We start from the raw sequence: 230,686 nt of genomic DNA, 5'->3' as shown, positions 1-230,686 counted from the left end.
TTTCTATATCCAAAATAGCTTGCTTGGTTAGAAAATGCTTTTCTATATATGTTAGATTTAGGTATAATCACTTCATCAAAAAGTCTCTTTATATTATAAATACCTAGTTCCATTCCTGCAACACCTACAAAAAAGATATTTTCATAAAAATTTCTTATATCTTCTAAGTCGCTTTTCCAATAATCGACAATTGACTTTCCTGAGCCAACAAAATCGTCAATTAAGATTAACGTATTATACTTATCAACATTAAATTTTTTCAATAAATCACTACTTGAACATAATTCAATTCTTTGAGGATTATTTTTGTAGATATTTGTTTTTCTAACTAAATAGCTCATCATACTACCACTCTTTCCAAAAGTACCAATCGGATGAACTACTAGAGATTTTGATTTATCTAATTTTCTAAGTATATTGTTAAATTGCTCATGAAAAATTTCTTCAATTTCATTTGAGGTATAAACTGTAAAACGTTTAAGAAAATCAATGGCTATTTCTGTTTCTTCTTTTTCAAAATTATTGAGCCAATTCAATATCCCCATAGGAGTAACTGTATTTTTGAGCCTTCGAGAAAGAATATCTAAGGTAATACTATCTATGTGGACTTCTATTGACATAATATAATTTCAAAATTTATTAAACTGCTAGATTTTAAAGCCTGCACATTTGACTGCTTAAATGTGTTATAATTTTATTCTAATATAATTATTTTATTGTTTACATACAATTCAACCTACTCCATGTTCATTATATTTGTATAAAAACAATTAATATTAAATGAATTATGGAAGAACTTTTTACTAAAACAACAACTATTAATATAAGTGTAGTTAAATTAGATAATAAAAATTTAACTAAATCTATATTCAACCAATTAAATATTTCAAGCCCATTTGATAGATTATATAACATCAAAAACAATGTTAAGTTTCTTGGTTATGTTAACGATAAAATTAAATGGGTAATATGGGCTGATGATATTAGTCTTTTTAGATTTGAATTGAAAGAACTTTCCGCAATTAGGCATCTTGATTTAAAGAATGATACCATTGACAAACTTGTGAAAATTTATCCGTCAGAATTAGTAAAAGAACTATATAACTACTATGATGAGGAATATCAAGAAATCTATAAGGATAGTCAAATATCAGATGTTTTAGATTCAAAAGAACAGGATATAATTCTTGATAAACAAGAACAAATTAGAGAAATCTTTGAGAATATTCTTGACCGTCAAATATTTCTATAATAACTTATCAAAAACTAAAACTAATGAAAAAAATAAAAAAACTCAAACTACATAATTTTAGAAAATTTAAGAATTTAGAAATAGATTTTGATGATGATTTAAATCTACTTATAGGAGATAACGAGGCTGGAAAATCATCAATTTTAACAGCTATTGACCTAGTTCTAAGTGGAAGTAGAACAAAAGTTGAGAATATTGGATTAGAAAACTTGTTTAATAAAGATATTATAAGGGAGTTTTTAAGTTCTGAAAGAAATAATAATAATTTACCTAAACTGTTTCTAGAATTATATCTTGATGAACAAAATAATGACAGAACATCTGGGAGGAACAATAGCGATAATGTTGAATGTGATGGATTAAGACTTAATATTTTTCCTAATGATGAATATTCGAAATACATTAAAGACATTCTAGAAAATCCAGATTGTGTATTCCCTTTTGAATTTTATACAATATCCTTTACTACTTTTAGCGACATTTCATACAATAGTTTTGCTAAACATTTAAAGCATATATTTATTGATAATTCCTCTATGAACAATGAGTATGCGATGAAAGAATATGTAAAAGATATTTACAATAGCTCATTGACTAATACACTTGAAAAATATAAGCATCATCATCAATACAGGCATCATAAAGAACAATTTAAAAAAAATGTTTTAAAGGATTTAAATGATAGAATTGGTGATTATAATTTTTCGTTGAAGAATAACTCTAAGTCAAATTTAGATAATGACTTAACAATTTATGAAAATGAAATTTCTATAGATAATAAAGGAAAAGGGAAACAAGCTATTATTAAAACTGAATTAGCATTAAGTAGAAATGTTCAAGATTTAGACGCATTGTTAATTGAAGAACCTGAAAATCATTTAAGTCATGTAAATACAAGATTACTAATTGAAAAGATTAAAGATTCCAATAATAAACAAATATTTATAACCACTCACAGTAATTTAATTTCTACAAGATTAGACTTGAGAAAATCTATACTTTTAAATAGTACAGATAATAAAGCTATAAAGCTAATATCACTTCCAAAAGAAACAGCCCAGTTTTTTATTAAAGCACCTGATAATAATATTTTAGAATTTATACTTGCACGTAAAAATATTTTAGTAGAAGGAGATGCTGAGTTCATGCTGATAGACAAATTTTCACAAAAACATCTTAATAATAATTTACATCGTTTGGAGATTAATGTTTTATCTGTGGATGGGACAAGTTTTTCTCATTATTTAGAAATAGCAAAACTTCTAAATATTAAAACCTGTGTTATAACTGATAATGATGGCCAGACTAAAGGTGAGATGGATGAAAATTTTGCAAAATATGCTTCAGAAAATATCAAAGTTTATTTTGATGTAGATACGGAAAGAAGGACTTTTGAAATTTGCTTATATCAAGATAATACTGCTTTATGTGATAAACTATTTATAACACCAAAAAGGAAATTGTCTATCCAAGACTATATGCTTAAAAATAAAACAGAGTCAGCGTATAAATTGTTGCTTGACGAGAGTAATATAGAAGTTCCTACTTATATTAAAGATGCATTAAAATGGATAAGTCAATAATTCTTTCTGTTGCTGGTTCTGGAAAAACATATTTTCTGGTAGAAAAAACTAATCTTCATCAAAATTTTTTGTTAATTACTTACACAAATAGTGGAGTTGAAAGTATAAGAAGCGAAGTAATATCAAAATATGGTTACTTACCCAATAATATTAGAGTATTAAATTTCTTCTCTTTCTTATATACATTCTGTTATAAACCATATTTAAGCGACAAGTATAATGTTAAAGGCATCACTTGGCAATCACCCAAAAGTATATATGATAATGGTTTTACAAATAAGTTTAGATTTTTGTATGGTAATAGGCTATCTAAATTAATTAATACAGAATGTATAGAAGATGTTAAAAAAAGAATTGAAAAATATTTTGATTCTGTATTCATTGATGAAATTCAAGATTTTGCATCTAGTGATTTTAATTTCATTGTTAATATAATAGAGGGTAATTATAACATAAACCTTGTAGGAGATTTTCATCAACATACTTTTGATACTAGCAGGGACAAGAATATCAATAAAAATTTATATAAAAATGAAGCTAATTTTCTAAAATACTTTGAACAAAAAGGATTTAATAAAAATACGGATTCTCTTATAAAAAGTAGAAGATGTAGTAAAAATGTATGTGATTTTATAAGGAATAAACTGGGTGTCAATATTGAATCATTAAATAAATTTGACACTGAAATAAAATTACTTGAAAATGATTGTGAAATTCAAGACGTGGTTTCGAATAATCAAATAGTAAAATTATTTTTAACAAGACATTATAACTATAAATGTAATTCGAATAATTGGGGAAATTGTAAAGGGCTAACTTTTGAAAATGTTTGTGTAGTAATTAATGATGAAATATTAAAGCAATTTTATAATGATAAATTTATTTTTAAATCGGATACTACAAAAAATAAATTTTATGTAGCTTGTTCAAGGACTAGAGGCAAATTATATTTTGTATCAGATAAAAAAATGAAAATATTTAAAAAATAGTTATATAGATTTCTAAAAATGATTATTGGATTAAAGAAAGATTGGTTTTATATGTTTTTTTTGCACAACCAATCTTTCAATTTTTTATATTATGATTTTACTCTAAACTTCTAAGTAAAGCATTTTCATCTTCCCATTTTGATTCATGTATATATTTATCTCGAAGATTTTTAAAAATTAGAGAAACATTTGGATGAGTAATTTTTGTTTCTTCAAACAGAGAATTGAAATAATTAGCTCTGAATCGTTCAATATCACCTCCCTCAAATGCTCCTCTACTAGTGAAGCCTAAATTATTAGAAATTTGAATCTCAAAAGCGACTTTGACTTCTTTAGTATTAATTTGTTCAATGAGGTCATAAATTTCACTTGGAAATCCTGTATTTTCTCTCATATTAATAGGATATTTTGCTAATAACTTTCCTAAACAATCATCTGTTACTCTAATCCTATGATTCTCTTCGGCAAGTTTTCGTACCTCTAGTATCCAGTTTTTTAATACTTCTCCATCCAAAGAACCATCTTCCTGTAGGGAAGGGATTAAATTAAAGGAATTAAAAATACCCCATCCCATTTTAAGAATTTCGTTATATTCAGGATTATCCTTTATTTTCTGCAATTCAGATTCTCTGAGTTCATCATCATCTGGTAAATAAACTTGTGATAAAACCTCAAAATATTCATCTGGCTTTTGTGACATTAATTTGTAAAGATTTCTTGGCTTTGGTCCGTAAGAATCTCCTCCAAAAATAAACATGAATTTCATCTCAACTTTTGCTGCCCTCTCTATATCATAATCGTCTTTTGAATATAGAAAATCCAAAAGATTTCTAAAATGATGATGGTCCAAATGAGATGTATCTTCAAAATCTGATAATGATGCCTTTTCAAGTGCTGTCAAAACCTCCTCTGAAGTTAAAGTTGTTTTATGTACATAAGCCCCCCAGCCAAGTGTATTTAATAAGGTTATAGATTTCTTATGTTGTTCTAACTTATCTAAAGCATAAAAAAGTTCTTCTTTACTCTTTGTATATAAAAATCCTTGTTGAGATTGCCAATATAATTTTTCAACCTCATTGTTATTTAAATCTGAAATAAATCTCCATAAATTAATATTACCTTGCAGTGAATTAAGAAAATTAACAGTCCCCTGTGTTGAAAGACCTAATTTTAGCATCTTATCTAAAATATCTGTTTGTGTTTTCAGGTTTGTTTTATTTTCTGAAGTTCTTATAAACGCTCCAACTAAAGATAAGTGGTTTTTATCAGTTGACTCAACGAGTTTATAAACAATAAACTTATCCTCTTCATTTATCTTATCAGAAATTGCTAGTACATTTCCATATAAATATGGATGTTCTGTATCTAAAGCTAATTCGAGTATTTTACTTATTCCATATTTATCATAGACATTCTCAACAAATAGAAGTCTTTTTGATAAAATTTCCTCATCATGTTTTGTATAATCTTCCCATTGTCTTCCTTCGATAAATGTTGGATAATGGTCTTTAAATAAATAGATATCATTTAACAAATTATCTTCTTGCTTAAATTTGAGTGCTACCTGTTCTATTTTATTAAGAATCTCTGTTGGTAAAGACCAATGTGCAGATGGGTGACTTCTATGATTACCAATAAATTTTCGGAACTTATGATAAATTTTGTTCTTTTCTGTTTCGTCAAAACTAATACCAGTCTCTATAGTTAATAATGCTTCGTCCATTTTATCCCATTCCATATTATCTAATAAATTAATAAGATTTAAAATTCTATTGATATTATTTTTAGACATTTCAATAATATTATTGATACAAAAGCTACGCATATAATAAACCTCGCGTTGAGTTACATGAATCTCTCTAAGCTCCGAAAATAATCTCCATTTTGGTCTTGATATATGAAAAGCAGTATCAAATCTAGAATCGATTAATTTATAAAGCAAATCGTAAAGCGTTTCGGGGTATTTCTTGATAAGATTTTCCAGTATCTTTTTCCTATCTTCAGCATTTGTATTAGTTTGTGGATACCAGGGTCTGTAAATGCTTTTTAGATTACTTAATGGTGTATTTGTTGTTGGAAAACTTTCGGGAGACATTGATATTATTTCACATAATGCTACTGAAACTCTCATAAGATGTTCTGGAAACCATGCAATAACATCAAGACACCATAGCAAAGGTGCTAGGTCGTTTGAAGTATGTAAAAATCCTTGCTCTTCTTCAAAAAATACAGTAAAAGATTTATCTTTAATAATTCTTTCCAAATTATTTAAAAATACTATCGGAGAAGCTTCTGCTAAAAGCTTTAAATTACTTGACAATGACCTCCAAACTACTACATCCATTTCAAGGATTTTCTGAACGATATTATCTGTATATAAAGAAATATTGGAAATAGAAGTGATACCATAATTCTCTCCAAAAGCAGAAATAACATTCAAAGTCTCACAAAGCCCCTCTCTTAATTTTGACGAGTACTTTGTTCTATTTTCTGATGTTTGATATATATTGCCTCTATTTTCTAATGGTAAAGTATATTTATGCAAAGTCTCGCTTAAAACATCTAAACAGATTTCCTGAAAATTTATAAAATCTTGCTTTGTCATATATTTGGCAAAATATAACCATGAATCAGTTGGTGAAATCAATCTCCATACTCCATTAATGTAATAAACAGGAGAGTCCTCTAATGTAGCTAGAATCTTCAAAAACTCGATATATTCATCAGATGATTTACCGCTTAATTTTTCAATAATTTCTCTGTCTCCTTCAAGGTTTTCTGAAAAACGATTTATCAAAAGCATAGGAACGACATCCCTAATCTCAACACTATCTAGATATTTTGGTTTAGTATTATCATCAAATTTTAATAGTCTTTTTAATACAGAGATATTTCTTCCTGAATTTTTAGTTAAAATGCTTGCTTGTTCAGAGTCTATTCCCATTTTTTCTAATCCTTTTTCATAAGCATCTCTTGAAATTATTGGTAATTGAATTTTTTCAGATAAAGTTGTTTCATCCGAAAGACTTATTGGAATTATCACTTTATGTCCTCTCTGTACAGCTCCTCTTAAATCTATGCTATCTATTTTGAATTTAGCAATGACGATTAATGGCTTTTCTGTTTGTGTAAATTGATTAAAAGACTCTCTATTATCAATAACTACAACATTATGATTTGATAAATCATTAGATTGGAAAACTGCTATAGGAAAAGCCACTGCTTCATCGGTGGTTATTGATTTAATGTAAAGTACTTTTTCAGTGTTTGATAAAAATGATTTAACTGCTTCAATCTCTTTAAACCTGCTATCTCCTAATAGTATTTCTGGAATAATTTTTACAGATTCATTTTCACTCCAACGCTTCCAATATTCTTCAATTGTGTATATTCCTAATGTAGGTTTCTTCAATTTTTCAGCAAGCCATAATTCTACTGTTGGAGCTAATTCTAACCACTGTTCTATATCTACAGCATCTATATATCTAACATCTTTCCAAAAGGCATCGGCTTTTTTTTCTTCAGCCCATTTATTTTTATCTCGATATTTTTTAGCATTAATGTTGATATATGTCGTATTTGCTGGATTCTTTCCTAAAGTATCTTGTTTTCTTTTATCATAATCATCATCTGCTTTTCCCTTTTTATTCGTTGTTGTTCCGAATTCCCAAACACTTTCGCCTAACGGAACAAATACATTTTCAGATTCTGTATTAAGCTCTCCATCAAATCCACCTGTCTGGACATCCTCTCCATAAGGGAAAGAAATATTTTTAATTGTATTATTATCGATTGTAGATAAAATTAATTTTCTAATAACGTGAGGCAAATGATATTTACATTCCACAGTATCTGCCCATCTTTCTAAATCGTTTGTATTTAAAAATCGCATATTTAATTTTTTTAGGTTATTTTTATAGTTATATAGCTGTTTAAGAAAACAGTTTTAATATATCTCTGCACACTTTATATTATTAAAATCTTCACTAATTACTTTATCAGCAAAGATGTAATATTCATCACCTAATTCTCTTTGTAGTAATTCTAAATCCTCATTTTGTGGTTCAATATTGATAAGATAATTATCTAACAATGATTTGGTTTTATTGTAAAGTTCTTTATTACTAATATCATTTTCTATATTTTTCCACGGCTGTAGTTCATCAGAAATTTTATTTTTCATGAAAACTTTTATCTCATCAAAATAATTGCTGACAATTTCTCTACCTGCTTTATCTTCGTCACTTATCTTAATTTGGTTTAAATGAGTTTTTTGAATTTGAAAAAATAATAAGGTAGAAATATTCCCCATATTGAGTTCGAAATGTTTGAGTGAATCAATTCTTGTATTCCATAATTCAAATTGATAATAATCCAACACACATTTAGGAATATTATTAAAAAAGTTTATATACTTATAGAAATCTTCCGCAACTATTTCTTCATCAAGATGATTTAAATTTATCTCAAAAGCTTTATTGTTAATAGGGTTTCCAAACATTGTTGGGATATAAATGACAGCTTCTATATTGATTTCAATAAATAATTTCTTTGCACTAAAAAGACTTCCAGTGCTTAAAACTTTTCTAACTAATTCTCTGGCAGCTATGAGAGAGTGCAAATAAGTATTTCCAAAGACTTCATTAGTTATTATAAGGTTTTTTTCTAATTTGGAATTTAATTCTATATCAAAAGAAAATCCTGTTTCTTTGAAGATTTTTTCTCTTTCCGCTTTAAATCTTTTTGTTAAATTTATTCTTTCATTTTCTATTAGCTTTTGAGAATCTTTAAATACTTTATTTCCACCATTTTGTCGAGAGTAAAATTTATTCCAACAATAAAATAATGCCTGTAAATTATTACTTTCCGACTCTTCTAGGTTTTTAAGAAGTGATGACTCATTATATTTTCTAAAGAACTTGTTATATTCTTCCTTAAACCATACATGATTCTTTATAGCTTCTTTAATATTATAAAAAGCAATATTATGGTTGTATTCTTGTTTAGATATGCCAAGTGACTCATCATAAATTGCTAAAATATTGTTCTCAATTTGCCTTAAAAAATTTTCAATTCCCTGGAAATAATCTTTCTGGTATTTTTTATATAAAGTATATCTATCTTCAAACGAGTTTTTATTTATAGGTTCTCTATATCCCCACTTATTATATTCATTTGATGAAGGAAAGGAAATTTCGTTTAAACCATAAATTTTATCATTGATATAACGTAGAGTATTTATAAATACTGTATAATTGTTAGTTTTGAAATATTCAGAAAAGGATTTGATAAGTTTTTGTGTTAAGTCATTATACAAACTCCTTCTTTCATTAAGTAATCTTATATAATCATTCCATTCTGAATTTTTATAACTCATTCTATATATACCTAAAACGAGTGAATTTATATTAATTAAATATTCGATAGGCAGATTTTCATTACTTATATTTTTTTCAGAGGGGTCATAAGGAAAGTTTATACCTAAAAAATTTGTAAGGGCAATTCCTTTTACGTTGTATTTTTTCTTGTGTGGAAATATATATTTTAGCAAGTCAACTATTTCCATTGTCATTTCATGAAAGAGATTTCCTTTAAATTCTAAATTCCCCTCTTCGTATTTTATAGGGTTATAAAAATATTGAGCAACTACCGTATCATTAGTTTCTTGGAAGTAGGGAATACTATATTCCTTTCTTATATATTCAATAAGATTGTTTTTAATTTTTGAGATAAAATTCCTGTCACTTTCTGGAAGCATTTCTAAAGAATAGATGAGTTTAGCAAACTCTTTTTGATTGCTTTTTATTTTTTTTGACAGATTAGTAATGTCAGGAAGATTATATTCTATAGGAATCTTATTTTTTAAATGTGCCTTCCAGAAAAGAATTTCAGAAAGAGCATCTAATTCCTCGTCGTTATTTATACTTAAATCAGATATTGATATTTTTTCGAACCATTTCAGTATGTATTCAAAAACTAATCTTTCATCTGAAAAGCCTTCATGAATTTGTTTAATGACCTCATTTTTATCATCAGGAAATGAATTTTTTATTATATCGTGCATACTACTTCCGTCTGAAGATGTGAAATTAAAAGGCAGACCTAAAGACCATGCATCCCCTAAAAAGTTTCTTAATTTTTCAAAATTTTCAAAATTCTTTTCAAATATAAATTCATAAACTCCTTTCCACATTAACGCATTAAATATATTTTTATATGCTGTATATGTTTTAAAATTAATTTTTATTAAGGACTTGATACTTTCATGAACATTATATCCTTTCATGAATGAATTTAATAAGAATTCATGTATACTATCTTCGTCAATTAAAGAAAGAGCGTTACTAATGAACTCATATATATCGGTGTATTCATCTTCATCAAAGAGAATTTCACATAATATTTTTGACCGTATAGGATGAAGCCCTAATAAATACTCTTTATTTTCAGAATATTGCAATAAATATTCTTTTTCTAACTCATTAATATACTTAATTGGCACTTGTATGTTAAGATGATTAATAAGTTTTTTATAACTTAATTTTGCATTAAAGGAATCTGATAAACAAACATATTTTAATATATCTAGTTCATCTGTTTTTTGCTGAGCAACTTTATTTCTTATATTTTGAACCTGTTGAAATAATCTGCTTTTTAATGTATTTCCTTGGTTTATTAGATAAACGTATTCTAACAATAAACCTTGATTTCCAAATGCATTCCAAGATTCTTCAAAATCTGTAAATTTTAAATCCTTTTTGTATTTTGACAGAGAGTCATAGATTATTTTTGCTTCCTCTTGATTAAAATCTAATTCAATTTCTTTGTATTTATAATATTGCTGTAAATCATTACTTCGGAAATTCCAATCTTCTTGTCTTATAGTAACTAAAAACTTAATATTTTCTTTTCCATAAAGTTCTTTTAATATCTCATTCCAGTTAGTATTTTGAGGGGTAACATCTATATATAATAATATTGGGAACTTTAACCCTTTACTTAAAGCGTCTAAACTATTAATGGTGTCAAAAACACTGTTTAGAGATTCTGATATTTTTAGTTCGTATACTATATTGTCAGTTCCATAGTTGTTTAAATATCTATAAGCTAAAGTGCTTTTCCCTTGTCCAGAAGCTCCATGAATAAAGACGATATTACTTTCTTGGAATAGAGTTTCAATTTGTGATAATTTTTCTTCACGTATTATATCTAAATCAGCTAAAATATGCTCATACCTAGCTGATACACCATAGTAGAAGTCATCTTTGTATTTCGCTAAATCGGCATTTTCAATATTTTTAATTTTTAAGGGTAGAATGGTATTATTGAAGGATTTATTGAAAGCTTCTTGTTCACTAATAAATTTTCCTATTTTTTGTAAGTTTAATATTAATTCTGAAGTTCTCGTTGGTTTTCTATTTTCACCCAATGTATATAACCAATAGACTAGCAATTCTAAAGCCGCCTTTGGGTCTGAAAATAGATTAGTCTCTTTTATTAATTTTAAAACTTTCTCTTCAATATCTTTTTCCTCAATTATTTCAAAGAAAAAATTATCAACAATTTTATTAATACTGATTTGTTTGAACTTTTTATTCTTTAATTTTTTTTCTAATTTCTTCTTATCTGTAATCTCATCACTAATCTCTCCAAATGAAACTAATTTAAGGATGCAACTTTCATTGTTAGTGATTGCTTTTTCCGCTCTATTAAAAAAAGATGTAGTATTAGTAAATAAATCACTAAATACTAATCTCGAGCTTAAATTTTTAATTTGAATTATTTCAATATGGTTATTTTCAGTATCAAGAATATCTAAATCTTCATAAAAACCTTCAGGTTGATAGATGTATCCTTTTTCATATTCATTCAATATTCTATATAATGAATATAGAAATTGTGTTCTATATCCTTTTAAAGCTGAAGATGCACTCATGTTTTTGTTCTTTAATAATGAAAATTCTAGTAATTAATTATTAGCAAGCCACAAACTAAAATAAATGTTTTTAGCTTTCCATAAATAAGGGAAACCGTAATAGTTATTACTATTTTTTATTAAGATGATATATGGAGATTATTTTTTAGGAGTAAAGCTTATGAATTTTAAATCGGAAGCTGGATACGTTTTTACTTTGTTTTCACAATAATTCATAATAAAAATATAATCAGATGTTTTCTTAATCAGATATTGGCAACTATCGGTCTCTGATAGTATTTTTAAAGGTCTTCTTTCTTCTTTTATTACAATGTCAAATTTTAGTTTCTCTATTTTTCTATTTTCGGCATCATTGATAGCATATAGAATACAAAAGCTAGTAAAGCAAATTACACTTAATAGTAAGCCTTCAATCTTACTCTTAAATAGATAAACTAAAGTTGCTAATAACATAGTAAATGAAAGCCAAAAAATTCCTTCTTGTGGAATAGTTTTAAGCTTGTAAAAAGTAAATATTATTATTCCTAAGTATAAGATTGAAACAAGCAAAACCTGCCAATTCTTAAATTCCTCTCTTTCTTCATCTTGTCTAAAAAAATTAATAATTACTGATATTAGAGGTAATGAAGCACCAGCTATAAATAATATAACCATGTAGAATAAAATTCCTTTTTGATATAGTACTGTTATACAATCATTAACATTGAAGTATAATGAATCATAGCCAATTCCAAACTTAAACATATAGCTAACTAAATAGATAAATCCTGCAAAGGGTAAAACTGCAATTATTGGAACTAATTTAATTGATAACGGATTATCTAATGGTTTGTAGTTTTTTATAAGAATTAAATAAATTTTTCTTAAACTATTTTTTATAAGATTTGAAAATGGCATATTCTTTAGAAATATTTTATTACTATATTTTTGGTCAATATCGCTAAAACATTTTATTTATCTATAGGTATTTTTACGGTATTTTGTATTAGTAAGCTTACAAAGTTTTGATTTAAAGAGTTTTGATGTAGTAAGTAAAAACCTTGACAAATATTTGTCAAGGTAAATTATATTATTAATCATATTCGCAAATGAAAGCTGTGTTTTTGGTATTTAAATGAAGTTAGAGAATATCCAATATCATTTTGCATTATTGAAAGGATTTTTTCCTTCTCTCATAAAGACCGTACCCATTTTTTGATATTGGATAGACTGCCCCTTTACGCAAGCTGTATAAATTCCGCTTCCGAAACCATTTTGTGCTCTGATAATGGTTACTTCCTTTTCTTCAACTCCATTATCAATGGCTACAAATTTTTTCAGACGTTTGTTTTTGATTGGCTCTTTGAAATCTTTAGGCAAATCACATTCTTTTGCGGTTTCTTTAGATTTTTCTTCCTGTGCAAAAAATAATACTGGTGTTGATGCTAGTAAAAGTGTAAAAAATAGTTTTTTCATAATAAATAGTTTTTAGTTATAATTGTTGTCTCTTTTCTGTTCATTTTCCCAAATTTCATATTCGGCCTGCAATCTCTTTGCTTCTTCCCATTCTTCGGGAGTAATGCTTTTTAGTTCTTTAATAGCTTGTTCCTGTTCTTCTTTAGTCATAGTTTTTGGAGTTTGACTATTGGTGGTATTTCGGATTTTAGAAATCCTTTCTTTTTCCTGACTTGCTTCTGCGTAGCTGTCAAACCTCATCATGTATCTTTCAAGAATGTTTTTATCAAACAAGTAGGCATTACATTTAGCCTGTGTATTGTCTAAAATCATGTATTCCTCATCAGTGCTAATAGTATAAGGTGTTTTAAATATTCCTGTTACAATTACAGATTCTTTCCCGAAATATTTATCTTTTACCTTGAAGACTACAAACGAATGTTTTACGGCTATTTCTGGAGTGTTTTGAGGTATTGTTGAATTTGCATTGTTCGAGTTGATTTTTGCTGTGTCTATAGGTCTTATACAGTTTGTTATTGGCTCTTGTTTAGTCTTGTCACAACTAATTCCTAAAGTTGATAATATCAGAATCATAACCTTTAATTTGTACCTTTTGAAAAACAACGTGATTAACGTATAGACTAACCAAAAAAACAAAAGATATTTGTAATCGTTAAATACAGATTTTGCAAATAACAAACCTTTATTAAAGTAGCTTTTAAAATCCGAACCCTCAATCAGAAGTTCGCTACACATCATGCCGTTTGTCGGGAGGTTTATCCTTGTTCCAAAAGGTGTAGTTTGATGTAATGTACCTACACGTGTTGTAGTTGGGTCGTATGTCCCACTCAAAATAAGCTTTCCATTATTATCAGTAGTTGGTATATTCAAATTGGGGGTATATGAAAATGTGCTAAAATGTACTACTGCAAAAACAGTCAAAAAAGCTAATACAAAACCTATCAATATTGATTTAGGTATGTTTTTGTCTACTTGAATAGTTTTCTTTTCCATCTTAATAATATTCAGCTACTCCATCATTTGATATAACAATAATTCTCTTATAATCCTGAGATATAAATACATAAATGTTTTCTTTGGATGCGGTATTGTAGTATAGCGATTGTTTGAAAATTTTACCTGAAACCTCTTTATATCCTGATTTTTTTAATTCAGCTGCCCAATACATTTCTTCACCATTTTTATACACCGTAAAAATCTGTGTTCCTTTTCCATCAGCCGACAGTTCAAAATAAAATTTATAGGTTGAAGTATCATTTGAAATGACTTTGTATTGTGTTTTTCCGTCGCTGTCCGAATATTTTATACTTTCCTGTCTATTGGAGAAATAATAGTTTTGAGAAAAACAGAAAGTACCTAACAATACCATTGCTCCTGATAATAATAATTTTTTCATAGTGATTTTGTATCACCCGAGCCTAAAGTGTGGTTTTGCTTTGATTGTATAATAGAAAAAGGACGCAGGCTCGTAACTCTTATTTACCAATAGAGGCTCTGGTAAGCCATAAGGAATAAATAAGCGAAACCCACGTCCCGTAATATGGACGTGAGCGTTCAACTTATCATTCTACTCCTTATTTTGAATTTACCAGATTCCTATTGGTAGAATAATTATTAACGCTTTTTCGTTGTCGATAATGTATTAGATGCAAAAGTATGAAATTTTATAAATCATACTACAGTTGTTTTATAATTTTTCTAAAGCATCATTTATATCAAAGCCTCTACCTCTTGCAAAAGAGTTATAGAAGTTAATGATTATTTGATTTTTCAATGGAAGTTCTTCAAATATCTTTATTGATTTAGGAAATAGCCTGATATAATCAGTGGTAAAAATACTAAAAAATGAAACGGCTAATTGTAGATTAAATAATATCAGTTCATTTGTTTGTTTTTTGTCATTAAACATTGTAGCGAATTGAAATACTGATACATTTGAGGGATGGGAATACAAGGAAAAATATGTATAAATTTGTTCTGCGTTGTATTTTGTTATACCCATTGTATTAACTAAATCCTTCCATCTTAAAAAGCTTACCTCATTTCCGATAAACTCGATTAGATATTCTTTCTTATCAATTCGATTTTGTATCTTTTCTTGATTCCTTTCATTAAGATTTTTATATTTCTCATTATTTTTAATTTCTAAAACAATATCTTGCATTTGCTTAAGCTCAGTTTCAATCTTTTCTGTATTTTCTTTAGAACGCATAAGACTAGTAAACCTCTGTCTATATGCTAATCCTGCATGCACCCATAATAAATACAATATTTTTTGTTCATTACTGTCTTTTGTATTTATGAAAATCAAATTAAACATACCGGTCATTTCGTAAATACTCCTGACTAAGGAAGAAATTATTGTAGGGTCTATTATTTCACGTAAATGGATATTTTTATTTTTAAAATTAAGTCCATCTAGTGTATTTTTAAGGTTTGCGCATCGGGTCATCATCATTTGAAGCACTAATTTTGCTTCCTTATTCTCGATTAATTTTTCTTCATTACTGGTTTGGTCAGTAATTATACTTAAAAAAAAGCCCGTATAGATTTCTAATAAATCCTTACAATCCGAAATAGTATTAGGATTGAAAAAAGGTTCAAACTCATCTTTATTTAAATTCATAAGTGTGTGTTATTACTCAAATATACAAAATCCTATGTGGTGTTTTTAAGGTATGGTTAATAACATTTGAGCTTTTGAACGACTGAAATTCATAATTAGTTTTTATTTATAAGAATTTGATTAATATTATATGCCAGTTTACCCAAAACATTTTTACTAATTATGAGTTGAGAGGGAATGTGTAATAATAAGGTTATTATTTTTATACCAAAAAAATTAGTATAAGATACCTCCTATGCCGAACCTTTAAATCTTTGTGCCAGTTTTGAGTCTCTATCTACCAAGCAGATTTTATACCCCTATCAAATAGTTTTTTACAATATACCCCTATGTAATATTATTGTTTTTTTGCGTTCAGTAAAAAGTTTTTTATATGTGTTGATATTTTGATTATAAGTACTTATGATGCTTGTGTTTGTGGGTTTTTTGTTGTATATTTATACTGCTTTTGTAAGCCATTTTCTACTACGATATATCTCAATATATACATAAAAATGCCTAGAAGTATTTGGCGTACTACTAGGCGAATCAATAAATTTTAAATCACAGTTAAAATTTATCAACATGACAAATTTACGAAATTGTCTTGATACTGCTAGTATCTATTGTGGCACGTATGCCAAGTATAACAACGGAAGCCTTTATGGTAAATGGTTAAATCTTTCGGACTATTCCGATTATGACGAATTGCTTACGGAAATGTATGAATTACATGCTGACGAAGCCAACCCCGAATTTATGTTTCAGGACTATGAATGTCCGATTCTGGAAAAACTAGGATTATTGAGCGAATGTCATATATCAAAAGATATATATGATGTACTTGAACAAATCAATGATTCAGGACATGACGTAGAGGTTTACGAATCGTGTATAGATTGTTTGGGAAAAATGGAGTTTCAAAGTCTATATGAATATGTAAACAATTTTTATTACGGCGAATTTTCCAGTGATGAAGATTTTGTACAATGGCTTTATGAAGATGACACGTTTAATATTCCTAATTGGGTTGTAATTGATTGGGAAGCAACAATACGGAGTATAATGTATGATTATTTTGAAAGTAATGGGCATTATTTTAAATCATAGTATATTTGTATTATTATAAAACTATTGTATTCTCAAAATTCAAATAAGTTTAATTAAATTCAAACAGATTCAAAAAAGCATATTTCAAAAGTTCGGGTACAAATTTAGGTACAAAAATAAAAAAGAGAAAATGTAATTATTTAAAATTCAATAATTTACAAATTCTCTTTAGCTTAAAAAGTGGAGTTGGAGGGATTCGAACCCTCGTCCAAACAAGCAATACATAAGATTTCTACATGCTTATTCTACCATTGATTTTCGACTGAAGGCAGAGGGCAGACACCCAACTTCCAGCTTATCTTCTAAAGTTTTCGAATTTTAGCCGAAGCTTCTAAAATCTTATTCCCGCATTCCTATATCTCAGGATCAAACGCCGCAGAACAGAGCATTTGTGAGATATCTTGCTTCCTTACTATCTTCAGGAAAACGCTTGATCTACTATACTTCGATATTAAGCTGCAAGAGCGAACTCTTCGTTGCCAGTTAAAATTTTGTAGCAAGGGATTATAGAGATCGCGCTACGGTTCTCTGCATGCTTACTTACCCATTGGTCTTGCTGTCGAAACCAGTCAACCCCATGAATAAAGTGAATGCAAAGGTAATGCTTTTTGTTTATATTTCATTAATATGGGTGTTTTTTTAATGAGAAGAGATTGTAAAATAAATAATTTGAAGCGGTTAGCAATGAATGTTTAGTCATTGTGGATAAAAATATTATCATAGTTAAATGCTTTTAATAGTGGGTTTGTAAAGGGTTTTTAAATGAAAGAGTAATTCTTTGTGGTAATATATTTTGTATTTTAAGAAAAATTGTCTAGTTTTGCAATCCAAAATGAGATGTAAAATATGTTAATAATTCCAGTAAAAGATGGTGAATCCATCGACAGAGCTTTAAAAAAATACAAGAGAAAATTTGATAAAACAGGTACAGTTCGTCAATTAAGATCTAGACAAGCGTTTATCAAGCCTTCTGTAACTTTGAGACAATCAAGGTTAAAAGCTGCTTACAAACAAAGAGCACTTAGTAAAGAAGAGCAGGCTTAAGATTTTTTCTTAACCATATATTAATTCACTTCTTAAATTCTTATATTTGAGGAGTGAATTTTTATTTTTATACCTATGATGCTGGAAAAGTTTTTAGAATACTTACAATTCGAAAAAAGGTACTCTCCTCATACTGTTACAAGCTACAAAAAAGACCTTGAAGACTTCTCCCATTTCTTTCTCCGAACAGAGTCTTCTGACAATCTGGCCAAAGCAGACAAAAAAATCATCAGAAATTTCATTGTTGAACTGAGCGAAAACGATATTTCCAAAAGAAGTATCAACAGAAAATTATCTTCTCTACGTAGTTTTTATCTTTTTCTTTTAAAAATAGGCGAAATTAAAGTTTCTCCCACCGAAGGTATCTCTTCCCTGAAGTTTTACGCTGAAAAACAAATCCCTATGTCTAAGGAGGAAATGACAGATCTTAATGACAGGATCTTTGAGCAGATGCATGATGTGCTTGAAAAATGCATCATGGAAGTTCTTTATCAGACAGGTATGCGTAAAGCGGAACTTTGTGGCCTGATATTTGAGCATGTTGATTTATATGAAAATGAATTAAGAGTCATAGGGAAGGGAAATAAAGAAAGGGTAATTCCTGTCTCCAATGAACTGTCTGAACTTCTTAAAAGCTATCTGGCGATAAGAAATCCACAGACAGAATTTAAATCATATTTTTTTGTAAATAAGAAGGGGAAAAAACTCAACGAAAAATTTGTTTATGTGGTAGTTAATAAGTACCTTAGTCTTATAACAACGAAAGAAAAAAAAAGTCCTCACATCCTTCGTCATAGCTTTGCTACTCACGTATTGGATAATGGGGCGGAGATCTCCAAAGTGAAAAAAATATTAGGGCATTCAAGTCTTGCCAGTACTCAGGTCTATACGAATGCTAATATTGAACAATTGAAAAAAGTGTTTAATCAGGCTCACCCTCGAGCTTCAAAAAAAGAAGAATTATGAAGATTTCAGTACAATCAATTGGTTTAACTCCACACGAACCACTAGAGTCACACATTGACAAAAAAGTAAGTAAATTAGATACCTTCTATGACAAGATTCAGGAGTGTAAGGTATTTTTGAAAGTAGAAAATAACGCTGATAAAGTGAATAAAACAACTGAGCTTATTCTGGCGGTTCCGGGAGATGATATTGTAGTAAAAAAGACATCTGCAAGTTTTGAAGAAAGTCTAGACCTTTGTGTTGATACTGCTAAAAAGCTATTAATCAAGAAAAAAGAAATGGCGTAGAAAAAAAAGTTCAAAAAAGTTTATAAAAAATTTGAGAATTCAAAAAATCCGTTCTATATTTGCACTCGCAAAAAAGGAACAGCGATCTTTTGAATTCTTTTTTATATTTGCCTCCATAGCTCAGTTGGCCAGAGCACGTGATTTGTAATCTCGGGGTCGTGGGTTCGAATCCCTCTGGAGGCTCATAAAATATAAAATATCTGGGGAGATTCCAGAGTGGCTAAATGGGACTGACTGTAACTCAGTTGCTTCGGCTTCGTAGGTTCGAATCCTGCTCTCCCCACTTTATATTTTTATAAAAAAAAACTTGCAAGATTAAATAAGTTTTCTTAGTTTTGCACAGCGTTTACCAATGGTTTTGGAAACAAAATTGCGGAAGTAGCTCAGTTGGTAGAGCGTCAGCCTTCCAAGCTGAATGTCGCGGGTTCGACCCCCGTCTTCCGCTCAAAAAAATACCTCGATAAGAGTGTTTTTTTTTTAACACTGAAATGTGTAGAGTAGATTCTCTCAATCACTTTCAGTCTTTTATTAAAATGCCTCCATAGCTCAGTTGGCCAGAGCACGTGATTTGTAATCTCGGGGTCGTGGGTTCGAATCCCTCTGGAGGCTCATTTTAATATAAAATATCTGGGGAGATTCCAGAGTGGCTAAATGGGACTGACTGTAACTCAGTTGCTTCGGCTTCGTAGGTTCGAATCCTGCTCTCCCCACATTTTATATTATAATAAAACTTGCAAAATTAAATAAGTTTTCTTAGTTTTGCACAGCGTTTACCAATAGTTTTGGAAACAAAATTGCGGAAGTAGCTCAGTTGGTAGAGCGTCAGCCTTCCAAGCTGAATGTCGCGGGTTCGACCCCCGTCTTCCGCTCAAAAAAAAATCACGCTACTTAGTGTGATTTTTTTAGTTGATGCCGACTTAGCTCAGCGGTAGAGTGCTTCCTTGGTAAGGAAGAGGTCACGGGTTCAAGTCCCGTAGTTGGCTCTCGATTTTCCCGAATTTCTTCGGGATTTTTTTTTACCCCTATTTTTTGAAAACAAGAATGAAGTGATTGTGTCACTGAAGAAGTTTTATAGTTAAACACTTGCTTAAACAAAAGTGTAAATTGATTCCATTCCATTTTTTTCTCCAGATCATTTTTAATGTGTTAGGAGCAGGATATTGGGGTGCCGTGGAAATTTTTACTCCATCTTTAGAATCACAATCATAAAATTTTCGTTAAATTCGTGTAAAATAAATTTTTGATGAATATTCTTTTATTAGAAGATGATCTCATTCTGTCTGCAGAACTTTGCCGATTTTTAGAATCAAATAATTTTAACTGTGATAAAATCTACGACGGGGAAACTTTTCTCCGCCAGATAAAAAATAATACTTATGAGCTGTATTTGCTCGATATCAATGTTCCTAAAATAAATGGGCTTGATGTCTGCCAGACAATCCGTTCTTTTGATAAGAATACACCAATCATTATCATTTCTGCCTATGGAGATATCTCTGATAAAAAGGATGCCTTCACCAGACTGGCTGATGATTATCTGGTAAAGCCTTTTCAGTTTGAAGAGCTTCTTTTAAGAATGAATTCACTGCTGAGAAGAAAAGCACCTTCCGATAATTCAGATCAGGATATTCTCAGAATTGATGATCTTATTATCAACAAGACCGAGCAGAAGGTTTATCGTGGAGGAAATGAAATCCCCCTTACATTAAAAGAATTTCAGCTGCTGGTTTATCTTGCGGAAGCGCAGGGAAGAACGGTTTCAAAACAGCAGATCACAGAACATGTTTGGGAACATAATTTTAACACGAATACCAATACGGTAGAAGTTTATATCAATTTCCTAAGGAAAAAGATTGACAAAGACTTTAAAATAAAACTGATCCATACCCGTTCAGGTTTCGGATATTACCTTAGCCCATTATAAATGTCTTTAAAAAGGAAGATAGCTTTAACGATCAGTATCGCCTTTTCATTACTTTTTGGAATGGTGATGGCGGTCATTTATTTATCTTTTAACGATTTCAGAAGAGATGAATTTAAAGAACGCTTCAGGCAGAGACTTGAATTTACTTCCCATTTCATTTCCAAATCTAAAGACTTTGAAGAGGAAGCTCCGGTTTTCTTTAATGAAAATTCAGATAACATTCTTTTGAATGAAAAGATTTTAATTTTCAATGAAAAAAAAGAGCTGATCTACAGTACCATCAAAGACCGGAATGTCACCTGGGACAGTGCGATGCTTAAAGAACTGGATAAAAAGAAGATTATCTATACGGAAAGAACAGTTCCGGAGATCTATGCCGCACTCAGGACTATTAATGGTGAAAACTATTATATTCTTACCAGTGCCTTTGATACCAATGGAAAATCGAAGCTGGGGTTTCTGAAATACCTTTTGATTACCGCTTATGCCATGAGTACCCTTCTTATTGGCTTTTTCAGTTATTATTTTGTTGAAAAATTCCTTCGTCCGCTGGAAGACCTGAACAAAGAGATTTCTGAAGTGACGGCCCATAAACTTACAACACAGATACCTGTTGAGCAGTCTAATGATGAAGTCAGTGTGCTGGCAAAATCATTTAATACAATGATCGGAAGGCTGGATGATGTATTTCAGTCACAAAAGGATTTTACGGCAAGTGCTTCCCATGAGATCAGGACCCCTATAACAAGAATGGCATTTCAGCTGGAGAACCTCATAAAATTTGAAGAACATTCCCCGGAAACCCTGTCTTCTTTACAACAGATTCAGCGGGATGTATATCAATTGTCAGATTTGACGAATTCACTTTTGCTGCTTACAAAATTTGATAAAGAAAATATTCAGAGTATTTATGAAGAGGTAAGGATTGATGAAGCCATCTTTGAGGCTTTTGAAGCGGTAGAGAAAAGTTATCCACAGCTTAAGCTGGATTTTCTGATTAATGAAGAGGGTTCCGAAAATGCTTTTCTGATGATAAAGGGAATTCAATCGCTATTGGTCATTGTCTTTATTAATCTCTTTAAAAATGCAGCAGTATATTCTGACAATTCAGAAGTGAATGTCTTGATTACCGAAACGAATGATACCCTTTCTGTAGAAGTTCTTTCTCATGGGAATACTATTTCCGAAGATGAGCAGACCAAACTGTTTGAAGCTTTCACTAGAGGAAATAATGCTCAGAATATTGCGGGATCAGGTTTAGGACTTAGAATTGTCAAAAGGATTCTGGAATATCATGATGCTGATATCATATATTCTTCCCCTCAGGAATATATTAATAAATTCACTCTAATTTTTAAAAAATAATATTCAAAAGCAACTGGTCTCAAATGCAGTTGCTTTTTGTTAAACTCCAGATTAAATTTTTGAATAAAAATTCAACTATTGGAGAATAAAACACCTGTTCAACTGCTGTTTTCTTTCTTTGAAACGTCCTGTAGAAGGAGATTTTAATATTTTTTTAAGCACCATTTAAGTTTCTTTTAATAGCATCAGAGCAATTTTGTAATTTAAAAAGAAAAACAATGAACAGAATTGCAGTGCTGTGTCTCGCCGTTTCCTCATTCATGGCAGCACAACAGCAGATGTCTCTTTTGGATTGCGAAGAAGCCTTTCAGAAGAACAACCTCCAGCTGCTCGCCGAACAATACAACATCAATATGGCTGATGCAGATATTCTGCAGGCTAAAATCTGGGAATTGCCACAATTAAGCGGACAGTTCAATGCTTACAATCCTCAGGATAAGAAGATTTTTGATGTAGGACGCTCAAAAGGAGCAGGAATTACTCAATTGATCTATATGGGTGGTAAAAAGAAAAATGAAATTGCTTTTGCCAGATCCAATAAAGAACTTGCCCAACTTCAGTTTTCCCAACTGTTGGCAGATTTAAGATCTCAGCTTCGTTCCGCCTATTTCAACCTTTATTACGAAAAACTAAAACTGGAGAACACCAATAAGCAGTTAGGGTATATGAATGATCTTTTAAACGCTTATCGTGTACAGTCCGCAAAAGGAAATATTTCCCTTAAAGATGCTGTCAGGTTACAGAGTATTGTGATCCAGCTGAATCATGATAAACTGGAGATCAATAAAAATATTCTGGATTTTGAACAGAATCTGAAAGTTTTAACAGGTGTTTCGGAAGAAATAGAGCCAACGATGTCTGAAGCTGAAGCTAAAGAATCTCTGGCTGCGCAGCCTTTCGGAAATGAAGAAGAACTGAAAAGTAAAGCGCTGGAAAATAATGCAGATTACCAATACAATCTGAAACTCATTGATAACAGCAAGTTATATGCACAATGGCAGAAATCCTTAAATGTTCCGGATGTGACCGTAGGTGCTGCATGGGATCAGGCAGGCGGAACTTTCAATAATGAAGCGAACCTTACCTTAGGAATTCCTTTGCCCTTATGGAAAGCGAATCAGGGGAATGTGGTAAAAGCAAACTATGCTATTCAGCAGAATCAGAAAAATGCTGACTTTCAGAAACTGACCCTGGAAACCAAAGTGCAGTCTGCTTATAAAACCTGGAAAGCTCAGTATGACCAGCTTTCGGACATCAAAACTACAGATCTGCAGAATATGGATCTTGTATACAATGGAATGCTGAATAATTTCAGAAAAGGAAATGTCAACCTGATTGAATTCACAGACTTTATGGATAGCTACAGGGAAACAGCACTGCAGATCTATGATATGAAAAATGAGATCATGCAGTCAGCGGAACAGCTCAATCAATTAGTACAAACGAAAATCTTCTATTAATCATGAAAACATATATTATCCCCGTATTGATGGCCCTTTCATTATTGGCCTGTTCAAAAAAAGAGGAAGAGAAAACCAATCACGTCAAAAAAGGATTTGAGTTGAGCAACACGATGCTGAATTCTGTTTCCCTGGCCAAAGTTGAAAAAAAGAATATAGAAGATGAATATAGCTTTTACGGAAAGATCTCTGCCGATAAAAATAGTTATATAGACGTTTACCCGTTGGTAGGAGGAAACGTGATGAGTGTAAATGTAGAGCTGGGTGATTATGTGAAAAAAGGACAGGTACTGGCAACAATCAGGAGTACCGAGCTTGCAGAAATTCAAAAAGATGTAAGCGATGCAAAAACAGATCTGGTAGTGGCGAAAAATAATCTTCGTGTTGCAAAGGAGCTGTATGAAGGAAAGCTAAACACTGAAAGAGATGTCCTGGAAGCCAAAAGCCAGTTACAAAAAGCAGAAGACCAGTTGCAGAGAGCAGCGGCAGTAAGTACGGTTTATAATGTGAAAACCGGAAATATATACAGTGTTGTAGCACCCATCAACGGTTATATTGTTCAGAAAAGTATCAATAAAGATATGCAGCTGAGAAGTGACAGAAGTGATAATATCTTTGATGTTGCCAATACAACTAACGTTTGGGCCATTATGAATGTTAACGAATCGGATATTGATAAAATCAGTCTGGGAATGAAAGCCCAGGTGTCCACTCTGTCTTACCCGGATAAAGTTTTTGACGGGAAAATTGATAAAATATTCAAAATTATTGATCCGCAAACCAATGCCATGCAGGCAAGAGTGGTATTGGATAATGCTAATGGACTCCTCATTCCGGACAGTAAAGCAACTATAAAAGTTTCCAGCCTGGAAAGCAATACGATGCTGACTGTTCCATCCAAAGCAGTGATTTTTGATGATAACAAAAGTTTTGTAGTGATTTTTAAATCCAGAACAGATGTGAAGGTCAGAGAAATTAAAGTATTAAAGCAGGTAGGTGATGTCACTTATATTTCAGATGGTCTGAAAGAAGGAGAAGAAGTGATTACCAACAACCAGCTGCTGATATACCGCTCTCTGAACAGCTAGCCTTACTTAAACCATTAAGAATATTGATATTTTTCTTTAACGGCTTTTTTAGGTCATCAATTTATCTATCATGAATAAATTCATAAAAAATATAATCGCTTTTTCACTAAAAAATAAAGCATTTACCTTTATCTGGGTAGCGATTCTAGCCATCTCCGGTTTTATAAGTTTCAAAAATATGCCTATTGAAGCTTTTCCGGATGTAACCAATACTCAGATTGTAATCATTACCCAATGGAATGGGCGCAGTGCAGAAGAAGTAGAACGTTTTGTCACAACCCCCATCGAATTGGCGATGAGCCCGGTTCAGAAAAAAACAAGTGTGAGAAGTACCACCATGTTTGGTCTTTCCATTGTTAAAATTCTGTTTGACGATGGAGTGGAGGATACTTTTGCCAGAAATCAGGTCAACAACCAATTAAGAACCATTAGCCTTCCTGATGAGGTAGATCCTGAAGTACAGCCACCCTACGGGCCAACCGGTGAGATTTTCAGATATACACTGGAAAGTAAAACAAAAGATTCGAGAGCGTTGCTTACTCTGCAAAACTGGGTGATAGATCGTGCCTTAAGAGGAGTGCCGGGTGTTGCTGATATCAATGTTTTTGGAGGGCAGGATAAAGTTTTTGAATTAAGTATAGATCCAAGAGCATTGGATAAATACAATCTGACTCCGCTTCAGGTATATGATGCTGTCACTAAAAGTAATCTTAATGTAGGAGGTGATGTTATTGAAAAAAACGGGCAGGCCTATGTAGTAAGAGGAATTGGATTGGTGAAATCAGTGGCCGATATCGGAAATATTACTATTCAGAATGACAGTGGAAACCCTGTTCTGGTAAAAAATGTAGCAGAAGTTCATGAAAGTTCAATGCCTAGAGTAGGACAGGCTGCCCTGAATCATCATGACGATACGGTGGAAGGAATTGTTGTCATGAGAAAAGGAGAAAACCCAAGGGAGGTTTTGGTAGGAGTGAAGGCTAAAATTAAAGAGCTTAACGAAAAGATACTCCCAAAAGATGTCAAAATGGTTACTTTCTATGATCGTGAGAATCTGATGGATTTTACAACGCATACCGTAATGCACAACCTTATTGAAGGAATTGTACTGGTAACGGTAATTGTTTTAATTTTTATGGCCGACTGGAGGACAACACTGATTGTTTCCATTATTATTCCGCTATCCTTACTCTTTGCATTTTTATGTTTAAAGCTGGCCGGAATGAGTGCCAATCTGCTTTCATTAGGAGCGGTAGACTTCGGGATCATCATAGACGGAGCCGTCGTCATGGTAGAAGGACTCTTTGTAATGCTTGATCATAAAGCGAAACGGTACGGAATGGAGAAGTTTAATAAATTGGCAAAAGGAGGCTGGATCAAACAGACCGGAACCGGATTAGGAAAAGCGATCTTCTTTTCAAAATTAATTATCATTACTTCTCTGATTCCTATTTTCTCATTTCAGAAAGTAGAAGGAAAGATGTTCTCTCCTTTGGCTTTTACCCTGGGATTTGCATTAATTGGAGCATTGATATTTACATTAACTCTGGTTCCTGTTCTTTCCCATATCCTTTTAAATAAAAATGTAAGAGAAAAAAATAACCCATTTGTTAATTTTTGGGACAGAATTGTTTTAAAAGGCTTTAATTTAACATTTAAGCATAAAAAGACGAGTATGATCGTTGCTATCTCTTTCCTGGCAGTTACTTTATTTTCCGGGAAATTTTTGGGAACAGAATTCCTGCCTCAGCTGAATGAAGGTTCACTTTGGATCACTGCCGAAATGCCGATGAGTTCCTCATTAAAAGAATCTCTGAAAACAGCAGACCTTTTAAAGAAAGATATTATGAGCTTCTCAGAAGTCACAGATGTTCTGGCACAGACGGGGAGAAGTAATGACGGGACGGACCCTAATGGATTTGGATTCGTACAGTTTGCGGTCAACCTTAAGCCAAGAGAAGAATGGAAGCGTAAGATCACCTATGATGAGTTGATTAATGAAATTGATAAAAAGCTCAGAAGCTATCAGGGAATTACTTTCAATTATTCCCAGCCGATTTCAGATAATGTAGCAGAAGCAGTAGCCGGTTTTAAAGCAGAAAACGGAATCAAAATCTATGGTGATAACCTGGAAACTCTGGATAAAATAGCCAATGAAGTTTTATTAAAAGTTAAAGATGTAGAAGGGGTAAAAGACCCCGGAATTATTAAAAATATCGGCCAGCCGGAAGTAAGTGTTGTATTGGACAGGGATAAAATGGCGGCTTACGGCGTAATGCCTGCAGATGCACAGGCTGTATTGGAAATGGCTTTTGGTGGAAAAACCGCTTCAGAAATGTTTGACGGTGAAAGAAAATTCCCGATCCGTCTGCGTTATTCACAGGAATACAGAACCAATGAGAATGATATTGCGGCTTTGATGGTTCCTACACAGGATGGAGCAAAAATCCCTTTAAAAGAAATAAGTACCATTGTTAAAGATAACGGAGCTGCATTTATTTACCGGGACAATATCAAGCGATATATTGGTGTTAAATTTTCAATCCGTGACAGAGATTTGGGAAGCACTATTGCGGATGCCCAAAAAAAAGTTGAAACTATTGAGCTTCCGGATGGTTATTCTGTAGGATGGACAGGTCAGTTTGAAAACCAGCAGCGGGCCTCTCACAGATTGACGCAGGTAGTTCCCGTGAGTATTCTGATGATTTTCTTTCTGTTGTTTATCTTATTTGGAAATATGAAAGACTCTCTTCTGGTATTGGCGAATGTACCATTTGCTTTAATAGGAGGAATTATCGCTTTACACGTTACCGGAATCAATTTTGGAATCTCTGCGGGAGTAGGTATGATTGCTCTTCTGGGTATTTGTATTCAGAACGGGGTAATTCTTATCACAGAATTTCATCAGAACGTGAAAGATGGTCTTGATATAGATTCCGCCATATTAAATGGGGTGAAATCCAGAACCAGACCCGTAATTATGACAGCGCTTATGGCCTCTATCGGATTGATGCCGGCAGCATTGTCTACAGGAATCGGGTCAGAATCTCAAAAACCTCTGGCGATTGTCATTATTGGGGGGCTTATTACAGCTACCGTGCTTACACTGCTTATTTTCCCAATTATTTTCTGGATATTCAACCGGACAAAAAAGCTCAGCCATATGTGATTTTTCTTTCATTTATATATTAGTAGAGCCTGGAATATTCTGTATTTCAGGCTTTTTCATAAAAGGTTTCAGAAAGTTTTTTTCAATCAGGAAAAATATGTAAATTTGCAGTCTCAATACGTTGAAATATAAGGTTTGTCCTTCATTGGAAGAGAATATTGAAAGTTTTTTTAATAAAAAGTTTTTGGTATTTAAAAATTCATTATATTTGCACACCGAAAATTTGAAAAACAATAAATAAATAATTTTAAATCATGGCAAAGGAAACGTTTAATCGTAACAAACCACACTTGAACATTGGTACTATTGGTCACGTTGACCATGGTAAAACTACTCTTACAGCTGCTATTTCTGCTGTATTAGCTAGCAAAGGTCTTGCTGAGAAAAAAGACTTCTCTGCAATTGACTCTGCTCCAGAAGAAAAAGAAAGAGGTATTACTATCAATACTGCTCACATCGAATACGAAACTGAAAAAAGACACTATGCTCACGTTGACTGTCCAGGTCACGCCGACTATGTTAAGAACATGGTAACTGGTGCTGCTCAAATGGATGGAGCTATCGTAGTATGTGCTGCAACTGACGGTCCAATGCCTCAGACTAGAGAACATATCCTACTTTGCCGTCAGGTAAACGTACCTAGAATCGTTGTTTTCATGAACAAAGTTGACATGGTAGATGATCCAGAGTTATTAGAGCTTGTTGAAATGGAGCTTAGAGACTTATTATCTACTTACGAATTTGACGGAGACAACTCTCCAGTAATTCAAGGTTCTGCATTAGGAGCTCTTACTGCAGCTACTGCATCTCCTGCTAACACAGAAGATAAGTGGTTCAAGAGCGTTGAAGAATTGATGGATGCTGTTGATACTTGGATCGAGCAACCACCAAGAGATACTGAAAAGCCATTCTTGATGCCAATCGAAGACGTATTCTCTATTACAGGTAGAGGTACTGTAGCAACTGGTAGAATCGAGGCTGGTGTTATCAACACTGGTGATCCAGTTGATATCGTAGGTATGGGTGACGAAAAATTAACTTCTACTATTACAGGAGTTGAGATGTTCAGAAAGATCCTAGATAGAGGTGAAGCTGGAGATAACGTAGGTCTATTGTTGAGAGGTATTGAAAAAACTGACATCAAGAGAGGTATGGTTATCGCTAAGAAAGATTCAGTTAAGCCACACAAAAAATTCAAGGCTTCTGTTTATATCCTTTCTAAAGAAGAAGGTGGACGTCACACTCCATTCCACAACAAGTACCGTCCTCAGTTCTACGTAAGAACTACTGACGTTACAGGTGAGATCTTCTTACCAGAAGGTGTAGAAATGGTAATGCCTGGTGATAACTTAGAGATCACTGTAGAATTGTTACAACCAATCGCTCTTAACGTAGGTCTTAGATTTGCGATCAGAGAAGGAGGTAGAACAGTTGGTTCAGGTCAGGTTACTGAAATCCTAGACTAATTATCTTAAAATAAATAAAGCTTCCGAAAGGAAACTCTCGGAAGCTTTTTATCTACGGGCATCGTCCAATGGTAGGATACCGGTCTCCAAAACCGTTGATCAGGGTTCGAATCCTTGTGCCCGTGCAAATATAAATTATGAGTTCATTTGTCGATTTTTTAAAAGGTTCTTATAACGAATTCAGGCATAAAGTTGAATGGCCAAAGTGGGCTGACCTTCAGTCATCTACTATTGTAGTGACTATTGCGACAGTGATTCTGGCTCTATTTACTTTTGGAGTTGATGAATTGTTTTCTAAATCAATCAGCAACATCATTGGAATGCTAATCAACTTGTTCAATTAATTAAAAGTATTTTCCCATAATGAGCGAATTGAAATGGTATGTGCTGAAAGCAATCAGCGGACAGGAAAATAAAGTGAAAAACTATATTGAGACAGAAATCAAACGTCTAGGGTTTGATCAGTACGTTACTCAAGTGGTTATTCCTATGGAAAAGGTAATTCAAATTAGAAACGGAAAAAAAGTTCCTAAAGAGAGACCTTACTACCCTGGATACTTGATGATTGAAGCTGACCTGATGGGAGAGATTCCTCACGTTATCAAGAATATTCCTGGAGTTATTTCTTTCCTAAGTTTAACTAAAGGAGGAGATCCTGTTCCAATGAGAAAATCAGAGGTTAACAGAATGCTTGGAAGAATGGATGAACTTTCAGAATTTGCAAGCGATGTTGAAATTCCTTATGTAGTAGGTGAAAACGTTAAAGTAATCGATGGACCTTTCAACGGATTCAACGGTACAGTTGAGAAGATTCTTGAAGACAAAAAGAAAATTGAAGTTTCTGTATTGATCTTCGGTAGAAAAACTCCAATGGAACTAAGCTACATGCAAGTAGAAAAAGTATAATAATTACTTATAAAATATAAAAAAAGACTGCTATTAAGCGGTCTTTTTTGTTTTTATATACTCGCTTTACATTGTTGTTTATAACAGGTGAGGTTTACCCTATCGCGAATTATATTTTTTTAATTTTCTTTACAATTGCTTTTCTGAAATTTTTATATTCTCAACTGCTGTTGTTTATTCCTATAAAGATCTTTGCTTTAATTCAGTTATCACTTTATTGGGAATAAAGTTGTTTTTGCAGATCAGATTTCTTCTCCTATTCTTGATTTACTTTCAGATGGCATGCTTCTTGCAACAACATGGTAATTAATCCCAAAATTTATATTTTTTATTTCATACACTGTTTACAGGCGTATGTCTATTGTATGTTTTTAACTAAAAAATGTAAAATTTGGATTAGCTATTCAAAACACAAGCCTTATATAAACACATAATCCAATGACAAAAATTATTTCGATGGTCATTCTGGTGGGTACGTCCGTACTCGCGAGTGCGCAGGTTGGTATCAACACTGCGAATCCTGAAAAAGAACTTACCGTAAACGGTACAATGAAGACATCAGGAGTTGTTTTCAAGCAGCCTATGGAGAAATTGAAAGCGGATGAGAATTACACTTTCATTATCAAATCTCCAGCTCCGGAAAACAAAATTACGGCGTACAACGATTCCTTTGTACCCAATTCTCCGGCACCAATTAATCTTATTCAATTTAAAATTACCTGTGATCCTTCAGATAAGGATTGGGTAAATCAATTTGACACAAAGATTAATTCCAGTAAATTTTTGGTGGTAATTTCTTCTTTTGGATTTACGCAGCCTACAAGAACTTTTACAGCAGACTGGGTGACACCAATGCCTCAGATCTTTGCTTATTCTTCAGGAGGAACATGGAAACTTAAGGCAGATTATCAAGGATTCGCTCCTGATAACTCTTTCCCTACAGGAATCTGGACACTGAATTTGCTGGTATTTGACAGATCATATGCCAAAGATTTCAACTCAACGCAAAGCCTTAATGCTTCAACTACAGGTGCTGCTGCAGCTCCATTAATTCAATAAGACACACTATGAAAAAAATTATTGCGATACTCTTTATGGGTTTTGCTGCTTTAAGCATGCATGCTCAAGTAGGAATTAATACTAATACACCTAAGGGAACTCTCGATGTAGAAGGAGAAACACTGGTAGAGTCCTATTTAATAGATACTGAAAATACGAAGGCAAGCGGAAACTATCTTCTTCTTACCCGTTCAAAAGATACATCACCGGTAGGTAAAGTAAAGTTGTTGGACATATCGCTCCGTAATGTAGCCCCTGTAAATATGTATAATATTGTATTGAAGAATGTGAGACAGGATGAAGTTGTGAATCTCAATACAGGATTAGATGTAAGTAAATATGTTGTGGCCATTACAGGTGCTGTTTTTACAGGAGCGGTGTCGGCAGCTAATACGACAACCAACCCCAAATCATTTGGATCTTATTCTACTGAAGTTACTCAGGTCGTAAGTGGGGGTAAAAATTACCATGCAGTCAATTTAGCTTTTAAAGGCGCTGGAACTGTTTCAGCCCAAAACGGAACCTGGACTCTTACTCTGAATGTTTTTGAAAAGTCACTGGTTAAAGACTGGGGAACTTTCAACGGTTCTGTTTCAGCATCAGCTTCGCCTGCTTATTCAGGAGTTTCAACCAATACGCCTCTAGGGCTTCAATAAAAAAATATGAAAAGAAAAATTTATATCACAATAATCATGTGCCTTGGGATTTTTTTTAATGCCCAGCAAGGAAAAGTAGGAATAAACACAGCAAAACCTACGGAAACACTTGATGTTAACGGAAAGACTTATACAAACTCTCTATATTTAAGAAATCCGGGAGAACCTACCATGACGGGAGGTAGCTTTTTAGCAACTTCACAAAATGGTTTGCAACTGTACGATCCGGCTTTGGAGAGTAGTGGATTATTCAATTATCTTAAACTTACTCTTACAGGAGTATCCGGAACAGGAATCGCAGATTATGATACCAAAATTGATGCAAACAATTTTCTGGTTATACTTCATAACTATTCATTTAAACTGAATGACGGTACTACCAATGTAATGCTTGATTATGGAGACAATGGTGTGAATGATAACAAACAGGGATCACCGGATGTTGTTGCTTTCAAAAGTAACGGTACGTGGCATATTAGAGCAAGATTTACTGACAGCAGGATTCTGGCAGTGAGTTCAGCCACTCCATCAAGAACTTATAACAACTTTACGGTTGATCTTTATCTGATGGCCTATAGAAGACTGATTGAAAAACAAAATATCAGCGATATCAATGCTGATCTTGGAGGAAATGACGGTTCTACCCAGACGATTAATAAACCAGCAGGTTTTTAATAAATCTTTTCCTTTAAAAATATATAAAACGGCTATTTAATGTAAATAGCCGTTTTTGTTTCTCATGATAGCATTCAAAATATATTGCAGGGCTTTATGATTTTTTTTTCTTAAACTTTTTAAAAATCAGCAATTTCCGTTTGCTAATTCAAAAATATTTTATACTTTTGCAGTCCAAAAAGTAGGTTTATTGTTATGTGAGTGCATAACCTGCTGAATAATAAATGCTTCCAAACTCATTAATTATTCAAATTTAAAAAACAAACAATGGCTAAGAAAGTCTTTAAAATGGTAAAGCTTCAGGTGAAAGGTGGCGCAGCTAACCCTTCTCCACCAGTAGGTCCAGCATTGGGTTCTGCAGGTGTGAACATCATGGAGTTTTGTAAGCAATTTAACGGAAGAACCCAAGATAAGCCAGGGCAAGTTTTACCTGTAGTAATTACAGTATACGAAGACAAATCTTTTGAATTCGTTATTAAAACTCCACCTGCAGCAATCCAGTTAATGGATGCAGCTAAAATCAAGGGAGGTTCTGGTGAACCAAACAGAAACAAAGTAGGTTCTGTAACTTGGGAACAAGTAAAGAAAATCGCTGAAGATAAAATGGCGGATCTTAACTGTTTTACAACAGATTCTGCACTTTCTATGGTTGCAGGTACTGCTAGATCTATGGGATTAAGAGTAACAGGAACTAAACCAACTAACGCTTAAAACTTAAAGAAATGGCAAAATTAACTAAAAAGCAAAAGGAAGCTTTAAGCAAAGTAGAAAAAGGAAGAATCTATAACCTTGAAGAAGGTTCAGCTCTTGTAAAGGAGGTGAACACTACAAAGTTTGATGCTTCTGTAGATATCGCTGTAAGATTAGGTGTAGACCCAAGAAAAGCAAACCAAATGGTAAGAGGTGTTGTATCTCTTCCTCACGGTACTGGTAAAGATGTTAAAGTATTAGCTCTTGTAACTCCAGATAAAGAAGCAGAAGCTAAAGCTGCTGGTGCTGACTATGTAGGTCTTGACGAATATTTACAAAAAATCAAAGAAGGTTGGACAGATGTTGACGTTATCGTTACTATGCCAGCTGTAATGGGTAAATTAGGTCCATTAGGTAGAGTATTAGGTCCAAGAGGTTTAATGCCAAACCCTAAATCAGGAACTGTAACAATGGAAATTGGTAAAGCAGTAACTGAAGTGAAAGCAGGTAAAATTGATTTCAAAGTAGACAAGTATGGTATCATCCACGCTGGTATTGGTAAAGTATCTTTCGATGCTGCTAAGATCAAAGAAAATGCGCAGGAATTGATCTCTACATTGATCAAAATGAAGCCAACTGCTGCTAAAGGAACTTATGTAAAAAGCATTTATTTGTCTTCTACAATGAGCCCTGGTATTGCAATCGATACTAAATCTGTTAACTAATATAAATCCTTAAGACAATGACAAAAGACCAAAAAGTTGTAGCAATACAAGAGATCAAAGACTTGCTTCAGGATGCAAAAGTAGTATACGTAGCAGATCTAGACGGTTTGAACGCTGCGAAGTCTTCAGAATTCAGAAGACAGGCTTTCAAACAAAATATCAAAGTGAAAGTTGTAAAAAATACACTTTTACAAAAAGCAATGGAGCAAATTGAAGGAGTAGATTACTCTGAAATGTTCCAGACTTTTAAAGGAAACTCTGCATTAATGATTTCTGAGACTGCAAACGGTCCAGCTAAATTAATCCAAGGGTTCAGAAAGAAAGAAGAAAAGCCAGCTTTAAAGTCTGCTTTTGTTCAGGAAACTTTCTACGTTGGAGACGAAAACTTATCTGCACTTGCTAATATCAAGTCTAGAGAAGAAATGATCGGAGAAATCATCGGATTACTTCAATCTCCAATTCAAAGAGTTGTTTCTGCTCTTCAAAACAAACCTGAAACTGTAGAAGCTAAAGCTGAAGAAGCTGCTGCTCCTGCTGTAGAAGAAACTCCTGCTGAAGCTCCGGAAGCTGCTGCAGAAAGCACTGAAGAAACAAGTGCTGAATAATTACACTCAAAAAATTAAATAAATAATCAACAAAAACATTACAACAATGTCAGATTTAAAAAATTTAGCTGAAACGCTAGTAAACTTAACAGTAAAAGACGTAAACGAATTAGCAACTATCCTTAAGGATGAGTACGGAATTGAGCCAGCTGCTGCTGCTGTAGTTGTTGCTGCAGGTGGTGGAGAAGCTGCTGAAGAAAAAACTGAATTCGACGTAATTCTTAAGTCTGCAGGTGCTTCTAAATTAGCTATCGTTAAATTAGTAAAAGATTTAACTGGTGCTGGTCTTAAAGAAGCTAAAGATATCGTAGATGGTGCTCCTGCTCCAATCAAAACTGGTATCTCTAAAGACGAAGCTGAGGCTCTTAAGAAGCAATTAGAAGAAGCTGGTGCTGAAGTAGAATTGAAATAATTTCAATTTTATTATAAATATAGAAGCCTGGGCAAATGCCCGGGCTTTTTTGTATGTAAGTCTTTATAAATGTGTGTGTTATTTTATAATAGTATTTGAATATTATTGGTTCTTTCTTTGTTATATTTTAATATTATTATTTATTTGATAAAAATTAACATAATATTTTATTTGTATTTTAAAATTTGTTTATTTTATTTAGTTTTTTACTAATAAAGTATTGTTTTGGTTGAAAAAATATTATATTTGTACCGAAAAAACACAACATAATTGGATAGAAATTATTTTCTTTCCTACGGCCACAAGATTACACTTCTGTTGCTTCTGGCGGCTATAGGAAAATTAAATGCTAAGTTTATACCTGATACAATGAGCAAAGCTCAATTACGGTATTGTACAGCTATAAATAATCATCCGCAGGGATGCTTAGCCGATGTTTCAGTTTATCTGTCTGAAGCAGGAAATGATGTGGCGGCTGCAAACAAATTGTCTGCTGCTCAAAATGAAACTTTTGCATTCTATTGCAATAGCCTGCAATACAATTTTTCTTTTTTTAATAATAGCAATCTTCAGTTTTTCCTTCTTAGAGATATAAAATTTGTCGCTGTTTGGGCTAATTGGTATTATGATTCGTTCTCTATCTGCAAAGAACATATATTCCTGACATTTAAAGAATTCCGAAAGTTCAATGCCAGTTCTTTTAAACTTGTTGATGGCTTTAAGTTTATTATTAAAATTCCTGATAAATTAATCCATTCTTTTATCTCCTAATATTTCTAACAATTTTATGCGCCTTCTTACAGTACGATCTGTTATTTCATTTATTATTCGAATGAGAATGCTCGAGAATTGCCCTTTCAAAAAAACACATATACATAAAAAACAGCAAATATCATTAGACATGAAAAACAGATTATTTACCATCGCTCTTTTATCAGTTGGTTTACCAGTATTAGCACAGGTTGGGATTAATACAGGACAGGCTCAGGCAACCTTTGATATAGTAGGATCACCTTCCAATCCCGGTAAACTTGATGGCGTTATTGCGCCAAGGCTTACAGGTGTACAATTAAAAGCTAAAAACTATACAATAGCCCAAACAGGAGCCATAGTATATGTTACCTCAGTTGAAGCTGCACCTTCCGGACAGACCGTTGATGTTGTTTCACCAGGGTATTATTATTTTGATGGAATCAAATGGGGAAGCATAAGTGGGAACTGGCGTACAGTAGGAAATGCCGGCACAACAGCAACAACGGCAGCTTTAGGAGCAGATATAGGCAGTGGGAATTATTTAGGTACAAATGACGGTCAGAATTTGGTCTTGGCTACTCAGAAAAACGTAAAAGGAATATTAGATACTAATGGAACTCTGCAAGGGGGAAATTCCAATTCTGCAACAGGTCCTTACGCTTCATTTACTTGGGGATCTAATAATATTCTTACCAACAGTACCTCTTCAAATATTGCATTGGGAAAAGACAACTCTGTCTCTGCGCAGGGTAATTTTCTTGCGGTAGCTATTGGATTGGGAAATACAGCGAATAATGGTGCTAAAGTAATAGGAAATAGTAATAGCGCTACAGGGGCTAATAATTTAGTATTTGGAAACCTGAATACCGTAACAGGACTCACAGGACTCACTATTGGGAACAATCATATAAACAGCGGAGGAATTGCTATCGGAAGCGGAAATACAACATCAACAAACAATGTAGCTGTTGGTTCGGCAAATACGGCAAGCGGTACAGAAGCTTTTGCAATAGGATTTTCGGGTCAGGCCACTGCAGGACAGATGGTTTATGCCAACAAACAACATGTTTTCTTTAATAAAAGCAACGGAACAGACACAATATTGGGAATCAATATGATTCCTACTGCGGCTACATCTACAGGAGCTGCTGTTCAGATGAAGGGAATTGCTTCCGGTGGGGGTGCATCATGTACGGCTGCTGAAGAAGGCGCAATCCGATATAATACAACCATTAAAGCGCATGAAGGCTGTAATGGATCTACCTGGAAAGCGCTTTATAATTAAAAAATAAACACAAACCTTAAAAAATAAAAAATGACCAGAAAATTATTCGAAAAGTTAGCTGCGATGCTTATGACATTGATGATGTCAGCAGTAGTATTTGCGCAGCAGGGCTATGAACCGATCCGTGGGATGGGAGTGGAGGCAAAACCTGTCAACAATTCAGGGATCTGTCTAGCATGTTATAACGGAAGCATGAATCCGGTGGTAGATGCAAGTCTTGATAACAGCGTAAGCATGGGAAACTTTGCCTCCCTGTTAAGTGGAAACGGAATCTCTGTAAAGAATAAAAATACAACCTATCCTGCGGGATATATTACTGGATTCAATGTAGATCTAGGGACGAGTTTTATTACCATAGATCTTTTGAGTTCTTTGCGGATCAGTACTTATAAAAATGGGGTTCTTCAGGAAACTACTACCAGCAGCACTCTTTTATCTGTTCCTGCATTCGGAGGAAGTAAGAACAGGATATTCCTGCACTTTAAAACTTCAAAAGAATTTGATGAAGTAAGATTGTACCAAACCAATGTTCTTTCTGTATTCAGTGCTATGAATGTGTATTATGCATTTGCATTTGATCCGGCAAAAGTACCTACAGATAATAATGGTATTTGTGATGATATTATTGCAGGAAGCGGTGTTGACGGAAATGTATCCGGAAGCAGCAGTTTCTTGGCTCCGCTTTCCTATGTTCAGAATAAAGAAAGAATTGGAGATGGAAATAAAAACTCTTATGGATCAATAGTTCTTCCGATCGGATTGCTGGGATCTTATTCAGTTGGAGTTCTAGATAAAAATCAGGTGTATCCTGCAGGTAACAGAACAGGTTTTGTTATAGAACCGGATGATCAGGGGAAACTGTTAAGTGCTGAGTTTTTAAAGAATATTACAATAGAAACTTATCTTTACGGCCAGCTTCAGGATTCAAAACAACTGTCTGACGGAGGAGGTCTGATTAATATTAAAGTATTAGGATTTGGTTCAGGAAAGCAAAAAGTTACATTAACGACTACTAAGCCTTTCAATGAAGTACGATTAAAAATTACCCAGACCGTAGGATTTAATTTAGGAGCTTTAAAAGTATACTATGCTTTTGAAGAGCCTGTTGCTTGTGAATGTGACGATAAAATTCAGACAAGTGGTTCTGCTGTTCCCGGAAATTTGGTAAACGGAACTACATGGACATCAGGTCCTGGATTCCTTGGTCTTATTTTAGCGAAGATGACCAATCCGGGAGCTATTGTGGATAATAATCCGTCTAATTATGCAACGGCTACTGTTCCGGCGGCATCCTTTCTTAGTATTTTTTCAGCATTTGCAACGGTGAGCAGTAATACTGTGCTTCCTGTCAATACAATGGCTGGGTTTACCGTAGAAAAAGCAGGAAATCTTCTTGGAGTAAGTGTTCTGGAAAATATCACCGTGACATTATACAACGGAAATACCTTGACAGATACCTTTACAAGCTCAGGAAGTCTTATAAGTGGAAACTTCTTCACAACGAATTCAAATAAATTCTATGTTGGAGGAAAAGCTACAAAGCCTTTTAACCGCATTAAAATTACATTCAACAGCGGAACAGCGGTTCGTATTCCTCAGAACTATTATATCTATAACGCTTTTGCGAGCAGAGATGATGATAACGATGGTGTTCCAAACTGTTTTGATCAATGTCAGGGAGGAGATGATAATATAGATAACAACGGAAACGGAATTCCTGACTGTGCAGAAGGATGTACAGCCGTAAATGATAAATCTCCTGTATTGGATACAGACGGAGATGGTATTGTGGATGCTTGTGATCTGGATTCAGATAACGACGGTATTCTTGATGCTGTGGAAGATTTTGATAAAAATGGAAAATTCCAGGATGATGATAATGAAGGAGATATTCTGTTAACGCCGGTATTGGGAGATTCAGTTCCGAATTATCTGGACCTGGATTCTGATAACGATGGTATCTTAGATTTATTTGAATCAGGAATTCCAACATCAGTAATCAATCAAATTGATGCAGATCACAACGGAGTTATTGATACTAATGTTCCTGTAGGTAAAAACGGTATCGCAGATATTCTGGAAACGTCACCTGACTCAGGAGTATTAAAATATGCAGTTAAAAACACAGATGGAGATGATAAGCCTGACTTCCTGGATATTACTTCCAATGGCTCAGATCCTGATCTTTATCAGATCGGAAAAGGTAATCTGGATACATTAGGAGGTGGATTTATCTCTACAATTAATGATAAAGATAAAGACGGTATTCAGGCTGTTGTAGATACTGATCTGGTGAAAAGAGGTTCTCCTGATTCTCCGCTTTCACCTTATGCTTCATTGTTGAAAACCGCTTCCAAAACTGCTGCAAAAATCACAGACGCGGAAATTACTGATGCTGCGAATGATGTGAAAGTATATCCAAACCCTGTAAAAGCTGGAGAAAATCTTAGAATTACCTCTGCAGAAGAAGGAGTGTATACACTGTTCTCAGCACAGGGACAGGTAATTAAGACAGATAAGTTTAATGCCAATACTGGTATTGATACATCTTCACTTCCTACAGGAGTTTATATCATTAAGATAGAAACCAAATCAAAAATAAAATCTTATAAGGTTATTGTGAAATAGTCATAAGATTAGCTTGTGTTGTGGAGGGGTTGCTCATATTTGAGCAGCCTCTCTTGTTTTTTAAGAGTCTCAAAATGAGATGATTTATTTGTTATTGTGGATAAGTTTTTGTATCTTTGCCCCTCTTTTGGCGCGAAAAATTGTTTGTAAATTTATAAAATACTGAAAATTAGCTCTTTCATTGTGAAAACGTGAGAGGGATTTCGTATATATAGATATTGCGGTAATGCTGCCTCAAAAGTAATAAAAATATTTTGCATTACACTGTGAAAAGATATACCAGTGTTGCAGTTAGAAAGAGCCAAGTGCATTGTTAAAAGAGTCCTAAGGTCTTCTGTGAGCGCCAAAAACACTTTTACCTTTTACTTTTACCTTGTTTCTTGTTCTTTTCTGATATTTTTTAATGAATCAAAATATTTTTTAACCCTTTCTTAAAAGTTTTATGAGTAAAACAAAATCAACAACTCAAGGAAATCCGAGAATTAATTTCTCATCAGCGAAAGGAAAAATTATCACTCCAGACTTTTTGGATATCCAAATTGAGTCTTTCAGAGAATTTTTCCAGCTTGATACACTTCCTGAAGCCAGAAAGACAGAAGCTCTTTACAAGACTTTCCAAGAGAATTTCCCAATTACGGATTCAAGAAACCAATTCGTATTAGAATTCTTAGACTATCTGGTAGATTCTCCACGTTATTCAATTGATGAGTGTGTGGAAAGAGGACTTACTTATTCAGTTCCTCTAAAAGCTAGACTTAAACTGTATTGTACTGACCCGGAACACGAAGATTTCCAAACAGTGGTTCAGGACGTATATTTAGGTCCGGTTCCTTATATGACGCCAAGTGGTTCTTTCATCATCAACGGTGCTGAGAGAGTTATTGTTACGCAGCTTCACCGTTCACCTGGTGTATTCTTCGGACAGACTTACCACGCGAACGGGACCAAACTTTACTATTCAAGAATTATCCCTTTCAAAGGATCTTGGATGGAATTTACAACGGATATCAACAGCGTAATGTACGCGTATATCGACCGTAAGAAAAAATTACCATTAACAACTTTATTAAGAGCTATCGGATATGAATCTGATAAAGATATCCTTCAGATCTTCGACCTTGCGGAAGAAGTGAAAGTTTCTAAAGCTGCTCTTAAAAAAGTAGAAGGGAGAACATTGGCTGCGAGAGTATTGAACACTTGGTTCGAAGATTTCGTAGACGAAGATACAGGTGAAGTAGTTTCTATCGAAAGAAACGAAATCATCTTGGATAGAGAAACAATCCTTGAAAAAGAACATTTAGATCTTATCCTGGATGCTGGTGTGAAGTCAATCCTGATTCACAAAGAAAACAGTAACGAATTCTCTATCATCCAGAATACATTACAAAAAGACCCTACTAACTCTGAAAAAGAAGCGGTAGAGTATATTTATCGTCAGTTAAGAAATGCAGATCCACCAGATGAGGAAACGGCAAGAGGAATCATTGAAAAATTATTCTTCTCTGAGCAGAGATACTCTTTAGGTGAAGTAGGACGTTACAGACTAAACAAAAAGTTAAGCCTAAACATTCCAACTACAACTGAAGTTCTTACAAAAGAAGATATCATTGCCATTGTAAGACACTTAATTGAGTTAGTAAACTCAAAAACTGATGTTGATGATATTGACCACTTATCAAACAGAAGAATTAAAACTGTTGGTGAGCAATTAGCAGGACAGTTCGGGGTAGGTCTTTCAAGAATTGCAAGAACAATCAAGGAAAGAATGAACGTTAGAGATAACGAAATCTTTACTCCACTTGATCTTGTTAATGCTAAGACATTAACATCTGTAATCAACTCATTCTTCGGTACCAACCAGCTATCTCAGTTCATGGACCAAACCAACCCTCTATCAGAGATCACTCACAAGAGAAGATTATCTGCACTAGGGCCTGGTGGTTTATCAAGAGAAAGAGCAGGTTTCGAGGTTCGTGACGTTCACCATACTCACTACGGAAGAATTTGTCCGATTGAAACTCCGGAAGGACCAAACATCGGTTTGATTTCATCACTAGGAATCTATGCGAAAATCAACAACCTTGGTTTCATCGAAACTCCATATAGAAAAGTAGAAAGTGGTAAGATTGATCTTAATGCTGACCCTATTTATTTAAATGCAGAAGATGAAGAAGATAAAGTAATTGCTCAGGCAAACGTTGAATTGAGTGATAACGGAGACTTCTTAACAGACAGAATTATTGCAAGATTGGATGGTGATTATCCGGTAGTGGAGCCTGCTCAGGTTAACCTTATCGATGTTGCACCAAACCAGATCTCAGGTATTTCCGCTTCATTGATTCCTTTCTTGGAGCATGATGATGCGAACCGTGCATTGATGGGATCTAACATGATGCGTCAGGCCGTTCCTCTATTGAAGCCACAGGCTCCAATCGTTGGTACAGGGCTTGAGCAGCAAGTTGCAAGAGATTCAAGAATCTTAATTAACGCTGAAGGTACAGGTACTGTAGAGTACGTAGATGCTGACAGAATCGTTATTAAATATGAAAGAAGCGAAGACGAAGATTTAGTACAATTCGAGTCTGCTACTAAAACATACAAACTTACTAAGTTCAGAAAAACCAACCAGAGTACAACAATTACCCTAAGACCAAACGTAAGAGTAGGTGATGTAGTGGAAAAAGGACAGGTACTTTGCGACGGTTATGCTACTGAAAAAGGAGAATTAGCTCTTGGTAGAAACTTAGTAGTAGCGTTCATGCCTTGGAAAGGGTACAACTTCGAGGATGCAATTGTAATCAACGAAAAAGTTGTACGTGAAGACTGGTTTACTTCAATCCACGTAGATGAGTATTCTCTTGAAGTTCGTGATACCAAATTAGGTATGGAAGAATTGACAGCAGATATTCCAAACGTATCTGAAGAAGCTACCAAAGATCTTGACGAGAACGGTATGATCAGAATCGGTGCTGAAGTGAAGCCTGGAGATATCATGATTGGTAAAATTACTCCAAAAGGTGAATCTGACCCGACTCCTGAAGAAAAACTTCTTAGAGCAATCTTCGGTGATAAAGCTGGTGATGTAAAAGATGCATCATTAAAAGCTGACTCTTCATTAAGAGGAGTTGTTATCAACAAGAAGTTGTTCTCTAGAAACATTAAAGACAAAAAGAAAAGAACTGAAGAAAAACTTAGACTTGAAGAAATTGAAAACACTTACAAGGCTAAATTTGATGAGTTGAGAAATACTTTAATTGAAAAATTAAATACACTGGTAAGCGGTAAAACTTCTCAAGGGGTACAAAATGACCTTGACGAAGAAATCATCGGTAAAGGTGTGAAATTTACTCACAAGTTATTAACTTCAGTTGAAGATTATGTAAACGTTAGTGGTGCAGACTGGACAGTAGACGCTGACAAGAATGAATTGATCAAACAATTAATTCACAATTACAAAATCAAATATAACGACATTCAAGGAGTTAAAAACCGTGAGAAATTTGCAATTTCAATCGGAGATGAGCTTCCAGCAGGAATCATGAAGTTGGCTAAAGTTTACATCGCTAAGAAACGTAAACTGAATGTAGGAGATAAGATGGCGGGACGTCACGGTAACAAAGGTATCGTTTCAAGAATCGTTCGTGAAGAAGACATGCCGTTCTTAGAGGATGGAACACCAGTAGATATCGTATTGAATCCACTAGGGGTACCTTCTCGTATGAACATCGGTCAGATCTATGAAACAGTTCTTGGATGGGCTGGTCAGAAGCTGGGAATGAAGTTCGCTACACCAATCTTTGACGGAGCAACTCTTGATCAGATTACTGAATATACAGAGAAAGCAGGTCTTCCTACATTCGGTCACACTCACCTTTATGATGGTGGTACCGGAGAAAGATTTACTCAGGCTGCGACAGTAGGTATCATTTACATGTTGAAACTAGGACACATGGTTGATGATAAGATGCACGCACGTTCTATTGGACCTTACTCATTGATTACTCAGCAGCCGTTAGGAGGTAAAGCTCAGTTCGGTGGTCAGAGATTCGGAGAGATGGAGGTTTGGGCACTTGAAGCATTCGGTGCATCCAATATCTTGAGAGAAATCTTGACTGTGAAGTCGGATGACGTGATTGGTAGAGCAAAAACTTATGAAGCAATTGCAAAAGGTGAATCTATGCCTGAACCAGGTATTCCGGAATCATTCAATGTATTACTTCACGAGTTACAAGGACTTGGACTTGATGTAAGACTTGAGGAATAATTTTAAATTTTGCCTATTGAATTTTGAACCCGTTCAGAATTCTATAATCCAAAATTTATAATCCAAAATCTAAAATCTAAAAAATGTCAAATAAAAATAAAACAAGTAGATTTAATAAAATAACCATCGGTTTAGCTTCACCGGAGTCTATTTTACAAGACTCAAGAGGGGAGGTTTTAAAACCGGAAACTATTAACTACAGAACTCACAAACCTGAAAGAGACGGATTATTCTGTGAGAAAATCTTTGGTCCTGTAAAAGATTACGAATGTGCTTGTGGTAAATACAAGAGAATTCGTTACAAAGGGATCGTTTGTGACCGTTGTGGTGTTGAAGTTACTGAGAAAAAAGTAAGAAGAGAAAGAATCGGTCATATCGGTTTGGTTGTTCCTATTGCTCATATCTGGTACTTCCGTTCATTGCCAAACAAAATCGGATACCTTTTAGGAATCCCTTCTAAGAAATTAGATATGATCATCTACTACGAAAGATATGTAGTGATTCAGCAGGGTATTGCTAAAAAATTAGATGGTTCTGATTTTGAAAATATGGAATTCCTTACAGAAGAAGAATACCTTGATATCATGGAAACTCTTCCTGTAGAAAACCAGTATCTTGATGATTCTGATCCAAACAAATTCATCGCCAGAATGGGTGCTGAAGCTGTGGAAGATCTATTAAAAAGAATCGATCTTGATGCATTGTCTTTCGACTTGAGACATAAAGCTCACAACGAAGGTTCAAAACAAAGAAGAACAGAAGCTCTTAAAAGATTGAACGTTGTAGAAGCATTGAGAGGTGCTAATACAAGAATGATCAACAGACCAGAGTGGATGATCATGCGTGTACTTCCTGTTATCCCACCAGAATTAAGACCATTAGTTCCATTGGATGGGGGACGTTTCGCAACTTCTGACTTGAATGACCTTTATAGAAGAGTAATTATCAGAAATAACCGTTTGAAGAGATTATTGGAGATCAAAGCTCCTGAAGTAATCTTGAGAAACGAGAAGCGTATGCTTCAGGAATCAGTAGATTCATTATTCGATAACACAAGAAAATCTTCTGCAGTAAAATCTGAATCAAACAGACCATTGAAATCACTTTCTGATTCATTGAAAGGTAAGCAAGGTCGTTTCCGTCAGAACTTACTAGGGAAAAGGGTAGACTACTCAGCGCGTTCGGTAATTGTTGTAGGTCCAAACTTGCAGCTTCACGAATGTGGTATTCCTAAAGATATGGCAGCTGAACTTTACAAACCGTTTATCATTAGAAAACTAATTGAAAGAGGAATTGTAAAAACTGTAAAATCTGCAAAGAGAATTATTGATAGAAAAGAACCCGTAGTTTATGATATCCTTGAAAACGTGATGAAAGGTCACCCTGTTCTATTGAACAGAGCACCTACGCTTCACAGACTGGGTATTCAGGCTTTCCAACCTAAGATGATCGAAGGTAAGGCAATCCAGCTACACCCGTTGGTAACAACAGCATTCAACGCCGATTTCGATGGTGACCAGATGGCGGTACACTTACCGTTAGGACCAGAGGCAATCCTTGAAGCTCAGCTATTGATGCTAGGTTCTCAAAACATTTTGAACCCTGCAAACGGTTCTCCAATTACAGTACCTTCTCAGGACATGGTTCTTGGTCTTTATTTCATGACTAAAGAATTGAGCTCTACAGAAGATATGAAAGTAAAAGGTGAAGGTCTTGCATTCTATTCTCCTGAGGAAGCAGAAATTGCTTATGCTGAAGGTAGAGTTTCTTTAAATGCTAAGGTAAGATGTAGACTACCTGTTAAAGAAGATGGAGTAATAGTAACAAGATTGATCGAAACTTCTGTTGGTAGAATTTTATTCAACCAGATTGTACCTAAGCAGTCAGGATATATCAATGAACTTCTTACTAAGAAATCATTGAGAAACGTTATCGGTAAGATCCTTGCTGATACAGATTTCCCTACAACTGTGAAGTTCCTTGATGCAATGAAAGACTTAGGGTATTCAAATGCATTTAAAGGAGGTCTTTCATTCTCACTTGGGGATATTGTAGTTCCTGTTGAGAAAAAGCAGATGATTGCTTCTTCAATTGAAACTGTAGACGAAATTAGAGCTAACTATAACATGGGTCTAATTACCGATACAGAACGTTATAACCAGGTAATCGACGTTTGGACAAATACCAACGCCGGATTAACTGAAATGATCATGAGCAGAATGAAAACTGACCAAGGTGGTTTCAACTCTGTATATATGATGCTTGACTCTGGAGCGAGGGGTTCTAAAGAACAGATCCGTCAGTTATCAGGGATGAGAGGTTTGATGGCTAAACCGCAAAAAGCCGGTTCTACGGGAGCGGAGATCATCGAAAACCCGATCCTTGCCAACTTTAAGGAAGGTCTTTCGATTCTAGAGTACTTTATCTCTACCCACGGTGCTCGTAAGGGTCTTGCGGATACTGCTCTTAAGACAGCCGATGCTGGTTACTTAACGAGAAGATTGGTAGACGTTGCACAGGACGTTATCGTTACAGAAGACGACTGTGGAACTCTAAGAGGTACAGAAGTTACCGCACTTAAGAAAAATGACGAGATCGTTGAAAGAATCTCTGAAAGAATCTTAGGTAGAGTATCGCTACATAATATTTACGATCCTGAAACTGACGAGCTTATTGCAAGCGCAGATCAGGTGATCATTGAAGCATTGGCGAAAAGAATCGAAGAAGCTGGATTAGAATCAGTTGAGGTTCGTTCACCATTAACTTGTGAAGCTAAGAAAGGTATCTGTGCTAAATGTTACGGTAGAAACTTAGCAACAGGTAAAGTGATCCACATGGGTGAAGCGGTAGGTGTAATTGCAGCACAGTCAATTGGGGAACCAGGTACTCAGCTTACGTTGAGAACCTTCCACCAAGGGGGTACTGCAGGAAACGTATCAGAAAACCCATCTATCGTTGCAAGAAGAGATGGTATCGTTGAAATGGATGAAGTAAGAACTATTACTTCTGAAGATGAAAACGGTAATACAGCTGAGGTTGTAGTTTCCCGTTCAACAGAATTCAGATTAGTTGCTGATAATGAGCTTAGAACTCCATTAATGGTAGCTAACGTACCTTACGGATCTATATTAGCTGTAAAACCAGGTGATAAAGTGAAGAAAGGGGATACAATCTGTAGATGGGATCCATATAACGCAGTAATTATTGCTGAAACTTCAGGTAAGGTAGAATACGAGGATATCATCCAGGGTATTTCATTCCAACTTGAAATTGACGAACAAACAGGATTCGAAGAGAAAGTAATCTCTGAATCTAGAAATAAGAAAGCCGTACCTACCTTGAAGGTGGTAGACTCTAAAGGTATTGAGCAGAAAGCTTACAACTTACCGGTAGGAGCCCACTTAATGGTAAACGATGGTGAAAAAATTAAGGCTGGTAAAGTCTTAATCAAAATCCCAAGAAAATCTGCAAAAGCAGGGGATATCACCGGAGGTCTTCCGAGAGTTACAGAATTATTCGAAGCTAGAAACCCTTCAAATCCAGCGGTTGTTACTGAAATCGACGGGGTAGTTTCTTACGGAAAAATTAAGAGAGGTAACCGTGAACTTATTGTTGAAGCTAAAACTGGAGAAAGAAAAATTTACCTGGTAAAACTTTCCAACCAGATTCTTGTTCAGGAGAATGACTTCGTAAGAGCAGGTTCTCCGCTTTCTGACGGTTCTATCACACCGGAAGATATCTTAAGAATTAAAGGCCCAACAGCAGTTCAGGAATACTTAGTAAATGAGATCCAGGAAGTTTACCGTCTACAGGGGGTAAAAATCGACGACAAGCACTTCGAAATTATCGTAAGACAGATGATGACGAAAGTATCTATCGTAGATGGAGGTGATACTCAATTCCTTGAAGGAGCTCTTGAGCACAAGTATGATTTCTTGGAAGAAAACAACAGAGTATTCGGTCTTAAAGTAGTAGTAGAAGCTGGTGATTCTAAAGAATTCATGCCAGGTCAGATGATTACTGCAAGAGAATTAAGAGATGAAAACTCTAAGTTGAAACGTGAAGATTTAAGTCTTGTAGAAGTAAGAGAAGCTCTTCCTGCTACAGCAACTCCTGTATTACAAGGTATTACAAGAGCGGCCCTTCAGACTAAGTCATTCATGTCTGCAGCATCGTTCCAGGAAACAACTAAAGTTCTTAACGAAGCAGCTGTTGCTGGTAAAGTAGACGAACTTAACGGTCTTAAAGAAAATGTAATTGTAGGTCACAGAATCCCTGCAGGTACAGGTCTTAAAGAGTATCAGAACGTTATTGTAGGTTCTAAGAAAGAATTCGAAGACCTTAACTAAAATTAATGATTTGAAATTTGGGATTTGAAATTATTTTTATATTTTCACAATCTCAAATTTCGAATTTTAAAAACATAATTTATAACAATGGACAACAATCAAAATCCACAAGACGGAAACATCAACATCGAATTAAACGAAATGGTAGCTGCTGGTATCTATGCTAACCTAGCTTTAGTAAACCACTCTCCATCTGAATTTGTAGTAGACTTTATTCAGTTGATGCCAGGTGTTCAGCAAGCTAAAGTAAGATCAAGAGTTATTCTTGCTCCACTTCACGCTAAAAGAGTATTAAACGCTCTTCAACAGAACATCGCTAACTACGAGCAGCAGTTCGGAGAAATCAAAGAAGTTGAGCCTTTCGTATTAGGAGGAAACAACGTTCAAGCGTAAGATTTCTTTTTACAATAAAATAAGATGCCCTGGTTTTTACCGGGGCATTTTTTTGACCTAAATTCTCATGTACAAAGGAATATCGAACCCATATGATTGTTAATTTTATTTAATAACATAAAAATATATAATAACCATTCATCAATTTTATATCTTTGTTTAAGAAAAAGTAGAAAATATAGGATATGATTGATAACGCGTTCGCTGTAAGTAAATTTGGCTTTTTAGGGGCTGATTTTTTAGCTGAGCTGGAAAAGCATGCTGTTGCAATTGATATAAAAGCAAAAACTGAAATCATAAGAGAAGGGCAGAAAAATAAATTTGTCCCTTTCCTGATAAAAGGCTCTATCAAGGTTTTTACCCTTAATGACGGAAGAGAACTTATCTACTATTATATTAAGCCCAAAGATAGCTGTCTTATGACCTTCTCATCCATTCTTACAGACTATGTCAGCAGAGTGTATGCTATTGCCGAGGAAGACTCGGAAGCCATTCTTATTCCCGTTTCCGTAATGCATGACTGGCTGATAAAATTCCCGGAAATCAACAAACTGTTTTATCATGAATATGACCGTAGATTTTCAGAAGTGATGAATATGGTGAATGATGCGGTGTTCCATAGACTGGATAAAAGAGTCCTGAATTACATCAAACAGCAGATTTCATCCACAGGAAACAACCCAATTAAGATAACCCATCGCGAAATTGCAAGCAGTTTGGGAACCTCCAGGGAAGTTGTAAGCAGAGTTTTGAAAAAAATTGAAAGTGAAGGTGAAATTGTTCAGACCAAAGAAGGAATGAAAGTTCCTGTGAATGAAAATGTTAGAATGATCTAATTTTAATTGTTTGAAAAGTTTATTTCTATCATTGATAAAAACAATTTGAATGGTGACTTTTATCACCTGTTTTTGAATTGAGAACTCGATAAGTTTGTTATATCATAATTTAATTCAAATTGTATATGACGAAAACTCTCTTATTTTTGTCAGTATTTTCTTCAGGTCTTGTCTTTGCACAGGAAGATCTGCTGAAGGATATTGACACGGTGAAAACCAATTCAGAAACCTCACAACCCGCCTTCAAAGCCCTTCAGATTGTTACGGGGCAATCTACAAAACTCGCCGCCAAAAAAGAATGGTACATTATCGTTGCCCACAGATTTGGAGATATAAGCGCCGGATTCAAAGACTTTTTCGGTCTGGATCATGCCTCAACCAAATTAGGCGTTATCTATGGTATTTCAGATGCTGTTTCCGTAAGCCTTTCCAGAGAAACGAATATGAAAACGTTTGAAGGAGCAGTAAAATACAGGCTGGTAAGACAAAATGAAAACTTTCCGGTGGATATTGTGGGCTACAATGTAATGGGTGCCAATACTGAACTTGATAAAGATAATTATCCACATCTTAAATTCAGTGACAGGCTTTCTTATCTTACGCAGGCATTGATCTCAAGAAGGTTCAATGATAAGTTTTCCTTGCAGCTTACACCTTCCTTTGTTCATAAAAACCTTTACGAACCCACTATTGAAAACAAAAATCAGTTTTTAGCAGGTTTGGGAGGACGCTATAAAATTTCAAAAAGAGTTTCTGTGAATGCAGAATACTTTGTGAATTTCGACGATCACAGTTTTTATAAAAACCCATTATCACTAGGGGTAGATATAGAAACCGGAGGACATGTGTTCCAGCTTTTATTAACGAACTCCCAGATAAATTCAGATATCGGATATCTTACCAATGCCACTGGAGCATGGGGAAAGGGACATATTTTCTTTGGGTTTAATCTTTATAGAGTTTTTTAATATGAAAAAGCTAACATCCTTATTGATATTGTCGTCAGCAATCATACTGACGGCTTGTGACAGCAGAACTTATGAAGAGATTTCTGATAATACACCTATCACGGCACCTGTAAAATATACAACAGATGTAAAACCCATTGTGGATAACAATTGCATAGGCTGTCATTCCGCCACCGGCTATAAACCCCTTGTTACTTATGATCAGGTAAAAAATAATATAGATGGAATTCTGGATCGTATCCAAAGGCCTAACGGTGATCCGGAAAAAATGCCTCAGGGAGGATCGTTGTCTGCAGCTCAGATCAATATTTTCATAAAGTGGAAAGCTGACGGATTAAATGAAAACTAAAAAAATTGATATGAAAAAAATAGCATTATTAAGCGTATTACTGCTTTCTGCCGGTTACGCTTCAGCACAGAAATACAGTTCTAAGACAGGGAAAGTAACTTTTGAAGCTTCAGTACCTCTGTTTGATGATATTTTTGCACAGGATGACAATAATATTGTGATTCTGAACGTGGACAACGGCGAAATGGCATCCGTTTCTACCGTTAAAAACTTTCATTTTAAAACCAAATTGATGGAAGAGCATTTCAATGAAAGCTATGCTGAATCTGCAAAATATCCGAAAACAACCTTTAAAGGGAAAATTGTCAACTTTGATAAAACAAAACTTACGGCCAGTCTACAGAAATATACCGTTCAGGGAACACTTAACTTTCACGGGGTAGACAAAGCGGTTGCTTCTTCCGCAACATTATATGCAAAAGACGGTAAAATCTATATGCAGGGCGGTTTTATAGCCAAACCTGCAGATTACAAAGTGACCATCCCTAAAATGGTTACCAAGAAAGTGGCAGAAAATGTCAACATCGAATACAACTACGTAATGGTAAAACAATGAGAAATGTAATCTTAATTGTAGGACTATTTCTGAGCTCATTGATATCTGCTCAGGAAAAAGCAAAATCAATATTTGATATTGCCAGGAGCGGAACAGTTCCTGAAGTACAGGAGCTGATGAAACAAAATCCGGATATTATTAATCAGATTAATGAAAACGGATTCTCTCCCCTTATTTTAGCTTGTTACAGAGGGAATATTCCAGTTGCGGAATTTTTAATTACTCACGTTAAAAACATGAATTATGCAAGTGGAGAAGGAACGGCGTTAACGGCTTCTGTTTTTAAAGGAGATAAAAACCTTACTCAGAAATTATTAGAGAACAAAGCTGATCCAAATGTGGCAAGCAGCAGTGGAGTAACTCCATTAATATATGCTGTACAGTCACAAAACAAAGAAATGGTAGAGCTGCTACTAAAGAATAAAGCAAATAAGGCATTATCCGATAAACAAGGGAAAACTGTTTTTGAATATGCTTTATTTACTAAAAATCAAGATATTATTAACCTATTAAAAAATTGATTATATGAAATTAAAAACTACATTATTATTGATCGGATTTTTTGCTTTTTTTCATGTAAAAAGTCAATATTCGACAGGAACTGTGCCTCTTTTTTCCACACCGGGAGGAGCAGATTTGGCTTATTCAGTTAAGATAGACCTTACCCCTTCTTTAGTTACCCTTACCCTTATTGGTCCTTCTACAGGATGGCTGGGAATGGCTTTCGATACAACGAATATGGACGATATAGGGAAAGATGTTGTAATTTTTGATGGTACTAATTTAAGTGACAGAACATTTAATGGACAAGGTGTGGTTCCGCCTTTGGATGGAACTCAAAACTGGACTGTAACCTCTAATACAGTGGCAGGGAGTGTTCGTACTGTAGTCGCTACAAGAGCTTTAAACACAGGAGATGCTAATGACCATGTCTTTACCGTTCCTCCTACAAGTCCTTTAAACATTACTTATGGACGCAGGTTATCAAACTTTACGATTGCTTATCATGGTTCTAACAGCTGTGGTACTACAGCCCTTAATTTTGGTACTTTAGGTACTAATGAAACAGTTTTGGAAAGTAAGAAAATAGTTCTTTATCCAAACCCGGCCAAAGAAACGGTGAGCTTTAAAAATGCTGATAAAATAAAATCTGTTGATATTTATGAATCTGCAGGAAGAAAAGTAAGATCTGTAAAACTTGAGGGAGAAAATATCAGTGTCAGAGATTTGAAATCAGGTGCTTATTATTTTGAAATCACTTTAAAAGATGGAACTACATCTTATGAAAAACTGATTAAAGAGTAATTTTTCAGAAAAAACACAACTAAATAATTAGTAATGAATACCTCTGATCTTTCAGGGGTATCATTTTTTGTTAAATGTCGATTCCAGAGAGATTACTGAGAAAAATTTTATATTTGTGTACTATTTGGATACTTATGAAAGTTACCTTTGAAAAATATAATCCTTTCTGGAAAAAGCAGTTTGAAACCATTAAAAATGAACTTGAGAACTATATCGGTTTTTTGAATCCGGAAATTGAACATATTGGCAGCACATCTGTGGAAGGTTTATCTGCAAAACCTGTTATTGATATTATGATTGGGGTAAAGGATGAAAAAGAACTTGATAAAGTTCCATCTTTACTGGAAGGCAAAGATTATGTCTATTATGAAAAGTATAATGAAGATATGCCGTACCGCCGTTTTTTTATTAAACTTATAGATCATACCCATACATTAGGATTTCCTGATGTTATTTATTCAAATGATGAAATTCCTGAGAGAATTCACAATCATCATCTCCGCATTGCTCACATTCACGTTATTCCGACTTCTTCAGAACACTGGCTTCGCCATTTGGCTTTCAGGGATTATCTTCGTATTCATCCGGAGGTAAAAGAAGAATATCAAAAACTGAAAGAGGAATTGAGTAAAAAAGAATGGTTTGACGGTAATGATTATAATCAGGAAAAAGACCCATTTATAAAAAGAGAAGAGCATAATGCCATTCAATGGTACTTGAACCAACAGAAATAAAGTGTAATAACTATATAAATTTAAAATATCAATGGAGTTCAAAACCTTAGCAAATACAAGCATAGATGAAATTTTATCAGTGTTCAACCATTCGTTTTCAGATTATGTTATTCCTTTTCATTTAACGAAAGAGGTGCTTGTCTCAAAAATCGCAGCTGAAAAAATGGATATGAATATCTCTGTCGGAGCATTTGAAGATGGGAAACTGGTAGGTTTTATCCTTCAGTCTGAAAAAGTGGAGAATGGAGAGAAAATTATTTACAATGGTGGAACAGGAGTAGTTCCTGAAAGCAGAGGTAAAGGATTGGTAAGAAAAATGTACGATTTTATTATTCCTGTTTTAAAAGAGAGAAATGCCAATACATTGCTGCTTGAAGTTATTGAAGGAAATCAGCCTGCCATCAGGGCATATGAAAATCTAGGTTTTACAATTGTACGAAGATTACTTTGTTTTAACGGAAGTATTAAACAAGGAGAAGGAAATGCTGAGGTTTCTATTAGGGATTTGAATGACTTTCAATGGAAACTGCTATGTTCTTTCTGGGATATTGAACCTTCATGGCAGGGATCGGTGTTCGTATTGGAGCCTATGCCTGAAAACTATGTGACTTTAGGTGCTTATATGAAAGATAAACTTGTTGGGTATATTGTTTATAGTCCTGCAGTGAAAAAAATATACCAGTTTGCAGTAGATAAGAATTACAGAAATCGTGGAATTGGAACAAAGCTTTTTAATGCTATTAAAGAAAAAAACGGAGGACAAACCATTGCCTTGAATAATGTAGATGATTCTTCAGAAAACACCAGTCAATTTCTTAGTGAAAGAGTAGGACTGAACAATTGGCTGTCACAGTTTGAAATGAAAAGACCTGTTTAATGAGTTTTAATTTTGATTCAAAAAAATAATCTGTTTTAATATACTTTTAATCTCTTAAACTTTTCAGGCAGAAGTATAGGATGTAACTTTGAGAAAAATTTTAAAATAATGAAGCGAGGAATCTATTTTTTACTGCTGCTAATTTCCTTTACGGCTTTTGCACAACAGGTCAATATTGATACAGCCCAGGTGGTGATCCCGGGTAGACAAAACAGTATAGAAGCACAGTCTAAACCTTATGTGATTATGATATCTACAGATGGCTTCCGTTATGACTATGCTCAAAAGTATAATGCTGAAAATCTTTTGAAACTGGCCAATGGCGGTGTGAAGGCTGAAGCAATGATTCCAAGTTATCCAAGTATTACTTTCCCAAATCACTGGAGTCTAATTACCGGACTTTATCCTTCTCATCATGGTTTGATCGATAATTTTTTCTATGATTATAAAAGAAAAGAAGGGTATGCCATGAGCAACAAAAAAAATGCTGAAGATGGCAGCTGGTATGGAGGAACCCCAATTTGGGGACTCGCTGAAAAGCAGGGAATGGTATCTGCTTCTTTAATGTGGGTAGGATCTGCCAGTGATGCAGGAGGAATGAGACCTTCTTATTATTATCCTTATCATGAAAAATTCACACCTTCCGAAAAAGTAGAAAAAGTGGTGAACTGGCTGAAATTATCGGAAGAGAAAAGACCTCATTTTATTTCATTATACTTCCCGGAAGTAGACGGAAGCGGACATCATCATGGACCGGATTCCAAAGAAACAGAAATTGCTGTTCATCTGATAGACCAGGCGATTGGTAACCTTGTTCAGAAAGTAAATGGATTAGGATTAAAAAATGTCAACTTTATTTTTGTTTCCGACCATGGTATGATCAAAGTAGATGGAGGTACACCTTTGGAAATTCCGGCTGTGCTTTTTGATAAAAACAGATTTGATTTTTACAATTCCCAGACTTTGGTAAGAGTTTATGTTAAAAATCCAGATGAGGTAAAAGCGGTTTACAAAGAACTGAAAGCTAATAAAACAGATGATTACGAAGTATATCTGGATAAAAAACTTCCTAAATACCTTCACTTTGCAACAAGAGATGATCAATATCACAGGATAGGACAAATTCTTCTGATTCCTAAAGCCCCAAAAATATTCCTGGAAAAAGGGAAGAAAACATCTGTTGGTAAGCATGGCTACAACCCTAAAGTTGTTCCGGAAATGAAAGCGACTTTCTTTGCCTGGGGCCCTGAATTTAAAAACAATCTGGTCATCAATGAATTTGCCAACATTAATGTTTATCCTTTGGTTGCTGAAGTTTTGGGATTAAAAATTGATCAGCCTATTGATGGAAGGCTGAAAGTTTTAAAGAAAACCCTGAAAGACAAGAAATAATCTGAAGATTAAAAATAAAGATTTAAACAGGTTTCGGCGCACCAAAGGTGCGCCGAAACTTATTTTACAGATTAACGTGGAAATTAAAACTTAGAAGAAAACTCTTTCGCAAAATCCTCTAGCTTAACATTTCCTGTAACTGGAGAGCCATGATCAATAAAATCCTTCTGAACAACACCTGTTCTTATTCCTCTACCCATTTCAACATACAGATGAGCCATATCTTCAGGTAATCCGGCTTGAAGCATTCCGTTTAAAGAATCTTCATCAGAGAATTCTACCCATGGAAGTTCAGGCTTGTTAACAGAAGTTCCTAAAACTTTCGCAAAATCCGAAGCTGTTCTTACATCGCTTACAATATATCTGATGTTGTTGGTATTTCCATCTTTTACCAGTTCTTCAGCTGCTGCTTTGGCAATATCCTTGGGATGTACTACAGGTACTTCAATAGTTGCAGGATAATTACCACCAATGATTCCGGCATTTTGAATTAAAGGAATATCATTGAAAAAATTATTATAGAAATATCCGGCTCTTAAAAAAGTGAAAGAAGTATTTTCTACGCCGTTATATATTTTTTCAATATGGTGAAGACCTGCGATAGGACCGTTTTCTACAGGAGATTCTGCGCCTACACTGCTTAGCATTACAGCTCTTTTTACGTTGGCATTTTTTAAAGCTTCAGCATAATTTTTTCCTGCATTGGTAGTGTTTTCCACAATCTTATCCGGACTGATAGCCGGAGGTGTCATTACAAAAACAGCATCTGCACCTTCAAATGTTTGAGTTAAAAAGTTAACATCTGTAATAGAACCTATGGCTGGCGTGGCTCCCAGAGATTCAATATCCTGTTTTCTTGCATCGTTGCTGCTTACTACTGTAATAGTATGCCCTTCGGCAATTAATTGTTGCGCTAATGGTTTAGCTACATTTCCTAATGATCCTGTGATTACGATTTTCATATGTAAATATTTTTTTATTTCTGAGAACAAAGTTATATTTGTACTTACTTTTATACAAGTACTTACCCTAAAGTATGTAGATATGACCGCAATCAAAGAAAGTTCAACCATTCAGGAAAACAGAAAGACAGTGCAGGATTGCCCTGTAATGTATGTGATGGAAAGGATTGGAGGATTCTGGAAACCCATTATCCTGTTTAATCTTTCCACAGGAGAAAAAAGATACAGCGAATTGAAAAAAGCAATTCCTGCCGTAACGGAAAAAATGCTCATTCAACATCTGAAGCAATTAGAAATAGATGGATTGATTATCAGAACTGCAAAACCCGTAATACCGCCTCATGTTACTTATAAACTGAGTGAAGCAGGTAATGAGCTGGCTCCTGTTATTGATGCCATGGCAGCATGGGCTTTTCAGGATATGGAAAGAAATGATATCAAATGCACTGAAGGAAATAAATATATCGTGAATCAGGATCAGAATGCTTTTAGCCAAAATCTTAAAAAATAAAAAAACAGGCGCTTCAATCCGAAGCACCTGTTTTTGTTAATATTCTTCAAAAGAATTATAAAGACTGCATATCAATGACGAAACGGTATCTTACGTCACTTTTCAACATTCTTTCATAAGCTTCGTTGATGTCCTGCATTTTGATCATTTCAATTTCTGAAACAATATTATGTTCTCCACAGAAATCCAATAATTCCTGAGTTTCAGCAATACCACCAATTACTGAACCTGCTACAGATTTTCTTCCCAAAATCATAGGAACAGTGTTCAAAATAGGTTCCAGACCTCCCAGATATCCCACAAGAACATGAGTTCCATTGATGTTTAAAGTTGCCACATATGGATTTACATCATGTACATACGGAACGGTGTCAATGATCACATCAAATTTTCCTTTTACAGCATCCATTTGTGCTTCATCAGTAGAGATGACAACATGATCCGCACCCAGTTGTTTTGCATCGTCTGTTTTTCCGGGAGTTCTTGAGAATAAAGTAACTTCAGCTCCCAATCCTTTTGCCAGCTTAATCGCCATGTGGCCTAAACCACCCAGTCCTACAACAGCTACTTTAGAACCAGGACCTACATTCCAGTGTTTTAAAGGTGACCAGGTTGTAATACCTGCGCAAAGAAGTGGTGCTACTGCTGCAAGATCAAGATTTTCAGGCACTTTTAAAACGTGGTGGGAATCCACAACTACTTTTTGAGAATATCCTCCAAAAGTATGACCTCCCAAATGTTTATCTTTTCCATTGTAAGTTCCCGTGAAGCCATTTAAGCAATACTGCTCAAGATCATGTTGGCAGCTGTCGCAATGTCCGCACGAATCTACGATACATCCAACCCCGGCAAGGTCACCTACTTTAAATTTGGAAACATCGCTTCCTACTTTAGTAATTCTTCCTACAATTTCATGTCCGGGAACTACAGGATACAAAGATCCGCCCCAGTCATTTCTTGCTGTATGAAGATCAGAGTGGCATACCCCGCAGTATAGGATTTCAATTTCTACATCCTTTGAGGTTACTTCTCTTCTTTCAATATTCATTTCTTTCAGATCTGCTGTGGTAGACTCTGCACCATAAGCTTTTACAGTGATTGTACTCATTTTTATATTTAGTTTATTTAGGTTTATAAATTGTTATATTCTTCATCCGTTACAGGCTGCAGCCATTCTATAACCCCGTTTTGAGTGTTGGGATTGATCGCGATATGGGTAAATTCACTGTCCGGGTCGGCACCATGCCAATGGATGATACCGGGAAGAATATTGACGATATCTCCCGGGTTCAAAATCTGTACAGGTTTATCTTTTTCCTGGTAGTATCCTGTTCCTGAAGTTACAATTAAAATCTGCCCGCCGCCATGAGAATGCCAGTTATTTCTGCATCCTGGTTCAAAAATGACATTTCCTATCTGGCAGTTCAGGTTGTCTTCATTGGGTTTCAGGATGTGAACCCACGCCGTTCTCCGGAGAAATAATCTGCAGGAGCTTTTTCCCCTTTTGGAAAGGTGGTTGTATTAAAAGTTTGCATAACGATACAAAAGTCGAAACTTTCCGGTAAACCACACTTATACAGATTACCGAATTACTTACCAATTTTACAGACCCTATTTCAGTTACATCAGAAAGTGGTAATTTTGAATAGTAATAAAAATATACTTCATGGAAAATCAGGAGGTTGAAATCTATAATAGTGTTTCGGAATACAATAAAATGGCCAATCATGAAACTCTGCATCCGCTGGTAAGTGTGATCGATTTTTCTAAATCTGATCCTATCTGCCAGCATAAAAGAAAATTTGGGTTTTATACCGTTTTTCTGAAAGATGTAATGTGTGGAGACATGCAGTATGGAAAACACAGCTACGATTATCAGGAAGGAACATTGGTGTTTATTGCCCCCGGACAGACCTATGGAATTTATAACAAAGATAAATATGTTCAGCCCGCAGGTTCAGCATTAATTTTCCATCCCGATTTGATAAAAGGAACAAACTTAGGTAAGAACATTAAAGAGTATTCCTTTTTCTCATATGATGTACACGAAGCCTTACATCTCTCTGAAAAAGAGCGGGAAATCATATTGGAATGCTTTAAAAATATTAAACTGGAATTGGAGCAGGCTATCGATAAACACAGCAAATCTTTAATTGTAAATAATATTGAGCTGTTTCTGAATTACTGTATGCGTTTTTATGACCGTCAGTTTATTACAAGAGATCATATCAATCAGGGAGTGATCGGCAAATTTGAAAATCTGGTAGATGATTATTTAAAATCTGAAAACCCTAAAAATATCGGTTTCCCAATGGTGAATTACTTTGCAGAAAAACTGAATTTATCTGCTAATTATTTCGGAGACCTGATTAAAAAAGAGCTGGGAATTTCCGCTCAGGAATTTATCCACAACAAACTTATTGATATTGCCAAAGAACAGATTATGGATCAGGCAAAAACAATCAGTGAGATTTCCTATGATCTAGGATTCAAATATCCACAGCATTTTACAAGACTCTTCAAAGCAAAAGTGGGTATTTCTCCAAGTGAATACAAAATCCTGAACTAAGATCTTTTAACACGAATAACACTAATTGTTTCACAAATATCACTATAACAATTAGTGGATATTAATGCTTTCATTTGTGCAATTTGTGTTTAAATAATTAAATTTAAAGAGAAAAGTTTTCACCATTGTAAAGATGACACCAAATCAGCAAGAAACCTTTATTTTTGATACCCGTTTCGGGAGAATTATAGCATTGAAAGAAGAAGGAATTATCAGGGCTAAAAGTATCCGCTATGCCCATTCTGAAAGATTTCAAAAACCTGTTGCTGCAGAATCTTCATCATCAAATATTGTTGCTCCTGAAAAAACTCCGGTGTGCCCTCAGACTTTAAGTCCGCTTGTGGAAAAAATGATTGGAGCTACTCCTGTTGACAGTTTTGAAGCTGATGAATTTACACAGTATCTTTCAATTACCCGTCCTGAAACAGTTTCTGAAAATGAAAAACTTCCTGTTATAGTTTGGATTCATGGAGGATCTCATGAAATAGGCTGTGGTGATCTTGCCACTTCAGATCCCTCCGAATGGGTGAAAGAACAGTATGTCATCGTTGTTGCTGTTTCGTATCGATTGGGATTATTTGGCTTTTTGGGCGGAGATGAAACCAGGCCTGCTAATCTTGGACTCCTGGATATGATTGAAGCATTAAAGTGGATAAAAACCCATATTGCAGATTTCAGTGGAGATGAAAATAATATCACCCTTCTCGGGCAGTCTTCAGGAGGTGATGCGATTGCTCATTTAATGATTTCTGAAGGAGTGGAAGATTTATTTCAGCGTGTTATTATCCAGAGTGCGCCTTTGGGGTTACGCCATCAAAGACAGAAAATGGCCGCAGAATTTCTGAAAAAAACAGAAGCATTGAAAGATGAAACTGACGTGTTAAAAATGATGGATGAATACGGAAAATTTTTACCATCCATCATCAAATACGGTCTGAAAGCTGCGATGCCTTTTGGTACTCAATACGGATGTTTTCCTTTATGTAAAGAAGAAGAATCAGTGGGAATGTGGAAAAAGAATGCTATGAAATATGATGTGCTGATTGGTCTGAATAATAATGAAACTGCATTTTATCTCAAAACTTCTGAAGCTTTAAATAAATATTTTGGAACAGGGCTGGGATTAAAAATCATGGATAAAACTGTTGAGAAAACTACAGAATTTATCTATGGAAATCCAGCGAGGCGGTTTGCTGAAAACCTGGCTGATGCTGGCGGAAATGTTTATCTGTTCAGAATTTATTCAACATTAAAAGACAATCATATCGGAGCTTCTCACTGTATTGATCTTCCTTTGATCTTTGGTAACGAATCTGCGTGGAAATCTTCTGAAATGTTGAAAGATATCCCCTGGAGCCGTATTCATGAGAACGGTAAGAAACTGCGGGCTCTCTGGGCAGAATTTGCCAGAACCGGAAAAATTGCTGATACATCCGAAAAACCGGAAATCCTGGAAATCCGTAAGATGTAATTATATTTTTTCCATTGAAAAATCCTTTATATTAATACATATCCGAACTGAAGATGTAAACATTACCTTTTTAAAGGATGACAAAAAATCAATGAATTTTTGACGGATTATTTAGCTCTGTTTTTACTACTATATTATGATGTTATTATGGGTTATATATACTAAATCAAGTAGTTAGTGTTGAATATTGATTCGTAATTATAATTTTTAATGTATATTTAATTAGTAAACCATAAAATAATAATTATGAAAGCAAACAAAGATTTCAAAGTGAAAAAACTTAAACGTGAGGAACTGAAAAGTATAAAGGCTGGAGATCTGAATTGGGGTAAAGTATGCTGTACTTCCACCGAAGACGGGCAATGTTGTGAATGGGCTACAGATATTTGGAATTGCCGATACATCTATTGCTAATCTGCAGATCCTCATAAACTGAAAGAGGCTTCTAATGAGCGAAGCCCCTTGTCAAGGTTTTAAACCTTGACAAGGGGCTTATTCAGAATGACACTTTTGAGACAACTTCTTATATTTTTATTGAAATTTAATCTTATTCGGGAATCCAAACGCTTACATTTCCTGCCGGAACAAGGAAATTTCCCCATCCGTTTTCATCAATGGTTACTTTTTCTTTGAATCGTTTCAAAAGATCTTTAAATTTTTTACCAGTGTAAAGCTGTCCCACTTCCATAGGCTTGTTGTAAGCATCCTTATTGCTTAATACTACAGCACAACCTGAATGTTCATCATCACCCGTACGAACCCATCCAAGACAATTAGCATCCTCAAAATAATCCTTCTGGTCTCCATAAGCATGCTCTTTTCTGGCTTTTAATAACTCTTCTATTCCATCTACTTTAGGCATAAATATCTCCTGATCATGACCTCCGCGATCTTTATCCACATAATGGGCGCCATACAAATCAGGATAAAAAACGCATGGATATCCATCTTTTCTCAATAAGATTAAAGCATAAGCAAGAGGTTTAAACCAGGATTCTACGGGAGCTTCAAGGTCCTGGAGCGGCTGGGTATCATGATTGGCCACTAAACTTACAGCATGCATAGGATCTGCCTGAGTAAGAGTTTCATCAAAAATTCTTCGGAGGTCATAAGAACTTCCTTCTTTTGAAGCATTATGAAAATTATTTTGAAGAGAGCTGTCAAAAAGACTCATACAGCCTTCCGTCACCTCAATATACTTTTGAAGCAGATGAAGATATCCGGGAGCCCAGTATTCTCCTACAGCGAAGATATTTTTTCCGGAATTGGAACGAAGCATTGTGAGCCATTCTTTATAAAAATCGAACGAAATATGCTTCAAAGCATCCAGTCTGACTCCATCAAAATCAGTCTGATCAAAATACCACTTTGCCCAGCGATTGAGTTCTTCCCGTACAAAAGGATTCCGGTGTTCAATATCATTGTACATCAGGTAGTCGTAATTTCCTTTTTCGTCGTGAATCATTTCCTCCCAATCATTTCCATATTCAGACTGTATTTTATAAATGTGGGATTCCATACCTTCTGCGTAATCTACACCGCTGAAACAGGTGAAATTCCATTCAAAATCAGAATATTTTTTTCCTCTTCCGGGAAAGGTGAATTTGGTATAAGACTCGATTTCAATAATATCAGAAATTACTTTTTCTCTGTTTTCCTCATCTACTTTTACCACTTTGAATTTTTCCAGTTCATCACCTCCGGCTTTGTGTCCCAGAACAATATCTACAATCACTTGTATATTTTGTTTCTTTAGGGTTTTAATGGCTTTTGTATAATCGTTTTTAATACCATATTTTGTAGGTATGGTTCCCTTCTGGTCAAATTCTCCGAGGTCATAGAGATCATACGCATCATATCCGGTAGAATAACCGCCATTTGTTCCTTTATAGGCTGGAGGAAACCATACAGAAGTAATTCCAAGTTTTGCTAAGTATCTGGCCTGTTTTTCGGCTTCTTTCCACAATTTTCCGTCTCCTTCAGAATACCAGTGGAAAAACTGAATCATGGTTGGGTTCATAAATTTACTGATTTGGTTGATACAAGGTAGCGAAAAAATATGACCTACTCATTTTCAAATTCCTCAAACGGGATTTTTAGTTGAACGGAAACTTGTTTTTTTTCTTCCGTATTCAGTTGAGAGAGAGACAACCCGAGCAGGCGTACAGCTTTATCGAAAGGGCGGAGTTCCCATAGTTTTCTTCCCGTGCTGACGTACTGTTCTGGTGACGAGAAATAATCTTCCCTGGTGATACTCCTTGTGAAAAGAGAGAAGTCTTTATATTTTATTTTTAAAGTTAAAGTCCTTCCAAGAATATTATTTTTCTGCAATCTCTGATGAATTTCCTGAGCAAGGCTTTCCAGTTTTTCATTGATCTGCTGTTCATCCAGAAGATCTTCAAAAAAAGTTCTTTCCACCGCCACACTTTTCTGGATCCGGTGAGGTTTTACTTCAGAAGTATGAATACCGCGTACTACATTGTAATAATGTTTCCCGGACTTCCCGAAAAGTCTTACCAGATCTTCAAGAGATCTTTTTTTTAAATCTTTTCCTTTATAAATTCCTAAACTAAACATTTTGTTAGCGGTAACTTTTCCAACGCCGTAAAATTTTTCTACAGGCAGTTCTTCCAGGAAATGCTCCATTTTATCAGGATGAATTGTTTTCTGGCCATTCGGTTTATTGATGTCTGAAGCCACTTTAGCCAAAAACTTATTGACTGAAATTCCTGCAGATGCCGTAAGACCCGTCTGTTCAAAGATTTTCTGACGGATTTCTTTGGCGATCAGGTTGGCAGATTCCATTCCTTTTTTATTTTCGGTGACATCCAGATAGGCTTCATCCAGAGAAAGAGGTTCTACCAGATCAGTATATTCATAGAAAATCTCCCGGATTTTTTTGGAGATCTCTTTATATCTGGCAAATCGGGGAGGAACAAAAATAAGATGCGGACATTTTTCTTTTGCGGTTTTGCTGGGCATTGCAGAACGTACTCCATATTTTCTGGCTTCATAGCTTGCTGCAGCAACTACACCGCGATGCTGCCCTCCAACTGCAATAGGCTTGCCTTTCAATGCAGGATTATCATGCTGCTCCACAGAAGCATAGAATGCGTCCATGTCAACATGAATAATTTTACGAAGTGGCAAAGAAAAATCCATATACAAAGATATGGATTCCTTTATTTACGGTAAATTATTTTAAGAAGGGAAGTCTGAAGCTGGGAGAAGTAAGTTAATGAGGACGATATAAAAATTGAATGTCCATTTATTGAAAATTAAAAAAAACTGATTATTAATTGCACTGAAATTACTTCCATTCTCGATCTTCCTGCTTCCATCGTTTTACTATTTCAGTCTCATGGTGAGAAGATGAGGTTCAAAACCTGCTTTTTCATAAGCTTTTATGGCAGATTCATTTTGAGCATATACATCAAGTCTTACTTCACTGATTCCCCTTGATTTTGACCAGGCAATAAGCTCATCTGTAATCACTTTATTGATGCCTCTTCCTCTATACTCCGGCTTTACATACATAAACCCCAGATAAGAATATTTCTCAAATTGATTGTAATATTTTTCTGACTTTTTGATTAGGGCATATCCTGATGCAACGATTTCGTCATTCTCTTCAGCAACAATTACCGTTGCTTCCTGAGACTGTATCAGATATTTTAAATCATAATAATGAATTTCTCCTTCTATAAGTGTACTGTTGAAGGGTCTTTCGGCAGTAACAACTCCCTGTTCAAATTCTAAAAGGATCTCTAAATCCTGTTCTGTGGCTTCTCTTGTGATCATGATGTTATTATATATCTTAAATTTTAAAACTCATTGAAAAGCAACGGTTTCAATGAGTTTTTTATGTTTTTTTGAAGGAAAATAGATGAAAGTTATTTTAAAAGTTTATCTATAGTTTGTTGAAGTTCAGGATCTTCAGGAGATATTGCATAATATTTTGCAATAGAAGATTTCTGATCAATCACCATATATCTTGGAATCCAGTTAAGATCCATATAATTATTAAAATCATTTTTCCACCCGGAAGCAAACCAATAATTTTCTTTGTGTTTCATGTCAAATCTTTCAAGACTTTTTTCAAACCCTTCTTTTGAACGGTCTAATGATAAAAATACAAAATCTATATTCTTGTTATTTTCTTCTAATTCTTTAGCTTTTGGTAGAGCATTTAAGCAATCCCTACACCATCCTGCCCAAAAATCAATGACCAAAACTTTTCCTTTATGGTGGTCAAGAATCTGCTGAACTGTAATGGATTTTCCCTCTTCATCTTCCAGTTTCTGTTGTAAAGCTTCTTTTGAAAACCCTGTTTTAAGAACAGCAGGTACTTTTTGTGAATAACTTATTCCAAAAATACCCATCATAAAAATTACTATCAACTTTCTCATTTTGTACAATTTCATGTGTACAAATCTAAACAATGAATTGCAATCTGAGATTGATTTCTGCTGAATTAGGAAAAATTTATAATATTGATGGCTTCTATGAGAATATTTGGATGATTTTTTATTGGTAATTTCTAATCAAACCTTTAACAACAGCAATTACATTGGGCATCGCTTTATTGGCTGCATTTAAAACTTCTTCGTGAGAAACGGCCAAAGCAATATCGGGTCCGCCAAGGTCTGTGATGACCGAAATACAGAATACATCCATTTCCATATGCCTGGCAACAATGACTTCCGGAACGGTACTCATTCCTACCATATCTCCGCCGATCGCTTTGATCATGCCATATTCAGCCGGAGTTTCAAAAGTTGGTCCCTGTAAGGCAACATAAGTTCCCTGATGGATTTTAATATGATGATCTGCAGCTGCTTGTTCTGCCACAGCAATCATTTTTTTGTTATAAGGTTCGCTCATATCCACAAAACGTGGTCCAAGCTCATCTATATTTTTTCCACGAAGCGGATGTTCAGGCATCATGTTGATATGGTCTTTCAGAATGACAATATCTGCCACGCTGTAAGCTGGATTTACGCCGCCGCACGCATTGGAAAGAATAAGATTTTGAATGCCCAGTAAATGAAAAACTCTCAGAGGAAAAGTCACAGTTTCCATAGAATGTCCTTCATAATAATGGAAACGGCCGCTCATCATCAGTACTTTTTTCCCTTCCAGGAGTCCATAAATAAGTTTTCCGGTATGTCCGGCCACTGTAGTCTGTGGAAAATGGGGAATGTCTTTGTACTCTAAAACATGGATTGGTTCTACTTCATTTTGCAATTTTCCCAATCCGGATCCTAAAACAACCGCAAAATCAGGGGATTCCTGAATAATATTTTTAATAAAATCTGCGGTCTCTTTAATTTTTTCTAACATAATCTAAGATGATTTGATTGAATTCTTCTTTCTTATCAATAAGTACATTGATAGGCCAGTAGTAAACAATATCTCTAAGATAGTCAAAAGTTTTCAGACGTACATAGTCTTTCTCAGTGGTTAATATCAGCTTATATTCTCCTAATTTTTTATACTCGGCAAGGATTTTTTTAATATCATCATCCGTGAAATTATGATGGTCTCTAAACTTTAAATGTTTCACCCTTTTTGAGAATTTTGCCAGATGTTCCAGAAGCGGTTTAGGATTGGCAATTCCGGTGATCAGTAAAATATCGTAATAATTCAGGTTGTTATCCGGAAGCATTTTATCTTTTCCGTATACATTTTCGTCATAACCAATGGATGAAAAGAAAACTTTCTGTCCGTAAGAAGGTCTTATTCTTGAGATATAATATCTTTTTGTTTCTTCAGTAAGTTCATCAGGACATTTGCTTACCATGATGATATTTGCTCTTTTATATCCGGCTCTTGATTCTCTCAGATCTCCGGCAGGAAGAACATAATCCTTGAAAAAAGGATCATTAAAGTCAGTCATCAGAATATTGAATCCAGGCTTGATCGCTCTGTGCTGCATAGCATCATCCAATACGAGAACTTCAAGGTCCATATCTTCAATTACTTTTTTGGCTCCGGGAACACGTTCTTCTGAAACAGCAATGACAAAACGGTTTTTAAAACGTTCAAAAAGCTGCATGGCTTCATCACCCACCATTTTGTAGTTGCTTTCATAGTTGGTTACTTCATAGCCTTTTGTCAGCCTTCCATAGCCTCGTGAAAGTACTCCGGTTCTGTAATGTTTGGATAGATATTGGGCAAGATACATCACCATGGGTGACTTTCCGCTACCACCCACAGAAAGGTTTCCGACATTGATTATCGGAGTTTTGAATTTTGTCGACTTAAAAATTCCCAGATCATACATTGTGTTCCGGATACCCGTTACCAAATGATAACCAAGGGAAAAAGGATAAAGGTACCATCTTTTCATACGATTGCAAAAATAGGAATTTTCGTAAGCATTTGGTGCAACATTCTCAAAGACTTTTCAACAAATATTTCGTTAAATTAAAGTATTTTTGTGGAGTTATTACAATACATTGAGATACTTTATTGAATTTTCTTACAACGGGAAGAATTATTTCGGCTATCAGATACAGCCGGATGCCATTTCTGTGCAGGAAGAACTGGAAAAAGCACTTTCCACAATTTTAAGGGAAGAGATTAAAACTACAGGAGCAGGAAGAACTGATACCGGAGTTCATGCCAAAAAAATATTTGCCCATTTTGATACTGAACATGAAATAAATGATCAGCTTCCACGCAGGCTGAACAGTTTTCTTCCGCCTGATATTTCCATTAAAAGGATTTTTCCGGTAAAAGATGATTTTCATGCCCGTTTTGATGCTACATATAGAACCTACGAATATTATATCTCACTGGAAAAAAATCCATTTACCCAAGAATCTGCCTGGCAGCACTGGAAAAGGACTCTGGATATTGATGCTATGAATGAAGCCTGCAAAATTCTTTTTGAATATGAGGATTTCACCAGTTTTGCGAAATTAAAGACAGACAATAAGACCAATATCTGCAAAATGTATAAAGCGGAGTGGGAGCAGAACGGAACAGAACTTAAATTTACTGTTTCAGCTAATCGTTTTCTCAGAAATATGGTTCGTGCTATTGTTGGAACAATGGTTGAAATAGGAACCGGAAAACTGAAACCGGAAGATCTTCGTACAGTAATTGAAGATAAAAACCGTAACGCAGCAGGAACTTCAGCACCGGGACACGGATTGTATCTGGTGGATGTGGGATACGAATTTTAAAATTTTCATCAATTCGTCATAGAAATAGTTTAATTTCAAGAAGAGTTCAGATTGTCTGAAGAGTTTTTATTGTTGATGGTGTTTTTGGCTCTTATGTCATTAATGGAGAAACAGGCGAAGAAAAGAATGCTTAATATATTCATATTGTAAATGGTAGGTATCTGAAATTTTCTATGACGATTTGCAAAAGTTGTAAACGCAGTCCGGTTATAAAGTCTTATTTTTGCATAGAATTTTATTTTAATTCTTTCTTTCGATTCGTACAATGAAAAAACAAGATACCTGGGAGATTATAAAAAGGCTGTTCTTTATCGGAATGAAGTTCCGTTCATGGTTCATCCTTACTCTTATAATTTCTATATTCCTTTCCATTGTTTCTACTTACAGGCCGTATCTTACTATGCAGGTGGTGGATAATGATATTACAAAGCTCCATGATAAGGCTTTGATGATGAAGCATATCTATATCCTTGTAGGATTGGTGTTTGCTGAAACGATTTTAAACTTTTTCCTGGTTTATTTTTCAAATTTTATCTCACAGAATGTAATCAGGGATATCAGAGAGCGGTTATATGCTAAGCTGATTTATTTCAAAACTTCATTTTTTGATAAAACCCCAATCGGGCAGCTGGTAACGCGTGCGGTAGGAGATGTGGAAACAATTGCTACAGTATATACAGACGGTTTCCTGATGGTTTTCGGGGATATACTGAGAATTCTGTTTGTACTGATTATGATGTTCAGCACCAATGTTCACCTGAGTTACATTACGCTGGCTATTTTACCTTTAATGGTAGTCATTACAAGATTTTTTCAAAAAAGATTGAAGAAAGCTTTTGGAGACGAGAGAAACTGGACTGCCAATCAGAACTCTTTTGTTCAGGAAAGACTGGCGGGAATGTCTATTATTCAGGTATTCAACAGACAGGAATCTGAATTTAAGAAATTTGATGATATTAATGTTACACTAAAGGGAGCATTACTGAGAACCGTATTTATTTTCTCGCTGTTCTTTCCTGTAGTGGAACTTATTTCTTCATTATTCATAGGATTTATCCTTTTCTATGGAGGATATATTACAATCAGTGCAGGGGTGGTGATTGCCTTTATCCAGTATATTTCAATGCTGATTCGCCCTTTGAGACAGATTGCTGACCGTTTCAACAATATCCAGCGAGGAATTGTGGGAGCAGAAAGAGTATTGGGATTAATGGATGAAGAAAATGCAATGCCGAATAACGGAACGGTGAAGAAAGATCACTTCGCCGGAAAAATTGAATTCCAGAAAGTACATTTTGCCTATGATGAAAAACAGGAAGTTCTGAAAGGGATTGATTTTAAAGTAAATCCGGGAGAGACAGTAGCTATTGTTGGTGCAACAGGTGCCGGGAAATCAACCATTATCAGTTTGATTACAAGATTGTATGATATCAATTCCGGAAATATCCTGATTGATGATGTGGATTTAAAAGATTACGAGCTTTATAATCTGAGAAGTCATATCGGAGTCGTTTTACAGGATGTTTTCCTTTTCCATGGAAGTATTTTTGAAAACCTTTCCTTTGGAGACGACAGTATAACTTTAGATAAAATAAAAGCTGGTGCCAGAGAAATTGAGGTAGATCAGTTTATCCAGCAGCTTCCTGGCGGATATGATTATGTAGTGAGCGAAAGAGGTTCATCAATATCTTTAGGCCAGAGACAATTGCTGTCTTTCCTGAGAGCCTATTTATCGGATCCGAAAATTTTAATCCTGGATGAAGCAACGTCTTCCATTGACCATGAAAGTGAAAAACTTATCCAGAGAGCAACAGAAAAAATTACAAAGAACAGAACCTCCATTATTATTGCCCACAGGCTTTCCACCATCGAAAAAGCTGATAAGATCATTGTGATGGAGCATGGTAAAATTGTAGAAGAAGGGAAGCACCTTGAGCTTTTGGATAAGAACGGATATTATGCTACTCTTTACAAAGCTCAGCTGCGTCATGAAGTGGAATTGGAAGAAGAAAAAGAGTCATAATCCATAAGCAACTATTTCAAAGTTCAGATAAACAATAAAGAGAGTCATCAATGACTCTCTTTATTTATTTTTTAAATAGAATATATACGAATACTTAATGCTTTTTAAAACTGCAGAAAACAAAATTCTGAACGGTCTCAAAAGGAGTGGTATGATCTTCAGTAATACACTTTATTTTTGTAAAAGTTTTTTCAAATTTTTCATACAATGATCCTTCATCATACTGTTGAATATCCAATCCGCTGCATTTGGCAGGACCGTTTTTAGAAAAAGTTCCAAGGATAATAAAGTTATTAACATTCTTTTCCGCAATATCAACATATTTTGAAACCTGTTCCGGAGTTGTCAGAAAGTGAAAAGCAGCTCTGTCATGCCAGATATCATAGGTTTCCGTTGGGTTGAAAGCGATAATATCGGTTGCAATCCATTTTACTTTACCGGCAGCATCTCCCAGTCTTTCCTGTGCTTTTTCCAGCGCTTTGGCAGAAATATCAAGTACTGTAATATCCTCATAGCCTTCTTCAAGAAGAAAATCAACAAGGTTGCTGTCGCCACCGCCGATATCGATAATCTTAGCATCTTTTCCCAATCCTGAGGATTTGATAAAGGTAAGTGAGGTCTGAGGTTTTTTCTGAGTCCAGCTTACCTGGTCAGGATTTTTGGTTTCGTATACGTTTTCCCAGTGATTTTTGTTGTCAGAAGAACTCATCATTCTTTTAATTGATTATTGATCTCTTCAAATTTATTAATTAATTCGTTAAGTTTTCCCTGTTGTTTCTTTATTGTTTTGGGCCTTAAATAAAACCAATTGAAAGCAATCCATGCGAATGTTACCACATAAGCCAGCATGCCTGAACCAAGTGTCATTCTGGACGTGTATTCATACATGTAAAAACATATTCCCAGAGACAGCATAATAAAATATAAGTTGAGTATGGTGGTCTGCATAAATTTCTGCTTACGCTTTACCACATATAAACTCTGGAGATATTCATTGTTCGACTGGGTCTGATCAATTTTGTAAAAAACCATAAACATTTTATTATAGGCAAAAAGGAACATCACCATGGCCAGAATGACAAGTACAATCCCGATTTTTGTAGTAATCATCTGAGGCTGGAAACGATACCAGATATAAATAATTATTAATGAGGTGGTGATTAATGCAATATTAGCCAGGATCAGTTTACGCAGATTTTGATTTCTGAATTTTCTCAGCTTTCCAAGAAGCTCTTCCAGATTGGGTTTGTTGGAAGTCTGCTGTTTCCATATATTTTTGAAATTGATATTAGTATCCATTTTCTCTAAACTTTTGTGTTAATTTTTCTTTTATCCTGTGAATTTTCACCCGTATGTTGGATTCTGAAAGCCCTACGATATGTGCTATTTCAGCCTGTTTTACCTCTTCAAGCTCCAATGAAATAATAATCCTGTCCGTTTCCGGCAACTCCGAAATAAACTGATACAGCATTTGTATCTGAGGTTCCATAGATTCCTGCTTTTTTTCTTCCAGATTAATAGGCAGATCGGTTTTGGTAAATTTCTTTTCCTTTTCAATCTGTCGAAGGCAGTTATTAGAAGCAATTCTGAAGATCCATGTTCCTATGCTGGATTCATTTCTGAATTTCGGAAGCTGCTGCCATACAATGATAAATGTTTCCTGGGCAAGGTCCTGAGCGAGATCAGGATCATTCACATATCCCATACACAGACGGAATATCCTTTGCCAGTAGAGTTCGTATATCTCTTCAAAAGCCATTATTTCGCAGATAAAAAGTGAGTAAGCTGAGTAAAGTACCAATCCTTATCATCGTACATGATGAAGTGTAATCCTTTTGAAGCATACTGCATATTGGCATTTTTTAAATTTTTGTACTGGCCTTCAATAGTAGGTTTCAGATTGGCAAAAAATGATTCCAGAAGAATAAGAGAGGGACATTGTATATTTTTTATTTTATCTCTCAGATCAGTATTAGAAAAATCGCAGTACATTTTAGCGAATGTTTTTCGGTCAGATTTCATGCTCCAGTTGATCACCGTTTCCAGCATAGAAGTATCTGCCAGAAGACGCGGCATAGTCTGTGTCTGCATTTTGCGGAACTGATCATCGCTCATCGCGGTCAATTGAGTAATGGTAGAGGAACAGTCATTATTTTCTTTAGACGTAAAATTAGGATCAGATATTGCAGCCAGGCAAGGAAGTGTGTCTACAATGACGATTTTTCCTGCCAGCTCAGGATAATCTGCGGCAATAGCCAGGGCAAGACCGCCTCCCATACTGTGTCCGATGATAATAGGTTTGTCAATTTTATTATTCTTTATATAAGCAGCAATCCCTTTTTCCCAATCTTTAAAGCTGGCGTCTGCCTGTGGTTTTGTTCCCGCAAATCCAGCCATCGTTAAAGTATAGCAAGTGAAGTTTTTTTCAAATTTTGCAGTCGTTTCGTTCCATATGTCTCCAGAAGAAGCAAACCCTGGAATAAATAGTAAAGACTGATTTCCTTTTCCGGTTTTCTTTACTTCAAACGGATACACTGTTTCCTGACCGAATATATTGCATACCGCTAAGAAAAATAACATGATAACAAGAAGGAATGTGAATTTTTTCATGATTTCTAAAGTTTTAAGGTTTATTTGTCTTTTAGAGACGAACCCTTTTAAAATGTTACACAAAATTTCATTTTTTTTCTGAAAAAAAATAAAAAATTAATAGAATGCTTATAATGAGTGATTTACAGGTGTGTAATTGATTGGTGTTTACCAGCAAGATACTTTGATTATGCCAATTATAAAAGCTGTAAGAGATATGAAATGAAATCTTTAAAAATAAACATTTTGCCCTATATTTACAGAATATGGATGGATTTGGTAAACTTGTTGAATCGGGAACTTTAGTATCAATAAAATAAGAACCCAAAACTACTTCTAAAAAAAAATTGATTTAGAATGACATCCGTGATCAATAAATTTGTAAAAGATGAATTTACCACCATACACAGATTTCCCTACAATAATCGGAGAAAATATTATATTAAGAAAAATCGAACCCGCCGATGTCTTTGATATTATTTCGATTTCATATTATGATGCAGTAGCTGCTGTGGGTATAACTGAAGCAGTAGCAATGCAAGATAAGATTAATGCTGATTATGATAAAGGAGATTCTATACATTGGGGAATAGCAGATAAGGTTTCCAATAAAATTGTAGGAACTTGTGGATATTATAGAGGACTGGATCAAGGCGTGGGAGAGCTAGGCTGTGTGCTTCTTCCGCAGTATTATGGGAAGGGATATATGACACAAGCAATTAAATTGGCTGTACAATTTGGGCTGGAGACTATAAAGCTCGCTCAGGTAGGAGCAATCACTTCTAATGATAATGAAGGCGCAATAAAATTAATGAATCGGCTGAACTTTATAAAAGTTGCAGATCTGCCTGATAATGAAATTGAATATCAGTATATTAAGCCCTGATTAGAACAGATTAATCTAATATTTTCCCATAAAATCTACTGATATCAAAATAAAATCCCGGGATTTTGTATTTGTCTTTTTCAAATTCCTGATAATCACATTTTCCATTATGGCTTTGTGCCTTAGTTTCCATTTGGAACCTGTTCAAAAGTACATATTCATCAGTAACAGAAATAACGTGAAACCCCGTCTCACATTTCAATCCATCACCTGAAGTGAGGATAGCGTTTAATAATCCGTGGAAATTCCCAGCGATTTTTTCAGCAGTGGCGTCGTCTTTATTTAAATGATACAGATACGCAAGATAATTCATGGCACGAAGATCCAGCGGGTTTTCATCTAAAGCATCCAGAAATAGCTGTATTCCTTTGGAAAGATCTTTTTGTGAAATGCCTTCCCCACGATAATATTTGGAAACCTCTTCAGCCTTCTTCCCGATTTTATAGGGCTGATACTCCTTTTGAAAGGTATAACCGAAGTAAAGGTGACGGTATTGGCTGCTTGTAAGGAGCGTATCATTCTGTTTTAATCTTTTTAAAAGCTTCGGATAATAGAACTCTGAGTTTTTATCCTCAATATTTTTTTGAATTAAAGAATAATCAGGTGCCTTAAATTCCATTTTTTGTGCAGACAGGAAAGTAAGCAGTGTTAAAAAGAATAAAGTGAAAAATGCTTTAATATTCATGGTTTGTATAAAGTTTTTGTGATTTTTTGATGATCTAAAAATACGGAATATGCATTAATAAGATAAAAGTTTACGGACTGTTTGTAAAAAAAACAATAAAATGTTGTCAAAGTGTTATTTTGTGTCGATAAATTTACTAACTTTATTCGGAATTTAAGAGGTTACCCCTGATATTCAAAGGGGGTACATGTAATTTTTAACTAAAAAACTTAAAATATTAATGAATAATAGTATCCAAGATGAATTTAAAGTCTTCAGAGACGAATTGAAAAAGTTAAATATCGAAGTACAGAAAGTTGTAAAAGTAGGAAACGGAAGTATGGATTTCCACGAGGTTTTCTATAAATCGCCGAGGTATGAAGAGGTAAAAAGTATCTATGTTCAGCGTCATAATCTGGACAATATGATTGAAAAATTTAAGCAAGCCTATCATTAAGAAATAGAAAGTGCGCCGCAGAGAATCTGCGGCGCACAGTTTTTATAAAGCGGTATAATATTAGTCTTTATCGAGGGTAGAAGTTTCTTTTGTATCCTTCATTCCGGCATAAACGATCAGGGAAAATAAAATACATCCAGTAATATACCAGTAGAAATAACTTTCTGTTCCTGTCTGTTTAAACCATAGGGCAATATATTCTGCTGTTCCTCCGAAAATAGCTACTGTGAGTGCATAGGGAAGTCCTACGCCCAGCGCCCTGATCTCAGAAGGGAAAAGTTCTGCTTTTACAACGGCATTAATGGAGGTGTACCCGCTGACAATGATCAGGGATGCCATAATCAGGAAAAATGCGGTCCACATTGAAGTTGTGGTACTTAAAGCGGTGAGAAGAGGTACAGTGAATAACGTTCCCAAAATTCCAAAGCCTAAAAGAAGCGGTCTTCTTCCGATTTTATCAGATAACGCTCCAAAAACAGGCTGCAGGCAGGCAAATATAAATAATGAAATAAATGAAATAAGGGTAGATTGCTCTTTAGTCAGATGAACGGTGTTCACCAGGAACTTTTGCATATAAGTGGTATAAGTGTAAAACGCAAGAGTTCCCCCTAATGTCAGCCCAATTACCGTAAGCAGAGCTTTGGGATGCTTGAGAAGTTCTGTTACCGTTCCTTTTTTCTTTTCACTAAGTTCTTTTTTATTCTCAAATGCTTCGGTTTCATGAAGATTGGCTCTTAAGTATAAAGCGATAACAGAAAGTAATGCTCCAATAACAAAAGGAATTCTCCATCCCCATTCTTCAAGCTGGGCCTCTGTTAAAAGAAGTTTCTGTAAGATCAGCTGTATTCCCAATGCAATCAGCTGACCACCGATCAGAGTTACATACTGAAAGCTAGAATAAAATCCCCTTTTATCTTCCGATGCCATTTCGCTGAGGTAAGTGGCAGAAACTCCGTATTCTCCTCCCACACTCAAACCCTGCAATAATCTGGCGACCAGTAACAAAGCAGGAGCCAGGATTCCGATGGTTTTATAGGTAGGAGTAAGGGCAATCAGCAGAGATCCGAAGGACATCAGTAATACAGAAAGTGTCATCGCCTTTTTTCTTCCGATCTTGTCCGCAATACTTCCGAATATCCAGCCTCCAATGGGACGCATCAGAAAACCTACTGCAAATATTCCTGCCGTATTCATCAGCTGTGCATTCAGGTCAGAATCCGGGAAAAATGAATGTGAAAAATAAATAGCAAATGCAGCATAGGCATACCAATCATACCATTCTACAAGATTTCCTATAGATCCGCCTATGATGGCTTTGATTCTTTGACCGGTAGTGATAGAGGATGTATTCATAAATTATTATTGTTTCAGACAAGTTTTTTGACATCCAAGATACAAATTTCAGAAAAAAATAAACCGTTCTGATATCAGAACGGTTATTAGTATAAGTTGTATGTTTTTAAAATCTGTACCCGATAGAAAGTCCGCTTCTGAAGCCTGCCCATGGACCGTCCACTTTTATTTTGGCTCCATTGGCGTTGGTTTCCACGGTGTAATCTACAAAAGGAATATCCAGATTTTCTATTTCTTTTTTTAATTGAGCCTGCATATCCGGAGTCAATGCATAATCTGAGGTCATTATAAAATCACCTTTTCCGCTTCCGTAGTGAGCGCCAGCAATCCAGAAATCGAGAACAAGATTTTGACTTCTGGTGAGAAAGAATTGTACACCAACCATCAGACCTCCACTGTTTCCTTTGGTATCTCCCTGGCCTTTAAGGGGAATTTGATAGGCAATTCCATTTGGGCCATTATAATCATAATAAAAATCAAAAGTATTGGAAGTGACACTTGAATACCGATAATAAGGTGCAAAATAAAATCCTTTTCCATAGCCTTTACCGATATAAAATCTGGGTTCTATGGTGAAGTTGGTAGCTTTTACCCTAAGATTTTGAAATCTTTTCTCATCTTCATCTTTCAGAAAGGCATTGATGAATGGTACTTTCCCTTCAGGCATTGTTCCGAAACCTATGTTTACCGAAAGCCATTGGTTGATGACCCGCTCATAAGACAGGTTAATGTTTCTGAAAGCATAGGCTGTAACATTGGTCTTGATGATATTCATCTTTTCTGCCGAACTGTTTTGGGCTTCCTGAGCTCCTAATACTGAAAAAAGAAAGCACGGAATTAATATGAATGCTTTTTTCATGACTTTACTATTTTGTGATGTTAAATAATACCAGCAAAAAACGGGCTGTATTTAACATAATAATTAGAATTTAAAGAAAAATTATTGTTAAATCCTGAATATTAGCCATCATCAATGTAATACACATCGGGAATTGATTGTCCTAATAGTATAATTCATCTTTTGATATGAAAAAAACTATTTATACCATATTCTTTCTTTGCGGAACTTTTGTTTTTGCCCAGGAGAAGAAAAATGATACAGCCGATGTTGCAGCAACAAAAGAAATTCAGGAAGTTATTTTAAAATCACAACGTAAAAAACAGTTTGCTGATAAGGCCGTTTATACTTTTGATAAAGAAGCATTGGAAAGAGCACGCTATGCAAAAGATCTGCTTCGTACCCTTCCGGAATTGCAGCTGGATCCGGTAGCGAATACCATTACCAGCACTAAGGGAGGAACTACACTGTTTTTGATCAACGGGATTGAAGCTACAGATATGCAGATCAGAAGTGTTGCACCCAGTGAGGTTGTGAAAGTTGAGTATTATGATATTCCGCCGGCAAGATGGGCAACAAGGGCAGATACTGTAGTTAATATTCTGACAAGATCCACAGAAACAGGATATGTGTTCGGGGCAGATGTTTCCACGGCTTTGAATACAGGATTTGTGAATGGTTCTGCCTATGCGAATTATACAAAAGGGAAAAATAATTTTGGGCTTGAATATTCTCTGAACCTGAGGGATTATGATGACCGAAGAGTAAACAGTATTTATGATTACCAGCTGAACGGAAAGCATTATCGTTCTGATGAAAACAGGAAAGATCATTTCGGGTATACTTTCCAGAATGTTGCTTTACGCTATACGAGACTTGTTCCTGATAATTATGCTTTTCAGGCCAAACTGAATATGGATATTTTCAGCAGATTTTCAAAAGGAGTGGGGCAGAGTACCTTTAGTGAAGATGATCTGAAGGAAGAACATGCAATGTTTAAAAATAATGGTTCAGATTATGTGATTCCTAAGCTGGATCTTTATTACTCCAAAAAGATTGGTGAAAAAGATGAGCTGAGCATTAATGTAGTAGGTTCTCATTATACAACCAATACTTCAGAAACAGCGAAGGAGTGGATTACAGGTTCCGGACTTTCGGTATATGATAATGATATGATTTTAAAGGCAAAGCAAACGAGCCTGGTGGGAGAACTTGCCCATACTCATGATTTTAAGGCAGGAAAACTTTCATCCGGATATCGTATTTCAAGGTCTTCTATTTCCAATGATCTGAATAACCTTGCCGGATATTCTCAATACAGTGTCAATTATTTGGAACAGTATTTTTACACAGAGTTTGCAGGAAAAGTTGATAAATTCAGCTACCGTATCGGAGCTGGTCTAACGAATATCCACAACAAAAGTGCAGAGAATACTTTTGATGAATGGACTTTTACTCCGAAGGTTATTTTAGCCTATCAACTTAAAAACAATCAGAATCTTCGTTTTACAGCTAGCTATAATCCGGTAAGCCCATGGAGTAATGCTTTGAGCAGTAATGTGGTGCAGCTGGCTCCTAATATTGTCCAAAGAGGAAATCCCTTTTTAGAATCTCAGCAGGTATTTTCTAACAACCTGACCTATTCTTTTAATAACAAGTTCTTTGATTTTAATGCAGGTTTATTTTACCGATATACCAACAGGGTAATCAATCAGTATTATGTTCAGGATGATATATTGGGAGGTTATGCGCTGACTTATGAAAACGGAAAAAACGGACAGCGGTACGGAGTGCAGCTTACAGGATCTTATAAACCTTTTGGGAATAGCCTGCTTGTAATAAAAGCTGTGATTACGCCTACTTCTGAAACGGTAAAAACCAGTACTGGTGCTCTGATTAAGAATGATTATTTAGGAAATTATTTTTCGCTTTCCTCAGAATATAAATCCTTCTCAGTTCAGTATCAGTTCAATATTCCGGTGTATAGTCTTAGCGGAGCTTTCCTGAACACGAACGAAAATCAGAATAATATTTTTGTAAGTTATAAACACAAGAACTGGACGTTTTCCACAGGCATGTACTGGATAGGGATGCCTTCAGAATACAAAACGAAAAGTTTACCGGAAAGCTTAGTGGATTATAAAGTTCATACTCAGATTATGAATAATAAGTCAATGTTTGTATTAGGACTGAGTTATGATTTCTCTAAAGGGAAAAAGACAGAGATTCAGCGGAAGCTTAACAACGAAACAGCTCCTGCAGCTACTTTTTAAAAGCAATTTTGAATGTTAATAAGAAATCCCCGCTCATTTGTAGGAGCGGGGATTTTGTTTTTATTATTTCTTGATGAATTTTGTATTCTTTGTCTCTGTAGTATTTTTCCCACTGATCTCAATGAAATAAGACGCTGGTGGAAGATCTGAGATTTGAATATTTCCGGATTTTACATCTGATGTTTTTACCAGTTTTCCGTCCAGACTGTAAATATTTGCTTTGGAATAATTATCGGTATTCCCTTTGAAACCGATAAAGTCCTGTGCAGGGTTAGGATAAACCACTAAGTTTTCTTTTTTTACTGCATTGCTGCTTGTAGCCAGAAATGCTTCGTTTAAAGCTAGTGCAGTGGCTACTGTCTGGTTGATACTTAACAATGGAACACTGATATTTCCGCTTGTAGAATTTAGCAAAGCATATCTGTGAGAAGCATCGTAATAAGCATAGGCTGTATTGGTAACTGTTCCGATAGGGTTGGCATAAATAATATCAAAAGATGCATATAGGTTAAAGTTCTGTGTGTATTTTACTCTAAGAACATTACTGTATGTTTGATTACCTATAATCAGAGTTCCATATGCATCAGCAATGGCAGCCATTGTACCGCTGAACAATCCGTTGGCAGAAGACGATGAGAAAGTTCCTTTGGCTGTATCATTTTGGGCAGGTCCGTAGGTCAATGGATAACTATTATAGGTCCCATTATCCACGTTAAAATTTAAAGTTGCCTGTGGGTTTACAATTCCCGTGATTTCCAGTTTAGTAGAAGACGCTTTGTAATAAACAGTTGTTGCCCCATCTGCCATTTTAATAGTTGAACCTGGAAAAGTCGATATTTCCGTAGAAGTAGGAGTAGAATAAGTCGTTATTGACGAAACTCCCATGATAAGACCTCCATTTGAAAATGTAACGTTAGCTCCTGTTGCGGAGTTGTTTACCACTCCGGTTACATGATTGTAATTGACAAGGTTTCCGGAAATAGGGTCATTGGCTGCTTTTGTAAGCGTGATCTGCGCAGAAAACATTGCAGAAGCTCCTAATAAAAGGAGTAAAGTTTTTTTCATAGTCAAGATTTTTTTTGTTAAAAATAATTAAAAAATAGTATCAAAATGTTAAATTTATTTGTTTTTGATTAAATTTTTAATAAAAACGCCTGCTGATCATATCAGCAGGCGACTCTGTGCGTTAAAAATATTTAAGTTTAATTGCTCATCACCATTTTACGGTAAGCATAAATGTCTTCGATGGTCACGACGCTCATCCCTTTTTTGATAGCAAAGTCCACAATTTCAGGAAGTCTTGCCATAGAACCGTCTTCATTTGTCAGTTCACAAAGTACGGCATCATCACCCAGATTGGCCATTTTTACAAGATCTACGCTGCCTTCAGTATGACCGCGTCTTTCAAATACACCGTCTTTTCTGGCGATCAGAGGGAAAACATGTCCGGGACTTGCAATATGCTCTGCCTGAGCACCTGCTGCCACGGCAGTTCTGATCGTTGTTACACGATCTCTTGCTGAAACACCTGATTCCACGCCTTCTCTGGCTTCAATGGAAATGGTAAATGCGGTTTGATTTTTTGAATTGTTGTTTTCCACCATCGGACGAAGGTTGAGGTGGCGGCTTTTTTCCTCAGAAATGCATAGGCAGACGATGCCGCTGCATTCGCGGATCAGAAGTGCCATATCCTGTTCTGTAATAGTGGAAGCGGGAAAGATGATATCACCTTCATTTTCGCGGTTTTCATCATCTACCAGTAGAATACCTTTTCCCTGTTGTAAAGTTGAAAGTGCTTTTTTTACACGTTCTTTGGATGTTGCTCCGAATTGTTCTAATAATTTTTCCATGTTATTTTACTTTTAAAAGTTAAAATAGTCTTCGGTACATGGAAATGAAATACAACGCAACAAGAATCCATAAGGAATCTTATTGGTCATCTCATTTTCTTCTCCCATCCAGACTTTAACTGTCGGTTCCGGAATTTCACCAGATCAGTCCCTTCATAAGAAAGGAGTCGCGGACTGTAACCGCCGGTAGGGAATTTCACCCTGCCCCGAAGAAAACTTATACTAAGTTTTATTGTATGTTGTAATTTAAATTTTTATTTCATTGAATAGTATTTAACGCACAGACCGCTAATTTCGGGAAGTTTTTTGAAATGGAGAAGAGATTTTGTGAAATTTATGGCCTTTAAAAAGGGTAGTTAAAATCTTTATATTGTCTGTCAAAAGACTTTAGATCATTATCATCATTTTTTTTATTGAACAGTCCGGTTGATAAATTAATCTCTCACAGTCCAAAATAGAATTTTTCACTTTCATAAAGCCGTATTTGATATTTTTGCCCAAAATTCATCATAATATCAGACTGATAAGACCTTGTCACCTTTTCTTTGTTTGACCAAAAGAATGAATGATCTGAATTAATTCCCCCAGTCTTTATCTGAGCATGATCAAAATCCAGTTGACTTAATATATCTTCGAATTCCCGAATAAAGTTTTGTAGTTGGCTCGTATCGTCGATAAGCCATTTTTCTGTTCTTCCAAAAGAAATAAGAATATTGTCATAATAATATGCCGGTTCCTGAGTGGCATGGGAGAAGATTTGCGGATGAAAATAAAAATATTTGTGATCCTTCATTTTATTGTTAATGAAGTCTAGAAAACCATTATAATCCTTGTCCAGCATAATAGCTCCGTAAAAATAATTCCATTCGTACATTGAAATTTTATTTTTTATATTGTTCTCAAAATTTTTTCCATCTTCTTTCCTTTCGCCAGCTCATCAATCAGTTTGTCCAGATACCGGATATTTCTCATAAGTTCATCTTCAATTTCTTCTACACGATATCCGCAGATCACACCTTTAATCAATAAAACATTGGGATTCAGTTGAGGAGCCTGCTCAAAGAATGTTTTAAAATCAGTTTTGTGATCCAGTATTTCCTGCAGACTTTTTTCATTGTATCCCGTGAGCCAGAATATAATCTCATGCACTTCCTCTTTACTGCGTCCCTTTTTTTCTGCTTTTTGAATATAATGTGGATAAACACTGGCAAAAGCTGTTGTGAAAATTCTGGTATTTTGCATTACTGTATTGTTGTTAATTAGGTTTTAATTACCACTTCCAGATCTGAGGTTCATCTTTCCAGACCAGCAATCTGAATTCCTCATAATGCTTTCCATTTCCGATGGTATGAGCATCTCTGTGCCCTTTTTCTAATTTCAGTTTGTGTAAAATGCCTGAGTGTGCGGCTACCCACAGGGTTTCTTCATCATCAGAAAGTGCCATTCCTGTAATGGTAGAACCAAGGAAGTATCTCCAAAGCTGGTTTCCATTCTTATCAAAGGCTTTGATATAGCCGTAAGCGTCTCCAAGGATATAATAATCTTTTATGGCAATACCTTCATAGACTCTCATTTCCTCATCAATGAAAGTAAAGTCTTCACTTTCCGTATAGGCTTCAATATCAGCTCCTACATATTGATCAGCATTGATTCCTATGGTAATTCCATTGTAAAAATGACAGGAATTTGTAATTAGCTGGCTATCATCTTTTGCAAATAGACAAAAATGTGGATAAGACGATTGAGGTCCTATAGATCCTACAGTATTGCCTTCATGATCCAATATTCTGTGATCATAGCACTGATCTCCGACTACGATATAAGAATTGTCGTTGGATAATGCTGCATTTTCCATATCAATCTGAGAGCTCCAGTCTTCTTCATGGTCTTCATTGATGGGATGGATGAGCTTTTTTTCAGTATTTGAAACCAGGAAAATTCCGTCTGAGGAAACAATCACTACTTTGCTTCCATCATTGAAAGGATACAAATCAGTAATTCCAAAATCTGGGTTTTCATCTAGTTCAAATTCATTGATGAGGTCTCCTTTCCAACCTTTGTATAAAGATATTTTATGAGAATCTGCAATGGCGAAAATGTTTTCCCGGTTAGATTTTCCGATGGCACGGATATTTTCATCCAGTTGTGTAATAATATCTTTATCAAGAAGATAAGCCTGTCTTTTTTCATATGATGTGCCTGTCATAAAAACAATTTTTTCATCAGAGATAAAGTGCATATGCTCAATATTCTGAGCTTTATTTTCCATTAAGGGAATAATAGGAGCATGGGCAGGTGGGAAATGTTCCCTGAAATTTTCTGTGTCTTCGTTTTTGTTAGCAGTTTTAAGCAGTTCAAAAACTTCGCGGACTATATTGGCTCTGTTATCTTCAGGTTCTTTACCTTTCCAGTTTTCCCAGCCGTTTTTTTCACCAAACTCAACCATTTCATTGATTTCTTTTGCATAGCGTTCTCCTTCTGAGAACCATTCTTTTTGGATTGTAGTGTTGTACATTGAATTTTTTTATATTAAAATTTATTGAAAATGAGGTTGTATTCCTTATCAACTAACTTACAAAAAATCTAATGATTCTGAGAGGATAAAAAAACATCCTGATTATTGGAGTAATTTATTTTTGTGGATAACCTCAAGTGTTAGTTTTAAATAATCTGGGCTAATAATTGCTGAATAATAAGGTTAAAAAAATGTACGTAAGTTATCCACAGAACTTATCCACATGATTTTATATTGTGGAAATTTACAGTAAATTAATATATGGTATAAGTGATTGAATTTAATATGTTTATGAGGTTTTGTTTCAATGGGTGAAAAACTTATCCATAGTCTATCCACAGAAGTAAATTGAAGCATGAAAAGTTATCCACAAATTTTTCAAGATGTGGATAACTGGTTGTTTTTAATTTAAAATATTTAAAATCAGTAGTTTAATTAGGTTTGTGCTGGGGTTCTGAAATTCTTTATCAGACTTATCCACAAAACGGATAATATTACTGCTTATCCTTATAAATATTCCAGAAGTTGAAATCTGTCATAGGAGCATCTGTTATTCCGATATTTCGTCCCATCGTTACGATTTGCCCTCTGTGATAAGTCCCGTGAAGAATGGCGTGCTGAATATATTCATATTTTGAAAAATCACACTGAAACCATTGAGATTCTATCTTCACATTCTTTGAAAGATCGTCTTCAGAGAGACTTTCCACATAGTCTACCAGCTTTTGTGAATTGTTTTTAATAGCATTGAAAACATCTTCTTTGTTGGTAGTTTCTGTAGTTTTAGTAAAATCAAAATCATTTTTTTCAGAAATGTGACTCCACCAGTATTCCTGGGTCTGCCAGATATGGTGTAATGTTTTTAAGATAGTCGGAAAACTTGAAATTGTTTCCTGATTAAGCTGTTCGTCAGATTTTGTGGATAACCAGTCAATATATTTGTTGACTACCCAATTATTGTACTGTACGCTTTTGTTGACTAATGCTTTTAAGCTCATAATATTAGTATTTAGTTGGTGTTGGTTTAAAAAAGAAAGACATCAGAGTCCGAAATGCCGGTCGTTATTTATATTCTCAGGATTAATGAGTGCCTTGTTGCTGTATGTTGCGACTTCAAAATCATTGATATTTACAGAAAGAAAGGAAATGTCAGCCAGCAATTCAGAAAGTTTGTTGCAGATCTGTCTGGAAAGATGAGCTTTTTGTTCTGTAGTACGGCCTTCCATAATGTATCCGAAGACATGCAGGAAGTTTTTCTTATGAATGCCTAATTTATAATATTGATAGGGCTGAAGTCTGACTTTTATATCATTGGGAGCAAACAAACCCGTTGCATCAGCCGCTTCATATAAGGCATCCATTATTTCTTCAGGCGTTCTCAGCTGAAGAATTTCCTGTGAACAATCTATAATAAAATGAGGCATAGATTATATTTTGTGGTTTGATTTTGTGTGAGATAAAAGTAATAAAAAATATCAACGGATATTCAAAATAAAAACCGCACTCGGAACAGTGCGGTTGAAAAATATGTATTTTTTACTATATAAATACCTGTTTTATTGAACTGATTTTTTGATGCTGAATTGTGGTTTTACAGTATTGGTCATGTCGAGAACAATATCATAAAATCCGTCTTCATTGATTGGGAAGGCATATGCATCAAAGGCAAGACTTTTATTATCATTATTCAGTCCGAGGCTGTATCCCCAGTCATTATTAAATCTGAATTTTAAATCGCCTTTATTCAGTTTATAGTTTTTCAGAAAATAAATATTCGGGGTTTTGGGATTTGTCTGTAGTGGGATATCTTTTCCATCCCAACCATTAGGAGTTGCATTTCCTATGATTCCCCAGGTAAGGTTTTGTGTATTTTTTTTAGCTGTTTTCATCGTTCCATCCCAAAACTGAATGACAACAGCATCTATTTTTCCGTTTTGATCAGGTTTAAATGTACAGGTAAATTTATCATCCAGTTGAAATGATGTTTTGCTTTTTGGCAATAAGGCATTTCTAGGATAACTGCCTTCTTTGAAAACCAGAAATCCATCAGCGCTGTTTATATAAAAATTTGAATTTTCAGTGTAATAAACTCCTTCCAGTTTTTTTAAATCCTCCACACTCACTTTTGCAATGGCTGGAATGGTATAAGGCTTATTGTACAGTATTTTTTCTACCAGAGGAAAAATAAAATCGGTGTGTGATAATTCTGAATTTGAAATTACAATCACACAAATATCATCTTCCAAAATTCTGTAATATCTGCTTCTGTAACCTGGCCCGCCGCCATCATGACCTACCCGTTTTTTGTCAAAAACAGTCGAAATCTGAAAGCCTAATCCATAATGATCCTTAAGATAAGGAGTAAAAGCTTTATCTATTGTTTCTTTTTTCAGGAGCGTGTAATTCTTCAGCGCTTCATTGAACTTAAAAAGATCTTCTACAGTAGAATACATGGCCCCTGCTCCAAAAGGATGATCTGTTTTGAAGCGTAATGCCTCGTTTGACATGTTATCAGATAAAAACTCATAGCCAAATGCTTTATTTTCATCAGTAACAGTATTGAAATTGAATCCACTATGATCCATTTTCAGAGGTTTGAGGATATTATTTTCTATTACTTTATCATAATTCAGACCAGTCACTTTTTTTATAATATAACTGAGAATATAATATCCGGAATTGGAGTAATCCCAATCTTTACCAGGTGAAAAATTTAATGGTTTTGCGGAAATATATTTTAAAAATGTTTCCTCATCTACAGTATACTCAGAATTGGTATCATTGGGAATTCCTGAGGTATGAGAAAGCAGATGGGCCAAAGTGATGCTGTCTCCTTTTGGAAAATCAGGATAATATTTTGAAAGTTTGTCATTCAAAGATAATTTTCCCTGTTCTTCCAGCTGAAAAATAACTGTTGCAGTGAACATTTTTGTGGTAGAGAAAACCCGGTAAAGGCTGTTATTGGTGTTTTTCAGTTTTTTAGGCGCATTTCTATAGCCGTAACTTTTTTCAAAAATAATCTTTCCTTTTTCAGCAATCAGAACAGAACCGCTGAACAAGCCGGCCTTTTCATACGTTGAGAATAACTGTTCCAGTTTTTTTGATTTCTGAGAAAAAAGATGACTAGTTGCAAGCAAGAAAATAATGCAGGTTAAAATAGACTTCATGTAATTTTTTAAATAAGACACTTTTAAGTGTGATAATATTACATGGGATTTCAAAACTATTTTATTGTTGTGGAGCTGAAAGTGAACTTTCTTTAATTTGAATTAATGTTTTAACCCCATAAATCATAATCATAGATGCTTTTCCTGTCTCAATAAAATATTTTATGATTTTTCCATGCTCAATAATAATTTTTCCAAAAGTGAGTTTCTCATTTCCGTGGCCTTTAAAATTTCCATACAGCTCATTTTTTGCATGTATAATAAGACCGGATTCTAAGACTCCGTTTTCGGATGTGATGAGTTTTTGTGTCGTCAGAATACTATAATTATTGGAGTCAATGATGGTCGAACAAATTAGAAGTTCTTCATCATTAAGTTCTACATGTATGTCAGGATATGTATTTAAAAATGATTGGTTGTCTTCATACAACTTTGTCCATTCAAAGGCATTGTAAGGTTTAATTGTAGTTCTTTTTATTTTTGAAATACAGATGCGGTGCTTAGATTGATCGGTCTTTTTTATCACAACTCTTTATTTAATTATTATAACAAAAAGTTAATACCAAACTTTTTGTATTTCATCTACTATTTCACCGGCTTTAGTTTCGGTGATCCAATCTACAATTCTTATTTCGCTGTCTTTTTGTATAAGAATTACAGAATACGTTGAACCACTTATTGAAAAATGGTAACGGACACCCAATTGATGTCTTTCTACTTCAAAATTTTTCGTTTCAATACGATCTATTTCTTCTTTCAGATAAGTTTTAGGACTTGTGAATAATTTGTTTTTATATTGTACTGTCAGGTTTCCATCGTCAATGGTAAGTACTGTTTTTCCGAAATTATTCCATAACCAGATATACAGAATAAAAATAAAGAGGGCAGCAAAAGGAAGCACGAAAGAGATGAAACCTGCAGGTTGAAGAAATCCAATAGAGACGATGATAAGAATTATACAAAACAAAATGAGTAAGCCTACACTTGTTACAAAGGCGACCAGCCAATTGGTTTTGTTTTTAATTTCAAGGATGACTGGCATGTCTGATCGATTACTGTAAAGGTTTTCTTTCATACAACTTTGTCTTCTTAAGCCCAAAATTATTTATCTCCATGGGTGAATCTTCTTCCCAGTCCGGAAGATAGCTGTAAAGTTGATCGGTAAGCTTTACGATTCCAGGGTTCGTTTTATCATTAAATTCATAATTTTTTTGATCAGTAATAACTTCCAGTCCCGACTGTCCGCCATAAGGCTTTACAGGAAATGTGAATCTGTTTATTGTATTAATTTCATCCCATTTTATAAACTCTGTTATATTTTTTTGTTTAAAGTAAAATCCATCGTTTGTATATTCAAATATTCCATTATCTTCATGCAGTATGTCCATTTCTTTTTCAACTGAATCATAATCCTCTTTTTTACCGGAATAGAGTTTAGCTAGCGAAAATATGATCACAACAAAGCACATAAAAATAATGGTAAATGTGATTTTTTTGTCGTCAAAAATAGGATAGTTATAAAGGGTAAGAATTAAGATAACAGAGGTGAGGGCAATGATCTTTTTCATGTTATATTTTTTCAAAGTATTTCCCTTTGAACTGATAGCGGATTTTTTTATCTGTAATTTTATAGTCGTCAAGAATCAGTGGGATACTGATGATTTTGTTTTTACCATCATACTCAATATTGTAATTTTCAATCTCATTATTCCAATTAGATTTTGCCGAAAGATCTATTTCATATCTCAATTGGTTTCTGATACCGGTTTGGGTTTTAATAAGCCTGGCATCACTGTTGAGTTTTCCATTATCAATAGAAAAAACTTTTATGCTGTGAGCTGTAAGGGCAGAACTATATGTGGCCATATTTTGAGCGAGATAATATTTCTTATTCTCAGAGATAATATCATTGATTTTATAATAAAATGTCTGGGGATTCATTTCACTGTTATCACCAATTATTTCAGAATATACTTTGCTATCTGCTTCATACTGAAAGATATTTTTGAAGAAATGCATTGTGCCACCGTTCCATGTATCCCATGAATAAATCCTGAGTTTTCCATCCTCGGATGAAGAAACCTGTAAACCACTTTTTCTGAGTGATTTAAAATCATATCTCATAGTCTGCGGATTGGATGTGTGCTTCAGCAATAACTTTTCAAATTCATTATTAGCTGCCGTAAGTGAATCTGCAGCATCCCTGTTGTGGTTCTGATCTGCATACCAGTGACCGATTTTCCGGAAAGAAAGTTCCAGTTCTTTTTCTATAGTGTTTATGTTTTGTCCGGATACAATATGAGATAAAAAGATGAAGAATAAAATTCCTATTGTTTTTTTCATGGTTTTGTAGAATTAGTTTTTATTTTTTGCTCTTTAATTGAAATACATTTCCTTCAGGATCGGTTCCGTCACAGAGCCAAAAAGGGTAGTTTTCAAAAGTTTTGATCTCTCTCATCTGAATGTTTTTGGAGACCAGCTCGTTTCTTGCGGATTCTATGTCAATGTCAATTTCAAAAACGAATTTGGTATTGTTATCGAAGAGATGACCCGTTTCAATTTTTTCAAGATACTGGTCTCCGATTTTGTGAAGTCCGATATGAGCACCTCCGGCATCAAGTAAAACCCAGATCGAATCTTCCTCAATCACTTTCAGATTAAAATGTTCCACATAAAAGTTCCTGAGCAGCTGCACATTTTTCACATACATCATAATAGTTACAAGCTGAGCATTCATGTCTTGACTGTTTTAAGGTTAAGCCTCATAAATAAGTTGTACCACACCGGATTTAAAAACATTGGTTTTGATCAATTTTAGATTTAATCTTTCTTTTAAATCTTCAAAAAGAGGTTTCCCTTTTCCTAAAGCAATCGGATGAACGGATATTCTGTAGGTATCAATAAGGTTAAGCTGAATAAATGTTTTGATAAGGCTCGCCCCACCATACAGCCAGATATCTTTTCCGCCCTGATTTTTTATTTCGGAAACTTTCTGTGCAATATCAGAATTGATAAAAACAGCATTTTCATCTTCTCTGTTTTGACTGGAAAAGACAAATTTATTTTTTGAATGAACTGCTTCCCAAACTTTTTGTTCTTCCGGATCTGTATTGTCTTCCGGCTGATAATTTCCCCAGGCATCATAGCTTACCCTTCCGTAAAAAATAGTGTCTATTCTGGAAAGAAATCCATCAAAATCCATATCATCATCCATGATACACCAATCGGTTTCTCCGTTGGGTCCTTCAATAAATCCGTCTAATGTAGTGGCAAGGTCTAGTATTATTTTTTTCATTTTTTTATTTATAAGTGATATAGGGGTTGGGTATTCTAAAATGGTAGGAAAGATAGGTATATTTTGCTTCTTTCATGACGAAATGCAAACAACTTTTTTTTATTTTACAGATGTTGTGACTCCTATCATCACTCCGAAATTTCCGTCTTTCTGAATCCAATTTTTTTCAGGAAGATAAGTCCTGGAAACATATCCGTCAAGATAAAGAGCATTTTTGCATCCTGAGTTTTTGAAAAACTGTGCCAGATGATAAAAATTGATTTCTTTTTTAGACATTGCAAAAATGAGATCTCCGTTTTCAAGAATTCCTACGCCATTTCTGATATTCAGGTTTTTAGAGTTCTCCTGAAAGATCGGATTTATTTTTCCGTTTGTTATGAGCATTGGCCCGGATTGTGTGGCATATCTGATGTTTTTATTTTGTCTGAATTTTTTAGTTTCTGAGATTTCTGCCCGGTTATTTTGGGTTAAATAAAATATTCCATTAGGTTGAAGATAAAAGTTCCCGATGCCCTGCAACGTATCCATGGGTTTCAGAATTTTAAAATTTTCGATATAAAGACCTTTTGGAGAGTTGTCAGGCTCAAACATTCCTCCGTTTACAGCGAATACTAATTTTTGCTTTTCAGACTGAACGTTAGTGTTCAGACGATCAATGCTTTTCAGGAGTTCACCTTTATCATTTTTCCAATACAGCTGTATGTTTTGTTTCTCAGGATTCACCTGATATGTGATAAAAAAGCGGTTATCATCTTTTATTTTTTCTTTACAGCAAAAACTGAAGAAGAGCAGAAGTGAAAGAAGGAAATAACGGGTTATTTTTATTTTGAAAGAGAAAATATTAGTTTCGGTCATGGTGTGATTTTCAGAACAAATATATTGTTTTCACCTTATTCATTTCAATATTTGGTTTTCTTAAGCTGGAAGATCAGAGCAATAAAAAGCATGACGATCACAAAAACGGAAATATAAATAATGATTTTGCACCTGTTATTTTTTCATCAGTTAAAAGTTTTTGTAAAATAGTAAAACCGTTCTTACAACGGAACGGCTTTTGAAAATATTGTCAGCATAAACCTATGTTGTAGGCTAGCGGTACGGCAGATTGATTTCTTCAATTTTAGCTCTCAGATCTGCAATGGTATAGGTTTCTGAATTACATTGAATTTCCTGAATATCATGTTTGGATAAGAAGTCATTCAAATCATCACAATTTTGCAGAATATTAAATTCTTTGTTGTCTAAATCTAAAACAATTCCCTTGGTTTTCCCATTGATGGAGTAGGTGAGAGGACTTAATGCGCCTAAGAATGCCTTTGACCATAAGCCTTTCATATTTTCTTCAAAATAAATGAATCTTCCATAGTTGATCACTTTACAAAACCTTGAATATTGGTCCGGGTCATATCCGTTGTCTTTCTTATTGGTATATTTTCTGTAAGTCTGAAAATACATTTCTCCTTTATGCGAAACAGCCAGAGGAACTTTAACTCTTTTATTTTTTTGCTTAAAGTAGAAAAAAGCCTTTTCCGGCAGATCAAGAGAATCACATTTTTCACAGGCTTTGAAATATACTTCTTCAGTGGAAGACGGTTTTTTATTCAGAACATCTTCCAGCGTCATATAAATACCTTCAGGAAAATCTCCCTTTTTTATAGATTGATATTCTTTTTCCTGCCCGACAGCGATGTTAAAAATAAAAAGAAGACAAAATAAAATATAAGATTTCATGAGTTTTTTATCGGTTTTTCTGTGGCTAAATTACAAAAAGTGGAGAGAATTTATTCCGTATCATTGTAAGAATTGACTTTATAAATCAGCTGAAACTTTATAGTATCTTTCTTTGTATGTGGATATTTTTCTTTATTAATCTGTTTTTCAAATTCTTTCATGAGTTCTAAATCCAGATCATCCTTAACGGCAAATTGAATTTCGTTTTTCTTTTCTCCCAATTCAAATTGAACCATTATTTTTCCTTCTTTTTTAGAGTCCTTAAATAAATTTTCAAAAATTCTATTGGTTTTTTCAAAAACTGACTGAAGATCTTCAACAGAAGAATTTTTCTGTAATTCCGGATCACTAGTCAAGAATAGTACTTTCTCCAGTTTGGTTTCTTTGTTTCCTTTATCAGTAATATAAACTTCATTTCCATTTTTATAAGTTTTGATCGTTCCTTCGGTTTTGTATGTTCCTTTGTCAATAGGGTTGTTATAGGTGTTTTTATTGGGAAACTCATCCAGCCAGAATAACTTCAGCTTTTCCTTTAGAAAGTTTATAATATAATAATGGTTTTCGGTCTGCAAAATAAATAAAGGTTCTTCAATATCAAATGAAATGGTTGACCAGTAATATTTTAATTCATCTTCGTTGGCTTTTCGTATCTGATAATTCCCGGAAATTTCCTTTTTTACTTCATCCCAAATCTTTTTGGAGTCCTTCAGGTTCTTAGACATTTTTCCCTCTACTTCTATATCGTCAATATGAAAAATTACACTATCCGGAATACTTTTTAAGCTTTCAATATTTTTAAACCTCTTCCAAAGTGTGGGTCCTATGATTAAATTATTTCCCAACAGGTCATCATTGGTTGTATTCGTCAGACTTTCAGTAAGTAATTTTTTTGCCTTTTCATTTATTTTATCATCTGCATAATTATAAATAACTCCATTCGGAATGGTTATTTTCTCTTTGATTTGTGCTGTTACAGTGTTGATGATGAATAGAAGAAGCAGAACAATTTTTATTTTCATGGATTGTTTTTAGTTGGATGTAAAATACAAAAAAGAGAGTCCGATTTTTATGTACTTCAAATATTATTTTCTGAATTGTAATGTTTGAATTGCTTGTAAAAGTTCTATCTGACTTTCTTTCTCTAGATTTGTACCATATAAATTGAATCTGATTTTTCCTATTGATTCAGTCTTGAGGCTGTCGATATAAATTCCTGTCATTCCTTTTCCCACTTGTTTGGGCTCTACTATTTTTGCCCTGTAGCCATCAATTTTTTTATAGGTTATTTTACTTTTGACAAAATCTTCTCTATTTGAATTTTTATCAATGATAATAAATTCTGTTGTATCAGCCTTTGGATTCACAGTTAGAAGTTCGTTGACATCTTTTCTGCTAATAATCGTGACATTTTCTTCTAATGAATAGGAATAAGGTCCATAATCGTAGAAAATCGAATCATTATTTTTTGTGACGATAATTCCAGCGTTACTATCATAAGCATCCATTTTCAGTTTGTTCCAGTCTTTAGGAGCCTGAAATGCAAAACTTCGAAAATCCATGAATTTTGTTTTCTGAGAATTCTCAGAACAACTCAATAATATATAGGAAGCGAAAATAAGTAAGAATGAGTATTTCATGGCTGGTTATTGTTGTTTTTAAAGCTTCAGCTTAATTTTTTGTACTTCAGTTTTGTTGGGCTTGTCTATTTTGTTGGGTAAAGTCCAATGTACATACAGTTCTTTGTTTTCAATATGAATACTGTCTATACAATAATGAGGAAAAATACTGGAGCAGTTTTCCCAGTTTTCTCCCAGGAACTGTTTTTCTTTTCCCAGAATATTTTCAGCGACTAATTTGTAAGGGAGGGAATCTGTTTCGGATTGATCGTTTCAGCTTTATTTGATGAATGGTATCCTGAGATTAATACACAAAATATAATAGGGGAAAGGTTTCATAAGGGTTTAATTTTTTTAAATATATTATAACTGAATTTTAGAACAAGGGTTCTCCATTCAAATCTGTTGTCAGAATTTCACTCATATAATCGAAAAAAGGACGCATGGCAAGTAAGGTTTGCAGTGCTTCTTTTTGAAAATTGTCAGATAAAACTTCTTTATCGGTAAACTTCCGCATCACCAGAAATTGCTTTTTTCTGATTAAATCTATAGCCGGATGATTTTTATCAAAACCCCGTGGTGCCGTTTTTACAGAATCACCTTTGAGCTCTCCAAAATATTTTATGAAGGTCTTGTCAGAGATAATTTTTTCAATTTCAATACTGCTGATTTCAAATTCTTTACGGATACGGAGTAAATCCTTGGCTTCCGGGCCCCAAAAGCCACCTCCAACAAAGCTGTTACCCGGTTCAATCTGAATATAATATCCACCTCTTAACATTGGTTTCGAACGGGAATATCCGACCCCAAAATTGGTTTTGTACGGTGTTTTATCTTTGGAAAAGCGAACGTCATTATAAATCCTGAAAATATGGATTCCCTTGAGCTGATCATGTTTCTGAAGTTCATGATAGATCTGAGTAAAAAGAATTTTGTTGTCTTTTACAATGGTTTCATATTCGGATTTGTGTTTAGCAAACCATTCACGATTGTTGTTTTTCTGTAACTGGGTGAGAAATTCAAATGTTTTTTTCATATTCGGATCAGAATTTTCCTTCATTGATATATTCTTTGTAATCTTCTTCTAACTTGTCAATTTCTTTGATTAAAAAATCGTAGATATTTCCGTCAAATACTTCATAATCTTTCTCGTCATATTTGTCGTACTCTATTTTTATGATTCCATTGTCCGTATAGGCTCTGTACAGATTTCCGCTTCGTTTGAAAAACAGCTGCCCCAGAGGTTTTTCTTTATATTCAAGAGCCTCGGCATGTTTTTCTGTAAAACCCATCCATGAAGGCATTTCTTCATCCTGAGAAAGGCCATACACAAAAAAGCCGTATCCGAATTTCCAGGCCGGAAGAACATCAAATTCGCTGGGACGTTTCCATATTTCTTCTTCAACTTCAAAAATTAAGGAACCGAATGTCGTCAGAAAGTCTTTAATATCTTCGCTGAATATAAAACCAGTGCTTTCTTCATACTTTGTAATCTGTTCTTCGTTTGCCGGATTTGCAAGGGACCCCATCACGAAAAAATCATTATTTAATTTCTTTTTTCTTTCCCAGAATTCTTCTTTTGTTGCCATATTTTGCTTGGTTTTATATCGTCATCATTGATCAGATCGTTGTTGAAACAAATATAGGAGAAAGTAAGAGGGATAAAAAATGAAAGAGGGGAAAATACTCGTTTTCATTGGTGCTATTCAGGGTGAAGTTTTCCCTTATAAAAATAAAAAAAACCGCTCTGTAAAAAGCAGAACGGTATGTGAAAAATTATTTCAATATTTTTTATTTGCAGATCAGGCACTCGCTGCCCTTTTCAATGGTATTGCACCAGGTAGCTTTTCGGACAATATATGACATCGGATTGACTTCATTTCTGACCTTTTGTAATTGGGATTCAGCTTCAACTTTTGAAGGGTATCCCATAAGAACCGTTCTGAATGAACCTCCTTTTTTAATAATACTTGAATTATGATTAATCTTAACCGCTTTTTCAAGATTAATATTTGCCCCATCTATATCTGTATTTCCGGCTGCTATAATAAACCATTCCGTATTATTCTCATTGGTGGTACTGGATAAAGGAGTCTCAAATAAATCCACTTTTCTTTGGTTCTCTTCCTTTTGTTTCAATTGATCCGGAGTTGGATTTTTGATCGCAGAATCTTTTTTCAAGTCTATTTGTGCTTTTATATACTCCTTATACTCCCGTTTAATCGTATCATAATAATTGGTCCACGATTTTTTCATTTCACCGTTTGGGGCAACAATTGAAAGGTATTTTGCAAGCTGAAGCCTTACCAGTGGACGTTCTTCATTTTTAACATCATTTACATACTTATCGAAATACTCAAGTTCTTTAATATCCTGATCCCTCTCTTTAAAGAGATCCGTTACAATTAAAGTGACAGTACTGATAGAAAGAGTTATGATCACCCATTTAAAATAGATTAAAAAGTTCTCAAGCTTATCAGGGTCCAGAGTTCCTTTTTTTATCAGATAATAGACTATAAAAATAGATAGTAAACCTATCACAATAAAGAAAAGGTACAGATAGAATGAAACAGTTCCGGTATTTGATAACATAATACAAGTTTTTATGGTTAGTCATTTTTTTTCTGAATGTTGGAAATAAAACATTGAATAGTCAAAATTACTCAGTATTAACTTAACTGTCAATAACCCTTTTGTGGTAGATTTTATAAAAGAAAACTATTCTGATTTTCAAAACGGTTTCTATATTATTATTTTGTAGAACATAAGCATTCAGGACCTATGCTAAAGGGAAGACGATATTTTTAGTTTTTCAAAATGGATTTTATAGCATCAGAAATTTCAAATAACTTTCCGTTGTGATTGTTTCCCAATAAAATGATAGTAAACTTTTCATTCAGATCCGAAACTAAGAGTGCTTCATAGCTTCCGGCTCTTCCGTCGTGTACATGCTCAATGAGTTTGTTGTTTTTTAATTTTGCCTGCCCTAAAGAAGATTGCGTTTCCGGCAGATTAAATTGCTGTCCCAGCTCAAACAATGAATTTGCGTTAATTACTTTGTTGGAATGAAGGCAGTTTACCCATTTTATTAAATCGTCAGTAGTTAAGTATGTTCCGCCAGTGATGAGTAAATCTGGTTTGTCTGCTGTCAGATTATTATTAAATCCTTTGGCTATATTATTTTCATTTTCAAAAACGGACATTACAGCAGATGTCATTTTGCAGGGCTTAAAAATGAATTTTTCTGCATAGGTTTTAAAACTTATTCCGGTTAGCCGTTCAATAATAAACTGACGTAGAAACAGATTGTTATTGTTGTAACCGTAATTTGTACCTGGCTTGAACTCTAATGAGTCAACAAGCTGTAACCCTTCAAAAAGGTCTTTGTCGTTTTTAATTTTTTTCCAGTTTACATCGGGAATACCGCTCGTGTATTGTAATAAGTTTTTTATGGTGACTTCATCTGCCCATTTCGGTAACTCCGGAATGTATTGGGAAACATGATCATCCAGCTTTAATTTGCCCTGCTCCTGTAGTTGTAATAAAGCAACAGCACTGAATTCTTTTGTAATAGAGCCTATATTAAATCTGTACTCTGAGGTGAGCCTTTTCGTTTTTGTTACATCAGTAAAACCGAAAGTCCCCTTGTAAATGACTTTATTATTTTTGGCCACTAAAATATTACCATTGAAGCTTCCGGTTTGATTAGCCCGTTTCATTAGAGAATCAATTTTAAATGCTTTTTTTGTTTGAGCAAATGCATGAAAAGGTAGAAGGAAGAGAATATTGAAGTATAGAAATTGTATTTTATAATATTGCATGTTTAATTTTTTTTGAGTCATTAGTTTTGTTTAATACAGCGGAGCGGGTGAAGAAGGGGGTATTGTGAGGACTATTTTATTCTTTTCAAATCCATTTCTGAATATAATCTATACTGTATGTTTCCTGTGTTTTTATAGACTTTGTCGTATAAAATTTTTGCTTCTTGATATTTACCTAATTCATCATAAAGTAACCCTAACATATAAGTAGCTTCCATTTGGTCGTGTTCATTTTTTAGAATTTCTTTATACATCCTTTCCGCTTCTTCAGTTTTGTTATTGGCAAAATACCAATTTGCCATTTCCCAATAATCAGCCAAAAGCTTTGTGTTAGTAAACTTATTTTTTAGAGAATCAATACTTATTTCTTTATAATCATTTTTAAACTTGTCCATTCCTGCTTTCTTTAAATCAGACATATGAATAAAGAAAGGATCACAATTATTTATTAACCTGATCATAAGATCTTTCATAAAATCATCTTTACTTTTATTAGCCGTGTTTTTATGATAGTTTTCAAGATCTTTCTGAAGCTTTGACATTACTTCATATGAACAAGTTGTAAATACTTCATCAGTATAATTTGTTTTATTTGATAAACAAATACAAAACTCCTTGTCAAGTTTCTGTAAAAAATCCTGAGCTCCAATTTTAGAAGATATTGAAGTGGAGAACAATATTCCTAATATTATTTTTTTTGTCATTAGGTGTTTTTAAAGTTCTGCATTTTTAAATTCAGAATTTACCTTCCAGAGCCTGTATTCCAGAGTCCAGTCCTTAGGAATATAGAACGGAATGGCAATATGCCCGTTATATTCTTGTAAAATATTCTGCGAGCTTAATACCTTCTTCTTTACAGTCTTGGTTTTATCACAATTAGACTTGTAAAAAGTAAGTACCTCTGTAGGTATTTCTTTCGGTAATACATAATAGGGGAATCTGGAAGGAGGTATTCCATACCTTTTTTCTAAATTCTTAATATTAAAACTAAAATCATTAATATCGGAGCATTCAGAAATATTCATTTCAATTCCAAATCTTATTTCAACTTTATATTCTTTGTCATTCTCAATTTTCGGAAGTTTAAGATCAACTCTTTTCATCCCTTTTTCAGGCTCAGGATAACTGGGCTTTTCTTGTGAATAAACATTTAATGCATATAAAATAGCAAAGAATAAGATTACACTTTTCATGTTTAAGTTTTTGTTTTTTAATTATTGAATTATGCCTTCCGTATTGATTTGTCACCGGATTATTTTTTGAAATAAATGATGGAGTTGATAGTATGTTTGTAGTTTATTATTATCTGAATACTCTAATCTGCTGTAAAACCCCTTTCTCATCTTTAAAACTAAAAATATAAGTTCCGCGCTGTACTCTTGATAAATCTATATTTCTGTTATAATAGGCGAAACCCCTGCTGACCACCTTTCCATCTGTGGAGTAAACGGTAAATTCAAACTGATTGCTGTTATTTTTGTTGCTGATGATAAAACCGTCTTTAGATGCATTGGTATAAACTTTTGTTTCCATTATACGGTTGTCAGTGGTTGTATTAGCAAGTGTACTGTCGCTGATATCTGCAACCTGTATGCTTTTAATAGCTGATTTGGTTACAGAAGTTGTACTTCCGCCGATGATGTATAGTTTATTGTTGTATACTTCCAATGCAGCATGTCTTCTGGGAATCATATTGGATGATAGCTGATGGAATTTATTGGTTGTAGTATCAAAATAGGCGAGAAAAGTTTGATTATTATAACCACCTGCAATAAAAATCTTATTACCGGATACCGCTAATGAATGTCCGGATATCCCGGCGGGCATCGTAAATTGATCGGTCCAGCGATCAGTGTTGAGGTCGTAAACATTGATCAGTCGGGATGAGGTACCGTTAAAACCCCCAATGACATAAAGCTTGTCATTCACAATTTTGCCCCTTGCTTCTCTGGCTGTGGGCATATCGGGTAACGGATGCCATGTATCTGAAGCAATGTCATAATACTGGAATCTATTAGAAAAGACGGTAGTTGCCACTCCATTCAGTCCGCTGCCGCCAAACACATATATTTTGCCGTTATGGATGGCAGAACCTGCATTTCCGGTATAGGAACGATTAACAGCGCCCTTCGTTACTTTATTGGTTTCAAGGTCTACAATTTCAAGATGGCTGTTTCCCCAACCGTTAAAAATATAAATTTTATTATTGTAAGTCTCAGAATTAGCAAATTTTTTGGAAAGCAGAGTGGGATTGAGAACACTCCATTTGTTATCCGTAATATTATATTTCTCAATATAATTGGCATTGCCACCCTTGTCCTGATATCCATTGCTCACATAGATATTATCATCCACAATTACACTGGTTGCAGCCCCTCTGCCTACAGACATATTGGCGAGATTTTTAAATTGAAGCGTTTGTGCATGGGCTAGCAGTGAGCCCAAAAATGAAAGGAATAATAATGTTGTTTTCAAGAGTCTGAGTTTTAGTGTTTGGTTCTGTTCGATTTTCTTTCAGTGATTCAGGTTTATTTTTTAATACCGGACTTTAAGATAATAACTGTGGTTTAAAGATAGGAAAAAGTTGATGAGGTTCTTTTGGTTCATATAAGGATGTTTTTTTCGTTCAGAAAATATCTAAAACTATATCCACTTTTTTAGATCGTTGCTATTCAGTCTTCTTTGGTTAGATGCAGTTGAATGAAACCGTCTTTAAGGTTATATTCTGTATGTTTAAATTTTGAGTTCAGTTCACTGCTGTTTCCTAAAACACCGCCAACTCCTGTGATTAACGGATGGATATTAAAATAAATGTCCGTTACCAGATCTTTGTCTATAAAAGCATTAAAAGCCCCTGTTCCACCGCCAACTGCCATTTCGTGCAAGCCTTTTTCTGACATATATTCAATAGCTTCTTCGGGACTTTTAACAGTCTTGTAGCCTTTTGTTGCGTAAGGTTTTTCAGAGAGTATTACGATTTCTATTCCGTTGAAATGTTCTTTGACTTCCTGTGGAAAGGTTAAAAAATTTTCAAAGGTTTTAAAGCCTATGACAAGGTTTCCCACTTTTTTTGCGAATTCTAAATAAAACTCCATTGCTTCTGGTGGCAGCTGATGATGTGGATGATCGGATAATAATACTTTACCATTAGCTGAAATGTTTGCAATTATTGTTACTTTCATTTTTTAATTTTTTACAGTGTAAAATTATCTGAAAGAAACTTTACCTTTACTATCCGTTACCTTTTGGAAAGTAACTATTGTATGAGTACCAAAAAAAATGACATCAGTAAAGAAAAAATATTGGCTCTTAAAGATGCCATTGAATTATTAAGCGGCAAATGGAAATTCTGTATTCTGCATAATTTGTATCATTACGAAACCATGCGGTTCAAAGATCTGAAGGAAACAGCTCTGGGAATAAGTCCAAAAGTTCTGTCCAAAGAGCTGCAGGAACTGGAAGATAATTTACTGATCACCCGAACGGTTAATAACACCAAACCTGTTACCGTTTCGTATGCGCTTACCACACATGCCAAAGAAACTGAAGATGTTGTCAATGCCTTAATTAATTTTGGTTTGAAGCATAGAAAGAAGATAAAGGAGAAGTGATTGTATAATTAAGAGGTAATAGTATTATAAATTCTAATAATGTAATCTAAAAGCCAGAGCCACATGATATAATCGTGCGGTAGCGACGATAATATTCTCAAGTGTCAATTATTTACCTGCCAATTGTTTTATGCCTCCAAACTGCAATTACATTTGTATCTGCATGGTGTTCATCAGGGTTATTCTCCAGAAGTCGTTTTTTGATGTCATATGCTTTTTCAAATTCGTCAATAAGTCCTTTGTTGTTTAGGTCTGTTGGTAAAAATGTTTCTAAGAAGCCACCACAATTAGTCAAAGCACTAATGTTGAAATCCTGATCAAGCAGTTCATACCCTATAAATTCAAACCCGTCCATATTAATTTGGCTGCATTCCTGATCTGGTTCTACAACAACTGCCAGAAGATTGAACTTTTCTTTTGAACTTAATCTTTTAAATACAAAATCAAGGGTTGTAAAAAAGCCTGTTTGGTATTGTTCAATAACGTGAATATAATCCCAATCGTTGGCATTGTCATAGTCTGGCTCAACTAAAACTTCATTTAGTATTCCATCCAGCGAAACAAGTTCTTTGAGATGACTTAGTTTAGACCATTCAATATACTTATCCCAAGACATTCCGTCTTCATAGTTCTTATCGTATATTCCTCTTGCTGTATATAAAAATGTCATTGTTTTGTTAATACTTGTTTTTAGAAGCTTTCCTGATTTTGGATAATTATTTTATTTGCGCAAAGTTGGGAGAATGTGTGGAACTGGATGACCTGGGAAATTTACTTAACATAATCCCCTGCAACAATAGATTTTTCCATTGCTCCTACAATCTCAGAAACGGGAATGGTGAATATTCCTGCATTTCCTTTGTCGAACTCTTTTTTCCAGTAAGAATAACCGCCCATTTCAAGAGAGTCTGGCTTTTTGCCGGTTTCGTTTTTCAGACTGGTGACACTTTTGTCTAATGCCTCTTCTGATATGGGAATATGGGTGAGGGTTTCTGCATAACCGGTAGGGCTGGCAGGGTTTTTCATCTTCAAACCGCTGATAGAAATATGAATTATTTTTCCGGTTTCAGGATAGTCTTCGATCTTTAAAATTTTAAGGATAGAGCTTTTTTCTGTGGGACGGGTTTTGTAATTCCATTCCTGACCAACGCTGTATTGTTCCTTTTTTGTACAACTGAAGGATAACAAGAGTAGTACTGCTATGAAAGTATAGAGTTTCATGAAGAGTTGGTTATTAGTTTTGTTTTGCCTATTTATGTACGTTATAGAAACAAATATAAGTAAAAGGTGGGGGATAAAGAATGAGCTGACAACTTATTATCCAAAAGCAATAGAATTTGAAAGATAAAACCGCTCCAAAGATAGAGCGGTTATTATTAGTATAAAATTTCAGATGGTATAATAAGGCTTTACATTGGAATAGTCTTTCAGTACAGATTAATGTTTGCTTTTATCTACTGATGACATAAACTTAGCTCCTAATCTCTCAGAAATTTTAGCTGTATTATTGTTGTTGTTCTCTTTAATTAATTCCAAAAATTCATTTCTAAGATCCATTTCTGAAATCAAATTAATAGCAGCAACCTTTTCTTTTTTGTTGGTTAATAAATCTTGTGATAATAGACTTTTAAGAAAATTTATTAGTTGTAAATTGATTAACTCTTTATGGTTGATAAAATCATTATTTTTATATTCAGATTTAATATTTCCGAACATAAAAATGTCTTCCAAATTCTCCAAAAAATCAGAGTCATTTTTGAAATTTGTATTTTTATAATATTCTTTTATTAAATCCATTTTTATATCTCTTCTAATGTTATCGTAATTTTGTTTTCTGCTTCTTTAATTTCTAATACTTTAAATCTTGAACCAGACTTAAATATAATTTCTCTTTCGTTTTGTCCACTATCTACTCCAAATTTAGCGATTTTTTCAATATCTTTTCCTCTTTTTGATAAAATTATGAATAAGGGGCTGTCACTGAAATAAAGTGCTAATAGTCTTGATTTACTGCAAGATAAAAATGATTTTTCAATAATAATGCCATTGTTACTGAGCGCTGAATAATATTTTTCAAGATTTCTTCTTGAACACCGAATGGTACAATAACAAAGATCTTTGTAATCTGGTAATTTATCTAAACTATAATTTAAAAAAAGCCCAAAATCATTTATATTCTGTCCGTTTCTTAATCGTTCATTTAAGGATTCGTATCCGGAATCTGTATAGTGATAAATAATGGCTTTCTCATGGATAGTTAACCCTTTCTCATATTCTGCACGCTTTGATGTTATGATTTCTCTCAATTCTGCAGGTAAACTTTCGCTAACATATTTAAGAAGAGCCCTATCCATAGTTCTTATAAATATCTTTTTTATTTCTGAATCAACTGCTCCAGTCTGGCCATCATCTCATCTTTTTCTTTCAGCATTCTTTCGTACAGCGCAATTTTTTCTTCGTGCACTTTAATTAATTGATCTACAGGATTAATTGTAGAATTATAGAAAATAGAAGCTGGTTGCTGGCAGTTATCGAAAGTGTTAGAAATAATATTGATTGCCTGTTCTTCATCGAAATTCTGAAAAGCTTCTACAGGAATTTTCAATACTTCAGAAATCTTTTGCAATAAAGGATCTTCAATAGTTTCTTTCTGCTCCAAAAGCGAAATCTTCTTCTGGTTCCAGTCTTCACCAAGATCAAAAGCCAAAGCTTCCTGCTTGATGCACAACATCTCACGAAAACGCTTGATATTTCTCCCCTGATGTATTTTTTTGTTTTGCATATTTGTGTACGTTATAGAAACAAATATAAGTAAAAGTTTGGGGATAGAAAATGGGGGATTGGGGGTATTTTAGGTGGGTTGGGATATAAAGAATCCGAAGTGGGGAACTTCGGATTTTGTTTTATCTCAAATATCTTCTAATATACATTCCAGCTCTAGAAATATTATACTTTATATGTGCCTTTCCATAAAAAATCCCCTTTTTATAATCTTCATTCAAAGGATTTTTATATTCTTGTGTGATTAAGCCGCTATTCAAATAATTTTCAACGTTAGAATTGATATAGCTTTCAAGAAAGTCTTCCTTAATAAAAAAGTTTAGATCAATAATGTTAGTTTTATTGATACAATCTACACATCTAATAAAATCTACATAAGAAAGTGTTTGTTCTAAAAAATGTTTGAATAAAATTCCAATGTATCCTGCTTTTTCACAATCATCAGCTTCGTTTATTATGTATAGTAGTTTTTCACCAACTTTAGTTTTATAGTTTTTATTCTCATCTATTTTATTAATTTCTTTTTCTCTATCCTCTTGCTTAGTATTTTCAAGTTGCTTTAAAAAAGTTAATAATTTCTTTGTATAAAGTCTTTCTTGAATTGTGTTACCAAAGTTAATTCCTTTGGAGACTAGTCCTAAAATTGGTATATCTTTTACTATTCCATCTTCTAAAAATGAGTCTAAAACAACTTCATTAATGTCAGTCATTAAATCTCTAAGATTGTTGTCTTTAATAATTTTACTAATTTCAGTTTTCATTTACATTTTTAATGATTAAAAGTATGAGATAAAATTGCCACAATGTGGAATATATTTATTAACTATTCAAACACAACGAAATTACGATTATACATTTTCAAGTTCTCCATTTTTGTAATATGTTATTTCACAATTGGTTATAGTTGTTGTGAGTCTGACAAAAACACCAAGTCCATAATGATAATCATTTACTATTTCGCTGGTAAAGCCTTTAAGTTTTTCATCATCTCTTCCCTTACCACTCCAATGTCCTTTAAATTCTATGACCACAATATTTTTATCATTAAACCCCCTATGATGTAAAACAATGTCAGGAAATATTCCATGTTTTGGATTGAAACCGTCCATATCTTTTATGTTTTCACCATTTCGATTATAATCAAAATCAATTGTTAATTCATTATCAGCTCCAAATGAAGTTTGTGCAATTATTTCCGAAAAATAGAGTCCGAATCTAAATACACTAGAACGTTCATGTGCTTGCCTTTCAATTAAGGAAATATCTTGATTGTATAGTTTTGTTAGAGCGAATATAATTGCCCTTTTTATTTCAGTAGTTTGATTATCTGTTAGTATCAATCTTAATTGTTATTAGTTATTTTATTTAAATAGTTTCATTCTCATCCCCAGCTCTATACCATGGGGGCGTGTTCTATGTCTACTTACAAACTCAAAAATCATAAAATTTTATAAAATAGTATTAATTTGTCAAAAAATCATACCAGTTATCATTTTTACTTTTTGTAGAGTAATATTCTATTATTTCTATTTTATCAGTTTTATATATTATTGAAGCTTGTTTATTAATATCATAAAAAAAAATATAATCACTAGTTTTACCAATAAAATATTTATTTGTGTCCTTAGTTGTATCAAGTATAGCCTTGTTTTCGAATGTAATTTTTATATTATTTTTTTCTTTGGTGTTTTTCCTATAATTAGCCATATGATAACCAATCATAAGAGGTAAAGCATATACAAAAAAAGCAAAGACGAAACCTGCTCCAGCATAATCTTTAAAACGTAGTTGGGAAATAGTTCTATTTTTAATAGAATGTGAAGGAATGTAAATAAAAATGAATATTAGAAAAATTATTAATCCATAGAAAAGAATTAATTTAATTTCTTTTTTCATGGTGTGATCTATAAAAAAGGTAGATAATAATACTATAATTATGAAAATAAATATAATTAGTCCTCTCCATTTCAAATTTGTTTTTCCAATTGTTTTGCTTAACCATTTATGATCACTTTCTTCATCAAAAAAATCAAATAAAATTAGAAATGTCATCATTATTAAAAATATTGTAAACCAAGTCCATTTTGCAAAAATCATAGTAATGTCACTTATATTTAAGAATGAAGTGATATCAATATTGTAAACGGAATAATAACCTAATGACGCACAATAGGAAGAAATTAAAGATAATGAAAAGATAAAGATTAGGTTTTCTCGCAGTTTATCAAATATTTCTAAGCCTTTATTCATTGTATTAGTTTTTATTTACCAATATAGTTAGTTTTCGTACGATTTATCAAAATTGTTCTAAAAATAAATGGAGTTTATGAATATTTTTTGATATCTCTTGATTTCTCATAGTAACATTTTATTTGCGATAGATTATTAACAATATAATAAGTACTGCAGGTACAATAATTAAAAAATGATAAAGAAAATATGAATGCAAATAGTATTCAGATTTATATTTTATTACTTGCCAATAATTCAATTCGTGATATCTTGCTGTTTTTGTTTTAAAAATATTATTGTCTATTTGTAAGTGATTGTCATATTTCTCAAGTACTTTTTGATAGGAACTAGATATTTCTTCAGTAAATTGAGTCTTTCTTTCCTGAGTGGGGTTTTCCTCAAGAGTTTTAAAAATTCTAAGCTTGTTGTAAATTTCAGATAACTCAAGACTGCAGTTATGAAATTCTTTAGATTTAAGTGTGTAGTCTTTTGAGCTTTCTATTTGACCAAATACTAGGGCAAGAATTGACAAACTAGTTACTAAATATGCTAATAACTTATCATCAATAATTTTAGAATTTATATTGTAGACAGTAAGTAAACCTGCTATTGTTAAATAAACAGAAATCATATTTATTGCTAGGTTTGATAATTTTCCAGTTCTTATGAGTCTTGAGCTTGCATTAAACCTACAGCCTTTAGTAACCCAAATTTTATAATTTAATTCTTCCAGGAATGTTTTATTTAAATAGTCTCTATAGCTTCTCTGTTGCATATTTTGATATAGGTAAAGGTTTTTATATAATAATTTATGGATTAAATTTAAAATATTGAAATAATACTTCTTTGCGGGAAACCGTAAAAAAACCGCCCTAAATCACTCTTTGAAGTCTCCTGACTTTGAAGCTTTTTTTTAAAGATTTATTTTTATGTTATCGGCTTCAAGTCAGGAGACTTTTTGTAGCAGGAAAATGAAAAGAGTAATAATTCTGTTTTCAATGGTGATGGTGTTTTGTTTTAAGGATAAGGAAAAGTTGTGGATTGGAAATAGGAGATATAGAGTTTGTTTTGAAATGAAAAACCGTTCCTAAAAAAGAACGGTTTTATATTTATTGATAAGAGCGAGACGCTTGCATCAGCAAGGTGAATATAATTATTTATAATTTTTTTCCACAACTTGGGCAATTATCAGGTGCTACACTAAATGATTTGATAATGAAATCATTAGAATTTATCATTCTATTGAAATTTATATCTTTATCTAAAGACTCTAAAATTTTCAAAGTTTTTTTATCGTCATTATCTTTGAAAAGTTTATTTTCTAATTCTTTTTTTACTTCTAAAAGCTTTGATGTTAACATATTGTATTAATTTAAATTGATTCGAATAAAGAAGTTGCTTTTTTAGTTAATTTTTGACCTATAAATTTTTCACTTAGACCTAAAAAAATGCCAAAGATTATTGCCGTAAAAGAATCGGTTGTTACTGCTTTAGTTGAAATTTTGCCTATTTCTAAAACCACAGCTTCTTTATAAAAAAGAAGAGCAAATATCATGGAGATAATGCCTACAAAAATTAGTCTTATTGTAGGCTCTAGTCTGTCTTCTTCAATTGTTGTAAGTTCTTCGAAAGTCAAAGTTGTCTTCCTTGCTCCAAATGATAGCCAAACCCCTAATAAACTAGCACACCAAATAAATAAAAAATTTGAAAATGTACTTAAATTATTAATCACATCTGATTGTGTAAAGTAGTATAAGATTTTTATTATAAAACAAAAAAGTAAAATGGGGCTCCCTAAATATGATGCTTTAACACCAAGAGTTTTAAAGTAAGTATTTTTTATCTCACCTGATTTTTTATCTATAATCTCAGCTTTTAATTGCTGTAAAGCATTAAATGAGATTATTGGTTGCGCATTGTCTTCAGGGGTTAAACCTGCTTGAGCTAACGAGAGTAATTGTGAAAAATAATGATGTAATTCAATTGTTGAATTTTCAAATAATTTTCTAACAACAACAAGTGTTTTTTCAATTTCTAAATGAAGTTTTTGTTGATTTTCTGTGACTTGACTAATATTTGGTTTTACTGCAAATATTATATCGAAAGGAATTTCTTCATTTTTATTTACAGTGTAACATCCCTTTTCCATAACTACTTTCTTTTACCACAGGCAGGACATGTGTTGCTTGCTACAGCAAATGATTCAAATATCATTTTTTCAACTATGTAATTTTGTTCTAAATCTTTTTTCAGAGCAATGCTCTTATTTATAAAATTTAATTCATTTAGTAGCTCTCTTTGATTTTCGTCAAGATTATTTAATTTTTCTAGATTTACCTTAATGGTATTTAACTGTTCTGGTAGCATAATTTAAATTTGAGATTATTAGTTATTTGAATAAAAAATATAGCCAAAATTAAATACTTATTACAATATTTCCTTACGGTAAACCGTATTTTTAAACAAAAAACCGTTCCACTTTTGTGGAACGGTTAGTATATTAATTTGCCTCGGTCGCTGACCGTTACATCATTCCTAGCAGTCCACCACCCATTGGCATAGCTGGTTCTGTGCTTTTTACTTACTTAAAATTTTAGCTCATTCGTTTTATTATTTATTCCCTTTTGTTAACGAACATTTCATTATCTATGGTAGCAACGGTTGTATGTTCATTTCCTTCTTCATCATTATAAGTGATTTTTAATTTCAGATTCTTTAAAGCTTCGGGAACTTTTTGATTAAGCGATTTATCAGCTTCAGTACCAGTACCCTCTATAAATTTCTCGAATCTGGCTTGAAGTTCTATATTTTTATAAGGAGGTAAATTGTTAATCAGGGGTAATTCACCAATATAATCAAACTTATTAATACCAATTTGTTCAACTTTTATATTAAAAGCTGGAAATCTGGAGTTATTATATAAAGCTATTTTAAAATTCCATACTAAATTCCAGAAAATTATAGGTTTATCTTGTCCAATTACGATTGTATTTCCATAAAGTTCTTTGTTTTTTGAACTGTATCCCTTATTCCACCTTTGGCTATTTGACCATATTAAGTCCGCTTCTATAAGAGGTCTTTCTTTTTTGTTATGATTTCCGAGAAGTAATTCATTTGTTTCATCCTCTGCTTCTTTTTTCCATTCTTCAAGTAGTTTAGTTGGATATGAAATAGGATCTTTATCTATTAATGTTGAACAATTCACACAAAGCCAAATGCCATTATCTATATCTCTTCTTTCTTCGGTTGTCAGATTTTGGTTATATCTTGGACCACCAGGAGATGCTGCAGTTATATGAGCTGCAACTCCAACTATTGTTGCTTTATGTTTTGAGTGATTAGGTCCAACTGTGTTTTTTTTGCATTTAGGATTTGAGCACTTATAGCTAACTCTTTTCGCAAGAATATCAATGGTTTTAGATGTAAAGTTATCTCTATCTGTTGTCATATATGATCTTTGTTTGATATGGTGTTATTAAAAAACCGCTCTACAAGTAGAACGGTTTATATATTAAATTTGTCTTAGCTTACGCTACTACATCATTCCTGGCATTCCACCACCCATTGGCATAGCTGGTTCAGCGCTCTTTACTTCAGTGATTACACATTCAGTGGTAAGAAGCATTCCAGATACAGAAGCTGCATTTTCAAGGGCAACTCTTGTTACTTTAGTTGGGTCAATGATACCTGCTTCAAGCATGTGAACATACTCGTCAGTTTTCGCATTGTATCCGAAGTCTCCTGTTCCTTCTGCTACTTTAGCAACAATTACAGAACCTTCACCACCTGCGTTAGCAACGATTTGTCTTAATGGCTCTTCGATTGCTCTTTTCACGATTTTGATCCCTGTAGTTTCATCAGAATTGATTCCTGTAAGGTTTTCCAAAGCTGAGATTGCTCTTACTAAAGCAACACCACCTCCTGCAACGATACCTTCTTCTACAGCCGCTCTTGTAGCGTGTAATGCATCATCTACTCTGTCTTTTTTCTCTTTCATTTCAACTTCAGAAGCTGCTCCTACATAAAGTACAGCAACACCACCAGCTAACTTAGCCAGTCTTTCCTGAAGTTTTTCTTTATCATAATCAGAAGTAGAAGTTTCCATCTGAGCTTTGATCTGAGCTACTCTTCCTTTGATTTTCGCTTCGTCACCACCACCGTTTACAACTGTAGTGTTGTCTTTGTCGATTGTTACTTTCTCAGCAGTTCCAAGCATATCTAAAGAGATGTTTTCCATAGTGAAACCTTGCTCTTCAGAAATCACCTGTCCACCTGTAAGGATTGCGATATCTTCTAACATTGCTTTTCTTCTGTCCCCAAATCCTGGAGCTTTTACAGCAGCAATTTTAAGAGAACCTCTTAGTTTGTTTACTACCAAAGTAGCTAAAGCTTCACCTTCAACTTCTTCAGAAATGATCAATAGAGACTTACCACCTTGTGCAATTGGCTCAAGAACTGGAAGTAATTCTTTCATTGAAGAGATTTTCTTCTCTACTAAAAGGATGTATGGGTTTTCTAGTTCAGCTAACATTTTCTCAGGGTTAGTCACGAAGTAAGGTGACTGGTATCCTCTGTCGAACTGCATACCTTCTACAACGTCTACCGTTGTATCGATACCTTTAGCTTCTTCTACAGTGATTACTCCTTCTTTTCCAACTTTTCCGAAAGCTTCAGCGATCAAAGCACCGATAGTTTCGTCGTTGTTAGCAGATACAGAAGCAACTTGTTTTACCATTTCTGTAGAATCTCCAACAGTCTGAGACTGAGTTTTTAAGTTTTCAACAACTGCAGTTACTGCTTTGTCGATTCCTCTTTTAAGATCCATTGGGTTAGCACCTGCAGCTACGTTCTTAAGACCTTCTCTTACGATAGCCTGTGCCAATACAGTAGCGGTAGTAGTACCGTCTCCTGCGATATCATTAGTTTTGGAAGCTACTTCTTTTACCATTTGCGCTCCCATATTTTCTACTCTGTCTTCAAGTTCGATTTCTTTTGCAACAGACACACCATCCTTAGTTACGTGCGGAGCACCGAAAGATTTTTCGATAACTACGTTTCTTCCTTTAGGACCTAAAGTTACCTTTACTGCATTAGCCAATGCATCTACACCTCTCTTTAAAGCGTCTCTTGATTCAATATCGAATTTTATTTCTTTTGCCATGTTTGTTTAGCTTTTGGCGACTTGCTTTTTGCTTTTAGCTTTTGCAATTCGCGTGTTTAACTTTAATTTTTAATTTCCATTGAGCCTGTTCCATAGGGTGACAAGCTTCTTTTTTAGTATTGTTAGTTCCTCTAAAGTATCTTGATACTCATTTTCATGAATGTATCCTAAATCTTTAGCAAGAATTAATTGGTTTTCGGCTTCATTAGAGGATCCTAATGCAATATTGATGAAATTGGCAAATTCTTTATCCGAATTTCTACCGCTTCCTTCAGAAATATTATATCCTATAGAGGCAAATGATCTTCTGATTTGAGAGGTAAGTCCAAAAATTTCCTCTTTTGGAAAACTTCTGGTTGAAGTATAGATTTTTAAAGTCAACTGATGACTTAATTGCCACACCTCAAATTTTTTAAAATCTCTCATGAATTAATTTCAACACAGAAAAGCCATTTGCCAGAAGCCAATAGCCTGAAGCTTAGCCAATAATTCCTAATAAATCAGCTTCTCTTACGATTAAGTAATCTTTACCTTCCAACTTCAATTCAGCACCTGAATATTTTCCATAAAGAACTTTGTCACCTACCTGAACAGTTGTTGGCTCATCTTTTTTACCAGGACCTACTGCCACTACAGTACCTTCTTGCGGCTTTTCCTTTGCAGTGTCCGGGATAATAATACCTGAAGCTGTTTTAGTTTCTGCAGCGATAGGTTCTACTAGAACTCTGTCTGCTAATGGTTTAAAGTTTACTGACATAATATGTTTATTTATTAATTATTTCTGTGTAATAATTCTCTAAATGTATGCCATGAGACACTGGTGGCTGAAATGGCAGACTTTTATTTCCGAATGTGAAAATTTGGCAGAAAAATTATTTTTTGCGGACTGGAAATCTGAAGAGATAGCTGGTAGCTACGGGAACTACAAACAAAAGAACGGTAATAGCTGAAACTAAAATTTCCATTGTATGGCTGGCTAAAAACCGAGCAAAAGCTGTAGCAGGGGAGAAGTGCTCATATAATGACAAACTTAGTTTAACCCCTAAAATAGCAATCACAATAAACGCTGCTGTTTCCAGAAAAGGGAATATCTGCATCAGACGGACAAACCACTGTGCAATAAATCTCATCGCTAAAATTCCTATAAAGACGCCAAGGGTAATTAAAAGTAAATTGTCTGAAAAGGCTACGGCAGCAAAAACATTATCAATAGAAAAAGCAAGATCCATTACTTCTACAATAGCAACGGTTGCCCAGAACTGTCCAAACAGCCCGATTGAATTTTTATACAGCCAGCTGGATTCTTTATCAGGATTTTCCTCTGGATTTTCTTCATCATTTGTGTTTTTTATTTTTTTGATCAACCAGTCAAAAGAAATATAGAGCAGGTATACTCCTCCCAGTGGTTTCAGCCACCATACGGAAATCAGGACGGATGCAAAAATAAGAGCCAGTCCGCGAAATACGTAAGCTCCAAGAATGCCGTATTTTAAAGCTCTCTTTCTTTGATGCTCCGGAAGATCCATTACGATGGTTGCCAACACAGCGGCATTGTCTACGGAAAGCAGACTTTCAATAAGGATAAGATTGCCGATAATGGCGATAGATTTTGCAGGGTTTTGTAATATGTCATTTAATAGTTGTGTAAAATCAGGAAACATCATTTTTTAAAGAAATAGTATTTTGGTTAAGTTTTGAAATAATGGCAGCAGAAACGGTAATGCCTATGAAATTAGTAACAGATCTGGCTTCATTCATAAAGCGGTCTACACTGTATAAAAGGGCAAGATCTGTAGTAGGGATTTTCCCAAACCGGCTTAAGGTAAACATCAGGGCAAGGAAGCCTGATCCGGGTACTCCCGAAGCAGTTTTAGAAGCAATTGAAATGGTTATGAAAAGCCAGAAATAATCTTTTAAGGTAAGTTGAATATTATAAAACTGGATAAGAAATATACATGAAATTGAAAGGTAGATGCAAGCTCCCGCCAGATTAAAATTGTATCCGAGAGGAATGATAAGACGAAGAATTTTCCGGTCATACCCCTGTGATTCCATTTTATCAAAAATCACCGGGAATGCTGTTTTTGAAGAAGAGGTAGCTACCACAAGAATAATTTCTTCTTTGATGCTGATCAGAAAATCCCAAAGGTTAATTTTAAAGTAAGCTGTGATAACGCCCAATATCCCGAAAATAAAAAATACACTCGTAAGGTATACTGTAGCAACAATTTTACTTAATGGCAACAGAGTATTAATTCCATATACTGAAATGCCATAAGCAATATTACAGAAAATGACTATCGGAAGAAATATATAAACATATTTGATGAGTTTAAAAAATAAATTTCTTCCGGCGTCTAAACCTTTAAGAATGTTATCCTTTTTCTTTGAAAGGCCAAGCAGTACTCCTGCAGATATTGATATTAAAAGAAAAAGTACATAATTGCTGATGTGCAGAGGGTTTGTAGTCTTTGCTAAAAACCTTTCGGGAAGTGCTTTGTGGGAAGAAATAATAATTCCCGTATCGGCTCCCGGTTTTAAAAGAAGTCCGGAACCTATCCCCAATAAAATACTGATGGAAGTGATGATTAAGAAATAGATCACCATTTGGCTTACAATCTTTAAAGCATTTTTAGTACTGAAAATATAGCTTACCCCATACGTTACTGCAATGAAAATAACCGGAATAATCAAAACCTCAAGAAGCATGAAAAAGTAATTGCTTACCGTTTCCAGATGTTTACTGACTTCCGGAAAATAATACCCTGTTAATGCTCCACAGATAATAGCCGTGAACACATAAAGGGTAAGGTTTCTTAAATAGGAGTCCGTAAATGTTTTTTGCTTAAAAGGTTTCATCATCCGTTTTTTTATATGATAAGATTACAAAATTCAAAGATATAACCTTATATAATACCAAGAACCAATGCACTCAGCAACATTACAATTGATGATCCTATGGCCCATTTTAAAGTGAATTTCAGGTGATCGGAGAATTCAACACCTGCCAGTGAAACGAGTAGATAAGTGGAAGGAACCAAAGGGCTTAATAAATGAGAGGCCTGGCCCACAAGACTGGCGCGTCCCAAAATATCAGGAGGAATATTCAACTGGCTGCCGGTAGCTGTAATTACAGGTAATATTCCAAAATAATAAGCATCATTGGTCAGGAAAAAGGTAAGCGGTACACTGAATATAGCCGTGATTACGTTCAGATAGCCGCCCCATGTTTTAGGAATGATACTGATAATACTGTTTCCCATAGCATTCATAATTCCGGTACCATTTAAGATTCCTGTGAAAATTCCTGCTCCGAAGATCATTCCCGCTACAGATAATGCATTTCCTGCATGTTTTGAAATGATTTTCTGCTGGTCTTTCAGCTTCGGGTAATTAATCAAAGAAGCGATACAGAAGGCGATCATAAAAGCAATTCCCAAAGGAATAATATCAAGAATCATCACGCAAAGAAGGATGATGGTCAGGATAAGATTGATAATAATAAGCTTGGGACGTCTTAATGCAGGATCATTCTCGCCAGCAATATCCTGTCCGCTGTATTTTGTATATTTTCCGTGCTTGCTTATTCTTTTTTTCTCCCGTACTCCTAAAATATAAGCAACAAAGAATACCCAGACCAGTCCGACCAGCATTACCGGAATCATAGGAACAAATATTTCTGTATGCCCCAATTTAAGAGAACTCATTACTCTTGCCGTAGGCCCTCCCCATGGTAAAATATTCATAATGCCGCCAGCTAACATGATAATACAGGTCAGAACCAAAGGGTTCATTCCCTGTTTTTTATAAAGCGGGAGTAATGCAGCCACTACAATAATGTAAGTGGAAGAACCATCGCCGTCTAAAGAAACTAAAGTGGTGAGAAGGGCAGTTCCGATGGTTGTTTTTACAGGATTATCTCCTACAGCTTTTAATATGGCATTCACAAGAGGTTCAAAAAGTCCTGTATCAATCATCAGACTGAAATACAGGATGGCAAAAATCAGCATAACCCCCGTAAGTGCTATTTCTTTTACTCCTTCTTTCATCATTTTCCCTAGATCAGGCCCGAAACCTGCAACTACAGCGATAAGTACAGGTACAAGTACCAAAGCGGTAAGCGGAGTCATCTTTTTGTTCATGATGAGAATCATGAAGATGAAAATCATTAAAAAACCAAGAAATGTAAGCATAGTATGTTGTAAATATTAATGAGGTTATTGTTTCTTTTTTCTCCAGTCAAAATTGTTTCTGAAACCTATAAACCCGTAATTACTTGTTTTTCCGGTTTCCAGCTGATTGATAAAGGCAAGCTCCAAAGCAGAATTTTTTCCTAGTTTTATTCCAAGACCTGCAGTAATACGATTGCTGTCGAAAGGTTCTAGCTTATCAACATTCATTCTTATTTCATTTTTAAGAATACCGTAGAGCTTTTCTTTTTCTCCTTTTTTATTGAAAGGAATTCTGACAGAGATCAGATAACGGATTCTTACCTCAAACTCATCAGGGTTGCTGATAAAACGTTCCTCTACTCTAAGACGGTTGGAGATTGATGTTCTGCCAATATAATAATCAGCGGTTACCTGTTGAAAAGGTCTTTTTTCATATCTTATTTTTTTGGAATCATCAGCATTATAAGATTCAAGGATCAAAAACATAGCTCCTACAGCAGGTTTTATATTCTCAACCACTTCATAATCTACATAAGCATTCACCAGAAAAAGTCTTGTATCGTAAGCCAAATCGAAGGAACGGTACTGAGTAAGTGCAGTTAAAGTACTTTTGTCTGTAATCTTCGCTGACATCAGGTACTGAAACCACATATTGTAATTGTCTTTGCTCTGACTGTGTAAGAGGCCATTTATCAAACAAAATGATAAAATAAGCGTTAATTGTATATTAAGTTTCATGTAATATTTGATTAATATTGCGGTTTCTCAAATATATTTATTCGAAAGAGCGGGGCTGGATTTTTTCAATCAATGACAGTTTTTCTCAACGAACTGCATTTTGAGACAAAAAGATATTATATTTGATGCGTTTCAAAATAAGGTATGGACTATGTTTTTAATCATTAATTTTATTATTATATTATTGATTATCAGGATTTTATTTAGTGGTAAGATTCTGGAAAGCCTTATGACGTACCGTTGGAAATTTTTGTTGAGGTTTCAGCATGTTTTTTTCCTTATTATCTTCATTTTGATGACTTATTTCACCGAAAACTACTTCCTGGATTCAATTCAATTGGTGATAAGCATTATTTTGAATACAATTTTCAATGTTGGGATTTATTATCTGGTGTACTATTATCTTGTTCCCCGATTTTATTTATCCAATAAGTACCCGGAGTTTATCCTTTATGCTTTAATCTGCTTTTTGGTGTCCAGTCTTTTCAGAATTTTGTGGGAACCTGCCGTTTTTCAGATGGATTTCAGTGGAAAAGGTTTTCATGTAGGTTTTCTTTATAATGTGTACATCTCGCAGGGGATCATCATTCTGGTGGGAGCTTTTTTGGGGATTACCAAAGACAAATTTTTAATAGAGCAGGATGTGATCAGCCTTGGAGAAGAGAAAGATCAACTTTATCTTGATTTGCTGAAGTCTAAACTGAATCCTCATTTTTTATTGAATACTCTTAATAATATTTACGCGAACAGTTTTACCCATTCGGAGAAGACCTCAGATTCTATTTTGCAGTTGAGTAAACTTTTGAAGTATATTATCTATGACAGCGGAAAAGAAAAAGTAACCGTTTCTCAAGAATTTGCTTCCTTGAAAGCACTTGCAGCTTTATATCAGCTTAAGTATAATAACCAGCTTGATATTGTCATGGATATTGAAGAGCAGGAAGAATTTGACATTGCTGAAATTCCGTCTGCTATACTTCTTACTTTATTTGAAAATGCTTTAAAACACTCAGCAATAGGAGAGAATGCATATGGTTTTATAAAATTATTCTGTAATATTGAGCGCTCTGAACTGTATTTTGAAATTATAAATTCTGTAGGGAAAGATAGAATTCACGCAGCTGAATCTAATTATCACGGATTGGGTAATGAAGCAATTATTCATATATTGGAAAAATTTTATCCTGATCAGTATGAATTTTATTCCGGGCCGAAAGAAAATGATCAATATAAAATTGCTTTAACAATTACTATCAATGGCTAACCTGACTATCGTTAATGTAGATGATGAATATCCTGCGCTGCAACTTGTAAAACAATATTGCGGTCAGCTTGATGATGTTGAATTGCTGGCTTCATTTCAGAAACCGGAAGAAGCACTGGCTTTCCTGAAAGCAAACAAAGTGGATCTGGTTGTTTTCGATATCAATATGCCTGGCATCAATGGCGTAGAGCTTTTGGAGCAGCTTCCTGACCCGCCGCTGTGCATTTTCCTTACGTTGGAAACAAAATATGCAGTGAAAGCATTTGAGCTGGATGTTGTTCATTATCTTATCAAGCCTGTAGATTTTGATACTTTTAAAAAAGCGGTCAATAAAGCAAGGGATTTTGTTCAGTTTAAAAGTTCGGCTGGCAGTAAACAGCAGGAAGACTTTATTATGTTCAAATCCAATTATGTGATGAACAAGGTTTTTCTCAAAGATATTCTCTGGATACAGGGATTCGGGGAATATATTGTACTGATGACCCCTTTGAAAAAATATATGATTTTGGAGAGAATGTCAAATTTTGAAGAAAAGTTTCAGCATTTCGGATTTATCAGAATTCATAAGTCTTATATCGTATTATCGGATCATATCAATTCTTATAATTCCGGTCATGTTTTCCTGAAAAATGGGGAAGAGCTTCCATTGGGGAGAACGTATAAAAAGAATTTAAAAGCACATTTAAGCTAAAAAAATAAAACCGGAAATTTCCGGCTTTATTCAAAATTGTTATCAGATGACAGAACTATGGGCAATATTGTCCCGGTCCGATCCAAAGGATACACTGTCCTTTGTAATTGTACTCACAGCAAATGCGTCCTGCTGCTCCGCCATTGATTGATTTCTGAGCATCTCTGCTTAATAATTTAGCGTTTTTCATAGTTAGTAATATTTTGATTGGTACGTCCTGAGCATTTAAAGTCAATCAGGATTTTGACATTTGGTGTAAAAGAAGTGGTTCAAATATACTATTTTTCCTTATTATGTGATATATATTATTGCTATTTTTTTAAATAAAATTTTGATTACCAGTTGTTAACGGTTTTTTATTCAATAGTATAATAAACAATACAAAGGTTGAGAATATAAAAGAGAAAGCCGGAAACTTCCGGCTTTATTCAAAATTGTTATCAGATGTTAGAACTAAGGACAGTTTTGTCCCGGTCCGATCCATAAAGTACATTTTCCGTTATCGTCGCGTTCGCAACATACAAGTCTGGCAGCAATTCCGCCATTAATTGTTTTCTGAGCATCTCTGCTTAGTAATTTGGCATTTTTCATAAGTAATATTTTGTTTTTTTAAGTCCTGAACATTTATTGTCAATCAGGTTTTTGACATTTGGTGTTTATGGTGATTCAAATATAAAGAATTTTAAGTCAGATTGTTATATTTTTTGTAGACTAGAAATAGGTGTTGGTGTTTGATATTCAGTAATTTATTGAGTTGTTTCCAAAGACATTTTTCTTCCTGCCATATCCATATCCTGCTTTACAATTTTTCTTGTTGCAGCATCAATATAATAGGTGGTAGTCGTACTTTTGTTACTGATATCATCATTTGTTTTAACTACCCAAACCGGTTTTCCTTTATATTCTGTTTTTTGAGTATCCAGAATGTAGGCTTTCATCATTCCTTTTTTCTCAGATTTTGGGTTGTAATCGAAAATAGAAATCTCAGCGGTGTAATTTTCTTTTAAAGGAAGATATCTTATGAGCATTGCATAGCTGCTGCTGTCAAAATAATGAGCTGCAGAGATATCAATAACATCTTTTTTCTGCGTTTTTTTATCAAGATAATATCCGGTGGCTTTATCTTTTCCGGACTTGATAACCATATCTCTGTTCAAGTTGTAAGAGGAATGATAAATGGGTGCGAAGTCCGATATTTTCACAAGGGTAGAATCTGTCCATTTTGCATCAGGAGCCTGTTTCAGTTTTACAGTTGTTCTGATCAGGAGATCTGTTTTGTTCAGTTTTTTGTTTTCTGTTGTAATGCTGCCTATTTCGATTTTTGTTCCGGCATTTTCTGTAAACCATAGCGCTTCATACGTTTCATCCTGTATTAATTTCGGATTAATGTCTGCATTTTGTGGAGTAAGCAGGTTCTGGGAAAAAAAATTAGCACTACTTAGTATTAAAAGGAAAAGAATAGCTCTCATGATCTTTTTAATAATAAGTAGTGCTGTATTTGTTAAAAGTTACAACTTTTTGGTTTTTAACTCTTTCCTGCGGCCTGCATTGGATTCACCTTTCCGGTTGAGCCACCTCTCACAGGTCCTCCTTCCTGTTTTTGTTTAAAGAGTTGGAATTTTGAAGTTTCAGTACCGGATCCGGTGCTGCTCCAGAGATTATTCGTGGTATCAATATCAGCAGTTTCTCTCATTGGGTCAAGCTGAATAGATTTTACTTTCTTTTCAAAATAATACGTCTTGGAAACCTTTTGCTCATTCAGTCTCCAGATCTGTGCTGCAGATTTATCATACACTTTGGAACCATCTTCAAAAGTGAACTCAAGAATGATAGGCATTACCAGTCCGCCTTTGTTTACAAAATCGATCTGATATCCTGTAATATTTTTGAACTTCTCTTTATCCTTTGCATCTAAAGGAAGACCAGCCTCTGTTTTGATGACATATTCCTTGTTATTGTCTACCTTTTCCTGGCCTCTGTCATATTTATAATAGAAATCCTGTGCAGCTTTGTCAGTATCTACATAGAATTTAATATTCTTATCTTCTCTGTTTCTGATTTTTGAAAGATCTTCAAAACTGTTCACCAATGGTTTTTCAACCTGATATTTCACTTCAGCAGCAGCTTTAGGATCGGTCTCTAGATTGGGAACGACTACCGTTACTTTATCAATAGCAATATCTACAGGATCTGTACCGTAGAACCAGCCTCTCCAGAACCAGTCAAGATCTTCACCACTGGCATCTTCCATTGTACGGAATAAATCTGCAGGTTCAGGATGTTTAAAAGCCCATCTTTTAGCATATGTTTTAAAAGCTTTGTCGAAAAGCTCTCTTCCCATGATCGTTTCACGAAGAATATTCAATCCTGTTGCAGGTTTTGAATACGCGTTCGGGCCATATTGAACAATATTTTCAGAGTTGCTCATGATAGGCTCCAGCTGATCTTTCGGTAGTTTCATATAATCTACGATCGTCCAGGCCGGTCCTCTTTTGGAAGGAAATTTATTATCCCATTTTTCTTCAGTAAGATATTCTGTAAACGTGTTCAGACCTTCATCCATCCATGCCCACTGTCTTTCATCAGAATTGATGATCATTGGGAAGAAGTTGTGCCCCACTTCATGAATAATTACTCCAAGCATTCCGTTTTTGGTCCCTTCCGAATACGTTCCGTCTTTCTCAGTTCTTCCGAAATTGAAACAGATCATCGGATATTCCATCCCGTTGGCAGCTTCTACAGACTGCGCTACAGGATATGGATAAGGAATGGTAAATTCTGAATAGGTTTTAATGGTATGAGCAACCGCTTTTGTGGAAAACTTTCTGTAAAGACCGTAAGATTCTTTTGGATAGAAACTCATTGCCATTACTTTATTATTGTTTTCAGGAATTGTTACACGCATTCCGTCCCAGACAAATTTTCTCGAAGAAGTCCATGCAAAATCACGAACATCCTTCGCTTCAAAAATCCATGTTTTTCTTTGTTTTGAATGATTTTTTTCTGCTTTCTTAGCTTCATCCAATGTTACGATTTCGATAGGTTCAGAGGCATTTTCAGCTTTTCTATATCTTGACAGCTGATCAGGCGTTAATACCTGATCGTAATTTTTACATTCTCCGGTTCCGCCTACAATATGATCGGAAGGAACATTCATTGAAACTTTAAAATCTCCGAAAACCAGTGCAAATTCACCTCTTCCGGTAAACTGATGGTTTTGCCAGCCCTGGAAGTCACTGTATACACACATTCTGGGATACCATTGGGTCATCGTATACAGATCGTTTCCGTCTTCAGGGAAGTTTTCGTAACCGCCACGGCCTCCCATTTTCATTCTGTTGGAGATATTGTAGTTCCAGTCTACTTTGAAAACGAATTTTTCACCCTTTTTCAAAACTTTAGGAAGATCGATACGCATCATGGTTTTGTTGACCGTATACTTCAAAGCACTACCTGAAGCATCTGTTACTTTTTCAAGACTCACGCCGTAACCATTATCTTTTACTGGAAGTTCAGTTGCCTTAAGCTGCTGGTCGGTCGTTGAAGGACGAAGAACGGATGAAGTATCATACCCGGCATTTCTGATGCTTGAATGTTCGTTTTCATCTAGCTGCAGCCAAATATAATCCAGATCATCAGGAGAATTGTTGTAGTAAGTCACCGTTTCTGAACCTTTCAGATTTCTTTTATCCTCATCCAGATAGGCAGTAATGTTATAGTCGGCTCTGTTTTGCCAGTATCCGTGTCCCGGAGCTCCTGAAGCCGTTCTGTAAATGTTGGGTGTTGGAAGAATTGTTCCCAGTTGTTCAAACTTGTTGCCATGGTTGCTGCCCGGGTTATTCTGAATATTTTGTGCGGTGAAACCTGTATATGCAAATACAGAAAATGAAAGTATAATAACTTTTAGTTTCATAACCGAAATGATTTATTGATGATCAAAGATAGTAATAAGCTCTTGAAATAATGAAAATATTTAACTTTTAAAAAGGAATTCTTTCCAAAGTCATTTTTAAGGATAAAGCAAATACCCCGGAAGAAACGAAGAGTATCCAGTCTTTTTTATTCACTTTGAAAAGATTGAGTGAAATAAACAGGAGGAGTAAGATGGCAGCAACAATTACAATCTGCCCAAGTTCCAAACCAATATTGAATCCCAGCAGAGGTAAAGCAATACTTTGACTTTTCGCTATCATTACTCTTGCAGTATTGGCAAATCCCATTCCATGGACCAGGCCAAAGATCAGAGCAAGGTAGTAATTGGCCCTCATCAAGGTCTGTTTCTGATTTTTCATAATGATATTATCCAATGATGTCAGGACAATCGTTAGAGGAATTAAAAACTCAACCCAGTCAGACGGAACTCTGAAGACATCCAGAATACTTAAAGCTAACGTAATGGAATGTCCGATTGTAAATGCGGTGACAAGGATCAGTATTTTTTTCCAGTCACTGTAAGAATAAACAGCAATTAAAGCCAGAACAAATAGCTGATGATCTAAGGCATCCAAAGAAATGATATGTTCCCATCCAAGGTTTAAATAAAAAAGAAAATCCTGCATTTTGGTTAAAAAATTTATATTTTAAATATTTTGTTAAAATGTTATTAATTTTGTTATTTGATTTAGTTTTTACGCTTTTTGTTTGTTAATTGTTGATCTTATTTTTGATTTAAATAAAAATTGTATAATTGTATTGCTTAAAAATGAAATATGGATATTAAAAAATTATTTTTTACAAAAGTAAGCATTTCACACGGAGGATCGAAGCTTCTGAGAAATGCAACAGCAGCCTTTTTAGGATTGTATTCCTATGCTTTTTACGGGCAGGTACAGAAACTGGACTCCCGATTTGACATTTTATTGAAAAATAAAGAAAGTATTGCCAATGGGAGAGCGGTTAAAGAACTTGAACGCCCGGATATGAAACTTGATCAACATCTGGTGGTGACTTCAAAAGGAGCACAAACAATGTATTCATGTATTATTTATACTAAAGAGCCGGAAAAACTGAAAGCAGACGGTTTCATTATTCAGAGCCAGCTGCCAGCCTTTTCTACCGCTTTAGTTACCATTGAAGATATTGAAAGACTTGTGCAGCTTCCGTATGTAACATCTGTAATGGGGCCGGCATTTGATGAGCTTCATAATGATGTGAGCAGAGCCCAGTCCGGAGCAAGCCTTTTGCAGGATGGAGTTTTCAATAATACGGTTTATAATGGCACCGGTGTTTTGGTAGGAATTTATGACAGTGGAATAGACTGGAAACATCCGGACTTCAGAAAAGCTAATGACCAGACCAAAAGCAGAATTGTTTCGATCTGGGATCAGACATTAACGGCACAATCTGGAGAAACTACTCCTACAGGATTTTCAACAGGTGTAGAATATACAAGAGCACAGATTGAAGATGAGCTGGATGGAACGCCGGTAGGATTTGTTCGTGAAAATGATACCAACGGACATGGAACCCATGTTTCAGGTACAGCTGCTGGAAATGGTGCAGCTTTTACAGATAAAAGGCATAAAGGATTTTCATCTGATGCAGATATTGTATTTGTAAAAGGGGGAAATGGTTCTTTTCCTACAACAAATACCATTAATGCCTTAACCTATTTCAAAAACGTAGCAACGGCACTTAATAAACCTATCGTTGTCAATATGAGTATTGGCGGCCAGGGAACGGCTCATGACGGAACATCCAGTCATGAAGTGGCTGTTAATAATTTTACAGCATCAGGACCTGGTAGAGTGGTGGTTATTTCTGCCGGAAATGATTACGGAGCTAACCTTCACAGAAAAGTGGATATTGCAGCTGGTGCGGCACAGACGTATAACTTTACAGTAGCAAGCAATACTTCCGCAACTTCAGTGTTTTCATTCATTATGTATGCCAATGATAATACCGCTGTTACAGCAAAACTGACTACTCCCGATGGACAACAATATACACAGAATATAAGTACGACTACCGCTCACACCATATTGGGAGGAGGCCTTACAGCAACTATGTATAACTATTGGGGAAATGATAACAACAAAAGATACGTACAGTTAGTCGTAACCAGAACCTCCGGAACGACCAATGTTCAGGGAAATTATACATTGGAAATTACCAATAATGGAGCGCAGCAAATAACAACCCATGGCTGGCTGTACAGCCAGGGAGTGCAAACCACATTGCAAAACGGGGATAATGAATATATTGTAGGAAGTCCAGGGAATTCTTCCAATGCGATTACAGTAGCTTCATACATGGGAAGAGCCAGCTGGTATAGTGGAACAAGCGGCTATTTCACACTTACTCCGCAGGAGTCTATATCTTCATTTAGCGGACAGGGACCAAGAACAGATGGTTTTCAAAAACCTGATATTGCTGCTTCTGGCCAGAATGTGATTTCATCAAGATCAGGTGATTCTGCTCCTGGTACTACAGATATTATTGCAGGAACCAATTATTATGTAAAAAACCAGGGAACAAGTATGTCTTCACCCGGTGTAGCAGGAGCTGTAGGATTATTGCTGCAGGCCAATCCGGCATTAACTGCAGCCCAGGTAAAAACACGCCTTACCTCTAATGCAAGAATGGACGGAGCAACGGGAACTGTACCCAACATGAGATGGGGATATGGTAAACTGGACATTTACAAGGCAGTGACTGATGAGCTGGGATGTGTAAAATCTAATTTTGAGACGGTAGGGTATGATGAACCTTATATTATTGCCAATACAGAATCTAATTATTATTTTGATAATATAGCCCTTGCTGTCAGATATACACCAACCCTGACAGGAAAATTGGGAGGATTTTCATTATTAACAGGAACTTCGCTTCCTTCTGACATTCCGGTAGATATTCAAATCAGAAAAGTGGATGCGAATGGGAATCCCGGAGATATTATAGCCACTAAAACCATTACTTCATGGCTTAATAATGTGCAGAGATTTACCTGGAATTACGTGAATCTTTCGGATCTGAATGTACAAACGGTAACCGGAAAAGAATTTTATGTTGTCGTAAACGGTTTAGGGGGAAGAATTGCCGTGAAAGCTGAGAATGCAGTAGTCAACAACAGATCCAAGACGTCTACAGATGGTACAACATGGACTTCCAGAACATTCGATCTCAAAATGAGAGCTGTAGTCTATGAGAATGTTGCTGAAGTGAAGAACTTAGCAACATCCAATCAAACTAAAGCAAGCACAGTAGCCAATGGGTATAACTATTTTACCAATGCCTGCCAGCTTATCTCCAGAGTTGAAAAAGAAACTGCGAGTACTGTAACAGGAAATACAACATCAAAGGTATGGGTAGATAATGCACAGCCAAACTATGTTGCAAGAAGATATGAAATAAATCCGGATACGAATGCAGTCACTGCAACCGGAAAAGTAACTTTATACTTTAAACAGAGTGATTTTGACGCTTATAATCTGACCAACGGAGTGAAATTACCTACTTCCCCTACAGATGTTGCCAATAAAGCCAACCTTCTTATTGAAAAATATACAGGAACAAGTACTACGGGTACAGTAGCTTCTTTTGGAGGAACTGCTACAATTATTACACCTGATATTACAAATATTATCTGGAATGATACCTACCAATACTGGGAAGTGAGCTTCCAGACGACAGGTTTTGGCGGATACTTTGTGAAAACAGGGACTACATTAGGAACAGCAGATATTAAGGTGAACTCAGAAGTAAATATCACTCCGAATCCTGCAAAAGATTTTGTGAATGTAGCATTAGGCAGACATTCTAAAGGAGTGGTAACCATTTATGATGCATCAGGAAAACTGGTTAAAACCGTAAATGTAAATACCAATGCCGGTAAAATTGATGTTTCAGAACTGGTAAGAGGAACTTATCTGTTCACCATTGTACTGGATGATAACACAAAAATTACGAAAAAAGTAATTAAACAATAAATCTTCATCAATCAATTATTATCAGAAGCAGCAGTTTTTATAACTGCTGCTTTTTTTATATTTGCTGTAAAAATAGAATTCATGTCGGGTAAGCTTTTTTTTGGATTTTTTTTATTCGTAACCTTGGTATTTCAGAGTTTTACGGGTGATGAAGTTTTTCATCCCTATCATGTAGGCTCTGTGGAAATTAATTATAATTCAAAATCCAGAACATTTGAAGTGACCGGGCGATTCTTCCTAGATGATATGGAAAACGGATTGGGAAAAAAATATGGGGGATCTTTTCATTTTAATGATGAAAAATACAAAGTAAAATTGAATGAGGCCCTGCAAAAATACTGTTCGGAATATTTCAAATTAAAAGCAGATAACAAATTTTTGAAAGTAAACTATATTGGTTATGAAGAAGATCAGGAATCTGTAGATATATTTCTCGAATCTGAACCTGTAGCCACACCTAAAAAAGTGGAAACTGCGGTAAGTTTTCTGTACAACCTTTTCGATGATCAGATCAATATCGTTCACATCATTGTAAAAGGAGAAAGGAAAAGTGAGAAGATGACGTATCCCAACCGTTATTTATTTAAGCAATTTTAATTCGATTTGTTTTTGCATTTAAAATTATAATCGAAATCATTAATCATCGTTATTTATTTTAAAAACTTTTCATTTAACATAAAATAATATTAATTAGATAGTTTTGCGTCTTGTTTTTATTAGGTTATGAAGAGAAGAAAAGCGCTTACTGTATTTGCCATATTAATTTCTTTCACATTGTTTGCCCAACAGGACAGTCTCATTGTTAATAATGCTTCTGACAGTCTTATTGCAGACAAAGATTCGATATCACTTTTACATTTGGATGAAACTGATCCACAGTATTCTTTCACAAAGAATAGGAACAGGAAAAATGATATTTGGGGACATTTTAAATATGATCTTGTGACAATGGCGGGAGGTTTTGGGAATGCTTTTACGCGTCCTTTATCCTGGGAGAAGAAAGATTATATTAGATTAGGAGCTACTGTTGCTACTGTAGGAATGATATACCTTGCAGATGAAGACATCAGCCGTGCCTTTATCAGAAATAGGGAAAATGTGCCTAATGTTTTAAAAAAATTCGGGTGGTATTTTGGGAGTCCACAGATCAATTATGGTATTACGGGTGCCGTGTATGTAACGGGTCTTTTGATTAATAATGAAAAGCTGAGAAGAACAGGAGTTCTGATGATTACAGCAGCAAGTGCAACAGGAGCTATTCAGCAAATTTCAAAATCGGCAACGGGAAGAGCCAGACCGGGAGCCGGACTTGGAAAACACTTCTTCAAACCATACGGAAGAGATGCCAATTTCAGGAGCTTTCCATCCGGACATACTGTGCTTTCCATCACAACGAGCTATGCATTATCCAAACAATTTGAAAATCCATGGGTAAAAGGTGGAATTTTAGCTGTAGGGTCTGTTGTTCCGGTTTCAAGATTGCTTGAAGGGGCTCATTGGTTTTCTGATGTTACTTTAAGTGCTATTATGAGTATTGCCATTGTTGAAGGGATCGATAAATTTATGAAAAGAAAGGAAAAATACGAAGAGGATAAAAAATATAACCTTAAACAGCAAAATAAAAATAAAATTGCATGGGATATTAATGCGGGACCTTTAGGAATAGGGTTTGTGGGACGCTTTTAATTCTCCAGTTGTAATAATGAATTAATTCCTTTTGTGTGTTCCAGCAGGTCAGGAAAAAAATCATCATAACATTGCTGAAGATGATCCTTATTCTTTAAAAAAGCTTCAAAAACAGGAATATCTTTATCCAGATATTTTGCTTTATTGAGCACATTCTGAATACTGAATTTAATTCCCCAGTCTTCACGGTAATTATAAAGCCAGTCATCCTGTTCCATTTTAACCAGCATTTTTTTTAAATTTTCAGGCAGCCATTGTTCATGGGCATTCAAAGCGCTGTAAACCTTAAGAGAATGGGCTTTCCATTCTGTCAGAGAATTAAGGGAAAGGTCTCTTGCCACAAAGTGATCCATTGAGACATCTACAAATGCACCGGCATACAATCTTACCAAAGGAGCAAATACTTTTTTAGCTTCATGAATCGCGGGATGGGAGTCTGTATAAGTATCAATAGCCCTGTGCATGGTAATTCCGTCCTGAATATCTTTCGGGAAAGAAAAACGATCCCTGTTGCGGATAAAATCTTCGAGAAACTGACCAACGATCTGTCCGTCGGTAAAAGAAAGAAAAGAATGCGCCAGATAATTCATAACTTAAAGGTATGAATTAAAAGTGAATCGTGAATTGTGAATCCGCTTCGCTCGTGAATTTTTTATTTACATCCCCATTGACCATTGACTTGCGCAGCAAAATTGACCATTCATATTAGAAAAGCCTCTCATGAAAATCCTCAATCTTACTTACTTCTTCGATCTTTATCCCAAATTTTCTTTTCGGAATTTTATTAAGATTGGACACAAATATTTTTTCATAACCAAGCTTTTCAGCCTCAGTAATTCTTTGTTCCACCTGTGCTACAGGACGTATTTCACCACTTAATCCGATTTCTCCGGCAAAGCAGTAATGTTCTGAGATGGCGATATCCTCATTGGATGAAAGAACAGAAGCTACCACTGCCAGATCCAGTGCCGGATCGTCTGTTTTTATTCCTCCGGTAATATTCAGGAAAACGTCTTTAGCTCCCAATTGAAAACCTGCTCTTTTTTCCAGTACAGCCAAAAGCATATTCAGCCTCTTGGAATCAAACCCGGTGGAACTTCTTTGAGGAGTACCATAAACGGCAGTACTTACCAATGCCTGAATCTCCAGAAGCATAGGCCGGTTTCCCTCCAGAGTTACCGCAACGGAGTTCCCGGAAAGTTCTTCAAATTTCTTGGTGATCAGAATTTCAGAAGGATTTTTAATTTCTTTCAATCCCTGAGAAACCATTTCATAGATACCAATCTCAGAAGTAGATCCAAAACGGTTTTTATTAGCTCTCAGCAATCTGAAAAGGTGATTTCGGTCCCCATCAAAGTTCAAAACCACATCCACCATATGTTCCAGGACTTTTGGTCCGGCAATCTGACCATCTTTGGTGATGTGTCCTACAAGAAAAACAGGCGTATTATTTTCTTTGGCATATTTGATGATTTCATTGGAGCATTCCCGGATTTGGGAAACTGTTCCCGGAGAACTTTCTATCAGTTGAGACTGCAGAGTCTGAATAGAGTCAATAATCATAAAATCCGGTTCTAGTTTTTTTGCCTCATGAAGAATTTTTTCCAATGATGTCTCAGTAAAAAGGAAGCAGTTAGGATTTTGAATATCCGTAAGCCTGTCTGCTCTCATTTTAATCTGAGAAGCACTTTCCTCCCCCGAAACATAGAAGATTTTTTTCTTCATTTTTAAAGCAAGCTGAAGCAGAAGGGTAGACTTCCCAATTCCCGGTTCACCACCAATCAACGTAACGGAACCTAAAACAATTCCACCTCCTAAAACGCGGTTCAGTTCATCTGAAGGAGTTTTTATTCTCGGCTCTTCACTCGTTACCACTTCAACAATATTGATTACATGTTGTTTGGTTTTTGAGAAAGGGGGAGTTTTATGAGAAGGTTTTTCAACCACTTCTTCCACCAGAGAGTTCCATTCTCCACAGTTTTTACATTGTCCGAGCCATTGTGGATATTGTGTTCCGCAGTTTTGACAGAAATATGCTGTTTTCAGTTTTGCCATACTGCGAAGTTATAAAAAAGCATTTTTCTTTCAGAATCTAAATGGATTTAATATTAAAAATTAATCCATTCGCAGTAGAAATATCTTTCATATCTTAGCTTCATTCAATTAAAATATTAATGTAAAATATAATTACAATGAAAAAAGTATTTTTATCTTTCGTATTTGCGTTTTTAAGTGTTGTGGCGTTTGCACAGGGAACCTGGCAGGTGGACCAGATGCATTCATCGGTCAATTTTAATATCAAGCACATGGGAATTAGTTTTGTGCAGGGAAGATTTGATAAATTTGACGGAAAAGCGGCGACTAGTGGTGCCAATCTTGATAATGCCGATTTAAACTTTTCAATCAGTGTTCCTACCATTAATACGGGAGTAGACATGAGAGACAGACATCTCATAAGCGAAGAGTTTTTTGATGTTGCTAAATATCCTACTATTGAATTTAAAAGTTCTTCTGTTACAAAAGATAAAAACAACAATTATATCGTAAAAGGGAAACTGACTATGAAAGGGGTAGAAAAAGAAATCAGTGCTCCAGCTACATTCGGTGGAATTACAAAAAATAAAGACGGAAAAGAAATCATGGGAATTCAGACGAAATTTACAGTAAACCGTCTGGATTACGGAATCAAGTATGACCCTACAGGAGCTGGGATTGCGAAAGATGTTGAAGTAACGGCTTACTTTGAATTGGTTAAGCAATAACATTGTAAAATATAAAAGATAGAAAGGTTTTCCGTTCCATGGAAAACCTTTTTTGTTTATAAAAGCTGATATAATATTTGTGTTATCTTCGAAGTTGGAGAGAGGATTAAAAATATTTTAACTTGAAATAAATTCACTGTTAGTTTATAAACGGAAATCATAGTGGCTATAGCTTTGTTTCATTTGCTTATATCAAATATAGATAAAAATTTTTATCAGGTTTTATAATTGTTTGAGTGGTGTTTTTGAATTTTCAAAATGTAAATAATTGCTTTGTATCTCTTTTTCCCATAACTTTGCACAAACCTAATCTAATGAGTAAAAAGAATACAAAGTACATCTTTGTGACAGGAGGTGTAACTTCATCTTTGGGAAAGGGAATCGTTTCTGCTTCTCTGGGACTTCTACTAAAATCACGCGGCTTTAATGTAACGATCCAAAAATTAGATCCTTATATCAATATCGACCCAGGAACTTTGAATCCTTATGAGCACGGAGAGTGTTATGTAACTGAAGATGGTGCGGAGACGGATCTGGATTTAGGCCACTACGAGCGTTACCTTGATGCTCCTACATCCCAAAACAACAACGTTACTACAGGAAAAATTTATCAGACTGTAATTGAAAAAGAAAGAAAAGGAGATTTCCTTGGAAAAACAGTTCAGGTAATTCCTCATATTACTAACGAAATCAAACGTAGAATAAAAATCCTTTCAAAACAGAATTACGATATCATCATTACGGAAATCGGAGGAACTGTAGGGGATATTGAATCTTTGCCATACATTGAAACTGTTCGTCAGTTGAAATGGGAATTGGGAGAGCGTAATTCTATGGTGATTCACCTTACTTTACTGCCTTATCTGGCTTCAAGTGGAGAATTAAAAACCAAACCATCCCAGCACTCCGTTCGTCAATTGATGGAAAGCGGAATTATGGCAGATGTTTTAGTTTGCAGAACAGAACATAAAATTCCTAAAGATCAGAGAGCAAAGCTGGCTCAATTTTGTAACGTTGCTTTAGAAAACGTTATTGAGTGTAAAGATTTGGAAACGATCTATGAAGTTCCTATGTATCTTCAGAAACAAAACTTTGATGATGTAGTATTGAAAGAACTGGATCTGAAAAGTGATAAAACAGCTGATCTTAAAGACTGGAAGAACTTCCTTAAGAAATTCCAGAATCCTAAGAAAACAGTTGAGATTGCATTGGTTGGAAAATATATTTCCCTTCAGGATTCCTATATTTCTATTGCTGAAGCTTTCAAACACGCGGGTGCTGACCTTGAAACTGAAGTAAAAGTAAGATGGGTATACAGTGGAGATATCACAGAGGAAAATATTAAAGATACTTTGAAAGGAGTGAATGGTATCCTTGTGGCTCCTGGCTTTGGAGACAGAGGGATTGAAGGAAAAGTTCTTACAGCAAAATATGCAAGAGAAAATAAAATTCCAATGTTGGGAATCTGTTTAGGAATGCAGATCATGACTGTTGAATTTGCAAGAAATGTTTTAGGACATACAAAAGCGAATTCAGTAGAATTTGATACAGCAACTCCGGATCCTGTGATCTCATTAATGGAGGAACAGAAAAATGTAATTGATAAAGGAGGAACAATGCGTCTTGGAGCTTGGAAATGTTCTTTGAAAAACGGTTCTAAACTATTTGATATCTACGGAAGCAAAAATATTTCTGAAAGACACCGTCACCGTTATGAATTCAACAGTGATTATCTTCAGGAATTTGAGAAAAATGGTTTCCTTGCTACAGGTACAAACCCTGAAACAGGCTTGGTAGAAGCGCTTGAGCTTCCTGATCACCCATTCTATGTAGGAGTTCAGTATCACCCGGAATATAAGAGTACGGTAGCAACACCGCATCCTTTATTCAGAGCTTTCATCAAGGCTTGCGAAAAGAAATAAGGTAATATTTTATCATAAACGTCTATACATAAACTCAAGCTGATTATTCTCAGCTTGAGTTTATTATATAGTAACATCGTAAAGCATAGAGTTTTGATAAAAAAACAGTATTTTTGTCAGCTCAAAATTATGTACGTTACAGGTACATCCTAAGTTTAAAATTTTAATATAAAATAAAATGCAACAAAACAACGGAATCGATAAGAAACAAATGATTAGTTTCGCGGTTTTATGCCTGGTTCTCTTCGGTTTTATGTTCTATTTCCAGAACAAACAAGCAAAAGAAGAGGAGTTAAAAGCTCAGCAGCAGAAAACGGAACAGGTAAAAAATGCCGTAAAGCAAACTCAGGCAAACAATATCAATCCAAATGTAACTCCTAACTCCATCCAGACTGCAAGTCTTGGGAATAATGAACTGAAACTTGAATTTTCAAGCTTAGGAGGACAGGTTTCCAAAGTAGAGCTTTTAAAATATAAAGCATACAACCACAAAACAGACAATGCAGATCAACCACTTTATCTGATTACTAAAAATAATTCAAACTATGGTTTTCAGTTTAAAGACAAAACAGGAAAGATTGTTAATACTAAAGATTTAGTTTTCTCACCTTCTGTTAATGGAAATGCTGTAACCTTAACTGCAGATTATAATGGTGCTGTAATTCAATTCATTTACACGCTACTTCCAAAATACACTCTTGATTTTAAAGTAAGAACTCAGGGGCTTTCCAAAATTACTTCAGACAATAAAGCTGATTTTATCTGGGACTATAATGTAAGAAACCTAGAGAAAGGTAGAGCTCAAGAGCAGTCTCACTCAGAATTCTCGTATGCATTCAATAATTATAAAGACTATGATTATGATGGAAGAACGACAATGGAAGAGGAAAAGGAAACTCTTAACTGGATTGGTGTAAAGCAGCAGTTTTTTACTTCAGTAATTGAAGCTAAAAACGGATTTACTCAGAGCAAAGGAAATCAGGAAAATGTTGAAGAAGGAGAATATTTGAAGAAACTCAACTATGAAGGTTTTGTTCAGATGACAGGAAGTGAGCTGAACCAGGATTTCACATGGTATTTTATGCCATTGGATTTACCATTGCTTAAATCCTATGATAAAAACTTTGATGAAATTCTTCCGTTAGGTTGGTCATTCATTGGAGCAATGAACCGTTACTTCTTCATGTGGCTGTATAGCATTATTGCTGCGTGGGGATTATCAGCAGGTTGGGTGATTTTTGTAATGACAATTATTGTGAAATTGATCCTGTCGCCAATTATGTATAAGCAGCATAAATTGAGTGCGATGATGAAGGTGATCCGTCCGGAAATTGATGAAGCGAATGCTAAATTTAAGGATGCGGATCCAATGAAGAAGCAGCAGGCTACGATGGAGATCTATAGAAAAGCAGGAGTGAATCAGATGGCGGGATGTTTGCCGGCATTGGTACAGATTCCGATCTTTTATGCTTTATTCCGTTTCTTCCCGAACTTTATTGATCTTAGAGGACAAGGGTTCTGGTTTGCAAAAGATTTAACGGCTTATGATGATTTGATCAAGCTTCCGTTTAAAGTTCCTTTCCTTGGAGATCACTTAAGTATTTTTGCATTAGCTTGTACAGTTGTTATCTTGATATATACTGTCATGACTTCAGGGAATATGCAGCAGCCTCAGCAGGAAGGAATGCCAAATATGAAGGTTTTAATGTATATCTTCCCGATTACATTCCTATTCTTCCTTAATACATCAGCTTCAGGTCTTTCCTGGTATTATTTTGTATCGAATGCGATTAACATCTTAATTATCCTGGTGATTAAATACGTGATTCTGGATGAAAAGAAAATTCACGCTCAGATTCAGTCTAACAAGGAAAAACCGAAAGCAGAAGGTAAGTTCCAGAAGAGAATGAGAGAAATGATGGAGAAAGCTCAGGAGCAGCAAAAAACTCAGGAACAGCAAAAAAATAAGAAGAAATAATTCTTTAATTATAATAAAAAAAGAGAAGCAATTAGACATTGCTTCTCTTTTTTTATTTGAATTTTATTTAGAATGATTTCAAATTTTTGATCTTGGCATGAGAATTTAATAATTGAGAATGAGTTATTTCAATCATATTTCAGTCTGAAAGATTGTCTGTGATGAGATGTCGGGCCATACTTTATAAGAGCTTCCTGATGCTTTTTTGTAGCATAGCCAAAATTAGTATCCCAACCATATTGAGGATGTTCTTCATGGAGCTGGATCATTAATTTATCCCTATAGTTTTTAGCAAGAATTGATGCTGCTGCAATAGATAAAACCTTAGAGTCGCCTTTAATAATACACTGATGTGGAATGTAATTATAAGGATGGAATTTGTTTCCATCTACCAGAATAAGCTCTGGAATTACGGTAAGTTTATCCAATGCCCGATGCATGGCGTGAATGCTTGCATTAAGAATATTATGTTCATCAATAAACGAAGGAGGAAGTTCTGATATGGCGTAATCTTTCACATTGTCTTTAATATAACTATCAAGGTCCATTCGGGTTTTGAACGTTAATTTTTTTGAATCATTCACCAGGTTTTGTTTGAAATCATCATCCAGTATTACCGCCGCTGCCACTACCGGGCCGCTTAAGCATCCTCTTCCCACTTCATCACATCCAGCCTCGATATAAAGGTTCGACCAGTTTTTTATTAGCTCCATATTTATCTAAATGACAGATGCAAAATTAAAAAAACAAATATAATTTAATCTATTATTTGACTGGATGATTTTTGCTAATGTATAATGATATGATAAGGGCATTTTTTTATGGATGATTTTTAAATATCTGATATTGATGTTTTTTGTTAAAAAGGGTTATTTTTTTGATAATTATACTATTATTTTTGATTCTTGATGTTTTTTTATATTTTTTTAACGAAAAGTAAAATATGTATGATTTGATGATACTTTATTGTTATTGTTTATTTTTTGAATTTATCTCATGATTATTTGTTTGATTTGATTTTTTGTATGGTTGTTTTGTTTATTTTATGTAAAAATCATCAATTTAATTTTTTATTGTATTTTTTTGAATAATGTAGTCTGATTATTCTTTAGTATTTGTTAAAATTTTTATTTTTAATAAATATTAATATTTTATTTTCGATATTTTTTGATAATAATTGAAATTTTTATATTTTTTTAAGAAAATGCTTTGTGTTTTTAAGAAAGTTTTACAAATTTGTAGCCTGTAAAAAATAATTGAATTTGATATGAAGAAATTAACTGCGAGTGTATTTGCGGTTGTGCTATCATCCTCATTTGTGATGATGTCCGCCCAAAACACGAAGGATACTCTAAAAACCAAAAATATTGAGGAAATAGTTGTTACTGGTGCCTTGGGTATTAAGAAAAAAGCCGACGCTGTTACAAATGCGCAGCAGATAGTAAACACTAAAGAACTAAATCAGGCTGCTGCTCCAGGAGCTGTTCAGGCATTAACAGGAAAAGTGTCTGGACTACAAATTACCAACACAAACAGTTCTGTTGATCCAACTTTTAAAATTATTTTGAGAGGATCAAAATCAATTACGGGTAACAACCAGGCTTTAGTTGTTATTGATAATGTGATTTCAGATGCTACCGTTCTTAACTCTTTACCTCCGGAAATCATTCAGAGTGTGAATGTTATTAAAGGATTACAGGGAGCTGCTTTGTACGGTTCTCAAGGGGTTAACGGAGCGATTATTGTTACAACTAAAAGAGGTACAAAATCAGAAAAAATTCAAATTAATCTAACTTCTGCCGTTGAAGTTACGCAAGGATTTAAATATCCTCTTGTACAGAAAAAATACGGAAAAGGAGTTCAGGATGACAGTTATAGTGATGTTGATTACGGTGGTACTAACTATGTGCCATGGGAAAATATGTCTTGGGGACCTGCATACGACTATCCGGGATTCGGAGGTACATTGGTTCCAAGTGGTTTGCCACAAGCTGACGGCTCATTTATTTATGAAAGATTTTCTCCTGTAAAAGATCACTTCTCAAAATTCTTCACCAACGGTGTTAGTTTCCAGAATGGTGTAAGTGTAAATGCAGGTGGTTCTGATGGCTATGCATTCATGTCGATCAACAGACTTGATAACACGTTTGTTGTAGACGGAGATAAAATGAGACAAAATAACTTCTTATTCAAAGGAGGGAAAAAGCTTGGAAAACTAAGAATTGATGGTCAGTTCAATTATATCGGTAGATTAGTTAATAAGACTGATTCTGATTTATATGATAATATTTTACAAATGCCATCTACCAATGATATCAGAAATTATAGAAATTCTGGAATCGGAGGATACCTTACAGCTTATTCTACAAACCCGTACTGGATTGCACAGCATTCAAGATATAATACAAACAGAGATTATTTAAACGGGATATTGTCGTTGCAATATGAGATTAATAAAAATATCAATATTAGTTATACAGGGAACTTAAACCTTACTACAACTAAGCAGGATAACTGGAATGATGGCTCTACAGGGACTATTCGTTATGCTAATACTGGAGTTCCTTTCTTGGATAGTCATACCTTAAATCAGTTTGGATCTCCGGATGTTACAGGTTATTACTTCAGCAGAATATATAATGACAGAAAGTATTATGGAGATTTAATGGTGAATTTTGATTATGATTTAACATCAGATCTAAATTTGAAATTTAATATTGGTAACAACATCCAGGACGGTTATTCTACTGCAAGAACAAATGGAGGAACTGGACTGTTTATTCCAGGTTGGTATAATTATAATAACGTATCTAATCCATCTCAATATGGAAATACCGACCTTCAAGCAGATGGTGGGTATATGGATAATTATACTACCAGAAGCAGAGTATTTGCAGGATTTGTAAACATGGATTTAGCATATAAAGACTATTTATTCTTAAATGGGACTTTCAGATATGAAAAAAATTCACTTTACACTAAAAATAGCAGGGACCCGCTAACAAATAATAGATTGACTGATAATAAAGGTTACGGTTATTATTCAGTTGGGGTATCTTTCATTCCGACTAAAGCTTTTGATTTTGGAGGGGATGTACTAAACTATATGAAAATTGCTCCGAGTTTTACAAAAGTAGGAAACTCAACTGGTATTAATGCATTTAATACCAATCCTGTAGGTAATATTGCTACAGGATATCCTTTCGGATCAATGCCATCTTATATTTTGTCTACTGCGATTACTAATCCTAATATTAAGCCTGAGTTTGTAAATACTTTTGATTTAAATGTCGCTTTAGGATTCTTTAAAGATAGAATTACTTTAGAGGGGTCTGTTTATCAGTCTACTACCCAGGATTTGATTAGTAGTATTACTCCTTCAAACACTACTGGTTTGTCTTCTTACAGAGATAATATTGGTAAGTCTAGAATGAGAGGATTTGAAGTTGATTTAGGAATTACTCCAATTAAAACACAAGACATTACTTGGAATCTTCACGCGGGTTATGCAATGTCTAGAACAAAATTATTAGAACTAAACAGTGGTGCAGAAAGAGTACCTATCTTGACTTATACGACTCCTTCTGTTGGTTTGGCTGCAGTAGTTGGTGAGAACTTCTATTCAATTGTTGGAACAACTTATCAAAGAGATCCAAATGGTAACATCATTGTAAACTCCAATGGAGTACCATTAGTGGATTCTTCAACAAAAGTATTAGGAAGTTTGAATCCTGATTACACGATGACATTTAATACTTCTTTTAAATATAAAGCGTTTACCCTATCAGCTGTAGCTGATTACCGCAAAGGAGGTAAGTTTGTATCGTTTTCAAAAAGATTGTTAGCATTTACAGGAGCACTTGAAGAAACGGCAAGCCAGGACAGAACTCAAGGGTATATTGTACCAGGCTCAGTACAGCTTGTTAATGGTTCATATGTTCCAAACTCAACACCAGCGTATGGTGCTGATTATAATGGTGCAACAACATATTGGTCAGGCTCAATCTACAGAAACGTTGGGGAAAATCTTGTTGTAGATGCAACAGCATTTAAAGTAAGAGAGATTGCAATATCTTATGATGTTCCAAAGTCTGTTTTAAATTCTACCTTCGTCAATAGCCTTAGTTTGAGTTTATATGCAAGAAACCCAATTATTATTTATTCTAAAGATAATAGAAACTTTGCTGATCCAGAAACGGCAAGTAGTAATGATAATGCTTCGGGGATTGCATTAACAACCCAGTATCCTACAACAAGAACTTTTGGTTTTAAAATTAACGCAACTTTTTAATTAAGAAAATGAAAAATAAATTATATATAATTGCATTGTCAAGTTTATTACTTGGATCTGTTTCATGTAGTGATTATCTTGATATTAATGAAAATCCGGATAAAATTGCTGCAAATAACCTAGCACCTAACTTTGTTTTTCCGGGGGCTGTTACAAACAGTTATTATGTGCAGGCAAGAAGATTGAATCTTTTCGCAGGAATAATGATGAATAGTGTTGCGGGAAATTCTTATTCTTACGGAACACCTTTTGTAGATGAGTATTCTCCAAATATAACGAGTGCATTCTATGCTGATATTTGGGATCAGTTATTCAGAAACGTATCTAACTTCCAGTTTGTTATAGATTATACTGATCCAACAGGAGAGTATACTCAATATAAAGCAATGTCTAAGATCATGAAAGCTTATTATGTTCAGACATTAACAGATTTATGGGGAGATATGCCATATTCTGAAGCGTTCAAAAGGGAATTAAATCTGACTCCTAAATATGATAAAGGAGAAGATATTTATAAAGCTTCCATTGCGGATATAGAAAGTGCCATCCAAATGATTGATTCAAATCAAGGATCTAACCCTGGTACCTCTGATGTTGTTTTTAAAGGCTCAATGAGCAGCTGGAAAGCTTTCGCAAATACTTTGAAGCTAAGATATCTTATCAGAATGTCTAATGTTACAGGAGATTTAGCGACTTATAGGGACCAAAAATTAGCAACTTTGCAGGGGGCTACATTTAGTGCTGCTGATGTTACCGTGAATCCTGGATATTCTTCAGGTTCTGATGCTCAGCAAAACCCATGGATGAACTATAATGTTTATAACAGTTCAGGAGCTCAGCCTCAAAACTGGACATTAGTAGTACCTTCTGAACATATCTCTATTGCTTTAAATGGTAATGCTGTGCATTTAGAAGGGCAGGCTACAGCTCCCGATACTAGAAGCGTATATCAGAAGTTTAACGGAATTGTTGACGGAAGAAGAGGTAGAATCTTTACATTGGTTGCAACCAAAGATAATGCAGGAATCTCTACCAGCAACGTTGAAGGAGTAAGACAAGGTGCCACTCCTGGACAGCCAGGTGCTCCGTCACTTAGATCGGTTTCTAGAGCTGGTGATGGTTTAATTGCGGGATCTCAAACAATCATTGCTACAGATCCTGCTGGAAGAAAAGCTGAATTAATTCAGAAAGGTTCTTCAAAAGCTGGTGTTCTAATGACAAAAGCTGAAACAGAATTTTTATTAGCTGAAGCTGCTTTACGTTATCCTTCACAGTTCTCTGGTGCTCAATCTCACTTCCAGGCTGGTATCACTGCATCTTATACTTATCTAGGTGCATCTGGTGCTGCAGCTTATATTACAAGTGTAAATGCTGTGCCAAAATTAGGTTGGGCTGGTACTGATACTAATAAGATGGAGGCAATCATGACTCAAAAATGGATTGCTTTAACAGGAATCAATCCTGAACAGTCTTATTTCGATTATACAAGAACGTCTTATCCGGAAACTCCGTTACCTACAATCTCACTTAAAGCTGTTAAGCCTAACAGATTGTTGTATCCAAACTCCGAATATCAATCTAACGTCAACAATGTTCCAAACATGGCGGCTGATGATGTTTTTGCTAAAAATAAGTTTACCCCATTCTGGGCTAGAAACTAATTCTTATAATACAATTTTAATATATTTTACCGCCTTCGGGCGGTTTTTTTTGTTTTAAGATGTAATGTTTCTTTAAATTTAAAAATATGTCTAGCATAATATCTGTGCTGGATATTTGTGCTTTTTATGTTTTTGCGGTTTTCAAGTTGTTGACATTCAAATTGTTTAATCGATTTTGTTTGTGATTTAATATAGATATTATCAATTTAAATGATTGTTATTATTTCTTAAATGAAATTAACAATTAAGTAATTTGTTTTTGTTAAATATTTTGTTTTTAACTAATTTTAATACTTTATTTTCTATTTTTTTTCTAAAATATTGAATAGATTGTAATTTTTTTAAATTTTGCTTTGTGGTATTAAGAAAGTTTTACAAATTTGTAATGTCACAAAAATTAATTTGATATGAAGAAACTAACAGCAAGTCTTCTTGTTTTAGTACTGTCATCTTCCATAGCTGTTGCTAACGCCCAGCAAAAGAATGATACTATTAAAACAAAAGAAATTGAGGGGGTGGTTGTTACCGCACTCGGGATTAAAAGAGAGAAAAAATCTCTTGGTTATGCTTCTGAAGAAGTAAAAGCTGCGGAATTAACCGGTGGAACGACCAATACTGGTAACGTAGCATCTCTTCTTTCAGGAAAAGTGGCCGGATTACAGGTAAATACAAACAACAACTTTGGCGGATCTGCTAACCTTTTGATCAGAGGATATAAATCCTTATCAGGAGGATCTCCACTTATTGTAATTGATGGTTCACCAGTTAATAATAATACCGTAACCGGGTCTACATTTGATTATGGTAACTTTCTTTCAGACATCAACCAGGAAGATATTGAATCTGTAAACGTACTGAAGGGTGCTGCTGCATCTGCTTTGTACGGCGAAAGAGGAAGCGATGGGGTAATCCTGATTGTAACTAAAAGTGGAAGGGGTAATAACGACGGAAGTTGGGGTGTTACTCTAAACTCAGGAATTACAGCCGGATTTATTGATAAATCTACTTTCCCTACTTACCAAACCAAATATGGAGCAGGATATGGAGGACAAGCATGGAACGAAGATCCTGGACCTGGAGGTTACAATTATGCCAACTTTGTAGATGATGCCTCTTATGGACCGGCATTTAATCCTAACCAATTGGTTTACCAATGGGATTCATTTGATCCCTCTTCTCCAAACTATGGAAAAGCTACACCTTGGGTTGCCGCGAAAAACGGACCCATTAAATTCTTTGAAACACCAGTCACTTATATTAATACAATTACCATTGAAAAAGGAAATAAAACTTCAAACCTTTCCTTATCATATTCCAATATGCTTTCCAATGGTTTGATGCCTAATTCAGAGCTGAGAAAAAATACAATTTCAGCGAAATTTAACCATGATTTCACAGATAAGCTCCATGCTTCTGTCTTTACCACTTTAACTTTACAAGATACGAGAGGGCGTAATGAAACGGGCTATTCAGATAATATTGTTTCTGGTTTCAGACAGTGGTGGCAGACCAACGTAGATGTGTTGGCATTAAGAGATGCTTATGCTAACAACGGAAACAGTAACTTTTCGTGGAACAGATCTAGCGCTGCAGATGGAACTCCTCAGTATTGGAATAACCCCTATTTCCAGAGATATCAGAATTATCAGTCTGATGACAGAACCAGAATATTCAGTTATGCTCAGTTGAAATACGATGTTTCTAAGAACTTCGGAATTACAGGGAAATTATCTTATGATGATTTACAGATGGTTGTAGAAGAAAGATTAATGAATGGATCATTGCCTCAGGCGTTTGGTGCATCTGGGCTTAATGTAAGTTCGGGATATGCAAGAACCAATGTGAAAAACACTGAGATCAACTTTGATTTATTTGCTAACTATAAATTTGATATTACTTCAGACCTAAGTGTTAGTGGAATTGCAGGGGGGAACGTTAGAAGAAATCTTGTTGACAATATTTTTATGAGCACAGAAGGAGGTTTGTCTAAGCCAGGTCTGTTTGCGATATCAAACTCAATAAGAACAATCCTTCCTCCTGATGAAAACTATGCAAAATGGGTTACTTCGAGTTTATATGCTACAGCATCTTTTGGATATAAAAACTTCTTATTTGTAGATGGTACTTATCGTGTAGACCAGTCTTCCAACTTGCCAAAAGGAAATAACAGCTATGGATATCCTTCCGTTACCGGTGCTGTTATTCTATCAGAATTTGTAAAACAACCTTGGTTAAGCTTCTGGAAATTGAGAGCAAACTACGCTGAAGTAGGTTCTTCTACCAATAATTTCAGATTAGTAAATACCTTCAAAGCAAGAGGAGAAGGATTATTCGATCAGCCTTACTTCCTTGCCAATCCAAACTTAAAACCTCAGAGATCTAAGGAAACTGAATTCGGTATGGAGGCTCAGTTTTTCAAAAACAGATTAGGTTTTGATGTTGCAATCTATAAAACAAGAACATTTGACCAGATCATCAACTTACCGGTTTCTTCTGCAACAGGATATAGAACATTCCTTGTAAACGCAGGACAGATTGATAATAAAGGTGTTGAAGTACAGTTAAACGGTACTCCATTTAAAACAGATAATTTTACATGGGATGTTAACGTGAACTGGTCTAAAAACGAAAATAAAGTTATTGCATTAAATGGTGATTCTCAGAATTACTTAATGGCAAGTTATCAGGGAGGAGTCTCCCTTAACGCACGAGTTGGAGAATCTTTTGGAGCTTTAGTAGGATCAGATTATGTATACAATGCTAATGGGGATAGAGTAATAGACCCTGCAACAGGTCGTTATTTAAGAAATAATAATCAGGTTATTGGTAATATCACTCCAGATTGGGTAGGAGGTATCAGAAACAGCTTCCGTTATAAAGATTTTACCGTAAGTTTCCTTATTGATGTGAAAAAAGGCGGGGACGTATTCTCTACCGATATGTATTACGGATTGGCAACTGGTCTTTACGCAGAAACTGCTGACTACAGAGAAGGAGGATTTGTGCATCCGGGAGTTAATCCAAATGGAAATGTAAATACAACACCTGCGATCAATCCTGGATCTTTTGGTAACGTTGACGGATATAGAAGAATGCCGAATAAAAGATTTGTGTATGATGCATCTTACGTAAAATTGAGAGAGGCAAGTATAGGATATAGTCTTCCTAAATCAATTCTTGCCAATACTTCTATTCGTGATGCAAAAATTTCAATTGTAGGTAGAAACCTTTGGATTATCCACAAAAACTTACCGTATGCAGATCCGGAAGCGGGTACAGGGAATGGTTTAGGGGCTAAAGGTAATTCTATCGGAGTGTTACCTACTACTCGTGATATTGGAATAGATTTAACTTTAAAATTCTAGAAAATGAAAAAATTATTTTTAATTATAGGTTTAGCTTCATTAGCGTTAACATTTACATCGTGTGAAAGAGACATCACTTCACTGAATGAAGATACTAAACACCCAACTGAAGTTCCATCAGGAGTACTTTTTGCCAGTGCTGAACATGCACTTCTTGATCAGTTACTGTCTGCTAATGTAAACCGTAACATTACCAGGTTTTTTACACAGCAGTGGTCAGAAACGACTTACACTGATGAGACTAATTACGATATGGTGACAAGACCAATTCCAAGAAATCACTATAATCGTATGATGGCATCTGCATCAGCAACCATTAACTCTCCGGGAGTATTATCTGCACTAAGAGATGCAAGAAGATTTCTTGAGAGTGAAGGCGTAGATGCTGTTACCAAAAACAATAATATTGCCATGATTGAATTGGTAAATGTGTATGCATGGGCTAATTTAGTGGACACCTACGGAGATATTCCTTATTTTGGAGCATTAAAAGCTACAGCTGAAAATCCGGGAAGTGCAGAAATTCCTTATGATGATGCTAAAACAGTATATCTGGATCTTATTAAAAGAATTGATGCTGCAATCGCTATGATTAATACTTCCGGTAGTGGATATACTAATGATTTGATCTACAAAGGAGATATGAACAAATGGAAAAAAATGGGTAATTCATTGAAGTTCAGAATGGCAGTAACTTTAGCAGATTCTGATCCGGCTTTGGCTAAAACTTATGCAGAAGCTGCTTACACCGCTGGATTATTAACTGAAAAAGCAGATAATTTCGGATTGCAGACTTTCCCATCAGGATTATTGTCAAACCCTGTTTATCAGGACGTAATTCAATCTGGTAGAAATGACTTTGTTCCGTCTGATGTCCTTGTAGATTTCATGAATACTACATCTGACCCGAGAAGAGCAACATGGTTTACAAAGGTTGCTGGTGCTTATGTTGGTGGAGTATATGGTGATCAGAATGTTTTCAATGATTACTCTCACTTTACAAACGTTATTTCAGGTGAAAATGCACAAGGCTTCTTATTAGATTATTCTGAAATTCAATTCTTAAGAACTGAAGCTGCCGCGAGAGGCTTTAGTGTTGGAGATACTGCTGCTAATTTATATACAGCTGCTATTACCGCATCAATGACTGAGTACGGTATAGATGCTCCTACAGCAAATGCATTTATTGCAGCAAACCCATATAACGCTGCCAATTGGAAAAAATCTGTTGGGGAGCAGGCATGGATAGCGATGTTCAATAAAGGATTCCAGGCATGGAATTTTGCAAGAAGATTAGACTTCCCTGTATTTCAAAATCCAGGAGGTTCTGTAGTAGAATCAGTACCGGTAAGAATGAAATATTCTGACCAGGAATACCTTCTTAATGCTAAGAATGTAAATGCTGCCGCTTCAAAAATTGGAGGTGATAAAGTATCAACAAAACTGTTTTGGGATAAATTTTAATTTAAATAATAATAATTCTTCAGGCCAGTTTATGGCTTGAAGAATATAAAAACTTTGATATGAGATTTTTTATAGGAATTCTTCTTTTAATGAGTATTGCATCGTGTTCCAATGATGATGATCGTGCAGTTGTAAATGAAGATGTAAGTATTAATGGAAGCTGGAAACCATATAAGTATGAATTTAAAGGTAAAGATATAATGCTGACTGATTGCGAAAAGAAAGGAATCATATTTATAAATCAGGATTTCTCAGGATCTTATGAAAGATATGATGTTTCTTCTTCTTCCGGAAATTGTAATTTGTTTGATTCCTTTGGAGGAAAATGGACCTTTGATAAAATGTATCAGACATTAACTCTTACCTATACAGAAGCTGGAGTTTCCAAAACATTGAAAAAGGAAATAGATTCCTATTCTACTACTGAACTCAGAATTAATGACAACAGCAAAAACTTGGATAATACACCAGGGAATGACGAGGCTGTCCTTGTTTTCAGAAAAGAATAAATATTTTTTTACCTATAAAACCGCCTTCGGGCGGTTTTTTTATTTCCGTATATTTGTAGCTCAGATTTTAGGCGGGAATATACTGTAAGGATGTTTCAGCGATAAGCATTAAAAGAGAATTTAGAAACATGAATATTAAAGATATTATAGAAGAAAAACTTTCAGAAGTTATTTTAAATGTCTATCAGTTAAAAGACATCAAGCTGGAAGTTCAGGAAAATAAAACGGAATTTGAGGGTGATTTTACGATTGTTACTTTTCCGTTGGTGAAACAATTGAAAAAGAATCCCGAAAGTATCGGGGTTGAATTAGGTGAGGCTTTGACAGAGCAGACGGAAATTTTCGAAAGCTTTAATGTTGTAAAAGGGTTCCTTAATGTTAAGGTTAAAAACCAACTGTTTGTAGATAACTTCAGATCTGTAAGCAAAAATTTTTCTGTTATAGAAAAGAAAAATGCTACGGTAATGGTAGAATATTCTTCACCGAATACGAATAAACCTTTACACTTGGGACACATCAGAAATAACCTGTTAGGATTTTCTGTAGCTCAGATTTTAAAAGAAGCTGGGTATGATGTAATTAAAACTCAGATTATCAACGACCGAGGAATTCATATTTGTAAATCAATGCTGGCTTGGGAGAAATTCGGGAACGGAGAAACTCCTGCAACTACAAATACCAAAGGAGATAAATTTGTTGGTAACTATTACGTAGAATTTGACAAAAACTATAAAAAAGAAATTGCAGAGCTTGTAGAACAGGGAGCAGGAGAGGAGCAGGCTAAAAAGGATGCTCCGGTAATGAAAGAAGCGCAGAAAATGCTTCTGGATTGGGAAAATGGTGATGCAACTGTAAGAGCGCTTTGGGAAGAGATGAATTCATGGGTTTATAAAGGATTCAATGAAACTTATAAAAGACTGGGTGTTGACTTTGATCAGGTTCAATACGAAAGCAATACCTATATTTTAGGAAAAGATCTTATTCAGGCAGGATTAGATAAAGGAGTTCTGTATCAGAAAGAAGACGGTTCTGTTTGGTGTGACCTTACTGATGAAGGACTTGACCAGAAACTGTTGCTGCGTTCAGACGGTACATCAGTTTATATGACGCAGGACCTTGGAACAGCAGTAGAGCGTTTTAAACAAAACAATATTCAAAAGTTGATCTATACCGTAGGAAACGAGCAGGATTACCACTTCCAGGTTTTATTTAAAATCCTGAAAAAATTAGGATATGAATGGGCTGATCAGTTGTTCCACCTTTCTTACGGGATGGTAGAATTGCCTGAAGGTAAAATGAAATCCCGTGAAGGTACAGTAGTAGATGCAGACGATTTGATGCAGGAAATGTATGAAACAGCAAAATCTAAAGCTCAGGAATTAGGAAAATTAGAGACACTTTCTGAAGAAGATAAAGAAATATCTTATGAAACAGTAGGGTTGGGGGCATTAAAATATTTTATGCTTAAAGTAGATCCTAAGAAAAAAATGCTTTTCAATCCGGCAGAAAGTATTGATTTCAACGGAAATACAGGACCGTTTATTCAATATACCTATGCTCGTATTCAGTCATTATTGTCTAAAGCAGGTGCTTTACAAACAGAAACAGCTGATATTGAATTAAATCAATCCGAAAAGGAATTGATTATGCAGCTGACAAACTTTAAAACTGTAGTAGCCAAATCGGCGGAGACATTAAGTCCGGCTTTGGTTGCAAACTATGTTTATGATCTGGTAAAGGCCTACAACTCTTTCTATCAGAATAACCCAATTCTGAATCAGGAAGATGAAAATGTAAAACAATTCCGTTTGAATATTTCAGATATCACAGCGAAGACAATCAAAAAATCGTTGGAACTACTGGGAATCGGAACAGTAAACAGAATGTAAAAATAAAGCCTCCTGAAATTCGGGAGGCTTTTTTATTATATGTACATGGAATATTTTAGAATTGTTTTGAATCTGAAATTTCTGAAGTTTGCTGGTTGCTCATCTGCTTCAGACTATCCGCATATAGCTTAGCTGGAGTCCATCTTGCATGCTTGGAAAGAATGGCTTTATATCCTTTTTTGTAAGTATAAACTTTGGTGAATACGGCGCCAAAAAAGATCAGCATACAGGAATAGTTAATCCACATCATAATCAGGATAACCGTTCCGGCAGCACCAAAGGCTGAAGTAGGTTTCACCTGGTTAAAATAAAGACTTAATAAAAACTTTCCGAGGGTAAATAAAAGGGTCGTCAGAAATGCTCCTTTCCATACTGGCTTCCAGCTGATCAAAACATCAGGCAGCACTTTAAACATTAAAGCAAATAAAAGCATGACCAGGCCAAATCCTACAGCAAAATTCACAAACTCTACCAGCATATAGGTTTCAAAACCAAAATATCGGGTAATAATCTGATTGAAAAGGCTGATCAGAGAAGATAAAACCATAGTGATCATCAAAAGAAATCCCATAATAAGAATCATCCCCAAAGAATTGGCTCTATCCAGGAGAAATTTAATCAATGCCTTTTTGGGAGCTGCTTCTACTTCCCAAAGTGAATTTAATGAATGCTGGAGTTGAAAAAAGAGCGTAGTAGAACCGAAAACCAATGATCCGACTCCCACTGCTTTCATAAAAATATTTTTTTTGTCAATTAGAGCCCCTGCCAGCATACCTTCAATACTTTTAGCAACATCAGGGCCCATAATACCGCTGATCTGTGTGCTGATTTGTCCACGGATGGCTTCTTCACCAAAGAAATTTCCAAGTACCCAGATAATAATGATCAATAATCCCGGGATTGAAAAGATGGCATAATAAGCAAGACTTGCTGAATCTTTTGATGCAGTAGAATTGTTCCATTCTGTAAATGAGTCTTTCAGAACCTCCCAGAAAAATTTAGCATTTTTGATCATATTAAAAAGGATATCCAATGGCAATATTTAAAACAAGGTTATCTTTCCTCCAGTTTGAATCTCCGAAATTAATTTTATCGAAGGCCCATCTGTCTCCTTTTTCATAATAAGGAACTCTCAGTGGCATGGCCAGATCCAGTCTTAAAATCAGGATAGAAAAATCCAGTCTCAGACCCACTCCGGCTCCCACCGCAATTTCATTTAAAAAGTCTTTTGAAAATTTAGCTCCAGGTCTTGTAGGATCATCATGAAGCAGCCAGATATTTCCGGCATCTACAAAAACGGCAGCATTTAAAAATTTATAAAGATTAGCTCGGTATTCAGCATTTAATTCCAGCTTCACATCACCAGACTGATCAAAATAAGTTCCCGGATCTATTGTTCGCGGATCAAAACTTCCCGGTCCTAATGTTCTTGCACGGAATGCTCTGATACTGTTACTACCTCCTGAGAAAAACTGCTTGGAGAAAGGAATAAATTCTGAATTTCCATATGGATAAGCAATTCCTCCGATAAATCTCGTTGCCAATGAAGACTTTTCAGTAAACTTATGATAGAATCTTAAATCGTTTTCAATCTTTACATACTGACTGAAAGGAATACCGAATATTTTCTTTTCCTTGTCTTTTTTCACATCTGCTCCGGTAACCAAACCTGTAATATTTCCTGCCAGATCAAGTGTTCCTTTATAGTAAAAGGTATTGGTTCTTGGCAGCATGGTATTGGTGTAAGTATAAGAATAAGTAGGGCCAAAAATAAGCTGCTTGTCTACAACTCTTTTCATAGCAGGATTTCCATCGGATTTGACTTTATATTCTTCAGTAACATTGGCAGGAGAAACCAGAGTAATATCAATTACCTTCAGATCATGTTCTTTCCTTGCATTTTCCTTCCACACATATCCGAATGATCCGGTGAAATTATTAAGGGTATAATATTGTGTCCTGTTCTGGAATTCATAACCCAAAGTGATATTCGTTCTGGGAACAAATTCACTAGATGAGTGAAAACGGAATGGTGCTACAATTCTCGGGATAGAAAGCTGTACATTCGTTCCTGCACGGAAAATATTATTAGCATTCTGTGCACCTCCCATCTGGAAATCAAATGCTCCATAGATCGCTGCTTTAAATTGTTCTGCTCCCCGGAAAAAATTTCGGTGAGTCCAGTTCAGGTTGAGTTCACTACCTGCATAATTTGCAGAATTGGTTCTTCCTAAAGCTTCCAGACGAAGCGATTGGACTTGTCTTGGAGTTAATAAATAATACGCATCAAATTTATGACTCAATGAATCAGAAACAACGAACTCATTCTTTACAAATTTGAAAACACCCAGACTGATCAATCGGTTCAGGGTAAGATTATGATTGGAACGGTTGTAAAGATCTCCTTTTTTGAAATATAAAGCTCTGTCAAAAATCTTCGGCTTGAATTTATGCTGAGGGTCAATGACATAAATATCATCAAAAGCATATTTCGAAAGAGAATCTTTATTCATTGGGATACTGTACTTGCCATCCTTTACATCCTGAATGTTGTAATTGGGGAATACAATAACATTATCAATGCTGAACTGTTGAGTTGCTAAATCAGGGGTGTTGTCTTTCAGTTTTACATTAAGTTCAACCTTGTGATTTTTGCTCACCGTACTGTCGGCCTGTACAATAATATTATCAGGGTGGAAATAATAAAAACCTCTTTCTTTTAGTCTGTTATCAATCCTTTCTCTTTCTGCTTTGATAACATCCAGGTCAAATGGTCTTCCGTTTTTAAGAAGAGTTTTACCAGTAAGACTTTGAATTTCCTGATTGACCAGTGTAGAATCTTTCTGGAATTTTACTCCGTCAATCAGATATCTTGAACCCGGTCTTACGGTGTAAATGACCTGGGCTTTTTTATTCTTTGAAACCGTATCATAAGAAGCTTTAGCATTGAAATACCCTTTGTTTTCAGAATAATTTACAATAATGTCTTTATTGAATTCACGGTCAACATCTCCTAATAATACAGGTTTTTCACCCACTTTATATTTAAGCCAGTAATTAAAACCTTTATCTTTTTTAGGCTCTTTGGCTATATTATAAAAATACAGCTTGGGGCGCAATCCTAAAAATGTAGAATTGGGCTTTGGAGTAAGATTGGCTTCTAATACTGACTGAAGATCTTTTTTTTCTTTTTTAGAAATCGTATCATTTTCAATCTTTACTTTGGCTCCGGTGTAGAGCATCTGGCCTTCTTTTAAAAACCTTGTATTACTGCACGAAACCACAGTGGATGCCATTCCGGAAACCAACAGGTACTTACAATAGATATGGAACTTATTACTCATTATTTAAATTCTACCACTTGGTTATTTTGATTCTTTTTCTGCTTTTTCTCTTTAGATTTCTGGAAAATCTCCCGGAATTTGTCATAATCCAATGTAATAATGAATCCAACACCGGTTTCTATAATCTGCCCCTGAAGAGCAACCTGATATTCATCCTTACGGTACGCACGCAGCATATATCTTCCATCTTTGGAAAGACTGTAATCTACGGAAACATTACCTGCAATATTGGTCATATTTTCATTCTGACGAGCCTGCCCTTCCAGTCCAAAGTTACTTCCTACCGTTACTTTCAGTCGGTCATTCAATAATTTTTTACTGATATCTACATTCAGATCGGTTCGGGTATTTTTCTCCCCGCTGGAATAGTCTTCCGAAGAATCAAGACCAAAATTAAGATCTACTCCTTTGATCAGGCCTGCTGCAAGATTATTTAGCTGCTGGGAAAGAATTTTACTCACACTTTGTCTTGCCATCGTTTCTGCAGACATTCCGGCTCCGCTTTCAAATGGGTTTTCCCCGATAAAACGGTTCAGAAGTAATAATGCAAATACCTGTTTGTTCAGTTCAGACTCCTGAGTTCTGATCTGGGCAAGCTTCTGATCTACAACATCTTTTACATTCGTAGATACAGAATTATTTTTTTCATCGGTAGTAATATCAAAAGTAAGCTGAGGTTTCAATAATTCCCCTTTCATTTTTAATAATGCATTGAAAGGAACTCTTTGCTTAAACTGATTCAATGTTGAAGCACTTTCTCCGCTGATCTGCTGCTCTACAAGGTCAATAGGCGGAGCTTCTGTTTTATAGACAGCGGTAATATCCATTTGAGCCGTTGTAGGTTCACCTGTCCATGTGATGGTACTGCCTTTCTGGATATCAAATTTACGTTTCAGGAAACTTACAGAAAGATCATAACTTCCTTTTTCTACTTCATATACTCCTACCAGTGTCGTTTTTCCTGAAGGATCTATTCCGCCGGTTAATTCTGCTTCACCCTGAAGCTGTACAAAATCACCATTGGCTTTATCAATGATCAAAGATAGTTTTGCTTCTTTGCTGACTTCAATATTAACGCTTACATCCATCCCTTTGATACGGCTCTGTGCATTGAGAGAATCTGCTTTGATAGTCTTATTTAAAACCACCTGATCCTGATCTACAAATTCTACAATACCGTCTCTTTCCTGTAAAGAAGGGCTGGATTGAGGAAGAACAAAAGTAAAATCTGTGTTATCTGCCACGCTTAATCTACCGTCTACTTTTGGAAGATCAAGATTTCCACGGATATGAAGTCCGGCATCAATGGCCAAAACACCATACATCATCGCATCATTCGATTTCTCTGAATTGACCACTTTAAAATCTTTAGCATTGACATTAAGATTAAAGGCGAAATCTCTGTAGGTCTGCGTCAGAACCTGTCCGTCTACAACAAGGGCATTTCCGTCTTTATCTTTGATTTTAAATTTATCAAATTCGATTCCCCGGTTCGTAAAATCTATTTCATCACTCAGATGTCTGAAATCACTTCCTGTTTTTGCAATTTCTAGTCCGGCATCATTGAATTTTACTTTCCCTAAAATATTAGGTTTATCGGTAGTTCCGGTAATTTTTAAATTTCCTGAAAGATAACCTTCGGTATTGGTGATGGCATTCATAGAAAACCCTTGAATACTCTTCATCTGAAGCTGATTGATCGCCATATTCAGATCGAAAGTACTGGAAGACGTATTATAATCACCAAGGATTTTTACATCATTATTATTTCCGGAAAGCGCAATATCAGCATTTAAAACCTTCGGTGAAGCATTGTTTATTTTTACAGCAAGATTTCCTACAGGGCTTCCATAGACAATTAAATCTGAAATATTCAGATCAGAAGTGAAGGTCATATTTTTAGTAACATCACGAAGCTGTGCTGTCCCATTAATAGTTCCTCTTGCCAGAACAGTATCTTTTTTAATAAGTTCCGTAATGGTTTCAATCTTAAAATCTTTCAACGAAATGTTCAAAGGACTGCTTGGGCTATTGGTTTCAGACTGAACAGCAATTTCACTGTTTCCATTGGACAAAATGAAATTGTCAGCCAGAATTCCTTTGCTGCTGATCTGGATTTTGTTGTTTTCTGCAACGTTCCAATCTGTATAATTGAGCTTTAATCCGTTCGGGTTCAGAGAAATTTCTGTAATATCATTCAATGATTTTGCATTTCCTGCAATCAGGAATTGAGTAGCATCTTTCTCATCTTTAGTTGTAACATTGTATCGGATGGTATTGTCCGCAACATCTCCATCAATATTAATTTTGTTTAAAGAAAAACTCGAACTTTTCAATGCTGCGACATTCAGACTGTATTGTAATGCCTGATTTTCATTGGTGACTTTCAATGTTCCTTTTTCAATGGTGTTTTCACCATACAATAATCGGGGAATCTGTCCGTCAATTTCAATTTTTTGAGAATCCGCATCATAGTTTCCTGCCAGATTGATGGTTTCAAAATCTTTCAGATCCGGAACAAACTTTCTGATAAGGTCATCGTTTTTGATTTTGGCTGTAAAAGTAAAATGCTGCCCCGGATCTATTTTCTGGCTTTTATCCGGCTTCTGGAACTGATAATACTGATTGACAGTTTGCGTTAGAGCTCCAAAAATCTGGGTAAGTTTATATTTACCTTTCAGTTCCAAATCTGCCACCTGAGAATTGAAAATAATCTGGGTTGAGTCCTGAGTAGATGAAGCCTTCAGGTTCACTTCCTGTACCGGATAGACTTCTTTGGTGTCTGAGAATGCAAAATCTTTAAGGTTTAAATACCCATTCAGATTATTCGGATCAAGACTTGTGAAATCACCATCAATTTTTCCGGCAATAATCATCGGTTTTTCATAGAAGCCAAGTTTGTTGACATCCAGTTTGATGACTTCTCCATTCACTTTTACCGTAGGATTTTTTTCATCATACACTCCGGACGCGGTCAGCTGTAAACTGGCATTCGGATCTTTTGAATCCAGAATAACATGATAAGCCCCTTTGTTGATCTTACCGGTAAGATTCATGTTTTGATAACGGTATCCTTTGTACACCGCAGAAGCAACATGTCCCTTCAGATCTGCATTGGCATTTTTAAAATCAAAACTCTCACCTTTCGCTGCAATCTGTGCGGTGACAGGACCAATATCTTTATTCCGAATAATTTTTCCTACCTGTATACCCTGAAGATTTGCTTTTATATCATATAATTCATGATTTTTCTTACGCATATCTACTTGTGCGATTACGGCCGCATTTCCGAGCGTGGAGTAGAGGTTCAGATCTGTATTCACCACTTTGGTCGTTCCTTTTGCATTTCCTTTGATGCTGAAATGGGAAGGAAGGGAAATATTGGAAGGAATTGTATTTTTCGGGACAAGATTGAATATTGTTTTGGCACTGGAAGAAAATTCTCCAATTCTCAGATCGTAATACAACTGATCAGGATTCATCGCATTTTTAATTTTCCCGGATGCCATTACCCTCAGTTGATCCAGCCCTGAAACTTTAAGATCCTGAATTAAAAGATCATTCACGCTTCCTTTTACATTAGCGTTTACATTTAAAACAGCGTTCGGATATTTATTAAATGGAACTGTATTTCTCAAAGTAGGAACCAGATTCAGAATGTCAGAGAATCCTATTTTTGAATCTTTAATGTTGGCTGAGATCTTTACAGCACCAAGATTTGAGCTTAGTTGGTCTATGGAGTTATAGTTTAAAATAACCTCATCACGCAATATTGTTTTTGGGGTTTGAAGGTAAAGATCTTTGAGGTAAGCCTCCTTTTCTGCATATACGAAATCTGTATTGAATTTCTGAATATCCAGTCCTCTCCCTTCTTTGATTTCTGCAGAATTCACTGTGCCTGCAAAAGTATTATTCTCCATTTTGAAGCTTCTTACTTCCACATTCATTTTTGAAAAATTAAGGTGGTTGAAGTCCATTCCCTGTTTGGTAGGAGAAATAGCAGTGTTGTTATAATTTGCCTTTACATCATTCAAAACAAGTTTTCCTAAAAGAAGTTTCATGGCCTTATTCTGATCGGAAGCTTTGGAAACCTCGGGTTCCTGTGTTTTTTTCGGATTGGCATTCTGAGCGGGAAGATAAAGGTTGGCATTAATATCCGCACCGGAAAGAAATACATTCGCTACGTTGTAGGCATTGTTTTCAAGATCCAGTTTATTGACCTTGGTGCTCAGTTCTTTGAATATAACTTTTGCAAATGTTTTGGTATTTTCATCACCATAGTCAATGTCGAAATGAGTAAGCTTAATACCTCTCAATCCAATATTCATTGGTTTTTTTTCATTGAGGGAGTCTACTTTTTTTTCAACCTTTTGGGCAACTTCTTCTACAAGCCCCTGTTTTAGCCTTAATTTTAATCCGTCAAGATTAATATCATTAACAGCGTAATTGTTTTTATTAAGATCAAAAGTTTTTACCCTGGTATCAAACGACTTAAAATATAGTTTAATATCATTCCTGGATTGTTGGTCATTGAAGGTTACCCCAATATCTTTTAAATTGATTTTATCAAGAGAAATAATGAATGGTTTGGAAGAACTTTCTTCTTTGTCGCTGGTTGCGAAGGCATCAATGATATAATCGAAATTGAATTTGCCATCCGGTTTCCGTACGACGTTAGCACGGGCTCCTTCCATGCTGACTGAAGTAATATCTGCTGTAGAATTGAGAAGCTTCAGCATATGTAAACCCACATCCAGTTTCTTCACCGCAAGAAGGGTATCTACATCCTGTCCTTTGAGATAGAGATTTTCCATCACCAGGCTATTGGGAAATCCAATGTAGACTTTTTCAAGGCTTACTTTGGTTTTGATTTTTTTCTCAAGGTAAACAATAAGCTTGTCTTTAATGAAGTTTTGAACGGCAGGAAGCCTTAAGCTTAATATCAACAGGGTAAGAAAAACCAATATTGAAATAAAGGTTATTACAATACGCCTTAAAATTTTTGTGGTGTTGATTTTCAGTTTCAAATGCGAGGTGGTTTCTAACAAAGATAATAATACTATTTTACTTAGTCTTTGTTGTGGTATCCTTTGCAAATGCAAAAATCCTGCCTTGGCTGTCTTATTATGGAATTTTTAGTTTGTAGTTGTCAAGTGAATAGTTGAGTAAGACAAGCTAAGGCATGGATATTTATTTTAAAAAGGCCCCCTTTATATCATTTTTAATGTTGAAAAGGTTAGTTAGCAAAAATGAAATTCAAATGTTAGTGTAGTTGTAAAGGGGGCCTGGCATGGTTTATATGATAGATAATAATTTTTTAGTTGTTTCCGTTTTCCCATTTCACCTCTTCTCCCTGTGGAGCGGCACCACCTTGTGCGGCGGTAATAGGAGCGGTTTCCTGGTTGATATGGTAAATGTAAGCGGCAATTTTTTCGGCATCTCTTCCTGTGATAGTTCCTTCCTTGATGAAAGGTCTCATGGTAGGATTGTTTGGAGAACCGTTTTCAAGCATCCAGAATACATTTTTAAACAGGCTTTTTTCTTTCATGTTGATCCAGTGCGTATCGGTAAGGTTAGGACCTATTCCTCCTTTTCCCCCGTCTCCATGACAGGTAACACAATTCGTTTTGAAAAGTTCTTGGCCTTCTGCTATATTATCAGCACTGTACTTTGCGGATTCCAGATTGATCTGAGGAGCTGTTTTTTCATACTCTTCAATAGAAGTCAACATGGTTTTTGCTTCTTTGGTATATTCCACTTCCGGATGGGCATAATCTGTGAAAGAAAAAGCTACCAGATAAACTACACAGAAGATACATCCGAACCAGAACAGGCCAATCCACCATTTTGGGAGCGAGTTGTCAAGCTCTGTAATTCCGTCAAAACCATGGTCGATAAGGATATCCTTTTCTTCTGTAACGGATTGTTTTTTGAAGGCAGAGTTCCATAATTTCTGATAATAAGGCACATTCTTCTCTGCCAGATATTGTTTTTTCTCTTCCTCTGATAATCTGTTGAAGTTTTCATTTTCCACCAGATCTCCAATAGAATTCATGATCAGCAGGAGGATAATGGCGATTAATATCAGCGCCCAGAAAAAAGGAGAAGAAAAATATCCTGAATCACTGGCGAACATTTCAAAGGCCATGATCGTTAAACCTATCGTTGCTGCGATATATACTGAAATGGGGGTTCTCGTTTTCATTGCAATTCAATTTTAAATGTTACTCTACGCTGGCGGTTTGTACCTGTGTTGTTTTAATATCCGTACCTAATCTTTGCAGGTAAGCAATCATAGCTACAATTTCTCTCTGTTCAAGCGGCACATAGGCAGTTCCTTTTGCTGTTTTTTCTTTTATCATCTGATCTTTTACATCCGTTGCTTCAGAGTAGATTCTCTGTACAATTGCTTTTGATTGGTTGTCTGCCCATTGGTTGGCAGAATCTATCTGGGCTTTTGTATAAGGAACATCGAAAGCGTTTTTCATCAGTTTCATTTTATCCACCATCTGATCGCGGTCCAGTTTATTGGTGATCAGCCATGGGAAACGAGGCATGATAGAACCTGCAGATGTAATTCTTGGGTTGTACATATGTTTGAAGTGCCATGAGTCTGGGTTTCTTCCTCCTTCTCTGTGAAGATCCGGTCCTGTTCTTTTAGATCCCCATAAAAAAGGTCTGTCATAAATAAATTCTCCGGCTTTGGAATACTGTCCGTTTTTTCCTTCAAATCTTACCACTTCATCACGGAAAGGTCTGATCATCTGAGAGTGGCATGAATTACAGCCTTCACGGATATAAAGATCTCTTCCTTCCAGTTCCAGTGGTGTATATGGTTTTACTGCCGTGATCGTCGGAACACTTTGCTTCAGTGAGAGTGTCGGAACAATTTCCACCAATCCACCAATTGCTATCGTGATAAAAGCTAATATAGAAAGGAGAGTAGGGGTTCTTTCCAACCACAGGTGTACTCCTTCACCTTCTTTTCTTGAAGTACCAATGTTGGCCAGTGCAGGAGCCTCCGCAGGAACCTCTTTCTGGAATGAACCGGCTTTAACAGTTTTGATAACGTTGATGACCATTAAGATTGCTCCGGACAGATAGAGAATACCTCCTAAGAATCTCATTTTAAAGTAAGGAATGATCGCGGTAACGGTATCCAGCCAGTTTTTCCATAATAATGTTCCGTCCGGATTGAACTGTTTCCACATCAGTCCCTGTGTGAATCCTGAAATATACATAGGCACGGCATAGAAGATAATTCCTAATGTTCCCAGCCAGAAGTGCCAGTTGGCCAGTTTTTTAGACCAAAGAGACGTTCTCCACATGATCGGAACCAGATAATATACTACTCCGAATGCCATGAAACCATTCCATCCAAGAGCTCCTAAATGTACGTGACCAATAACCCAGTCGGTATAGTGACCAATTTTATTTAATGATTTTGTTGCCAATAAAGGCCCTTCAAAAGTAGCCATACCATAACAGGTAATAGCAACTACAAAGAATTTCAGAATTGGATTTTCTCTTACTTTATCCCATGCACCTCTCAGAGTAAGAAGGCCATTTAGCATTCCTCCCCAAGACGGTGCAATAAGCATGATAGAGAATCCTGTTCCTACAGCCTGAGCCCAGGCAGGTAAAGCTGTATATTGCAGGTGGTGAGGCCCGGCCCAAAGGTATACAAAGATCAGCGACCAGAAGTGAATAATGGATAGTTTGTATGAGAATACCGGTCGTTGTGCTGCTTTTGGCATAAAGTAATACATCAGACCTAATACAGGGGTAGTTAATACAAATGCTACTGCATTGTGCCCATACCACCATTGTACTAATGCATCTTTTACACCTGCATATACAGAATAAGATTTCCAGCTTGTGAAAGATAGCGGAACTTCCAGATTATTGAAGATATGGAGCATTGCTACGGCAATCCAGGTTGCCAGATAGAACCAGATGGCTACATACAAATGTCTCACTCTTCTCTTGGCAATAGTTCCGAACATATTGATCCCAAAAACGATCCATGAGAATGCAATTAAAATGTCAATAGGCCATTCATGTTCAGCATATTCTTTAGAAGTATTGATTCCCATAAGGAAAGTAATCACTACACTCACAATCATCAACTGCCATGACCAGAAGTGAATCCATGAAAGTGTATCACTATACATTCTGGTTTTAAGAAGCCTTTGCATACTGTAGTAAGCACCACAGAAAAAGGAGTTACACACGAAAGCAAAAATTACAGCACTTGTATGAAGCATTCTGATTCTTCCGAAGCCCATTGCTCCCTGAGTATTAATCAGCCCCTGAATATTGCCTGAAGCCAAGCTTTTAATAGTTGTATCATCCGTACCGAATAAAAATTCAGGTAATTCAGGATAAAAAAGCATCAATGCAGCTGTAAGCCCCAGCAGAAATCCGACAAGTCCGAATGCGATAGTCGCATAGAGGAATGCTCTGACAATATTATTGTCATAATTAAATTTTTGCGTCTCCATAAATTCCAATAGTGTTTACCGAAGTGATATTTTCTCTGAAAAAAGGCTTATTTTTGACTCTTTTCTATGTTGAAAATAAATATCATGTAACGTGTATAATGTTTTGCCAAAGGTATTTATTAACTTTGTTAGAGGCTATTAGATAATCTTCTAAAATATACCGAAAACTACTAAAACAAAAACGATGAAAGTATGTGGACAAAATATCAGGAAAATACGGAGGAGTAAAGACTTTACGCAGGAATACATGGCTTTTGAAATGGGGATTTCCCAGAAGGCTTATTCCGATATTGAGAATTCCAAGGTAAAGATCAACCTGGAGATACTGAATAAAATATCAACTATTTTAGACATCAAGCCATCTGATATCTGCAGCATTTCGCATAAATGTGGAATAGATGCGTATGAAGATAAATATCAGGATCTTTTGGAATACATGAAAAAAAATAATATTTCTATTCCGGAAGAGTTTTTATAAGTTTCAAACCTTTCACTATTATATTACCTTGTAGTCAGTATAAACAAAGATCTCCTTCAGCTATTGAAAGAGATCATATTTTTTTTGTCAAAAAAGGACTGTGTTTCTAGTGTGCCTGAAGATCATGGCATTGATGGGGAACAAGTATTAGTTTCTTTAAATTTATTATAATCAATATGTTATTTATAAATAATTATGTAGAAAAAATTCACATAATTGTGGATGAATATTTACAGTATATTTAATTTTCTATAATATATTTGTCATAAATATAATGTTAGCCCACTGAATGAAGCTTCTTTACTTTATTTCACTCTTGTTTTTTCTATGTATCCACGGGCAAAGCTATACTACCCAATGGTATAACATGGATAATGGCCTGCCTCAAAACAGCATCAAGGACATTGTAAAAGATAAATACGGTTTCATTTGGCTGTCTATGGAAGGCCGGGTTTTACGATATGACGGAAGTAATTCTGTAGAATACAAATATTTTAAGCTTAAAAATTTAAGCTTTGGTGATTATTTCAGGCTTTTTAAGAAAAAAGAAAATGATGAGCATATGAATTCAAAAACTATGGTTTAGGTTTTCATATGGTTGTTTAGCTGTTGATGAATATTAATTCTGAAATGACTTTTCATCAAAATATCTCGAAAGAAACTCTCATTAAAATCCTTATTAAAATATGACAAAAAAAATACTCATTGCAGATGACCATCATGTGGTAAGAATCGGGACAGCTATTATCTTGGAGAAAAATTTTAATTATTTTGAGATTGATTTTGCCGAAACCTATGGAGAAGCAAAACAGAAAATTGAATCTGAAAAATATGACCTCATTATTCTTGATATTGAATTTCCAGATAGTATTCTCAAATCTATGGTCAAAGAGATAAAAAATATTTCTGAAGAAAGTCTTATCTTAATATTTACTTCCTACAAAGAAAACATTGCCTTGCAATACATTGAAGAAGGAGCGAACGGGTTCATGAATAAGCAGAGTGATCCGGAGCATTTTGTGAAAGCTGTTGAGGCTGTTTTTAAAGATGGATATTATTATACACCGGAGATTATGAATGAAATGCTGAAAGGGAATGAAAAGAAAAAAGCAGTAGAGAGTTTATCAGAAAGAGAACTGCAGGTTTTTAATCTTTTAGCTAAAGGAAACGGAAATCTTGAAATTGCGAATGCCCTTAATATTGAAGAATCTACTGTAGGAACCTACAAAAGAAGAATCTATCAGAAACTGAAGATTACCAATCTGATTGAATTGTTTGAGATTTATAAACAAATACATTAATGTCTCATCTGCTCTTGTCATAAAACCACTACAATTGTGTGGAAAAATACGTACAGAATCTGTTCTTTATTTATTCGTTTTTCGCAGTAGGTTCGTATTGCGAAACTTCCATTAAATAATTAAAGGTATTGGATGAAATTCCGAACCTTTTAGATTCTAAAAATATGTATTGTTTATGAAAAAAAAGATACTTTTCATTGTCTTATTGGCAGGTTTAAATTGTATTTCGGTAAATGCCCAGGTAGGAAGTGTAGGAATTAATACTGCAAATCCCGGCAGTACCCTGACTGTGAATGGCTCATTTGCTGCAACCTACAAAACGGTTACTGTAAGTGGAGCTGTAGGAGCCAATGATTACTATATCGCCTATAACGGAACTGCTGATGGAACGTTAACTTTACCGGCAGCCATCAATGGAGCAGGTAATTTTGCAGGGCGTACCTATCACTTTAAAAATACGGGCGGAAAAATACTTACCGTTTCAGCCAATGGTTCTGAACTGATTGATGATCAGAATGGAACTGGCCTGGGTGTTCCTTCTATTACAGTTCCTCCTGGATATTATGCATTTCTGGTAAGTAAAGGAACAACTACCGGTGCAACATGGGAACTGGTATTGGTTTCAAGTTCAAACAGCGTTCCTTCAGCAGAATCTACCTATCCTTTTTCAGCAGTGTCTACTACCCAAAGACAAAGCTGTAATGCAACTCCTACTCCCTCTGATCCATGGATACAAACAGCTATTGTTTATCCTCAAGGAACAGTTATTAATAAAGGAAATGTGCTTAATACCTCTACAGGTGCATTTAAGGCACCCAATGATGGGTATTATGTGATTCAAGGATCTACACAGTTTGACAATGGAAGTGTAGCTGGAAATCCAAACTTTACATGGACTGTGTTATATCTTGTAAAAAATTATGTTCCCGGTAATGGCGGAAGTGTATTAGTCCAATCCTATCAACCTACTGTAACGAGGGTTTTTGGTTCAAGCATTTCATGCATGACTTATCTTAGTGCAGGGGAAACAGTAAGCATGGCTTCTGTAGCCGGTGTATCTTCCGGTAACAAGTACGAAGTGGTGACAAGTACCATGTTTGGATATAAAATAGCGAATTAATATTATATTGATACTGTGGAAAGCGGCCTTAATCCGATAGATTAAGACCGCTTTTGTAATTATATTTAAAATTTTACAGGCAGGGGTCTAAGTAGAAAGGGGCTTTCCGGTTTGAGGAATCCTGAATTGTCAATTTACCCCATGGAATGTGAATTTCTCTGAAAAGTTTTTATATATTTAGCGACCGAATAATTCATTCAATGAGCAACGAAAATAAAACAGGAGAAAAGGAGACTTTAGTTAGAGGATTAACAAATCGACATATACAATTAATTGCCCTTGGAGGTGCCATAGGAACCGGGCTGTTTCTGGGAATCGGGCCGGCTGCAGTACTGGCAGGACCTTCAGTAATTTTAGGCTATGCTTTAGCCGGAATTATTGCCTTTTTTATTATGCGTCAGCTTGGTGAAATGGTTGTTCAGGAACCCGTATCAGGAAGTTTTAGCCACTTTGCCTACAAATATTGGGGAAATTTCCCAGGATTTGCTTCCGGATGGAACTATTGGATTCTCTATATCCTGGTAAGTATGGCCGAGCTAACGGCAATAGGGCATTATATTCACTTTTGGTGGCCGGAAATACCGCTCTGGGTTTCCAGTTTATTCTTTTTTATTGTGATCAATGCGCTTAATCTCGCTTCCGTAAAGGTGTACGGAGAAACAGAGTTTTGGTTTTCCATCATCAAAGTCGTAGCTATTATTGCCATGATTATCTTCGGAGTATACCTTTTGATAAGCGGTACAGGAGGAGAAAAAGCAACCATCACCAATTTATGGAACGATGGCGGATTCTTTCCGAAAGGATTATTTAATAAAACAGAAAACGGGTATTCAGGATTATTTGCTGCAATGGCCATGATCATGTTCTCTTTCGGTGGATTGGAACTTATCGGAATTACTGCGGCAGAAGCTAAAAATCCAGAGAAAACCATTCCACAGGCTACCAACCAGGTAATCTATAGAATCCTTATTTTTTATGTAGGAGCTTTGGTGATTTTATTTTCATTAAGTCCCTGGAGAGATATTACAGAAGGATCCAGCCCGTTTGTGATGGTGTTTCAAAATCTAAATGGTCTTGAATTCAGTATTTTTGGTAAGGTAATTCAGTTCAATACATTGATTGCAAATGTTCTTAATCTGATTGTTTTAACAGCGGCTTTATCAGTATATAACAGTAGTGTTTACAGTAACAGCAGAATGCTTTTCGGACTGGCTCAGCAGGGAAATGCTCCGAAATTCCTGAAAAAACTGAATAAAAACTCTGTTCCTATCAACGCTATTCTTATTTCATCATGCTTTGCCGGGATATGTATTATCATTAATAAACTAGTGCCGGAAAAAGCTTTTGAATACTTAATGGCTTTAGTAGTATCTACTTTGATCATCAACTGGCTGATGATATGCTACACCCATTTAAAATTTAAAAAATCAATAAATGCATCAGGAATTCTTTCAAAATTCCCATCTATATTTTATCCAATATCCAATTATATCTGTATTGCCTTTTTGGTTCTTATATTAGGATTGATGAGTATTACAGGAATGGAAATTCAGGTTATTCTGATCCCGGTATGGATTGGCTTTTTGTTTGTTATGTACAAATTGTACAAACCGAAGTAATAATATAAAACAGACTTAAACATGTTTTGGAAAGGTGAAAATTATTTAGTTTTCACCTTTTTGTTTCTGTATCTGATAGAATGAAGTGTTTTTTTTGTGGGAACAATTCACACAATCTGGTATGTTCTACGGTTATTTTTTTGTACATTAGTAAGAGGTTATATTTCAAATTCAGGTGAAATTTTAATCTGTTTGAAATACCTGCGGACAAGCCGAACCCGTTTCAAAAAGTAGGCAGAACTAAAAAAGACACCTATGGCTAATTTATTTCAAACTCTTACCAACACTGTAAAACATTGGTATATTCCATTAATCTTCGGAATTCTTTTCCTGATCTGTGGTTTTTATGTATTCAGTGTACCGCTTGCAACCTATGTTACACTTTCTATTTTCTTTAGTGTTTCATTCTTATTTTCAGGAATTACTGAAATATTCTTTTCCTTACAGAACAGTAAGTCCTTACAGGGCTGGGGCTGGTTTCTGGTAAGTGGATTATTAACGACAGCAATAGGAGTTTATCTTATCGCAAATCCTCAGATTTCAATGACAGTACTTCCGTTTGTCATAGGATTTACTTTACTGTTTCGCTCCTTTCAGTTGTTGGGCTTTGCTTTCGACCTGAAAAGTATGAGAATAATGAGTTGGGGAAATGTAGCCCTTGCAAGCGTCGGAGGAATTATCTTTTCCCTGTTGCTGATATTTAATCCTGTGTTTACAGGATTTTCATTAGTTACCCTTACAGGTGTTTCTTTTATTTTTATGGGAATAGCCTCCATTATGCTGGCTCTGGATTTAAGAAAAGTCAAAAAGATTCCAGGGAAAATAAGCCAGGAATTAAGAGACAGAATCAAATCTATACAGGAAGAGATTGATGATCTTAAAAAATAAATAAGTGTAGTATTTACCAATATAAAAGGCCTTTTGAAAGGTCTTTTTTTTATTTTTAAAATGATAAAACTGAATTCACATTATTCCCGTTCCAGATATAAATAAGATTAAAAGGATCAGCCAGATAAAATACATCATCAACGAGAAATTTATACTCATGTCTGCCTTTCGGGACTTCAACCTCCGCGTACCAGTATCCTTTTTGCTTCTCAAGAACAATTGGTTCTTTTAGCCATTGGGTAAAACTTCCGATAAGTTTTACATTATGAGCACCCGGCCAGGCATTGATTTTAAAAATAACCTTTCGGGAATTTCTTTTTCCATACAAATTCGCCAGATAATCATCCGGAGAATCCTTAAGTACAGAGCGAAAGTATTTCTGTGATTGTATAGAATCTCCTTTATATTGATAAGCGATGGCAAGCCAGTCATTAATCAGTATGCTTTTACCCGTTCTCTTTTTCAGGTTTTCAATAAATGTGATGGCATCATCGGTTTTATCTGTTCGGAGAAGATCTGCTCCAAAATAAATAGCATCATTATTTTTTAAATTATAAACCTCCGATGAATTTTTAAATAAAGAATTGTAAAGCCGAATAGTTTCGTCCATTCCTTTATTCTGATAAATGGAACTTAAAAAGGTTCTGATATTTTTTGGAAAATATTCCGTAATGTCTGAAGAGTGTTTTCCTTTTTTCAGCTCTTTAGCCAATTTGAATCTGACAGGCGTGGTAAAATCTCCCTTTAAATAAAGCATCATTTCCTGCTTTTTCAGATTAATGGTCATTGAGTAGTTGGTTGTAACGTCTCCAGGTTCTCTTTGTACAGTTTCTGCAAGAATATAGGTAATTTTCTTTTCAGTAAAAGAATGAAACTGGGCCAGAAGATCTGTGGATGTTTCTCTTCTCCAGCAGGCTTCCTGATGTCCGTTAGCAATGCAGTAATTAGTCAGTGAAAAATTTTGGGTTGTTTTAGTAACAATATAATTACCATGGATGGTAGCGTAATCTCCTGAAGAATCAGCTATGAATAATTGAGCTCCTGAAAGCTTTAATAAATTATAAGGAGCAATAAGTTGAAGAGCTTCTTTTACACTTTTGCATTTTTTCAGAATATCATTTACTACCTCCTGTTCTCTGTTTATTTTGGATAAATTAACGATTACAGGAATATCATCAATTGCGGTATAATCTAAAAAAAGACCGTGTTCATTCATTCCTCCCTGAGGATATTGCCACATGATATCATTATATCCGTCATGTTTTTCAGACCACAGCATATATCCACATGATTTTTCTTCTCTGGGAATATACCAGAATCTGTATTTCATATCAGGACTCTCATCCTCATTATTACCTATCCATACATTTTTACCGTCATTGGCTAAAAAAATAGTACAGGCATTTAATGGAATGAAAGTACCTACTATCAAAAGGCAGATATATATTGTTTTGGTTTTCATTACTTTAAAGATAGTTTTTTTTGATAGATGCCTGACAACCTTGTTGTTATTTTTTATAATAAAAGAAGCTGATTACCCATTTTAAAATTTTAGAAAGTAGAATAAAAAACAAAAACCATCCTTAAAAAAGGATGGTTTGTAGACCCACAGGGATTCGAACCCCGACTGACGGTACCAAAAACCGGAGTGCTACCGTTACACTATAGGTCTGCTTTATTTTTGATGTTGCAAATTTATATATTTTTTTCTTATTTGCAAATATCTTCTTTCAATTTTCTACTGTTTACCTAAAAAAAATAGATTTTTAATCAAGTAGGATAAAAACAAAAACCATCCTTAAAGAAGGATGGTTTGTAGACCCACAGGGATTCGAACCCCGAATGACGGTACCAAAAACCGGAGTGTTACCGTTACACTATAGGTCTGTTTTATTTTGGTGGTGCAAATTTACAGCTTTTTTCTTTACATACAAGAACTTTTTGATTTTTTTTTTAAATTTACTGTGGATTTTATTTACGGAAAATATGCTGATAGACTTCAATAATCTCAATATTAATAAATTATCATTCCATACGGAGTTTGAAAAAAAAGTGAAAATTTTTCTGAAAGAATGGTTTTCAGAAAAAAGTGGAGTAAATGTCCAGACTTCAGGCTCTACAGGAGTGCCAAAAATCTTTGAAATCGAAAAAAAGAAAATGATCAATTCAGCGGTGATGACATGTGACTTTTTGGGATTAAAAAAAAGAGATACTGCATTACTCTGCCTGCCTGTAGAATATATCTCGGGAAAAATGATGATTGTGCGATCTATAGAAAGAGGATTGAAGTTAAGAATTGCCGGACCTTCCCTAAAACCTGTTGAAAACTTGAATGAAGAAATAGATTTTTGTGCGATGACTCCGCTTCAGGTAGAAAATTCACTGGAGAAACTTCATCTGATTAAAAATCTGATCATTGGTGGTGCCGCCGTTTCAGAAAGTCTGAAAAATAAAATTCTACAGATGAACCTTAGTTCTTCAACCCGTATTTTTGAAACCTATGGAATGTCTGAAACCCTTTCCCATATTGGTTTAAAACAACTGATGCCGGAACAGGAAGACTATTTCACGGTTTTTGAAAATGTATCCATCTCTTTAGATGCAAGGGAATGTCTGAAAATCTATGCACCGAATTTAAATGCTGAAGAATTGCAAACTAATGATTTAGTTGATATTAGGAATGGAAAACAATTTAAATTTCTAGGAAGAATTGATAACGTGATCAACTCAGGAGGAGCAAAAATTTTTCCGGAAACTCTTGAAGCTTTGATAAAAAAAGAAATTCCGAATGAAGCTGTATTTATTGGCTTGCCGGATGAAAGTTTGGGTCAGAAATTGATATTGATTATAGAAGGGAATGAATCAGATGAGGTGATAAAGAAAATTTCAGAAATACCGTTTGAAAAGAATTTCCACAAACCAAAAGAAATTATTTTTATCAATGAAATTCCGCGCACACCCAACGGGAAAGTAAACAGATTAGAACTATATAAAAGTTTAAATGTAAATTTATAGTCTTGGCTCTTGATTCTAGTATCTCAAAATCTTAAAAAAATGAAAAACTTTTCAAAAGAACTCAGCTTCAGAACTTCCCGCAGCAGCGGGGCCGGAGGGCAGAATGTCAACAAAGTAGAGACTGCTGTTACCGTACTTTGGAAAGTAGATTCATCTGAGTTTTTCAATGATGATGAAAAAATATTGATTCAGGATAAATTGAAAAACAAAATCAATGCAGAAGGCTTTTTATTCCTTACCGTTTCTGAAAGCAGAACTCAGCTGATGAATAAAAATAAAGCCATTGAAAAAATGATTGAAATTGTAAATAAAGCTCTTATCATTCCGAAGAAAAGAACAGCAACAAAACCTTCAAGAGCTCAGAAACAAAAAAGACTTGATGGTAAGAAAAAGCTTTCCGATAAAAAAGAGAACAGGCGCTTCAAATTTTAGCTTGTTTCTCCCGGAGAAAATTTTAATTTTGCCGGAAACTTTAAAACCATGATAAAAAAACTAATTCTATTGGGAACTATTTCGAGTTCTTTACTTTCTTTTGCACAGGAAAAAATAACTATCATACCGGCTGTAGGATATGCATGGAGAGTAGCTAAAACAGCACCTGGGCTTTCCATGGCGGAAAAAAATTACGTTAAAGGGTTGAAAAACGGAATTCATTTTGAAATTGCGGCTTATTATAATGTGAAAGATATTGGGATTGGTGCTAAATTTTCCAATTATAATGCTTCCAGCAGCGCTGTATTGAGCGGATACAATATGAATGGACAGACGGTTACAGCTTCTATAAGTACTAAAGATAATATTACATTCTTTGGACCTTCCGTTATGTTCTCCAATTATACCAAACCTACAAACCACAAAATTGTTGCTGATGTATCTCTTGGAGTGATTACCTATACTACAAAAACTGAAGCTGTAAAAGGTACAGGTTCAAATCTTGGTCTGGAGCTGGGGGCAGCCTATCAATATGCAGTTTCGAAAAACTTTATGATAGGTCCGAAGTTGGGAATTACTGCAGGAACCTTGAACAAAATGAAAGTTAATGGACAGACCGTTGATCTTGGTGATGACCAGAAAGAAGGTCTTACAAGAGTTTCTTTAAGTGCAGCCGCTACATTCCGTTTTTAAATGCTATATTTGTAAGGATTACAAATAATCTCATAATAATGGCAGCAACAATCTCTTTATCAGCAGAACGCAGACAATCAGGATTGTTGCTGTCATTACTTTATCTACACACAGATTCTTTTCTGAAAAGTTCTAAGGACTTTATCAATTAAGCCCTGTCAGGATCCAAGACAGGGACTCATTTCGGATTTTATTTATTGCTTTTTTGCGGTTTTCTATAGAAGAAGGCTGTTGTATGCCTGGATTCTACATTGGATCGTTAGGGAATAACTGCATTTTAATTAAAAAAAAAAATTGAAGAAAATGTCCAATCATATTATTGTAACCACCGGAATTTATGATGCTATAAAAGATACACTCAGAAGGAAAAAAGTGAGCATCGGAGAAGAAAAAAGACTTACAGAAGAACTTAGAAATGCAAAACAGGTATTGAGAAGAGATCTGCCTGCTGATATCGTAACCGTTGAAAGGAAGGTGACTTTGAAAGACCATACCTTAGATTTTGAACACGAATATATTTTTGTGCCGTCTACCAAAGCAAAGCTTAAAAAGAATAAACATTCCATACTATCGGATATTGCCCTTGCAGTAGTGGGATATAAAGTAGGAGATGTTATCAACTGGCCTTTCAGAGACGGAGAAAGAAAAATTGAGATCCTGAAAGTGGAAGCCTGGGAAGGATAAATAGATATTGAATATTATTAAGTTGAATTATAATAAAAGCGTGGCTTATTTAGCTGCGCTTTTTATTTTATTAGCTCAACTATTTTTGGAAACGCGAAGACGCAAGATTTTCATATACTAAATGCTTTAAGATGCAAGGATTTTATCTCCGATAAAATTTTGTGCTGTTGATTGCTTTATACACAACCCTTGCTGAAAAACTTACATTTAGCGAAGTCCAAATGTTCTTGCGCCTTAAAAATATCCACAATATTTGGGAACTTTTTGCGTCTTTGCGTTTCCCAACAAAATAACTTTAGCATTTAACAAATGATAAAAAAAAGACTCCTCTATCACACTTTCTTCAAGTGCTTTGACTGCATTCCGTTTTTAAGTTTTATCTTTGCAAAAATTAAAAAAATGAGCAAACCGATAACTGAATTCATAGAAAAGTATTACCTGCACTTCAACGCAGCTGCATTGGTGGATGCTTCTAAAGGATATGTTGCACATCTTAAAGATGGCGGAAAAATGATGATTACTTTGGCAGGAGCAATGTCTACTGCTGAATTAGGGAAGATTCTTGCTGAAATGATCCGTCAGGGAAAAGTAGATTTTATTTCTTGTACAGGTGCCAACCTTGAAGAAGATTTAATGAACCTTGTAGCACACTCTCACTATGAAAGAGTTCCTCATTACAGAGATTTGACTGCTCAGGATGAGTGGGATCTTTTAGAAAGAGGTTTAAACAGAGTTACAGATACTTGTATCCCTGAAGAAGAAGCTTTCAGAAGATTGCAAAAACATATCGTTGAGATCTGGAAAGATGCTGAAGCTAAAGGAGAAAGATATTTCCCGCACGAATTCATGTACAAAATGATCCTTTCAGGAGTATTGGAGCAGTATTATGAAATTCCTAGAGAAAACTCTTGGATGATTGCTGCTGCGGAAGTTAATCTGCCAATCGTAGTTCCGGGATGGGAAGATTCTACAATGGGTAATATCTTCGCTTCATACTGTATCAAAGGAGAGCTTACAGCTACTACAATGAAATCGGGAATTGAGTATATGACTTATTTGGCTGACTGGTATTCTAAAAATTCAGGAGGTAAAGGAGTTGGATTCTTCCAGATTGGTGGGGGTATCGCAGGAGATTTCCCTATCTGTGTTGTGCCAATGTTGTATCAGGATATGGAAATGCATGACATTCCTTTCTGGTCTTATTTCTGCCAGATTTCTGATTCTACAACATCTTACGGTTCATATTCAGGAGCAGTTCCGAATGAAAAAATCACTTGGGGTAAACTTGATATCACTACACCGAAATTTATCGTTGAAAGTGATGCAACCATCTGTGCACCATTGATGTTCTCTTATATCTTAGAAAACGCTTAAGAATAAAATTCTCACCAGAGATCACAATACGGCGCTTCAATTCATTTGAAGCGCTTTTTATTTGCTAGATTTGGAAATAGATATGTTATGAAAACTAAACTCTTTAAACCATTAAGAAAAAATGAAGAGAGTAAGAATTAAGTTTCATCTTTGATGAATAATAAAGCAGGCAGCTGAAAAATAGCTTTAGCTATTCTCTTAATATTCTTAAAAACTTAAATGCGCTTAATGGTTTAAATAAATAGTGATATTCAATTTGTATCTCAGATAATATCCCTGCGTCTTTGCGTTTTCCAAAAAACTCCACAAGCATCTGTGAAAATCTGTGTCATCTGTGGTCAAATAAAAAAATCAATCTAAAGAATTCACCAGTACAAAATACCGATACGCAAGAATACCTTTCTCAACTTTCGTCAATTGATTAGGATCCTTCTTACTCAACTTCGGAAGCACCTTTTTATTAACTGCATTCAACAGCCTGAAAAATGATTTTTTCATATCTTTATCTTTTAATGAAACATCATCGAGCTTAAGAGAGTTCAAAAATGATGCAAAAAAAGAAAGCCAGCTAAAAATAACAATTTGATATGGACGAGATTTTTAAACAACAGGTATACGAAGTAGCAAGACTTATTCCCAAAGGAAGAGTTTCTACCTATGGTGCCATAGCAAAAGCAGTTGGCTATCCTAACCATTCAAGACATGTAGGAAAAGCGATGGGAGGATGCCCGAAAGATGTTCCTGCTCACCGTGTCATATCAAGCTCAGGAGTTTTATCTGTTCCGGAATTTCAGCCTAAGCTGGAAAAAGAAGGAATTGTTGTGGAAAATCTTAGAATAAAAAATTTCAAAAAGCTGTTTTGGGATCCGTTGGAGGAATTGTAAGTTTCAAGGGACTTAAATAAAAGAATTTTTTAACGCAAAGTTTTTATTTGTTTTCTTTAATATTTTAAGGGGACAAAGTCGAAATCAATTCCATTGATTTTTCAAGCGAATGCATTATCACACAAAGCTTCATCAGCTACAAAGTCAGAACTCTTTGCTTCCTGAAATAAAACCTTAGAATCATTCATTCTTTGCGTCAAAAAATACATTTTGTTTTAAAATTATTTTACAAAAAAATGTCACTCCATAATTTAATATGAGTGACACTAATATTTTAAAAGTTTTAAACCGTATTATTTTCCTCCTTTTGGGAGACTTTTCAGTTCTTGTTTAAGCCTTATATTTTCTTCTTTTAATAAAGTAATATAGTTTTGTAAATTCTCAATAATAGCTCCTGGAATATTATCATAATTATTCTGGTTACTGATTACTCCTGCAGAAGAAGATCTGTCATTAAAGACAGGATGATCATTATTAACAACTACTGTTGGTTCCTCCTCCTCATAAATGTCTTCAATCGGTACATCCAGGAAACGGGCAAGTTTGTCCCATTCATCTTTTACGATTCTTACATCACCGCTTTCTTTTCTGCTGTAATTGGATACATCCGTTGCGATAAAGTCAGCTACCTGTTGTTGAGTATAGCCTTTTTGCTTTCTGATGACGCGTAATTTTTCTTTTTGCATGACCTACATTTTATACAAAAATGGCAAAAAAGCATAATCTATACAATAGAAAACAGAAAAAATATAGAGCAAGACAATGAAAGCGAATAGAAAATGCAGAAAAGCTTTATAATATGAATCTTATTTATGTTAATTGATGATGATTTTTAAGATGGTTTTGTCTTGTTGGAAAAACGCAAAGGCGCAAGGATTTCTATTTTTATACTGTTTGAAGACGCAGGAAAATCGAAGATTTTCAGGAAGAATAATAGATCATGACTTAGCAGGATACAATTTTATCGAAGATAAAATCCTTGCGCCTTAAAACATAATCTATATAAAAAATAGCGTCTTTGCGTTTTCCAAAAAATTCTCCACAAACATCTGTGGAAATTTAAGATTTTCAAAAAGCTTAAGTACTCTTCCCAACAGTATGATACTTAATTAATAAAACCTTAAATGCCCAAGATCTTTTGTGACTTTTGTGGTTAAAAAGATAAAAAAAGACTGCTTCAAAATGAAACAGTCTCTTGTGTATTATTTTTCAAGTTGCTTATAGCTTCTCTGTATAAAATCTGTCAGGTCTTTTCCTTTCAGTAAGTTTTGTGAAAGCTTGGCAAGATCCAAAGCATATTTGATCAGGCTTTCTTTCTCTTCAGCATTCTCAGTTTTTAAAATCTGATTAGAAAGTTCACTGTTGGAGTTTACCACAAGATTGTACATCTCCGGGAAACCTCCCATTCCGAACATTCCGCCTCCGCCTGTAGCCTGCATTTCCTTCATTCTTCTCATGAATTCAGGTTGGGTAATGGTAAATGGAGCATCATTACTGTCAAGATCTTCAAGCTGAACGGTAAACTTAGAATCCTGAATAGCTTCTTCAACATTCTTTTTCAGAGACTCTTTTTCCGTTTCATTCAGTTTCGAAATTACGGGCTCATCTTTTTTGATCAGGTTATTCACGTGATCTGCATCTACTCTTGCAAAAGAGATATTTTCTTTTGATGTTTCCAGCTTCTGGATAACATGTGGAGTGATAGGTGAGTCTAATAACAGAACTTCATATCCTTTATCCTTTGCAGATTGGATGTAGCTGTGCTGCTCATCGGCATTGGTAGCATATAGTACAACCAGTTTATTGTCTTTATCCGTTTGTACAGGCTTGATTTTTTCAACCAATTCATCCCAAAGGAAATACTTTCCGTCTGTTGTAGGATATAGTGTGAATTTGTCTGCTTTTTCAGCAAATTTTTCTTCTGTAACAATTCCGTACTCAATAACGATCTTTATGTCATTCCATTTTTGCTCATAGTCTTCACGGTTTTCGTTGATTAAAGAAGCCATTTTGTCGGCTACTTTTTTCGTGATGTAAGATGAGATCTTCTTCACAGCACCATCAGCCTGAAGATAAGAACGGGAAACGTTCAAAGGAATATCCGGAGAATCTATGACGCCTCTCAGAAGCATCAGGAAGTCCGGAACGATACCTTTTACTTCATCTGTTACAAAAACCTGATTTTGATATAATTGTATTTTATCCTTGTCAATATTCAGGTTGTTGCTCAGTTTCGGGAAGAAAAGAACTCCGGTAAGATTGAAAGGATAATCAACATTCAGGTGAATATTGAATAATGGTTCCTCAAACTGCATAGGATACAGTTCGTGGTAGAACTTCATATAATCTTCGTTGGTCAGTTCGTTTGGAGCAATCGTCCACGCTGGTACCGGATTATTGATAATATTGTCTACCTCTTCTGTTTCAGCCACAGCATCTTCAGGAGCGTCTTCCGGTAATGGAAGCGTATGTGTTTTTGTCCCGAATTTAATAGGAACAGGCATGAATTTGTTATACTTTAATAACAATTCGCGGATTTTTCCTTCTTCTAAAAATTCTACAGAATCTTCTGCAATATGAAGGATAATCTCTGTACCTCTGTCTGTTTTGTCAGTAGTTTCTTCAAGAGTGAATTCCGGGCTTCCATCACAGATCCAACGTACTGCCGGTTCATCTTTATAAGACTTTGTAACAATTTCAACCTTTTCAGCCACCATGAACGCAGAGTAGAATCCAAGACCGAAATGTCCGATAATTCCTGAATCTTTCGCAGAATCTTTATATTTCTCCAAAAACTCTTCAGCCCCTGAAAAAGCAACCTGATTGATGTATTTTTCAACCTCTTCACCAGTCATACCAATACCCTGGTCGATAATGCGTAAAGTTTTCTGGTCTTTATCAATTTTAACTTCAAGTTTCGGATTTCCGTATTCCACTTTTGCTTCTCCGATGCTTGTTAAATGCTTTAATTTTAAAGTAGCATCTGTTGCATTGGAGATCAATTCTCTTAAGAATATTTCGTGGTCACTGTAAAGAAATTTTTTAATTAGTGGGAAAATATTTTCCACAGATACATTAATATTTCCTTTAGTCATCATATTTTATATTTTAATTGTTCAAGATACTTCTCAAAAAAAATACCATGCGGAAGAAAGTGACAGAATGGCATTTTTTCAACGTGAAACAGTCTTATCCTATAGATTTGTCAAAGAAATATCTTACTTTTAATTATTAAAAATTTTTTAAAGATGAAGTTGAAATGTACAGTTTTTATTCTGCTCATGGTGACCTGCTGGGTCTATGGACAGAAAAAGCCTTTAGACCATTCTGTTTATGACAGTTGGCAAAATATTGGGGCAAGAAAAATTTCCAATGACGGAAAATGGATTGCCTATTCTGTGGATGCTCAGGAAGGAAATTCTAGCCTTTCTTTATATTCCGTAAAAAATAAAATGACAAAGAAGTTTGCAAGAGGAACAAAAGTAGATTTTACGAATGATTCCAGATTTGCTGTTTTTCAGATCCGTCCGCAGTATAAAGATATAAAAGCGGTAAAAGATAAAAAGCTTAAAAAAAATAAATTAACAAAAGACAGCCTTGCAGTTGTTGATTTTTTAAATAATAAAACAGAGAAAATTCCTAATGTAAAATCTTTTAAAATTCCTGAAAAAGCTGGTTCCTACGTTGCTTATCTGCTGGAAAATACAAAAGATAAATCTTCAGACGATACTTCTGATAAAGAAGATGGGGATGATAATAAGGATGAAGATAAAAATGTAAAACCTTTGCAGCTGGTTGTGCGAAATCTTTTGGACGGGAAAACTACAGAATATGATAATGTAATCCGCTATGAATTCAGCAAAAATGGAAAACAGCTTGTTTTTGTGACTAAAAAACCGGAAGAAAAACCTAAAAAGGATAAAAAAGAAGGGAAGGATTCTGAAGATGAAAAATCTGCAGACAAGAAGGATAGCGACAAATCAAAGCCAAAGAAATTTGCATTTCAAACGGTACAGGTTGTAGATCTTCAAAAAGGGACTGTAACTAATATTTCAGAAATGGAAGGGGATTTTTCACAATTATCTTTTGATGAAGAGGGTAACCAGCTGGCATTTGTAGGAACTTCTTCTGCACAAAATGACCTGGTGAAATTGTATCAGCTGTATTACTTTAATTTTAAAGGAAATAAAAAAGAAACGGTCACCAATGAAAACTCACAGATGAAGAAGAATTGGGTGATTTCTGAAAACCGTTTACCCTTATTCAGTAAAAATGGAAAGCAGCTGTATTTCGGCGTTGCTCCAAAACCTATAGCAAAAGATACTGCGATGATTGCAAATGATCATGCGGTTGTAGATATCTGGAATTATAAAGATGATTATCTGCAAACAGTACAGCTAAAAGAATTGAAAAATGATCTGAAAAAATCTTATGCTGCGGTAATGCAGACGGAAAAACCGGACTTCTTTAGAAATATTGACGCTGAAGACCTGGATACATTACGATTGGTAAACGAAGGAAATGCTGAATTTGCATTGGGTATTACAAGTTTGAATAACCGTATTTCTTCGCAATGGGAAGGTGCAACAAAGAAAACGTATTTTCTGATTGATAATAAAACAGGTGAGAGAACGGAAATTATTCAGAATCTGAATGGCTCGGTTGCTGTATCTCCACTTGGGAAATTCGTTGTGATTTTTGACAGAGAAAAAGGGAAATGGCTGAGTTATAATGTGAAAACAAAGCAAATACTGCCTTTAAGCAGCGAAATACCTGTTTCCTTTGTGGATGAAGAGTTTGATATGCCGGATTTTCCAAATTCTTATGGCATCGCATCATGGACAAATAATGATGAATCTGTGATTATCAAAGACCGTTTTGATCTTTGGGAATTTTTCCTGAACGGTTCAAAAAAACCAAGAAATATCACTAACGGATTTGGTCGTAAAAATAAAATAACATTTGATACCTACGATCTGGATAAAGATATTAAAAGCTTAAACCGAAAATCTGTCATTTACTTATCAGCATTTGATAATACATCCAAAGCGAATGGGATTTTTAAAACATCTGTTCAGTCGAGTTCTGATCCGGTAAAAATCCAGATGGAAAATGTCTGGGGATATAGAAGCCTTCAAAAAGCGAAAAATGCAGAAGAATATATTGTAGTAAAAGAATCATACACTGATTCTCCGAATATTTTTTCAACATCAGATTTCTCAGAACAACAAAAGCTGAGTGATACCAATCCACAGCAAAACCATTATAATTGGGGTACAGACGAATTGGTAAACTGGACAACACCAAAAGGAAATACATCTACAGGAGTTTTATACAAACCTGAAAATTTCGATCCGAATAAAAAATATCCTATGATTGTCTATTTCTATGAAAAACTTTCGGATAATCTGAACCGTTATGTAGCACCGGCTCCAACGCCTTCAAGATTGAATATTTCTTATTTCGTAAGCAACGGATATCTGGTTTTCACTCCTGATATTTCATATACCGATGGTCTTCCCGGAGAATCTGCAATGGAATACATTAATTCCGGTGTTGAAAAATTAAAACAAAATTCCTGGGTAGATGGTACTAAAATCGGAATTCAGGGGCAAAGCTGGGGTGGTTATCAGGTAGCGTATCTTATTGCTCATACCAATATGTATGCAGCAGCATGGAGTGGTGCTCCTGTTGTAAACATGACGTCTGCATATGGCGGAATCCGATGGACATCGGGGATGAACAGGCAATTTCAGTATGAGAAATCGCAGAGTAGATTAGGGAAAAATCTATGGGAAGCTCCAGATCTTTATATTAAAAATTCACCGCTTTTTACCATTGATAAAGTACAAACTCCGGTTGTTATTATGAGTAATGATAAAGATGGAGCAGTGCCATGGTATCAGGGAATTGAGATGTTTACTGCGTTGCGTCGTCTCGGAAAACCGGTATGGCTTCTTAATTATAACGGTGATGATCACAACCTTGTAAAACGTCAGAACAGAAAGGATATCCAAATCCGTGAACAGCAGTTTTTTGATTACTATCTTAAAGGTGCTAAAGCTCCGGTCTGGATGACTAAAGGTATCCCGGCCACCCAAAAAGGAAAAGATTGGGGATTTGAGCTGACAGATGATAAGCCTAATTAATAAAAAACTCGGCGGAGCCAAAGGCTCCGCCGAGTTTTTTATTTTTCTCAGAAAAATATATCACAAAAGATAAACTGACACAATGGCATTTTTTTTATGATGAGCCTGTTGGACACTTTTATTATATTTACCGCCAATTATAAACAACAGTATGGGAATCTTTGATTTTTTTAAGAGGAAAAATAACAACCAGGAAAATATAAGTACTTTGGTTCAGGAAATAGAAATGCCAGAGGAAAAAGTAATAGAGGAAGTGGTGGAAGAAGTTGTAGAAACAATACCAGAAATCCCTTCATCACAAGTAGAAGAACCAAAAGTAAAAAATGATGAGTACGAAAAAATCAGGATTTATAACGATTATATAGTGTATTCTATAGCGCTTCAGTTAAGGGGCGAGTATACACCTATTTCTGCTTTTGAAAAAGAAAATGGTGAGGTAGAAGGCTTTGCGTATATGGTAACGGAAGATGCTTATGCACTTGCTCCACAACAGGCGATCGGGCAAATGGAAGAAAAGTTTGAAAACGAACTTCAGGAGGGTAAGATTAAGTCCTATATGATTTTATATCACTCTCAGTTTGATGATAATGATAATCATAATCCGGCGACAAAAGAGGATGAGTTCAAAGCGATTTCACTTTCCTATCATTTTGAAGGAGCTGATAAGGCAAAAACGGGACTTCCTTATGTTTTCGAAAACCAAAATGTCACTTATAAAGGTTTTGCATCGTTTTCTCACGAAGAAAACAATGAAATCATGAATCATCAGTTGGTGGATGGCAAAGATTATTTTCCAAATACAGAAGGAATTGCTGCTCCTGAGACCACTAACGAAGCAGGAATTATCATAAGAAAATCAAATATTCATAATCTTGTGAATACCTGGAGCGGGGTTTTTGGTCACGAGAATTTCCAGACTAAAGATTACGGTCAATATCTTACCACTGTTTTAATGCAGTCCACGGTTGCAGATCCTGATGGTGAAGATAAAAGCAAAACAGAATTTGAAGATGTAAGATTTAAAACCATTGTTACAGAGGAGCTTAGTACAATAATTCCGGAGGTAAAAACTAATTATGTTTTAGATTTTGAAACAAGATCAATCAGAGAGTGGGAAAATGCATTGAACTTACAGGCAATTGTAGCGGGTCCGGCCAGAGATACTTTTGGAGTTTGGTTTTTTGCTACAGATTATGCTGAAAATAGAAATACATACATGACTCAGCCTCATCTGAAGGTAAATATCAGTGGAATTGTTTTTATTCTTGATGTTCAAACAAACACTGATTTACCTGACGGGACTAAAATGAGTGAAGACTTCACAACCTATGCACCAAGCCAGGATCTTCCGAACTATGCATGTTTTGATTTTATTGCTCAGGTTGTAGACTATAAGGAAACAGAATTACTAGAAGATGGTACTGTTAAAGGATATATCCTGAAGTTAAAACTAATTACAAATGAAGAGAATGAAGATTTCTTCACTATCGATGCTTTCGTTAATAAGGAGAACATGAGATTTGAAACTCCAACAAAAGGAATGAAAGTGACTGGTGCACTTCAGCTTCAAGGTAAAATTGCTGAATAATTTTTTTTAAAATATAAAAGCTTAAAAAGAGGTTGACCTATGGACAACCTCTTTTTATTTTGAATCTAAGAAAAGTTTTATTTAAACGCAAAGAATATGTAATTCAAATACTTTTTTTTAGGAAACAATGATGAGCGACTTTAAGTACTAAATAATACATTAGAAAGGATCAATGAAATTGATTCTGCCTTTGCTCCCTTTAAAATGTACAGTTTATAAATAAAAACTTTGTATTTAAAAAACGTAACCATTTAAAAACAAAAAAAGGCAATCCTAAGACTGCCTTTTCTATATTTTCCTGAAAAATTATTTATTTTTCATTTCCTCTTTGATCTTGTTTTCCAATTCCTCGGAAAGATCAGGATTGTCTTTTAATACATCTTTTACAGCATCACGTCCCTGACCAAGTTTAGTCTCTTCGTAGCTGAACCAAGAACCGCTTTTCTTCACAATTCCCATATCTACTGCTGTATCAAGGATCTCACCTACTTTAGAAACTCCTTCACCATACATGATATCGAATTCTGCCTGCTTGAAAGGAGGTGCTACTTTGTTTTTCACAATCTTTACTTTCACACGGCTACCGATAGCTTCGTCACCTTGTTTGATAGGTGCACTGGCTTTTCTGATATCAATTCTTACAGAAGCATAGAACTTAAGAGCGTTACCTCCGGTAGTTGTCTCAGGGTTTCCGAACATTACCCCGATCTTTTCTCTCAACTGGTTGATGAAGATCACTGTACATTTCGTTCTTGAAATAGTAGCCGTAAGCTTTCTTAATGCCTGAGACATCAATCTTGCATGAAGACCCATTTTAGAATCTCCCATTTCACCTTCGATCTCAGCTTTTGGCGTAAGAGCTGCAACAGAGTCAATCACAACGATATCAATAGCCCCTGAACGGATAAGGTTATCGGCAATTTCTAAAGCTTGCTCACCATTGTCTGGCTGAGAAATGATCAGGTTCTCCAAATCAATTCCTAATTTAGCAGCATATGTTCTGTCAAAAGCGTGCTCTGCATCAATAAATGCAGCAATACCACCTGCTTTTTGAGCTTCAGCAATAGCATGAAGGGTCAATGTTGTTTTACCTGAAGACTCAGGACCGTATATTTCAATGATTCTTCCTTTTGGATATCCACCTATACCTAATGCGATATCTACTCCTAAAGAACCGGAAGGAATTACTTCTATTGTATTGTCTATAGATTGATCACCTAAAGTCATTACAGTTCCCTTTCCGTATGTTTTATCTAATTTGTCAAGCACTAAAGCGAGTGCTTTTTTCTTATCATCAATGTTACTCATCGCTATTAAAATAATTTCTCAAAAATACATAATTTAAATATCAAAAACTAATATTATTTGTCCCTGAAAACTGTTTTTAGAGTTAAAAAATGATAAAATTTTATAAGTGATATCATTCATAACGAGATAGATGTGGGGTGTGAAGGTATGGGATGTTTTAAAAAAAAATAAGTTGATAAAGTGATCATTGTAAGAAAAAGACAAGAGGGTTAAAGCTACTGTTGGTTGGGGGATTTCTGTGAGATGTAGTTTTCACTGCTTATTAAATTAGTCTATTACAACATTTTTTATGTTGATCAGTACGAATGCCTTTTTATCCATTCATATAAAAAAATGCTTATCTTAAAAAAATTGTTTTTAAAGATTATTCTATGAACAGAAAATTAAAACGATTCCTGATCAAATCTTTTGCTGTATTAGCGGTGATGCATCTCGCTTACTTTATCTATGGCTATATAAAGTTTGAAGGTCTGCAAAAAATTGATATTTATACAGAGTTTTACAGATTCAAATTTTATGATGATGTTTCCATTTCTCACTTTTTTGTAACCAGTTTTTTTTTGTTTTTCTTTTTTGTTTTTCTCCTTAGAAATCATTCCCCAAAGAGAAATATTATGAGCCGGGTAATAATAAGGATTATTTCTCAACAGAATCCAGGTATTATAGTATTGATACCTTGAGAATCCTGAGTGCTGATTATAAAAAATTAAGCAATAAATCGAAATCGGTGCTTGATATTCTGGGGCTTGATGCCGAGAAGCTGGGAAAAAGATTAATTTCTAAAAAAGAGATGGGGGACAGTACTGAAATTCTATTTCAAGGAATCGAAGTACATCCTCAATATGATGAGAAAATGTGTATTTTCCTTGAAAATAAAAGCTTGTTTTCTTCATTGCATAATATCCCTGAACGGAAGCAGGAGTATGAAAATGCCGTCAAAAGATACAATTTGCTTTATAAAGATAATCAGGATTCGCTGCTAAACTCGTTGAAGAGGCTGGATGTTCTTTTAAAAAAATACAATATAGAAACACAGATAATTCCGAAACAGCTAACAAAAGATGTCTTTTATTACAGAGATCATCAGCAGGAGCCTCTGAATGAAATACGAAATACTTACGAAAGAAATAGGTTAAAAGAAAAATTTGAAACCCTTGACCGATTGTTCTACAAACCGAATTATCTTCATCCCTCCATTACAATTATTTTTATAGGGGTTGTCATTGGTGTCTGGATCATCTTACTTTTATTGTACTTGATCTGGAGTGTAAGAAACAGAAAGCTTATTACAGGAAACGTAAAGGAAAAAGAATAAATATAATATTGCCTCTTTTTCAATGAAATGGAGAGGCTCTCAATTTTTATTTTAAATAACTTCCAGCTTTTGATTTCCTTCAAAAATAAAGTTTTTAATGAAAATTTGAATTTTTGGTGATATTCAGGTAATCTTCCAGTACTTTCATCTGATCCTTATTTCCTCTTTTTATTCTGGCATCGCGACTTACGATTCTGTCATAAATCTTGTTGAAAAGTATCTTTGATTTTGGAAACAGATTTTTGTTGGAAACTTCCGGGATCTGCAGTCTTTTGCAGACTTCATCATCCAGCAGAAACCAGGTACAGCAAACGTGGAGATATTTTAAATTTTTCCTTTGGAACTCAAATTTTAAAATAGGATTTTCCAAAGATTCATTCAGCAGAGAGTGGGCAAGGAGTACAGAATCTTTATCGGAAGGAGGTTGAACAGATGTCCATAAATAAAAATATTCAGTAGCTTGCTTTTTGTTGTCAGGGAGAAGCTGTTCCGGAATGCCTAAAAGATAGCCTACATATTTCCACAGGTGAAAAATTCCCTGTTCTTCTTCAATGGAAAAACTATTTCCCAATTTTTGAAGACTGTGAAGAAAGACAAGACTAAAACCAATATACGTTGCCATCATATCCCAGGAGTTGATCGGCTCACCCCAGTTTTCGGTATCCCAGTCTTTATAATGTTTTTTTATGGAAAGTCTCGCATAAGAATGGATCAAACGGGTTTTTATAGCAAATTCATACCCTTTTGCATGAACTTCCAGCGCGTTGTATCGGGTAGCATTTACCCAGAAATCCAATGTTTCCGAAAGACGTTTTACCGCACCCTTTTTTAATGCTTCTGTGACAATAAGGGGTTTGTTGAGGTAAGCGTAGTCGTAACCGCCGATCAGACAATAATCCCTCAACGAGATCAGGGAGTCTAGATTGCTTCTCATGCAGAGTTCAGCACCGCTTTTGAGTAAATTGTAATCAAGCCATTCCGGGACTTTTTGAGTTTGGGTGAAAAGCTTTTTTACACTTTCAGGAACAGAATCTGTTTCCGAAACTCCATTTCTGATGTATTGCTCAATTTCTCTGGATGCCTCATGAAATTTTTTAGTAAAATACACATCTCTTACAACCTCATCACCGACCTCATCAACATGATGAAAAAAAGGAGCGAATTTCTCGAATTTTTCAAAACTCACTTCTGCTCCGGAAAACTCAATAAGCAGTTTTCCGTTCCCACTTTCCCAGAAATTTCTGAAATGAGGAGCATCTTTATATCGTGGTTGTATCATGTTCATTCCTTTACCTATAAAAGTACAAGTTTTATGCTGAAGTTTTATGGTGAGATTTGTCAGGCTTCGATAAAGATTTTAGAGATATCCCCATTCAAAAGTTCCATGACAAACTCAATGTCATCGGGATGGGTGAGGTCTATGATTTCTTTCAGGTGTACAGGATACTTATGGAGTCCGTGTATTTTCAGAATGTCTTCATGATGATTGCAGATGGGGCTGTCTGCGAAATTAATAACATAATAATAGAACTTTCCCGGCACGAAGATTTCTCCGATAAGGTGCTCAATAGCAGGAACGGGCAGGGCTCTGTTATCATTCTGTAAAATTTCAGGACAGTCATTCCATACTTTGGTGAGGGGATGCGGTTTTTTTGCATGAGTCAAATGTTTTTTCTCCATTGGTTGGTGTTTTCTTAAAAATAATAAAATTATGTTGAAAAATCACCCTTTTGTGGTATTTCGTGTGGTAGGTAAGTGTTGTAGCTTTAAATAAAACTAATGACCACTTCAAAAATTTTAATCTAAAAAAATAAATAACCATGAAAACAAAAATTTTATTATTGTTCCTGCTCGGATGGGTTGGGATAGTGTTTGGGCAGGAAAAAATTAATAAAAATAAAATTGATGAAAAATCGCAATTTATTTTTGATTACTTGACAACGACAAAAGGAGTTGATTGTACTAAAGATGGAATAAAACTAGAAGGTATAGAAGAATTAAATATGCCTACAAATGCAATTTTTACAATTGAAAAAGAAAATGATGATGGTAGTTTTGTTATAAAATTTTCAATATGGAAATCAAAAGATCACTTAGAAGATAATCTGACGTATTATTATAAACAAGTTGGGAAAAATACTAAAATATTAGACGCAATTAAAACAGAAGAATTTGATTTAAAAACTGGAAAAGCTGTTAAAAAAAATATTGTAGATAGTGAATCAAATGTTATAAATGTAACAGAAAGATTCTTTTTAGTAAAAAAAGATGATTTATTACTAAATGGATCGGTTTATAATCTTCCAAAATATGAATTTGTATTTGGAACCATTTCTTATTTAGCAAGAATTAGGCCTTCTGTAAAAGATATTCCCAGTTATTGGTCTACTGATTTAAATTTGGGATTTGCTTATGGTATAAAAAGGAATTTTAATAAGAATTGGGGAATTGCAGCTTTAGGAGGGATTTCATTTAGCAAAGCGAAAATTGATTCATTATCTACTTCACCATCAATTGATAAAAGCATTGAAAAAATTTCACTATCACCAACTTTGAATATTTTATGTAATTACAAAAAATTTTTCATAGGGATTGGTGCTGGTTTTGATTGGATTAATTTAGATGACGAGGAATCTAAAAAATGGGTTTATAATAAAAAAATATTTTATGCTATAGGAATTGGAATGAATTTATTTTCTAGTAGTACAAGCGATACACCAAAAGCAACAAATTCTCCATAAGTCTTTATTATAGAGTAATTATTTAAAAATACTAATTGTACTATAACACAAAAAACCTTCCCATCGGGAAGGTTTTATATTACTTATTGTTTATCGCTTATTATAAAGAAGCAGCGTGTACAAGCATATCTACTAACTTGTTAGAGTAACCCATTTCGTTGTCATACCAAGAAACAAGTTTCACGAAGTTTGGAGAAAGCATGATACCAGCATCTTTGTCGAAGATAGAAGTTCTCTTATCTCCTACGAAGTCCTGAGATACTACAGCATCTTCAGTATATCCAAGGATACCTTTCAATTCACCTTCAGAAGCAGCTTTGATTACTGAACAGATGTCTTCATAAGAAGCAGCTTTTTCAATTCTCACTGTTAAATCTACTACAGAAACGTCAACAGTTGGTACTCTGAAAGACATACCTGTTAATTTTCCGTTTAGTGAAGGAATTACTTTTCCTACTGCTTTAGCAGCACCTGTAGAAGAAGGGATGATGTTGTTTAGAGCAGCTCTACCACCTCTCCAGTCTTTTACTGAAGGACCGTCAACAGTTTTCTGAGTAGCTGTTGTAGCATGTACAGTTGTCATTAAACCTTCAACGATTCCGAAGTTATCGTGGATTACTTTAGCTAAAGGAGCTAAACAGTTTGTAGTACAAGAAGCGTTTGATAAAATTTTGATATCATCAGTAAGTTCCTTGTGGTTTACACCCATTACGAACATTGGAGTATCATCTTTAGAAGGAGCAGAAAGGATTACTTTCTTTGCACCTGCATTGATGTGAGCCTGAGCAGTATCTTTAGATAAGAAAAGACCTGTAGATTCTACGATATAGTCAGCACCAATTTCATTCCACTTTAGGTTGTTAGGATCTCTTTCAGCAGTTACTCTGATTCTTTTCCCGTTTACTACAAGATCATTTCCTTCTACAGAAACTTCACCTGGGAAAATACCGTGTACAGAGTCATATTTTAACATGTAAGCCATGTATTCTGCATTAATAAGGTCATTGATTCCTACAACTTCAATGTTGTCTCTTTCAGTCATTGCTCTGAAAACAAGACGTCCAATTCTACCAAAACCGTTGATACCTACTTTAATTGTTGACATAATAGTTTGTTTTTATTAGATTATAAAAATAATTAGATTGCTAAAATTTTTGAAATCAGTAAAAGATCTTCATTGATTTCGTTATGTTTTTTAATGGCTTCTTCAATAGGCGTATACGTCAGATCGTTGGAACGCATTCCTGCCATTACATTGCTTTGTCCTTCCATTAATCCTGTTACAGCACCATAGCCTAATCTGCTTGCCAAAACTCTGTCTGCACAGCTTGGAGAACCTCCTCTTTGCATGTGTCCCAAAATTGCTACACGAATGTCATAATCAGGGAATGTCTGTTTTGTTTTTTCGGCAAGTTCATACACATTGGCTAGTTTTTCACCTTCTGCAACCACCACAATGCTTGATGCTTTTCCTGTTTTTTCTGCATCTCTGAATTTCGCGAAAAGTTCATCAATACTATCTTTTTTCTCAGGAATTAAAATATCTAAAGCTCCCGTTGCCAATCCACTGTTTAACGCAATAAAACCAGCATCACGACCCATAACTTCTACAAAGAAAACTCTGTTGTGAGAAGTTGCAGTATCACGGATTTTATCAATGGCATCCATGGCAGTATTCAAAGCAGTGTCGTATCCGATGGTATTATCTGTTCCGAAAATATCGTTGTCGATCGTTCCCGGGATACCGATTACTCTGATTCCGAATTCTTCATTAAAGATTTTTGCACCGGTGAAAGTTCCGTCTCCACCAATACAAACCAATCCGTCTATTCCAAGCTTTACGCAATTGTCATAAGCTTTCTGACGGCCTTCTTTTGTTCTGAATTCAGCGGATCTGGCAGACTTTAGAATTGTTCCACCTTGGTTGATTATATTTTTTACGGAACGGGCTCCCATTTTCAGGAAATCATTGTTGATAAGACCGTTGTAGCCTTCTCTCACCCCGTAGCATTCGATATTATAGTAATTGGCGGTTCTTACTACCGCTCTTAACGCCGCATTCATACCCGGAGAGTCACCTCCTGAAGTAAGAACTGCAATTTTTTTTACAGCACTCTCTTTCATCAAGAAAAAAATTTCGAACACAAATTTACAAAAACAAGTTCAGATTATCGTAGTAACTTTCCAATAGTTTTGAATATAAATTATTAAAAGCTTCTGAAGTTTGTAGGTTTAAAAAAATATCGTGCAGTTTTAGTTTCCTGAGCATCGATATCCAGGTCATACCAGGGTGTAAAATAGGGGTTAAAAGGATTGGAGAGTACATGAATAGATTGTGCCGGTGTAAATCCTTCACTCAATAAAAACAATCTTTTCCCTTCCTTATTGCGGCAGACACCGGAAATAAAAACAATATGTCCCGGACTTCCCGGTGTGATCAGAATATCTCCGGTTTTAAGATCTGAATTTTTTGTTACAGGTTTTGTTTCTTTATGTAATGAAATCGTTCCCGCATAATTAAAGATCAGATCCAGATAATTTCTGAAACTCTGATAAGAGTCATCAAAAGCCGCAGCTTTTCTGAAGCTGACCGAATTTCCACTGACAAATGCTCTCGTCCCGTTTTTGTAGTCATTCCAGCTGAGAAGATCACCACTGGTAAAATGAAATTTGATCGCGTCAAATTTTTTCGATTTATAAAGATATTCAGCCCTCATACGGATTGCCGCATCAGCACATTGCTGCAAGTCTTTATTTCCTGTATCAATATCAAAAACGGCTTCATGAAGATGCTGGGTAGAAATAGGAGTTCCGTCATATTTTAAAATTTGACTGGCATAAGGTTTCAGCTTAAAATTTTCAATAAAATATCCGAAAGAATCCGGTTTTTCTTCACTCCATTCATAGCCTTCAGGAGGAGAAAATCTTTCACGGATGGTATTTTTATCCTTATGGATTTTTAAAGCAGTTTCTGCGATTAAATGTTCGTTCTTATCCGGTTCAGGCAGTAAGCGGTCTGATAACTTTTCTTTTGTACAGCCTGTGAGAAGTAAAAATCCTGTGATTCCAGTGATAATCTTTTTCATGTGTTTTTAGTGAACACAAATATCATTTTTTTTCGCAGATCTGCCAATACATAATCTGAAAATCTGTTAGTTTAATGGCCTTTTTTCTCCGGAATCAACAATTTTCCCCAATCATTCAATTGCCAGAGGATTTCCACCAGCTTTTCGCCAAGTTCTGTTAAAGTGTATTCAACCCTTGGGGGAAGTTCATTATAAGACTGTTTCGTTAGAATACCGTCTTCTACCATCCCCATCAATTGCTGATTCAAAACTCTTCGGTCCACTTTAGCGATACCGCGCAGAAATTCACTCGGACGTTTTTTTCCTTCATTGATCTGCCACACAATAGGAATTTTCCATTTTCCACTGATGGTATTAACGGCTACTTCCAACGGACAAATTTTATTTTCTTCAGCTCTTTCCTTTGTTTCCATAAAATTGACTTTTTTATCCCTATGGGTGAAAAATATACGGTATTGCTTTTGTCCGGTTAGTTTCAGACTTTTGTAAAGATAATCATTAAAAACAGCATGTCAGAAAAACGAAAAGGGCCCCGTTCCATTAAAGATATTCCACCGGATATTCTGGAACAGCTGAATCGGGGAGAAATTGAAACCGCCAATCTTACAGAATGGCTTGCAGTAGATCAAAGGCTCTTGTTGGAGAATTTACTTCAGCAGAATAACCGGATTGACTATTTAAAACCTGTTTTAGAAAATGTAGATCAACTGAAAAAGCAAACTGTCAACACTGTTAACGAAGCTATTGGAGTTGAGCTTTTAAATTTAACCATGAGAAATAATGATGACGAATTTTTGTTTGGACTCTCCACACATCCGGCAGATCTCGTGCGTTGCTGGGCAGCTTATACCATTGGAAGAAACAATGACTTGAAACTTAAAGAAAAATTAAAAAGCATCCAGTCTTTCGCTTCTGATTCCCATTTTGGAGTGAGAGAGATTTGCTGGATGACTGTGCGTCCGGATATCTCAAAAAATCTTGATGAAAGTATATCTATTTTATCAGAATGGACTCAGCATAACAATGAAAATGTAAGACGTTTTGCCAGTGAATCTACCTGGCCGAGAGGAGTCTGGTGTGAACATATTGATGCTCTAAAACAAAATCCGGGACTAGGCCTTGAAATTTTAGAACCTTTACGATCAGATTCATCCCGATACGTACAGGATAGTGTCGGCAATTGGCTTAATGATGCCAGCAAATCACAACCTGAGTTTGTAGTGGAAATCTGTGATGAATGGCTTCGGGAAAGTTTCACAAAAGAAACCCAGTACATCGTAAAGAAAGCCTTGCGGACTATCAAAAAGTAAAAGTTATCCACAAATTAGAAATGTTGATTCGGTTTTTTAATATGTAGGTCATAGATTTACATAGGTTTATATGCTCTTTTTATATTCCTTTTCTTCTTTGGGAATGACTTTTTTTACTCAATTTTCACATAAAAATTGATGTTGAAATATTTTCAATATTAACTATATGTTAATTGAAAAAAGTTATCCACAATATGAGTTTTCGATTAATGTGGATTCTATCTGTCACTAAATTAATAATTTAAATAAAATTAAAAAATGAAGACTTGAAATACAGTCTTTTCTTTGTTGGAAAAAAAAAGTTATCCACAATATGGAATTATTGAGTTTGATTTGAGCTCATATGATAAGGATTCAAGATAAACTTATCTGTAAAAATTGCATTATCTGCTGCCGATTATGTTACCATTTTTCAGTCAAATATTTCCAGTATCTTTTCGGAACATGCTGAATATGCAGTTTCATATTCTTTCGTTCCACAATATTGGTTTTTGTAAAATAACGCTGCCAAAGAGTTTGGTAATTTTTCTCTTCATCATGGAATTTCTGCTGATAATTATTGAAATCAATTCTTTCTTCAGGATAGAAAAAGTCACAGGTATCCAGATCATAAAGAATTCCGTAGTTTCTTCTCAGATCATAGATCATCCATTTCTGATCCTGATACCGGTCATTAAAATGTTTTCGGATTAACGGAAGAACATTGAAGTCGGGATCTATTTTAGAGAAGAAAACATCATCTTTCATCTTTTCAAAGCGGACAAAAGCTGTCATTCTATGTCTTTCCCTGTCTACAGATTTCCCGATTTTAGAAATTGTTAAAATATCAGAATCTGCAAAATTTTCAAGAATATTTTCTTCCGGATGCTTGATAGATTGCCTTACAGCAGATAAGATGAGGTTTTCAAGATCGGGTTCCTCTGATAAAAAAACTTTTAAAAGCTTATGGACGCCCACTTTCCCGATATTCTGTTCCAATTTGTTGAGAACCCGCTCAGATTTTTCCGTTTGAGTAATAACTTCATGAATTTCCGCAAAAATATTTTCCTGATGAAAACGCTCTCTACTGGCAATTTCTACCTCTTTATAACGATATTCGAAAACTTCAAATATCGCGGTGAAAAGACCATCGAAACTTCCATCATAGAGTAGGGTTGTCATATATTTAGCTTAAAATTAAATTTAGTTGGCTTGTCATTCTGAACGATATAAAATGAAGTAAAGAATCTGGTTACTGAAGAACTCTTCCTTCGTCAGAATGACAACAATGTTTATTATAAATTTGTGGCCTTTCGTGAAAATATTTGTGTGATTTGTGTTGAAATCAAAATAAACTTAACTGTTGTGAGAATTGATTGTGAAACTTTGATGAGCTTCCACCTATCAACAGTTTTCTGAAGTTTTTATCTGTTAAATACCTTAAGTATGCGTTACCTGCATTGAAATCAATAAAATATTTTGCGCGGTTGACAGCTGCTCCTAATTTTTTTAATTGATCCATGGTTAAAATCTGAAAACGTCTTGCACTGATGATTTTTTGAGCCGTTTTTACTCCAATTCCCGGAATTCTTAAGATAATTTGGTAGTCGGCAGTCTGAAGGTTAACAGGAAACTGGTCCAGATTCCGCAATGCCCAGCTTAATTTTGGATCTACTTCCAGGTCGAGAAAAGGAATATTCGGATCTAAAATCTCTTCTGCTTTAAAACCATAAAATCTCATCAGCCAGTCAGACTGATACAATCGGTTTTCACGAAGCATAGGAACTTCGGTTGTTAAAGAAGGTAACCGCTGATCTTCCAGAACCGGAACATATCCTGAATAATAAACCCTTTTCAGATTGAAATTTTTATAAAAATGATCGGCAACTTTAATGATCTGGAGGTCGTTTTCATTGGTTGCTCCTACAATCATCTGGGTAGACTGCCCTGCAGGAGCAAATTTGGGAACTTTCTTTAAGACTTTCTTTTCATCCTGATATTGGGTAATTCCTTTCTGAATATACCGCATTGGGTTGATCATATCTTGTCTGTTCTTTTCAGGAGCCAATAGCTTTAATCCACTTTCTGTAGGGATTTCAATGTTTACTGATAAACGATCTGCGTACAGAGCTGCTTCCTGCATAAGATCATCACTCGCTCCAGGAATAGATTTCAGATGAATATAACCGTTAAAGTTTTCTTCGAGGCGCAGCTTTTTGGCTACTCTCACCAGACGTTCCATTGTTGTGTCTGCATTTTTGAATATTCCTGAACTCAGAAATAGACCTTCAATATAGTTTCTGCGATAAAAATTGATCGTAAGATCTACTACTTCTTCTACTGTAAAAGCTGCTCTTTTGATATCATTTGAACTTCTGGAAACACAGTACGCACAATCATAAATACAATGATTGGTCAGGAGAACTTTAAGAAGAGAAACACATCGTCCGTCTTCCGTATAAGTGTGGCAGATTCCACTTGCGGAACTGTCTCCTAAAGCTCCTTTTTTATTCTTTCTGGAGCCACCGCTGGATGAACATGAAACATCATATTTCGCTGCATCAGCAAGGATTTCCAGTTTTTCTTTAAGACGGTCAAAATTCATATTTTTAAATGATTGATATGTTTTGTATCTGAATTGTATTTGAATTTTGTTCAAATTTAGTTCCAAAATTGATAAAAGTCAATCTTTTTTCATAGAAGTTATCAACAAAAAAGAGCCTCAAAATCATTATATTTACGGCTCATTAAAGTTTATATCATGAATCATAAACCAATCGAAGGTTTTTCCAAGCTTCCAAAGGAGGGGAAAATCGACTGGCTCGTAAACGAATATCTTGAAGGAAACCAGGAATATCAAAATATATTAAAACAATATTGGAATGATGATGCAGATCTTCAGAAGCTTCACGATGAGTTTTCTGAAAATACCATCTCCAATTTTTATATGCCTTACGGAATTGCTCCGAACTTTTTGATCGACGGAAAATTGTTGGCACTTCCAATGGCTGTTGAAGAAAGTTCAGTAGTAGCGGCCGCTTCCAAAGCTGCGAAATTCTGGATCGATAAAGGAGGTTTTAAAACAACGATTATCAACACTGAAAAACTGGGCCACACCCATTTTATTTTTGATGTTGAACCTCACAAATTACTGCATTTCTTTAATTTCAGTTTAAAGAAAAAATTACTTGAAGCGACAGAAGATATCACGGCGAACATGAGAAGACGCGGTGGTGGTATTTTAAATATCAGTCTGGTGGATAAAACTGCAGAAATGCCTAATTACTACCAGCTGAAAGCAAGTTTTGATACCGTGGATTCAATGGGAGCTAACTTTATCAACTCATGTCTTGAGCAGTTTGGGAAAACTTTGAGACAGGAAGTGGCAACCAGCGAGGACTTCACTCAGGAAGAAAAGAATTCACTGCAGATTGTGATGAATATCCTTTCCAACTTTACGCCTGACTGTATCGTGAGAGCTGAGGTTTCCTGTAAAATGGAAGATTTAAAAGATGACAGCGGAATTTCTCCTGAAGAATTCGCTTCTAAATTCAAACAGGCAGTCACTATCGCAGAAATTGAACCTTACCGTGCAACAACTCACAATAAAGGAGTAATGAATGGGGTAGATGCTGTTGTAATCGCTACCGGAAATGATTTCAGAGCAACAGAAGCCTGTGCACACGCCTATGCTGCAAGAGATGGGCAATACAGATCTTTGACACACTGTACAACAGACAACGGAGTATTCAGATTCTGGATTGATCTTCCTATTTCTGTAGGAGTTGTAGGAGGACTTACGAATCTTCACCCTTTGGTAAAATTCTCGTTAGCACTTCTTGGAAAACCTTCTGCACAGGAACTGATGAGTATTCTGGCAGTTTCAGGTCTTGCACAGAACTTTGGGGCATTGCGTTCTCTGGTAACTACAGGAATTCAGAAAGGTCATATGAAAATGCACTTATTGAATATTCTGAACCAGTTGGGAGCTACGGAAGAAGAAAAGCAGCACTTTGTAACGTATTTCAAAGATAAGACAGTGAGCCACCATGAGGTGATCAATGAATTTAACAGAATGAGAGGAAACTAATGTTACAGATCATTTTGCCCATTGTATTCCTTCTTTTTGGGTTATTTTTAAAGAAAACAAATCATGAAGGTTTCAGAAGCTCCAAGAGATTTGCCAATATGTTTATCATACTGGGAATTTCTACATTGGTTGCTAAGTTTATTCTAATGTACCTAAAATCGAAATAGTGAAAAAAAGTATTGTATTTTTCTTACTGATTTCCGGGTTAAGTTTTTCACAACAGCAAAAAGTGAAAATAAGTAATCTGCGGCCAAAAACTGAAAACGCTGTTTTTCCGGTTGTTTCTTATCCTGAAAATCCGAGAGTAGAAAATAAAATCAATACATTTCTGCAGGTAGATCAGCTGGAATATGTTCCCGGATCTGGCGGTAATCCTTTTAAACTGGCTTCTACAGCAACAAATTCCTATTCAAACTATGTTTATTTTTATAGTTGGGATAAGATTGAGACTCCTAAAAATATTCTGAGTATTGCAATAGATGGTGAAGCTTCGGGAGCGTATCCGGAAGAGTTTACAGACTGGAAAAATTTCGACCTGAGAACCGGAAACTATATCAACCCTGAAGATTTATTTCAAGCAGAGAGCTTTAAAACCATCAATGGTTTAATTCAAAAGAGAATTCAAAAAAGAGTTGGTGATTTTTTAAACCAACTGAAATCTGAAAAAAATCCTTCGGAAGAAACTCAGGATCAAATTGCTCTGTATGAAGATTGTTTCATGGAGTATACTTTGAACGGTATCAAATATTTTTTCGGAAAGGATAAACTTACTTTTGTAGCAGGTAGATGTTCTAATCATGCGATGAGGGCATTGGATGATCTGGGAAGCCACGAAATAGAATTTACTTATAAAGAGCTTGACAAATATTGGAGTTCCTATGCAAAAAACTTGATTTCCGGTTCTGAAAAACTTAACAAAACAAGTCCTGGCAATAAATTGTTTAAAGGAAAAATTGATGGTAAATATCCCATTACAGTTCTGATTAACGGAATCAATGAGGATGATTCGTTTTCAGCAATGTACTGGTATGATAAGAATAAAAAACCTATCAATTGGAGAGGAGAATTTATCCATGATCATTTTTCCATTACAGAAGATGATTATCATAGCGAGGAACTGAAGGAATGGATTCCAAGAGCTTTGATAGAAGCCGATTTGAAAGGAAATAAAATCATAGGAACTTGGCAAGATTATAAGACAAAGAAATATTTAACCTTAGAATTAGAAGAGTTATAAAATGAAAACAATTACTTTAGTTTTTGGAGCGGTTTACGGAATGGTGTCTGTGATCCTGGGGGCATTTGGAGCGCACGCTTTAAAGAAAATATTAGCTGTGGAAAGACTGGAAAGTTTTGAAACAGGAGTAAGGTATCAGATGTATGCAGCCTTTTTTCTGCTGATCATCGGGTATATCTTAAAATTTGAAACTTCTGCTGAAAAATGGACTTCCATTTTAATGATTGCAGGAACATTGTTGTTCTCAGTGAGTATCTATTTCCTGAGTATGCAGGATTATTTGGGAATGAACCTTAAATTCTTAGGACCTATCACTCCGCTTGGAGGTCTGATGATGATCTTAAGTTGGGGAATGCTTATCTTTTATTTTGCTAAAAACAGAATTTAAGAATGAAAATTAACAGAAGAAGACGGTTAATAAAAACATTCAATCTCTTAGATCAACCCATCAGATTCAATCCGTTTGTATTCAGCCGTACTTTTTTTATGTGGGCTGTTACAGGCCTTGTAGGTGGTATTATTGCCGGAGGATATTGGATCGTATTGGAACATTTCACTGAATTCCTGGCCGAATTTCAAGGCTGGCAAGTGATTCCGACAATGGCAATCTGCGGGTTATTGGCTGGGTTAGTGATTCATTTTATCGGTGATCCGGGAGAAATTCATTTGATCGTTAATAACATCAGATTCAATAAGGGAAAACTGGAGCCTAAGAACAATCCATCAATGATCCTTTCATCTTTATTTTGTGTAGCATCAGGAGGAAGTTTAGGGCCTGAAGCGCCTTTGGTACAGGTCACCGGATCTACGGGAACCTGGCTGGGGAAAATTTTCAGATTGAAAGGCGAAGAGCTGAGGTCTTTGAGTATTGCGGGTATGGCTTCAGGTTTTACGGCATTGTTTGGAGCTCCGCTTGGAGGAAGTCTTTTTTCCCTGGAAATACTGCATCATAAACATGCGGTAGAATATTATAAAGCCATTATTCCTGCGTTGGTAGCAAGCTGTTTCAGTTATCTGATGTTTGCTTTGATTATCCATTTAGGAATCGGGGCAACCTGGGATCTGAAAGCGTATCATTATACAGGAGTATATGATTTTCTATATGCTGCACTGTTCGGAATTGTGGGAACATTTTTTGGATGGATTTTCATTTTTGTAGTCAAATTTTTCAAGAAAGTTTTCGAATACAGAGCGTTCCCAATATATATTAAAACATTAGTAGGAGGAATTATTTTAGGAATCATTGCCTATAATTTCCCTATTACAAGATACTTTGGACATAACGAGATCAATCAGCTGATCGGTGGCAATTTCGGATTGAATTTTTTAATCCTGATTTTGGTTTTTAAAATACTGGCTATTGCCATTACGGTAACTTCAGGATGGAGAGGAGGATTTATCATTCCGCTGTTCTTTGTAGGAACAACATTGGGACTCATTATTCATAATTTATTTCCAGGTGTAGATACCACATTAGCAATTGTAAGCTGCATGGCAGCAATCAATGCGTGTGTAACAAGAACACCGATGAGTACTACCATTATCTTAGGAACACTTACCGGGTTTACCTATTTTGTACCAATATTATTTGCGAGTCTTACAGGATATTTTCTGGCTCCAAGAATTCCGTTCATCGGATCACAATCTGAGAAATTAGTGGAAGAATAAAGGAAATTTGAATGATATGTTAAAAATCAAGTCGATCAGACTTTAATTTTTAAGTCAATAAACTTGAACTTCCATGTCTTTTTAGTAAATTTGTCAACCTTTAAATATTAAAATAAAATAATAAAAATAATATGAATCTTCACGAGTATCAATCAAAAGAGATTTTATCAAAGTATGGAGTAGCTATCCAACGTGGTTTCGTTGCAAACAACGTAGAAGAAGCTGTAGCAGCTGCTGAAAAATTGACTGCTGAAACCGGAGCACAGGCTTGGGTTGTAAAAGCGCAGATTCACGCAGGTGGTCGTGGTAAAGGTGGGGGTGTTAAGTTTTCTCCAAACATGGATAAACTTAAAGAGAACGCTCAGAATATCATCGGAATGCAGTTGGTAACTCCTCAAACTTCTGCTGAAGGTAAAAAAGTACACTCTGTTTTGGTTGCAGAAGATGTTTATTATCCAGGAGAATCTGAAACTAAAGAATTTTATGTTTCTATTCTTTTAGATAGAGCTGAAGGAAAAAATACAATCGTATATTCTACTGAAGGTGGTATGGATATTGAGCACGTTGCAGAAGTAACTCCTCATTTGATCCACAATGAACTTATTGATCCGGCTATCGGTCTTCAAGGATTCCAGGCTAGAAAAATTGCTTTCAACCTAGGTCTTGAAGGAAATGCATTCAAAGAATTTGTGAAATTTATTTCATCTCTTTACAATGCTTATACAGGAATTGATGCTTCTCTTTTCGAAATCAACCCGGTATTAAAAACTTCTGATAACAAGATTATCGCTGTAGATGCTAAAGTAACTTTAGATGACAACTCATTGTTCCGTCACAAAGATTTAGCTGAACTTAGAGATACAAGAGAAGAAGATCCAATGGATGTAGAAGCTGGTGAAGCTGGTCTTAACTTCGTAAAACTAGATGGTAACGTTGCTTGTATGGTAAACGGAGCTGGTCTTGCAATGGCAACTATGGATATCATCAAATTATCAGGTGGTAACCCTGCTAACTTCCTTGACGTAGGAGGTACTGCTGATGCTCAGAGAGTACAGACTGCTTTCGGAATCATCTTAAGAGATCCAAACGTAAAAGCTATTTTGATCAACATCTTCGGAGGTATTGTAAGATGTGACAGAGTTGCTCAGGGAGTTGTAGATGCTTACAAAGCTATGGGTAGCCTTCCGGTTCCATTGATCGTAAGATTACAAGGGACTAATGCTGTAGAAGCTAAAAAATTAATTGACGAGTCTGGTCTTCCGGTACACTCTGCAATTACTTTAGAAGAAGCTGCAAACAAAGTAAAAGAAGTTTTAGCTTAATCTGAAACTTTCAAATAAATAGAAAACCGTTCCATTTTTGGAACGGTTTTTTTTGTTATTATTTTAAGTGTTGAACATTAAAATAATATGATTTTATTTCTTGAATTCTTCCAGCCAGTAAAGATCCAGAACATTGGGTGCAATTTTTAAATCCGGCCTGAAAATCAATATTCCTTTTACAAAATTTTTGAGTAACAGATTCCCATTTGTAATCACTATATCAATATTTAAATTGACAGTTTTTCGGGTGGCTTTCTTTAATGCAGGGTCAAAGAGATGAATGCATAAACTAGGAGCAGATTCATCATACTCAGTCAATAACACATCATATTTCCCCGATTCCGGATTTGAATGAAGCTCAGCATAGGTTATGGAATATAAAATGTCCCGGTTGCAGTAATGGTGGATTCCTTTTTCATCAACAATAATATGGGTAGTTGTATTTTTGGAATTTTTCTGAAAAAGCATCCAGACACAAAAACTTAGGATTGCCATAAAAAGGACAATTAAAACAATCTTTATTCCTACAGAGATTTCTTTTGCATTTATTACCATTACAGCCATTATTATAACGGATGAAGGGGTCAAAATTAAAAAAGATCCGCCAATTATCTTAATCAATAAAGCAAGCCCTTTTGAAGTTTTTGATTCAATAGGTAGGAATGAATTGGATTGTGATGACATTATTTTGTGGATTAAGATCTTATATAAAAGTAAGAAATTATGTAATAACAATTTGGATCCAAAAACGAAGGGAGTATATACCTTAATTAAACCGGTGAATTAATATGAAAACATTTATTTATCCTGGTTTTCATGTAAATTATTCTCCCCATTGGTAATACTGATGCTTGTAGGCGTTACCAGCTGAACTTTATCCACATCAAAACGCTCTTTAATACCTAAATAAGCCTTACTTCTTACCTGAGCCAGGTTAGCACCCACTTTTATCCAGAACTTCACCTGAAGATTAAATGCACCTTGTTTCAGGTCTGTAAAGATGACCTCAATGGTGTCTAATTTATCCACATTGTCAAGGTTTTTAATCACATCCAGAATTCCTTTCTGTGCTATACTGATATCTTCATCAGCTGGAATTTCAAAATTTAAAATAATCCTGCGCTGTGGGGAAGCAGTAATATTATAAAACGGCGCATTGAAAACAACCTGATTGGGAATATAAGCCTTCTTTCCATCATCAGTAAGAATTTTGGTCGTTAAAAACCCGATTTCCTGTACCGTTCCTGAATGTGCTCCAATGGTAATATAATCACCTACTTTATATGCTTTGTCAATTCCAATCAGCATTCCGGAGAAAATACTGGATACAAGATCTTTCAGGGCAACCCCTGCAATAACCCCTGCAACTCCCAGACTTCCGATAAACTTCCAGAGAAAGCCGCTGAAACCCATTATTTCAAGGGCAATAAAAGTTCCCATCAGCATGATCAGGAATCTGAAGATACTGATTAAAGTAACTAATGAACTCTCTTTTTTGCTCTTCGGGAAGAATTTGTGGAAGAGTTTTACGGCTATCTGGCTTAAATATTTACTGGTAATCAGGAAAAATGTAAATACTAAAATTCCGACAATAAGTTTGGGGGTAAGCTCAGCAAATGTCACATACCAGTTTTCCAATACTTTATAAACAAGATCTACATACCTGAGTCCGGTCTTCTCCATGAATAAAATTTTAATTAAAGATATAAATTTTCATCAAAAAATTTGCCAGTTCCAAAAAGTCTACTAAATTTGTAGACTATAAAAGAAACGCATTATGTCAATTAAACTAGGAGATACGGCACCCAACTTTCAGGCAGAGTCATCTTTAGGTGATATCAATTTCTATAATTATCTGGGAGATTCCTGGGGGATTTTGTTTTCACATCCTGCAGATTATACCCCGGTATGCACTACAGAGTTGGGATATACTGCAAAATTGCAGTCTGAATTTGCTGCCAGAGGAACGAAAGTGATTGCTTTAAGTGTAGATGGAGTAGAGGATCATCAAAACTGGGTAAAAGATATTAATGAAACTCAGAATACCAATGTCCGGTTTCCTATTATTGCTGATAAAGACAGAAAAGTTTCAGAGCTGTATGATTTTATTCATCCTAATGCTTCGGTGACGGCTACTGTACGTTCTCTTTTGATTATTGATCCTTCCAAAAAAGTAAGACTGATTATTACCTATCCGGCCTCTACAGGAAGAAATTTTGACGAAATCCTTAGAGTGCTGGATTCTCTACAATTGGTAGATAATTATCACGTAGCCACTCCTGTTAATTGGGAAAATGGAGAAGATGTCATTGTTCCGCCAACGATTTCTACAGAAGAAGCACGCAAGATATTCCCAAAAGGAGTGACAGAAATAAAACCCTATTTACGATACACGCCACAGCCCAATACATGATTTATTTGATTTTTTATAGTTTAGTTTTAATTTGTACGAAAAGCGCCCCGGAATAAAATTCCGGGGCGCTTTCATTTTTTTATAAGTATTTCAGTGATTACTTAACGTCGTTGATGATTTGTTTTGCTTTAGACGTTGGAAGGTAAATCTGGAATCCTAAACCAAAAGTAATTTTGTTAGTATATCCACCGCTTCCGAATCCTGCATTTGCATCATATTTCACTAAACCTTCCAATCCGATGTTTGGAGTGATGAAGTAAGAATAACCAGGCCCGAATCCGAAGTTAAGACCGTTAGAAGAAGAACCTCCTTTAGAGATTGACATCCCTCCAACACCTACGTTACCTTCGAAGAACCATCTTCCGTGGTGAAGCAAGTTGTTTACTCCTTGTTCTCCTGGGTTAAGGTAATAACGCCCTAATGCTCCTACATTATATGTAAAAGTAGTGGGTGCATCTTTAGCTCCTTTGAAGCCTAAATCCACATATCCCCCAACTGCAATATTATCTTCAATGAAATATGCTCCTTTTGGCTGAATTGCAAAGTCGTATCCTGCTCCTTCATTTAAACCAAAATTTGCCCCTGCAAGGTTACCCCCTACCATCCAATTACCTTTTTGAATCTGAGCGTTTGCGGTTGCTGTTAAACCTGCTACGGCTAATATCCCTGTTAAAATAAGTTTTTTCATAATTTATTATTTTAATAATTAAATGTTTATTATTCACGTGTTATAGAAAAAACAATAAATGTGCCAGACTCTTAATTTTAGGTAATTTTTCTAAATAAACGTTAATATTATCAGGAAGTTATAATTCATCTTTTTAACATATTCGCTGAGGATTCCATAATGATAAAGAAAATAAAAGGTGGGTTTTAAAAAGAAAATGATAAAAAAGAATAATAATTTCAAGTGCTTTTTTCCTTTTGTTCAGTTTCCTGATTATTTAAACAAATAAAAGGATTATAGATATGATCAGTCCTGCAATAGTAAACTTGATTCCGCGTTTGAAAGCTTTGGTTTTAGGATTAAACATCCAGAAACTTGAAATTACAAAAAAGAAAAGAGAAACTCCGAAGAATACACTTAGAGGAGATATAGCATCCTTTGACTGTGACTTGTGAAGGGAAACCATTTTATCTAATACGAAAGGTAATTCTTTCTTGGTATACTTTGCTTTTCCGGTTGCACTGTCATAAGTTCCCTGTTTAAAATAAAGAATGCTTCCTTCTGTTTTTTCCACCTCAAGACCTTTCATCTTCAGTTCTTTTTTCAGTTCTTTTTCAGAAAGATTGGCTGCAATGTTCTTTTCATATTTTTTTTCGTTCTTCAGAAAATCAGTGTCTCTGTACACCAGAAGGATTCCACTTAATGAATACACGGCCATAATTCCGGCAAGGAAATATCCCAGATAACGGTGCGTAATTCTCATGAAACTTCTTGTGTCTTTAATCTTATCCATATCTTATTGTTTTGTTTTTGTTTTAAAATTTCAAAAGTGGAAACTGCAAAAATGCAATTTCCACTTTTAATGAAAGAATTATTATAAAAAAGAATTCTAAAGTCTATATGTCAGCGTGAAATAGTAGTTTCTCGGAGTGATAGGATTCACTGAATAATTTTCGTGAACATTATAGTTTTCGACATCAAACAGGTTGCCCACTTTCCCTTGGATTGAGAATTTTTTCCACTCATACCCTACAGATACCATTACGGTAGTGTAATCTTTTAAAGCAAATGATCTACTGATTCCATTACGCGCACCTAAGCCGGTAGAACCATTTTTAGTATCATTCCATCCAGCTAATCTATCACCGATGAAGTAAGCTCCTGCGCCTACTTTCAATCCCTTTGCAAAACGTGTGAATTTATAAAATACAGAAGCGTTAGCTGTTGTAGCTGGTGTTCTTACCAATCTTTGTTTCTCAACATATCCAAAACCGTCTGGTGTATCAAGATATACAGAGTTGTTGTAAGAGAATCCTCCAATAATGGATAAATTTTCTGTTGGATTTCCAGTGATATCCAATTCAACACCACGGCTTCTCATTTTTCCTGCGAATTCTTTATAGAATGAATCTGAATTCGCCTGCCCGTTTGCTAATTGAGGTGCGGTTTGATAATAGTTATTGTAAACAATTTGATATGCTGTCAGGTTTACAGCTAAAGCATTATTCCAAAAATTCTTTTTTACTCCTGCTTCATATTGATCAATAGTAGTAGGCTTTAATGCTTGCTCATAAATGTCTTTTCCAGTATTTTGAGCAAAAGAATTGGTGTAGGTTGCAAATACAGAAAGGTTATCATTTGGCATATATACTAAACCAGCTTTTGGAGAAAATGCTCTGTCTGATATAGCAGTATTTTTTTGATCAACATCTCCAAGGTCGTTTGAAAATGTGTTTTTAGTATTAGTCATTGTTTCTAAATAAGACCATCTTAAACCAGCAATTACTTTAAACTGTTTGGTAAGGCTTATGAAATCCTGAATGTAAATACCAAATCTTTGTGTAGGAATTCTTGTTCTGTCTTTTAAAGAAGCATCAGGCATTTTTCCACTAGCCCAACTTGATGAATCATCTAAATAAAGGTTGTTATTAATGGGTGAAGTATTGCCATTAGTCCCATAAATAGTTGGATTGGTATAAGTGTAGTTATTTTGAACACCATAGTCTCCATCAGTACCAATTAAAACCTTATGATTGATTTTTCCGGTATTGAACTCTCCATTAATATTAACTTGTAATGAAGTGTAATTTTGTTCGTTAAATGTTTTATTTAAAGGTCTTTGCCAGAAAAGACGGTTCGTGTTCTTTTCATATCCCCATTGTACTCTTTCAGTAGAATAGTAGTCCTTAGTATAATTCTGATAAGAAGCTACAGTATTTAATGACCATTTTTCAGTAAACTGATGATTAAAAGTGATGTTGGTAGAAACTTGTTCTACATTTTGATATTGCCAGTCGGCTCCTAAGAAAGCATTTTTAGGGAGTAGGTCATTGATTTTATAACTTCCATCAGGATTGGTGATGGATCCAAGACCGAAATCAGGAGTAAAATTATTCTTAAGATAATCTGCTTCAACGATCAATTGCGATTTTGGGCTTAAATTGAAAAGGAATGAAGGATTGAAGTAATATTTTTCTGATTCTACAACATCTCTGAAACTTTCTGCATATTCGTAAGCTCCATTTATTCTGAAAGCAATATTCTTTGATAAAGGGCCGTAAATATCAACTGTTGGTTTATAAGAATTCCAGCTACCACCATTTAATCCAATACTTCCACCAAAATTGAATTTAGGCTTCTTTGTAATCATGTTGATGATACCACCTGCAGCAGCATTACCAAATAACATTGCATTTGCCCCTTTTAAAACTTCAACTCTTTCCAGACCACTTACTTCAGGAAAAACGCCGCTATTTACTCTTGTTCCGTTTTTGAAGATATTATCATTTCCTAAAATGAAACCACGTCCACCAAAGCTATCCTGAGAATTTCCTCTGGATGAAGTAACATACATTCCGTTTACATTCTGAAGAACATCGCTAAGCTGTTTTGCTTGCTGTTGCTCAATGATTTCGTGGGTAACAATAGCAATAGGCTGTGGATTTTCCATTACCGTCAGGTTTGATTTTGTCGATAATGGTCTTGCCTGGTTAGGATTTCCTGTTTTGTGAAGATTAATATCCTCAATGGTCTGAGTTCTGATGGTGTCTGCTTCCGCATTTTTCATCTGTGAACTCGCTGAAACAGCGATAAATAGAAGACCTAAAGAAAGTAGTTGTCTTTTCATTTTATTTTTATGTAGAACAGTTTTAAATAAGGCGCAAATGTAAGTATTTGTTTAGAATAGATAAAAATAAATTTATGATTTAAATCATATTCTTGCAGCTGATGAGATGGATTATTTCTATACCTCCTTTAGACTGGAGAATAGAGAATTTTTTATGAATATATTTGTTGAAAATTATAATATGCAATTGGTAAAAGCAGGGCTTTGTGCCTTTGGAATGAGTGGAAAAGTATTCCATGCTCCCTTTTTAAAGGAACATCCGGGATTTTTTATATCTGCTGTAGTGGAAAGAAGCAAGGAAGAATCTAAAGAGAAATATCCTGAAGCAACCATTTACCGTTCTGTAGAGGAAATGCTTCAGCATGCAGATGTAGAGCTGGTTATCATCAATACTCCTGTCCAGACTCACTATGAATATGCCAAAAAAGCTTTGGAAGCCGGAAAAAATATTATTGTAGAAAAACCCTTTACTGTAAATGTTTCCGAAGCTGAAGAACTGGTGCAGTTGGCAGAAGAAAAAGGATTGTTTTTAAGTGTGTATCAAAACAGAAGATTTGACAGGGACTTTTTACAGGTTCAAAAGATTTTAAATGATAAAAAAATAGGGAATATTAAAGAAGCTGAAATTCGTTTTGACAGATTCCGTACAACGCCTAGTGGAAAACAGCATAAAGAAAGTCCGGACCAGGTAGGCTCAGGAACACTTCATGATCTGGGAGCACATCTTGTAGACCAGGCTGTACAGTATTTTGGATATCCTGAAAAACTTTTTGCAGATGTATTTTCTATGAAAGGAAAAGAATTCGCAAATGATTATTTCGAGATTCTGCTATTCTATAAAAATGATCTGAGAGTAAGACTAAAAACATCGGTTTTCAGTAAAGAAGGTCACTACGCATATACTATTCACGGCGATAGAGGAACTTTTTTACAGGAAAGAACAGATAATCAGGAAAATGAATTAGTAGCAGGTGCAATTCCTGTATATGGTAAAGAATGGACCCAGCCATTGAAAGAAACGGATGGAATTTTAAACCTCCTGAATGATCAATCAGAAACAGAAAAAAGCCTTACGTCCAGTGAAGCCGGAAATTATATGGATTATTACCAGCAAATCTATGAGCACATTGTGTTTGGATATGCTTTACCGTCTCCGGGAAGAGAAGTTATTCAGAATATGAAAATTATTGATGCTTCCCTGGAAAGTGCAAAAGAAGAAAGAGTAATTAAATTATAAATTATAAATTATAAATGATGAATTATGAATGGATCAGATCATCTGAGAGTTTTAGGGTTTGAATGTAACCGGGTTGGAAACTTCTAATCACGACTGCTATCAACCTTGAACCTTAAACTTTGAACCTTAAATTCATTCATAATTCATAACTATTAAAGGATTTCCTGAAGCTCCAGCCATCTCATCTCATGGTTTTCCAGTTTTTCTGAAACTGTTTCCAGTTCGGAAGAGAGTTTGGCGATCTTTTCGTAATCAGCTTCATTGTTGAGTTGATCCAGAATTTTGGAACGCTGGTCTTCCAGTTCAGGCATTTCCTTTTCTATAGTTTCCAGTTCTTTTTGCTCTTTAAAAGTTAATTTTCTTTTTTTAGAGGCAGAAGCTGGAGCTGTTTCTGTTACAGCAACCACTTCTTTAACGGGCTCAGGTTTTACAATAGTGTTTTTTTCTAATGCTTCTTCACGGCTTCTTGCATCTCTGTATTCTGAGAAATTTCCTACAAAATTTCTGATTTTTCCGTCTCCTTCAAAAGCCAGAACATGATCTATAATTCTGTCCATGAAATATCTGTCGTGGGAAACGATAATCAAAGATCCCTGGAATTGCTGAAGGAAGTTTTCAAGAACCGTTAGCGTAGGAAGGTCCAGATCGTTCGTAGGTTCATCAAAAATCAGGAAATTGGGATTCTGATACAAAATATACATCAGGTGAAGTCTTCTCTTTTCCCCACCAGAAAGTTTGGAGATAGGAGAGTACTGAGTCTGATCATCAAATAGAAACAGCCTTAAGAACTGTGATGCAGATAAGCTTCTGCCATTGGCTAAAGGATAGAATTCTGCAATCTCCTTGATAAAATCAATCACACGCTCATCCTCTTTATAGGTAAGACCTTTCTGGGCGAAATAACCGAAAGATATAGTTTCTCCGGTTTCAATTTCTCCCTTATCAGCTTTTTCCAAACCTTGGATAATATTAAGCAGAGTAGATTTTCCTGCTCCATTTTTTCCGATAATTCCAACCTTTTCACCACGTTGAAACTGATAGCTGAAATCTTTCAGAAGAACTTTTGGTCCAAAACTTTTATCAATATGTTTAAGCTCAAGAATTTTATTTCCCAGACGCTTCATCTCAAAATCCAGTTCCAATCCATCTTTTCTGGTATCAGTTTTGGCAACCTTCTCCGTTTCGTAGAAAGCATCAATTCTGCTTTTTGATTTTGTGGTTCTGGCTTTCGGTTGTCTGCGCATCCATTCCAGCTCCTTTCTGTAAAGGTTATTGGCTTTATCAATAGTAGCATTTAGATTCTCCTCACGAATCATTTTGTTCTCAAGATAAGTAGCATATGAACCATTATGAACATAAAGGTTTCTATCTTCCATTTCCCAGATAATGTCACAAACACTGTCAAGGAAATATCGGTCGTGGGTTACAAGCAATAATGTGATTTTTGCCTTATTCAGATAGTTTTCAAGCCATTCTACCATATCCACATCCAGGTGGTTGGTAGGTTCATCCATAATAAGAAGCGTATGTCTGTGTTCGGCTCTTGTTTCCGTAAGAAGTTTAGCCAGCGCTACACGCTTGACCTGTCCTCCGGAAAGGGTTCCCATCTTGGCATCCAGATCAGTGATCTTAAGCTGGGAAAGAATCTGTTTCATTTCATTTTCCAGATCCCATGCCTTATGAGCTTCCATATCGGCCAATGCTTTCTCAATAAAATCATTATCAGTAGAATGAAGTGATTGATGGTAATTTTTAAGGGCAAGAATAGGTTTTGAATCCAGCGCCATCATAAATTCTTCAATGCTGATTTTAGGATCATAATCAATTTCCTGGTCAAATAATACCACCTGGATATCTTTGTTGATGATCGCAGTTCCACTGTCTGCAATTTCTTTACCCATTAATATTTTCAGAAGGGTAGATTTTCCACTTCCGTTTTTGGCAACAATAGCAATTTTATCCCCTTCATTGATGTGAAAAGTAATGTTTTCAAATAAAACTTTGATGCCGTATGATTTGGTAAGGTTTTCTGCAGAAACGTAATTCATTGGAAATTAATGGTTTGATTTTAATTTTGAATTGAACCGCAAAAATACGAAAATGTAACCTAAAATTTTCCGGAACCTCTTTTATAAAAATGAATATTTATAATTTTTTAATAGAGTTTACAGGCGGGCTGAAAAAACTATTCAGTAAATTTGATAAAACACAATGAATACATTTTTAATAATAAATAATACAAAATCTGATTGAAGTAATGAAAAAAGTAATTGTCGACATGGACGGGGTAATGGCGGATGTATATCATCAGCTGGTACAATTTGAAAAAAGAGATACAGGAAGAGAAATTGAAATCAGTGATTTGACAGGTAAGCCTGAAATAGAATCATTTCCGAATGGAAAAAAACACGTTAATGAAATAGGGTTTTTCAGAACCTTGCCTGTAATGGAGGGAAGCCGTGAAGCAATGGAATATCTGAATAATAAATATGATCTGTATATTGTATCTGCAGGCATGGAATTTCCCAACAGCTTAAGAGAAAAATATGATTGGCTTGCAGAACATTTTCCATTCATCACCTGGGAGCAGATCGTTCTTTGTGGAAGCAAAAAAGTAGTTTCCGGAGATGTGATGATTGATGACTATCCCAAAAATTTAGATCATTTTTCTGGGCAGAGATTAATATTTACCCAACCCCATAATGAACTGATAGAAAACGAGACTTACGAAAGAGTTCATTCATGGGAAGAAGTTATGAATATCCTTTAAAAACAGGGATTTTAAATGTTTTTTAGAATAATCATAAAAATAGCGGAAAGCTTTAAATGAATTTTAACTAAAGCTAGATTAAATTTAATAAGACGTTGTGAGAACAGGCTGTTGAAAAGAAATAAGTTTGCATCAAACTTTTAACATGAAAAAACGTAATACCTTATTCTTCCTTTTGTTGGCTTCTTCCTTCCATGCACAGATTATTTCCGGAACTATTATTTCTAAAAATGAAAATCAACCTGTTTCTTATGTGAAAATTGGCGTTGAAAAGAAAACAACCGGAACGATTTCTGACGAAAAAGGAAATTTTTCAATAGATCTTTCCAATCTGGATCCGCAGCAAAAGGTAAGAATCGAAGTACCTGGATATGACATTTATCAGGAAACAATCCAGGATTTTAAAAAGCATGATCAACAAAAAATATTTTTAACAGAGAAAACTAAAAATATTAAAGAGATAACCATTAAACCTAAAAAACTTGTTGATAAAAACTGGGGAGTAAATACAAAAACAAAAAGCGTCACGTACTCTGTTAATCCGGAATTTGACAAGAAAAGTTTTTTGGGAGAAACGGCTTTAGAATTCAATGCTAAGAAAAGATCTAAGCTTAAAAATATCAATCTGAATATAGCCAGCTATGTTTCTACCCAGCCGGTTTTAATGAGATACAGTATTTACAGTGAAAAAAATGGTTTCCCGGACAAAAATATTCTTGAAGAAGAGATTACTGTGGAACTTACTGAAAATATGATCAAAGATGGAACTTATACACTGGATGTCAACGATCGTAATATCTGGGTTCAGGGAAAATTTTTTATCGGAATACAGTTTTTAAAAGATTTTGATGGCAGAATTAAAATAAGTGCCGCTTTATTCAGAACCGGATTTATAAGAGAATTTTATGGAGACTGGCAGAAAATGACCATTGCTGCACCAGCGATTAATATTGATGTAAAAATGGATAAAAACGGAGACAATAATCCAGAAAACGAAGGCGGGTTTGTGGATGACAGCGCTGAAGCACTAATGCCTGATGTATCAAAATATGTTCAGGAATCGGAGCAGACGGTATATGGTCAGAATGCAGCTGCCGGGAAATATCTCAAACTTCAGGATACAGACCTTTATTATGAGATCTATGGTGAAGGAGAACCATTGATTCTGCTTCATGGAAATTCCGGAAGTATAAAAGATTTCTATCAGCAGATTCCTGTTTTATCAAAGCAGTACAAAGTAATTGCAATAGATACCAGAGGACAGGGAAAAAGTATAGATTCTTCAAAAAAGGATTTTACTTATAAAATGTTTGCTGATGATGTAAAGGCACTTATTGATCAATTAAAATTGAATAAAGTAAACATTACCGGCTGGAGTGATGGCGGAAATACAGGTCTTGAATTCGCTCTGAAATACCCGGAAAGACTTAATAAATTAATAACCATCGGAGCAAATGCTTTTCCTGATGGAGTAGATGATAAACTTACCGATCATTTTGAAAATAAAATGCTGGTCATGAAAGCACTGAAGGATTCTAAAAAGTTTAATGAACAAAGGCTTCTGAATATCATGCTTACACAGCCTCGTATCGCCAGAAAAGATTTAAATAAAATTGGAAGCAGAGTGTTGGTGATCGCCGGAGATAAAGATGTTATTAAACCAGAGCACACTGAACTTATTGCCAAAGAAATTCCTAATGCGGAACTCAAAATTTATAGCAATGCTACCCATATGATTCCTTTTGAAAATGCAGATCAACTCAATACAGATATTCTGAATTTTTTAGGGAAAAGCAATTAAGTTAAAGGCGGGAAGTGGCAAGATGGAGGCTGGAAGTTATATCAGTCAGAATATATACTCCCATCTTCCTGCTTCTACCTTCCTTTCTTGTTTCTAATCCAGAGTTAGCCTTCTTAGCGACCAGGAATTACCATTATAAATATCAAGATCCACTTTGGCGTTGATGCCATGCACAATTCCGTTTTCTGTAAACTGCCAGAAATCCCACTGATCATCGGGAGACGGAGACGGAACATCATTGTAATTGGCCAGCCATAATGGATAGCCTTCAAATTCACCTTTCAGAAAATCTTTATGATAATGATAATAGGTGTAAATGATAGGTTTTTCACCATAAGCCTCCTCTACAATTTTGCACCAGACTTTCAGATCTTCAATCAGTTTTTTATTCGTTTTACGTTTTGGAATTTTTTCAATATCAAGAATAGGAGGGAGATCTCCGCTTTCAAGTTTTACGTTTGCTAAAAAGTTGTTGGCTTGAATAACAGGATCTTCGTCAGCTCTGTAAAAATGGTATGCGCCACGGATAAGATCATTTTTTTTAGCCATTTCCCAGAACTCCTCAAAATGCTTGTCGGCACTTCGGTTTCCCATCGTAGCACGCATTACGACGAATTCCAGCGGAATGGTTTTGTTACCAATGCTGAGACTGTCCCATTTGATATCTTCCCTGCTCTGATAATGAGAAACATCAAAACCATAGGTCTTATCAAGGTTGCTCGTTAAAATCCTCTGAATTCTTGCGGCTTCTCTTTCACTGTTGTGGAGTTTCTTGTGGGTAAATTTGTTAAAGTACAATGCGTAATAATAGCTGATGGATTGCTTTAAATAAAAGCCGGTTCCGATAAGAGCTACAATTAAAATAGCCAATATTACCTTTCTGCGGAAAAAATAGTTCTTCCGTCTTGTTTTATGGAGCTGTTTGGCAGTTTTTTTGGTGTACTTTTTTGGTGTCATAAAGTTTTGCAAAACTAACTTTTTTCACTGCTAAATGCTAAAATAAAATCAGTAAATTTGTGTATTATGGAAACACGCGAAAAAATCATCATTATAGGAGGAGGATTTGCGGGGCTGCAGCTTGCAAAAACATTGAATAACAAGAACAAAAAAGTAATCGTTCTGGATAAAATGAACCATCATATGTTCCAGCCGCTTTTTTATCAGGTAGCCTCAGGAAGGATAGAACCTTCCAATATCTCTTTCCCTTTCAGAAAGATTTTTCAGCAGTCCAGAAACACTCAGTTCCGTATGACAGAGGTGAAAGAAATAGACCCTGCCAGCAATAAAGTAATTACCGATGAGGCAGAATTTACTTATGATAAACTTATCATTGCAACGGGCTGTAAAACTAATTTTTTCGGGAACAAAGATCTGGAAGGAAAAGCCTTCGGAATGAAAAATACCCAGGAAGCCATCAGCATAAGAAATCATGTATTGATGACCTTTGAAAAACTGATTATTGAAAAAAGCCGAAGCGATGACGGAAACTGGAATATCGTTATCGTAGGAAGCGGACCTACCGGAGTAGAGCTGGCAGGTGCTTTTGCCGAAATGAAAAAAGACATCCTTCCAAGAGATTATCCCTACATGAATTTTGACCATCTGAAGATTATTCTGGTAAGTTCCACAGAAAAGCCACTTGCGGTAATGAGCAGTGAAGCTCAGGAAAAATCTGAAAAATACCTCAAAGACCTTGGGGTGACTTTTATGAGTGGAGAAGTGGTGACAGATTATGATGGAGATAAAGTACATCTTAAAAGCGGGAAAGAAATAGCTTCCAATAATGTAATCTGGGCAGCCGGAGTTACCGGAAATGTGGTAGGAGGTTTCCCCGAAGAAAAATTAGTAAGAAACAGATATATTGTAGATCGATATAATAAAATAAAAGGATACGATAATATTTATGCTATCGGAGATATTGCCTATATGGAAACTCCAAAATACCCACAGGGGCACCCGCAGGTAGCAAACGTAGCCATTAATCAGGCAAAAAATTTAGGTAAAAATTTATTAAAGAAAAGTCAGAACGAGTGGAAAGAATATGAGTATGATGATAAAGGTTCACTAGCGACTATAGGGAAGCACAGAGCTGTTGTTGATTTACCATTTATAAAATTCCAGGGATTTCTGGCGTGGTATTTCTGGATGTTTCTCCATTTAATGCTAATTTTGAGCGTTCGAAATAAGCTGGCTATATTCTTCAACTGGATGTGGAGCTATATCAACAAAGATTCTTCTTTAAGATTAATTATTCTACCTACTAAGAAAAACGAAACATTACAATGAGAATTGACATAATAAGCGTACTTCCGGAATTGATGGAAAGTCCATTCAAAACTTCTATTTTGAAAAGAGCAATGGATAAAGGGCTGGCAGAAGTACATTTTCATCAACTGAGAGATTGGGCTGTTAATAAGCACAGGCAGATTGATGATGAACCTTACGGAGGCGGAGCAGGAATGGTCATGATGATTGAGCCGCTGGATAAGTGTATCTCAGAGCTTAAGTCGCAGAGAAACTATGATGAGGTAATCTACCTTACACCGGATGGGGCTACTTTAAATCAGAAAATAGCCAATTCACTTTCTATAAAAGAAAATCTGATCTTTCTTTGCGGCCACTATAAAGGAATAGACCAAAGAGTAAGGGATCTCCATATCACAAAAGAAATTTCAATAGGAGATTATGTTCTTACCGGAGGAGAACTGGCTGCCTGCGTTCTTGCAGACTCTGTCATAAGACTGCTTCCAGGAGTTTTAAATGATGAACAGAGTGCCTTAACGGATAGTTTTCAGGATGATCTTCTTTCACCGCCCATTTATACCAGACCTGAAAGTTATAAAGGACTGGATGTGCCTAAAATTTTACTGAGTGGCAATTCAGGAAAAATTGAAGAATGGCGTCATGATGAAGCTGTAAGGATCACCAGGGAAAAACGTCCCGATTTATTATAGTCAAATATTGTTGAAATTTATTTAATTTTTATCCGCTTTGAATTCCGTTTGTCATGAAGATAAATGGAATAATATTTGTTGTAGATTTAATAAATGTGAAAAATATTAATATTTCTAATTTTAAATTAAAAATTTATTTCTATTATTCTGGTTTTTACGTATTGTCTCAATTTTGATTAATGTGTTAAAACTCTCCAATAATTGAAAAATTAATTTATTATAGCTGATTTCATTGGTATTTTTTATTATATTTGAATCGTTTTTTATAGGAAATTGATTCGCTTTTCTTAAGTTGAATCAAAGGAATTTGAAAAAACAATAATTTTACATCTTAAGAAAAAAAGAACATAATAAATTAAAAGTATAGAAATTAGTGTAGATGGAACTGTTCTCTTTTTATAATGTTGAAAATTTATTTTTACCCGATCCGAAACCTGTCCACAAATTAGATCCTACCCGGTCAGGATTAAGGAATTGGGATGAAAAAAGATATAATAATAAGCTTTTCAAAATCTCCCATGTATTTCAGTTGATGAAGGAGGATAATGGTGTAATGCCATTTGTAATAGGATTGTCTGAAGTTTCCGGAAGGAAAGTACTGGAAGATCTTGTGGAGATGGAACCCTTTGATTCGCAATATGGAATTGTACATTACAATTCTATGGACGAAAGAAAAGTGGATGTAGCCATGTTGTATGATAAAAATAAAGTAGAGGTAATAGATTCAGAAACCATTACTTTCTTTTTTGAAATAGTAAACAAAAACACAGGAAATTACGACACAACCAGAGACGTACTTTTTTCAAAAATTAAATATAAAGGGGAAATTATTAATGTCTTTATCGCCCATCTTCCCTCTAAGCGAGAAAAAGATATCAATAAACCTAAAAGAGCCTTTATATTGAATGAAATCCGGCAACGGATTATGAAAATTGTAGATGCTGATAAAGAGCATGTCATATTGTGTGGTGATTTTAACGAAAACCCGGATGATGAAAATTTAGTACAGATTCTCTATAACAATGACCATGAGAAGGTTTTAATGAACCCTTTTCAGCAATTGTTTTCTACAAGAAATTATTCTACTTTTCATTATAAATCTGGATTGCTGTATGATCAGATCATTATGTCAAGATCTTTGCTTGATAATAAGACGCTGAGTTTTCAGGATGCCCAAATATTCAATTCTGAAAAAATCCGCAGCAGAACCAGAAATTTTGAAGGACGGCCTTTCCGAACTTATGCTGGTACAAGGTATTTGGGAGGATATAGTGATCACTTTCCGGTTTTTGTAAAATTTAAAAGTTTACAGTAAAAAAACATAAATAATAAAAAAGTAGAAAATGAAAAATTCGAGCAACACAAGCTATCATTTAGATTCTATTGACAAGGAAATTATCTACATGTTGATGGATAATGCTAAAACTTCTTTAGCCCATATTTCAAAAAATGTTGGGATTTCCACAACTGCAGTGCATCAAAGAATCAAAAAACTTGAACATGCAGGAGTTATTGAAAATTCAATATCATTTCTTAATCCTAAAAAAATAGGATATAAAGTGATTTCCTACATTGGTGTATTTCTGGATCAGCCAAGCCATTATCCAGAAGTGGTAAAATCTTTGCATGATATAAACGAAGTAGTGGAAGCCCATTACACAACAGGAAACTATACCATATTCCTGAAAGTTCTGTGTAAAGATAATGATCACTTAATGCAGATCCTTAACAAGCTGCAGAAACTGAAAGGAGTAACAAGAACAGAAACCTTTATATCTTTAGAACAAGGTATTTACAGACAATTGAAAGTATAACGATATGAACATAGCCCAATATTTGGATTCAACCTACCTGAAAACACCAGAACAATCAGGTATTTCCCATGAAGAAACACTTCAAAAAGATAAAGAACTTGCACAGGAAGCTATAGAGAATGGTATTTTTGCTGTAATGATTCGCCCGGATTATGTAGCTGAGATCAGGAAATATATTCAGGAAAGAAATTCAAATGTTGCAGTAGGAACTGTAATAGGCTTTCACGAAGGTACCTATTCTGTTGATGAGAAGCTTGCTGAAGCCTCAAAAGCAATAGAGGATGGGGCTGATGAATTGGATTTCGTTATTAATTATACAGCTTATCTACAAGGAAATATAGAACTGGTAAAAGATGAATTTGTAAAATGTACAAGATTGTCTCTTGAGCATCATAAAATAGCAAAATGGATTATTGAAATTGCCGCTTTGACAGATGAACAAATTGCAGATCTTACCAAAAATATTTCTACCTGGGCCGAAGAGAATTTCTCTGAAAATGATTGGTCAAAAATTTTTGTTAAATCTTCAACAGGATTCTACAAAACTCCTGAAGGAAAACCTAACGGAGCAACTTTTGAAGGAATAACAATTATGCTCAACAACGCAGGAAACCTTCCTGTAAAAGCAGCAGGTGGTGTAAGAACTCCTGAAGATGCTGAGAAAATGATCAATATGGGAGTGAAAAGAATAGGTACCTCTTCAGCTTTAGCGTTGATTAAAAATGAATCCTCATCAGAAGGATATTAATCTAAGGTTCAAATAATAAAAAAACCATCAGTTTTGCTGATGGTTTTTATTTATATCTGTGCCTGATATTCTTCGTAGAACTGTTGGGTTTCTTTGATTAAGCTGTTCATTTCTTCCAATGTGAAAACTTCCAGGAATTTTTTTCGGAAGTCCTTGAAGTGAGGTATTCCTCTGAAATAATTACTGTAGTGTTGTCTCATTTCCACCAAACCTAATCTTTCTCCTTTCCATTCAACACTCCATTCCGCATGCTGTCGAACTGCCAATAATCGGTCTGATATTGTAGGGGCAGGTAAATGCTCTCCTGTTTTAAAGAAATGCTTGATTTCATTAAATATCCATGGATAGCCAATAGCAGCACGCCCGATCATAATACCGTCACATGCGTACTTTTGTTTATATTCTAATGCTTTTTCGGCAGAATCAATATCTCCGTTTCCAAAGATTGGAATCTCAATATTAGGGTTTTGTTTGATTCTGGAAATATGCTCCCAGTCTGCCTCACCCTTGTACATTTGAGCGCGGGTTCTGGCATGTATAGTAAGAGCTTTAATTCCTGTTTCCTGCAGGCGTTCTGCTACTTCATCAATATTGATAGTATGGCTGTCCCATCCTAAACGGGTTTTTACCGTTACAGGCAGATGAGTGGAACTTACTACAGCCTTTGTAAGACGAACCATCAGGTCAATGTCTTTCAAAACACCTGCTCCCGCTCCTTTGCAGACAACTTTTTTTACAGGACATCCAAAATTGATATCTACCAGATCCGGATTTACTGTTTCAACAATTCTTGCAGACATGGCCATAGCTTCTTCGTCTCCACCAAAGATCTGTATTCCCACTGGTCTTTCATAATCGAAGATATCAAGCTTTTTACGGCTTTTGATAGCGTCACGAATCAACCCTTCAGAAGAAATAAATTCTGAATACATTAAGTCTGCACCATGCATTTTACACAAACGTCTGAACGGAGGATCACTTACATCTTCCATCGGAGCCAGCAAAAGTGGAAATTCCGGCAGTTCTATGTTGCCTATTTTTATCATGGTGCAAATTTACGAAATTCTGAAAAAACAATATTTTACTATTTGTAAAACATTAAGTGTTTCACATATTACTGTTTATTTAAGGGATTTTATGATATTTTGTTTAATTTTTATTTAATTTATATGTTTGATTTTCAGTGTTTTTGGTGTTGTATTGAAAAATATTTTTTATATTTAATACAAACAAAAATTAATAATATGAGAAAAATTCTATTTTGCTTGATCGCAGGTTTTGCTGCATCAAATTTTTATTCACAAGTGAATGTGTCTGCTACAGCAGGTACAGCTACAGGAACCTATACTACGTTAAAGGGAGCATTTGACGCTATCAATGCGGGAACACATCAGGGAGCAATTGCAATCAGTATCACAGCTAATACAACCGAAACAGCAACTGCCAGCCTGAATGCCAGTGGTGGTGCAACGAGCTACACTTCCGTTGGGATCAAACCGGCAGTGGGAGTTACAGCTACTATTTCAGGAGATGTTGCCAGTGCGCCCTTAGTGAGAATAATGGGCAGTAATATTACCTTAGATGGAAGTAATGCTGCTTCAGGAACTACAAAAGATCTTACCCTTACCAATACTTCTGTTACAGCACCGCAGGTCCTTACATTTATTGCGGCTTCTGCAGCAGCGGCCAATACTAATATTATGGTTAAAAACCTGAATATTATAAATGGTATCAATAATTCTTCAGCTTTGGTAATGTATGATGGAGCTACAACGCCTACCGGAGGTTTTTTTAATAATGTTACCATTCAGAATAATTCTGTGAAAAAAGCCTATATGGGAATCTATCTATTTGCAGCTATAGGAGCAGGTAATGGAGGGAATACATTGGTTACTGGTAATGATATAAGTGCTTCAGGAGCAGATGCGAACCGTCTTGGAGGAATTTATGTCCAGGGTGCAGATGGAGTGACGGTAAGTAATAATACCTTAGGTAATTTTGAAACTACCAATGCGGAAATAAAAAGAGGAATCTGGTTTGCAACAGCAACAGTGAATTCTTCAATTATTTCAAATACCATTACCAATCTTGGTTATACAGGAACTGGTGCTGGAGGAGCTTCCGGGATCACTATTACTTCCGGTAATACAGGTGCCTCTGTAGCAGCTAATATTATTGTAAGAGGAAATACCATTTCCAATTTTACCTCCACCGGAACGGGGTCTCTGTTTGCGGGAATTTATGCAGGAGGCACATTGACAAATGGAATGACTATCACTAATAATAAAATATCCGGGATCAAAAATACCAATACATTCGGATATGGAGCGCAGGGAATATATCTTGCTACAACAAGTCCTACCTCCAATACCTTAGTAGCCAATAACATTGTAAGTGGTGTAGCTGGCTATGGATATGCAACAACCGGAGGCGTAAATGATAACGGAAACGGAGTTGTCATTACTGCAGGAGGAGGTTATAAGCTTTATTATAATACTGTTGTGATGGATGTAAGCCAGACTGTTGCAGGAAGGCCATCTGCTTTAAACATTACAAGTGGGGTAACCGGTGCAGGAGGTATTGATGTGAGAAATAATCTTTTTGTAAATACCCAGACCCAGGCAGGAGATAGATATGCTATTTATGCCGGTGCGGCCAGTACGGTTTTTTCTACTATTAATTATAATAATTTTTATTCTTCCGGAACTAATCTTGGCTATATCGGGGGAGTTGCAAAAGCTACCCTTGCTGATATCCAGTCAGGATTTGGAGGTAATGTAAATTCTTTAAATGTTCTGCCGGTATTTGTATCAGCAACAGACTTCCATGTATCTGGTACCGGAAACGCAGCTCTTGATAATAAAGGAACTCCGGTTGTTGAAGTTACATTGGATGCTGATGGCAATACAAGAAACGCTGTAACACCGGATCTTGGAAGTTTTGAATTTACAGCAACAGTATTGGCTGTAAATGAAGCAGCGAAAAAGAATACAGTCAGTTTCTATCCGAACCCAGTTGTTGATTACCTTTACATCAATAATGACAGCAGAATAAAAGATGTTGAAGTATATAATGCTTCAGGGCAAAAAATGCTTAATGAAACAATCAATGCAGAAAAAGGCTCTGTAGATATGAGACGTGCTCCTGCAGGAATTTATATCTTAAAAGTGAATACTGAAAGAGGCTCACAGCCACTTAAAATTATTAAAAAATAAAAATTAACTGATAACCAATACAAATCCCCAATATCACTATTGGGGATTTTTTTTATGGTAAAAAAGGAAATGTTCATCTTAGAAACTTGCCTTTACCTGCATACTTCCAATATGAATGGTCCTGTCACCGGAGTTTCTTCCTTCGTAATTAAGATTCAGCTGGATAAATGAGTTGATCGCCTGCTGAATAAATACACTCCATACCTGGTTTTTTCCTGGCTTCAGACCATCCAGCATCTGGTTTCCTACAATGCTGAAATTGTTTCCGGTAAAATTGTTACTGATGAATGAGAAGTTTCCGCGGATGGATGTTTTTCTGCGCTCCCATTGGATGGTTCCTGTCACATCAAAAGCTTTAAGAAGTTCTTCACCATCCAGCCTTTGTTTTTGACGGAAAGCGGAAGACAGTTCAGCCTGTATAGCGTCTGTAAACTTATAGGTGGCCTTAGGTTTTGTTTCAAAATTATTGAGACGGTAATCCCTTGTTGCAAACAATTGTGAGGAGTTTTGGATGTCATGAACAGAATTTTCCCAATCTACTCTGAATTCTTTATTGAACCAGTATCCGATATTCAGAAAATGAGAGGTTTGCTCACGCTCTTCATTACTAAAATTGGCATTGATAAGATTATCATTTGTGATGAATCTGTAATTACCGTTCCAGCCTGATTTGTCGGTAGGATTGAATTGTACTGAAGCCAATATATTTTGATTTTTAAGGATCTGATCACTGTTTTTTTCAAAAGGATTCAGCACAAGAACTTTATCCTTTTTATAGAATGAGTTTTGGGAATTCAATGAAATATTGAAATTCCAACGCTTTAAAAATCCATTTTCTGAGTTGAAAACGATGGCCGGGTTGACAAATAATGCCAACTGTAATTTATTTTTATTGGAAGGAATATACCTTACGGAATTGGTATACACACGAATATATTGGGCAAGATCGGAATATTCGGCAATTTCAAATTCGTCAAGCTGCTGTATGCCGTCTCCGTTATAATCTGTCCATTTATATACACCTTGTCCATCCGTTACTTTAATGTACTGGAATTCTCTCTGCGCTTCCTGCCCGTTTCCAAGTTCGTAGAAAGCCTGAAGGCGCATTCCGTTTCTGAAAAGCTGTTGATTGTATAGAATATTTCCTACTACAAAGTCATTATTTCGGGTAACATCACCTTCTGCACCTGAGTAGAAAAATTTTCTGTAGTGAATTAAAGCATTTAGCGTAGTTTTTTCCGTTTTGATGATCTGACTTTCGGCCATGAACCCTAAAATATTATTCATATTCTGAAGTCTGTTGTCACGTACAGAGTCATTATCTCTCATGTATACTTTTGCCAATAGCTTGGTTCTCGTACTGTCACCAATCTTCTTTTGCAAAAAGATTTCTTTCCAGCTGAAACTTGTGACATCCATAAGTTGAGTGTCATTGTATTTTTTCTCATTGTGTTCCATGCTTCCACCGATCGCCCAGCTTCCTTTTTTACCGGTAAATTCAGTTGAAATTCCTCCACGGATAAATTTAGTATCCTGAAGAGTGGCATTGGTACTCAGATAAGATAAATTCCCTTTGGTAAAGAGTTTCCCTGTAATCCATCCGAAATCCAGGTCATTTTTAAGACCTTTGTAAGAGTCCTGTTCATTTAAATAATTGACACGGTAGTTTAAGGTAGATTTATTATTCCATTTGTTCAGGAAGCTGAAAATAAACCTGTTTTGGGTCTTCTTGTTAAATTCCTGTGTAAGGTTGAAATCTCTGGAGAATTCCACATCATTGATACGGTCAAGAATATGAAACTGTCTGTCTATATACTGATATTCAAAACTTGGAGTTCCCTTCCAAGTGTTCTTCGTAAAGCTTTTATTCCCGAAAATACGCCACGCATAGCCCATATTCTGATCAGAATCCTTTGATGAAAACAAATTGACATCATAATTACTCAGGGAAATGTCGGCCCCTATTTTTCCTTCATTTAATAAATACTCAGAATTCAGGGAATATACCTGTGATTTCTGAGGAGAAGGAAGTTTTCTTACCGCTCTGTAATCTCCGGCATTAGGCCCTACATATTCAAAAACACGCCCATTATTAGTGGTCTGTGCTATTTTATAATCTCCCAGATTAACTCCGAAATAAGTGAAAGAAACCTGATAAAGTGTTAAGTTAGGATCAGTAGAAAATTCGTAGAAATTCCCGGCAGTGTTTAATTTGTATAAAATTTTATTGACATCATATTCGGTAACAACTCCTGATGGTGCATACATCAGGTTGGGGTCATTACCTGCTTCAGCAAGGATCTGTTCATCTTCTTTAGAAAGATTTAAAGAAAGAGGTGCATTTTTGTTGTCATTTTCCATGAACCAGTTTAGGCCCACTTTGAATTTTTCTCTCTGATGCTCAAGTTTTCCGGTAAATAAATATCTTGAATAATTTCTGTTGGCGTAGTTATAAGAAATCGTAATGAAATTCTGTTGGAAAATAGGACGGAAACTGGTAAAAGTAACCTCACCTGTATTGTAATTGATGATATAATCCTGATTTTCTCCTCGTTTCATTAAGATACCGTCAATGAAAACCTGCTCAGAGCCTGAGATTAGGGTAATAAACTGCTCACCATTCTTACCGGTCAGGCGGTAAGGTCCCTGGTTACCTTCAACCCCTTGAAAACGGATTCTATGGAATTCACTTCGTGCAACACCGGCAGAAATATCGATCAATGTTTTATTTTCCTTTCCAAATTCTGTCTGAAACTGAAGTCCCATACTTCTTCTCTGGTATTTCGCGAAATAATTTTTAGCCTCTACAAGATCAAGGTGTCCGGCTCTGAGAATAGACTTTTCCTTGATATTAAGCTGCATATAAATTTTGTCAAATTCCTCCAAAGTCTGGGTATAACCATCAGCCTGAATAGGAAGGTTATGATCTGAAATACTGGCTAAAATCGTAACATCCTTTGACAATCGTCCTGAAATCTGGAGATCCATAGAACTTTGTACAGATTGTCCCTGGTTGTTACCAAAAGTAATTCCACGGATAATAGATCCTTTTGAATTAAGCTCTCCTAAAAATCTTTTTTTATCATTTTTTGCCAGTACAGCCTCATCGATAATGATCTTATTGTGTGTTCTTATGAAATCCAGAGTGTCTTTGGCAAAGATATCCTGCTCCAGCCGTGCGGCGAGAATACTATCCCTTTTAATGCTGTCTTCAGGAACGTTGGGATTTTTCCATGAAAATACCTGAGCATTTCCTGAAAATATGCCTAAGAAGAATAAAACGAATAGAATGATGAAATTCCGCAACTTTTAAAAATAATTCGTAAAAATAATTAAAAAATGTTAACATTAAGGGGTCAACTATAATTAACAAAAACTTAACCTCTTTATTGTCCCCAAAAAAAAATTAGAATGTAGTTTTGTATGGAAAGAAAATTATTAACAACAAAAAATTTAAATCATGAAAAAACTTTATTCTCTTTTTGCAACAGCGATGATAAGTGCAGTTGCTTTTGCACAAACAACTTACCTTTGGGATGGCAGTTCTGTAAATCCTATTTCTGGTACAAATGCTAATATTTCAAGTGTAGCATTTGCAGCAACTCAGGGAAATAATAATGGTACTACTAATTTAATTACCACTTCATCTGTGTCTTCTGGCTATACAGGAGCAAGCGGATCCAGTAATTTTGGTGCTGCTGCTTTTAAAGAAGCTCTTACCACTGCTGCAAGTACTTATTTTAGTGTAACTGTTACTCCTGTTGCAGGTAATAAAGTAACTTTAAATTCTTTAAATTTAGGATCGAGAGGAACATCTACAGGACCTGGAAAGATTACAGTATATTCCAGCATTGATAACTATACAACGGCGATAGGTACTGTAAATGTTAACAATAATAGTACATGGACATTGAATAATATCACTTTTGCAGGTGCTAATTTAGTAGGTGCAGAATCAGCTCCTGTTACCTTAAGAATCTATGGAAGTGACAGTCCTGGTACAGGAACTCCATCTCTTGGTACTGCCAACTGGAGAATAGATGATATTTCTTTAATTGTTACTTCGTCTACTGCTTCTCTGGCTGTTATTGATGCTAAAAACGCAAAATCAGGGAACTTTGTAAAGAATTCTTTTGTTAAAAACAATGAGATTGTTTTCGGATCTGATGTAAAAGATGTAAAAGTTTTCAACATGTTCGGACAGCTTGTAAAAGAAGGTTCTGTGAAACAAAACGGAACGGTAAATATTGCTGAACTGGCAAAAGGAAACTATATCGTAACAGGTACAGTAAACAACCAGCCGGTTTCTCAAAAAGTTCTTAAAGACTAATCTCTTGAAATAAAAATACAAACAGCCGTTTCATTGAAACGGCTGTTTTTTTATATGATTATTTACTGTTTTTTAGATTTTTGTATCTTGTTTATTTCTTAATTTGGTGGTATTATTTTTGATGTTTTTATTACAAATCCATTTCTAAAAATTATTACGATGAAAAAAATCTTTACTCTTGTCGGGCTTGTATCATTAGCTGCCTTTTCGAATGCTCAGATTGTAATCAATGAGATTTATGGCGGTAATGCCGATTCAGGTGCCGTATTGAAAAATAATTATATTGTGCTCAAAAACGTCGGAACGAACCTGGTTTCTTTAACTGGGGCAAGTATACAATATGCTCCGGCAATAGGGGCTTTTACCGAATATCATACACTTCCGGATTTTACTCTGGGTCCTGAAGAAACCTTTCTGATTCAGGAAGCAGCCATTGATGGTGGTGTTGAGAATTTACCGACACCGGATTTTATTGCAACTACTATTACCCGTTTTGACGGAACACCCAATAAATCTTCAGGATTAAGAATTTCCAGTGTCTCCGGAAAAGTTGCTTTAGCCGGAAATATAGTGCAGGTAACCGGACCTTCTGCATCTAATGTCCTGGATTTTGTAGGCTACGGATCAAATGCAGATCAGTTTAAAGGAGATGGGCCAGCTCCTTCTCCAACTACAACCACAGCTATAAAAAGAACATTAGTAGACAGTAATGATAATAGGGCCGATTTTTCTCTGGAAGGCAGCGTGAAATCCGGTTTTGTGCAGAACCCTTTTATAAAGGACAGTAAAATTGTCTTCGGAACTGAAGTAAAAGATGTGAAAATCTATGATACCTTCAGGCAGATTGTGAAGAAATCACCTACTAAATTAGCCTCAACTCTTGATATTGCTGAGCTTCCAAAAGGAACTTATATTGTTACCGGAACAATTAATAATATTCCGATCTCACAGAAAATTATAAAAGATTAATTTTAATAAAAACAGCTTCTTTGTTAAATGTCATTCTGAACACAGGCTGAAATCCTGCGAACATAGTTCAGAAATGTAGTGAAGAATCTCATAAGCTTGGCTATTCATAAGATTCTTCCTTCGTCAGAATGACAAAGCCAGATTATTTGACTTTTGAGACTATCTTTTTTCCGATATTTTAGTACCAGCCTCTTCTTGCGGCATTAATAATGGAACCAAGATTAAGAATCAATGTATATCGGATACGCTTTCCATAATCTTTAAATGAAGGTTCAAATCCTAAAGAAGACTGTATCGGGAAATAAACTTCTAGGAAATCCGGAATGATTCTTACTTTAACTCCGGTGTCCCATATGAATTTGGCAGGAAGATCTTTGTTTTTATAAACTCCGGCATCAGCATACACATGGAAAATTTTCCATATACTTGAATCTACGTTGGCAGAAGTAATCCATTGGTTTACCGTTCCCGGCAGAAAAGATTTAAAACCACCGTCAGCTAATATAAACTGCTGTGAAAGGAGACCGCTGCTGGCACTTTCTCCTAAAAGATTATAAGAAAAGGAGTAGTTAGAAACCCTTGAAATTCCATAGTCGAAAAGATTGTTTCGGGTATTGTTTCTTAAAAAATATCCTGCAAATAAACGTAGACTTAGCTTTTGTTTAGGGGCAAATTCCCATCTATAGAAGCCTTCAGCTGTTATTTTATTAAAATCCTCCATTCCTTGCGTGCTCAGACTAAAGCTTTTTTCATGGATCATCTGACTGTCGCTATAGCCATACCCAACAGTCCAGACGTTGTATTTGCTGTAGTCATTATTGGCAACCATTTTAGGGCTCAGATCTCTTTCAAAATAATTATAAGAAACTCCGATGCTTCTGCTTACTGTACTTCTGGGATTTTTTCTGAAGTTGATAGAGGAAGCTATTGAACTCTTTCTGTAGGCTAATCCATAATCGTAATGAAAATAAGAACCGGAAACACCAAAGGTTAAGCTTCGGATAATACTTTCGGCAGGCAGAATAGAGTAGGAAACAGCACCCGAACCTGTCAGTTTTCCTGTTCCGGTACTGTAGGTTGGTGTAACTGAATACAGGAATTTCTGATCAAATAAAGATTGGTTTTTTAAGTTAATCCCCAAAAGAAATTTATCATACGTATTGTTGAAACGTACTCTTGGGGTGATATAAATTTCGTTGTATTCCGGATTCGGAATGTCTTTTATTAATTTAAGTTTGATTTTTTTTGCATTGGAAAATATTCCTTTTGCATACAGAAAATTATCCCTGTAATTCGATTCAGGGAAGGTGTAGCCACTATTTAATGTAACTTTATAGATGTTATCAGAAGCCGGAAGTGACAGACTGGTAATACGTTCATTTTCTTCAGTATCTATCCAGTACACCTTTTTTTCTCCTTCTTTGGTCTCGGTTTCCAGTTTTACAGGAATGGAGATGTCTGTATTTTTTGTAATTTTTATTTCTAAGGAATCGTTGCCTTTTTTAATGTTTTTTAACTTGAAATCAACTCTGTTTTTCTGTTTAAAAAAGTTTGAAAGATAGGCTGCTGATTTATTTTTCTCAGAAATAGAAGTCAGGAAATTTTCAGGATTAATTTTTTTTCCGGTATTCTGAGTAATATAATCTTTCAGAATATCATTGAAGTTGTCATACCCCATTTTATCAGCTGAATAATTAAAAAGACTTCCGGTTTCAAAACTGCTGACAGCCATGTCATTAAAATTGCTTAAAACAGGGAAATGCTCATCAATCTTCTGATCAAGATTTTGCAGCATGATATACTGATAGGAAAGTCCGTAACGATCCAGAAGTTTTACTTTGGATGCATGGAAAAATTTTAATGGTTTAAGTCCAAATATTCTGGTTTCAGGAAGTGTCCCTAAAAGTTTCGTGTCAGCATAGAATTTTTTCAGATACTGAATTTCCAGATAAGATTTTAAACCGTTTTTGAACCAGTGGTCTTTTTCTTTATCAGCAATAACGTTTTCATCAAGAACTTTCTTGGCAATGATTCCAAAATAATCCAGATCTGTCTTTTCAGCATTGGTAAATAACTGAAATCTGAATTTCCAGAAAGTAATATCATTATTTCCGAAAAAGTCTTCCTTAGCTCTGAATTTATCAGAAATAAAAATACTTTTCGGAAGAATACCAATTCTTTCTTTCAGGAACTTTAATTGTAAAGGAAGGAAGAACTCCAGATTTTGTTTTTCTTCCGGCTTCAGGTTATAACCAAATTTAATTTCGGTTTCAGCTCCGTCAACATTGGTTTTTATTGAAGGATATTCCGTGGGCGAAATCAAAAACTCAGGGTCTGAATCCAGATATCCTTTGAATGAGTTCATCTGAACCTGTGGGAGATTACCTTCCACAAAATTATTTACAGGAATATCAAAATTGACGGTCCAGAAAGTATTGAAACTTACTGGTTCTTCAATATCGTGGTAGTTTCTTGTGGAAATATTGTCCGGATCAAAATGATCCGGAACAATAAAGAAATATTTTAATACAGTATTCTGAGTGGATGTTCCATATCCCGTAAAGGTTTTGTCGGGAAGCTGCATCCGGTATTGCAACTGTAGAGTAACACTTTGGCCAGGTTTTAATACATTTTTCAGAGGAATAAAAAGATTTTCATCTGAGATTGTATTAACAGGAATGGCTTCATTTTCAGAATTCTTAACATTCAGTTCAAGAAGTTTTCCTAATTGATCACTTTTTGCAAAATGCAAATCAGTATTTCTGTCTTCCAGTTTTCTGTAGACTAAAGAGGTTCCGCGTTTGTTGTAAGCGGAAACCCAATTCAGGAGTTTTATGGTCTGCAGGTCTTTTTCAGAATGATTGTAATAAACAATTTCCTGACTGATCTCAAGGTTCTTTTTGTCAGGAGAAAGTTTAGCTTCAATATATATACTGTCTTTCTGTGCAGAAACCTGTGCGACTCCCCAGAACAAAATAAGGCAAATGCTGATCTTTTTCAAATATTCGTGATAAAGCCCAAATATAACTTATTTTGTATATACTTTATAGGTTTTTTAACCCTGAATTGCTTTTTTTTCCAAAGAATTAATATACGCGTTCCAACCCTCTGTCTTATAAGTAATCGCAGATGCTTCAGGATTATCAGATTTGTAGATTCCTCTTCCCACAATGATAAAATCTGTATGCAGCGTTTTGAAAACATGTTCCGGTGTATTGTACTGCTGTCCTTTACCATCACCGGAGTCTGCAAGATTAACTCCCGGAGTGAATAATAAAAGGTCTTCAGGGATTTTGTTCTGAGATACTCCACCAATTACATTAGGATGAGATAAAGCTACTTTTAAAGCTTCTTCACGATAGCTTGCGGTTGTCAATGCTCCTTTGGAAGACATTCCGACAATTGCTACCACTCCTACATTTTTGAAGCAGTCTAGTGATTCAAAACCTCCGATAACCTGAGATGTTACGAAATCTGCCCAATTTGTAATTTTGAAAACACCGCTTGTGAACTGAAGCTCCTGAGTATTTCCAATATCGGCAAATTTTCTGTCCTCCATCAGTAAGAACTGGTGTTTTGCAGCAATAGCTTTTAAAGGAGTGATTGTTTTTTCGTAATCAAAATCAGAAATAATATCAATATGCGTTTTTAAAGCAATGATGTGAGGGCCTACTTTTTCAGCAAGTTCCAGTAACTCCTGAGTTGTAGTAACATCTGCAGAAGCAATAAGGTTTGATTTTTTTGCTAAAGCCGTTTCCAGTAATTTTTTTGAAACTGAATGTTGTGCAGTCTGAAGCTTCTGCTCGTAAGAAGATCTTGTTTCCTCTTCAAACTGAATATGGTTCCCCTGAAGGAAATCCTGAATTCTTTTTACTTCTTCATCTGACAATTCACCAGTTTCCTGAAGAATATCACATACTTCCGAAATATTGAAAAGAGTGTGTACTCTGTATCCTTTACTTTCCAATAGCTGTTTTCCTCCCTGCTCTCTGTCCAATACCACTACAATATCAGAAACTTTAAGATCTTCCTGCTCTATTTCAGGAATGGTTTCGAACAAAGATTTTCCTGATGTGATCACATCTTCTACCAAAAGACAATTTTGTCCTTTCTGATAAATTCCTTCAATCAGTTTTTTCGTACCGTAGCTTTTAGCTTCTTTTCTTTTAATAATTAATGGAATGTAGCTTTCCAGAGACATTGCAGTCGCCATAGGAAGAGCAGCATAAGGAACTCCACAGATTAAATCAAAATTATCCAGCGGAAGCATTTCCAGTAAATAATTAGCAAGATTTTTTAAAATTTTAGGATCTGAAGCCAAAGGTCTTAAGTCTACATAAAAAGGACTTTCAATACCACTTTTTAGGGTAAACCTACCAAATTTGATGATGCCTAGTTTGTAGCACTCTAAGAAGAATTCTTTTTTACTTTCCATTATTTTTTATTAGATATTGCAAATTTAAGGAATTGAAATAAAGCTTAAAAATTAATCGTTCATTTGTAAATAAAAAACCACCCCGAATAGACCAGGATGGTGTGAAAAATATAATAAACTATTATTTTACGATTTCAGCATCAATCAATTGAGCGCCTCTGTATTTTTGTTCGGCTTCCCATAATAAAAATTTGTCAACCTCTTTGATGAGCTTAGGAATGGTGAGCGACAATACTGCCAGATCATCCATGACTCCAAGTACCGGTATAACAAATTCAGGAAGCAGGTCAATAGGAGAGAGTACATATAAAATTCCCAGTAAAGGAAGAATAATGTCTATGGATTTCATCGGATACATTCCTTTTCTCCACATTTTGACCATTCTGAAAATATCAGGGATCTTTTTTATAAAGCCCTTATGATTGATGGCTTCTTTTGCAAGATTTAATTTTGAATATTTCATTTTGTGTTTGGATTTAATAAATTTTTCAATGCTATAAATTTCACAAATCCTGTACCAATAAATTATAAAATTTAGTTAAAATATTATTTGATAATATTGTCAATGAACTGATGTACAGTCTCTGTGTCCCAATCTTTTGTCGCATCTTCTTTGATAAGGATTCTTCCATGCTTATCCAGCAGGAAAGTGGTTGGGAATACCTTGGGAAGAATTTTCTCAGAAATTGGGCTTTGAGCAATATATACAGGAACGGTATAGTTATTTTCTTTCAAAAACTTTCTTATATCATCTTCCTTATCATTCATGGCAATCAATACAAAATCTACATGATCTTTTCTGGTATCATACAGTTTCTGAATAGAAGGCCATTCTTTTCTGCATGGCGGGCACCAGGTTCCCCAGAAGTTCAGAAAAATCCCTTTATCCTTAAAGTTTTTAAGATTCGTACTTGGTGCATTGATTCCTTTAAGTTCTATGTTGTAATCTTCTTCACTGATATGTACAGCGTTTTCAATGGTTGCAACAGGGAAAAATGTATCCTTTAGAAAATTTCTTATTCCCGGAACAAATGCAACAATACCGATGAGAGCTATTATTACAATATAAATGATACTCTTTTTCATGTCTCTTTTTTATAGAAGATCTAAAATTTCCTGAACAGCATCTTTTCCTCTGTTCTTAGCATAATATATCTGCAGATCATTGTAGAACATATCTTTTGGGTACGCTTCAGGATCAGCTTTATATTTCATCAACAGTTCATACCCGTATTTAGGACGAGGGCCCCATGAATTTTTTACATTCAGGTCTTTATCCAGGATAAGTACCTTAGGAATAGATTCCGTGCCATTGGTCAGAAACTGATTAATTAGGCTCTTATCACTATCTCTCAGGAATACTCTTACTTCATTATGTCCCTCAAAAAATCTAAAGACAGCAGGAACAGTTGCGCTTGCATCTCCGCACCATGCTTCAGAAATGATTAAAATCTTTCCGTCAAAATTTTTAGCAGCGAGTTCTTTCAGCTGATCTTCATCCGGAACGTATTTCTTTACCGTTCGGTCCATTCTCTGGAGACCCAGTTCATAATATTGTTTATAGTCAGCTTCCTGCTGGTTGGCAGGATTCTCTAATCTTTCTTTTGCAATCTGAAGATATTCCTCAAAAGAAATTCCTTTATCCCAGTAATTTTTCATTACCAAAAATATTTATGTTAAAAATTATTGATATTTCTTGTTTTGTTGATCAGAAACAGGTCTGCCAGCACAAATGCAGCAAGACTTTCCACTACAGGAACCGCTCTTGGAACCACACAAGGATCGTGACGTCCCTTACCTTCTACGATCACAGGATTTCCTTCTTTATCAATACTGTCCTGAGGTCTCAGAATAGTTGCCACAGGTTTGAATGCGACACGGAAATAGATGTCCATTCCATTGGAAATTCCACCCTGGATACCTCCTGAAAGATTCGATTTTGTAGTAAAATCTGTATTGAAGGCATCATTATGCTCTTTTCCTGTCATCTTAGCACCGCAGAAACCGCTTCCATACTCAAAACCTTTGCAGGCATTGATGTTCAGCATTGCTTTTGCAAGCTCAGCCTGAAG

The 230,686-nt window shown here is 35.0% G+C and carries 206 protein-coding genes, 10 tRNA genes, 1 other RNA gene and 1 riboswitch (2 of these 218 only partly in view); of the genes, 103 read left to right on the top strand and 114 right to left on the bottom strand.

Features of this window, described 5'->3' with window-relative positions; genetic code table 11:
- A protein-coding gene (locus CHRYMOREF3P_RS11260) for a hypothetical protein (protein WP_180564654.1) crosses the window boundary here: on the bottom strand, window positions 1-620 show its 5' portion. It extends 661 nt beyond the left edge of the window; only the first 620 of its 1,281 coding nucleotides appear in the window; the start codon lies at window positions 618-620; its stop codon lies beyond the left edge, outside the window.
- Between the two features lie 167 nt (window positions 621-787).
- Here CHRYMOREF3P_RS11260 and CHRYMOREF3P_RS11255 point away from each other — a divergent pair, with 167 nt between their 5' ends.
- From CHRYMOREF3P_RS11255 to CHRYMOREF3P_RS11245, 3 genes are read left to right on the top strand one after another with little or no spacing between them, the layout of a single operon-like run.
- Window positions 788-1,252 (top strand): hypothetical protein, encoded by a 465-nt coding sequence (locus tag CHRYMOREF3P_RS11255; protein ID WP_180564653.1) that lies wholly within the window; start codon window positions 788-790, stop codon window positions 1,250-1,252.
- Window positions 1,253-1,275: 23 nt separating this feature from the next.
- Entirely contained in the window at window positions 1,276-2,835 is a 1,560-nt protein-coding gene (locus CHRYMOREF3P_RS11250) for an ATP-dependent nuclease (RefSeq protein ID WP_180564652.1), read from the top strand.
- A complete protein-coding gene (locus tag CHRYMOREF3P_RS11245) occupies window positions 2,820-3,824 on the top strand; it encodes a DNA helicase UvrD (RefSeq protein ID WP_180564651.1) in 1,005 nt (334 codons plus the stop codon). The genes CHRYMOREF3P_RS11250 and CHRYMOREF3P_RS11245 overlap by 16 nt, the downstream gene beginning before the upstream one ends.
- A 97-nt stretch (window positions 3,825-3,921) precedes the next feature.
- Here the strand turns inward: CHRYMOREF3P_RS11245 and CHRYMOREF3P_RS11240 are convergent, their stop codons facing one another.
- From CHRYMOREF3P_RS11240 to CHRYMOREF3P_RS11210, 7 genes are all read right to left on the bottom strand, one after another.
- Window positions 3,922-7,716 carry a hypothetical protein gene (locus CHRYMOREF3P_RS11240; protein WP_180564650.1) on the bottom strand — a complete coding sequence of 1,265 codons (3,795 nt, stop codon included), beginning with the start codon at window positions 7,714-7,716 and terminating at the stop codon, window positions 3,922-3,924.
- 54 nt (window positions 7,717-7,770) lie between these two features.
- The gene (locus CHRYMOREF3P_RS11235) at window positions 7,771-11,760 is read right to left on the bottom strand and encodes an ATP-binding protein (RefSeq protein WP_180564649.1); all 3,990 of its coding nucleotides are present in this window, start codon (window positions 11,758-11,760) and stop codon (window positions 7,771-7,773) included.
- Window positions 11,761-11,898: 138 nt separating this feature from the next.
- Window positions 11,899-12,657 carry a hypothetical protein gene (locus tag CHRYMOREF3P_RS11230; RefSeq protein ID WP_180564648.1) on the bottom strand — a complete coding sequence of 253 codons (759 nt, stop codon included), beginning with the start codon at window positions 12,655-12,657 and terminating at the stop codon, window positions 11,899-11,901.
- Window positions 12,658-12,897: 240 nt separating this feature from the next.
- The gene (locus tag CHRYMOREF3P_RS11225) at window positions 12,898-13,215 is read right to left on the bottom strand and encodes a hypothetical protein (RefSeq protein ID WP_180564647.1); all 318 of its coding nucleotides are present in this window, start codon (window positions 13,213-13,215) and stop codon (window positions 12,898-12,900) included.
- A gap of 12 nt (window positions 13,216-13,227) precedes the next feature.
- Window positions 13,228-14,208 carry a hypothetical protein gene (locus CHRYMOREF3P_RS11220; RefSeq protein WP_180564646.1) on the bottom strand — a complete coding sequence of 327 codons (981 nt, stop codon included), beginning with the start codon at window positions 14,206-14,208 and terminating at the stop codon, window positions 13,228-13,230.
- A 1-nt stretch (window position 14,209) separates the two neighbouring features.
- The gene (locus tag CHRYMOREF3P_RS11215) at window positions 14,210-14,611 is read right to left on the bottom strand and encodes a hypothetical protein (RefSeq protein WP_180564645.1); all 402 of its coding nucleotides are present in this window, start codon (window positions 14,609-14,611) and stop codon (window positions 14,210-14,212) included.
- A gap of 291 nt (window positions 14,612-14,902) precedes the next feature.
- Window positions 14,903-15,841 (bottom strand): hypothetical protein, encoded by a 939-nt coding sequence (locus CHRYMOREF3P_RS11210; RefSeq protein WP_180564644.1) that lies wholly within the window; start codon window positions 15,839-15,841, stop codon window positions 14,903-14,905.
- A 564-nt stretch (window positions 15,842-16,405) separates the two neighbouring features.
- Between CHRYMOREF3P_RS11210 and CHRYMOREF3P_RS11205 the strand changes: the two genes are divergently transcribed.
- A complete protein-coding gene (locus CHRYMOREF3P_RS11205) occupies window positions 16,406-16,930 on the top strand; it encodes an antirestriction protein ArdA (RefSeq protein WP_180564643.1) in 525 nt (174 codons plus the stop codon).
- Between the two features lie 178 nt (window positions 16,931-17,108).
- Here CHRYMOREF3P_RS11205 and ssrA read toward each other — a convergent pair.
- Window positions 17,109-17,507: a transfer-messenger RNA gene (gene ssrA / locus CHRYMOREF3P_RS11200) on the bottom strand.
- 269 nt (window positions 17,508-17,776) lie between these two features.
- On the opposite strand from ssrA, the gene rpsU reads away from it, so the two are divergent.
- The 41 genes from rpsU (at window position 17,777) to CHRYMOREF3P_RS10995 (ending at window position 56,116) form a co-directional block, all read left to right on the top strand.
- A complete protein-coding gene (gene rpsU, locus CHRYMOREF3P_RS11195; RefSeq protein WP_047379266.1) occupies window positions 17,777-17,974 on the top strand; it encodes a 30S ribosomal protein S21 in 198 nt (65 codons plus the stop codon).
- A 78-nt stretch (window positions 17,975-18,052) separates the two neighbouring features.
- Window positions 18,053-18,940 (top strand): tyrosine-type recombinase/integrase, encoded by an 888-nt coding sequence (locus tag CHRYMOREF3P_RS11190; RefSeq protein ID WP_180565774.1) that lies wholly within the window; start codon window positions 18,053-18,055, stop codon window positions 18,938-18,940.
- Window positions 18,937-19,227 carry an HPF/RaiA family ribosome-associated protein gene (locus CHRYMOREF3P_RS11185; RefSeq protein ID WP_047386085.1) on the top strand — a complete coding sequence of 97 codons (291 nt, stop codon included), beginning with the start codon at window positions 18,937-18,939 and terminating at the stop codon, window positions 19,225-19,227. Before CHRYMOREF3P_RS11190 ends, CHRYMOREF3P_RS11185 begins: the two co-directional genes overlap by 4 nt.
- A 109-nt stretch (window positions 19,228-19,336) precedes the next feature.
- A tRNA-Thr gene (locus CHRYMOREF3P_RS11180) sits at window positions 19,337-19,410 on the top strand.
- Between the two features lie 19 nt (window positions 19,411-19,429).
- Window positions 19,430-19,510 (top strand) — tRNA-Tyr (locus tag CHRYMOREF3P_RS11175).
- 89 nt (window positions 19,511-19,599) lie between these two features.
- Window positions 19,600-19,672 (top strand) — tRNA-Gly (locus tag CHRYMOREF3P_RS11170).
- A 90-nt stretch (window positions 19,673-19,762) separates the two neighbouring features.
- Window positions 19,763-19,836, top strand: a tRNA-Thr gene (locus CHRYMOREF3P_RS11165).
- A gap of 20 nt (window positions 19,837-19,856) precedes the next feature.
- Window positions 19,857-19,937: transfer RNA gene (locus CHRYMOREF3P_RS11160), tRNA-Tyr, on the top strand.
- An 86-nt stretch (window positions 19,938-20,023) separates the two neighbouring features.
- Window positions 20,024-20,096 (top strand) — tRNA-Gly (locus CHRYMOREF3P_RS11155).
- Window positions 20,097-20,138: 42 nt separating this feature from the next.
- Window positions 20,139-20,210, top strand: a tRNA-Thr gene (locus CHRYMOREF3P_RS11150).
- Between the two features lie 260 nt (window positions 20,211-20,470).
- Window positions 20,471-21,151, top strand: coding sequence for a response regulator transcription factor (locus tag CHRYMOREF3P_RS11145; protein WP_180564642.1), 681 nt, complete (start codon window positions 20,471-20,473; stop codon window positions 21,149-21,151).
- The gene (locus CHRYMOREF3P_RS11140; RefSeq protein ID WP_180564641.1) at window positions 21,152-22,516 is read left to right on the top strand and encodes an ATP-binding protein; all 1,365 of its coding nucleotides are present in this window, start codon (window positions 21,152-21,154) and stop codon (window positions 22,514-22,516) included.
- A 218-nt stretch (window positions 22,517-22,734) separates the two neighbouring features.
- On the top strand, window positions 22,735-23,976 hold the full coding sequence (locus CHRYMOREF3P_RS11135) for a TolC family protein (protein WP_180564640.1): 1,242 nt from the start codon (window positions 22,735-22,737) through the stop codon (window positions 23,974-23,976).
- 2 nt (window positions 23,977-23,978) lie between these two features.
- Complete coding sequence (locus tag CHRYMOREF3P_RS11130) at window positions 23,979-25,064, top strand: efflux RND transporter periplasmic adaptor subunit (protein WP_180564639.1); 1,086 nt, start codon at window positions 23,979-23,981, stop codon at window positions 25,062-25,064.
- Between the two features lie 70 nt (window positions 25,065-25,134).
- The gene (locus CHRYMOREF3P_RS11125) at window positions 25,135-28,233 is read left to right on the top strand and encodes an efflux RND transporter permease subunit (RefSeq protein ID WP_180564638.1); all 3,099 of its coding nucleotides are present in this window, start codon (window positions 25,135-25,137) and stop codon (window positions 28,231-28,233) included.
- Between the two features lie 254 nt (window positions 28,234-28,487).
- The gene (gene tuf / locus CHRYMOREF3P_RS11120) at window positions 28,488-29,699 is read left to right on the top strand and encodes an elongation factor Tu (protein ID WP_034687396.1); all 1,212 of its coding nucleotides are present in this window, start codon (window positions 28,488-28,490) and stop codon (window positions 29,697-29,699) included.
- Window positions 29,700-29,753: 54 nt separating this feature from the next.
- Window positions 29,754-29,824 (top strand) — tRNA-Trp (locus CHRYMOREF3P_RS11115).
- Between the two features lie 12 nt (window positions 29,825-29,836).
- Window positions 29,837-30,043: a preprotein translocase subunit SecE gene (secE, locus tag CHRYMOREF3P_RS11110; RefSeq protein WP_045501119.1), complete on the top strand. Its 207-nt coding sequence runs from the start codon at window positions 29,837-29,839 to the stop codon at window positions 30,041-30,043.
- Between the two features lie 19 nt (window positions 30,044-30,062).
- A complete protein-coding gene (gene nusG / locus CHRYMOREF3P_RS11105) occupies window positions 30,063-30,605 on the top strand; it encodes a transcription termination/antitermination protein NusG (protein WP_047379257.1) in 543 nt (180 codons plus the stop codon).
- 438 nt (window positions 30,606-31,043) lie between these two features.
- The gene (locus CHRYMOREF3P_RS11100) at window positions 31,044-31,664 is read left to right on the top strand and encodes a hypothetical protein (RefSeq protein WP_077418888.1); all 621 of its coding nucleotides are present in this window, start codon (window positions 31,044-31,046) and stop codon (window positions 31,662-31,664) included.
- Between the two features lie 8 nt (window positions 31,665-31,672).
- The gene (locus tag CHRYMOREF3P_RS11095; RefSeq protein WP_180564637.1) at window positions 31,673-32,320 is read left to right on the top strand and encodes a hypothetical protein; all 648 of its coding nucleotides are present in this window, start codon (window positions 31,673-31,675) and stop codon (window positions 32,318-32,320) included.
- A 6-nt stretch (window positions 32,321-32,326) separates the two neighbouring features.
- Window positions 32,327-32,995, top strand: coding sequence for a hypothetical protein (locus CHRYMOREF3P_RS11090; protein WP_077418890.1), 669 nt, complete (start codon window positions 32,327-32,329; stop codon window positions 32,993-32,995).
- 267 nt (window positions 32,996-33,262) lie between these two features.
- Window positions 33,263-33,706, top strand: a complete 444-nt coding sequence (gene rplK, locus CHRYMOREF3P_RS11085) for a 50S ribosomal protein L11 (RefSeq protein WP_047379251.1) — start codon at window positions 33,263-33,265, stop codon at window positions 33,704-33,706.
- Window positions 33,707-33,717: 11 nt separating this feature from the next.
- The gene (gene rplA / locus CHRYMOREF3P_RS11080) at window positions 33,718-34,410 is read left to right on the top strand and encodes a 50S ribosomal protein L1 (RefSeq protein WP_047099699.1); all 693 of its coding nucleotides are present in this window, start codon (window positions 33,718-33,720) and stop codon (window positions 34,408-34,410) included.
- 17 nt (window positions 34,411-34,427) lie between these two features.
- Complete coding sequence (rplJ, locus tag CHRYMOREF3P_RS11075) at window positions 34,428-35,015, top strand: 50S ribosomal protein L10 (protein WP_047379247.1); 588 nt, start codon at window positions 34,428-34,430, stop codon at window positions 35,013-35,015.
- A 46-nt stretch (window positions 35,016-35,061) separates the two neighbouring features.
- Window positions 35,062-35,427 carry a 50S ribosomal protein L7/L12 gene (gene rplL, locus CHRYMOREF3P_RS11070; RefSeq protein WP_007845452.1) on the top strand — a complete coding sequence of 122 codons (366 nt, stop codon included), beginning with the start codon at window positions 35,062-35,064 and terminating at the stop codon, window positions 35,425-35,427.
- Window positions 35,428-35,697: 270 nt separating this feature from the next.
- Window positions 35,698-36,198 carry a hypothetical protein gene (locus CHRYMOREF3P_RS11065; RefSeq protein ID WP_077418891.1) on the top strand — a complete coding sequence of 167 codons (501 nt, stop codon included), beginning with the start codon at window positions 35,698-35,700 and terminating at the stop codon, window positions 36,196-36,198.
- A 130-nt stretch (window positions 36,199-36,328) separates the two neighbouring features.
- Window positions 36,329-37,465 (top strand): hypothetical protein, encoded by a 1,137-nt coding sequence (locus tag CHRYMOREF3P_RS11060; RefSeq protein WP_180564636.1) that lies wholly within the window; start codon window positions 36,329-36,331, stop codon window positions 37,463-37,465.
- Between the two features lie 30 nt (window positions 37,466-37,495).
- Window positions 37,496-40,093 carry a T9SS type A sorting domain-containing protein gene (locus CHRYMOREF3P_RS11055; RefSeq protein WP_180564635.1) on the top strand — a complete coding sequence of 866 codons (2,598 nt, stop codon included), beginning with the start codon at window positions 37,496-37,498 and terminating at the stop codon, window positions 40,091-40,093.
- A 442-nt stretch (window positions 40,094-40,535) separates the two neighbouring features.
- Window positions 40,536-44,357 (top strand): DNA-directed RNA polymerase subunit beta, encoded by a 3,822-nt coding sequence (rpoB, locus tag CHRYMOREF3P_RS11050; RefSeq protein WP_077418894.1) that lies wholly within the window; start codon window positions 40,536-40,538, stop codon window positions 44,355-44,357.
- A gap of 83 nt (window positions 44,358-44,440) precedes the next feature.
- Window positions 44,441-48,706 (top strand): DNA-directed RNA polymerase subunit beta', encoded by a 4,266-nt coding sequence (rpoC, locus tag CHRYMOREF3P_RS11045; RefSeq protein ID WP_077418895.1) that lies wholly within the window; start codon window positions 44,441-44,443, stop codon window positions 48,704-48,706.
- Window positions 48,707-48,793: 87 nt separating this feature from the next.
- Window positions 48,794-49,099, top strand: a complete 306-nt coding sequence (locus CHRYMOREF3P_RS11040; RefSeq protein WP_002976436.1) for a DUF3467 domain-containing protein — start codon at window positions 48,794-48,796, stop codon at window positions 49,097-49,099.
- Between the two features lie 185 nt (window positions 49,100-49,284).
- Window positions 49,285-49,935: a Crp/Fnr family transcriptional regulator gene (locus CHRYMOREF3P_RS11035; protein WP_077418896.1), complete on the top strand. Its 651-nt coding sequence runs from the start codon at window positions 49,285-49,287 to the stop codon at window positions 49,933-49,935.
- Between the two features lie 125 nt (window positions 49,936-50,060).
- A complete protein-coding gene (locus tag CHRYMOREF3P_RS11030) occupies window positions 50,061-50,903 on the top strand; it encodes a DUF5777 family beta-barrel protein (RefSeq protein WP_077418897.1) in 843 nt (280 codons plus the stop codon).
- A 1-nt stretch (window position 50,904) separates the two neighbouring features.
- On the top strand, window positions 50,905-51,252 hold the full coding sequence (locus CHRYMOREF3P_RS11025; RefSeq protein WP_232539009.1) for a hypothetical protein: 348 nt from the start codon (window positions 50,905-50,907) through the stop codon (window positions 51,250-51,252).
- Between the two features lie 10 nt (window positions 51,253-51,262).
- Window positions 51,263-51,808, top strand: coding sequence for a YceI family protein (locus tag CHRYMOREF3P_RS11020; RefSeq protein ID WP_180564633.1), 546 nt, complete (start codon window positions 51,263-51,265; stop codon window positions 51,806-51,808).
- Window positions 51,805-52,329: an ankyrin repeat domain-containing protein gene (locus CHRYMOREF3P_RS11015; RefSeq protein WP_077418899.1), complete on the top strand. Its 525-nt coding sequence runs from the start codon at window positions 51,805-51,807 to the stop codon at window positions 52,327-52,329. The genes CHRYMOREF3P_RS11020 and CHRYMOREF3P_RS11015 overlap by 4 nt, the downstream gene beginning before the upstream one ends.
- A gap of 4 nt (window positions 52,330-52,333) precedes the next feature.
- Window positions 52,334-53,113: a T9SS type A sorting domain-containing protein gene (locus CHRYMOREF3P_RS11010; protein ID WP_077418900.1), complete on the top strand. Its 780-nt coding sequence runs from the start codon at window positions 52,334-52,336 to the stop codon at window positions 53,111-53,113.
- A gap of 134 nt (window positions 53,114-53,247) precedes the next feature.
- Window positions 53,248-53,847 carry a GrpB family protein gene (locus tag CHRYMOREF3P_RS11005; RefSeq protein WP_180564632.1) on the top strand — a complete coding sequence of 200 codons (600 nt, stop codon included), beginning with the start codon at window positions 53,248-53,250 and terminating at the stop codon, window positions 53,845-53,847.
- A gap of 31 nt (window positions 53,848-53,878) precedes the next feature.
- On the top strand, window positions 53,879-54,724 hold the full coding sequence (locus CHRYMOREF3P_RS11000; protein ID WP_180564631.1) for a GNAT family N-acetyltransferase: 846 nt from the start codon (window positions 53,879-53,881) through the stop codon (window positions 54,722-54,724).
- 108 nt (window positions 54,725-54,832) lie between these two features.
- Complete coding sequence (locus CHRYMOREF3P_RS10995; RefSeq protein WP_180564630.1) at window positions 54,833-56,116, top strand: ectonucleotide pyrophosphatase/phosphodiesterase; 1,284 nt, start codon at window positions 54,833-54,835, stop codon at window positions 56,114-56,116.
- 83 nt (window positions 56,117-56,199) lie between these two features.
- On the opposite strand, the gene CHRYMOREF3P_RS10990 is transcribed toward CHRYMOREF3P_RS10995, so the two are convergent.
- Complete coding sequence (locus CHRYMOREF3P_RS10990; protein WP_180564629.1) at window positions 56,200-57,078, bottom strand: NAD(P)H-binding protein; 879 nt, start codon at window positions 57,076-57,078, stop codon at window positions 56,200-56,202.
- A gap of 82 nt (window positions 57,079-57,160) precedes the next feature.
- Between CHRYMOREF3P_RS10990 and CHRYMOREF3P_RS10985 the strand changes: the two genes are divergently transcribed.
- Complete coding sequence (locus CHRYMOREF3P_RS10985; protein WP_077418905.1) at window positions 57,161-57,589, top strand: winged helix-turn-helix transcriptional regulator; 429 nt, start codon at window positions 57,161-57,163, stop codon at window positions 57,587-57,589.
- A 55-nt stretch (window positions 57,590-57,644) separates the two neighbouring features.
- Here CHRYMOREF3P_RS10985 and CHRYMOREF3P_RS10980 read toward each other — a convergent pair whose 3' ends face one another.
- Both CHRYMOREF3P_RS10980 and CHRYMOREF3P_RS24155 read right to left on the bottom strand, forming a co-directional pair.
- Window positions 57,645-58,697, bottom strand: coding sequence for an NAD(P)-dependent alcohol dehydrogenase (locus CHRYMOREF3P_RS10980; protein ID WP_077418906.1), 1,053 nt, complete (start codon window positions 58,695-58,697; stop codon window positions 57,645-57,647).
- 23 nt (window positions 58,698-58,720) lie between these two features.
- Window positions 58,721-58,936 (bottom strand): cupin domain-containing protein, encoded by a 216-nt coding sequence (locus CHRYMOREF3P_RS24155; protein ID WP_232539107.1) that lies wholly within the window; start codon window positions 58,934-58,936, stop codon window positions 58,721-58,723.
- A 319-nt stretch (window positions 58,937-59,255) separates the two neighbouring features.
- Here CHRYMOREF3P_RS24155 and CHRYMOREF3P_RS10970 point away from each other — a divergent pair, with 319 nt between their 5' ends.
- From CHRYMOREF3P_RS10970 to CHRYMOREF3P_RS10960, 3 genes are all read left to right on the top strand, one after another.
- The gene (locus tag CHRYMOREF3P_RS10970; protein WP_077418908.1) at window positions 59,256-60,158 is read left to right on the top strand and encodes a helix-turn-helix domain-containing protein; all 903 of its coding nucleotides are present in this window, start codon (window positions 59,256-59,258) and stop codon (window positions 60,156-60,158) included.
- A 133-nt stretch (window positions 60,159-60,291) separates the two neighbouring features.
- The gene (locus CHRYMOREF3P_RS10965) at window positions 60,292-61,629 is read left to right on the top strand and encodes a carboxylesterase family protein (protein ID WP_180564628.1); all 1,338 of its coding nucleotides are present in this window, start codon (window positions 60,292-60,294) and stop codon (window positions 61,627-61,629) included.
- A 246-nt stretch (window positions 61,630-61,875) separates the two neighbouring features.
- On the top strand, window positions 61,876-62,043 hold the full coding sequence (locus CHRYMOREF3P_RS10960) for a hypothetical protein (protein WP_175627285.1): 168 nt from the start codon (window positions 61,876-61,878) through the stop codon (window positions 62,041-62,043).
- Between the two features lie 133 nt (window positions 62,044-62,176).
- Here the strand turns inward: CHRYMOREF3P_RS10960 and CHRYMOREF3P_RS10955 are convergent, their stop codons facing one another.
- The 6 genes from CHRYMOREF3P_RS10955 to lpxK form a co-directional block, all read right to left on the bottom strand.
- Window positions 62,177-63,649 carry an alpha-amylase gene (locus CHRYMOREF3P_RS10955; RefSeq protein WP_180564627.1) on the bottom strand — a complete coding sequence of 491 codons (1,473 nt, stop codon included), beginning with the start codon at window positions 63,647-63,649 and terminating at the stop codon, window positions 62,177-62,179.
- Between the two features lie 44 nt (window positions 63,650-63,693).
- Window positions 63,694-64,791, bottom strand: coding sequence for a DNA polymerase IV (gene dinB, locus CHRYMOREF3P_RS10950; RefSeq protein ID WP_077418911.1), 1,098 nt, complete (start codon window positions 64,789-64,791; stop codon window positions 63,694-63,696).
- A 186-nt stretch (window positions 64,792-64,977) separates the two neighbouring features.
- Complete coding sequence (locus CHRYMOREF3P_RS10945) at window positions 64,978-65,430, bottom strand: GNAT family N-acetyltransferase (RefSeq protein ID WP_077418912.1); 453 nt, start codon at window positions 65,428-65,430, stop codon at window positions 64,978-64,980.
- 92 nt (window positions 65,431-65,522) lie between these two features.
- A complete protein-coding gene (locus tag CHRYMOREF3P_RS10940) occupies window positions 65,523-66,038 on the bottom strand; it encodes a TlpA family protein disulfide reductase (protein WP_180564626.1) in 516 nt (171 codons plus the stop codon).
- A 118-nt stretch (window positions 66,039-66,156) separates the two neighbouring features.
- The gene (locus CHRYMOREF3P_RS10935) at window positions 66,157-66,972 is read right to left on the bottom strand and encodes a purine-nucleoside phosphorylase (RefSeq protein ID WP_180564625.1); all 816 of its coding nucleotides are present in this window, start codon (window positions 66,970-66,972) and stop codon (window positions 66,157-66,159) included.
- Window positions 66,956-67,981: a tetraacyldisaccharide 4'-kinase gene (lpxK, locus tag CHRYMOREF3P_RS10930; protein ID WP_047386127.1), complete on the bottom strand. Its 1,026-nt coding sequence runs from the start codon at window positions 67,979-67,981 to the stop codon at window positions 66,956-66,958. Before lpxK ends, CHRYMOREF3P_RS10935 begins: the two co-directional genes overlap by 17 nt.
- A gap of 109 nt (window positions 67,982-68,090) precedes the next feature.
- Here lpxK and truA point away from each other — a divergent pair, with 109 nt between their 5' ends.
- Together truA and CHRYMOREF3P_RS10920 are read left to right on the top strand one after the other, a co-directional pair.
- Window positions 68,091-68,822, top strand: coding sequence for a tRNA pseudouridine(38-40) synthase TruA (gene truA, locus CHRYMOREF3P_RS10925; RefSeq protein WP_180564624.1), 732 nt, complete (start codon window positions 68,091-68,093; stop codon window positions 68,820-68,822).
- Window positions 68,823-69,087: 265 nt separating this feature from the next.
- Window positions 69,088-70,845, top strand: coding sequence for an ABC transporter ATP-binding protein (locus tag CHRYMOREF3P_RS10920; protein WP_077418916.1), 1,758 nt, complete (start codon window positions 69,088-69,090; stop codon window positions 70,843-70,845).
- A 94-nt stretch (window positions 70,846-70,939) separates the two neighbouring features.
- On the opposite strand, the gene CHRYMOREF3P_RS10915 is transcribed toward CHRYMOREF3P_RS10920, so the two are convergent.
- Genes CHRYMOREF3P_RS10915 through CHRYMOREF3P_RS10900 form a run of 4 tightly spaced genes read right to left on the bottom strand, consistent with a single transcriptional unit; the run spans window position 70,940 to window position 73,455 of the window.
- Window positions 70,940-71,554, bottom strand: a complete 615-nt coding sequence (locus CHRYMOREF3P_RS10915) for a class I SAM-dependent methyltransferase (RefSeq protein ID WP_180565773.1) — start codon at window positions 71,552-71,554, stop codon at window positions 70,940-70,942.
- Window positions 71,554-72,144 carry a hypothetical protein gene (locus CHRYMOREF3P_RS10910; protein WP_180564623.1) on the bottom strand — a complete coding sequence of 197 codons (591 nt, stop codon included), beginning with the start codon at window positions 72,142-72,144 and terminating at the stop codon, window positions 71,554-71,556. Before CHRYMOREF3P_RS10910 ends, CHRYMOREF3P_RS10915 begins: the two co-directional genes overlap by 1 nt.
- The gene (locus CHRYMOREF3P_RS10905; protein WP_047386138.1) at window positions 72,134-72,604 is read right to left on the bottom strand and encodes an RNA polymerase sigma factor; all 471 of its coding nucleotides are present in this window, start codon (window positions 72,602-72,604) and stop codon (window positions 72,134-72,136) included. The genes CHRYMOREF3P_RS10910 and CHRYMOREF3P_RS10905 overlap by 11 nt, the downstream gene beginning before the upstream one ends.
- Window positions 72,604-73,455, bottom strand: coding sequence for an alpha/beta fold hydrolase (locus CHRYMOREF3P_RS10900; RefSeq protein WP_180564622.1), 852 nt, complete (start codon window positions 73,453-73,455; stop codon window positions 72,604-72,606). Before CHRYMOREF3P_RS10900 ends, CHRYMOREF3P_RS10905 begins: the two co-directional genes overlap by 1 nt.
- Before the next feature lie 367 nt (window positions 73,456-73,822).
- On the opposite strand from CHRYMOREF3P_RS10900, the gene CHRYMOREF3P_RS10895 reads away from it, so the two are divergent.
- On the top strand, window positions 73,823-74,320 hold the full coding sequence (locus CHRYMOREF3P_RS10895; protein WP_180564621.1) for a GNAT family N-acetyltransferase: 498 nt from the start codon (window positions 73,823-73,825) through the stop codon (window positions 74,318-74,320).
- Window positions 74,321-74,330: 10 nt separating this feature from the next.
- Here CHRYMOREF3P_RS10895 and CHRYMOREF3P_RS10890 read toward each other — a convergent pair whose 3' ends face one another.
- Window positions 74,331-75,005, bottom strand: coding sequence for a DUF4919 domain-containing protein (locus CHRYMOREF3P_RS10890; RefSeq protein ID WP_077418920.1), 675 nt, complete (start codon window positions 75,003-75,005; stop codon window positions 74,331-74,333).
- A 220-nt stretch (window positions 75,006-75,225) separates the two neighbouring features.
- Between CHRYMOREF3P_RS10890 and CHRYMOREF3P_RS10885 the strand changes: the two genes are divergently transcribed.
- Window positions 75,226-75,441 carry a hypothetical protein gene (locus CHRYMOREF3P_RS10885; RefSeq protein ID WP_077418921.1) on the top strand — a complete coding sequence of 72 codons (216 nt, stop codon included), beginning with the start codon at window positions 75,226-75,228 and terminating at the stop codon, window positions 75,439-75,441.
- A gap of 60 nt (window positions 75,442-75,501) precedes the next feature.
- Here the strand turns inward: CHRYMOREF3P_RS10885 and CHRYMOREF3P_RS10880 are convergent, their stop codons facing one another.
- Window positions 75,502-76,794 (bottom strand): MFS transporter, encoded by a 1,293-nt coding sequence (locus CHRYMOREF3P_RS10880; protein ID WP_077418922.1) that lies wholly within the window; start codon window positions 76,792-76,794, stop codon window positions 75,502-75,504.
- A gap of 106 nt (window positions 76,795-76,900) precedes the next feature.
- Window positions 76,901-77,653: a DUF3575 domain-containing protein gene (locus CHRYMOREF3P_RS10875; protein ID WP_077418923.1), complete on the bottom strand. Its 753-nt coding sequence runs from the start codon at window positions 77,651-77,653 to the stop codon at window positions 76,901-76,903.
- A 167-nt stretch (window positions 77,654-77,820) separates the two neighbouring features.
- On the opposite strand from CHRYMOREF3P_RS10875, the gene CHRYMOREF3P_RS10870 reads away from it, so the two are divergent.
- On the top strand, window positions 77,821-79,905 hold the full coding sequence (locus CHRYMOREF3P_RS10870; RefSeq protein ID WP_180564620.1) for a TonB-dependent receptor domain-containing protein: 2,085 nt from the start codon (window positions 77,821-77,823) through the stop codon (window positions 79,903-79,905).
- Between the two features lie 63 nt (window positions 79,906-79,968).
- Here CHRYMOREF3P_RS10870 and CHRYMOREF3P_RS10865 read toward each other — a convergent pair whose 3' ends face one another.
- The 26 genes from CHRYMOREF3P_RS10865 to CHRYMOREF3P_RS10740 form a co-directional block, all read right to left on the bottom strand.
- Window positions 79,969-80,970, bottom strand: a complete 1,002-nt coding sequence (locus CHRYMOREF3P_RS10865) for a T9SS type A sorting domain-containing protein (protein WP_077418925.1) — start codon at window positions 80,968-80,970, stop codon at window positions 79,969-79,971.
- A 137-nt stretch (window positions 80,971-81,107) separates the two neighbouring features.
- Window positions 81,108-81,755 carry a 3,4-dihydroxy-2-butanone-4-phosphate synthase gene (gene ribB / locus CHRYMOREF3P_RS10860; protein WP_180564619.1) on the bottom strand — a complete coding sequence of 216 codons (648 nt, stop codon included), beginning with the start codon at window positions 81,753-81,755 and terminating at the stop codon, window positions 81,108-81,110.
- A gap of 92 nt (window positions 81,756-81,847) precedes the next feature.
- Window positions 81,848-81,973: riboswitch (FMN riboswitch) on the bottom strand.
- Between the two features lie 224 nt (window positions 81,974-82,197).
- Window positions 82,198-82,629, bottom strand: coding sequence for a hypothetical protein (locus CHRYMOREF3P_RS10855; protein ID WP_180564618.1), 432 nt, complete (start codon window positions 82,627-82,629; stop codon window positions 82,198-82,200).
- Between the two features lie 14 nt (window positions 82,630-82,643).
- Window positions 82,644-82,997, bottom strand: coding sequence for a DUF2200 domain-containing protein (locus tag CHRYMOREF3P_RS10850; protein ID WP_077418927.1), 354 nt, complete (start codon window positions 82,995-82,997; stop codon window positions 82,644-82,646).
- A 28-nt stretch (window positions 82,998-83,025) separates the two neighbouring features.
- Window positions 83,026-84,270 carry a hypothetical protein gene (locus tag CHRYMOREF3P_RS10845; RefSeq protein ID WP_180564617.1) on the bottom strand — a complete coding sequence of 415 codons (1,245 nt, stop codon included), beginning with the start codon at window positions 84,268-84,270 and terminating at the stop codon, window positions 83,026-83,028.
- 494 nt (window positions 84,271-84,764) lie between these two features.
- Window positions 84,765-85,268, bottom strand: coding sequence for a DinB family protein (locus CHRYMOREF3P_RS10840; RefSeq protein ID WP_077418929.1), 504 nt, complete (start codon window positions 85,266-85,268; stop codon window positions 84,765-84,767).
- 42 nt (window positions 85,269-85,310) lie between these two features.
- Window positions 85,311-85,694 carry a 5-carboxymethyl-2-hydroxymuconate Delta-isomerase gene (locus tag CHRYMOREF3P_RS10835; RefSeq protein WP_077418930.1) on the bottom strand — a complete coding sequence of 128 codons (384 nt, stop codon included), beginning with the start codon at window positions 85,692-85,694 and terminating at the stop codon, window positions 85,311-85,313.
- 132 nt (window positions 85,695-85,826) lie between these two features.
- Window positions 85,827-87,437 (bottom strand): serine hydrolase, encoded by a 1,611-nt coding sequence (locus CHRYMOREF3P_RS10830; RefSeq protein ID WP_180564616.1) that lies wholly within the window; start codon window positions 87,435-87,437, stop codon window positions 85,827-85,829.
- Window positions 87,438-87,498: 61 nt separating this feature from the next.
- A complete protein-coding gene (locus CHRYMOREF3P_RS10825; RefSeq protein ID WP_180564615.1) occupies window positions 87,499-87,963 on the bottom strand; it encodes a hypothetical protein in 465 nt (154 codons plus the stop codon).
- A 30-nt stretch (window positions 87,964-87,993) separates the two neighbouring features.
- Window positions 87,994-88,479: a hypothetical protein gene (locus CHRYMOREF3P_RS10820; RefSeq protein ID WP_180564614.1), complete on the bottom strand. Its 486-nt coding sequence runs from the start codon at window positions 88,477-88,479 to the stop codon at window positions 87,994-87,996.
- A gap of 10 nt (window positions 88,480-88,489) precedes the next feature.
- Window positions 88,490-89,005, bottom strand: coding sequence for a hypothetical protein (locus CHRYMOREF3P_RS10815; RefSeq protein WP_180564613.1), 516 nt, complete (start codon window positions 89,003-89,005; stop codon window positions 88,490-88,492).
- A gap of 1 nt (window position 89,006) precedes the next feature.
- Window positions 89,007-89,780 (bottom strand): hypothetical protein, encoded by a 774-nt coding sequence (locus CHRYMOREF3P_RS10810; protein ID WP_180564612.1) that lies wholly within the window; start codon window positions 89,778-89,780, stop codon window positions 89,007-89,009.
- A 19-nt stretch (window positions 89,781-89,799) separates the two neighbouring features.
- On the bottom strand, window positions 89,800-90,174 hold the full coding sequence (locus CHRYMOREF3P_RS10805; protein WP_180564611.1) for a VOC family protein: 375 nt from the start codon (window positions 90,172-90,174) through the stop codon (window positions 89,800-89,802).
- 18 nt (window positions 90,175-90,192) lie between these two features.
- A complete protein-coding gene (locus CHRYMOREF3P_RS10800; RefSeq protein WP_180564610.1) occupies window positions 90,193-90,732 on the bottom strand; it encodes a dihydrofolate reductase family protein in 540 nt (179 codons plus the stop codon).
- Window positions 90,733-90,831: 99 nt separating this feature from the next.
- On the bottom strand, window positions 90,832-91,587 hold the full coding sequence (locus CHRYMOREF3P_RS10795) for a phosphodiester glycosidase family protein (RefSeq protein WP_180564609.1): 756 nt from the start codon (window positions 91,585-91,587) through the stop codon (window positions 90,832-90,834).
- A 234-nt stretch (window positions 91,588-91,821) separates the two neighbouring features.
- The gene (locus CHRYMOREF3P_RS10790) at window positions 91,822-92,463 is read right to left on the bottom strand and encodes a hypothetical protein (RefSeq protein ID WP_077418939.1); all 642 of its coding nucleotides are present in this window, start codon (window positions 92,461-92,463) and stop codon (window positions 91,822-91,824) included.
- A gap of 50 nt (window positions 92,464-92,513) precedes the next feature.
- Window positions 92,514-93,482, bottom strand: a complete 969-nt coding sequence (locus CHRYMOREF3P_RS10785; RefSeq protein WP_180564608.1) for a hypothetical protein — start codon at window positions 93,480-93,482, stop codon at window positions 92,514-92,516.
- Window positions 93,483-93,545: 63 nt separating this feature from the next.
- On the bottom strand, window positions 93,546-94,022 hold the full coding sequence (locus CHRYMOREF3P_RS10780) for a hypothetical protein (protein WP_180564607.1): 477 nt from the start codon (window positions 94,020-94,022) through the stop codon (window positions 93,546-93,548).
- A gap of 433 nt (window positions 94,023-94,455) precedes the next feature.
- Window positions 94,456-95,115 (bottom strand): DUF2461 domain-containing protein, encoded by a 660-nt coding sequence (locus CHRYMOREF3P_RS10775; protein WP_180565772.1) that lies wholly within the window; start codon window positions 95,113-95,115, stop codon window positions 94,456-94,458.
- 7 nt (window positions 95,116-95,122) lie between these two features.
- On the bottom strand, window positions 95,123-95,668 hold the full coding sequence (locus CHRYMOREF3P_RS10770) for a hypothetical protein (RefSeq protein WP_180564606.1): 546 nt from the start codon (window positions 95,666-95,668) through the stop codon (window positions 95,123-95,125).
- Window positions 95,669-95,870: 202 nt separating this feature from the next.
- Window positions 95,871-96,671, bottom strand: coding sequence for a hypothetical protein (locus tag CHRYMOREF3P_RS10765; RefSeq protein WP_180564605.1), 801 nt, complete (start codon window positions 96,669-96,671; stop codon window positions 95,871-95,873).
- 212 nt (window positions 96,672-96,883) lie between these two features.
- Window positions 96,884-97,798 (bottom strand): serine hydrolase domain-containing protein, encoded by a 915-nt coding sequence (locus tag CHRYMOREF3P_RS10760; protein WP_232539007.1) that lies wholly within the window; start codon window positions 97,796-97,798, stop codon window positions 96,884-96,886.
- Window positions 97,799-97,971: 173 nt separating this feature from the next.
- The gene (locus CHRYMOREF3P_RS10755) at window positions 97,972-98,604 is read right to left on the bottom strand and encodes a tetratricopeptide repeat protein (protein ID WP_077418945.1); all 633 of its coding nucleotides are present in this window, start codon (window positions 98,602-98,604) and stop codon (window positions 97,972-97,974) included.
- A gap of 9 nt (window positions 98,605-98,613) precedes the next feature.
- Complete coding sequence (locus tag CHRYMOREF3P_RS10750; protein ID WP_077418946.1) at window positions 98,614-99,093, bottom strand: ecotin family protein; 480 nt, start codon at window positions 99,091-99,093, stop codon at window positions 98,614-98,616.
- A gap of 109 nt (window positions 99,094-99,202) precedes the next feature.
- Complete coding sequence (locus CHRYMOREF3P_RS10745) at window positions 99,203-100,375, bottom strand: kelch repeat-containing protein (protein WP_180564603.1); 1,173 nt, start codon at window positions 100,373-100,375, stop codon at window positions 99,203-99,205.
- Between the two features lie 197 nt (window positions 100,376-100,572).
- Window positions 100,573-101,082: a dihydrofolate reductase family protein gene (locus CHRYMOREF3P_RS10740; protein ID WP_180564602.1), complete on the bottom strand. Its 510-nt coding sequence runs from the start codon at window positions 101,080-101,082 to the stop codon at window positions 100,573-100,575.
- Between the two features lie 81 nt (window positions 101,083-101,163).
- On the opposite strand from CHRYMOREF3P_RS10740, the gene CHRYMOREF3P_RS10735 reads away from it, so the two are divergent.
- Window positions 101,164-101,511 (top strand): winged helix-turn-helix transcriptional regulator, encoded by a 348-nt coding sequence (locus CHRYMOREF3P_RS10735; protein ID WP_180564601.1) that lies wholly within the window; start codon window positions 101,164-101,166, stop codon window positions 101,509-101,511.
- Between the two features lie 112 nt (window positions 101,512-101,623).
- On the opposite strand, the gene CHRYMOREF3P_RS10730 is transcribed toward CHRYMOREF3P_RS10735, so the two are convergent.
- The 20 genes from CHRYMOREF3P_RS10730 to CHRYMOREF3P_RS10635 all read right to left on the bottom strand — a co-directional run bounded on the left by CHRYMOREF3P_RS10730 (window position 101,624) and on the right by CHRYMOREF3P_RS10635 (window position 116,508).
- Complete coding sequence (locus tag CHRYMOREF3P_RS10730; protein ID WP_180564600.1) at window positions 101,624-102,181, bottom strand: hypothetical protein; 558 nt, start codon at window positions 102,179-102,181, stop codon at window positions 101,624-101,626.
- Between the two features lie 101 nt (window positions 102,182-102,282).
- A complete protein-coding gene (locus CHRYMOREF3P_RS10725) occupies window positions 102,283-102,732 on the bottom strand; it encodes a hypothetical protein (RefSeq protein ID WP_180564599.1) in 450 nt (149 codons plus the stop codon).
- Window positions 102,733-102,948: 216 nt separating this feature from the next.
- Entirely contained in the window at window positions 102,949-103,308 is a 360-nt protein-coding gene (locus tag CHRYMOREF3P_RS10720; RefSeq protein WP_180564598.1) for a hypothetical protein, read from the bottom strand.
- Window positions 103,309-103,310: 2 nt separating this feature from the next.
- Window positions 103,311-103,865 carry an ADP-ribosyltransferase gene (locus CHRYMOREF3P_RS10715; RefSeq protein WP_180564597.1) on the bottom strand — a complete coding sequence of 185 codons (555 nt, stop codon included), beginning with the start codon at window positions 103,863-103,865 and terminating at the stop codon, window positions 103,311-103,313.
- Between the two features lie 20 nt (window positions 103,866-103,885).
- Entirely contained in the window at window positions 103,886-104,293 is a 408-nt protein-coding gene (locus tag CHRYMOREF3P_RS10710) for a helix-turn-helix domain-containing protein (RefSeq protein ID WP_180564596.1), read from the bottom strand.
- 121 nt (window positions 104,294-104,414) lie between these two features.
- Complete coding sequence (locus tag CHRYMOREF3P_RS10705; protein WP_180564595.1) at window positions 104,415-105,053, bottom strand: hypothetical protein; 639 nt, start codon at window positions 105,051-105,053, stop codon at window positions 104,415-104,417.
- A gap of 87 nt (window positions 105,054-105,140) precedes the next feature.
- Window positions 105,141-105,632 (bottom strand): hypothetical protein, encoded by a 492-nt coding sequence (locus CHRYMOREF3P_RS10700; protein WP_180564594.1) that lies wholly within the window; start codon window positions 105,630-105,632, stop codon window positions 105,141-105,143.
- Between the two features lie 121 nt (window positions 105,633-105,753).
- On the bottom strand, window positions 105,754-106,542 hold the full coding sequence (locus CHRYMOREF3P_RS10695; RefSeq protein ID WP_180564593.1) for a hypothetical protein: 789 nt from the start codon (window positions 106,540-106,542) through the stop codon (window positions 105,754-105,756).
- A gap of 118 nt (window positions 106,543-106,660) precedes the next feature.
- Entirely contained in the window at window positions 106,661-107,299 is a 639-nt protein-coding gene (locus CHRYMOREF3P_RS10690) for an SLATT domain-containing protein (RefSeq protein ID WP_180564592.1), read from the bottom strand.
- 382 nt (window positions 107,300-107,681) lie between these two features.
- Window positions 107,682-107,885 carry a hypothetical protein gene (locus tag CHRYMOREF3P_RS10685; RefSeq protein WP_180564591.1) on the bottom strand — a complete coding sequence of 68 codons (204 nt, stop codon included), beginning with the start codon at window positions 107,883-107,885 and terminating at the stop codon, window positions 107,682-107,684.
- An 11-nt stretch (window positions 107,886-107,896) separates the two neighbouring features.
- Window positions 107,897-108,673 carry a hypothetical protein gene (locus CHRYMOREF3P_RS10680; protein ID WP_180564590.1) on the bottom strand — a complete coding sequence of 259 codons (777 nt, stop codon included), beginning with the start codon at window positions 108,671-108,673 and terminating at the stop codon, window positions 107,897-107,899.
- Window positions 108,674-108,675: 2 nt separating this feature from the next.
- On the bottom strand, window positions 108,676-108,891 hold the full coding sequence (locus tag CHRYMOREF3P_RS10675; RefSeq protein WP_180564589.1) for a hypothetical protein: 216 nt from the start codon (window positions 108,889-108,891) through the stop codon (window positions 108,676-108,678).
- Window positions 108,892-109,138: 247 nt separating this feature from the next.
- Complete coding sequence (locus tag CHRYMOREF3P_RS10670; RefSeq protein WP_180564588.1) at window positions 109,139-109,972, bottom strand: hypothetical protein; 834 nt, start codon at window positions 109,970-109,972, stop codon at window positions 109,139-109,141.
- A gap of 87 nt (window positions 109,973-110,059) precedes the next feature.
- Window positions 110,060-111,685 (bottom strand): chaperonin GroEL, encoded by a 1,626-nt coding sequence (groL, locus tag CHRYMOREF3P_RS10665; protein WP_077418951.1) that lies wholly within the window; start codon window positions 111,683-111,685, stop codon window positions 110,060-110,062.
- Between the two features lie 69 nt (window positions 111,686-111,754).
- Window positions 111,755-112,111, bottom strand: coding sequence for a four helix bundle protein (locus CHRYMOREF3P_RS10660; RefSeq protein WP_180564587.1), 357 nt, complete (start codon window positions 112,109-112,111; stop codon window positions 111,755-111,757).
- 52 nt (window positions 112,112-112,163) lie between these two features.
- Complete coding sequence (gene groES / locus CHRYMOREF3P_RS10655; RefSeq protein WP_034696138.1) at window positions 112,164-112,442, bottom strand: co-chaperone GroES; 279 nt, start codon at window positions 112,440-112,442, stop codon at window positions 112,164-112,166.
- A 115-nt stretch (window positions 112,443-112,557) separates the two neighbouring features.
- Entirely contained in the window at window positions 112,558-113,349 is a 792-nt protein-coding gene (locus tag CHRYMOREF3P_RS10650; RefSeq protein ID WP_180564586.1) for a TerC family protein, read from the bottom strand.
- Window positions 113,336-114,547, bottom strand: a complete 1,212-nt coding sequence (locus tag CHRYMOREF3P_RS10645; protein WP_232539005.1) for a cation:dicarboxylate symporter family transporter — start codon at window positions 114,545-114,547, stop codon at window positions 113,336-113,338. Before CHRYMOREF3P_RS10645 ends, CHRYMOREF3P_RS10650 begins: the two co-directional genes overlap by 14 nt.
- Window positions 114,548-114,591: 44 nt before the next feature.
- Complete coding sequence (locus CHRYMOREF3P_RS10640; RefSeq protein ID WP_180564585.1) at window positions 114,592-115,878, bottom strand: CitMHS family transporter; 1,287 nt, start codon at window positions 115,876-115,878, stop codon at window positions 114,592-114,594.
- A 24-nt stretch (window positions 115,879-115,902) separates the two neighbouring features.
- Window positions 115,903-116,508, bottom strand: a complete 606-nt coding sequence (locus CHRYMOREF3P_RS10635; protein ID WP_232539004.1) for a DUF2490 domain-containing protein — start codon at window positions 116,506-116,508, stop codon at window positions 115,903-115,905.
- A 382-nt stretch (window positions 116,509-116,890) separates the two neighbouring features.
- Here CHRYMOREF3P_RS10635 and CHRYMOREF3P_RS10630 point away from each other — a divergent pair, with 382 nt between their 5' ends.
- Both CHRYMOREF3P_RS10630 and CHRYMOREF3P_RS10625 read left to right on the top strand, forming a co-directional pair.
- Window positions 116,891-117,859 (top strand): sensor histidine kinase, encoded by a 969-nt coding sequence (locus CHRYMOREF3P_RS10630; RefSeq protein WP_232539003.1) that lies wholly within the window; start codon window positions 116,891-116,893, stop codon window positions 117,857-117,859.
- Window positions 117,852-118,550: a LytR/AlgR family response regulator transcription factor gene (locus CHRYMOREF3P_RS10625; RefSeq protein WP_180564583.1), complete on the top strand. Its 699-nt coding sequence runs from the start codon at window positions 117,852-117,854 to the stop codon at window positions 118,548-118,550. The genes CHRYMOREF3P_RS10630 and CHRYMOREF3P_RS10625 overlap by 8 nt, the downstream gene beginning before the upstream one ends.
- Window positions 118,551-118,605: 55 nt before the next feature.
- Here CHRYMOREF3P_RS10625 and CHRYMOREF3P_RS24265 read toward each other — a convergent pair whose 3' ends face one another.
- From CHRYMOREF3P_RS24265 to CHRYMOREF3P_RS10605, 5 genes are all read right to left on the bottom strand, one after another.
- Window positions 118,606-118,740 (bottom strand): hypothetical protein, encoded by a 135-nt coding sequence (locus CHRYMOREF3P_RS24265; RefSeq protein ID WP_255812661.1) that lies wholly within the window; start codon window positions 118,738-118,740, stop codon window positions 118,606-118,608.
- 263 nt (window positions 118,741-119,003) lie between these two features.
- Window positions 119,004-119,141, bottom strand: coding sequence for a hypothetical protein (locus tag CHRYMOREF3P_RS10620; RefSeq protein ID WP_165790518.1), 138 nt, complete (start codon window positions 119,139-119,141; stop codon window positions 119,004-119,006).
- 155 nt (window positions 119,142-119,296) lie between these two features.
- The gene (locus tag CHRYMOREF3P_RS10615; protein ID WP_180564582.1) at window positions 119,297-120,019 is read right to left on the bottom strand and encodes a hypothetical protein; all 723 of its coding nucleotides are present in this window, start codon (window positions 120,017-120,019) and stop codon (window positions 119,297-119,299) included.
- Between the two features lie 56 nt (window positions 120,020-120,075).
- Entirely contained in the window at window positions 120,076-122,463 is a 2,388-nt protein-coding gene (locus CHRYMOREF3P_RS10610) for a M1 family metallopeptidase (RefSeq protein ID WP_180564581.1), read from the bottom strand.
- Between the two features lie 67 nt (window positions 122,464-122,530).
- Window positions 122,531-123,109: a HupE/UreJ family protein gene (locus CHRYMOREF3P_RS10605; RefSeq protein ID WP_180564580.1), complete on the bottom strand. Its 579-nt coding sequence runs from the start codon at window positions 123,107-123,109 to the stop codon at window positions 122,531-122,533.
- A gap of 150 nt (window positions 123,110-123,259) precedes the next feature.
- Between CHRYMOREF3P_RS10605 and CHRYMOREF3P_RS10600 the strand changes: the two genes are divergently transcribed.
- The 3 genes from CHRYMOREF3P_RS10600 (at window position 123,260) to CHRYMOREF3P_RS10590 (ending at window position 128,164) form a co-directional block, all read left to right on the top strand.
- Window positions 123,260-126,478 (top strand): S8/S53 family peptidase, encoded by a 3,219-nt coding sequence (locus CHRYMOREF3P_RS10600; protein WP_180564579.1) that lies wholly within the window; start codon window positions 123,260-123,262, stop codon window positions 126,476-126,478.
- An 81-nt stretch (window positions 126,479-126,559) separates the two neighbouring features.
- A complete protein-coding gene (locus tag CHRYMOREF3P_RS10595) occupies window positions 126,560-127,075 on the top strand; it encodes a DUF6702 family protein (RefSeq protein WP_180564578.1) in 516 nt (171 codons plus the stop codon).
- 126 nt (window positions 127,076-127,201) lie between these two features.
- Window positions 127,202-128,164 carry a phosphatase PAP2 family protein gene (locus CHRYMOREF3P_RS10590; RefSeq protein WP_077418963.1) on the top strand — a complete coding sequence of 321 codons (963 nt, stop codon included), beginning with the start codon at window positions 127,202-127,204 and terminating at the stop codon, window positions 128,162-128,164.
- Here the strand turns inward: CHRYMOREF3P_RS10590 and CHRYMOREF3P_RS10585 are convergent.
- Window positions 128,161-128,754 carry an ACP phosphodiesterase gene (locus CHRYMOREF3P_RS10585; protein WP_180564577.1) on the bottom strand — a complete coding sequence of 198 codons (594 nt, stop codon included), beginning with the start codon at window positions 128,752-128,754 and terminating at the stop codon, window positions 128,161-128,163. The genes CHRYMOREF3P_RS10590 and CHRYMOREF3P_RS10585 overlap by 4 nt on opposite strands.
- Window positions 128,755-128,869: 115 nt before the next feature.
- The gene (gene radA / locus CHRYMOREF3P_RS10580; protein ID WP_077418965.1) at window positions 128,870-130,219 is read right to left on the bottom strand and encodes a DNA repair protein RadA; all 1,350 of its coding nucleotides are present in this window, start codon (window positions 130,217-130,219) and stop codon (window positions 128,870-128,872) included.
- 137 nt (window positions 130,220-130,356) lie between these two features.
- On the opposite strand from radA, the gene CHRYMOREF3P_RS10575 reads away from it, so the two are divergent.
- The 3 genes from CHRYMOREF3P_RS10575 to yidC all read left to right on the top strand — a co-directional run bounded on the left by CHRYMOREF3P_RS10575 (window position 130,357) and on the right by yidC (window position 134,826).
- Window positions 130,357-130,926, top strand: a complete 570-nt coding sequence (locus tag CHRYMOREF3P_RS10575; protein WP_077418966.1) for a YceI family protein — start codon at window positions 130,357-130,359, stop codon at window positions 130,924-130,926.
- A 314-nt stretch (window positions 130,927-131,240) separates the two neighbouring features.
- A complete protein-coding gene (locus CHRYMOREF3P_RS10570) occupies window positions 131,241-132,848 on the top strand; it encodes a CTP synthase (RefSeq protein ID WP_047386234.1) in 1,608 nt (535 codons plus the stop codon).
- A 178-nt stretch (window positions 132,849-133,026) separates the two neighbouring features.
- Window positions 133,027-134,826: a membrane protein insertase YidC gene (gene yidC / locus CHRYMOREF3P_RS10565; RefSeq protein ID WP_077418967.1), complete on the top strand. Its 1,800-nt coding sequence runs from the start codon at window positions 133,027-133,029 to the stop codon at window positions 134,824-134,826.
- A gap of 128 nt (window positions 134,827-134,954) precedes the next feature.
- Here the strand turns inward: yidC and CHRYMOREF3P_RS10560 are convergent, their stop codons facing one another.
- Window positions 134,955-135,539, bottom strand: coding sequence for a ribonuclease HII (locus CHRYMOREF3P_RS10560; RefSeq protein ID WP_180564576.1), 585 nt, complete (start codon window positions 135,537-135,539; stop codon window positions 134,955-134,957).
- A 554-nt stretch (window positions 135,540-136,093) separates the two neighbouring features.
- Here CHRYMOREF3P_RS10560 and CHRYMOREF3P_RS10555 point away from each other — a divergent pair.
- The 6 genes from CHRYMOREF3P_RS10555 (at window position 136,094) to argS (ending at window position 148,005) form a co-directional block, all read left to right on the top strand.
- Window positions 136,094-139,117, top strand: coding sequence for a SusC/RagA family TonB-linked outer membrane protein (locus CHRYMOREF3P_RS10555; protein ID WP_180564575.1), 3,024 nt, complete (start codon window positions 136,094-136,096; stop codon window positions 139,115-139,117).
- An 8-nt stretch (window positions 139,118-139,125) separates the two neighbouring features.
- Window positions 139,126-140,778: a SusD/RagB family nutrient-binding outer membrane lipoprotein gene (locus CHRYMOREF3P_RS10550; protein ID WP_180564574.1), complete on the top strand. Its 1,653-nt coding sequence runs from the start codon at window positions 139,126-139,128 to the stop codon at window positions 140,776-140,778.
- Window positions 140,779-141,185: 407 nt separating this feature from the next.
- Complete coding sequence (locus CHRYMOREF3P_RS10545) at window positions 141,186-144,143, top strand: SusC/RagA family TonB-linked outer membrane protein (protein ID WP_180564573.1); 2,958 nt, start codon at window positions 141,186-141,188, stop codon at window positions 144,141-144,143.
- A 3-nt stretch (window positions 144,144-144,146) separates the two neighbouring features.
- Complete coding sequence (locus CHRYMOREF3P_RS10540; RefSeq protein WP_180564572.1) at window positions 144,147-145,607, top strand: SusD/RagB family nutrient-binding outer membrane lipoprotein; 1,461 nt, start codon at window positions 144,147-144,149, stop codon at window positions 145,605-145,607.
- Between the two features lie 59 nt (window positions 145,608-145,666).
- Entirely contained in the window at window positions 145,667-146,116 is a 450-nt protein-coding gene (locus CHRYMOREF3P_RS10535) for a lipocalin family protein (RefSeq protein ID WP_180564571.1), read from the top strand.
- 128 nt (window positions 146,117-146,244) lie between these two features.
- Window positions 146,245-148,005, top strand: a complete 1,761-nt coding sequence (gene argS / locus CHRYMOREF3P_RS10530) for an arginine--tRNA ligase (protein ID WP_180564570.1) — start codon at window positions 146,245-146,247, stop codon at window positions 148,003-148,005.
- A gap of 55 nt (window positions 148,006-148,060) precedes the next feature.
- Here argS and CHRYMOREF3P_RS10525 read toward each other — a convergent pair whose 3' ends face one another.
- From CHRYMOREF3P_RS10525 to ccoN, 5 genes are all read right to left on the bottom strand, one after another.
- On the bottom strand, window positions 148,061-149,020 hold the full coding sequence (locus CHRYMOREF3P_RS10525) for a YihY/virulence factor BrkB family protein (RefSeq protein WP_077418975.1): 960 nt from the start codon (window positions 149,018-149,020) through the stop codon (window positions 148,061-148,063).
- Window position 149,021: 1 nt separating this feature from the next.
- Window positions 149,022-151,349 carry a BamA/TamA family outer membrane protein gene (locus CHRYMOREF3P_RS10520; protein ID WP_180564569.1) on the bottom strand — a complete coding sequence of 776 codons (2,328 nt, stop codon included), beginning with the start codon at window positions 151,347-151,349 and terminating at the stop codon, window positions 149,022-149,024.
- Window positions 151,349-156,376, bottom strand: coding sequence for a translocation/assembly module TamB (locus CHRYMOREF3P_RS10515; RefSeq protein ID WP_180564568.1), 5,028 nt, complete (start codon window positions 156,374-156,376; stop codon window positions 151,349-151,351). Before CHRYMOREF3P_RS10515 ends, CHRYMOREF3P_RS10520 begins: the two co-directional genes overlap by 1 nt.
- 290 nt (window positions 156,377-156,666) lie before the next feature.
- On the bottom strand, window positions 156,667-157,554 hold the full coding sequence (locus CHRYMOREF3P_RS10510) for a cbb3-type cytochrome c oxidase N-terminal domain-containing protein (RefSeq protein ID WP_180564567.1): 888 nt from the start codon (window positions 157,552-157,554) through the stop codon (window positions 156,667-156,669).
- Between the two features lie 19 nt (window positions 157,555-157,573).
- Complete coding sequence (ccoN, locus tag CHRYMOREF3P_RS10505; RefSeq protein WP_077419359.1) at window positions 157,574-159,853, bottom strand: cytochrome-c oxidase, cbb3-type subunit I; 2,280 nt, start codon at window positions 159,851-159,853, stop codon at window positions 157,574-157,576.
- A 184-nt stretch (window positions 159,854-160,037) separates the two neighbouring features.
- On the opposite strand from ccoN, the gene CHRYMOREF3P_RS10500 reads away from it, so the two are divergent.
- From CHRYMOREF3P_RS10500 to CHRYMOREF3P_RS10475, 6 genes are all read left to right on the top strand, one after another.
- On the top strand, window positions 160,038-160,331 hold the full coding sequence (locus CHRYMOREF3P_RS10500; RefSeq protein ID WP_180564566.1) for a helix-turn-helix domain-containing protein: 294 nt from the start codon (window positions 160,038-160,040) through the stop codon (window positions 160,329-160,331).
- Between the two features lie 289 nt (window positions 160,332-160,620).
- A complete protein-coding gene (locus tag CHRYMOREF3P_RS10495; protein ID WP_180564565.1) occupies window positions 160,621-160,917 on the top strand; it encodes a hypothetical protein in 297 nt (98 codons plus the stop codon).
- 100 nt (window positions 160,918-161,017) lie between these two features.
- Window positions 161,018-161,632, top strand: coding sequence for a response regulator transcription factor (locus CHRYMOREF3P_RS10490; protein WP_180564564.1), 615 nt, complete (start codon window positions 161,018-161,020; stop codon window positions 161,630-161,632).
- 175 nt (window positions 161,633-161,807) lie between these two features.
- On the top strand, window positions 161,808-162,752 hold the full coding sequence (locus CHRYMOREF3P_RS10485) for a hypothetical protein (protein WP_180564563.1): 945 nt from the start codon (window positions 161,808-161,810) through the stop codon (window positions 162,750-162,752).
- A gap of 200 nt (window positions 162,753-162,952) precedes the next feature.
- Entirely contained in the window at window positions 162,953-164,371 is a 1,419-nt protein-coding gene (locus tag CHRYMOREF3P_RS10480) for an amino acid permease (RefSeq protein WP_180564562.1), read from the top strand.
- Window positions 164,372-164,626: 255 nt separating this feature from the next.
- Entirely contained in the window at window positions 164,627-165,259 is a 633-nt protein-coding gene (locus CHRYMOREF3P_RS10475; protein ID WP_180564561.1) for an HdeD family acid-resistance protein, read from the top strand.
- A 55-nt stretch (window positions 165,260-165,314) separates the two neighbouring features.
- On the opposite strand, the gene CHRYMOREF3P_RS10470 is transcribed toward CHRYMOREF3P_RS10475, so the two are convergent.
- From CHRYMOREF3P_RS10470 to CHRYMOREF3P_RS10460, 3 genes are all read right to left on the bottom strand, one after another.
- Window positions 165,315-166,721 (bottom strand): hypothetical protein, encoded by a 1,407-nt coding sequence (locus tag CHRYMOREF3P_RS10470; protein WP_180564560.1) that lies wholly within the window; start codon window positions 166,719-166,721, stop codon window positions 165,315-165,317.
- A gap of 139 nt (window positions 166,722-166,860) precedes the next feature.
- Window positions 166,861-166,931 (bottom strand) — tRNA-Gln (locus CHRYMOREF3P_RS10465).
- A gap of 144 nt (window positions 166,932-167,075) precedes the next feature.
- A tRNA-Gln gene (locus tag CHRYMOREF3P_RS10460) sits at window positions 167,076-167,146 on the bottom strand.
- A gap of 99 nt (window positions 167,147-167,245) precedes the next feature.
- Between CHRYMOREF3P_RS10460 and CHRYMOREF3P_RS10455 the strand changes: the two genes are divergently transcribed.
- The 5 genes from CHRYMOREF3P_RS10455 (at window position 167,246) to CHRYMOREF3P_RS10435 (ending at window position 171,457) form a co-directional block, all read left to right on the top strand.
- A complete protein-coding gene (locus tag CHRYMOREF3P_RS10455; protein ID WP_180564559.1) occupies window positions 167,246-168,274 on the top strand; it encodes an AMP-binding protein in 1,029 nt (342 codons plus the stop codon).
- Window positions 168,275-168,313: 39 nt separating this feature from the next.
- Entirely contained in the window at window positions 168,314-168,706 is a 393-nt protein-coding gene (arfB, locus tag CHRYMOREF3P_RS10450) for an alternative ribosome rescue aminoacyl-tRNA hydrolase ArfB (protein ID WP_180564558.1), read from the top strand.
- A gap of 48 nt (window positions 168,707-168,754) precedes the next feature.
- Window positions 168,755-169,399, top strand: coding sequence for a hypothetical protein (locus tag CHRYMOREF3P_RS10445; RefSeq protein WP_077418985.1), 645 nt, complete (start codon window positions 168,755-168,757; stop codon window positions 169,397-169,399).
- Window positions 169,400-169,702: 303 nt separating this feature from the next.
- Complete coding sequence (locus CHRYMOREF3P_RS10440) at window positions 169,703-170,083, top strand: GreA/GreB family elongation factor (protein WP_142717856.1); 381 nt, start codon at window positions 169,703-169,705, stop codon at window positions 170,081-170,083.
- A 399-nt stretch (window positions 170,084-170,482) separates the two neighbouring features.
- Window positions 170,483-171,457 (top strand): deoxyhypusine synthase family protein, encoded by a 975-nt coding sequence (locus tag CHRYMOREF3P_RS10435; protein ID WP_180564557.1) that lies wholly within the window; start codon window positions 170,483-170,485, stop codon window positions 171,455-171,457.
- Between the two features lie 351 nt (window positions 171,458-171,808).
- Here CHRYMOREF3P_RS10435 and CHRYMOREF3P_RS10430 read toward each other — a convergent pair whose 3' ends face one another.
- Window positions 171,809-171,955, bottom strand: a complete 147-nt coding sequence (locus CHRYMOREF3P_RS10430) for a hypothetical protein (protein WP_167498843.1) — start codon at window positions 171,953-171,955, stop codon at window positions 171,809-171,811.
- Between the two features lie 89 nt (window positions 171,956-172,044).
- Here CHRYMOREF3P_RS10430 and CHRYMOREF3P_RS10425 point away from each other — a divergent pair, with 89 nt between their 5' ends.
- Window positions 172,045-172,341, top strand: coding sequence for an MGMT family protein (locus CHRYMOREF3P_RS10425; protein WP_077418989.1), 297 nt, complete (start codon window positions 172,045-172,047; stop codon window positions 172,339-172,341).
- Between the two features lie 293 nt (window positions 172,342-172,634).
- Here CHRYMOREF3P_RS10425 and CHRYMOREF3P_RS10420 read toward each other — a convergent pair whose 3' ends face one another.
- Both CHRYMOREF3P_RS10420 and htpG read right to left on the bottom strand, forming a co-directional pair.
- A complete protein-coding gene (locus CHRYMOREF3P_RS10420) occupies window positions 172,635-173,027 on the bottom strand; it encodes a helix-turn-helix transcriptional regulator (RefSeq protein ID WP_077418990.1) in 393 nt (130 codons plus the stop codon).
- Window positions 173,028-173,543: 516 nt separating this feature from the next.
- Entirely contained in the window at window positions 173,544-175,436 is a 1,893-nt protein-coding gene (htpG, locus tag CHRYMOREF3P_RS10415) for a molecular chaperone HtpG (RefSeq protein WP_180565770.1), read from the bottom strand.
- 153 nt (window positions 175,437-175,589) lie between these two features.
- Here htpG and CHRYMOREF3P_RS10410 point away from each other — a divergent pair, with 153 nt between their 5' ends.
- Together CHRYMOREF3P_RS10410 and CHRYMOREF3P_RS10405 are read left to right on the top strand one after the other, a co-directional pair.
- Window positions 175,590-178,490: an alpha/beta hydrolase family protein gene (locus CHRYMOREF3P_RS10410; RefSeq protein WP_180564556.1), complete on the top strand. Its 2,901-nt coding sequence runs from the start codon at window positions 175,590-175,592 to the stop codon at window positions 178,488-178,490.
- 151 nt (window positions 178,491-178,641) lie between these two features.
- Window positions 178,642-180,078 (top strand): hypothetical protein, encoded by a 1,437-nt coding sequence (locus CHRYMOREF3P_RS10405; RefSeq protein WP_180564555.1) that lies wholly within the window; start codon window positions 178,642-178,644, stop codon window positions 180,076-180,078.
- Window positions 180,079-180,384: 306 nt separating this feature from the next.
- Here the strand turns inward: CHRYMOREF3P_RS10405 and recA are convergent, their stop codons facing one another.
- A complete protein-coding gene (gene recA / locus CHRYMOREF3P_RS10400; RefSeq protein ID WP_077418994.1) occupies window positions 180,385-181,386 on the bottom strand; it encodes a recombinase RecA in 1,002 nt (333 codons plus the stop codon).
- 676 nt (window positions 181,387-182,062) lie between these two features.
- Between recA and CHRYMOREF3P_RS10395 the strand changes: the two genes are divergently transcribed.
- On the top strand, window positions 182,063-182,701 hold the full coding sequence (locus CHRYMOREF3P_RS10395) for a hypothetical protein (protein WP_180564554.1): 639 nt from the start codon (window positions 182,063-182,065) through the stop codon (window positions 182,699-182,701).
- Between the two features lie 94 nt (window positions 182,702-182,795).
- On the opposite strand, the gene CHRYMOREF3P_RS10390 is transcribed toward CHRYMOREF3P_RS10395, so the two are convergent.
- Together CHRYMOREF3P_RS10390 and CHRYMOREF3P_RS10385 are read right to left on the bottom strand one after the other, a co-directional pair.
- Complete coding sequence (locus CHRYMOREF3P_RS10390) at window positions 182,796-183,980, bottom strand: oxygenase MpaB family protein (protein WP_180564553.1); 1,185 nt, start codon at window positions 183,978-183,980, stop codon at window positions 182,796-182,798.
- Between the two features lie 59 nt (window positions 183,981-184,039).
- Entirely contained in the window at window positions 184,040-184,381 is a 342-nt protein-coding gene (locus tag CHRYMOREF3P_RS10385) for a hypothetical protein (protein ID WP_180564552.1), read from the bottom strand.
- 140 nt (window positions 184,382-184,521) lie between these two features.
- On the opposite strand from CHRYMOREF3P_RS10385, the gene CHRYMOREF3P_RS10380 reads away from it, so the two are divergent.
- Complete coding sequence (locus CHRYMOREF3P_RS10380; RefSeq protein WP_180564551.1) at window positions 184,522-185,442, top strand: hypothetical protein; 921 nt, start codon at window positions 184,522-184,524, stop codon at window positions 185,440-185,442.
- Between the two features lie 100 nt (window positions 185,443-185,542).
- Here the strand turns inward: CHRYMOREF3P_RS10380 and gap are convergent, their stop codons facing one another.
- The 4 genes from gap to CHRYMOREF3P_RS10360 all read right to left on the bottom strand — a co-directional run bounded on the left by gap (window position 185,543) and on the right by CHRYMOREF3P_RS10360 (window position 188,941).
- Window positions 185,543-186,547 carry a type I glyceraldehyde-3-phosphate dehydrogenase gene (gap, locus tag CHRYMOREF3P_RS10375; RefSeq protein WP_047386314.1) on the bottom strand — a complete coding sequence of 335 codons (1,005 nt, stop codon included), beginning with the start codon at window positions 186,545-186,547 and terminating at the stop codon, window positions 185,543-185,545.
- A 32-nt stretch (window positions 186,548-186,579) separates the two neighbouring features.
- A complete protein-coding gene (pfkA, locus tag CHRYMOREF3P_RS10370; protein ID WP_149387061.1) occupies window positions 186,580-187,566 on the bottom strand; it encodes a 6-phosphofructokinase in 987 nt (328 codons plus the stop codon).
- Between the two features lie 83 nt (window positions 187,567-187,649).
- Window positions 187,650-188,528 (bottom strand): DUF4846 domain-containing protein, encoded by an 879-nt coding sequence (locus CHRYMOREF3P_RS10365; RefSeq protein ID WP_180564550.1) that lies wholly within the window; start codon window positions 188,526-188,528, stop codon window positions 187,650-187,652.
- 71 nt (window positions 188,529-188,599) lie between these two features.
- Window positions 188,600-188,941, bottom strand: a complete 342-nt coding sequence (locus tag CHRYMOREF3P_RS10360; RefSeq protein ID WP_180564549.1) for a winged helix-turn-helix transcriptional regulator — start codon at window positions 188,939-188,941, stop codon at window positions 188,600-188,602.
- 96 nt (window positions 188,942-189,037) lie between these two features.
- Between CHRYMOREF3P_RS10360 and CHRYMOREF3P_RS10355 the strand changes: the two genes are divergently transcribed.
- Entirely contained in the window at window positions 189,038-189,838 is an 801-nt protein-coding gene (locus CHRYMOREF3P_RS10355; protein ID WP_180564548.1) for a DNA alkylation repair protein, read from the top strand.
- A gap of 402 nt (window positions 189,839-190,240) precedes the next feature.
- On the opposite strand, the gene CHRYMOREF3P_RS10350 is transcribed toward CHRYMOREF3P_RS10355, so the two are convergent.
- Window positions 190,241-190,999, bottom strand: coding sequence for a TIGR03915 family putative DNA repair protein (locus CHRYMOREF3P_RS10350; protein WP_077419001.1), 759 nt, complete (start codon window positions 190,997-190,999; stop codon window positions 190,241-190,243).
- A 163-nt stretch (window positions 191,000-191,162) separates the two neighbouring features.
- Entirely contained in the window at window positions 191,163-192,422 is a 1,260-nt protein-coding gene (locus tag CHRYMOREF3P_RS10345) for a putative DNA modification/repair radical SAM protein (protein WP_077419002.1), read from the bottom strand.
- Between the two features lie 156 nt (window positions 192,423-192,578).
- Here CHRYMOREF3P_RS10345 and CHRYMOREF3P_RS10340 point away from each other — a divergent pair, with 156 nt between their 5' ends.
- From CHRYMOREF3P_RS10340 to sucC, 5 genes are all read left to right on the top strand, one after another.
- The gene (locus tag CHRYMOREF3P_RS10340) at window positions 192,579-193,907 is read left to right on the top strand and encodes a hydroxymethylglutaryl-CoA reductase, degradative (protein WP_180564547.1); all 1,329 of its coding nucleotides are present in this window, start codon (window positions 192,579-192,581) and stop codon (window positions 193,905-193,907) included.
- A 166-nt stretch (window positions 193,908-194,073) separates the two neighbouring features.
- A complete protein-coding gene (locus CHRYMOREF3P_RS10335; protein ID WP_077419004.1) occupies window positions 194,074-195,144 on the top strand; it encodes a hypothetical protein in 1,071 nt (356 codons plus the stop codon).
- A 1-nt stretch (window position 195,145) separates the two neighbouring features.
- A complete protein-coding gene (locus CHRYMOREF3P_RS10330; protein WP_047096689.1) occupies window positions 195,146-195,532 on the top strand; it encodes a DUF423 domain-containing protein in 387 nt (128 codons plus the stop codon).
- A gap of 2 nt (window positions 195,533-195,534) precedes the next feature.
- Window positions 195,535-196,812 (top strand): chloride channel protein, encoded by a 1,278-nt coding sequence (locus tag CHRYMOREF3P_RS10325; RefSeq protein WP_077419005.1) that lies wholly within the window; start codon window positions 195,535-195,537, stop codon window positions 196,810-196,812.
- 131 nt (window positions 196,813-196,943) lie between these two features.
- Window positions 196,944-198,134, top strand: a complete 1,191-nt coding sequence (gene sucC, locus CHRYMOREF3P_RS10320; protein ID WP_047386334.1) for an ADP-forming succinate--CoA ligase subunit beta — start codon at window positions 196,944-196,946, stop codon at window positions 198,132-198,134.
- Between the two features lie 93 nt (window positions 198,135-198,227).
- Here sucC and CHRYMOREF3P_RS10315 read toward each other — a convergent pair whose 3' ends face one another.
- Complete coding sequence (locus CHRYMOREF3P_RS10315; RefSeq protein WP_180564546.1) at window positions 198,228-198,689, bottom strand: hypothetical protein; 462 nt, start codon at window positions 198,687-198,689, stop codon at window positions 198,228-198,230.
- A gap of 243 nt (window positions 198,690-198,932) precedes the next feature.
- Window positions 198,933-199,817, bottom strand: a complete 885-nt coding sequence (locus tag CHRYMOREF3P_RS10310) for a mechanosensitive ion channel family protein (protein ID WP_077419007.1) — start codon at window positions 199,815-199,817, stop codon at window positions 198,933-198,935.
- Window positions 199,818-199,911: 94 nt separating this feature from the next.
- On the opposite strand from CHRYMOREF3P_RS10310, the gene CHRYMOREF3P_RS10305 reads away from it, so the two are divergent.
- Window positions 199,912-200,547 carry a peroxiredoxin gene (locus tag CHRYMOREF3P_RS10305; protein ID WP_077419008.1) on the top strand — a complete coding sequence of 212 codons (636 nt, stop codon included), beginning with the start codon at window positions 199,912-199,914 and terminating at the stop codon, window positions 200,545-200,547.
- Window positions 200,548-200,644: 97 nt separating this feature from the next.
- Here the strand turns inward: CHRYMOREF3P_RS10305 and CHRYMOREF3P_RS10300 are convergent, their stop codons facing one another.
- The 3 genes from CHRYMOREF3P_RS10300 to CHRYMOREF3P_RS10290 form a co-directional block, all read right to left on the bottom strand.
- On the bottom strand, window positions 200,645-201,235 hold the full coding sequence (locus CHRYMOREF3P_RS10300; protein WP_047379061.1) for an outer membrane beta-barrel protein: 591 nt from the start codon (window positions 201,233-201,235) through the stop codon (window positions 200,645-200,647).
- 256 nt (window positions 201,236-201,491) lie between these two features.
- Window positions 201,492-202,007, bottom strand: a complete 516-nt coding sequence (locus CHRYMOREF3P_RS10295) for a hypothetical protein (RefSeq protein ID WP_077419009.1) — start codon at window positions 202,005-202,007, stop codon at window positions 201,492-201,494.
- 96 nt (window positions 202,008-202,103) lie between these two features.
- Complete coding sequence (locus CHRYMOREF3P_RS10290) at window positions 202,104-204,341, bottom strand: TonB-dependent siderophore receptor (RefSeq protein WP_180564545.1); 2,238 nt, start codon at window positions 204,339-204,341, stop codon at window positions 202,104-202,106.
- A 181-nt stretch (window positions 204,342-204,522) separates the two neighbouring features.
- Here CHRYMOREF3P_RS10290 and CHRYMOREF3P_RS10285 point away from each other — a divergent pair, with 181 nt between their 5' ends.
- Window positions 204,523-205,578 carry a Gfo/Idh/MocA family oxidoreductase gene (locus CHRYMOREF3P_RS10285; RefSeq protein WP_180565769.1) on the top strand — a complete coding sequence of 352 codons (1,056 nt, stop codon included), beginning with the start codon at window positions 204,523-204,525 and terminating at the stop codon, window positions 205,576-205,578.
- 152 nt (window positions 205,579-205,730) lie between these two features.
- Here CHRYMOREF3P_RS10285 and CHRYMOREF3P_RS10280 read toward each other — a convergent pair whose 3' ends face one another.
- A complete protein-coding gene (locus tag CHRYMOREF3P_RS10280; RefSeq protein ID WP_180564544.1) occupies window positions 205,731-207,626 on the bottom strand; it encodes an ABC-F family ATP-binding cassette domain-containing protein in 1,896 nt (631 codons plus the stop codon).
- Window positions 207,627-207,835: 209 nt separating this feature from the next.
- Here CHRYMOREF3P_RS10280 and CHRYMOREF3P_RS10275 point away from each other — a divergent pair, with 209 nt between their 5' ends.
- Window positions 207,836-208,348, top strand: a complete 513-nt coding sequence (locus CHRYMOREF3P_RS10275) for a 5' nucleotidase, NT5C type (protein WP_077419012.1) — start codon at window positions 207,836-207,838, stop codon at window positions 208,346-208,348.
- Between the two features lie 145 nt (window positions 208,349-208,493).
- Window positions 208,494-210,149, top strand: coding sequence for an alpha/beta fold hydrolase (locus CHRYMOREF3P_RS10270; protein WP_180564543.1), 1,656 nt, complete (start codon window positions 208,494-208,496; stop codon window positions 210,147-210,149).
- A gap of 93 nt (window positions 210,150-210,242) precedes the next feature.
- Here CHRYMOREF3P_RS10270 and CHRYMOREF3P_RS10265 read toward each other — a convergent pair whose 3' ends face one another.
- Window positions 210,243-211,106 (bottom strand): glycoside hydrolase family 25 protein, encoded by an 864-nt coding sequence (locus CHRYMOREF3P_RS10265; RefSeq protein WP_180564542.1) that lies wholly within the window; start codon window positions 211,104-211,106, stop codon window positions 210,243-210,245.
- 66 nt (window positions 211,107-211,172) lie between these two features.
- Between CHRYMOREF3P_RS10265 and CHRYMOREF3P_RS10260 the strand changes: the two genes are divergently transcribed.
- The 5 genes from CHRYMOREF3P_RS10260 (at window position 211,173) to deoC (ending at window position 215,665) form a co-directional block, all read left to right on the top strand.
- Window positions 211,173-212,435, top strand: coding sequence for an NAD(P)/FAD-dependent oxidoreductase (locus CHRYMOREF3P_RS10260; RefSeq protein ID WP_077419015.1), 1,263 nt, complete (start codon window positions 211,173-211,175; stop codon window positions 212,433-212,435).
- Complete coding sequence (trmD, locus tag CHRYMOREF3P_RS10255) at window positions 212,432-213,103, top strand: tRNA (guanosine(37)-N1)-methyltransferase TrmD (RefSeq protein ID WP_180564541.1); 672 nt, start codon at window positions 212,432-212,434, stop codon at window positions 213,101-213,103. The genes CHRYMOREF3P_RS10260 and trmD overlap by 4 nt, the downstream gene beginning before the upstream one ends.
- Window positions 213,104-213,482: 379 nt before the next feature.
- Window positions 213,483-214,418: an endonuclease/exonuclease/phosphatase family protein gene (locus CHRYMOREF3P_RS10250; protein ID WP_077419017.1), complete on the top strand. Its 936-nt coding sequence runs from the start codon at window positions 213,483-213,485 to the stop codon at window positions 214,416-214,418.
- A 28-nt stretch (window positions 214,419-214,446) separates the two neighbouring features.
- On the top strand, window positions 214,447-214,917 hold the full coding sequence (locus tag CHRYMOREF3P_RS10245; RefSeq protein WP_047379047.1) for an Lrp/AsnC ligand binding domain-containing protein: 471 nt from the start codon (window positions 214,447-214,449) through the stop codon (window positions 214,915-214,917).
- Between the two features lie 4 nt (window positions 214,918-214,921).
- Window positions 214,922-215,665 carry a deoxyribose-phosphate aldolase gene (gene deoC / locus CHRYMOREF3P_RS10240; protein WP_077419018.1) on the top strand — a complete coding sequence of 248 codons (744 nt, stop codon included), beginning with the start codon at window positions 214,922-214,924 and terminating at the stop codon, window positions 215,663-215,665.
- A 50-nt stretch (window positions 215,666-215,715) separates the two neighbouring features.
- Here deoC and dusB read toward each other — a convergent pair whose 3' ends face one another.
- Window positions 215,716-216,711, bottom strand: coding sequence for a tRNA dihydrouridine synthase DusB (gene dusB / locus CHRYMOREF3P_RS10235; protein ID WP_077419019.1), 996 nt, complete (start codon window positions 216,709-216,711; stop codon window positions 215,716-215,718).
- 198 nt (window positions 216,712-216,909) lie between these two features.
- On the opposite strand from dusB, the gene CHRYMOREF3P_RS10230 reads away from it, so the two are divergent.
- The gene (locus CHRYMOREF3P_RS10230) at window positions 216,910-218,880 is read left to right on the top strand and encodes a T9SS type A sorting domain-containing protein (RefSeq protein ID WP_180564540.1); all 1,971 of its coding nucleotides are present in this window, start codon (window positions 216,910-216,912) and stop codon (window positions 218,878-218,880) included.
- Between the two features lie 78 nt (window positions 218,881-218,958).
- Here CHRYMOREF3P_RS10230 and CHRYMOREF3P_RS10225 read toward each other — a convergent pair whose 3' ends face one another.
- Entirely contained in the window at window positions 218,959-222,186 is a 3,228-nt protein-coding gene (locus CHRYMOREF3P_RS10225; RefSeq protein WP_077419021.1) for a hypothetical protein, read from the bottom strand.
- 154 nt (window positions 222,187-222,340) lie between these two features.
- Between CHRYMOREF3P_RS10225 and CHRYMOREF3P_RS10220 the strand changes: the two genes are divergently transcribed.
- Complete coding sequence (locus CHRYMOREF3P_RS10220; RefSeq protein WP_232539002.1) at window positions 222,341-223,210, top strand: T9SS type A sorting domain-containing protein; 870 nt, start codon at window positions 222,341-222,343, stop codon at window positions 223,208-223,210.
- 159 nt (window positions 223,211-223,369) lie between these two features.
- Window positions 223,370-224,179, top strand: coding sequence for a T9SS type A sorting domain-containing protein (locus CHRYMOREF3P_RS10215; RefSeq protein WP_180564539.1), 810 nt, complete (start codon window positions 223,370-223,372; stop codon window positions 224,177-224,179).
- 178 nt (window positions 224,180-224,357) lie between these two features.
- Here the strand turns inward: CHRYMOREF3P_RS10215 and CHRYMOREF3P_RS10210 are convergent, their stop codons facing one another.
- The 6 genes from CHRYMOREF3P_RS10210 to aroC all read right to left on the bottom strand — a co-directional run.
- Window positions 224,358-227,180 carry an aminopeptidase gene (locus tag CHRYMOREF3P_RS10210; protein WP_232539001.1) on the bottom strand — a complete coding sequence of 941 codons (2,823 nt, stop codon included), beginning with the start codon at window positions 227,178-227,180 and terminating at the stop codon, window positions 224,358-224,360.
- Window positions 227,181-227,234: 54 nt separating this feature from the next.
- A complete protein-coding gene (pyrF, locus tag CHRYMOREF3P_RS10205) occupies window positions 227,235-228,614 on the bottom strand; it encodes an orotidine-5'-phosphate decarboxylase (RefSeq protein ID WP_180564538.1) in 1,380 nt (459 codons plus the stop codon).
- A gap of 121 nt (window positions 228,615-228,735) precedes the next feature.
- A complete protein-coding gene (locus CHRYMOREF3P_RS10200; protein WP_077419026.1) occupies window positions 228,736-229,077 on the bottom strand; it encodes a YkvA family protein in 342 nt (113 codons plus the stop codon).
- An 83-nt stretch (window positions 229,078-229,160) separates the two neighbouring features.
- Entirely contained in the window at window positions 229,161-229,700 is a 540-nt protein-coding gene (locus tag CHRYMOREF3P_RS10195) for a TlpA family protein disulfide reductase (RefSeq protein WP_077419027.1), read from the bottom strand.
- Between the two features lie 9 nt (window positions 229,701-229,709).
- Entirely contained in the window at window positions 229,710-230,273 is a 564-nt protein-coding gene (locus CHRYMOREF3P_RS10190) for a thioredoxin family protein (protein WP_180564537.1), read from the bottom strand.
- 17 nt (window positions 230,274-230,290) lie between these two features.
- Window positions 230,291-230,686: the end of a chorismate synthase gene (gene aroC / locus CHRYMOREF3P_RS10185; protein WP_077419029.1), read on the bottom strand. It continues 675 nt past the right edge of the window; the window shows 396 of its 1,071 coding nt (coding positions 676-1,071); its start codon lies off the right edge, out of view — the gene reads right to left on this strand; it ends in the stop codon at window positions 230,291-230,293.

Origin of the sequence: Chryseobacterium sp. JV274 (genome assembly GCF_903969135.1) — a bacterium.
In the GTDB taxonomy this organism is placed as follows: domain Bacteria; phylum Bacteroidota; class Bacteroidia; order Flavobacteriales; family Weeksellaceae; genus Chryseobacterium.
The sequence above is the reverse complement of the archived record's forward strand: the minus strand, read 5'-3'. Positions and strand labels throughout refer to the sequence as shown.

What these genes read in the sequence shown, in the direction of transcription:
- CHRYMOREF3P_RS11255 (WP_180564653.1), top strand. Translation starts at nt 788, where the DNA reads ATGGAAGAACTTTTTACTAAAACAACAACTATTAATATAAGTGTAGTT.
- CHRYMOREF3P_RS11250 (WP_180564652.1), top strand. Translation starts at nt 1,276, where the DNA reads ATGAAAAAAATAAAAAAACTCAAACTACATAATTTTAGAAAATTTAAG.
- CHRYMOREF3P_RS11245 (WP_180564651.1), top strand. Translation starts at nt 2,820, where the DNA reads ATGGATAAGTCAATAATTCTTTCTGTTGCTGGTTCTGGAAAAACATAT.
- CHRYMOREF3P_RS11240 (WP_180564650.1), bottom strand. Translation starts at nt 7,716, where the DNA reads ATGCGATTTTTAAATACAAACGATTTAGAAAGATGGGCAGATACTGTG.
- CHRYMOREF3P_RS11235 (WP_180564649.1), bottom strand. Translation starts at nt 11,760, where the DNA reads ATGAGTGCATCTTCAGCTTTAAAAGGATATAGAACACAATTTCTATAT.
- CHRYMOREF3P_RS11230 (WP_180564648.1), bottom strand. Translation starts at nt 12,657, where the DNA reads ATGCCATTTTCAAATCTTATAAAAAATAGTTTAAGAAAAATTTATTTA.
- CHRYMOREF3P_RS11225 (WP_180564647.1), bottom strand. Translation starts at nt 13,215, where the DNA reads ATGAAAAAACTATTTTTTACACTTTTACTAGCATCAACACCAGTATTA.
- CHRYMOREF3P_RS11220 (WP_180564646.1), bottom strand. Translation starts at nt 14,208, where the DNA reads ATGGAAAAGAAAACTATTCAAGTAGACAAAAACATACCTAAATCAATA.
- CHRYMOREF3P_RS11215 (WP_180564645.1), bottom strand. Translation starts at nt 14,611, where the DNA reads ATGAAAAAATTATTATTATCAGGAGCAATGGTATTGTTAGGTACTTTC.
- CHRYMOREF3P_RS11210 (WP_180564644.1), bottom strand. Translation starts at nt 15,841, where the DNA reads ATGAATTTAAATAAAGATGAGTTTGAACCTTTTTTCAATCCTAATACT.
- CHRYMOREF3P_RS11205 (WP_180564643.1), top strand. Translation starts at nt 16,406, where the DNA reads ATGACAAATTTACGAAATTGTCTTGATACTGCTAGTATCTATTGTGGC.
- rpsU (WP_047379266.1), top strand. Translation starts at nt 17,777, where the DNA reads ATGTTAATAATTCCAGTAAAAGATGGTGAATCCATCGACAGAGCTTTA.
- CHRYMOREF3P_RS11190 (WP_180565774.1), top strand. Translation starts at nt 18,053, where the DNA reads ATGCTGGAAAAGTTTTTAGAATACTTACAATTCGAAAAAAGGTACTCT.
- CHRYMOREF3P_RS11185 (WP_047386085.1), top strand. Translation starts at nt 18,937, where the DNA reads ATGAAGATTTCAGTACAATCAATTGGTTTAACTCCACACGAACCACTA.
- CHRYMOREF3P_RS11145 (WP_180564642.1), top strand. Translation starts at nt 20,471, where the DNA reads ATGAATATTCTTTTATTAGAAGATGATCTCATTCTGTCTGCAGAACTT.
- CHRYMOREF3P_RS11140 (WP_180564641.1), top strand. Translation starts at nt 21,152, where the DNA reads ATGTCTTTAAAAAGGAAGATAGCTTTAACGATCAGTATCGCCTTTTCA.
- CHRYMOREF3P_RS11135 (WP_180564640.1), top strand. Translation starts at nt 22,735, where the DNA reads ATGAACAGAATTGCAGTGCTGTGTCTCGCCGTTTCCTCATTCATGGCA.
- CHRYMOREF3P_RS11130 (WP_180564639.1), top strand. Translation starts at nt 23,979, where the DNA reads ATGAAAACATATATTATCCCCGTATTGATGGCCCTTTCATTATTGGCC.
- CHRYMOREF3P_RS11125 (WP_180564638.1), top strand. Translation starts at nt 25,135, where the DNA reads ATGAATAAATTCATAAAAAATATAATCGCTTTTTCACTAAAAAATAAA.
- tuf (WP_034687396.1), top strand. Translation starts at nt 28,488, where the DNA reads ATGGCAAAGGAAACGTTTAATCGTAACAAACCACACTTGAACATTGGT.
- secE (WP_045501119.1), top strand. Translation starts at nt 29,837, where the DNA reads ATGAGTTCATTTGTCGATTTTTTAAAAGGTTCTTATAACGAATTCAGG.
- nusG (WP_047379257.1), top strand. Translation starts at nt 30,063, where the DNA reads ATGAGCGAATTGAAATGGTATGTGCTGAAAGCAATCAGCGGACAGGAA.
- CHRYMOREF3P_RS11100 (WP_077418888.1), top strand. Translation starts at nt 31,044, where the DNA reads ATGACAAAAATTATTTCGATGGTCATTCTGGTGGGTACGTCCGTACTC.
- CHRYMOREF3P_RS11095 (WP_180564637.1), top strand. Translation starts at nt 31,673, where the DNA reads ATGAAAAAAATTATTGCGATACTCTTTATGGGTTTTGCTGCTTTAAGC.
- CHRYMOREF3P_RS11090 (WP_077418890.1), top strand. Translation starts at nt 32,327, where the DNA reads ATGAAAAGAAAAATTTATATCACAATAATCATGTGCCTTGGGATTTTT.
- rplK (WP_047379251.1), top strand. Translation starts at nt 33,263, where the DNA reads ATGGCTAAGAAAGTCTTTAAAATGGTAAAGCTTCAGGTGAAAGGTGGC.
- rplA (WP_047099699.1), top strand. Translation starts at nt 33,718, where the DNA reads ATGGCAAAATTAACTAAAAAGCAAAAGGAAGCTTTAAGCAAAGTAGAA.
- rplJ (WP_047379247.1), top strand. Translation starts at nt 34,428, where the DNA reads ATGACAAAAGACCAAAAAGTTGTAGCAATACAAGAGATCAAAGACTTG.
- rplL (WP_007845452.1), top strand. Translation starts at nt 35,062, where the DNA reads ATGTCAGATTTAAAAAATTTAGCTGAAACGCTAGTAAACTTAACAGTA.
- CHRYMOREF3P_RS11060 (WP_180564636.1), top strand. Translation starts at nt 36,329, where the DNA reads ATGAAAAACAGATTATTTACCATCGCTCTTTTATCAGTTGGTTTACCA.
- CHRYMOREF3P_RS11055 (WP_180564635.1), top strand. Translation starts at nt 37,496, where the DNA reads ATGACCAGAAAATTATTCGAAAAGTTAGCTGCGATGCTTATGACATTG.
- rpoB (WP_077418894.1), top strand. Translation starts at nt 40,536, where the DNA reads ATGAGTAAAACAAAATCAACAACTCAAGGAAATCCGAGAATTAATTTC.
- rpoC (WP_077418895.1), top strand. Translation starts at nt 44,441, where the DNA reads ATGTCAAATAAAAATAAAACAAGTAGATTTAATAAAATAACCATCGGT.
- CHRYMOREF3P_RS11040 (WP_002976436.1), top strand. Translation starts at nt 48,794, where the DNA reads ATGGACAACAATCAAAATCCACAAGACGGAAACATCAACATCGAATTA.
- CHRYMOREF3P_RS11035 (WP_077418896.1), top strand. Translation starts at nt 49,285, where the DNA reads ATGATTGATAACGCGTTCGCTGTAAGTAAATTTGGCTTTTTAGGGGCT.
- CHRYMOREF3P_RS11030 (WP_077418897.1), top strand. Translation starts at nt 50,061, where the DNA reads ATGACGAAAACTCTCTTATTTTTGTCAGTATTTTCTTCAGGTCTTGTC.
- CHRYMOREF3P_RS11025 (WP_232539009.1), top strand. Translation starts at nt 50,905, where the DNA reads ATGAAAAAGCTAACATCCTTATTGATATTGTCGTCAGCAATCATACTG.
- CHRYMOREF3P_RS11020 (WP_180564633.1), top strand. Translation starts at nt 51,263, where the DNA reads ATGAAAAAAATAGCATTATTAAGCGTATTACTGCTTTCTGCCGGTTAC.
- CHRYMOREF3P_RS11015 (WP_077418899.1), top strand. Translation starts at nt 51,805, where the DNA reads ATGAGAAATGTAATCTTAATTGTAGGACTATTTCTGAGCTCATTGATA.
- CHRYMOREF3P_RS11010 (WP_077418900.1), top strand. Translation starts at nt 52,334, where the DNA reads ATGAAATTAAAAACTACATTATTATTGATCGGATTTTTTGCTTTTTTT.
- CHRYMOREF3P_RS11005 (WP_180564632.1), top strand. Translation starts at nt 53,248, where the DNA reads ATGAAAGTTACCTTTGAAAAATATAATCCTTTCTGGAAAAAGCAGTTT.
- CHRYMOREF3P_RS11000 (WP_180564631.1), top strand. Translation starts at nt 53,879, where the DNA reads ATGGAGTTCAAAACCTTAGCAAATACAAGCATAGATGAAATTTTATCA.
- CHRYMOREF3P_RS10995 (WP_180564630.1), top strand. Translation starts at nt 54,833, where the DNA reads ATGAAGCGAGGAATCTATTTTTTACTGCTGCTAATTTCCTTTACGGCT.
- CHRYMOREF3P_RS10990 (WP_180564629.1), bottom strand. Translation starts at nt 57,078, where the DNA reads ATGAAAATCGTAATCACAGGATCATTAGGAAATGTAGCTAAACCATTA.
- CHRYMOREF3P_RS10985 (WP_077418905.1), top strand. Translation starts at nt 57,161, where the DNA reads ATGACCGCAATCAAAGAAAGTTCAACCATTCAGGAAAACAGAAAGACA.
- CHRYMOREF3P_RS10980 (WP_077418906.1), bottom strand. Translation starts at nt 58,697, where the DNA reads ATGAGTACAATCACTGTAAAAGCTTATGGTGCAGAGTCTACCACAGCA.
- CHRYMOREF3P_RS10970 (WP_077418908.1), top strand. Translation starts at nt 59,256, where the DNA reads ATGGAAAATCAGGAGGTTGAAATCTATAATAGTGTTTCGGAATACAAT.
- CHRYMOREF3P_RS10965 (WP_180564628.1), top strand. Translation starts at nt 60,292, where the DNA reads ATGACACCAAATCAGCAAGAAACCTTTATTTTTGATACCCGTTTCGGG.
- CHRYMOREF3P_RS10960 (WP_175627285.1), top strand. Translation starts at nt 61,876, where the DNA reads ATGAAAGCAAACAAAGATTTCAAAGTGAAAAAACTTAAACGTGAGGAA.
- CHRYMOREF3P_RS10955 (WP_180564627.1), bottom strand. Translation starts at nt 63,649, where the DNA reads ATGAACCCAACCATGATTCAGTTTTTCCACTGGTATTCTGAAGGAGAC.
- dinB (WP_077418911.1), bottom strand. Translation starts at nt 64,791, where the DNA reads ATGGATTTTTCTTTGCCACTTCGTAAAATTATTCATGTTGACATGGAC.
- CHRYMOREF3P_RS10945 (WP_077418912.1), bottom strand. Translation starts at nt 65,430, where the DNA reads ATGATCACAAGAGAAGCCACAGAACAGGATTTAGAGATCCTTTTAGAA.
- CHRYMOREF3P_RS10940 (WP_180564626.1), bottom strand. Translation starts at nt 66,038, where the DNA reads ATGAGAAAGTTGATAGTAATTTTTATGATGGGTATTTTTGGAATAAGT.
- CHRYMOREF3P_RS10935 (WP_180564625.1), bottom strand. Translation starts at nt 66,972, where the DNA reads ATGTTAGAAAAAATTAAAGAGACCGCAGATTTTATTAAAAATATTATT.
- lpxK (WP_047386127.1), bottom strand. Translation starts at nt 67,981, where the DNA reads ATGAAAAGATGGTACCTTTATCCTTTTTCCCTTGGTTATCATTTGGTA.
- CHRYMOREF3P_RS10920 (WP_077418916.1), top strand. Translation starts at nt 69,088, where the DNA reads ATGAAAAAACAAGATACCTGGGAGATTATAAAAAGGCTGTTCTTTATC.
- CHRYMOREF3P_RS10915 (WP_180565773.1), bottom strand. Translation starts at nt 71,554, where the DNA reads ATGAGTTCTTCTGACAACAAAAATCACTGGGAAAACGTATACGAAACC.
- CHRYMOREF3P_RS10910 (WP_180564623.1), bottom strand. Translation starts at nt 72,144, where the DNA reads ATGGATACTAATATCAATTTCAAAAATATATGGAAACAGCAGACTTCC.
- CHRYMOREF3P_RS10905 (WP_047386138.1), bottom strand. Translation starts at nt 72,604, where the DNA reads ATGGCTTTTGAAGAGATATACGAACTCTACTGGCAAAGGATATTCCGT.
- CHRYMOREF3P_RS10900 (WP_180564622.1), bottom strand. Translation starts at nt 73,455, where the DNA reads ATGAAAAAATTCACATTCCTTCTTGTTATCATGTTATTTTTCTTAGCG.
- CHRYMOREF3P_RS10895 (WP_180564621.1), top strand. Translation starts at nt 73,823, where the DNA reads ATGAATTTACCACCATACACAGATTTCCCTACAATAATCGGAGAAAAT.
- CHRYMOREF3P_RS10890 (WP_077418920.1), bottom strand. Translation starts at nt 75,005, where the DNA reads ATGAATATTAAAGCATTTTTCACTTTATTCTTTTTAACACTGCTTACT.
- CHRYMOREF3P_RS10885 (WP_077418921.1), top strand. Translation starts at nt 75,226, where the DNA reads ATGAATAATAGTATCCAAGATGAATTTAAAGTCTTCAGAGACGAATTG.
- CHRYMOREF3P_RS10880 (WP_077418922.1), bottom strand. Translation starts at nt 76,794, where the DNA reads ATGAATACATCCTCTATCACTACCGGTCAAAGAATCAAAGCCATCATA.
- CHRYMOREF3P_RS10875 (WP_077418923.1), bottom strand. Translation starts at nt 77,653, where the DNA reads ATGAAAAAAGCATTCATATTAATTCCGTGCTTTCTTTTTTCAGTATTA.
- CHRYMOREF3P_RS10870 (WP_180564620.1), top strand. Translation starts at nt 77,821, where the DNA reads ATGAAAAAAACTATTTATACCATATTCTTTCTTTGCGGAACTTTTGTT.
- CHRYMOREF3P_RS10865 (WP_077418925.1), bottom strand. Translation starts at nt 80,970, where the DNA reads ATGAAAAAAACTTTACTCCTTTTATTAGGAGCTTCTGCAATGTTTTCT.
- ribB (WP_180564619.1), bottom strand. Translation starts at nt 81,755, where the DNA reads ATGGAAAAATTATTAGAACAATTCGGAGCAACATCCAAAGAACGTGTA.
- CHRYMOREF3P_RS10855 (WP_180564618.1), bottom strand. Translation starts at nt 82,629, where the DNA reads ATGTACGAATGGAATTATTTTTACGGAGCTATTATGCTGGACAAGGAT.
- CHRYMOREF3P_RS10850 (WP_077418927.1), bottom strand. Translation starts at nt 82,997, where the DNA reads ATGCAAAATACCAGAATTTTCACAACAGCTTTTGCCAGTGTTTATCCA.
- CHRYMOREF3P_RS10845 (WP_180564617.1), bottom strand. Translation starts at nt 84,270, where the DNA reads ATGTACAACACTACAATCCAAAAAGAATGGTTCTCAGAAGGAGAACGC.
- CHRYMOREF3P_RS10840 (WP_077418929.1), bottom strand. Translation starts at nt 85,268, where the DNA reads ATGAGCTTAAAAGCATTAGTCAACAAAAGCGTACAGTACAATAATTGG.
- CHRYMOREF3P_RS10835 (WP_077418930.1), bottom strand. Translation starts at nt 85,694, where the DNA reads ATGCCTCATTTTATTATAGATTGTTCACAGGAAATTCTTCAGCTGAGA.
- CHRYMOREF3P_RS10830 (WP_180564616.1), bottom strand. Translation starts at nt 87,437, where the DNA reads ATGAAGTCTATTTTAACCTGCATTATTTTCTTGCTTGCAACTAGTCAT.
- CHRYMOREF3P_RS10820 (WP_180564614.1), bottom strand. Translation starts at nt 88,479, where the DNA reads ATGCCAGTCATCCTTGAAATTAAAAACAAAACCAATTGGCTGGTCGCC.
- CHRYMOREF3P_RS10815 (WP_180564613.1), bottom strand. Translation starts at nt 89,005, where the DNA reads ATGAAAAAGATCATTGCCCTCACCTCTGTTATCTTAATTCTTACCCTT.
- CHRYMOREF3P_RS10810 (WP_180564612.1), bottom strand. Translation starts at nt 89,780, where the DNA reads ATGAAAAAAACAATAGGAATTTTATTCTTCATCTTTTTATCTCATATT.
- CHRYMOREF3P_RS10805 (WP_180564611.1), bottom strand. Translation starts at nt 90,174, where the DNA reads ATGAATGCTCAGCTTGTAACTATTATGATGTATGTGAAAAATGTGCAG.
- CHRYMOREF3P_RS10800 (WP_180564610.1), bottom strand. Translation starts at nt 90,732, where the DNA reads ATGAAAAAAATAATACTAGACCTTGCCACTACATTAGACGGATTTATT.
- CHRYMOREF3P_RS10795 (WP_180564609.1), bottom strand. Translation starts at nt 91,587, where the DNA reads ATGACCGAAACTAATATTTTCTCTTTCAAAATAAAAATAACCCGTTAT.
- CHRYMOREF3P_RS10790 (WP_077418939.1), bottom strand. Translation starts at nt 92,463, where the DNA reads ATGAAATCTTATATTTTATTTTGTCTTCTTTTTATTTTTAACATCGCT.
- CHRYMOREF3P_RS10785 (WP_180564608.1), bottom strand. Translation starts at nt 93,482, where the DNA reads ATGAAAATAAAAATTGTTCTGCTTCTTCTATTCATCATCAACACTGTA.
- CHRYMOREF3P_RS10780 (WP_180564607.1), bottom strand. Translation starts at nt 94,022, where the DNA reads ATGGATTTTCGAAGTTTTGCATTTCAGGCTCCTAAAGACTGGAACAAA.
- CHRYMOREF3P_RS10775 (WP_180565772.1), bottom strand. Translation starts at nt 95,115, where the DNA reads ATGAAAAAAACATTTGAATTTCTCACCCAGTTACAGAAAAACAACAAT.
- CHRYMOREF3P_RS10770 (WP_180564606.1), bottom strand. Translation starts at nt 95,668, where the DNA reads ATGGCAACAAAAGAAGAATTCTGGGAAAGAAAAAAGAAATTAAATAAT.
- CHRYMOREF3P_RS10765 (WP_180564605.1), bottom strand. Translation starts at nt 96,671, where the DNA reads ATGTTATCAAATACCGGAACTGTTTCATTCTATCTGTACCTTTTCTTT.
- CHRYMOREF3P_RS10760 (WP_232539007.1), bottom strand. Translation starts at nt 97,798, where the DNA reads ATGAAACGGGCTAATCAAACCGGAAGCTTCAATGGTAATATTTTAGTG.
- CHRYMOREF3P_RS10755 (WP_077418945.1), bottom strand. Translation starts at nt 98,604, where the DNA reads ATGACAAAAAAAATAATATTAGGAATATTGTTCTCCACTTCAATATCT.
- CHRYMOREF3P_RS10750 (WP_077418946.1), bottom strand. Translation starts at nt 99,093, where the DNA reads ATGAAAAGTGTAATCTTATTCTTTGCTATTTTATATGCATTAAATGTT.
- CHRYMOREF3P_RS10740 (WP_180564602.1), bottom strand. Translation starts at nt 101,082, where the DNA reads ATGAAAGTAACAATAATTGCAAACATTTCAGCTAATGGTAAAGTATTA.
- CHRYMOREF3P_RS10735 (WP_180564601.1), top strand. Translation starts at nt 101,164, where the DNA reads ATGAGTACCAAAAAAAATGACATCAGTAAAGAAAAAATATTGGCTCTT.
- CHRYMOREF3P_RS10730 (WP_180564600.1), bottom strand. Translation starts at nt 102,181, where the DNA reads ATGACATTTTTATATACAGCAAGAGGAATATACGATAAGAACTATGAA.
- CHRYMOREF3P_RS10725 (WP_180564599.1), bottom strand. Translation starts at nt 102,732, where the DNA reads ATGAAACTCTATACTTTCATAGCAGTACTACTCTTGTTATCCTTCAGT.
- CHRYMOREF3P_RS10720 (WP_180564598.1), bottom strand. Translation starts at nt 103,308, where the DNA reads ATGGATTTAATAAAAGAATATTATAAAAATACAAATTTCAAAAATGAC.
- CHRYMOREF3P_RS10715 (WP_180564597.1), bottom strand. Translation starts at nt 103,865, where the DNA reads ATGGATAGGGCTCTTCTTAAATATGTTAGCGAAAGTTTACCTGCAGAA.
- CHRYMOREF3P_RS10710 (WP_180564596.1), bottom strand. Translation starts at nt 104,293, where the DNA reads ATGCAAAACAAAAAAATACATCAGGGGAGAAATATCAAGCGTTTTCGT.
- CHRYMOREF3P_RS10705 (WP_180564595.1), bottom strand. Translation starts at nt 105,053, where the DNA reads ATGAAAACTGAAATTAGTAAAATTATTAAAGACAACAATCTTAGAGAT.
- CHRYMOREF3P_RS10695 (WP_180564593.1), bottom strand. Translation starts at nt 106,542, where the DNA reads ATGAATAAAGGCTTAGAAATATTTGATAAACTGCGAGAAAACCTAATC.
- CHRYMOREF3P_RS10690 (WP_180564592.1), bottom strand. Translation starts at nt 107,299, where the DNA reads ATGCAACAGAGAAGCTATAGAGACTATTTAAATAAAACATTCCTGGAA.
- CHRYMOREF3P_RS10685 (WP_180564591.1), bottom strand. Translation starts at nt 107,885, where the DNA reads ATGTTAACATCAAAGCTTTTAGAAGTAAAAAAAGAATTAGAAAATAAA.
- CHRYMOREF3P_RS10680 (WP_180564590.1), bottom strand. Translation starts at nt 108,673, where the DNA reads ATGGAAAAGGGATGTTACACTGTAAATAAAAATGAAGAAATTCCTTTC.
- CHRYMOREF3P_RS10675 (WP_180564589.1), bottom strand. Translation starts at nt 108,891, where the DNA reads ATGCTACCAGAACAGTTAAATACCATTAAGGTAAATCTAGAAAAATTA.
- CHRYMOREF3P_RS10670 (WP_180564588.1), bottom strand. Translation starts at nt 109,972, where the DNA reads ATGACAACAGATAGAGATAACTTTACATCTAAAACCATTGATATTCTT.
- groL (WP_077418951.1), bottom strand. Translation starts at nt 111,685, where the DNA reads ATGGCAAAAGAAATAAAATTCGATATTGAATCAAGAGACGCTTTAAAG.
- CHRYMOREF3P_RS10660 (WP_180564587.1), bottom strand. Translation starts at nt 112,111, where the DNA reads ATGAGAGATTTTAAAAAATTTGAGGTGTGGCAATTAAGTCATCAGTTG.
- groES (WP_034696138.1), bottom strand. Translation starts at nt 112,442, where the DNA reads ATGTCAGTAAACTTTAAACCATTAGCAGACAGAGTTCTAGTAGAACCT.
- CHRYMOREF3P_RS10650 (WP_180564586.1), bottom strand. Translation starts at nt 113,349, where the DNA reads ATGATGTTTCCTGATTTTACACAACTATTAAATGACATATTACAAAAC.
- CHRYMOREF3P_RS10645 (WP_232539005.1), bottom strand. Translation starts at nt 114,547, where the DNA reads ATGATGAAACCTTTTAAGCAAAAAACATTTACGGACTCCTATTTAAGA.
- CHRYMOREF3P_RS10640 (WP_180564585.1), bottom strand. Translation starts at nt 115,878, where the DNA reads ATGCTTACATTTCTTGGTTTTTTAATGATTTTCATCTTCATGATTCTC.
- CHRYMOREF3P_RS10635 (WP_232539004.1), bottom strand. Translation starts at nt 116,508, where the DNA reads ATGTGGTTTCAGTACCTGATGTCAGCGAAGATTACAGACAAAAGTACT.
- CHRYMOREF3P_RS10630 (WP_232539003.1), top strand. Translation starts at nt 116,891, where the DNA reads ATGACTTATTTCACCGAAAACTACTTCCTGGATTCAATTCAATTGGTG.
- CHRYMOREF3P_RS10625 (WP_180564583.1), top strand. Translation starts at nt 117,852, where the DNA reads ATGGCTAACCTGACTATCGTTAATGTAGATGATGAATATCCTGCGCTG.
- CHRYMOREF3P_RS24265 (WP_255812661.1), bottom strand. Translation starts at nt 118,740, where the DNA reads ATGAAAAACGCTAAATTATTAAGCAGAGATGCTCAGAAATCAATCAAT.
- CHRYMOREF3P_RS10620 (WP_165790518.1), bottom strand. Translation starts at nt 119,141, where the DNA reads ATGAAAAATGCCAAATTACTAAGCAGAGATGCTCAGAAAACAATTAAT.
- CHRYMOREF3P_RS10615 (WP_180564582.1), bottom strand. Translation starts at nt 120,019, where the DNA reads ATGAGAGCTATTCTTTTCCTTTTAATACTAAGTAGTGCTAATTTTTTT.
- CHRYMOREF3P_RS10610 (WP_180564581.1), bottom strand. Translation starts at nt 122,463, where the DNA reads ATGAAACTAAAAGTTATTATACTTTCATTTTCTGTATTTGCATATACA.
- CHRYMOREF3P_RS10605 (WP_180564580.1), bottom strand. Translation starts at nt 123,109, where the DNA reads ATGCAGGATTTTCTTTTTTATTTAAACCTTGGATGGGAACATATCATT.
- CHRYMOREF3P_RS10600 (WP_180564579.1), top strand. Translation starts at nt 123,260, where the DNA reads ATGGATATTAAAAAATTATTTTTTACAAAAGTAAGCATTTCACACGGA.
- CHRYMOREF3P_RS10595 (WP_180564578.1), top strand. Translation starts at nt 126,560, where the DNA reads ATGTCGGGTAAGCTTTTTTTTGGATTTTTTTTATTCGTAACCTTGGTA.
- CHRYMOREF3P_RS10590 (WP_077418963.1), top strand. Translation starts at nt 127,202, where the DNA reads ATGAAGAGAAGAAAAGCGCTTACTGTATTTGCCATATTAATTTCTTTC.
- CHRYMOREF3P_RS10585 (WP_180564577.1), bottom strand. Translation starts at nt 128,754, where the DNA reads ATGAATTATCTGGCGCATTCTTTTCTTTCTTTTACCGACGGACAGATC.
- radA (WP_077418965.1), bottom strand. Translation starts at nt 130,219, where the DNA reads ATGGCAAAACTGAAAACAGCATATTTCTGTCAAAACTGCGGAACACAA.
- CHRYMOREF3P_RS10575 (WP_077418966.1), top strand. Translation starts at nt 130,357, where the DNA reads ATGAAAAAAGTATTTTTATCTTTCGTATTTGCGTTTTTAAGTGTTGTG.
- CHRYMOREF3P_RS10570 (WP_047386234.1), top strand. Translation starts at nt 131,241, where the DNA reads ATGAGTAAAAAGAATACAAAGTACATCTTTGTGACAGGAGGTGTAACT.
- yidC (WP_077418967.1), top strand. Translation starts at nt 133,027, where the DNA reads ATGCAACAAAACAACGGAATCGATAAGAAACAAATGATTAGTTTCGCG.
- CHRYMOREF3P_RS10560 (WP_180564576.1), bottom strand. Translation starts at nt 135,539, where the DNA reads ATGGAGCTAATAAAAAACTGGTCGAACCTTTATATCGAGGCTGGATGT.
- CHRYMOREF3P_RS10555 (WP_180564575.1), top strand. Translation starts at nt 136,094, where the DNA reads ATGAAGAAATTAACTGCGAGTGTATTTGCGGTTGTGCTATCATCCTCA.
- CHRYMOREF3P_RS10550 (WP_180564574.1), top strand. Translation starts at nt 139,126, where the DNA reads ATGAAAAATAAATTATATATAATTGCATTGTCAAGTTTATTACTTGGA.
- CHRYMOREF3P_RS10545 (WP_180564573.1), top strand. Translation starts at nt 141,186, where the DNA reads ATGAAGAAACTAACAGCAAGTCTTCTTGTTTTAGTACTGTCATCTTCC.
- CHRYMOREF3P_RS10540 (WP_180564572.1), top strand. Translation starts at nt 144,147, where the DNA reads ATGAAAAAATTATTTTTAATTATAGGTTTAGCTTCATTAGCGTTAACA.
- CHRYMOREF3P_RS10535 (WP_180564571.1), top strand. Translation starts at nt 145,667, where the DNA reads ATGAGATTTTTTATAGGAATTCTTCTTTTAATGAGTATTGCATCGTGT.
- argS (WP_180564570.1), top strand. Translation starts at nt 146,245, where the DNA reads ATGAATATTAAAGATATTATAGAAGAAAAACTTTCAGAAGTTATTTTA.
- CHRYMOREF3P_RS10525 (WP_077418975.1), bottom strand. Translation starts at nt 149,020, where the DNA reads ATGATCAAAAATGCTAAATTTTTCTGGGAGGTTCTGAAAGACTCATTT.
- CHRYMOREF3P_RS10520 (WP_180564569.1), bottom strand. Translation starts at nt 151,349, where the DNA reads ATGAGTAATAAGTTCCATATCTATTGTAAGTACCTGTTGGTTTCCGGA.
- CHRYMOREF3P_RS10510 (WP_180564567.1), bottom strand. Translation starts at nt 157,554, where the DNA reads ATGAAAACGAGAACCCCCATTTCAGTATATATCGCAGCAACGATAGGT.
- ccoN (WP_077419359.1), bottom strand. Translation starts at nt 159,853, where the DNA reads ATGGAGACGCAAAAATTTAATTATGACAATAATATTGTCAGAGCATTC.
- CHRYMOREF3P_RS10500 (WP_180564566.1), top strand. Translation starts at nt 160,038, where the DNA reads ATGAAAGTATGTGGACAAAATATCAGGAAAATACGGAGGAGTAAAGAC.
- CHRYMOREF3P_RS10495 (WP_180564565.1), top strand. Translation starts at nt 160,621, where the DNA reads ATGAAGCTTCTTTACTTTATTTCACTCTTGTTTTTTCTATGTATCCAC.
- CHRYMOREF3P_RS10490 (WP_180564564.1), top strand. Translation starts at nt 161,018, where the DNA reads ATGACAAAAAAAATACTCATTGCAGATGACCATCATGTGGTAAGAATC.
- CHRYMOREF3P_RS10485 (WP_180564563.1), top strand. Translation starts at nt 161,808, where the DNA reads ATGAAAAAAAAGATACTTTTCATTGTCTTATTGGCAGGTTTAAATTGT.
- CHRYMOREF3P_RS10480 (WP_180564562.1), top strand. Translation starts at nt 162,953, where the DNA reads ATGAGCAACGAAAATAAAACAGGAGAAAAGGAGACTTTAGTTAGAGGA.
- CHRYMOREF3P_RS10475 (WP_180564561.1), top strand. Translation starts at nt 164,627, where the DNA reads ATGGCTAATTTATTTCAAACTCTTACCAACACTGTAAAACATTGGTAT.
- CHRYMOREF3P_RS10470 (WP_180564560.1), bottom strand. Translation starts at nt 166,721, where the DNA reads ATGAAAACCAAAACAATATATATCTGCCTTTTGATAGTAGGTACTTTC.
- CHRYMOREF3P_RS10455 (WP_180564559.1), top strand. Translation starts at nt 167,246, where the DNA reads ATGCTGATAGACTTCAATAATCTCAATATTAATAAATTATCATTCCAT.
- arfB (WP_180564558.1), top strand. Translation starts at nt 168,314, where the DNA reads ATGAAAAACTTTTCAAAAGAACTCAGCTTCAGAACTTCCCGCAGCAGC.
- CHRYMOREF3P_RS10445 (WP_077418985.1), top strand. Translation starts at nt 168,755, where the DNA reads ATGATAAAAAAACTAATTCTATTGGGAACTATTTCGAGTTCTTTACTT.
- CHRYMOREF3P_RS10440 (WP_142717856.1), top strand. Translation starts at nt 169,703, where the DNA reads ATGTCCAATCATATTATTGTAACCACCGGAATTTATGATGCTATAAAA.
- CHRYMOREF3P_RS10435 (WP_180564557.1), top strand. Translation starts at nt 170,483, where the DNA reads ATGAGCAAACCGATAACTGAATTCATAGAAAAGTATTACCTGCACTTC.
- CHRYMOREF3P_RS10430 (WP_167498843.1), bottom strand. Translation starts at nt 171,955, where the DNA reads ATGAAAAAATCATTTTTCAGGCTGTTGAATGCAGTTAATAAAAAGGTG.
- CHRYMOREF3P_RS10425 (WP_077418989.1), top strand. Translation starts at nt 172,045, where the DNA reads ATGGACGAGATTTTTAAACAACAGGTATACGAAGTAGCAAGACTTATT.
- CHRYMOREF3P_RS10420 (WP_077418990.1), bottom strand. Translation starts at nt 173,027, where the DNA reads ATGCAAAAAGAAAAATTACGCGTCATCAGAAAGCAAAAAGGCTATACT.
- htpG (WP_180565770.1), bottom strand. Translation starts at nt 175,436, where the DNA reads ATGACTAAAGGAAATATTAATGTATCTGTGGAAAATATTTTCCCACTA.
- CHRYMOREF3P_RS10410 (WP_180564556.1), top strand. Translation starts at nt 175,590, where the DNA reads ATGAAGTTGAAATGTACAGTTTTTATTCTGCTCATGGTGACCTGCTGG.
- CHRYMOREF3P_RS10405 (WP_180564555.1), top strand. Translation starts at nt 178,642, where the DNA reads ATGGGAATCTTTGATTTTTTTAAGAGGAAAAATAACAACCAGGAAAAT.
- recA (WP_077418994.1), bottom strand. Translation starts at nt 181,386, where the DNA reads ATGAGTAACATTGATGATAAGAAAAAAGCACTCGCTTTAGTGCTTGAC.
- CHRYMOREF3P_RS10390 (WP_180564553.1), bottom strand. Translation starts at nt 183,980, where the DNA reads ATGATACAACCACGATATAAAGATGCTCCTCATTTCAGAAATTTCTGG.
- CHRYMOREF3P_RS10385 (WP_180564552.1), bottom strand. Translation starts at nt 184,381, where the DNA reads ATGGAGAAAAAACATTTGACTCATGCAAAAAAACCGCATCCCCTCACC.
- CHRYMOREF3P_RS10380 (WP_180564551.1), top strand. Translation starts at nt 184,522, where the DNA reads ATGAAAACAAAAATTTTATTATTGTTCCTGCTCGGATGGGTTGGGATA.
- gap (WP_047386314.1), bottom strand. Translation starts at nt 186,547, where the DNA reads ATGTCAACAATTAAAGTAGGTATCAACGGTTTTGGTAGAATTGGACGT.
- pfkA (WP_149387061.1), bottom strand. Translation starts at nt 187,566, where the DNA reads ATGAAAGAGAGTGCTGTAAAAAAAATTGCAGTTCTTACTTCAGGAGGT.
- CHRYMOREF3P_RS10365 (WP_180564550.1), bottom strand. Translation starts at nt 188,528, where the DNA reads ATGAAAAAGATTATCACTGGAATCACAGGATTTTTACTTCTCACAGGC.
- CHRYMOREF3P_RS10360 (WP_180564549.1), bottom strand. Translation starts at nt 188,941, where the DNA reads ATGGAAACAAAGGAAAGAGCTGAAGAAAATAAAATTTGTCCGTTGGAA.
- CHRYMOREF3P_RS10355 (WP_180564548.1), top strand. Translation starts at nt 189,038, where the DNA reads ATGTCAGAAAAACGAAAAGGGCCCCGTTCCATTAAAGATATTCCACCG.
- CHRYMOREF3P_RS10350 (WP_077419001.1), bottom strand. Translation starts at nt 190,999, where the DNA reads ATGACAACCCTACTCTATGATGGAAGTTTCGATGGTCTTTTCACCGCG.
- CHRYMOREF3P_RS10345 (WP_077419002.1), bottom strand. Translation starts at nt 192,422, where the DNA reads ATGAATTTTGACCGTCTTAAAGAAAAACTGGAAATCCTTGCTGATGCA.
- CHRYMOREF3P_RS10340 (WP_180564547.1), top strand. Translation starts at nt 192,579, where the DNA reads ATGAATCATAAACCAATCGAAGGTTTTTCCAAGCTTCCAAAGGAGGGG.
- CHRYMOREF3P_RS10330 (WP_047096689.1), top strand. Translation starts at nt 195,146, where the DNA reads ATGAAAACAATTACTTTAGTTTTTGGAGCGGTTTACGGAATGGTGTCT.
- CHRYMOREF3P_RS10325 (WP_077419005.1), top strand. Translation starts at nt 195,535, where the DNA reads ATGAAAATTAACAGAAGAAGACGGTTAATAAAAACATTCAATCTCTTA.
- sucC (WP_047386334.1), top strand. Translation starts at nt 196,944, where the DNA reads ATGAATCTTCACGAGTATCAATCAAAAGAGATTTTATCAAAGTATGGA.
- CHRYMOREF3P_RS10315 (WP_180564546.1), bottom strand. Translation starts at nt 198,689, where the DNA reads ATGGTAATAAATGCAAAAGAAATCTCTGTAGGAATAAAGATTGTTTTA.
- CHRYMOREF3P_RS10310 (WP_077419007.1), bottom strand. Translation starts at nt 199,817, where the DNA reads ATGGAGAAGACCGGACTCAGGTATGTAGATCTTGTTTATAAAGTATTG.
- CHRYMOREF3P_RS10305 (WP_077419008.1), top strand. Translation starts at nt 199,912, where the DNA reads ATGTCAATTAAACTAGGAGATACGGCACCCAACTTTCAGGCAGAGTCA.
- CHRYMOREF3P_RS10300 (WP_047379061.1), bottom strand. Translation starts at nt 201,235, where the DNA reads ATGAAAAAACTTATTTTAACAGGGATATTAGCCGTAGCAGGTTTAACA.
- CHRYMOREF3P_RS10295 (WP_077419009.1), bottom strand. Translation starts at nt 202,007, where the DNA reads ATGGATAAGATTAAAGACACAAGAAGTTTCATGAGAATTACGCACCGT.
- CHRYMOREF3P_RS10290 (WP_180564545.1), bottom strand. Translation starts at nt 204,341, where the DNA reads ATGAAAAGACAACTACTTTCTTTAGGTCTTCTATTTATCGCTGTTTCA.
- CHRYMOREF3P_RS10285 (WP_180565769.1), top strand. Translation starts at nt 204,523, where the DNA reads ATGCAATTGGTAAAAGCAGGGCTTTGTGCCTTTGGAATGAGTGGAAAA.
- CHRYMOREF3P_RS10280 (WP_180564544.1), bottom strand. Translation starts at nt 207,626, where the DNA reads ATGAATTACGTTTCTGCAGAAAACCTTACCAAATCATACGGCATCAAA.
- CHRYMOREF3P_RS10275 (WP_077419012.1), top strand. Translation starts at nt 207,836, where the DNA reads ATGAAAAAAGTAATTGTCGACATGGACGGGGTAATGGCGGATGTATAT.
- CHRYMOREF3P_RS10270 (WP_180564543.1), top strand. Translation starts at nt 208,494, where the DNA reads ATGAAAAAACGTAATACCTTATTCTTCCTTTTGTTGGCTTCTTCCTTC.
- CHRYMOREF3P_RS10265 (WP_180564542.1), bottom strand. Translation starts at nt 211,106, where the DNA reads ATGACACCAAAAAAGTACACCAAAAAAACTGCCAAACAGCTCCATAAA.
- CHRYMOREF3P_RS10260 (WP_077419015.1), top strand. Translation starts at nt 211,173, where the DNA reads ATGGAAACACGCGAAAAAATCATCATTATAGGAGGAGGATTTGCGGGG.
- trmD (WP_180564541.1), top strand. Translation starts at nt 212,432, where the DNA reads ATGAGAATTGACATAATAAGCGTACTTCCGGAATTGATGGAAAGTCCA.
- CHRYMOREF3P_RS10250 (WP_077419017.1), top strand. Translation starts at nt 213,483, where the DNA reads ATGGAACTGTTCTCTTTTTATAATGTTGAAAATTTATTTTTACCCGAT.
- CHRYMOREF3P_RS10245 (WP_047379047.1), top strand. Translation starts at nt 214,447, where the DNA reads ATGAAAAATTCGAGCAACACAAGCTATCATTTAGATTCTATTGACAAG.
- deoC (WP_077419018.1), top strand. Translation starts at nt 214,922, where the DNA reads ATGAACATAGCCCAATATTTGGATTCAACCTACCTGAAAACACCAGAA.
- dusB (WP_077419019.1), bottom strand. Translation starts at nt 216,711, where the DNA reads ATGATAAAAATAGGCAACATAGAACTGCCGGAATTTCCACTTTTGCTG.
- CHRYMOREF3P_RS10230 (WP_180564540.1), top strand. Translation starts at nt 216,910, where the DNA reads ATGAGAAAAATTCTATTTTGCTTGATCGCAGGTTTTGCTGCATCAAAT.
- CHRYMOREF3P_RS10220 (WP_232539002.1), top strand. Translation starts at nt 222,341, where the DNA reads ATGAAAAAACTTTATTCTCTTTTTGCAACAGCGATGATAAGTGCAGTT.
- CHRYMOREF3P_RS10215 (WP_180564539.1), top strand. Translation starts at nt 223,370, where the DNA reads ATGAAAAAAATCTTTACTCTTGTCGGGCTTGTATCATTAGCTGCCTTT.
- pyrF (WP_180564538.1), bottom strand. Translation starts at nt 228,614, where the DNA reads ATGGAAAGTAAAAAAGAATTCTTCTTAGAGTGCTACAAACTAGGCATC.
- CHRYMOREF3P_RS10200 (WP_077419026.1), bottom strand. Translation starts at nt 229,077, where the DNA reads ATGAAATATTCAAAATTAAATCTTGCAAAAGAAGCCATCAATCATAAG.
- CHRYMOREF3P_RS10195 (WP_077419027.1), bottom strand. Translation starts at nt 229,700, where the DNA reads ATGAAAAAGAGTATCATTTATATTGTAATAATAGCTCTCATCGGTATT.
- CHRYMOREF3P_RS10190 (WP_180564537.1), bottom strand. Translation starts at nt 230,273, where the DNA reads ATGAAAAATTACTGGGATAAAGGAATTTCTTTTGAGGAATATCTTCAG.